The organism is Mycolicibacter heraklionensis (genome assembly GCF_019645815.1).
In the GTDB taxonomy this organism is placed as follows: domain Bacteria; phylum Actinomycetota; class Actinomycetes; order Mycobacteriales; family Mycobacteriaceae; genus Mycobacterium; species Mycobacterium heraklionense.
Genome location: NZ_CP080997.1, coordinates 3,264,908 through 3,491,369, shown reverse-complemented (window position 1 = coordinate 3,491,369; position 226,462 = coordinate 3,264,908). Strand labels below are relative to the sequence as shown.

The following is a 226,462-nucleotide window of genomic DNA, read 5'->3' as shown; positions in this document are numbered from 1 at the left end:
GACTTCAACCTCGCGAACATCGGCGGCCCGTCCGCGGGTCTGATGTTCTCGCTGGCCGTCGTCGACAAGCTGACCACCGGCACCCTGGCCGGGCCGAACTTCGTTGCCGGCACCGGGGTCATCAAGTCCAACGGCCAGGTCGACGCGATCGGCGGAATCGCACACAAGATGATGGCGGCCCGCGAGGCCGGCGCGACGGTGTTCCTGGTCCCGGCCGACAACTGCTACGAGGCCAGAAACGACGACAAGGGTCTGCAACTGGTCAAGGTGGACAGCCTCGCCCAGGCGGTGGGCGCGCTGCGAACCATCACTGACGGAGGTCAGCCACCCTCTTGCTGAGTCTTTGTTGGCTACAGTGGGGCCGTCAGGGACAACTGAGCTAGGGAGCGTGGCACGTGGGGATGCGGCCCACTGCGAGGATGCCGAAATTGACCGCGCGCAGCCGGATCATGGTTGCCAGCGCGTTCGTCGTGATCGCGCTGCTGCTGGTGGGGCCGCGGCTGATCGACGGCTATGTCGACTGGCTGTGGTTCGGAGAGCTGGGCTACCGCTCGGTGTTCGTCACGACTTTGCTGACCCGCCTGATCACGTTCGTCGTGGTGACGCTGCTGGTCGGCGGAATCGTGTTCGCCGCGATGGCCACCGCCTTCCGGGTCCGGCCGGTTTTCGTCCCCAGCAACGGCGTCAACGACCCGGTGGCGCGGTATCGCACCACGGTGCTGTCGCGGCTGCGGCTGATCGGATTCGGGATTCCGGCGGGCATCGGAGTGCTGGCCGGAATCGTCGCGCAGAGCTACTGGGTGCGTATCCAGCTGTTCCTGCGTGGCGGTGACTTCGGGATCAACGATCCGCAGTTCGGCAAAGACCTGGGCTTCTACGCCTTCGACCTGCCGTTCTACCGGCTGGTGGTGGGGCTGCTGCTGGCGACGCTGTGCCTGGCCACCATCGCGAATCTGACCACGCACTACATCTTCGGCGGCATCCGGCTGTCGGGCCGGGCCGGCGCCCTGAGCCGCCCGGCGCGCATCCAGGTGGTCAGCCTGATCGGCACCCTGGTGCTGCTCAAGGCCGGGGCGTACTGGCTGGACCGCTATGAGCTGCTCAGTCACACCCGCACGGGTAAGCCTTTCACCGGAGCCGGCTACACCGACATCAACGCGGTGCTGCCGGCCAAGATGATCCTGCTGGCGATCGCGCTGATCTGCGCGGTCGCGGTGTTCTCGGCGATCGTGCTGCGCGACTTGCAGATTCCGGCGATCGGTTTGGTGCTGCTGCTGCTGTCGTCGGTCGTGGTCGGCGCGGGCTGGCCACTGATCGTCGAACAGTTCAGCGTCAAGCCCAACGCGGCGCAGAAGGAGAGCGAGTACATCTCTCGCTCGATCACGGCGACCCGGCAGGCCTACGGGCTGACCGAGGATGTGGTCACCTACCGGGACTACCGCGGTGATGCGCGGGCGACGGCCGCGCAGGTGGGCGCCGATGCGGCCACCACCTCCAACATCCGGCTGCTCGACCCGACCATCGTCAGCCCCGCGTTCACCCAGTTTCAGCAGGGCAAGAACTTCTACTTCTTCCCCGACCAGCTCACCATCGACCGGTATCGCGACGACGACGGCCAGCTGCGTGACTACGTGGTCGCCGCCCGCGAGCTGAACCCGGATCGACTGATCGACAACCAGCGCGACTGGATCAATAGGCACACCGTGTTCACCCACGGCAACGGGTTCATCGCCTCGCCGGCCAACACCGTGCGCGGTATCGCCAACGACCCCAACCAAAACGGTGGATACCCGGAGTTTCTGGTCAATGTCGTCGGCGCCAACGGCGGTGTCGTCTCCGACGGACCGGCCCGCCTCGACCAGCCGCGTGTCTACTACGGGCCGGTGATCGCCGACACCGTCGCCGACTACGCGATCGTCGGACGCAACGGCGCCGACCGTGAGTACGACTATGAGACCAACACCGAGACGAAGAACTACACCTACACCGGCGCCGGCGGGGTGGGTATCGGAAACTGGTTGGCCCGCAGCGTATTCGCCGCGAAGTTCGCCGAGCGGAACTTCCTGTTCTCCAATGTGATCGGCGCCGACAGCAAGATCCTGTTCAACCGTGACCCGGCGAGCCGGGTGCAGGCGGTGGCGCCCTGGCTGACCACCGATTCCACGGTGTACCCGGCGATCGTGAACAAGCGACTGGTGTGGATCATCGACGGCTACACCACGCTGGACAATTACCCGTACTCGGAGCTGACGTCGTTGTCGTCGGCGACCGCGGACTCCAAAGAGGTGGAGTTCAACCGGCTGCTGCCGGACCGGCGGGTGTCCTACATCCGCAACTCGGTGAAGGCCACCGTCGACGCCTACGACGGAACGGTCAGCCTGTACGCCCAGGACGAGCAGGACCCGGTGCTGAAGGCGTGGATGAAGGTGTTCCCGGGAACGGTCAAACCGAAAGCCGAGATCACACCCGAACTCGCCGAGCACCTGCGCTACCCCGAAGACCTGTTCAAGGTGCAGCGCATGCTGCTGGCCAAGTACCACGTCAACGACCCAGTGACGTTCTTCTCCACATCGGACTTCTGGGACGTGCCGCTGGACCCCAATCCCACCGCCAGCAGCTTCCAGCCGCCGTACTACATCGTCGCTAAAAACCTTGCTAAGGGCGATAATTCAGCGTCCTTCCAGCTGACCAGCGCGATGAACCGGTTCAAGCGCGACTACTTGGCCGCCTACATCAGTGCCAGCTCGGACCCGGACACCTACGGAAAGCTGACCGTGCTCACCATTCCCGGGCAGGTCAACGGGCCAAAGCTGGCCAACAACGCCATCACCACCGACACCACGGTCAGCCAGGACCTCGGCGTGATCGGGCGCGACAACCAGAACCGCATCCGGTGGGGCAATCTGCTGACCCTGCCGGTGGCACAGGGCGGACTGCTCTACGTCGAACCGGTCTATGCCTCACCGGGTTCCAGCGATGCCTCGTCGTCGTACCCGCGGCTCATCCGGGTGGCGATGATGTACAACGACAAGATCGGCTACGGGCCGACGGTGTCCGACGCACTCACCGGCCTGTTCGGGCCCGGTGCCGGTGCGGCCGCCACCGACATCGCACCCACCGAGAACGGCGCTGCTGCGCAGGGGACGCCACCGTCGGCCACCCCGCCCGTTGCGGCGGTGCCCACGCCCCCGGCCGCGGAGGTCGCGTTGTCGCCGGCGAAGGCCGCGGCGCTGCGCGAGATCGAATCGGCGCTCAATGCGGTGCGAGACACCCAGCGCCGCGGTGACTTCGCGGCCTACGGTGCGGCGCTGCAACGCCTCGACGACGCCATGGCCAAGTTCAACAGCGCCAAATAGGGGTGCGGTGCGCTCAGGCGCCGAACAGCACCGAGTGCATCAGCGTGCGTACGCACGCCTGCTCGTAGGCCCTGTGCGGCGTCGAGGGGTCGGGCCGGTCGTAGTGCACCAGTCGACCGAGATCGACCACCAGACCCATCGCGGCGTGCACCAGGAATCGGGCAGCGGTTGCGGTGAGTTCGGGCCGCACCGACCGCAACAACCCCACCCAGGAGTCGATGGTGGAACGCTGCACGTTGCGCAGCAGCGCCCGATCGGATGGGGACAGGTGGATCTGTTCGCTGTAGTAGATCGACGCCAGCTCCGGGTTGGCGAACGAGGTGGCGACGTAGATGTCGACCAGCTGCGTGAGTGCCTCTCGCGGTTCGGACCGGTTGGTGTTGACCACCGACAGCTCCGCGGAGAGCCGATCGGACGAGCGGCGCAGCGCGGTGCTGAGAATGTCGGCTTTGCCGGGAAAATAACCGTAGATACTCGAGATTCGCAGTCCGGCGGCCTTGGCGATCTGGGCCACGCTGGTCTCGGCGTAGCCGTGGCGGTGGAACAGCATCATCGAGGCGTGCAGCACCGCCTCGTACATCCCGGCATCCGCGGTGAAGATGCGCGCCCCGCTCGCCCCGGAAGAAAAGTTGTCCGGCACGGGAAATTCGGTGTGCAGCAGTGCCCGCGACGCCGTCGTCAGGAGATCCGTGATGTCGTCGGCCGTGGCGCGCAGGTGGTGGTCGGTGATCCCCCCGGCGACGCTGAGCAATGCCGCTGAGAGCATCTGTCGATGCAACAGCGGCGCCGCCGGCCGTAGCTCGGCCAGCGGCTGCTGTAGGCGTTGGTTGACCAGGCGTAGCTGATCCAACAGCGTGGTGGCGTCGGGTTCGCGGAGATAGCGTGCCTGCCATCGGTACAGGCCACCGGATTCGCGGTTGCGCAGTGCGACATCGATCAGGGCGTGTATCAGCTGGTCGAGTGCTGCCGCCGGGCCTGCGGCGGGGTCGACGACGATGTCGGTGACGTCGACCAGTTGCTGGCTCAGTGCCAGCACCGCGACGCGGAACAGGTCGTACTTGCTGGCGTAGTGCCGGTAGAGGGCGGGAGCCGAGACACCGACCTCGGTGGCGATGTTCTCCACGCTGACCGCGTGATAGCCCAGGGTGCTGAATGATTCGGCGGCGGCCCGGGCGATCTGGTCCTTGCGATCTTTGGGGCGCCGCCGGGTCGTGCGTGCGGTGTCAGCCACGCGCGGCGCCCAGCGAGGTGCTCGGCTGATGTGCGGCCGTGCGTAGTGCGGCGCGCGCCCTGGCGTTCCAGTGGTGTCGCGGGGTCAGCGAGGAGAGCTGAGTCAACCGGACGAATTGGCGCAGCGACCATCGGTCGGCGGCATTGACGTTGATCCCGGTGAGCTCGCGGGCGCGGGGGTGCTGCAGGGCACGAATGGCGGGGTGGGGGACTGCGCGCATCCACCAGTCGGTGGGGGCGAAAATCTGTTCGCGAAACGGCTCGAAGTGGGCGCCGGCCATCAGGTGCGCTTGGCAGTAATCCTCGAAGTATTCAACGAATTCCGGCCAGGTCGCAGGCATGGGCCGGGTAGACACGCCGTATCGGCGATACCAGGCGCAGCACTCGGCATAGAGCTGCTCATGTTCGTCGCCGTCGAGGGGACGAATGAAGGTGTTGACCATGACGAAGAGGGACTCTACGTAAGCGCTGTGCTGAAAATGGAAGGTGTCGGGGTTCAGTGCGTGGTACTTGTGCCCGAACCTGTCGACGCCCTTGACGTGCTCGTGGGAGAAGCGCATCTGGGGTCGCATGTCGAGGTCGGAGTAGGCGTAGTTGACGGCTTGGGTGAAGGTGCGTTTCTTGTGCAGCCAGATGCGGTTACGCATCAGGGCGTGCTCGCTGATGCCGGCGGCGATGCCGGGATGCAGCAGCAGCAGACATACCGCTCGGGGCAACACGAACAGGTAGCGCCGGTCGGCCAGGAAGTGCCACAGCAGGCCGTCGGGCCCCAAGCCGTCGTCGTGGTGAGTCGCCATGGTCAGATCAGCGACTTGTGGCGCCGGATGCGATGGCGAACATCGGCCATCAGCACGTGATAGTTGGCGGTCCGGATGAACCGGGGAATGAAGCGGTTCACAAATGACACGAGCAGAAAAAGATTTTCGAACTGGCGTTGTTCGCCTCGCGACCATTGCACACCGAGCAGCTCGCGAAAGACCGGTGGCAGAAAACCGATCGTCAAGAATCGCAGCAGCGGCCCCAGGAGCGCCCGGAAGATCGGGTTGACCATCTTCAGGTCGACTAGGCGCATGAGGTAGTCGCGCACGGCGTCGTCCATCTGAAGAGTTTGGCAGGTGGTGTTCCAATAGGTGTCGAACTCGGCGCGGGTGGGCGGCCACTGGTCGTCGGTGACCTGCAGGGTGGTGCCGAGCGGCCAGGCGTGGTGGTAGAACGCCTCCGCCTGTTCCTCGGTCATCTTGCCGCGCAGCAGCTGGTAGGTGTCCTCGTAGAAGACGAACAGGCACGCGGCGACCCATAGTTGCAGATCCCGGTCGAAGGCGTTGTATTTGACCGGACTGTCCGCCGTGGAGCGAACCTGCCGATGCGCGACGTTGACCGCGTCACGGTAGGCGGCGCGTTCCTCCTCGGTGCCCAGCACCGCGACGGCCATGTACTGGGCGGTGGTGCGCAGCCGCTTCCACGGATGTTCCATCAGCGAGCCGGATTCCACTCGACTCTCCACGACGCCGTAGCCGACGCCGGGCATGCTCAACTGCATGATGACATTGGCCGCCGCCGCGGCAGCCGACCAAAAGTCCAGTGCCTCAGTCAGATCGACCGGGTCGTCGTCCCAGCGCGGGGTGTAACAGTCGACGTGAACCCGGGTCTCGGCGGTGGTGAGTAAGCGGTGCCGGGCCTGGTCCTGGCCGTGTTGTTCATGGCAGGTCGACATGTGAGCGATCCTCTCGATGCAGCGATATGTGGCGGTTATGGCCCGGCAAGGTAGTGCGGGAGTTGGGCGAGTCCCCAGATCAGCCCGGCTGCACCGACCGCGACACCGAAGAACAGCACGACCAGCACGCCGGCGCGCAGTAGCCGGGCTTCGGGGGTGGCCAGGTAGCGCAGCACGCTCACGACAAGGTCGATGATCCGCACCAGAAGCATCATCTCCAGGGTCCTCCTATCAGGGCTGGCCTCACGTTCCACCGTATTCCGGTCGCAGGGCGGGCGACAGCGACGCCAGGGGCACCCTGGCCACCACCGCCCTGCCATCCATGGACCACACGAACCGGTCGGCGGGCTGCGGGTTCTCTCGAAGCAGCGGGGCGTCGGGCAGGTACAGCACCAGTTGGTCGGGGGTGAGCGCGAATGCCCGGTAGTCGCCGGTATATCCGCTGCCCCGTGGGCTGGGCTGAAACTCGTCGACGGTGAACGGGTAGGTGTTGGGCGCATGCGGGGGCGCCGCGGCGTCCAGTGCGGCCGGCAGCACCGGGGCCGCCGCGCCCGCGATCGCGGCCATCGGGTCGACGCCCGGCTTGAACAGGTCGCCAAGGGTCAGGCGGCGCCCGGTGGCCATGTCGAACACGAAGGTGCGGTAGGCGTTGTTGGCCTGCATCCCAAACGGTTCCAGGCATTCATGTATCACCAGCGACTGCACCGCACCCGGCCCCGGAAAGCTCTCGTAGTAGGCGACAGCGCTGCTGTCCCGCACGGCCTCGGCGCCCGAGCTGCGCCAGCCGCTCATCAGCCGGCGGTAGAAGTCGCGCATCACCGGTCCGGCCGCGGCGTTGTCCAGCATTGCCTCGGGAAGGTCAAAGGCGATGTACCGCTCGGCCTTTCGGGGCGACACCACCAGGGTCGTGCAGCGCTGACCGTCCCAGCTCGCCTGAAGCTCGTCGCAGAAGCCCGGCGCGGAGGCGACGGCCGCCGGGGCCAGCACCGTGTTTGCGGTGACCAGCGCAGCGGCCAGACCGCACCACGCTGTGCCGCTACTCGTCATTGTTGCTGCCCTGCCACGACATCGCTGACCAGCCACCGTCCGCCATCTCGGTGCAGGGTGAGCGCCATGGCGGTGACGTCGGGCGGCGCTTGGGCGATCTGGCCTCCAGGGTCCTTTTTCAACGCCGCGCTGCTGAAGGTCTGCTCGACGAACAGCAGCACTGTGGCGTCGGTGGCGTCGGCTGATTTCACCGCGGAGTCGATGATGGTGCCACTGGTGGTCACCTGGTTGGCGATCAGCATCGCGCGAAGCTGGGAGCTCTGCTTGGCGTAACGGTCGTGGAATGTGCCGGTCGATCGGTCCAACAGCTCGGTGATCTGCCGATCGACCGTGCCGGGACTCGCTGTCGTCAGCAGCACCGCGTATTGCGTTGCGGCGTCGGAAGCCTCCCGGGCGGCGACGTCGAAGCGATGCTGCTGGTACAGCAGCCAGCTCTGGTATCCGCTGCCCGCGAGAACCGCGAGAGTGCCCAGGGCGGCGGCCGGCCGGGCCAGCCGCCGCAGCCGGCGGGGCCGAGCCGCCGGAGGCTTCTGCGGCGTCTTGGTGTCGGGCTTCTCGATGGTGGTCATGGTTGCTCAGACCAGATCGACCTGGCTGGCCAGCCAGCGGTTGTCGACGAGTTCCATGGTCATCTGGATCCGGTTGCGGTCGATCCGTGGTTCCGATCGCACCGCGTTGGTGATCGACTGATCGACGAACAGCAACACCTCCACGCGGGTCGTGGTGGCGGACTTGACGGCCGCGTCGAGGACGATTCCCTTGCCGGTGGCCTTGTTGTCGATCAGGATCTGACGTAATTGCTTGGCGCCCAAGCTGTAGGCGTCCTTGAACTGGCCGGTCGCGCCGTCGATCGCGCGGGCGTAGTTGCCGTCGATGTCGGCGGTGTCCAGGCTGGTCAAGGTGATCGCGTAATCCTTGGCGGCCGCCAGGGCGGCCTGCCCCGCAGCGGCGCGTGCATCAAGCTGGTGCAGGCGCCACCCGGCATATCCCGAATAGGTCAGCGCCGCGATCAACACGGCGGCCACCAGCGCCACCGGCGCTCGGCGGCGCCGCGACACCGGTACCGAGGGTGTTGTGGGTTCGGGGTCGATATGGTCGGCGGCCTCGTCATGCGCTGATTCCGTCTTGAGGTCCGTCTCGCGTTGTTCGTCGAGTTGGTCGAAGACGTCCGGGTCGGCGGTTTTTCCCATGGGGCTCGGCTTTCTCATCAGTTGGGGATCCACGCGGGCAGCTGCGGACCGCCATCGGGAGTGGGCAAGGTGTAGGGCGGATAGACCGGAGGCGGTTCCAGGGTTGCCAGCGGGTCGTGGCCCGGGGGCGGCCCGGCGGTGTCGTCCCCGGGTGGGCGTGGTGCGTTGCGAGCGCCGCGAACCAGCAGCGAGGGGTCGTCGTCGGGGCAGTAGGTGTAACGGTACGGCGCAGGGAAATTCACCGCCGAGGGCGGTTTGCGGGGCAGGCCGTAGTCGCAGCGGTGCCTGGGATAGATGTCGGCGATCACCCAGATGCCGCCGTCGTGCACTGTGCCGGCCAGTCGGTCCACCAGCGAGCCGTGGTCGGGGCGCCACAGGTCCTGCAGGGTGGGCACCCGCAGGTAGAGAATCTGCGACAGGGTGGTCAGGTTGCCCAGCAGGGCGTAGACGTTCTCCCGGTTATCGCCGATGAAGCTGTCGACCTGTCCCAGTTCAGTACCGCCGAGTTCGACCAGGGTGCGGAACCCGCCGTCCATGGCGTTGGCCCCGCCGAGGATCTGTTGCAGGTCGTTGCTGGTGCCGCTCAATCCCGGGCTGACGTCGCTGAAGGTGGTGAACGTGACCCGGGTGTTGCGCAACATGCTGACCGTCTCGGGTAGTACGCCGTCGAGCGTCGAGGCGAGCAGCACCGTGCCGTCCAACAGCGCGGACAGTTTCTTGCCGCCATCCGGACTGACTCGAAGCTCGTTGAAGACCGCTGTCAGTTTCTCGGCGTCGACCTGGCCCAGGGCGCCGCGGCTGTCGTCGATGATCTGGGGCAGCGAGACCGGCACGCTGGTCTGCTCCTGGCCGACCAGTGAGCCGTTGGTGAGGTATGGCCCGTTCTCGTGCTCGGGGCGAAAGTCCAGGTATTGCTCACCGGCGACCGACAGCCCGGACACCCGCACCGGCGTGTCGCGCGGAATGGGGCGGTCGGCGCGCAGCGAGACGACGGCCTCGGCTCCCGTCGCGGTCAGGTGCACATCGGTGACCCGGCCGATCGGGATGCCGCGCAGCGTCACGTCCTGATTGACCAGCAGCCCGCCGGACTGCGGGAGCAGAACTCGCACGGAGATCGTCTTCTGCGCGGGGTTGATCCCGACGCCGAAGATCGTCACATATGCCGCCGCCACCACTGTGGTCAGCGCCAATCCGATGCCGGACAACAGAATTCGCCGTCGGTAGCCGGCTTGGACCAGCCATACGCCCAGCCGGGCGAACAGGTCGAGGAGGTCGAGAAACGGTCTCATCGCTGCGGTCCGTAGATCCGGGAGAGCAGCATGTTCCACTCGTAGCGCAGGTCTCCGATCATCAGATGCCAGTCGGTGCCGTCGGTCCAGTGGAATTCTGGATCGCCCGGGTAGTTCTTGTCAGGCCAGGGAACCAGCGTGATCTTGTCGATTTCTCCCTTGACGTGTGCGGCAGGGCCGTTGAGGGTCTTCATCAAGATGCCCAGGAACCGGTTGAACGGCATCAGCGAGAGTTCGGGGTCGACGGCGATCTCGTTGAACACTCCCGCCATCTTGTTCAGGTCGGCGGTGAGGCTGCGGGTATCGGTGCCTTGCAGAGACGGGAAGCGGGACAGCTGACGGGTGATCCGCGCGCCGGTGTCGACCAGGTCGATCAGATCGGAGGTGTTGTCGGAGATCACGTTGAGGGCGGGCGCCAGGTGGGTGAGGGCGTCGTCGAAGGTGTTCTGACGCGCCGACATGGTCGCGGCCAGCTCCGATGACCTCCGCAGCGTCCGGTCCAACTGCTGCGACCGGGCGCTCATCCGCGACAGCAGGGTCGCGGTCTGGTCCAGTAGCAGGCCGAGCTTTTCGCCGCGTCCGCCGACGGCCTTGCCCGCGCCGTTGAGCATGGACACCAGGTGGCGCACCGTGCCGCCGTTGACCAGCATCGCCATCGAGCTGATCAGTTCTTCGATGGTCGGAGCGTTGGCGGTTGATTCCAGCGGCAGTACCGAGCCGTTGTGCAGCAGCGGGGCGTCGTCCGGCCGGTTCTTGTCGGGCCAGATCTGAACGAAGATGTCGCCCAGCGGGGTGGCCGACCGCAGCTCGGCGGTGCTGCCGGCATACAGCGGTACGGCCGATTTGATCCGCATGGTGATGTAGGCGTTGAAGTCTTGAGCCCGAATGGATTCGACCTCACCGATCTGCGCCCCGTACAACCGCACCTTGGCCTTCTCGGGAAGGTTCAGTGCGTCGGAGAAGACGGCGGTGATGGTGTAGTACGGCCCGCCGCCGCCCGGCGCGGGCAGGGCCACACTCTCTAGGTCCAGGCCGCATCCGACCGTCAGCAGCGCGGTCGCGATCGCCAGCGCCGCACGAGTTCCTCGCACCCATCTCGTCGACCGTGTCATGGCTGCTGACCGATCCCGTCCTGCATCAGATCGAGCATGCTGCCCAACCCGAAGTCCGGTCCGTAGTCCTGCAACGTTCCGGTAGCGCACGCGAGCTGCCGCAGGCCCATCAGGTTGCAGACCTCCTTGCCGAACTGACTGTTGAACAAGGTCTTGCCCAGCAGCAGGTGAGATCGCAGGCTGCCCGCGTTCTCGTCGATGACGTTGTAGAAGTTGTCGATGAACAGTGGGCCCACGTCGAGGATCTCGCGCAGGTCGCGTTCGTTGTCGGTGAGCGTGGTGGCGACTGTGCGGGCACCGGAGAAGGCCTCGCGCAGCCGGTCCTGGTTGCCTTCGAGAAGCCGCGACGTCTCGGCGAGCAGCCGGTTGATCTTGGCTCCGGTGTTTCCGGATCCCAAGTTTTCTGCGGCCAGGATGCCGCTGAGCTGGTGGACGTAGGAACCGAATTCCCGCAGTGCGGCGTCGTTTCTCGACGCTGCCTCGCTGAGCTCGGCGACGCCTGTGATGATCGTCTGGATGGTCTTCTTGCTGCGTGCGCCCTTGTCCGACCCGACCTGCAGGGCTTGCGACAACCGGCCCAGGGTCGCCTTGATGTCTGGACCGTTGCCGACGGTGATCTGCGAGCCGACGGCGACGAATTCGCCCAGCGGTCCCTGATTGTTGTCGTCGCCCCGCAACGCGCTGCCCAGCTTGTCCATCATCGCCAGGGTCCGTTCGAACTCCACCGGTGTGCGGGTGCGGTCCAGGCTCAGCACATCGCCGTTGCGCAGCTTGGGCCCGCCGCGATACGCCGGGGTGAGCTCGACGTGACGGTCGGTGAGCACCGAGGAGGAGACGGTGACGGCTTCGGCGTCGGCGGGGATGTCGACACCGGCGTCGATTGCGAGCTTCACCTCGACGTAGCCCCCCTTGGGGGTGATGCTGGTGACCTTTCCGACGTCCATGCCGAGCACCGACACCCCGTTGCCGGCGTAAAGCCCTACGGCGTCTTGGAATTGAGCGGTCACCCGGATCTTGTGCAGCGATAGCCGCGGCAGGTCGGGGATCAACTGCGGTGCCACCGCGGCACCGGTCACGGCCAAGACGAGGACGGCCGCACCGGCGAGCACGTAGAGCTTGAGGGCGCGACTCATTCGCAGTCCTTGAAGTATTCGACCAGGTTGAACTGCCTGGCGCGTCCGCTCAGCGCGCACATCCAGGAGTCCACGAAGATCCCGGCCGGCAAGAAGACATCGGCCGCGTTACCGCTGCCGGTGGCATTGGCGAAGTTGCGTAACGCGACCGGGGTCGACTGCAGGAAGCTGCGCAGCAACGCGTCGTGGTCTGCGGTCATCTTCATGAATTCATCGAAGTCATGGATCATCTGGTTGACGGCCGCTTCGTCGCGCAGGATTCCGTGGGTGCGGTCGACCAGCAGGGTGGCGCTGGCGAACAGTCGTTGTACGGCCGCACGGCGGGTGGCGATCTCGCGCAGCACATCACGGCCCTGTAAGACCAGGGCGCCGAGGTTGGCCCGCTGGTCGCGCAGCATGGTGGTGAGCGTTTCGGTGTTGGTCAGCAGTGTGCCGAGTTGCTCGCGGCGGTCGGCGATGATGTCGGCCATCGCCTGCAGGTTGGTCAGCGCCTGCGGCAGTTCCTCGGCGACTCCGCCGAGGTTGGTGTTGAGCATGTTCAGCGAATCGACGAACCGATTGGCGTCCACCGGGCCCAGGGTGCGCGTCGCTCCGGCGAGGGTGCGCTGCAGATCGTAGGGAACCTGGGTGTGCGCCAAGGTGATCGTCCGGTTCTCCAGCTGCCCGGTGCCTGCCGGTGACAGTTCCAGATAGCGCGACCCCAAGATGGTGGTCAGCTTGATCGCGGCGCGGGTGTCGGCGCCCAGTGGGATGCCGCGTTCGACGTTGAATCCGACTACCACGTGGTCGCCGGCGAGTTTGACGCGTTCAACGGTGCCGACTTTGACGCCGGCGATGGTCACCACGGCGCCGGAGCGGATCTGGGCGGCTTGGGCGAACTGTCCTTGGTAGCGGGTCTTTCCGATGCCCAGTCCGGAGTAGACGACGGTGGCCGTGAGCACGGCGACGATGATGACGATCGAGATGACGCCCATCCAGGGCCGACTGAACGATTCGATGGGGCGTTTGAGTGCGGCGGGGATCAGGCTCATCGGCACGCCGCCGAATGCTGGTGGGCGAGGCCGTCGCTGGCGGTGGCCGCCCCGACGAACGACCGGAACCAGTGGAACAGGCCGCGCCACAGGCCGAAGTCCAGCTCGCAGGCGTAGACGTCGCTGTAGGTGCCGCTCTGGGTGATCCGGGCCAGCCCCTGCAGTACGTACGGGAGGTTGGCCGCCATGTAGGCGAAGCGTTCGCGGCCGTCGTTGACGCCGTAGTTGAGCAGGCCGGGCTGGCGCGTGATGAACTCTTCGAGATCCGGGGTGATGTTGTCGACGATGGTGGACAGTCGCGCCATGGTGGCGTTGATCGAGCCCACCGAGTCGACCAACGGTTCGCGGTGATTCGCCAGCGCGACCATGGTGTCGCGCGACTGGCGGATCATGTTCTCCATGTTGGTGCTTTGTTTGGCCAGGTCCGTCATCAACTGATTGAGGTTGACGATGAGTGCGCTGAGCACCTCGTCGGGCCCGGCGAAGGTTTCGGCCATCTGTGAGGCCTGCGTGATCAGCGTCAGCATGGATGCGTGATTGCCTTGCAGCGCCAGAACTGTCGCGTTGCTGATGTTGTCCACCTGTTCGGGGTCCAGCTCGGCGAACAGTGGCTCGAATCCGTTGAGCATGTAGGAGACATCCAGTGATGGGTTGGTGCGTTCGATCGGTATCTGACCGTGGTTGGGCAGGATCTCGTGGTTGTCGCCGGGACCTTGAGCCAGTCCGAGATAGCGCTGCCCGATGATGCTCTGGTAGGTCACCGAGGCAATCGTGTTCTGGTACAGCTGCTGGCTGCGTTGCACGCGGAACTGCACCCGGGCCGCGGTGCCGTGCAGTTTCACCCGGTCGACCCGCCCGACCCGCACCCCGGCGACGCGCACATCGTCGCCCGGCGCCATGCCGGATGCGTCACTGAAGATCGCCGAGTAACTGTAGGTGGGCCCGGCGATGTCGCGGCGCAAGGTGTTGTAGACCATCCAGGTGACAGTCAGGGCGAAGCTGGTGAACAGGGCCATGCCGATCACCGATTTGGAACGACTCCTCACCGGCCACCTTCTTTCGCGATCCGAGACAGGTGCACCGTGCTGCCGCGCAACAGCGGCGCCAGCAGTAGCACCGTGGGGGTGTCTGAGCTGCCGGTGATCCGGCTGATCTGCTGCTTTTCCAGCGGGCTGCCCACCACACCGACGTTGCCCCCGATGACCGCGCCCTGGGGCTCGAGGGTGGGGACTTCGGCAGGGGGCGGCGGGGGGATCGGGGGTCCCTGCGGATCGCCGGGCATGGAGTGCCGGGGCGGGGTGAGGTTCGGCCGGTTCTCGGTCATGCCCGGAGTGGGTGAGACGCCCTGGGACTCCAACGCGGGGAACAGGTCCGGGGCGGTGGGCACTTCCGGTGCGGTGGCGCAGCTCGGTCCGGCCAGCTCGCCGTAGCGGGGGCAGTCGGCGCGGACGTAGGTGCGGCTGGGTGTCAGGGCGATGGCCGCCTTGACCTGAAGCAGGTTCTCGTCTGCGTCCCAGATGACGTCGTAGACCCGGTTGGCGAGGGTTTGCAACTTGGTTGACACGCCGTGGAATTCGCCGGCATGGTCCGCGATCACCCCGAGGGCAGGGGTGAGGTGGCCGGTGATGGTGATCATCCGCTCGGCTTGGTTCTCTAGGGCGCTGGCCAACGTGGTCGCGGTGTCGGTTCCGCCGGTGAGCAGACTGGACAGCTGCGGTCCCTTTTCGGCGATGGTGGCCATCGGCTGAATCGATCGGTCCAGCGCGTCGAACAGTTCCGGGGAGACGCGCTGTAGACCGTCGGCCGCGGCTGTTAGCGCCGACAGCGTGGTCGGATCGGCGTCGTCGGTGGCGACGACGGAGTTCAGTTGCGCCAGAATCTCGTTCAGGTTGTGACCGGTGTCGGTCAGCTCCTGGCCGCGGCCATGGGTTGCGGTGCCCAGGGCGGCGATCACGCCGACAGTGGTGTCGTCAGGTTTGCGTCCCAGTGGGCTGATCAACTGGCGGAGCTTGTTCAGCACGTTCTGAAACAGCACGGTGGGCAGCGACTGGTCTTCGAGGACCACCGAGCCCGACCGCAGATGGTCGGGGGCGGCACCGTTGTCGACCAACTGGATCGCGGAGACGGCGAACAGGTTGGCCGGTACGACGCGGGCGGTGACGGTGCTGGGGATCTTGGCCGCGTGCTCGGGTTTGAGCACCACGTGGACTTCGTTGGGCAGCCCGTGGGTGGAGGGCGTGATGTCGGAGACGGAGCCGACCAGCAGGTCGTGGTACTTCACGTCGGAGCGCGGTGGCAGGCCGTCGCCGATGTTGGACAGCCGCACATCGATGCGCACCAGGTTGTCCAGCTTGCCCTGGGATTTGGCGACCATCAGCGTCGCGGTGGCCACGGCGATGACGATGAAGGCGACGCCCAGCGCGAACACCCGAACGTTGGAGGGTCCGCGGGGGTCGGTGTCGAAGGAGTTCGGCATCGCCTAACCCCCGAACCTGGCGCCGGATTCGACACCCCACAGCGCCATGGTCAAGAACATGTTCACCACGACTACGGCGGTGACGCTGGTGCGCATCGCGCGTCCGGCGGCGACTCCGACGCCTGCCGGTCCGCCGGAGGCGACAAAGCCGTAGTAGCTCTGGATGGTTGATGACACGAACACGAAGACGGTGGCCTTGAACGTCGCGTACAGCACGTCGCGGCCGTTGACGAACAGGGAGAAGTAGTGCAGGTAGGACCCGTTGGATTGCCCGGAGATCAGGATGACCGAGAACTGACAGGACAGGTAGGCGATACCCAGCGCTACCAGGAACAGGGGCACGACTGCGATCACCGAGGCGACCGCCCGGGTGGTGACCAGGAACGGAATCGGGTTGATCGCCATCGCTTCCAGCGAGTCGATCTCTTCGTTGATCCGCATCGCTCCGAGCTGGGCGGTGAAGCGGCATCCGGCCTGGGCGATGAACGCCATGCCCACCATGATCGGTGCGAGCTCGCGGGTGGTGGCGAACGACGAGATCAGACCCGTCGCCGGCCCCAGGCCCAGCAGATCCAGGACGTTATAGCCCTCGACGGCGACCAGTGCGCCGGCGATCGCCCCGAGTGCCAGCGCGACCGCGATGGTGCCACCGCCGACGACGATCGAGCCGTTGCCCCAGGCGATATCGGACAGCAACCGCAGCATCTCGCGCCGGTAGTGCCGGAGCATGGTCGGGATGGATGCGAGCGTGCGCCCGAAGAAGTGCACCAAGTGGCCGGCGCGGGCCACCGCCACGAAGAACCCGCTGAAGAGCTCGGTGATCGGTCGCAGTCCGGGAATCTCAAAGGCGCTGGGAATGACCATCTTCTACAGCGCCTGCCGCGGGAACAGGATCACGTAGAGCTGGCTCATCACAACGTTGACGAACATCAGCAGCAGGATCGACTCGACCACTGCGGCGTTCACCGAGTTGGCGACTCCGGCAGGCCCGCCATGGCTGTCGAGGCCCTTCTGGCAGCTCACGATCGCGACGATCATCCCGAAGACAATGGATTTGGCGAACGCCAGCCACATGTCCCCGACGTCGGAGAACGAGGAGAAGGTCGCGATGAACGAGCCCGCGGTCCCGTTCTGCAGGAACACGTTGAAGATGTAGCCGGCGACGTAGCCGACGAAAAACGTGATGCCGGTGAGCAGTACGCCGACGGTCATCAGTGCGGCCAGCCGCGGAACCACCAGGCGCCGCACCGGCGACACCCCCATGACCTCCATCGCCTGGATCTCTTCGCGCATGGTCCGCGATCCCAGGTCGGCACAGACCGCGGAGCCCACAGCCACCGCCAGCAGCATCGCGGCCACCAAGGGGGCGGCCTGGCGGATGATCACCAGTCCGGTAGCCGCACCGGCGAGCGAGGAGGCGCCGACTTGGCCGGCCAGCACGCTGAACTGGATCGAGAGTGTCACACCCACCGGGATGGTGACGAAAACCGTTGGCAGGAAAGCGGCGCTGGCCACGAACGCCGTCTGGTCGATGAACTCACCGACCAGGAACCGTCCGCGAGACAGATCGGCGAACAGGTACTGGATGGCCCGGACCCCGAGCACCACCTGGCTGCCACCGGTGCCCAGCGACTGGATCGGGTGGTTCTTCAGGTACTGCAGGAGCCAGTCGGTCACGGACCGTAGGCCCGGCCGGCCGGATATCTGTTGGTCAGCGAGGTGGATCAGGCGCCGCGTCGATTCCGATACAGACATCGGGTCACTGCATGCAGACATTGGAGACCAGCAGCACCGGCCACGACACGATCGACCCGAGGAAGGACACCACCAGGTCCAGACCTTGCAAGTCGTGCAGGTGAGCGGTGTGGGTCAACGACCAGATCAGCCCGATGATCAGGTAGGGCGTACCGAGGATCAGGCCCAGCCCGATCAGTTCTCCGACACTCATCCGGTAGCTCAGTAGGCGGCCTATGCCGTCGACGATTCCAGGCATCCGTAGCCTCTCCCGACTCTGTGGGCCCGCCGTGGGCGACGGGGATGTGATGCAGGACTCAATTGGCGCTGTGCGAGCAGCATGCCACGCAGGATCGGGCGCTGCAAGACAAAAGTTAATTTTGGTTTCCCGCTAACTCGGACTTTCGGGCGTCGGCGGTTGGGCTGGCGCGTCGGGAGTCTCGGCCTTTCAGGCGCGGCTTGGCTACGACGATATGGCTGTGAACTGCGTATATATCGGCAAGGCCGGGCGGATGCGGGTGGCGTGACGAGGCGGTGCGGCGGTAGCGGCGGTCCGTCCAGAAGCGGTGTTTTGTTAATTTGGGTTACCGGCTGATTGTGGGCCGCTGGTCCCCGCGGCGACGCTGGCCGCAGGCGATTTGGTGCCCGGGCCATCGTTCGGTAACCTCGTAGATACCGACGCGGGGTGGAGCAGCTCGGTAGCTCGCTGGGCTCATAACCCAGAGGTCGCAGGTTCGAATCCTGTCCCCGCTACTAGCGAAAATGCCCCTTCAGGCCCCGGCCTGAAGGGGCATTTTTCATGGGCTTGGGAACGCGTTTGGGAACGTCGTCCTCGCCAATCGCTACATCTGCCAGTTGAAGCACTTGCCACCACGTCGAACAAAGGGCCTCGGCTTGGGCGCAACGCGGAGAGGGCCCAGTGGGCGGGCGAACCAGGAGGCCCGATGGGTGCGTGCCGGTACTCTGAGGGGAAGAGAGGTGCGACGCGATGACCGTAGCAGCCATCGAGCCCGAGCCGGTGCCGCTGGTTCGAGACCAGGCCGGTCGGTTGATGGTGCCCGGCACCCGCATCTCTCTCGACATCTTGGTGGCCGACTTCAAGCAGGGCAAGACCCCGGAGGCGGTTCACGATTCGTACCAGACGGTGTCTCTCGCTGACGTGTACGCGATTTTCGCCTACTACCTGCGCCACCGTGCCGAGGTAGAGGCTTACATCGCCGAGCAGGAACGTGAAGGCGTGCAGATTCAGGAACGGATCGAGGCCGAGTACCCGCTCAACGATGGACTGCGCGCCAAGTTGCTGGCCCGGCTAGCGACGTGAGTCCGCGGTTCCTGGCCGACGAGAACATCGACTCCGATCTCGTTTTGGGACTGCGTCGCCGCGTCGACGACATCGACATCCTCCGGGTGCAAGATGTTGGACTCCGTACCGTGGGTGACCCTGCGATCCTGCAGTGGGCGGCCGACGAGGGCCGGATCTTGATCAGTCGCGACCTCAAAACCATCCCAGGCTTCGTGGGCGACCGACTGGCCGCCGGGTTGCCGATGCCCGGCGTCATCCTTCTGCGTTCAAGACTGGACGCCGAGGAGTGGAACAACCAGATCGCCTACCTCCCGCTTCGCTAAGACGGCGGAGGCAAAGGTCAGAACCGGGCGCCGCTGACACGCTCCGGTTAAGAATCCAGATTCCGAGCCGGGCCGAGTGCATCAAACCCGGGGCGATTCAACAGCACGTCGTGGCAATAACCCCAATAACCCAGGATGGACGTCCAGCGCACCGATCACAAAAAAGGCTGTCGCAGCTTGCGCCGCGACAGCCTTTTGAAGTCTGCGTGTTCGATCAGATTACCGAAACGCCCACAGCCTGTGGACCTTTCGCGCCCTGCTCCACATCAAACTGGACCCGAGCGTTCTCTTCGAGGGTGCGGAATCCGCCACCACTGATCTCCGAGTAGTGGACGAAGACGTCCGGCGCTCCGCCATCCGGGGCGATGAAGCCGAAGCCCTTTTCGCCGTTGAACCACTTCACAGTGCCCTGTGTCATTACTTAACTTCTCTCATTTCCAAGCACATCAAGCACGATGTGCGTCACCAACGCTAGCACGGATTGCCTGGGTCACGAGTAGGGAATGAATGTCCTTGCCGGAAGCCTAAAACTGCCGCTACGCGGCACCCCCACGTCGCCGTCGCCTCATTCGGATAAGCCCGCCGTGTTTCTTCAGAGCCTGACCATGTTCGCGATTGGCGACGTTGCTTGTGTCAGCCCTCAGCCTCGTGGGCGGTGAAGGTGACCACCTCTCCGCGGTTGATCGACACCCAGTCGCGGGCCTCCAGATACGGCCGGAATGTCTCAGCGATGTGCTGTTCGTCGGCAGGAGTCTTCGGCCGCTGCAGTTCGTAAAGATGCGGAAACTCGGTCCAGCTGACAACGGCGTCCCACAGCCGCACCGCTGCTTGGCCGGTGGGCGGGTCGACGAGCACCGGACCGAATAGGCACTGCCCGTCGGGAAAGAACAGCGTCGGAACTCCGTAGCCGCTGGCGGCGACGACGCGTTGATGATCGGCCAGAACTTCGTCACTGGTCGTCGGGTCGGCGATCGCCTGGTCGACGAGCCCGGGATCGAACCCGAGTTCTTCCAGCAGGTGGCGGGCGACCGCCTTGTCGTGCGGCTTGTGGCCCTCGACGTGCAAAGCGCGGCCGGCACGTTCGTACCACGCGTCGACGTCCGCCATGCGACCGCGACGCAGCAGGGCGCCGACTCGCATCATCGACCAGCCATAGGACCACTCCCGTTCCCAGGGATGCTTCTTGCCTTCTCGGCGGTTGATCTCCTCCAGACTGAAGAAGCGCCAGTTCACCGTCAGGCCCGTGAGGTCTCGGACCTCGCGGATCCACCGTGAGGTCTGGTAGGCGTAAGGGCACATGACGTCGAAGTGGAAGTCGACAGATTCCGGACGGCTCATCACATCGTGAACCTCAGGTTGCGGGCGGCGCGGTCACCGAGTTCCTCGTCGCCGGTCCACGTCACCGTGCCGGAGTCGATCTGGGCTTGCGGGTCGATACGTCCGCACGCCAGTTGGATGAACGTCGTGGAATCGGTGCTCAGCGTGACATCCGGATCGGTCAGGTGGTCAACGGCCCTGGCGCGGCCGTCCACGGCGACGTGCAACTGGCGCGTGAGCGGTCCGGTCAGGTCAAAGGTGATGCTCTTGCCGTCGGGAAGGCCCACCTTTTTGCCGACGATGTAGCCCAGCGACCCTGCCACCTCAGCCAGCGCGATCTCGGCGCCGATGCCGGTGTCGTCGGTCTTGCGGCCGAGCGGAGTGGCGATGTCGCGCTCGTGCACCCAGAAGTCGAAGACCCGGATCTCCAGGAACCGCCCGTAGGTGCTGGGACCGACCGGAGTCCACGACGGCCGTTCGAGATCGGCGTCGGTGAGTGCGGCCAGGTCACGGCGCCGATGGTCATAGACCGCGCGGATCACCTCGAGATAGGCGGCACCCTGGGTGTCGGCCTCGCGCAGAAAATCCGCGGCCTTCTGGAACGGCGGCGGCGTCTGGTCATCCTCGGGCAGCCACCCCGCCATCACCGCTTCGATGCTGGTGACGTGGTTGACCACGTCGCGGACCGTCCAGTCTGGACACAGGGACTGAGCGTCCCACTCAGCGTCGCCGAGTTCGGCGCAGAGGGCTTCCATCGCGGCATAGCAGCCCTGCAGGGCGGCGGTAATCCTGCCCACGCCGCTGGTTTCCGATGTCTTCAACGCCGTCTTCTCCTTTGCGGCCATGCTTCCGCCACGAGCATGTGACAAATAGTAATAAATGTCAAGAGATAAGAACATTGGATGAATAATGTCGTCAGAGATAGACTGCTGCCCGTGGCTGTCGTGGATCTGCGTGCGGAAACTCGTGCGTTCGGACGTGCGCGGCTGCGCGAACTCGCCCTGGACGAGACTCGTGCAGTCGCGCTTGAGCAGGGTTGGTCGGCGGTGCGGATGGGGTCGATCGCAAAGGCCATCGGCATCAGCCGCCAGAGCCTGCACGCTGAGTTCGGCACCAAAGATGACCTGGGAGACGCTCTCGTCCAGCGCGAAACGTCGACCTTCTTCGAAGGTATCCGTGAACTGCTCGAACAACATCCAGGTGACCTCGCCGGCGCAGTGCAACACGCCGGCTACTACGTCCTCGATGTCACGCAGGACAATCCGCTGCTGCAGACGATCCTCACCCGCACACCGGCTCACGGCGACGTATCTCTGCTGCCCTTGATCACCACGCGAGGGGAACCGTTGATCGACCGTGGCGTGGAACTGTTCGGCGCTTGGGTGGTCGGCCAGTGGCCATCGTTGAGTCCCGCCGACACGCGTCTGATGGTCGAAAGCGTTGTGCGCCTTTCGCTGAGCCACATCGTGACGTCCACCAAACCAGCCGCCGACGCGGCTGCGGATCTGGCACGGCTGGCCTGTCGGTGCGTAGGCTTCCCCGATCCCGAATGACGCTCAGATCGCCCACGGCGCAATCAAGGTCATCGCCCCCAGGACCACCAGCCCGATGACGAACGCCACAACCGTAAAGCCCATGACCTGGCGGACATTGAGCTTCGCGATGGCCAACAGTGGCAGCAGCCAGAACGGCTGGATCATGTTCGCCACGCCCTCGCCGACGGCAACGGCCATGGAGACCAGGCCGAGATAGGCGGGTGACTGTTGGCCGATCGCCAGTGCAGAGTCGACGGCGATCGGGCCCTGCACCGCCCAGTGCCCACCGCCGGACGGCACGAACAGGCTGATGATCACCGAGCCGACGAACGTCAGGAAGGGCAGCGTGTACTCCGTCGCGCCATTCACCAGGGTCTGGGCCAGCAGCGTCTGCAGCGGCTTGGCGTCCTCGGTGCCCTGATACGCCAACAGCCCCACCAGGCCGCCGTACAGCGGATATTGCAACAGCAGCGGGCCGGATACCTTCGCGGCACCGGTGAAGGCCCGGATGAACCGGATCGGTGTGCGGTGCAGCAGGGCGCTGGTGATGGTGAACAGCATGATCATCGAGGAAATATTCAGCGCGAAACCACTGGCCACGAAATACGTTATGCCCGCGGCGAACAGCAGCACGTTGAGGATCCACTGATTCTCCAGCCATTCGGCAAACGTCGTGCTGGCCGGTGTCTCAACGGCCTCCTCGTCTTCGAACACCGCGGGGTCGGGGGATAGGCCTTCGGACGGCTCCATCCGCCACACGGCGAGCGCGAGCACCGCCAACACGATGATCGCCGACAGCCAGCTGTACGGCTGGAAGATGGTCTGGCTCAACGGTACGTTGAATCCGGCGATCTGGTGGATCACGTTGATGGGGCTGCCGGCATCGGTGTTCGCCAGCGCGATCGATGACGAGAGGCCCTGTGTCCAGACGATGAAGCCCATGAACGCCGCGGCGATCAGGTAGCCGAAATGCGAGCCGGGGAAACGTCGCGCCACTTGCCGGGCGACCAGCGCACCGGCTACCAGTCCCAGGCCCCAATTCAGCAGGGACAGAACGGCACTGACGGTGAAACAGAGTAACGCCCCCTGCGCCTGGCTGCGCGGCATCGCCGCGACGCGGACGATGGTCCGCTTCAGCGCCGGCGCCTCGGCCAGCGTGTAGCCCGTCACGAGGATCAGCACCATCTGGAACGCGAACGTGAAGATGTTCTGCTGCCCCCACACGCCGCCGTACCACGCCTGCAGCATGCCGCTCGCCGACGCTCCGCGTACCAGCGCAGCGACCATGCCGGCGACGATCAGCGTGAGGATCATCGCGAACAGATACGGGTCGGGCATCAGGCGTTCGACATAGCGCACACTGAGCCCGGTGAGCGATTGCATGACGCCGCGACGTGCTGTCGGTTGCTCGGTCATCGCGCCTTGTGGCCGTAGCTCGGTCATCGCGCCAACCTCTCGTCTGAGCCGCTCGCACCGCGATCGCTCGTGCGTTGTGCCACGATAAATGCCGCGGCGGCTCGGGCCGGCGTTTTCAGCGCATGGTGGCGTGCAGCGCGTCGGTCATCGCCTCGATGGCCGCCTCGCGCTCCAGCGGCCAGCCGTCGACCAGCCACAGGTGCATGAAGGAATCGACCATGGTGTACATCATCGCGATCGCCAGCCGCAGCTGGGCCTCGGTGGCACCGGGCATGGCGTCGGCCTCGATCCACTCGGTGACGTTGGCCTCCATGGTGGCTCGGTGCGCCGCGGCGAACTCCGGGTCGGCCGCCCGAGCTTGATGCAGCGCCATGTAGAGCTGCGGCGCGGAAGTGTAGAAGTCGACCACCTTCTCGAAGAAGGCCTTGATGGACGGCCGTCCCGATCTGCCGCCACGCGGCGCGTCCTGCTGGGCCCAGACGGTCATCCGGGTGTTACGCAGTTCGCGCAGCACCGCTGCCTTGGAGTCGAAATGGAGGTAGAACGTCGCCCGCCCGATCCCGGCTCGGCGCACGATGTCGTCGATCGTCACCGCGACGTAACCGCGTTCGGCGAACGCCTCCAGCGCGGCGGCCATGATGTGGTCGCGGGTCATGATGCGGTGCCGGTCGCGCATCGTGAGTTTCGGTGCGGTGGTGGTCATGCCAAGTTCACCCCCTCCAACTGGCCAGTCGAACGCCACTTCTCCAGCATGTCAAAGAATTCGACGGGTTTGCCGCCGAAGTTGGTCGACAGCATGCCGTGCGGATTTTCCTTATCGCCTTCGGAACTGAGGTAGCTCGGCGTGCATTCGGCGTAGAAGGCCTTGGGCTTCTCCGAGGCTTCGTCCATCGCGGCCAACCACTGGTCCTCGGCGGCCTTGGTGGCCTCGATGGTGCGCGCGCCGCGCTGCACGAACGTGCTGACCAGATAAGCGAAATGGCGGGCCCGTTCCTCGGCGGTGTGGGTGTAGTTGGGGGAGACCCCGGACTGGGTGTAGCCGAGAAAGAAGCAGTTGGGGAAGCCGTGGGTCTGCAGGCCGTGCAGAGTTCGCATGCCCTTGGCCCATTTGTCGCTCAACCGGACGTCATCGCGGCCGACGATTTCGAAGCCCAGCCGGCGGGTGAACTCGGTGCCCACCTCGAAGCCGGTCGCGAACACCAGAGCGTCGAGTTCGTACTCGACGCCGTCGACGACGACGGCGGTCTCGGTGAACCGTTCGACGCCGCGTCCATCGGTGTCGACCAGCGTGACGTTGTCCCGGTTGAACGTGTCGAGGTACTGGTCGTGGTAGCCGGGGCGTTTGCAGTTCAACCGGTACCACGGCTTGAGCGATTCGGCGGTCTTGCGGTCGCGCACCGTTTCGTCGATCCGGGCGCGCAGCCGTTCCATCGCCACATAGTCGGCGTGGAACAGGAAATCGGCGATCTCCTCGGGCGTCATCTCTCGGCCGAGGCGCTGGGTCTCCCGCAACACCGCGGGCTCGCTCAGTTCGAGGGCCTTCTGCGTCCAGCCGTCGTTGGTGAGATCGAGGTCCATCTCCACCCCGCAGGTGACGCGGGTGAAGTTCTCCATGCGCTCGCGCTGCCAGCCCGGCTTCAGCGATGCCGCCCACTGCGGGTCGGTGGGCCGGTTGCCTCGCACCGAGACCGTGCTCGGGGTGCGCTGGAAAACGTAGAGCTGCTGCGCCCACTCGCCGAGGTGCGGAATGCACTGCAGCCCTGTCGAACCGGTGCCGATGACGCCGACGCGCTTGTCGGCCAGTCTGGTCAGTCCACCGGATTCGTCGCCGCCGGTGTAGCCGAAATCCCAGCGGCTGGTGTGAAAGGTGTGTCCGCGGAACTCGTTGATGCCCGGAATGCCCGGCAGTTTCGGCCGGGTGAGTGATCCGGGTGAGACGGCGACCAGGGTGGCGGTGAACGCGTCGCCGCGATCGGTGCTGATCTGCCAGCGTTTGGCCGTTTCGTCCCAGCGCAAGTCGGTGACAGTGGTGCCCAGCAACGCGTTGTCGTAGAGGTGATAGTGCTTGGCCACGTTCTGCAGGTGCTCGCGGATCTCCCGGCCATGCGCGTAGCGCTCAGTGGGCACGTAGTTCAGCTCTTCGAGCAGCGGCAGATAGATGTAGGACTCGACATCGCACTGCACGCCGGGGTAGCGGTTCCAATACCAGGTGCCGCCGAAGTCGCCGGCGGTGTCGATCATCCGGATGTCGTCGATGCCGGACTCCTGGAGCCGGGCGGCGGCGATCAGGCTGCCCAGGCCGGCGCCGATGATCGCCACCTGGACGTGGTCGTGCACCGGGTCGCGTTCGACGCGCTGTGTCCACGGGTCGTCGGCGTAGTGCGAGAAATCCGCGGTGACCTCGATGAACTGGCTCACGGCGTCGGGGCGCAGCCGTTTGTCGCGCTCGAGCGCGTACTTCGCGCGGACCCACTCGGGGTCGTACTCCGTCGGCTGAGGTCCCAGGGAGCTGGCCGCCTCTGGCATCTCCTCGTGCTCCTTGCGTCGTGAAACTCGCTGGACATAGTGTCCAGTGAACAGACTAGGTGATATTTTGCCAGATGGAACGTCTGATTTGTCCAGCTCCCCAGTACAGTTATCACCGTCGACAGGGGAGGTCGCATGCCATTCGAAGCGCATCCGGACCGACGCAAAATCGCCTCGATGCTCGCCATCGCATGGGCGTTCGTCCTGATCGGGGTGTGGTTGGCCGGGGGATTCGGGCCGGTCGAGTCGATTCGCGGCTGGTCACCGCAGGCCCTGCACGTCTTCGGATGGATCGCGATCGTCTTCTTCGGGTTCGGTGTGGCTGTGCTCGTGCCGAGGTTGTTCTCCTCCGGTGTCGAGGTCCGCATCGACAGCGAAGGTGTCTACCAGCGGCGCGGCGGGAGCCGGGTGATTCCGTGGGGCGCCGTCGAGCGCATCACGACCGTGGACGCCGGCCGGGTGCAGCTGGCGCACTTGTTCCTCAATGAAGCGTCCGCATTCGCGGGTCGTAGGCGGCTGGGGGCCAAATCCTTTGGCCACGTCACGCTGTCGCTGCAGGGCACCGACGGAAAGCTCAGCGACATGCGTGCGGCGTTCGACTACTTCGCGCCGGGCAGGCGGGACGATTCCGCGGGCTAGTCGCGCATCCGCAGGACGACGCCGCGGGCCCCATGTGCTAGTACTGCCTAGCATCCTGGATGAAAGGTTCCGCCATGGCCGGTCTGTATCACGCCGCTGTCGCCTTCCTGATCGTGTTGACGATCGTCACCTTCGCCAGCAGCTTTTGGTTCACCAACCCCTACGGCCGCTTCGCCAGTCCGGACGAGCGCTTCACGCTGCCAGGAAAGATCAGCTGGCTGATGTTCGAATGCCCTCAATGGTGGGCGTTTACCGTGACGTTCTGGCTCGTCGCGCATCAGCATGGCGCACCGGCGATCGTGTTGTACGCACTGTGGCAGTGCCACTACCTCTACCGCGGGTTGATCTATCCACTAAGCCGCAAGGGCGATGGCAAGCGTTTCCCCGTCTCCGGTATTGCCTTCGGCTTCATCTTCAACGCCGTCAACGGGTTCGCCAACGGCTACGCCGTGGCCCTGGCGCCGCACCTGCAGCAGGAGGGTTGGTTTGTCGACCCCCGCTTCATCGTGGGCCTCGCCGTGGCAGTGGTCGGCTGGGGGATCAACTTCCAGGCCGATCGCATCCTGATCGGCCTACGTGCCGATGGCAGCAGCGGGTACAGCATCCCCTACGGCGGGGTGTATCGCTGGGTGTCGTCGGGCAACTATTTCGGTGAGCTCATCTTGTGGACTGGCTGGGCGGTCATGGCCTGGACGTTGCCGGGCCTGATCTTCGTGTTCTTCTCGATCGCCAACCTGGGGCCCAGGGCGATGGCCACCCACAAGTGGTACCAGCAGCAGTTCCCCGACTACCCACCCGACCGCAAAGCGATCATCCCCGGCGTGCTGTAGCCGCGTGACGTCTCAGATATAGAGGCGGACAGCGGAAATCGCGCCCCGGTCGGCGGCGTCCTGAGAGAACTCGAACAATCCCACCCCGCGCCTGCCGTCGAGGTGCACAGTCGCAGTGACGGTATGCCCTGCCGCCAGGAGCTTTTCAACCTCGAGATGCTGTGCTGTTGAGACGAACTCGGCAACCGAGGTCTCCGAAACACCGTCCAGGCTCAGCGTGGCGTTCGGAGCCAGCAGTGCCGAAACCGCCGTCGCATCACCCTGCGCCAGCGCTGCGACAAAGTCGTCGACCCGACGCTTTCCGCGCTTTCGCACCCCGGAAAGTCCGCGCAGGAATCCGGCGCAGCCAGAAAGTCCCTGGTGACGAATCAGCTGGGGGCCCAGGATCACCGAGGCCAGCAGGCCGCGGCCACCAGAGGTCAGGAGCTGCCCGACCATCTTCTGCAGCTCCCAGTGCGCGAACAACCGCTGGATCTTCAGTGAGCCGTCCGGCCCCTGCGCGACCAGGTCATAGCGCAGGTGCATCGGGATATGCATGGTGACACCCGTCGACATCGTGGTGTGCACCGTGAGGTCTCGTAGCACCGACATGCCGGCGACCACATCGTGCTGCACATCAAAGGCGATGGTGTTCGGTGCGATGAAGGTGTCGAAGAAACGCCCGATGGCGGCCGTGCCGACGTGAGGAGTCGACCCGACCGGGTCGTTCACCTGCCCGTCGGCGGCGAAGATTGCCACCCACGCCGACTTGTCGTGCACTGCGACGGCTCTTGGCGACTGCTCGACGGCTTCGAGCAGTGCGCTGGCATTGTGCGGGGGACGTTGGTCTGGCATGGGGAGTCCTCTCGTTTCGAAAATCTCGGTACCGATCTGGAGACCCGTGAACGGTCACCACAACATAGGAACGCCGGCAAGGCCGGCGAATGCGGCATCACCGGTGATGAGGGTCATCGACTCGATGATCGCCTGGGCCGCCAGCATACGATCGAACGGGTCCCGATGATCCCAGTCGAGCCGTCCGGCCAGTAGTGCGTGTTCCTCGGTGATCGGCAGTCTGGTGGCGCCCAGGCGATCGAGATGCCGGGAATAGGCGCCAAGGATTGCATCTGCTTGAGGTAGCTTGCCCAGCCGCTGCTTGGTGGACAGTTCCCAGGCTGACACTGTCGACACGACGATGGGGACGGACCGATCGGTGAGGACTTTGCGGGCGTTGCGTCCCAGGCGGGCCGGGGCCGTGAGTGCCCACAGCACAGCGTGGGTGTCCAGCAGGTACGTCACTGCCATGCGGTGAGTTCTTCTTCGGGAAGTGGGTCGAAGAACTCCTCGGGAACCGCATAGGTGACGAAGCCGAGTTCGCGGTCGTCTTGACTGGCGAGGGGGACCAGGCGGGCGGCCGGGTGGTCGCCGCGGGCGATGACAAACTCCGCGCCGCCCTCGACGGCGGCGATCAGCGCAGACAGGTGTGTCTTCGCGTATTGGACCTTGACCTGCTTCATGACATCGATGCTAAGTAGTTGACCAAGGGTGGTCAACCAAGTTGGTCAACTAAGCGGGGAATGTGCGTGCGCGTGCTGCGGTCCGGCGGTCCGTGCCCGGAACTCGTCGAATTCGCGTTCAATGACTGTTCCGGTCGCGTGCACGGACGCGATGGCCAGATTGTCATCGATGACGGCTTCGGCCCACTCGGCTGGCCATCCGCCGTCGGCGAGGCTCATTCGCATCGCTGTGATGAGCTCGTCGCGAGTCAGTGACAGATCTGCCACCCGCGCTGTGGTGGTTGCTCGGTGGGACGCTGCGCCGGCGAAACCGCGACTGCATCCGCAACCGCCGTTGGGGTCTCGTCGATCTCGGTCGCAGGGCTCCTGGATCCATACGGGTTCACCTTCGACGCAGTAACAGTAGTCGCCGCTGCGGTCGCCTTGGGTGAGCGCTGTTGCTACAAGGACTCTCATGGGGCACCTCCTGGGTGGATGGCGCTGAGACTACGACTGGCCACCGACAGTCGCTGGCAAGCTGACCGACTTGTCGGACCCTGGATTTACCTTTCGGGCATGGGTTTTGGATGCTTACGTTGCCCGCACCTGCTACCGCGACGGATTGACGTCGGAGCCACCGCTGCCACGCAACCAGCTCACGATTGACGGTCGATCTCACTGGTCACGTTCACCAACGTCGAAACCGGCGATGCGGTCCGGGTGCAGTCATTCGGGATCGCCGAGAGGCTACGTTGGCCGGACGGCTCATACTCGAACAAGGACGCTGAGGGTGACCGATACCTGTGGCGCCACCCCGCAACGTTGTTCGTCTCCGAACGCAAGCGCATGGTCGCAGAGCTATGGGAATTGTTAGTACTGAAACGCCTTTTCGAGGCGTCGGTGCTCACTGGCAACCCAGTGGTGTGATGTTAGTGGGCGATGATGCAGTTCAGCATCTACGTTCCCGCCGCCGATCTTCTTGCGGCTGAAGCCGAGACACGCCGATATTTGTCTGAATGCCTAGTCCCGCATTCGCAGCACGACCTTGCCGGCCGCGGTGCGATTCTCCAGGGCCGCCAACGCATCCGCGGCCCGATCGAGGCCGAACACGTCGGGTTGCGGAGCGGCCACCTTCCCGGAGGCCAGCAGCGGCTCCAGAGCCTCCCATTGCCGCTCCAGCTCGCCCGGATGCGACATCACCCACGCTCCCCAACCGACGCCCACCACGTCGATGTTGTTGAGCAGCAGCCGGTTCACCTTCACCGTCGGGATGTCGCCACCGGTGAAGCCCACCACCAACAGCTTTCCGCCCGGGGCCAGCGAGCGCAGCGAATCGGTGAAACGGTCACCGCCCACCGGGTCGAGCACCAGGTCTACGCCACGCCCGCCCGTCAGCTCGGCCACCGCCTCGCGGAATCCGTCGGCGAGCACGGTGTCCGTCGCGCCGGCAGCCCGGGCCACTTCGGCTTTGGCCTCGGTGGAGACCACGGCGATCACCCGTGACGCCCCCAGCGGTCCGGCCAGTCGCAGCGTCGAGGTGCCGATGCCGCCGGCGGCGCCGTGCACCAGCACCGTGGCGCCTTCGGTCAGCTGCCCGCGCGTGGTCAGCGCGAACAGCACCGTCAGATCGTTGAACAGCAGCCCGGCGCCGGCCTCGAACGACACCCTGTCCGGCAGCTTGAACACCTGCGCGGCGGGCACCGCGATCACCTGCGCCATCCCGCCGTTGAGCATGGTCAATACCGCCACGCGGTCACCGGGGCGCACGTGCGCGTCGGCCGGAGCGCTGCGCACCACACCGGCCGCCTCGCCGCCCGGTACGAAGGGCAGCTCCGGCTTGTGCTGATAGAGCCCGCGGGACTGCAACACATCGGGAAACGCCACCCCGGCGGCGTGGATGTCGATGACCACCAGACCCTCGCCGGCCGGTTCGTCGAGATCGACGACCTGGGCAGCCGCCGGTCCCTCGAGTTGGGAAATCTGTACCGCGCGCATGGACGAACCCTTCGTCAGTAGTGCTTTCGGTGAAAACCTAGTCCACGCAGGCGTATGCTCGCGATGCGGCAGCGTTGCCGCATTTCCGATGAGGTGGCGATGAGTGCTCAACGGTCCAGTCGGCGGCGAAGTGCCGGCATCTTCCCGGCGGATTTGCCGCCGGCCCGCACCATGGCGGTCCGGGCGGCCGACGGAACCAAGCTGCACACCCAGGTCTTCGGGCCGGCAGACGGCTACCCGATCGTGCTGGCGCACGGCATCACCTGCGCGATCCGGGTGTGGGGACATCAGATTGCCGACCTGAGCGCCGATCACCGGGTGATCGCCTACGACCACCGCGGCCACGGACGCAGCGGCGTGCCCAAGCGCGGCGGATACAGCCTGACGCACCTGGCATCCGATCTGGACGCGGTGCTGGAGGCCACCCTGGCGCCGGGAGAGCGCGCCGTGATCGCCGGACACTCGATGGGCGGCATGGCGATCAGCGCCTGGTCGGACCGCTACCGGCACCGAGTGCACGAGCGTGCCGACGCGGTAGCGCTGATCAACACCACCATCGGCAACCTGCTGGCCGAGGTCGAACTGTTTCAGGTGCCGCCGCCACTGCAGCGGGCCCGGGTGGAGGCGGCTCGTCGCGGGTTGCTGGCGTTTGGCAACGTGCCGATCGTCGGCCCGGCGAACCTGGCGGTTCGGCGATTCGTGCACATGCTTGCCGTCGGCGGTGCGGCCGATCCCTCTGTAACGTCGTTGATCTGCGACCTGTTCGCCAAGACGCCGGCCGCCAGCCGCGGCCACTGGGTGCGGGCGCTCATCGACGCGCTCGGTCCGGCGTCCTTCATCGACCTCGACGGTCTGACCGTGCCTACCCTTGTCATCGGCAGCACCCGTGACCGGCTGTTGCCGCTATTGGCCTCACAGCGGATCGCCGACGCCGCACCCAATCTCGCCCGCTTCGTCGAGCTCAGCGGGGGACACTGCTCGATCCTTGAACACCCTGCTCCGGTGAACCGGGAGCTTCGCGACCTGGTGGACTTGGCTACCGGATCCGCGAGTGACGTAGCCGTCGGGTCCGAGATCGGTTCGTAGGGGCTTCGGTATCGCGTTGAAAGTCCGCACTGCCCTCAGCGGGCTGACCGGTGTCGTCGATCAGGCCCGCGAGCTGCGCGACGCCGGCGTCAGCGGGGTTTTCACCTTCGAGGGCCCGCATGATGTGTTCGCACCGTTGACGCTGGCCGCCGGTGTCGGCGGCTTAGACCTGATGACCAACGTCGCGATCGCGTTCCCACGCAACCCGATCCATTTGGCGCACCAGGCCAACGACCACCAGCTGCTTAGTGGCGGGCGATTCGCCCTGGGACTGGGCACCCAGGTGCGTGCGCAGATCGAGAAGCGGTTCGGCGTCGCCTTCGACCGGCCGGTGGACCGGATGATCGAGCTCGTTGCGGCGCTGCGGGCGATCTTCGAATCCTGGAACACCGGCGCCCGCTTGGACTTTCGCGGTGACTATTACCGGCACACACTGATGACGCCGACGTTCAGTCCCGGGCCGAACCCGTACGGCCCGCCGCCGATCTACGTCGGCGCCCTGGGTCCGCGGCTGACCCGCGCGGCCGCCGCGCACGCCGACGGACTGCTGGTGATGCCGTTCTCCACCAAGCGATTCCTGCATGAGAGCACGATGTCCGCGGTGCGGGCGGGGCTTACCCAGGCGGGCCGTCGGGCCGAGGATTTCGTGGTCGTGCCCGAAATCATCGTGGCCACTGGCGCCACCGATGCCGAGCGGGAGGCCGCTGAAGCCGCCACCCGGATGCTGCTCGGCTTCTACGCATCGACTCCGGCGTATGCCCCGGTGCTGGCCGCCCACGGCTGGCAGGATTTGCAGCCCGAACTCAACGCGTTGTCCAAACAGGGCCAGTGGGCGCAGATGGGCGCACGGATCACCGACGAGATCCTGCACACCATCGCCGCATGCGGCACTCCGGCGCAGGTGGCCGCGCACATCCGCGACCGGGTCGACGGAATCGCCGACACCGTCTGCATTTACCAGGCGGCGCCGGTAGCGCCGGCGCTGATCGGTGAGATCGTGAGTGCGCTCCAGCTCTAGGGAGCCATGGTGACCCAGTCGGGGAACCCCGTCGGGTCGTGCCGGCCCAGCACACCGTGCTCGTAGAGACCCCAGCCCTCGACCGGCGCGGCGTCGCCGTCGCGGCACACGGCGCGCCCCACGTGGTCGATCATCCCGAAGCTGGTGCGCCCGATGATGCCCGGATCGGTCATGTCATAGGTCAGCCGCTCGGTGAACTTCTCGCCCTTCCACTCGCCGTGCAGCCAGTCGCTGTCGCCGCCGTAGCCGCCGCCGACGTGAATGGGCACCGGCAGTTTGGATTCCACCTCGAACACCACCGGTGTGCCGTCCGGGCGGGTGGCCTCGATGGTGGCTCCGGTGGCGATGCGGGTGCCCGAGCGATAGCGGGTGGAGATCCGTGGCCAGCCCAACTGTTCGACACGGCCGTCGCGCCAGACCCGGCTGCAGTCGTTGAGCGAACGGAACCCGTTGGGTTCCTCCTGGATGATCATCACCACCGCGAAGTCCTCGAACGCCATCGGCAGATACAGCCACCACATGCCGTCGAACGGCGGGTCGGCGGGCCGGCCGGCCGGTTCGCGTTCACCGACCGGGCGGATGCCCCAGGAGCGGTCGCGTGAGCCGATCCAGACCGCGGGATCGACGGCGATCTCCTCGCCGTCGATCGCGATCTGCCCACTCCAGGAGCCCAGTTGAGCGAAGCGCTGCGCGTCCAGGGTCACCCGGTTGCCGGTCCGCAGGATGTGCCGCTGCTCCTGCACCGGGTCGAACAGGCCCTCCCAGCGCAGATCGAGCGCGATGCCCTCGGTCTCATCCATGACCACCCGCAGGGAGCGCAGCGGATCGGTGACCTCGATGCGGTAGGCGCCGATGCGCTGGTTGAGCCGGTCTTGGTCGATGGCGTCGGACAGGTGCACCGCGGTCTGAGTGTCGCCGCGGCGTACCAGCACGTAGGCGTCCTTGACACCGAGGTTGGGGTAGTAGCCGCAGCCGGTGATCAAGAAGATGTCCCCGGTGCGGTCGTGGGCATTCAGATAGCAGCGGTCGTAAAAGTTGCGATCCGAGGAACCCGGCCAGGCGATCGGTTGTGGCAGTTGGTGAACCGGGAATTCGTCGAGTGGCCCCAGCATCAGCTCTGTTCTCCGATCAACTTCTTCAGCAATCCGGCGTGATAGAACAACGATTCGGGGTCTTCCGGCTTTTCCATCTCCCCGAAATGCACCCGGCGGGCCCCGGTGCGCATGAACACGATCGCCCACATCACGCCGGCGTAGACGTAGAACCAGTGCAGGTCACCGAGTTCGACGCCGGTGAGTTTCTGGTAGGTGGCCCGCACGTCGTCCTCGCGCAGCACCTGCGGAAGCCCGGGAAACCCAGCCAGTCCAGCGAGTTCCTCGAATACCAAGTGCGCGAAGATAACCCACGACACGTCCAGCTCGCGCGGCCCCAGTGTCACCATCTCCCAGTCCAGCACGGCGACCGGGCGGAAGTCACGGTAGAGCACGTTGCCGACCCGGGAGTCGCCCCAGCACAACACCGTCTCGCCGGCGGCCACGTCGGCCGGCCAGTTCTCCTCCAGCCAGGCCAGGGCCCGGTCCAACAGCGGCGAGCGCCCCATGTCGGGCACCGCGAATTCGTACCACTGCCGTACCCCCTCGAAGTGACGGCGCAGCGCGGTGTCCCCGTGCGACCCCTCGTCGAGGAAGGCGAAGGTCTGCTCCGCGTCCGGGATCGCGTGCAGCTTGGCGAGCACTTCGACGGTGGAGTCCTGCAGGGTCCGCTGCTGCTCGGCTGTCGCGTCGGCGAACCAGTTGCCGCCGAAGGTATAGGGCATGACGTCGGGCGGCACCTCGCCGTCGATGCGGTCCATCAGGAAGAACGGCCGGTCCAGCACGTCGCCGGTCGGTTCGATCCAACGGACCTTCGGCACCGGTACGTCGGTGAGTTCACCCACCCGCCGCATCACCTCGAACTGGTGATCCAGCCGGTAGCTCGGGAAGACCGGAACGTCTTCGGCCGCGGGCGCCACCCGCATCACCCAGCGTTGTTCGACCGGGGCACCGTCGGCGTTCCAGCGACCGGTGAGCATGATCGTTTCCGACGACATGCCGTTGGTGTCGACGCCGCTCTCCACGGTGATCTCCGGCGCGGCCGCGCCGGGCAACTGTGTGGCAAGCCAGCGAGACATTACCGTGGGCAGTGTGGTGACATCGCGGCTAGAACGTTGGATTCGGCCGACGTCTTTTTCCACAGTCGGTTGGTCGACCACGGTTGTATCCTCCGTTAAGGTAATTACGATACGACAGGTAGCGTTATGAAAGCAGAACCTTCAGCGGTTGACAAGGGGTCCGGCGCCGGACGTCCCCGCGACCCCCGCATCGACGGTGCCATATTGCAGGCCGCCGCGGAACTGGTTGTCGAAGTCGGGTATTCGAACCTGAGCCTGGCGGCCGTCGCGGAGCGCGCCGGGACGACCAAGACCGCGCTGTACCGCCGGTGGCCCAGCAAGGCCGAACTGGTGCACGAGGCGGCGTTCTCGGTGCCACCGAGCGCGGTGACTGCGCCGCCGGGCGATGTGGCCGGTGACCTTCGGGCAATGATGGCCGGTGCGCGCGACGCCTTCACCAGCCCGGTGGTGCGGGCCGCCCTGCCGGGCCTGATCGCTGACATGGCGCGCAACGCCGAGTTGACCGCGCGCATCCTGGAACGCTTTCAGGGCCTGTTCGAGGTGATGCGCCACTGGGTGGCCGATTCGGTGAGCCGCGGCGACGCGCGAACCGACGTGGACCCCGACCGGCTCGTCGAAATAATCGGCGGCGCAACGTTGCTGGCCATGATGCTGCGCCCCGACGACGATCTCGACGATGACTGGGTGCAACGGATCGCTGACATCGTCGCCCACGGCGTGATGACATAGACCCATGTCCCAGCCTGTCGAGCCCACCGGGCCGCAGCCCTTCCCGCAAGACTGGACGTCGCTGCTGGTGTTGGTGCCGCACCCCGACGATCCCGAATACGGTATCGCCGCCGCGGTGGCGAAGTGGACCGCCGCTGGTAAGACCGTCCGCTATGCGCTGGCCAGCAGCGGGGAAGTGGGCATCGCCGGCTTGGAGCCGGGGCAGGCCGGACCGTTGCGTGAGGATGAGCAACGGCGGGCGGCGGCCATCGTGGGGGTCTCAGATGTCGACTTCTGGGGCTTCCCGGACAGCAACATCCGAAACACGCCGGAGTTGCGCGCCAAGATCGCCGCGGTGATCGGCGAGGTGCGACCCGACGTGGTGGTGACGATCTACGGCGGCGCAGAGTTCGGGCCCGGCATGCCCAACCAGCGCGACCACATGGAATTCGCCGCCGCGGTCACTGATGCCTGGGACACCGTGGCGGACAAGCCGAGCTGGCTGTTCCAGGGTGGCCCGGGCTCCACCCACGTCGAGGCCGTGGACGGCTACCTCGACACCGCGGTGGACTCCCTGGCCGCCCACGAGGTCTACCTGTCGGTGCTCGACCCCACCACCCCGGTGCGCGAGCAGGCGCGTCGGGTGGTCGACATGACGACCCCGGCCCAAGCCGGCCACCGGGTGGCCGGGTTCCGCCTGCATAGGAGCACCGTCGCATGACCGGAACGACGACGACGCTCCGAATCGGCGTGCTCGGAGCGGCGCGGATCACCCCGGATGCACTACTCAAACCTGCCGCCGCCAACCCGGAAGTCGTGGTGAGCGCGGTGGCAGCACGCGACATCGGGCGCGCCCGGGCGTTCGCGGCCAAACATGGCATCGGCCGGGTGCATGACAGCTACAACGCACTGATCACCGACCCCGAGGTCGACGCCATCTACAACCCGCTGCCGAACCACCTGCACGGCAGATGGACCCGAGCCGCGCTGGACGCCGGCAAGCACGTGCTGTGCGAGAAGCCGTTCACCGCCAACGCTGAGGAGGCCCGCCAGGTCGCCGCGGCGGCCGCGAGCTCCGACCGGGTGGTGATGGAGGCGTTTCACTACCGCTACCACCCGATGACCGCGCGTATCGAAGAGATCATCGCCTCGGGCGAACTGGGGGAGCTGCGGCAGGTGGACACCGCGCTGAGCTTTCCGCTGCCCCGGTTCTCCGACATCCGCTATCACTACGCGCTGGCCGGCGGCGCGTTGATGGACGCCGGCTGCTATGCGGTGCACATGGCCCGCACCTTCGGCGGAGCCACCCCGGAAGTCGTGTCCGCGCAGGCGAAATTGCGCGATCCGCACGTCGACCGGGCCATGACGGCGCAGCTGCGGTTTCCCGCCGGGCACACCGGGACCATCCGCTGCTCGCTGTGGTCTTCGAACCTGCTGCAGATCAGCGCCCGGGTGATCGGCGAGCGCGGCGAGCTGCGGGCGCTCAACCCGCTGATGCCGCAGTACTTCCACCGATTGCGGGTCAGTTCGCCGAAGGGCAAGCGCGTCGAGCGTTTCACCCACCGGGCGTCGTATGCTTACCAGCTCGATGCGTTCGCCGACGCCGTGTTGCGTAGCGTGCCGGTGCGCACCACCCCGGAGGACGCGATCGAGAACATGACCGTGATCGACGCGATCTACACCGCTGCCGGCCTTCCGCTGCGCGAGCCGGGCTGAGCGCCGCTCGATCCGTCTCGTCAGGCTTTGTGGCCCGGTTCGAGATCGTCGACGTCGGACAGCGACAGCAGGTCATCGGCGCCCTGGGCGGCATACCCGGCCACCGGTTCCAACAGGTAGCCCATGTGGTCGCCGAGGTCGATTCGGCGCAGCGTCTTGCCGACGAACCATGCCGGCGCATCGTCGAGGATCGGCATTCCCTCCGGACCGCTGTGCCAGGAGCAGCGCTCGAATTTGTCGATGTCGTCGCCCGTCTGACCGCCGAACAGCCGGGCGAGCTCGGTATCGCGGCGCGCCAGGACGTGAACGGCCAAATACTCGGCCTCGGCTGCCACCTCGAAGGTGTGGTTGCGCTTGGACATTCCCACCAGAAACCTCGGCGGGTCGATACTGGTCTGGGTGGCGAACCCGACCAGGCAACCCGAGGCGCGCTCGTTGGTTGCGGTGGTCACCACGAACATGGTGTAGTCCAGCATGGTGAGCAGCTGCTGAAATGACTCGTCGTGCATCTGTCCATCATGTACCCGCCGCACGACGGGCATGCGGCGTTTACTGCGCGAATTGTGTTGCGGCGTCCACCAGGTCGAGCAGTGGCTGCGGCAGCACCCCCAGCAGCACGGTGATCGCGGCGCACAGCGCGATGGCCGCCTTGCTCCACACGCTGGGCAGCACCAGGTGCGGGGGTTCGGCGGGGGCGTCGGTGAAGAACATCAACACGATCACCCGGACGTAGAAGTAGGCGGCGACACCGCTGGCGATCACGCCGACCACCACCAGTGGTGCGGCACCACCCTCGGCGGCGGCCTTGAACACCGCGAACTTGCTGATGAACCCACTGGTCAGCGGGATACCGGCGAACGCCAGCAGGAACATCGAAAACAGCAGGCCCACAACGGGGTAACGCCGGCCCAACCCCGCCCACTGGGACATGTCGAGTTCTTCTTCGCCGCTGGAGCCGCGGATCAGGTTCACCACCGCGAAGGCGCCCACTGTGGAGAAGCTATAGGCGACCAGATAGAACAGCGTCGCGGAGATACCCGCCGGGATCGCGGACAGCACACCGGTCAGCACAAAGCCGGCGTGGGCGATCGAGGAGTAGGCCAGCATCCGCTTGACCTCGGTCTGGGTGATCGCTGCGATGGTGGCGACCACCATGGTCAGTACCGCGATCAGCCACAGCAGCGGGCGCCAGTGGTCATGCAGCGCCGGCAGTGCGACGTAGAGGATCCGCAGCATCGCCCCGAATGCGGCGACCTTGGTGGCGGCCGCCATGAACCCGGTGATCGGTGTCGGCGCCCCGACGTAGACGTCGGGAATCCAGGAATGGAACGGCACCGCGCCGACCTTGAAGAACAAGCCCACCAGCAGCAGCCCGGCGCCGATCAGCGCCAGCGGATCGCTGCTGTGGGCGAATAACTGCTCACCGATATCCGGCAGCGTCAACGTCCCGGTGGCGCCGTAGAGCAAGGCGGCGCCGAACAGGAACAGCGCCGAGGAGAATGCGCCCAGCAGGAAGTACTTCAGCGCCGCTTCCTGCGAGAGCAGACGGCGGTAGCGGGCCAACCCGCACAGCAGATACAGCGGCAGCGAGAGCACTTCCAGCGCCACGAACATGGTGACCAAGTCGTTGGCGGCGGGGAACACCATCATGCCGCCGACCGCCAGCACGGTCAGCGGGAACACCTCGGTCTGGGTCACCCCGGCGCGCGCCGCATCGAGTTCGGCGACGCTGTCCGGGACCGCCGATGCCTGCGGAGTGAACGCGTCCAGGCCCGCGTGCGAGGGGGAGGCGGCGGGGGCGGTGGCCGCGCCCGGACCTTCGGGAGCGCCCGCGCCGACGTTGCGCTCGGAGATGAACAGCACGGCCAGGATCCCGACCAGCACGATGGTGCCCTGCAGCACCAGTGCCGGCCGGTCGACGGCCACCGCGCCCAGCACCGCGATGCGACCACCGGCCGGCAGGTCACGGCCCACCGCGACGATGGCGGCGAACGCGGCGGCCAAACCGCCGACAGCGAGCAGGACCTGCATCACGTAGCGCGCCCGGCGCGAGATGAACGCCTCGAAGAGCACGCCGGTCACTGCGGTGCCGAAAACGATCAGCAGCGGCAGGAGCAGGCTGTATTCGACGGATGGAATTGGCATGCCCGCCATGGTCAGTGCGCCCCCTCAGCGGTCAGCGGTGCCGGATCGGTTTGACCGATCGTGGTCAAGGTGTGCTCGACGCCCGGGTTGATGATGTCCAGTGCGGGTTTGGGGTAGAAGCCGAGGAACAGCAGCAGCGCGATCAGCGGTGTGACGACCAGCAACTCCCGTGGCACCAGATCGCGGATGCGTTCATTGCCTTGCGTGACCGGGCCGGTCATTACCCGCTGGTAGAGCCACAGCATGTAGATCGACGACAGCACCAGTGCGGTGGAGCCGACCGCGGCCGCCACCCAATACCGGTTGAACGTGCCGATCAACACCAGGAACTCACTGATGAACGGGGCCAGGCCGGGCAGCGACAGGGTGGCCATCGCGGCGACCATGAAGGTGCCGGCCATCACCGGCGCCACCTTCTGCACGCCGCCGTAGTCCGATATCGCCCGGGCGCCGTCGCGCCGGGCGACCAGGAAACCGGCGATCAGGAACAGGGCCGCCGTCGACAACCCGTGGTTGAGCATGTACAGCGTCGAGCCGCTCTGCCCCTGACTGGTCATCACGAAGATGCCCAGAATGATGAACCCGAAGTGCGAGATCGAGGTGTAGGCGATCAATCGCATCATGTCGCGCTGGCCGATCGCCACCATCGCGCCGTAGACCACGCCGATGACCGCCAGCACGATGATGGTCGGGCGGAAATACGTTGAGGCGTCGGGGAACAGCTGCAGGCAGTACCGCAGCATCCCGAAGGTCCCCACCTTGTCCATCACGGCCATCATCAGCACCGCGGTCGCCGGGGTGGATTCCACCGCCGCGTCCGGCAGCCACCGGTGCAGCGGCCACAGCGGGGCCTTGACCGCGAAGGCGAACATGAAGCCGGCGAACAGCAGCTTGAGTACGCCGGGGTCCACGGTGGTGGTGGCCGGGGAGAAGATCGAGACCAGTTCGCGGAAGTCGAAGGTGCCGGAAGCGCCTTCGCCGGAGCTCACCACGTACACGCCGATCACCGCGGCCAGCATGATCAGGCCACCGAACAGGTTGTAGAGCAGGAACTTCAGGGCCGCTTGGGAACGCTTGGCGCCGTGCCCGAAGCCGCCGATCATGAAGTACATCGGGATCAGCATCGCCTCGAAGAACACGTAGAACAGCAGCACGTCCAACGAGACCAGCGAGATCAGCACCATCGCCTCGACGGTGAGCGTCAGCGCCGCGAACGCGTGCGGGCCGCGGCTGCGGAGGCCGGCGCCGCCGGTGTCACCGTCGTTCCAGCCGGCCAGCATCAGCAACGGCACCAGCCCGGCGGTCAACAACGCCAGGATCACTGCGATACCGTCCACCCCGAGCGTGTAGTTCGCCCCGAATGCCGGTATCCAGGAGTGAGATTCGACGAACTGGTAGGGCGCGGCCACCGGGGTCGTGTCGAACTCGACGGTGACCACGACCGCCACCGCCAGCGTCGCAAGGCTCACCAGCAGGCCGGTCCACTTCGCCAGTGCTGCCTGCCGGGCCGGCAACACGATGACCAGTCCGGCACCGACCAGCGGTACCAGCCACAGCAGGCTCAGCCAGGGCACGTTGTTGTTCACTGCTGTACCGCCAGCACTACCGCGACGACCAGGACCGTACCGGCCAGCATGGTCAGCGCGTAGGAGCGCACGAACCCGGTCTGCAGGCGCCGCACCAGGTATGAGGCGATCGCCACCAGCCCGGCCGTGGTGTTGACCGAGCCGTCCACCACCCGGTCGTCGACGCCGACCAAGGCTTGTGCCAGTCGGTTACCCGGACGCATGAGCACCTCCTCATTGAAGGCATCGCCGTAGAGATACTTGCGGGCCGCCACCGTCAGCGCCGACACGTCGGTGGGTGCGGTGATCGGTATCGGCTTGCGGCCGTACATGTTGTAGGCCACCGCGACACCGAGCAGGACAACTCCCAGGGTGATCGCGCCGGTGAGCCAGGCCGGGATGGCATGCGCGTGTTCGGCAACCGGCTCCGCCACGCGGGTGACCACCGGCTCCAGCCAGTGCTCCAGCCGCCCGCCGATCGCGAACACCCCGCCGGCGAACACGGCGCCCAGAGCCAGCACGATCATCGGCCAGGTCATCACCCGCGGAGACTCGTGCGGATGCTGCAGTGCCCGGTCTGCGCTCACTTCGCTCTCGTCGGCGGCCCAGCGGCGTTCGCCGCCGAACGTCATCAGCATCACCCGGGTCATGTAGAAGGCGGTGATGCCGGCGCCCAGGATGGTGACCGCCCCCAGCACCCAGCCGCGGGTGCCGCCGGAGGCCAGCGCGGCCTCGATGATGGCGTCCTTGGACCAGTAGCCGGCGAACGGCGGCACCCCGATGATCGCCAGGTAACACAGCCCGAACGTCGCGAACGTCACCGGCATGAAGCTGCGTAGGGCGCCGTAGCGGCGCATGTCCTGTTCGTCGTTCATCCCGTGCATCACCGACCCGGAGCCCAGGAACAGGCCGGCCTTGAAGAAGCCGTGGGTGAGCAGGTGCATGATCGCCACCGCGTAGCCGGCCGGGCCCAGGCCCGCGGCCAGCACCATGTAGCCGATCTGGCTCACCGTGGAGGCGGCCAGCGCCCGCTTGATGTCGTCGTTGGCGCAGCCGATGATCGCACCGAACAGCAGTGTGGCCGCACCGACCACGACCACCGCCAGCCGGGCGTCGGGGGACAGGTCGAACACCGGGCCGGACCGCACGATCAGATAGACCCCGGCGGTCACCATGGTGGCGGCGTGGATCAGCGCCGACACCGGGGTGGGGCCTTCCATCGCGTCGAACAACCAGGCCTGCAACGGCACCTGCGCGGACTTGGCGCAGGCACCCACCAGCAGCAGCAGACCGATGGCGGTGGTCAGCCCGCTGGGGCCGGCGTCGCCGACGGCGCCGAACAGGCCGTCGTAGGAGAGCGTGCCGAAGCCGGCGAACATCACGAACATCGCCAGCGACAGCCCGATGTCGCCGACCCGGTTGGACACGAACGCCTTCTTGCCGGCCGCGGCCGCCACCGGCTTGGCGTACCAGAAGCCGATCAGCAGGTAGGACGCCAGACCGACGCCTTCCCAGCCCACATACAGGCCCAGGTAGTTGTCGGCGACGACCAGTAGCAGCATCGCCGCGACGAACAGGTTCAGGTAGGCAAAAAAGCGCCGGCGGTCGGGGTCGTGCTTCATGTAACCGGTCGAGTAGATGTGGATCAACGCGCCGACGCCACTGATCAGCAGTACGAAGCAGATCGACAGCTGATCGATCAGCACCCCGAAGTCGACGTGCAGGGCGCCGACCGGCACCCAGCTGAACAGGTGCGTGTGAATCGCCCGGTCCTCGCCGCCGCGGCCGAGCATGTCGGCCAGTAGCGCCAACCCGATCCCGAACGAGCCGAGCACGGTGGCGCAGGCCAGCAGGTGCCCCCACCGGTCGGTTCGGCGCCCGCCGAGCAGCAAGATCAGCGCGCCGGCCGTCGGCAGGGCCACCAGCAGCCAGCTCAGCTGGCTCAGATTCGTCATAGAGCTCCCCAACTCCTAGCCGCGCAGTAGGTTCGCGTCGTCGACCGAGGCGGATCGCCGGGCCCGGAAGATCGTCATGATGATGGCCAGGCCGATCACCACCTCGCAGGCGGCGACGACCATGGTGAAGAACGCCACCATCTGGCCGTCGAGCTGGGAGTGCAGCCGCGCGAAGGTGACGAACGCCAGGTTGGCGGCGTTGAGCATCAGCTCGACGCACATGAACATCACCAGCGCGTTGCGCCGCAACAGCACTCCGGTGGCACCGATGGTGAACAGCATCGCCGACAGGTACAGGTAGTTCTCCGGATTCACTGGCCCGACTCCTCCCCATTGCTGGCGTGTTCGGCGTTGCCGGTGGCACCGACCCAGCGGTGCGTCAACGTGTCCGACACCGACAGCTCGGAGTAGGTCCCGTCGGGCAGGCGCGCGGCGATGTCGACGGCGTTGTGCCGGGCGTAGACGCCGGGGGTGGGCAGCGGTGTCGCTCGCCGGCCGGATTGGAAGCGCAGGATGGACAGCTCGCGCTGCGTCAGTCGCGGCTGCAGCCGCTCACGGTGCGTCAGCACCATCGCCGCGAGCACCGCGGTGATCAGCAATGCGCTGGTGAGCTCGAACGCCCACAGGTAGCGGGTGAAGATCAGCGCCGCCAGACCCTCGACGTTGTGTTGGCTCAGATCCGCCGAGCCGGCGCTGGTGGCAGCGGGTGTGCCGATGCTGCGCAGGTGCATGGTCGCGCCGCCGATCCCGGCGATCAGCAGGATCCCGAAGCCGGTCCCGGCGAGCGTGGCGGCGACCCGCTGGCCGCGCAGGGTCTCCACCAGAGACTCGGCGGAGTCGACGCCGATCAGCATCATCACGAACAGGAACAGCATCATCACCGCGCCGGTGTAGACGACGATCTGCACCACCCCGAGGAACATCGCGTCCTGGATGAAGTAGAACACCGCCAGGATCAGCATCGTCATCGCCAAAAACAGTGCCGAGTAGACCGCCTTGGCGGCGGTGACGACGCCGATGGCACCGACGACGGCGACGACGCCCAGAATCCAGAACGCCACCGCCTCCCCGGTGGAGGTGCGGACGACGATGTCGGAGGCGAGCAGCGTGGCGCCCATCAGGCTTTGCCCTGCTTCACCCGGTCGAGCATCACGAACAGGTCCGGGTCTGCATCGAGCCCGGCCGGGCTGACTCTGCCCAAGTAGTAGTCCTTTTCGGTGGCGCCGGGCGGCATCGCGTGCGGCGGCGCGATCATGCCGGGCTGCAGCGGCGCCAGCAGCTGGTCGCGTTCCCAGATCAGCTCGGCACGGTTGTCGGCGGCCATCTCGTAGTTGTTGGTCATGGTCAGCGCGCGGGTGGGACAGGCCTCGATACACAGCCCGCACCCGATGCAGCGCAGGTAGTTGATCTGGTAGACGCGGCCGTAGCGTTCACCGGGGGAGAAGCGCTCCTCGTCGGTGTTGTCGGCGGCCTCCACGTAGATGGCGTCGGCCGGGCAGGCCCACGCACACAACTCGCAGCCGATGCACTTCTCCAGCCCGTCCGGATGCCGGTTGAGCTGGTGACGGCCGTGATAACGCGGCGCCGTCGGTTTCTTGCGTTCCGGGTAGCCGTCGTTGATCGGCCGCTTGAACATCGTCTTCCAGGTGACGCCGAACCCGGCCAGGGCGTCTCTCAAACTAGCCATTGACGTCCTCCTTGACCCGCGGTGGATTGCGTTGCGGCAGCGGTGGTGTCGGGAATGATCCCTCTGAAGGGATGACGGGAGCCGCCGGCGCCGGTTCATCGAGGCGGCTGTTCAACGCACTGAACTTGCGATGCAGCACCAGTAGCAGCACCACCGTGGTCAGTGTGCTGATGGCGGCCAGTGCCAGCTGCCAGTGCTCGTAGCCGTCGTTGCGCAGGCTGCGTATCACCGCGGCGAGTAGCACCCACGACAGCGCCACGGGGATCAGGATCTTCCAGCCCAGGGCCATGAACTGGTCGTAACGCAGCCGGGGCAGGGTGCCCCGCAGCCAGATGTAGACGAAGATGAAGCCCCACAGTTTGGCGGTGAACCACAGCAGCGGCCACCAGCCGGTGTTGGCGGCCGGCCACATGTTGAACGGGAACGGAGCGTGCCAGCCGCCGAGGAACAACGTGACGGCGACGGCCGAAACCGTGGTCATGTTGATGTATTCGGCGAGGAAGAACAGCGCGAACTTCAGCGACGAGTATTCGGTGTGGAAGCCGCCGACCAGCTCGCCCTCGGCCTCGGGCAGGTCGAAGGGTGCCCGGTTGGTCTCACCGACCATCGCGGTCAGATACACCAGGAACGACGGCATCAGCAGGAACGCGAACCAGGCCCGGTCCTGGGCCGCCACGATGCCCGAGGTCGCCATCGTCCCGGCGTAGAGGAACACCGACGCGAACGCCAAGCCCATCGCGACTTCGTAGGAGATCACCTGGGCGGTGGAGCGGATTCCGCCGAGCAGTGGGTACGCGGATCCGGACGACCAGCCGGCCAGGATGATCCCGTACACCCCGATCGAGGACATCGCCAGAACGAACAGCACCGCGATCGGCAGGTCCGCCAGCTGTAATGCGGTGTGGTGGCCGAAAATGCTGACCTCCGGGCCGAGCGGGATCACAGCGAATGCGGTGATCGCCGGCACGGTCGAGATGATCGGCGCCAGCGCGTAGATCGCCCGGTCGACGTTGAAGGGGGTGATGTCTTCCTTGAGCGCCAGTTTGATCGCGTCGGCCAGACTCTGCAGCCAGCCCTTGGGCCCGACCCGGTTGGGTCCGGGGCGCATCTGCATGCGGCCCACGACTTTTCGTTCGATGACGATCGCCAGGACCACCGTCAGAATCAGAAACACGAAGACGCCCAGTACCTTGACCAGCATCAACCACCAGGGATCGGTCATGATCTGCGTCCAATCTGTACCGTCGCGCCGAGGGGGACCCCAAGATCCCGGTACACCGCGCAGCCGTGCGAATTCATCGGCAGCCACACCACGTTGTCCGGCATCTCGGTGATGACCAGCGGCAAGGTGACGCTGCCGCGGTCGGTGCTGACCGTGACCGGTTCGCCTTCAGCCACACCGATATCGGCGGCCGTCGTCGCCGACAGGCGCGCCACCGGTTTGCGGGCGGTGCCGGCCAGGTTCGGTTCGCCGGCTTGCATCCGCCCCTCGTCCAGCAGCATGCGCCAGCCGGCCAGTACGGCTTCGCCGGTACCGGGCTGCGGCGGTGAACCCGCGGCGACGTCGGGAGCAGCAACTCGCTCGCCGGACCAGACACCCAGCCCCGCCAGCTCGTCGCGTGCCGCCTCCAGCGTGGCCAGTCCCAGCGCGACGCCCATCTCCTCGGCGAGGACGTCGAGCACCCGCCGGTCGGGCAGGGCGCCGGTGTCGCCGAGTGCGACACCGAACCGCCGGTGGCGGCCCTCCCAGTTGACATAGGTTCCGGACTTCTCGGCCGCGGCAGCGACCGGCAGCACCACGTCGGCGCGTTCGGTGACTTCGCTGTGCCGCAACTCGAGGCTGACCAGGAATCCGACCGCGTCCAGGGCGGCCAGTGCCGCCGCCGGGTCGGCCAAATCGGTCGGCTCCACCCCGCCGACCACCAGTGCTTCCAGCGTCCCCTCGGCGGCGGCCGCCAGGATGGCGTCGGTGTCGCGCCCGGCCTGCGACGGCAGCTCGTCGGGGCTGTCGAGACCCCACGCCTGCGCTACCTCGGCCCGCGCGGCAGGGTCGCTCAGCGGACGACCGCCGGGCAGCAGGCCGGCCAGTGCGCCGCCGTCCAGCGCGCCGCGCTCACCGGCACGGCGCGGCACCCAGGCCAGCTTCGCGCCGGTGGCCTCGGCCAGCCGGACTGCCGCCGACAGTGCTCCCGGCGAGGCCGCCAGCCGCTCGCCGACCAACACCACCGCGCCCGGTTGGCGGAGCAGCTGCCCTAGATCGGATTTGTCGCCGGTGTGCAGGCCGTCCAGCGTCGCCGCCTCGCCGCCGGGAACGGTGGCCAGCAGGGTGCCGAACATCTTGGTCAGCCCGCGATCGGCGAACGGCGCCAGGCTGAACACCTTCGTGGCGTTCTTGCGGGCCGCCTTGCGCAGCCGCAGGAAGACCATCGGTGCCTCTTCCTCGGGCTCCAAGCCGGCCAGCAGCACCACCGGCGCGGCCTGCAGATCGGCGTAGGTGACCCCGGACGGCCCTGAGATCCCGCGACCCGCTACCCGGGCGGCCAGGAACGCGGTTTCCTCGGCGGACACCGCGCGCGCCCGAAAGTCGATGTCATCGGTGTGCAGCGCCACCCGGGCGAACTTGGCGTAGCCGTAGGCGTCCTCGGCCGATACCCGACCGCCGACCAGCACCCCGGTGCGACCCCGCGCCGCGGCCAGGCCGCGCGCCGCCACCGCCGCGGCGTGCGGCCAGGAAGTCGGGACCAGGTTCCCGCTGTCATCGCGGACCAGCGGTGTGGTGATCCGGTCGCCCTGGGTGGCGTAGGTGAACGCCCAGCGGCCCTTGTCGCAGTTCCATTCCTCGTTGACGTCCGGGTCTTCGCCGGCCATCCGCCGCATCACCTTGCCGCGACGATGGTCGGTGCGTTCGGCGCAGCCGCCGGCGCAGTGCTCGCAGACGGTGGGTGTGGACACCAGGTCGAACGGGCGGGCCCGGAATCGGTAGGAGGCACCGGTGAGCGCGCCGACCGGGCAGATCTGCACGGTGTTGCCGGAGAAGTAGGAGTCGAACGGCGTGTCGGTGTAGATGCCGACCTGCTGCAGGGCGCCGCGGTCCATCATCTCGATGAGTTTGTCCCCGGCGATCTCGTTGGCGAACCGGGTGCAGCGTGCGCACAAGATGCAGCGGTCCCGGTCCAGCAGCACCTGCGAGGAGATGTTGATCGGCTTGGGGTAGTGGCGCTTTTCCTCTTCGAACCGGGTTTCGGTGCGCCCGTGGGACATGGCTTGGTTCTGCAGCGGGCACTCGCCACCCTTGTCGCAGGTCGGGCAGTCCAGCGGGTGGTTGATCAGCAGCAGTTCCATCACCAGGTGCTGGGCCCGGTCGGCTTCGGCCGAGGTGTGCTGGGTGCGCACCACCATGCCGTCGGTGGCGGCCACCGCGCACGACGGCTGGGGCTTGCGCTGACCCTCCACCTCGACCATGCACTGCCGGCACCAGGCCACCGGGTCCAGCAGCGGGTGATCACAGAACCGCGGGACCTCGATGCCCAGCTGCTCGGCGGCGCGGATGATCAAGGTGCCCTTGGGGACCGTGATCTGTTGGTCGTCGATGGTGACGGTCACCGTCTCCTGACCGTCCGGGTGAGAAGTTTGAGTCACGCCACACCGCCGTTGGATCCACCTGGCACGAACATGCTCGCTTTCGGGTCGAACGGGCAGCCGCCCTCGAGGTGGGCGATGTATTCGTCGCGGAAGTACTGGATCGACGACCTCACCGGCATCGCCGCGCCATCACCCAAGGCGCAGAAGGACTTTCCGAACAGGACATCGGCGATGTCCAGCAGGGTGTCGAGGTCTTCCGGGGTGCCGCGGCCGGACTCCAGCCGTTCGTAGATCGGCACCAGCCAGTAGGTGCCCTCACGGCACGGCGTGCACTTCCCGCAGGACTCGTGCTTGTAGAACTCCGACCAGCGTCCGGCTGCGCGAACCACGCAGGTGGTCTCGTCGAAGATCTGTAATGCCTTGGTGCCCAACATCGATCCGACCGACGCCATGCCCTCGTAATCCAGCGGGATGTCGAGGTGTTCCTCGGTCAGGATCGGGGTCGAGGACCCGCCGGGCGTCCAGAACTTCAACCGGTGCCCGTCGCGTATCCCGCCGGCGTAGGCGAGCAGCTCGCGCAGCGTGATGCCCAGCGGCGCCTCGTATTGGCCAGGCCGGTTGACGTGCCCGGACAGCGAATACAGGGTGAACCCGCGAGACTTCTCAGTGCCCATGGACCGGAACCACTCCGGACCGTTGCGCAGGATCGACGGCACACTGGCGATCGATTCGACGTTGTTGACCACCGTCGGTGATGCGTACAACCCGGCCACCGCGGGGAACGGCGGGCGCAGCCGCGGCTGGCCCCGGTAACCCTCCAGCGACTCGATCAGCGCGGTCTCCTCGCCGCAGATGTAGGCGCCCGCCCCGGCGTGCACGGTGATGTCCAGGTCGAAGCCGCTGCCGCCGATGTCGGTGCCCAGCAGCCCGGCCGCATACGCCTCGGCCACCGCCGTCTGCAGCCGGCGCACCACCGGCAGCACCTCGCCGCGGATGTAGATGAAGGCGTGGCGGGCCCGGATCGCGTAGCAGCACACGATCATGCCCTCGATGAGCACATGCGGTGTCGCCATCAGCAGCGGCATGTCCTTGCAGGTGCCAGGCTCGGACTCGTCGGCATTGACCAGTAGGTAGTGGGGCTTTGCCGCGGGGCCTTCGTCGCCCTGCGGCACGAAGGACCATTTGGTTCCGGTGGAGAACCCGGCGCCGCCTCGGCCACGCAACCCGGAGTCTTTGACCAGTTCGATGACCTCATCGGGCGTCATCGCCAGCGCGCGCTTCATCCCGACGTAGCCGTCATGGCGGCGGTACGTCTCCAGCGTCCACGACTCGGGTTCGTCCCAGTAGCTGCTGAGCACCGGAGTCAGCGGTGTGCCCTCGGGCGGTGTTCCTTTGGTAAGGGTCATTTCGCACCCCTATCGGCGTTGCTGCCCGGCTCCGGAGCCGTCATCCCGTGCTCGCGCGCCACCTGCAGGCCGGCCAGCGTCGCCGCGCCGGCACCGCCTTGGCCGTCGTCGGAGCGTTCGTCGGGGAAGCCGGCGAGAATCCGTTCGGTTGCCGCGAAACTGCACAGCGGCATCCCGCGGGTGGGCCGTACCTCGGCGTCGTCGCGCAATTTGTCGACCAGTTCGCGCGCCGATTCCGGGGTCTGGTTGTCGAAGAACTCCCAGTTGACCATCACCACCGGTGCGTAGTCGCACGCGGCGTTGCACTCGATGTGCTGCAGGGTGACCGACCCGTCCGCAGTGGTCTGATCGTTGCCGACGCCCAGGTGCTCCTTGAGGCCGTCGTAGATGGCGTCGCCGCCCATCACCGCGCACAGCGTGTTGGTGCAGACGCCGACCAGGTACTTACCGGTGGGATCACGCCGGTACATCGAATAGAACGACGCGACCCCGGCGACGTCGGCGCTGGTCAGCCCGAGCAGCTCCGCGACGAACGACAGGCCGGCCGGGGTGACGTAGGTGTCCTGCGACTGCACCAGGTGCAGCAGCGGCAGGATCGCCGAGCGCGGCTGCGGGTAGCGGCCGATGATCTCCTTGGCGTCGGCCTCGAGCCGGGCTCGCACCTCGGGTGAGTAGGTGGTGGGGGCGCCCGGGTGGTTGAACTGATTGGGTTCTTCGGGCTGGCGGCCCAGCTGCAGGAAGATTCGCTTGCCGTCGGTCCCGGCGGTGGGCGGCATCAACCGGCCGCGCCCGGTCTTGTTGACGCCGGCCTTGTCGATCTCGCCGCCCGGCGCGCTCACCGGTCCACCCCGCCCATGACCGGGTCGATGCTGGCGACCGCGGCGATCACGTCGGCGATCAGCCCGCCCTCGCTCATCGCGGCCACCGCCTGCAGGTTGGTGAACGACGGGTCCCGGTAGTGCACCCGGTAGGGCCGGGTACCGCCGTCGCTGACCATGTGCACCCCCAGTTCGCCGCGAGGCGACTCGACCGAGACGAACACCTGCCCCGGCGGCACCCACAGATCTTCGGTGACTCGCTTGAAGTGGTGGATCAGCCCTTCCATCGAGTGGCCCATGATCCAGCCGATGTGCTCACGAGAGTTGCCCTGCCCGTCCGGGCCGATGGTCAGGTCGGCCGGCCAGGCGATCTTGCGGTCGGAGACCATCACCGGCCCGGGCCGCAGCTTGTCCAGACACTGTTCGACGATTTTCAGGGACTCCTTGATCTCTGCGATGCGGATCAGGTAGCGGCCGTAGGCATCACAGCCGTCATCGGTGATCACCTCGAACTCGTAGTCTTGGTAGCCGCAGTAGGGCTCGGCACGTCGCACGTCGTAGGGCAGGCCCGTCGAGCGCAGCACCGGACCGGTGATGCCCAGCGCCATGCACCCGGTCAGGTCCAGGTAGCCCACGCCCTTGGTGCGGGCCTTCCAGATGTAGTTCTCGGTGAGCAGGTCCTCGATATCCTTGAGCCGCTTGGGCATCAGCTTGAGGAAGTCGCGAATCATGGGGACCGCGTCGTCGGGCAGATCCACTGACACCCCGCCGGGCCGGACGTACTGGTGGTTCATCCGCAGACCGGTGATCGCCTCGAAAATGTCAAGCACCAGTTCGCGTTCCCGGAAACCGAACAGCATCACCGAAAGCGCGCCGAGCTCCATGCCGCCGGTCGCGAGCGCAACCAGATGCGAGGACATCCGGTTGAGCTCCATCATCAAAACCCGGATGACGCTGGCGCGCTCGGGGATGTCGTCGGTGATGTCGAGCAGCTTCTCCACACCGAGGCAGTAGGCGGTCTCGTTGAAGAACGGCGACAGGTAGTCCATCCGGGTCACGAACGTGACGCCCTGGGTCCAGTAGCGGCTTTCCAGGTTTTTCTCGATGCCGGTGTGCAGATAGCCGATGCCGCAACGGGCTTCGGTCACTGTCTCGCCCTCGAGTTCCAGGATCAGTCGCAACACGCCGTGTGTCGACGGGTGCTGGGGTCCCATGTTGACGACGATGCGTTCGCCGGGGTCCGCGGCCTTGGCGGCCTCGACCACCTGATCCCATTCCTGCCCACCGACATTCAGGACGGTGTGCGGCGTGTCGGTGCTCATTACTTGTAAGCCCTCCGCTGGTCCGGCGGCGGTATCTGCGCGCCCTTGTACTCGACCGGGATGCCGCCCAACGGATAGTCCTTGCGCTGCGGGTGGCCGTGCCAGTCGTCGGGCATCTCGATCCGGGTCAGCGAGGGGTGGCCGTCGAAGATGATCCCGAAGAAGTCGTAGGTCTCCCGCTCATGCCAGTCCGTGGTGGGGTAGACGGCGAACAGTGACGGAATGTGCGGATCTGCGTCAGGCGCAGCGACTTCCAAGCGCACACGGCGGTTGTGGGTGATGGATCGCAACGGGTAGACCGCGTGCAACTCGCGGTCGGTGTCACCGGGGTAATGCACGCCCGAGACCCCGAGGCTCAGTTCGAAGCGCAGCTCCGGCTCATCCCGCAGCAGCTGGGCCACCGCCGGCAGTTGCGCGCGACGGATGTACAGCGTCAGCTCGTCGCGATACACCACCACTTTCTCGATGGCGTCGGCGAATTCGATTCCGTTGCGCTGCAGGGCAGCGGTGAGGGTGTCGACGAGCTCGTCGAAGTACCCGCCGTAGGGCCGTGGGGTCTCTCCGGGTAGTGCGGCCTCGGTCACGAGGCGCCCGTATCCGGATGTGTCGCCGCTGCCCGTCGCGCCGAACAGACCGTGGCGGACCTTGATCACGTCTTCGGGGCCGTTTCGGCCCTCGCCGCTGGCCTCGCTCACCGCAGCAACCCCCTCAGCTCCCAGGTGGAGGGCGCCGACAGGGCCGCCTGTTCGGTCGCGGTGATCACCTGTTCCCGGTTGGCGCCCAAGGGCATTGAGCGAATCTTCTCGTGCAGCTTGAGGATTGCGTACATCAGCATCTCCGGCCGGGGCGGGCAGCCGGGCAGGTAGATGTCGACCGGGACGACATGGTCCACCCCCTGCACGATCGCGTAGTTGTTGAACATTCCGCCCGACGACGCGCACACCCCCATCGACAGCACCCATTTGGGTTCCACCATCTGGTCGTAGATCTGGCGCAGCACCGGTGCCATCTTCTGGCTGACCCGACCGGCCACGATCATCAGATCAGCCTGGCGTGGGGAGGCCCGGAACACCTCCATCCCGAAGCGGGACAGGTCATAGTCCGGCGCCATCGTCGACATCATCTCGATCGCGCAACAGGCCAGGCCGAAGGTCGCCGGCCACAGTGACCCGGTGCGGAAGTACCCGGCCAGGTCTTCCACGGTGGACAACAGGAGACCGCTCGGGAGCTGCTCTTCTAATCCCATGTGTAAGCCCGCCTACTCCCACTCAATCCCAATTCAGGCCGCCGCGGCGCCAGACGTAGGCGTAGGCGACGAAGACGACGACGGCGAACAGCACCATTTCGATGAGCGCGAACACCCCGAGCCCGTCGAAGGCAACCGCCCAGGGGTAGAGAAATACGATCTCGATGTCGAAGACGATGAACAGCATCGCGGTCAGGTAGTACTTCACCGGGAATCGCTGCCCGGGCGGGGCGTGCGGCCCGCTGACCGGCTGGTCTGTGGGCTCGATGCCGCACTCGTAGGCTTCCAGTTTCGACCGGTTGTACCGCGAGGGACCCACCAGGGCGGTGGCGACCACGGAAAATACGGCGAAACCGGCGGCGAGCGCGGCGAGGACCAGGATCGGCAGGTACAGGTTCATGCTCAGTGACGTAGTTCCCTTCCGGGCACCGATGTGACTTCAGGCACAGCCTAGCCCGCTGCCACGGGGCGGTTGGGAAGAATCCGAAATTGCCGACAACTGTGACGGGTATCACCTGTAGCGGTAACGGCGACAGGCGAATTCGCGCAATTCGCGGCTGAGGCTTACCTAACTACCCGTCGGCGTGCGCAGCAGACCCAGCACCGCATGGCTCAACTCCATGGGGTCAATCGGGTGGGCCACCGCGGCGTCGGCGTGCGACCATTTGGCCAGCCAGACGTCGTCGGCGCGGCCGGTCAGCACCACGATCGGCGGGCACGGCGTGATCTCGTCTTTGAGCTGTTTGCAGATGCCCATCCCGCCGGCCGGGGTGGCTTCCCCGTCCAGGATGGCCAGGTCGATTCCACCGGCGTCCATCTGCCGGATCACCATCGGCTCGGTTGCCACCTCGACATAACTCAGCTCCGGTAGGTCCGGGTGCAGCTGCTTGCCCAACGCGGTGGTAACCCGTGCGCGGGTAGCGGCGTCGTCACTGTAGACAAGGATTCGCAGCGCGGCATTGGAGTCGGACACGGTCCAGATGCTACTGCGCAGGTCGCACCGATACATCGGGTTTGGAGCAGCACCGTCGAAGTGATTGTCGCGCAGGCACTCTAGCGGCTACTGGGCATACCCCGGATGGTCGATCGCCAGTCGATGCTCCACCAGGGTGTACAGGCAGGCGGTGAGCGCCTCGGGCCGATCGTCAAGGTCACCGGCCCGGATGGCGGCGGCCAGCCCTGCCTCGTCGGCGAAACCCAGTCTCGCCAGTGCGTCGGCGACGACGCCGCCGGTGGTGTCGCGTAACTCCCGTTCGACGATGCGCAGCGCGTTGGCCGCTACCCGGGCGTGGAACCTGACCTGGCCGTCGGTGGCGGCATTCCCGTCGCGATTCACCACCGCCGTGTCCAGGAATTCGGTGACCGCGGCGACGAGTTCGGCCGCGGTGGGGCGGCGGCCCCCGGTGCTCACGGCCGGACTCCGTCGAGCAGGCGCAGCAGGTCCCATTCGGTTTCGGAGACCCGCCGGCCGATGGTCGCCAGTTCCACCGAACGGGTTTGGCCGCTCAGGTGACGCTGTGCCTGGTAGCGGCAGATGATGCCCCATCGCAGCGTGCCCAGCAGCAGCCACCAGTCGAACCGATCCGGATTGACATTCCCGCCGGTGGCTTGTTCATAGGCGGCCAGAAAGGCGTCGATACCGCCGAGTCCACCGGCGGCGCGCTCGAGCGGCGCACCGAACCGCCAGGCCCGCAGGCAGAACCAGGCCAGGTCCTCACACCCGTCGCCCAGGTGCACCAGCTCCCAGTCCAGCACGGCGGCCAGATCACCGCGGCCGGAGACCATGAGGTTGCCCATCCGGAAATCGCCGTGGACCAGCTGCGCCGGCACCGGCGGTGGGCGATCGGCGGCCAGCCGTCGCAACGCCCACTCGAAGGGCGCCGTGGTCTCGGGCAGGGCATCGAGCTGGGTGCGGCATGCGGACAGCTGGTCTTCGGCACTCAATGCGACGCCGCCCGGGTCGGCCCGGTGAATGGCGGCCAGCGCCTGCGCGCACTGCCGCAGCAGCTGCGTGCGTCCCGCGTCGTCGAGCTGGCGCTCGATGCGGCGAACCACCGTCTCGCCGTCGATCAGATCGCAGATCAGGTACGGGTTCCCCAGTGCCGCAGCGGAATTATCGGCGATCAGCACGTTCGGCACCGGGGCGCCGGCCCGGCCTGCGACACGCTGCGCGTGCGCCTCCAGCTCCATGCTGGCATGCAGCTCCTCAAGCGGGCCGGTGCGCAGAATCAGCGACCGGCGCTCGCCTGTGCCCGTAACGGCGTCGAACGCCCAGGTGATCCGGCTGGCGCCGCCGGTCAGGGCCCGCAGGTCCTCGACCACGACCGGGCCCAACTCCGGCGCCAGCACGTCGGCCAGCAGGTCGGCGAGCTGATCGGTGGTCGCACCCGGTTTCATGGCCGCCTATCGAACCCGAACAGTCGCTGCGCGACCCGGCGGATCTGGATCTCTTCGGCGCCTTCGGTGATCCGGTAGCGGCGGTGGTGGCGGTAGATGTGTTCGAACTGCTCGTGGCGGGTGTAGCCCACGCCGCCGTGGATCTGGATGGCGCGGTCGGCGGCCTCGCACACCAGCCGGTTGGCACGGTAGTTGGCCATCGACACCTTGTCGGAGACCTCCAGGTGGTGGTCGCGGTCCAGGTGCCAGGCCGCGTAGTTCACCAGCAGCCGCACCATCTGGGCCTCGGTCTGCAGTTCGGCCAGCGGCCACTGCACCGCCTGGTTGACCGACAGCGGCTTGCCGAACACGATGCGTTGCCGCGCGTACTCGGCGGCGCGGTCGATGCAATACTGTGCGGCGCCCAGGCTGGAGGCGGCCTGGCGGATCCGGTTTTCGTGCAGGAAGGTCTGGGCCACGTCCAGCCCGCCGTCGACCTCGCCGAGCACCGCATCGGCAGGCACCCGCACGTTGTTCAGTTCGACCTCGCCGTGGTCGGTCGGCATGTTGAAGGTCCACCAGTAGAACGGGATGGTGAATCCCGGTGTGTCGGTGGGCACCAGGAACGCGGTGATCCCGCGTGCCGAGCCGGCTTCGCCGGATGTGCGGGCGAAGACCAAGTCGTGGGTGGCCCGGTGCACTCCGGTGTTGAATCGTTTGGCGCCGTTGATCACCCAGGTGTCGCCGTCGAGTTCGGCGCGGGTTTCCAGCCACGTGGCATCCGAACCGTGGTCTGGTTCGGTCAGTCCGAAGGCCATCGACCGCTCGCCGGTGATCATGGCCTGGGAGAACTCGCGGCGCTGCTCGTCGGTGCCGAACCGCTCCATCATGATCACCTGCGGGAAGTTCCCGACGATCGACGACTCGTCCTGCAGGTCGTTGTGCAGGCCGAGGCCCTTGTGTGCCAGGTGTTCCCGGATCACCGCCATGTCGACGTTGGTTCCGTCGCGGCCGCCCAGGGATGCCGGCAGCCCGTAGCGCAGCCAGCCGGCCGCGTCGGCGCGGCGGCGCATCTCATCCAGCAATTCCTCCCACTCGCGTCGCGGGATGCCGCCGCGTTCCACGTCGGTGCGGGCGAACTCGCGCCGGTGGTCGAAGTACTGCATGTGCTCGGCCTGCAGCGGTGCGATCTCGCGCTCGATGAAGTCGTCCATCTCGGCGAGCACCCCGGGAAGGTGTTCGGGCAGTGTGAAATCCATGGCGATTCCTTCAGTTGTGGGTGGTCAACGGCCGTACAGGGTCTTTCTCCAGATGGTCGACAGCGTGGCGATGGCGTCGTGATCGCTGATTCGCCATCCCGGCCCCGACGGGCCGACGAACACCACGGTGAAGTTCTCGAACAGCAGCGCGATGGCTGCCGCGATGTGGTCGGCATCGAGATCAAGACCGTAGCCCTGCTGCTGTGCGCGTCGCACCGAAGCGGCGACGATCTCCATGCCGAACCGGCGGAACTCGTTCTGCAGTGCGGCGAATCGCTCGCTGGTGGCGGCCAGCTGTGCCACCGCGATCATGACGCCGATATTCGGCTTGAACATGGCCCAGTAGGCACTGACCACCGACGTGAAGAACTCGGTGTCCTCCGGGGACTCCGGTAGCCGCATCTTGAGTCCGGACGGCTCGACCACCTGGGTGAGAAACGACTCGGCCAAGGCGGCCAGCAGGTCTTCCTTGTCACGGAAATACCGGTACAGCACCGCGGTGGACTTTCCGGCGGACGACGTGATGTCGGCCAGGGTGGTGCCGTGAAACCCGCGTTCGGCAAACAGTTCTCGGGCGGCCTGTTCGATCGCACCGCGCGTCAGGCGTCCTTTCGAACTGAGCTCACGCTGGGTGGACATCGAGGCGCTCAGACCCGCTTCCGGTCTCCGGCTGCCAGCAGGGCGCTGGGCAGCCCGTGGCCGACGACCGTGCTGGCCACACCGGCGGCGGCGATGGCGGCATCCAGGTCGATACCGGTGTCGATCCCGCAGTCACTCAGCAGGTAGACGAGGTCCTCGGTGGCGATGTTCCCGGTGGCGCCAGGGGCGAACGGACAGCCGCCCAGGCCGCCGGCCGAGGCGTCGAGCCGGGTGATTCCCGCCTGCACCGCCGCGTAGGCGCAGGCCAGCCCGGAGCCGCGGGTGTTGTGGAAGTGCGCGCCCAGCGGGATGTCGCCGATGAGCGGCTGCACCGCCGCGATCAGGTCGGTGACACGCCGGGGAGTGGCCGTGCCGATGGTATCGGCGATGGCCAGCCGGTCGACGCCCAAATCGCTTGCCGAGGAGGCGATATCGGTGACCCGCCCGGGCTCGGTCGGTCCGTCGAACGGGCAGTCCCACGCGGTGGCGATGATGACCTCGACCGACGCGCCGGCATCATGGGCGATACCGGCGATGTCGGTGATGGCGGCGACGGCCTGCGCCGTGGGGCGGCCGACATTGGCGGTGCTGAAGGCATCCGAGGCGCACACCACGTACTCGAGGGACTTCAGTCCGGCGGCCACCGCCCGGGCGGCGCCACCGGGGCTGGCGACCAGTGCGGAGAACTCCAGTTCGGGGTAGCGCCACAGTTCGGCGGCCAGCTCGGCGGCGTCAGCGAGGGCCGGGACTTTGGTCGGGGAGACGAACGAGGTCACCTCGACCTCGCGGACTCCGGTGGCGGCGATCGCGGCCAGCAGTTCGAGCTTGGCGCTCAACGGGATCGGCGCTTCGATCTGCAGGCCGTCGCGCAGCGCGACCTCGCGGATGCTGACCCGGCCGGGAAGTGTGCTCATAACACCCCCTGGGTGCGTAGGGTGTCCAACTCCGCGCTGGTCTTGCCGAGCAGGCCGGCGTAGACCTCGTCGTTGTGCTGGCCGGGCCGGGCCGATCCGGCGTTGCGGATGGTGCCGGGGCTCTCCGAGAGCACCGGGATGACGCCGGGGCCCAGCACGGTGCGCTCGGCGCCTTCGTCCCAGTGCTCGGCGAGCATGCCGCGTGCCCACAGTTGCGGGTCTTTGACGACCTCGGCCACCGTGTTGATGGGCCCGGAGATCACGCCGGCATCGCTCAGCGTCGCGATGATGGCGTCCGGTGCCCGCTGTGCGGCCCATTCGCCGATGATCGAGTCCAGCTCGTCTTGATTGCGGCCGCGCGCACCGTGATCGGCGAACCGCGGGTCGGTCGTCAGCTCCGGCCGGCCCATGGCCTGGCACAGCCGGGCGAACACGCTGTCCTGGTTGGCGGCGATCACCACCCAGCTGCCGTCGGCCGACTGGTAGATGTTCGACGGCGCGATGCCCTCGAGTCGGGTGCCCGACGGCCCGCGCACCACGCCGCCGACGTCGTAGTCGGGGATGGTGGATTCCTGGATGGCCAAGCAGGATTCGGTGAGGGCGACATCGACCACCTGACCGTGACCGGTGACCGTGCGACGGTAGAGGGCGGCCAGCGCGCCTTGGGCGGCGAACATGCCCGCGAGGCTGTCGCCGAGGGACAGCGCCAGCCGTGGCGGCGGGCCGCCGGGAAAACCGTTCATGTGCCGCAGCCCGCTAGCCGCCTCGGCAACCGAGGCGTAGCCGGCCTTGTGCGCGTCCGGTCCGGTCTGTCCGTAGCCGGAGACCCGCACCAGGATGATGCCCTTGTTGCGCTGATGCAGGACGTCGAAGCCCAGGCCCCAGCGCTCCAGCGTGCCAGGGCGGAAGTTCTCCACGACGATGTCGGACTTCTCGATGAGTTCGAGGAACAGTTCCCGGCCGCGCTCGGCGCGCAGGTCGAGGGTGACGGCCTTCTTGTTGCGGGCGTGCACGGTCCAGAAGAAGTGGTGCCCGTCGAGCTCGGCCTGTCCCCAGGTGCGCAGCGGGTCGGGTTTGCCGGGCAGCTCGATCTTGATGACCTCGGCGCCCATGTCGCCGAGCAGCCGCCCGGCGAACGGTCCGGAGATCAGCGTGCCGAGCTCAATGACCCGGATGCCGTCGAGTGCACCGGCTGAGGGATTCATGCCGACGAGCCTACGAAATCATGCTGGGCCAGCCAATCACTGACGATCTGCACGGCCTGTCGCAGCGCGTCACGCTGATCCGGACCGGCGTAATAGTGATTGGCGCCGGGGATTTCATGCATTTGCTTGTCGTCGGTGCCGATCGCCTCGAAGAGCCGGCGGGTGTGGCTGGGCGTGCAGGCGTCGTCGGCCATGTTGCCGATCACCAGGGTGGGCACCGCGATGTCGTGTCCACAGTCCACGCCGTCGCCGTGGGCGTCGTCGTAGCTCCACTGGGACAGCCAGCTGCGCAGCGTGCAGAACCGTGCCAGCCCGACTGGGCTCATGTTCACCACGGCGGGCTCGCCCAGATAGCAGCTGCCGGGGGTGCGTTCGTTGGGATCGACCGTCGGGTCCAGCCAGCGCGGGTCGGCCATGGTGCCGTGGACGACGAACCCGAACTCCTGATCGGGCAGGCCGGCGTCTTTGAGCTCGGCCAGCTTCGCCTTGACCCAGGCGGTGATCCGGCGATTCCGGTCGATCTGGGCGGCCCGGTAGCGCGCCAGGAACTCCTGGCTGTAGGGCGGCTGGTTGGGATTGTCCGGGTTGTAGAGGTCCAGTTCCGGATCGCGTTTGGTCGGGTCGGACTCGTCCAGGATCGAGGCGTCGAGCCATTCGGTCAGCGTGCCGTGGCGGCTGATGTGGGCGGCGAGCAGCATCACGCCGTCGGCGGGGATCAGGTTCAGCTTGGTCAGATCCGGCCCGTCGCCGGACGGGCTGGCGGTCACCGTCGGATGCTGGGCCTGCTGTTGGTAGAACAGCGACAGCGAGCCGCCGCCGCTCCATCCGGCCAGCACCACCTTGGCGTAGCCGAGTCGGTTCTTGGCGTCGGCGATGCACTGGCCGAGGTCTTCGACCACCTTCTCCATCAGCAGCGCCGAGTCGGTGCCGCGGAATCGGCTGTTGCAGTAGATGACGTGGTGCCCGGCGCGGGCCAGGGCATTGACCATCGGCAGGTAGGCGCCGCCACCGATCGGGTGCATGAACACCAGCACGGTGTCGCTCGGGCTGTCCTTGGGCCGCAGCAGGTAGCTCTCCAGCACCACCAGCTCGGCGACCCCGCCGTAGACGTCGCGGACACCCGAATTGTTCTGATAGGCAATCAGGTAGGGGATTCGGTCGTAGTCGTGCTTGGCGGTCATGCGTGCTGTCCTAGGTCGGCGGCGAGAATCTCGGGGGAGGGGGTGAGGCGGCGTCGGGTGTCGATGGCGATGACCTGCCAGTCCACCCGCTGGTAGTCGTCGAACTTGCGGCGTGCCCGCTCGCGGGCCTTCTCCGGCGCCCCGTGATGCACGCCCTGCGGGGCGTGGCTGATCAGGCCCGGCGGCATCGGAATCCCGTAGAGCGATCCGCCGTGGAAGAACGCGATCTCGTCGTAGTCGACGTTGCGGTGATACCACGGCGTGCGTTCGGTACCCGGGATCCCTTCAGCGGGCTTGGGCAAAAAGTTCATCACGTAGACCCCGGTTGCCTGCATGAACAGGTGCACCGTCGGTGGCAGGTGCACGCTGTCAGAGGTCACCACGTTGTAGTCGGCGATGTTGAACGAGAACGCGAAGTTGTCGCCGCGCCAGCCCTCGACGTCGATCGGATTGTGTTGGTAGTGCAGCGTTGTCGGCCCGCCGTCATGGATGAGACGGACTTCGTAGCGCTCGCGCCCATCGTCGTCGATGGGGGCCGGCTCGGGGATGACCACCAGGGAGGGGTCGAACGGGAAGTGCCGGCCCAGCGGCCCCGGCGGCGGCACCCGGAACTCGTCGGTGGCCTCGATCATCAGCCAGGTGGTCTCGGCTGCGGGAAGTTGACGCCAGGTGGTCGCCTTGGGCAGGTACAGCCAGTCGCCCTCGCGGTAGTCCAGCGGGCCGAATTCGGTCTCCAGCTGCCCGGATCCGGCATGCGCGAAGCACAGCAGGTCGCCGTCGACGTAGCGGACGTGAAACGGCATCTCTGCCGAGCGCCGGGACAACCGGATGCGGCAGTCGGGGTTGCTGAACAGCAGCAGGGGATCGCCGGCGGGGTCGATCGCGTCTGCGGGTTGCAGCTGCGCGGCCAGTACGTCCAGGGGCCGTAGCGGCCCTTCGGCCCGGTAGGCGGTCGGGTCGTTACGCCGGTACATGTTGGCGGTGCGGCCGGTGAAGCCGCCCCGGCCCAGCTCGTCGTCCTTGAGGCCGTCGAGGTCGGCATGGATGCGGCGCGGCGTGGTGCCTTTGCGCAGGTGGACGAAGGATTCCATCGGCGACTCCCGGGGAGCTCATGCGAATATCGGACTAAAACTAAAAGTAACGTTACTTTTTGTTTCGGTCGGGGGCAAGGGCCGCGGGCCCACCAACCCCCAACCGCGAGCGGGCGTGTTTGCACGGTGAAACCCGGTGTGTCGCGTACAAGGACGCACGTTCGCTGCGGCATGAGAGGGCCAAACCTGCGAAAGGCTGGACGCCAGTAGGGGATGATCTGGTCCGGGTCGTGATCAGACCCAGCGATTTACCGTAGGTGCTCCCACCAGCGACGCGGGCCGCGGCGCATCACCTGCGCTTGGGTGGTGCCGGCCGAGGTGAATGCCGCGATCTGGGTTGCCGAGGCTGTGCGAGGGTGCGTACTTGTACGGCAAACGACGGCGTGTCGTGTACAGACACGCACCTTCGACGTAGAAGGAGACGCAGAAGGAAACGGGCTACTTCAGCTCGGACGAGGACAGGCCCAGCAGTCGGCGGGCCACCACCAGCAGCTGGATCTGCTGGGTGCCCTCGAAGATGTCGAGGATCTTCGAGTCGCGGCTCCACTTCTCCAGCAGGGTCTGCTCGGAGTAGCCGAGGGTGCCGGCCATCTCGACGGCCTTGAGGGTGATGTCGCTGGCGACTCGGCCGGCCTTGGCCTTGCCCATCGACGCCTCTTTGGAGTTGGGGATGTTGTTGTCGGCCTGCCATGCCGAGCGCAGCGCCAGCAGGTTCGCCGACTCCCAGTCGGCCTCCATGCGCAGGAATTCCGCGGCCGGCGCGCTCTGGGCGTGCGCCGGCTTGTCATAGGAGATCTCGATGCCGGCGGCGGTGAGCATCTTGCGCAGCTCTTCGAGCGCGGCACGCGCGACCCCGACCGCCATGGCGGCCACGATCGGCCGGGTGTTGTCGAAGGTCTCCATGACTCCCGAGAAGCTCTTCTCGGTGTTGATCTCCGGGCTGCCCAGCAGGTTGTCCTTGGGGATGCGGGCATTGTCGAACCGGATGACCGCGGTGTCGGAGGCCTTGATGCCGAGCTTGTGCTCCAGGCGCTCGACGATGACGCCGGGGTGCTCGCGCGGGACGATGAACGACTTGATCGCCGCACGGCCCAGCGATTTGTCCAGCGTCGCCCACACCACGATGTGGGTGCATCGCGATCCGGCGGTGACGAAGATCTTCTCGCCGTTGATCACGTACTCGTCGCCGTCGAGGGTGGCCGTGGTGCTCACCGCCGCCGAATCCGAGCCGAAGCTCGGCTCGGTGATCGCCATCGCGGCCCACACCTTGCCCAGCCGTTCGAGCTGTTCATCGGTGGCCACGCCGGAGATCGCCGCGTTGCCGAGGCCCTGGTAGGGCACCGACAGCATCAAAGCGACGTCGCCCCAGCTCATCTCGAGCACCTGCAGCATTGCCGCCATGTTGGCCGCGTTGCGGTTTCCGGTCTGCTCGCCGGCGTCGCGGAAGGCCTCGGCACCGGCCATCGCGTTGCCGCCGGCGCCGGAGACCCCGTCGAACAGGGTTTCCAGGGTGTCCAGCTCAACCGGGTAGGCGTGCTCACGCGAGTCGTACTTGCGCGAGATGGGGCGCAGCATTTCGGCGGCCCCGGCATGGGTCATCTCAATGACTTCCTGCAGCTTGCGGGGCAGTTCCAGATTGATTGCCATGATCAGACTTTCGTGTTCGCAGCGGAGTTTGCTTGATGTCTTTGGATGACTCAGATGACCAGGACGCCCTCGGCGACGCCGAGCGCCCGCAGATCGCGGTACCAGCGCTCGACCGGGTGCTCCTTGGTGTAGCCGTGGCCGCCGAGTAGTTGCACCCCGTCCAGACCGATCTGCATGCCCTTGTCGGTCGCGATCCGCTTGGCCAGTGCGGCTTCCCGGATGAATGGCAGCCCCTGCTCGCACCGCGACGCACCGCGCCAGGTCAGCAGCCGCAGCCCATCGAGCTCGATGGCGATGTTGGCGCACATGAACGCCACCGACTGGCGGTTGGCGATCGGCTCACCGAATGCCTCGCGCTCCTTGATGTAGGGCATCACGTGGTCGAGCACCGCATGGCTGGTGCCGACGGCCAGCGCTGCCCAGCCCAGCCGGGACAGCGCGATGGCCTGCGAGTAGTCGGAATCGGTCGCGGCGTCCTCGCCGAGGCGGGCGCTCAACGGCACCGTCACCTTGTTCAACTCGAGCTGCCCGAGGGCAGCGGCGCGAAGACCCATGCTGGGGTCGGCCTTCACCGTCAGGCCCGGCGTCGAGGACTCGACGATGAACAGCGCCGGCTTGCCGTTCAGCTGCGCGGCCACGATGAACAGTTCGGCGTCGGCGGCGGCCACGACCAGCGACTTCACGCCGTCGAGCCGGTAGCCGCTGGGCGTGCGCACCGCGGTCGTCTTGAGGTTGGTCGGGTCGAACAACGGCTGCGGCTCGACGATCGCGACACAGGCCTGGGGGGCCTTCTCGCCGGCGAACTCGGGCAGGTAGGTGGCCTGCTGGTCGGCGCTGCCCCAGTGGGTCAGCGCCGAAGCCACCCCGCCGGGGGCCAGGATCGGCAGCGCCAGGCCCATGTCGCCGTAGCCCAGCGCCTCGGCGACCAGCACGTTGGTGACCGCCGAACGGTGCGCGGCGATCCCGTCGAAGTCCTCGGGGATGTTGATCGCCGTGATGCCCAATTCGGCGGCCTTGCCGAGCAGCTCGCGGGGGTAGTCGAGGGCCTCGTCGGCGTCGTGGGCCGCCGGGCGCAGCAACTCGGCCGCGAACTCCTCGACCGTGTCGATGATCATCTGCTGGTCGTCGTCGGGGGTCAGGTCGAAGTAATCGCCGCCCTTGGCGCGAGCGGGGGCGCCCAGTCGCGCCGGCGCCTTGCCCAGGCCCTGGACCTTCTTGAACTGGCGGGTCGAGGCTCCCGCGACGGAGAACACCGTCTTCACGCCGTAGTTGAGGCCCCAGTTGAGCGGCTCGCGCAGCCGGTAGCGGTCCAGGAACTCGCGGCTGACCAGCGGAGTGACCAACGACAGCGCGGCCGCGATCGGGCTGCGCTTGTGCGGAACCGACCCGACGCCGCTGGCACGGCTGTTCAGCCGGACCTTTGAGCCGTTGGTGGCGGGGGCGATATCAGTCATGTCAGAGCCTCACTCGAGGGAAGGTATCGATGAGGCCACCTTACTCCGAAGTAAGATGACTCAGAAGTAAGGTGTGACGAAGTCCTCAGCCGGCCCCGCCGGCCGCCCGACTACTCCGGGGTCAATGCCGCCAGCACCTGCTTGTGCAGGGCGGGGTTGGCCGCCACGGCGCAGTTGCCGTGCGGGCCCGGGTTGCCGGACAGGTCGGTGAACACCCCGCCGGCCTCGCGCACCAGGATGTCGACGGCGGCCAGATCCCACACCGACACCGCCGGCTCGATGGCTGCGTCCACAGCACCCTCGGCGACCAAGCAGTACGCCCAGAAATCGCCGTAGGAGCGTGCCCGCCACACCGCCTCGGTCAGTGCGAGGAACTGCTCCCGCAGGCCGCGCGCCCCCCAGTAATTCAGGCCGGCGAACGTCAGGCTGGATGAGCCCACGTCGGCCACCGAAGACACCGACAGCCGTCGGGCAGGCGCGCCGGCGACGGACCCGAACGCGCCCTGGCCGCGCGTCGCCCACCAGCGCCGGTGCAGCGCCGGAGCGCTGATCACCCCGAGGATCGGCACGCCGTCCTCCAGCAACGCGATCAGGGTGGCCCACACCGGCACCCCGCGCACGAAGTTCTTGGTGCCGTCGATCGGGTCGATGATCCATTGGCGCCCAGTGAAAGTGGCGGTGCCACCGAATTCCTCGCCGAGGATCTGGTCGTGCGCACGCTCAGCGACCAGCACCTCACGCAGTGCGGTTTCGACCGCCTGGTCGGCGTCGGTCACCGGAGTCAGGTCGGGCTTGGTGTCGACTCGCAGGTCCAGCGCACCGAACCGCGCCAGGGTGATTTCGTCCGCCCGGTCGGCCAGGGCCAGGGCCAGGGTGAGGTCGTCTTCGAGATTGTTGTTGATCTGCGCCATGGCGAAAGTCCTACCATGACCGCATGTGGGAGTTTGGGGCACTGCTGTTGCTGCTGGCGATCATGGCGGTGTTCCTGGCGCCGCGATTCCTCCGGTCGGGACCCGGCGGGGACGCCCAGGACGGCACCGTGCTGGTCACCGGAGTCAGTCCCCGGCCCGAGGCAACCGGTGCGCAATACGTCACCATCACGGGCGTCCTGCATGGACCGACGGTGGATGAGCACGAGGTCTACCAGCGGTTCGCGGTAGACGTCACCAAATGGCCGAGTGTGGGTGACCTGCTGCCGGTGCGGTACTCACCGCGCAATCCGGATAACTGGAATCTGACCGGGCCAGTGGGGGATTGAGAATCCCGTTTACCGTGGCTGCGACTCCGGCAACGGCACTGGGTAGGACGTCAGGCCTGCGTCATCACAGTCGGGACAGGGCTTGTCTTCGCCCGGCCCGTGCCCGATCCGCAGCATGTCGGCGACGTTGGTCAGCTTGACCCGGGGCCGGCCATGCGGCTCACCGGTGGACCGCTCGTGGGCGTCGATCAGCTGCCAGTGCTCGGCGGTGACCAGTTCCGGTTGGCGAGACAGCAGCCATCGGTGCAGTTGGGCGTCGTAGTCGGCGTCGACGTCGGGAAGCTCGGTGGCGGCCAGATCCGCGGCGAGCGTGTCAACGGTGGCTTGGGAGTCACTCTTGTTGGAACCGATCACCCCGGAGGGCCCGCGCTTGATCCACCCGACCACGTACTGATTGCGGGTGCCCTCGATGCGTCCGTCGCTGTGCGGAATGGTGCAGCTGCGTTCGTCGAACGGCAAACCCGGCATCGGAACCCCGCGATAACCGACCGAGCGCACCACCAGCTGAGCCGGCAGAACCTCGCGTTCACCGGTGTCGTGCGCGCTGACCCGGCCCTGCTCGTCGGTCGTCAGCTCGTTGCGGCCCAACACAATTTCCTCGACCCGGCCGTCGCCGCGAATCTCGATCGGAGACGTGCAGAACCGGAACACGATCCGGCGATGGCCCGGGCGGGGTTCGCGCCCGACATAGGTGCGCAGCACCTTGACGTTCTGCTTGGGATGCTTGGCGGCCGCCTCGATGTCCTCGTCGGTGATACCGGCGAACTCGGCGGCGTCGATCACCACGTCGACATCGTCGAGTCCCTTGAGATCGCCCAGCTCGCGTAGCTCCGGGCTGGTGAACGTAGCCTGCAGCGGGCCGCGCCGACCGATGATCACCACCTCTTCGACCCCGCGGGGGCCGAGCACATCCAGCGCGTGGTCGGCGATATCGGTGCGGCGCAGTTCGTCGGGCTGGCTGACCAGGATGCGAGCCACATCCAGGGCCACATTGCCGTTGCCGACCACGATGGCGCGCTTGCAGCTCAGGTCGGGTGCGTGGTCGGCGAAGTGCGGATGCGCGTTGTACCAGCCGACGAAGTCCACCGCGGCGACGCTGCCGGGAAGTTCCTCCCCGGGGATGCCCAGGTGCCGATTCGACTGCGCACCGATTGCGTAGATCACCGCGTCGTAGCGCTCGGCCAGTTCGGCGGGCGTCACGTGCTCGCCGACGGTGACGTTGCCGTAGAACCGGAACCGGGGATCGGCCGCGGTCTTCTCGAACTGCGCACTGATCGACTTGATCTTCGGGTGGTCCGGCGCCACCCCGGAGCGCACCAGGCCCCACGGCGTCGGCAGCATCTCCAGCATGTCGACGCGCACGTCGACCTCACCGCCGGCAGCCAGCTTGAGCAGCGATGCCGCAGCGAAGTAGCCAGAGGGACCGGAGCCGACGATCGCGACGTGGTAGGGCCGCATCCTCGAACCTTCTTTCTCCTCGGAAGTCGTTCATGCACCCGCGTAACCCCGATGCTAGAGGTCGCGCGCCAATGGCCGCCGGTAACCTCGATAAACGTGGAACCAGACCGCCAGCCCGACATCGCCGCCCTCGACGCCACCTTGACCACGGTGGAGCGGGTGGTTGACGTCGACGGACTGCGCAGCCGCATCGACAAACTCGAGCACGAGGCGTCTGACCCGAACCTGTGGGACGACCAGGCCCGCGCCCAGCGCGTGACCAGTGAGTTGTCGCACGCTCAGGGGGAGCTGCGCCGTATCGAGGAACTGCGCCGCCGCCTCGACGACCTGCCGGTGCTCTACGAGATGGCGGCCGAGGAAGAGGGCTCGGCCGCCGCCGACGCGCTGGCCGAAGCCGACGCCGAGCTCGCCTCGCTGCGAACCGACATCGAGACCATGGAAGTCCGCACCCTGCTCTCGGGTGAGTACGACGAGCGCGAGGCACTGGTCACGATCCGCTCCGGAGCCGGCGGCGTGGACGCCGCGGACTGGGCCGAGATGCTGATGCGGATGTACATCCGCTGGGCCGAGCAGCACAACTACGGCGTCGAGGTGTTCGACACCTCCTACGCCGAAGAGGCCGGCATCAAGAGCGCCACGTTCGCGGTGCACGCACCCTTCGCTTACGGCACCCTCTCGGTGGAACAGGGCACCCACCGGCTGGTGCGGATCAGCCCGTTCGACAACCAGGGGCGCCGACAGACGTCGTTCGCCGAGGTCGAGGTGTTGCCGGTGGTCGAGACCACCGACCACATCGACATCCCCGAGGGCGACGTCCGGGTCGACGTCTACCGCTCCAGCGGACCGGGCGGACAGTCGGTGAACACCACCGACTCGGCGGTGCGGCTCACCCACATCCCCACCGGGATCGTCGTCACCTGTCAGAACGAGAAGTCGCAGCTGCAGAACAAGGTTTCGGCGATGCGGGTGCTGCAGGCGAAGCTGATGGAACGCAAACGCCAGGAGGAGCGAGCCGAGATGGACGCGCTCAAGGGCGACGGCGGCAGCTCATGGGGCAACCAGATGCGCTCCTATGTGCTGCACCCGTATCAGATGGTCAAGGACCTGCGTACCGAGTACGAAGTCGGCAACCCGGCCGCGGTGCTCGACGGCGACATCGACGGATTCCTCGAAGCCGGGATCCGGTGGCGCAACTCCCCGGATGGCGACTGAGCGCATGGTCTTGGCCTTCTCCCCGGGACAGCGCTGGCACGCCCTGTGGCGCGGTGAGATCGGCGAGTGGGTCATCACCAAGGGTTTGCGGATCGTCCTGCTGCTGATCGGGGCGGTGCTGGCCTCGCGGTTCATCACCTGGGCGGCGCGCCGCGTCACCCGGAGGCTGGAACACGGTTTCCAGGCCAGTGACGCGCTGGTGCGTTCGGAGGCCTCCAAGCACCGCCAGGCAGTCGCCTCGGTGATCTCGTGGGTGTCGGTGGTGCTGCTGTGCGTGATGGTCGCCGTCCAGATCACCAGCATCCTCGACATTCCGATCGGCTCGTTGGTGGGGCCGGCGGCGGTGCTGGGTGGCGCGATCGGTTTCGGCGCCCAGAAGCTGGTGCAGGATCTGCTGAGCGGGTTCTTCATCATCACCGAAAAGCAGTACGGCTTCGGCGATCTGGTGCAGCTGTCCATGGCGGGTGCGCCGACGGAGGCGCTCGGGACCGTCGAGGAGGTCACGTTGCGGGTGACGAAGCTGCGCACCCCCAACGGCGAGGTCTACAACGTCCCGAACGGCAACATCGTCCGGTCCCTGAACCTGTCCAAGGACTGGGCGCGCGCCGTCGTCGACATCCCGGTGCCCACCAGCGCCGACCTGACCCGGGTCAACGAGGTTCTGCACCAAGTGTGTGAGAACGCCCGCGAGGCCGACGCCCCGCTGCGGGACCTGCTGCTGGACCAGCCGTCCATCATGGGGGTGGAGAGCATCGAACTCGGTGTCGTCAACCTGCGGATGGTGGCCCGCACCCTGCCCGGGAAGCAATTCGAGGTAGGACGCCGGCTGCGCATCCAGGTGGTGCGGGCACTGGCGTCGGCCGGCGTTGTCACCGCCGGCGACGTCAAACCGGTGGAGACGCTGTGAAGCTCAGCATCAGAAAGCCCGCCGACACCCCGGAGCAGCCGGACCGGTCGGCCGGCAAGCGATGGAAATGGCCGGAGCATCTGTTCGGCGGCCGGGTCCGCACCTCCACGGTGGCGCTGATCATCGCCTTCGCCGCGGTGTGGTGGGTCTACGACACCTACCGGGAGGAGCCGAAGCCGCCGCCCGCTCCGCAGGTGGTGCCGCCGGGCTTCATTCCCGACCCGGCCTATACCTGGGTGCCGCGTACCAAGCTGCAACAGCCGCCGGTGACCATCACCGAGACCGTCACCCCGACGCCCACCACGACCGAGCCCCCCGCCCCGACAGAGCCGTCGGTCAGCGAACCGCCGACACCGGTGCCGGGGTTCCCGTTCTGTCCGCCGCTGTGCCCACCGCCGGCCCCGGCTCCGTCGGAGGAACCCGGACCCTCGAACTCCCCGGCGCCTACGACGTCCCCGTCGGCGCCTCCCGGAGCGCGACAGCCCGTGCCTGGCCCGGCGACACCCGCGTCCCCGGCGGGCCCGGGCGCCTCACACGGCTAAACTGCGTGCCGTGATGATCACGCTCGACCATGTCACCAAGCAGTACAAATCGTCGGCCCGGCCGGCGCTGGACAATATCAATGTCAAGATCGACAAGGGCGAGTTCGTGTTCCTGATCGGCCCGTCCGGCTCGGGCAAGTCGACGTTCATGCGACTGCTGCTGGCCGAGGAGACACCCACCTCGGGCGACATTCAGGTGTCGAAGTTCCACGTCAACAAGCTGCCCGGCCGCCACATCCCCAGCCTGCGCCAGGTGCTCGGCTGCGTGTTCCAGGACTTCCGCTTGTTGCAGCAGAAGACGGTGTTCGAAAACGTCGCGTTCGCTCTCGAGGTCATCGGCAAGAAGCCGGAGATGATCAACCGGGTGGTCCCCGAAGTGCTGGAGATGGTCGGGTTGTCCGGCAAAGCCAACCGGCTGCCGGGCGAACTGTCCGGCGGCGAACAGCAGCGGGTGGCGATCGCTCGCGCCTTTGTCAACCGGCCCCTGGTGCTGCTGGCCGACGAGCCGACCGGGAACCTCGACCCGGAAACAAGTGAGGACATCATGGACCTGCTGGAGCGGATCAACCGCACCGGCACCACGGTGCTGATGGCGACCCACGACCACCACATCGTCGACTCGATGCGCCAGCGCGTCGTCGAGCTTTCGCTGGGCCGGCTGGTGCGCGACGAACAGCGCGGTGTCTACGGAATGGATCGCTGACGTGCGCTTTGGGTTCCTGTTCAACGAGGTCATGACCGGCCTGCGCCGCAACGTCACCATGACGGTGGCGATGATCCTCACCACGGCCATTTCGATCGGGCTGTTCGGCGGCGGCCTGCTGGTGGTGCGCCTGGCCGATCAGTCCCGCAACATCTACCTGGACCGGGTGGAATCGCAGGTCTTCCTGAACCCCGACATCGCCGCCGACGACCCGAACTGCGAAGGTCAGGCGTGCAAGGCACTGCGCGAACAGATCGAGACACGCAATGACGTGAAGTCGGTGCGCTACCTCAACGCCGACGACGCGTATGCCGACGCCATCCGCAAGTTCCCCGAGTTCAAGGACGTCGCGAGCAAGGACTCGTTCCCGGCGTCGTTCATCGTCAAGCTGGAAAACCCGGAGCAGAGCAAGGAATTCGACGCCGCGATGCAGAGCCAGCCCGGTGTGCTCAGCGTGCTCAACCAGAAGAAGCTGATCGACCGATTGTTCGCCGTGCTTGACGGACTCAGCAGTGCCGCGTTCGCGGTCGCCCTGGTGCAGGCGGTCGGGGCGGTGTTGTTGATCGCCAACATGGTTCAGGTCGCGGCCTATACCCGGCGCACCGAGGTCTCCATCATGCGCCTGGTGGGCGCCAGTCGCTGGTACACCCAGCTGCCATTCCTGGTGGAGGCGGTGCTGGCCGCGACGGTGGGTGTCATCATCGCGATCATCGGGTTGATCGTGGTGCGAGCACTGTTCCTCGACAACGCGCTCAGCCAGTTCTATCAAGCGCATCTGATCGCGCGAATCGACTACGCCGACATCCTCTACATCGCGCCGATCCTGCTGTTGCTGGGCGCGGCGATGGCCGGAGCGACCGCATACGTGACGCTCCGGCTGTACGTGCGGCGGTAGCGATGGCCAAGAAATCGGCGGACAAGGGCAGCAAGAAGAAGCCAGACAAACAGATCGTCGCGTCGAATCGCAAAGCGCGACACAACTACTCGATTCTCGACGTGTACGAGGCGGGAGTGTCGCTGGTGGGCACCGAGGTGAAGAGCCTGCGAGCCGGGCAGGCCTCACTGGTCGATGCGTACGCCACCGTCGACGACGGGGAAGTGTGGCTGCGCAACATGCACATTCCCGAGTACCACCACGGCACCTGGACCAATCACGACCCGCGACGCACCCGCAAGCTGCTGTTGCATCGACGCCAGATCGACATGCTGATCGGCAAGATCCGCGACGGCAATCTCACCCTGGTGCCGCTGTCGGTGTACTTCACCGAAGGCAAGGTGAAGGTCGAATTGGCGCTGGCGCGCGGCAAGCAGGCTCACGACAAGCGGCAGGACCTCGCCCGGCGTGACGCGCAGCGCGAAGTCACTCGGGCGCTGGGCCGGCGCGCCAAGGGCATGTGACCGGCGCCGTCCTGGCGCTGTTGTCAGCGGCCGGTTTCGGGGTCAGCGATTTCGCCGGTGGTCTCGCGGCGCGCCGCGTACCCGCGCTGCGGGTGGTACTGGTCTCCTACCCGGTGGCGCTGGTGTTGCTGGGCGCGTTCGCCATCGGGGTGGGCGGACCGATTCCGGCGGGGCGATCGGCTGGGGCCTGGCCTCCGGTGTCGCGCTGGGCTTGGGCGGCTGGTGGTTCTATGCCGCGCTGGGTGCGGGTCCGATCTCGGTGGTGTCGCCGATCTCGGCGGTGCTGACGGCCGGGGTGCCGGTCGTGATCGGCTTGATCCAGGGGGAGCGGCCCGGGCTGGTGGCCGACGGCGGGATCGTGCTGGCGCTGCTGGCGGTGGCCCTGGTGAGCAGGCAGGCCACCGACGAGGACATCCGGCCGCACCAGTTCACCCGCAAGGTGGCCTGGCTGACGGTCGGCGCCGGGGTGGCGTTCGGCTTGGACTTCGTGTTCATCCACGAGGCGCCGGATGACTCCGGCCTGTGGCCGTTGGCGTTCGCGCGGGTGGCGGCCGCGGTGCTGGTGTTCACCGCGGCGACCGGGGCGCGTGAATTGCGCGTGCCCACCGGCCGGCCGTTGAAACTGGCGCTGGTGGCGGGGCTGTCTGACTCCGCGGCCAACGTCGCGATGCTGCTGGCGCTGCGGGGGTCGGACCTGTCGTTGGCCAGCGTGCTGATCTCGCTGTTCCCGGCGGTCACGGTGGTGCTGGCCATTGTGGTGCTGCGCGAACGGGTGCACCGCGGGCAGGTGGTGGGCATGGTGCTGGCCATCGTGTCGGTGGCGATGATCACCGCGCGGTGACGGTGCGGTGCCGAGGGAATGAACGGGCGCCGGTCTGTCGTTGGAACCGCGTACCATGAAGTGTCCGCCGACCGTCGGCGGAGAACTACCCAAGACAGGGGGCTGAAAGGTTTCGACTGCGTGTGTCGAATCAAGGGAAGCGTGCCGGTGCAGGCAGGAGACCACCGTAAGCGTCGCTGTAACCAAGTAAGCGCCAAGGTTGCACTTACTCCGGCTAAGGTCGCTCTTCAGAGCGACTTCGCTCTCGCTGCCTAAGCGATAGCGGGCCTGTCAGACCGGGACCTCCCTCGGCCCGGACCCTGGCATCGACTAGAGGGATCCACCGATACGTCCGGTCGCGGGATTTATCGGGACACCAACAGCGACTGGGATCGTCATCTCGGCTTGTTCGCGTGACCGGGAGATCCAAGTAGAGGCATAGCGAACTGCGCACGGAGAAGTCTTGAGGGAATGCCGTAGGACCCGGGTTCGATTCCCGGCAGCTCCACAACAAAATGGCAGTTCAGAGCGGATAAATTGCTCAGCAGAGGCCCCGTCGACATCACGTCAACGTCTCGTTGGCGGGAGATGTCGGCGTGGCCTTTGTTCACTCAACCTGATTTCGGGTAACGACCGGCGTGTGGCGGCGTACCGTCGTCGCATGAAGCCCACGGTGGCGGTCATTGGTGCGGGCATGTCCGGGCTCTGCATGGCCATCAAACTCCAGGCCGCCGGCATCGAGTCGTACACGGTTTTCGAGCAAGCCGGCGATGTCGGGGGCACCTGGCGGGACAACACCTATCCCGGATTGCACTGCGATGTGCCGTCGCGCTACTACAGCTACTCGTTTCGGCCGAACCATCAGTGGTCAAAGTTTCAATCGCCGGGTCCGGAGATTCACCAATACCTGCGGACCTGCGCCGAGGAACACTCACTTGGCGCGCGCATTCGTTTCAACACCGAGGCGACCGAAGCGCGATACCGAGACGGTCGGTGGTGGATACGAACTTCTGACGGCGAGGTAGAGCCGTTCGATGTGCTGATCTCCGCCACCGGCATCTTGCGAGTACCGCGCCTGCCTGATATTCCGGGGCGGGATTCATTCGCGGGCAAGATGTTTCATTCGTCGCAGTGGGATCATTTGACGCCGCTGCAGGACAAGCGAATCGGATTGATCGGCACCGGATCCACGGGTGTGCAGATCGTCTCGGCGCTCGGAGGCAGCGTGAAATCGCTGACGGTGTTTCAACGTTCGGCGCAGTGGATCTTTCCGTGGCCCAATTTCCGATACAGCCGGCCGACCAAGGCACTGATGGGCCGGTGGCCGGCGTTCAACCAGCTCGGCCACACCTTCTGGGGCTGGATCTTCAGAACCGTCCTGGGCCGGGCCACCGTGCAGCCGGGTTGGCAGCGGCGGATGGTTGACGCGGTATGCCGATGGAATCTGCGTCTATCGGTTCGGGATCCCGGACTGCGGGCCAAGCTCACTCCAGTGGACCAACCGATGTGCAAGCGGCAGATATTCGCCGGTCAGTACTACCGATCCGTCCAGCGATCCGGCGTTGACGTCGTCACCGATGACATCGTCCGCATCGAGCCGCAGGGCGTGGTCACTTCCGGGGACATTCTGCACGAACTTGACGTGCTGGTGTTCGCCACCGGTTTCGACGCCCACGCGTACGTCCACCCGCTGCAGATCGTCGGCGCGGGCGGAGTCAGTCTCGAAGAAGTGTGGGCCGACGGCCCACGTGCCTACCGGTCGATCGGGGTGCCGGGCTTCCCGAATTTCTTCATGATGATGGGTCCACACTCGCCGATCGGTAGCGATTCGTTGGTCCCGATCGCCGAACATCAGGCCGACTTCATCATGTGGTGGATCGGACAGATGCGCGACGGTCACGTGATCTCCGTCGCGCCCACCGAAGTCGCCACCAAGGAACACAACGAAGACATGAAAGCGGCGATGCCCCACACCACGTGGGTGACGGGTTGTCGCAGCTGGTATCTGGGCAGGGACGGTCTGCCCGAGTTGTTCCCCTGGAGGCCCGAGCGCTATACCGAGCTCTTGGCCAAGCCCGACACAACCGCCTTCGAGGTACACGGCCCCACCGGGTAGCCGAAGACCAATATGGTGGCGCAGCCGGTTCGGGCTTCGATGTCTCTAGTGCGGGGTCAGCCCCGCCACGTAGTAACACGGCCAAACCTTCTCCCCGGGAAGCCCAGGCCTGGGCATGGCGCCCGGCGCGAACCATTCGGGGCCGGTGCTGTACATCCAGCAGTTCTTGTCCGCCAGGTCGCCCTTTTTGGAGGCGTCGTTGTTGGTGGGATTGTTGGACGGGTTGTTGTTGGGGGTATCGGGGCGCGGGGGCGAGAATCCCTTTTGCTGCTGTTCGTCCTGCTCCTGCTGGTTCTCGGCGGGCTCCTGCTGGGTTGAGGGCTCCGGGTCGGCGGAGGCCAGCGGTACACAGGCGAGGACGATGCCCGCGGCAGCCCCGGCCGAGACCGCTTTGGCAGCGGTGACGGCCAAACGCCCCACCCATCGGCGAGAACCCGTCGGCACCCAATCCGTCATCGGCCCCTCCAATCCCTGCGTGAGCATCTGGTCATCTCGGACCGTAGGCGACTTCGCACTGATCGGATACCGGGATTTCCCCGTACTCCGGGTGCCTCGGGCAAAGGGCCCGCGATGTTTGACCTTGACAAATTCCCAGCCAGCAACTGACGATCACATACGGCGAGGTCACAGCCTTTCCGCAGGGTCTAGATCGGGAGCGCAACATGACCGCAGTGCAATCCAGGGCCGAGTCGACGATCACCGTGCACAACCCCGCCACCGGGGCGGTGTCGGGCACCGTGCCGATCGATGACCCTGAAACGGTGGCTGCCAAGGCAGCCCAACTCGTTGCAGCCCAACCGGAATGGGAGGCGCTCGGGCCGACGGGCCGCAAGCGCTGGATGTTGGAGTGGCAGGGCTGGATCCTGGACAACGCCGACCGCATCACCGAGGTGTTGATCTCCGAGACCGGGAAATCGCACGTCGACGCCAGCCTGGAGGCCGTCGCCACCGCAGACGCCATCGCCTACTGGGCCACTCATGCCAAGGAGTTTCTCGCCGATCGTCATCCCAAGGCGCACAGCCCGATTTATCGGGTGAAGCGGTTCACCACCGCCTACCGTCCCTACCCGCTGGTCGGGGTCATCACGCCGTGGAACTTCCCGTTCGCGATGCCCGGCCTGGACGTGCCGCCGGCCTTGGCGGCCGGCGCGGCCGTGCTGCTCAAGCCCTCGGAAGTGACGCCGCTGTCGGCCGTCGAGTTTGTGCGCGGCTGGGCTGAGATCGGTGCCCCGCCAGTGCTCGGCCTGACCACCGGTTATGGCGAGACCGGTCAGGCGGTGATCGAACACGCCGACTTCCTGCAGTTCACCGGGTCGACCGCCACCGGGCGCAAGGTCGCGGTGGCCTGCGCGCAGCGGCTGATTCCCTACGGTCTGGAACTCGGCGGAAAGGACCCGGCGATCGTGTTGGCCGACGCCGACCTCGACCGCGCCGCCAACGGCATTGCCTGGGGCGGACTGTTCAACTCCGGCCAGGTCTGTGTGTCGGTGGAGCGCGTGTACGTCGAAGCGCCGGTCTACGACGAATTCGTCGCGAAGCTGGCGGCCCGGGTGGGTGAGGTGCAGCAGGGCCAGGACGGCGACACCGGTGCCATGGCGACCGAAGCGCAACGTGACATCGTGGCGCGCCATGTCGACGAGGCGACCGCCGCCGGCGCCCGGGTGGTCACTGGCGGCAAACCGACCGGTGTGGGGACCTACTTCGCCCCGACCGTGATCGCCGACGTCGACTCGTCCATGACGTGCATGACCGAGGAGACGTTCGGGCCGACGCTGCCGGTGATCAAGGTCGCCGACGAGAACGAGGCCATCCGGCTGGCCAACGACTCGCCGTACGGATTGTCGGCCACGGTGTGGACAGCCGATAAGCGCCGCGGCGAGCGGGTGGCCCGTCGGCTGGAAGTGGGCGCGGTGAACGTCAACGACGCCTTGGTCAATGTGTTCTGTCCGGGGCTGCCGATGGGCGGCTGGAAGGAGTCCGGCATCGGCTATCGGGCCGGCGGAGCATCCGGAATCATCAAATACTGCCGGCAGCAGGCAATTACGACGCCGCGGCTACCCACCCAGAAATCCGAACTGCTGTGGTACCCGTCGTCGAAGCGCCGGATGGCGATGACACTGGCGGTCATGCGGGCGTTCGCGGCGCGGGGGCGGCGCCGGTTCGGGCTGCGGCCGCGCAACGGTTAGGAACGGCTACCGCTCGTCGGGCTCGTGGTCCCAGGTCTCGGGCAGTAGCGGTACCGCCGGTCCGGTGCCGAATGCGTTGCCGCGCAACCGGGCCAGTCCTGTTGCTGCCGCGTCGCTTCGCTGCGCGGTCCCGGTGAACCCCAGTGATCCCGCGCCGGATTCCGAGCAGGCGGGTGCCCCTGCGTCGTCGAGTGAGTCGCTGTCGTCGCCACCCACCGTCATGGTGGCGTTGGCGTATTCCTCCATCTGCATGCGACGCCGTCGCCGGGCCCGCAGCGGCGCGCCAGCCGCCGGCGCGCGAGTCGACACCGCCGCGGAGGCGCCGGCGGCCGGCGCCTTGGACCGGTTGCGGTCGGTCAGAGTGGGGCCGAAGCCTTCGGCGTGGCCGCCGGTCACCAGGTAGGCCAACGATTCGGCACCGCTCACCGGTACTGCCGGCCCGGTGGTCGTCGCACCGGCCGGGCTTGCGGATGTTCCCGCAGAACCGGCGATGCCGCTCCCGACACCGACGGCAACGGCGACTGGCTCGTGGGCCGGTCGGGTCACGATCGGGTGCACCGCGGGGGCGGGCTGTGGCTCGGGCTGCTGCTCGATGATCGGCTCGGGTGGCACCTGCATCGATGCGATGAAGTCGTTGATGGCGTTGATCAGCAGCGGCAGCACGATCGGTATCCGAACCGGAATCGTCACGATGAACAGGAAGGTCGACCAGAACACGATGTTCCAGAAGATGAACCAGAACCAGCGGTTGGCTTCCTCGATCGGGTCCGTCGGCTCGTCGTCGTCCCCACCGGTTCCGGTGTCGGCGGTCAGTATCGGCGGCGCGCGGTCCGTGCCGGGTAGCGACGCCAGGGCGGCGCCGGACATCGCATCGTAGGTCGCCATGACGGTGGCGGCCTGCACCCACATGCGGGCGTAGTCGGCCTCATTGAGTGCGATCGGGATGGTGTTGATGCCAAAGAAATTCGTGGCTGTCAGCACGCCGTGGACGGTGTGGTTGAGCGCCAGCTCCGCCAGGGTGGGCATGGTGGCCAACGCGGTGCTGTAGGCGGCCGCGACGACTTCGTGTTGGGCTCCGGCGCGGGCGCTGTCGATGCTGGCGCGTGTCAGCCACTGCAGATAGGGAGCGTGCGCCGCGGTGTAGCTGTCTGCGCTGGGACCGTGCCAGGCCGCTGCCCCGACGGCGCCCAGCACGGTGATCAGTTCGGTGGCCGCGGCAGCGTATTCGGCGCTCAGCGCTGACCAGGCGCCGGCGGCATCCAGCAGGGCAGCGGGACCGGGCCCGCTGCTCAACAGCGCGGAATGCACCTCCGGAGGAGATGCGATCCAAAGACCGTTCACGCCAGACACCAATTTCTACGAGAGGAACTGATAAATAACAACAAGGTAGCATTGCCTAAGCTAACTTCGAAGGCGTCGCCGGCGCTGGGACAGACGGCTGACATGCGCCGCGGGCCGGCGCTAGCCTGGGGTATGAGTCCCAAAACCACCTTCCGGGTCGCCCGGGTCTACGACGAACCTCGTGCGGAGGACGGTGAACGGATCCTCGTCGATCGGGTGTGGCCGCGGGGCTTCCGAAAGGACGACCCCCGGGTGGGGCACTGGTACAAAGACGCAGCGCCATCGAGCGAACTCCGCCGTTGGTACAACCATCAGCCCGAGCGTTTCGATGAGTTCGTCACCCGCTACGAAGACGAACTGCAGACAGCGAAGGGAGCCGCGGGGTTCGCCGGCCTGCGCGCGCTGGCCCGCGGCAAGAAGACCGTCACCTTGGTGACGGCGAGCCGGGACGTCGACGGAAGTCAGGCGGCGGTATTGGCCAAGCTGCTGGCCCGGCAGTGACTAGCCGCGGCCCGCGGTGGTGATCGCCATCCCGATCGGAATGCTCACCACCAACGCTGCCAGGAACAACCGGTAGGCGAGCAGGGCCCAGCCCCGGCGCGTGCTGCGCCGAACCCGGTAGAGCAACCCGGCCAGCACCGCGAACAGCAGCGCAGAACCCGCGTAGAACATCGCGACGTGGTCGGTGACGACACCGACCACGATGGCCGCGCCGGAGAGGTTGAACCCCGCGGCGCCCAGCGTTGCCTCGCGCGGCGACGGCGCGGTGGCCGGCAGCAGCGCTTGGCCGGCTCCGATCGCCAGTTGGCCGGCCCCGAGTACCAGGACCAGATAGGCCACTGCCCAGACCCCGTGCCGGGTGGGTGCCGGGGCCGCGATGACGGCGGCTATCGCACCGCCGGCCACAATCGCGGTGGCGCCGGCCACGGCGAACGGTTTGAACGCGGCCCAGTGCTCCCACAACTGCAGCAGCAGCGGCCGCGGCGGCGAGTGATCGGGGCCGCCGCTACGGGCCGCATCGACGGCGTCGTTCATGGTCAAGCCTCCCGAGTCAGAGATTACCGAGGCTGTCTAAAGTTATCGGGTGACCTCCGACTCCCCGGCCGCTCGACCGCGGCTGCAGCGGGAGATTTGGATACTGCTCGTCGCGAACGTTCTGATCGCGCTCGGCTACGGGTTGGTGTCTCCGGTCCTGCCGGTCTACGCGCGTCATTTCGGGGTGAGCATCTCCGCGACAACGTTCCTCATCACCGCGTTCGCGCTGACGCGATTGCTCTTCGCGCCGGTGAGCGGTCTGCTGGTTCAGCGGCTGGGGGAGCGCTGGGTCTATGTGGCCGGCCTGTTGGTCGTCTCGGTGTCCACCACGGCCTGCGCCTTCGTGCAGAGCTACGGGCAGCTGCTGTTCTTCCGTGCCCTCGGCGGCGTCGGGTCGACGATGTTCTTTATCGCCGCGGTCGGCCTGATGATCCGAATCAGTCCGGAGGACGCTCGCGGCCGGGTCGCCGGGCTGTTTGCCACGGCGTTTCTGCTGGGCACCGTGGGAGGGCCGGTATTAGGCAGTCTGACAGCGGGTTTCGGCCTCAGTGCGCCGTTCTTGTTCTACGGTTCGGTGCTGATCGTGACGGCCACCGGTGTCTTCGTCAGCCTGCGCCACTCGCATTTGGCCGAAGTGGCCGAGTCGACGGGGCCCACCGTGTCGGTGCGGGCAGCGCTGGGGAATCGCGCCTACCGCTCGGCGCTGTTGTCGAACTTCGCCACCGGCTGGTCGGTGTTCGGTTTGCGGGTCGCGCTGGTGCCGTTGTTCGTCACCGAAGTCCTGGGCCGCGGGCCCTCCTTCGCCGGCTTGACGCTGGCGATGGTCGGGATCGGCAATGTCTGTGCGGTGCTGCCCAGCGGTCAGTTGTCGGACCGGATCGGCCGCAAGGGGTTGCTCATCGCCGGGCTGGCGGCGTCGGGTCTCACGACGGTCTTGCTGGGCGCGAGCGCATCGCTGGTGGTGTTCCTGGTGGTGGCGTATCTGACCGGGGTGGCGTCGGGGATCTACGGGTCTCCGCAGCAGGCCGTCATCTCCGACCTGGTCGGCAACCAGGCCCGCGCGGGCACCGCGGTGGCGACCTATCAGATGATGGCTGACTTCGGGTCGATCGTGGGGTCGCTTGCGGTCGGCCAGATCGCCGAGCGGATGTCCTTCGAGTGGGGTTTTGCCATCAGCGGTGGGGTGTTGCTGTTGGCGGCGCTCACCTGGTTGTGGGCACCGGAGACCAGGGCGAGCAACCCGATCGGCGGGATCGCCGACCCGACGTGGCTAGGCTCGGTTGATGGTGACGCTGGACCGGCTGGTCAACGTGGTGGGCAGCTACGGGGTTCGGCTGAGGTTCTGTTCCATTCCGAGGACGACGCGGCTGAGCAGTGTCGTGATGCACGAGGTGACCGGTGAGCGGGCCGTTGTCGGCGACGTCCTGTTGGCGGTCGGCGCCCGCTCGGTAAAAGAGGCGGTGCGCTGGGCGGTGGCCGCCAAGGCCGTCGCCGTGCTGGTGCGTGACGTCGAGGACAAGACCTCCTTCGCCGGCGAGGGCGAGTCGCTGGCCGTGTTGGTGGTGGACGCGGCGGTGTCCTGGAGCGAGCTGGCCGCGGTGGTCTACGGGCTGGTGCTCGAAGGCCGGGAGACCGAGTCGGGCCGCGGGCCAACGGATCTTTTCGCCGTCGCCGACAGCCTCGCCGAAGCGGTGGCCGGTGCGGTCACCATCGAAGACCAGCTGGGCCGGGTCCTGGCCTACTCGCGTGGCCAGCGACACGCGGACCCGGCGCGTTCGGCGACGATCCTGAACCGGCAGGAGTCCGAGGCACTTCGGGAGTTGTTTGAAAAGCGCGGCGTCGTAGCGCATCTGGATCTGCACGACGAGCCGTTGTTCGTCGCTGCCGATCCCGAGTACGGCTTGACCGGGCGGATGGTGGTGGCGGTGCGCGCCGGCCGGGAGCTGCTGGGTGCGGTATGGGTGGCCTGCCCGGCCCCGTTGAGGGGTGCACGGCTGACCGCACTGGCCGACGGTGCCCGCACCGTAGCACTGCACGTGCTGCGGTCACGGGCTAGCGCTGACTTGGAACGCCAGGTCGAATCCGATTGGGTGACCAGGCTTTTGGATGAGCAAACCGAGCCTGACGATGCCATTGCCCTGATCGCCAGGCTGGGGCTGCCGCAAGCCCCGCTGCGGGTGATCGCCGTGCACACCCGGATCGCCACGCAACCGCACGCCGGGCTGCTGCTGGCTTTCGAGGCGGTCACCACCGGATTCGGCTGGTCGCGTCCGGGCCGCAGTGCGCTGGCCCCCAACACCGTCTACACCCTGCTGCCCGCCGAGGACGCCGCGGCGGCCCGACAGTGGGTCCGCGGCCTGGCTGCCGCCCTGCCCCCGCATGCCAGCGTGCTGGCCGGAATCAGTGCGGTTGCCACAGCCACCGAGTTGGCGGCGGCGCGCCGCGAGGCCGAGGAATGCCTCGCGCTGCACGAAGCCGGCCCGTTGGACGGTGTTCCGCCGGCCTACGACGAGTCCTGGGACGAGGTCGTGCTGCGCCGGTTGCACAACGCGGCACGAGCCGGACGGGTGCCCACCCGCGGGCCGGTGGCAGAGCTGCGTGGCCACGATGCTGCCCACAGCACGCCCTATGTGGCCACGCTGCGGGCTTGGCTCGATGCCCAGGGCGATCTCGCACGGGCCGCCGAGCAGCTGGGCGTGCACGAAAACACGGTCCGCTACCGGCTGCGCAAGATGGCCGAGGTCACGCCACTGGGGCTGGAGGATCCGCGTACCCGATTCGCGGCGATGATCGAGCTCGCGGCCGGTGACATGTCGGAAGTCAACAAACGCTGACGCCGCTGTTGTGCGATTCGGTTAAACCGGGTATCTGACCACCGTCGCATCATGGAGTAATGGGTGCGGCCAACCGGATCGAAGGTGCGCCACGGTCGGTGATCGTGGTGGGCGCCGGCATCGTCGGGTTGTCCACCGCCTGGTTTTTGCAGGAGCGCGGTGTCGAAGTCACCGTGGTCGACCGGGTCGGCGTCGCGGCCGGCTCCTCGTGGGGCAATGCCGGCTGGATCTCCCCGGCACTGGCGATTCCCCTCAACGAGCCCGCCAACCTACGCTTCGGGCTGCGGTCCCTGCTGAGCCGGACCGCGCCGCTGCAGGTCCCGCTGAACGCCGGCCCGGCGCTGTGGACGTTCTTGGCGCGCTTTGCCGCCAACAGCCGCCCTGCGGCCTGGCGCCGGGCGGTGCGGGCGAATGCGCCTCTGAGCGCGGAATGCATTGAGGCATACGACGTTCTGCTCGCCAATGGGGTGGACGCCCCGATCACCGATGCCCCGATCACCGCGATCTTTCGCACCTCGGCCGACGCCGAGCGCTTGCTCGACGAGCTGCGCCGGTTCTCCGAGGCCGGGCAGCCGGTGTTCGGCACCGAACTGACCGGTGCGGCGCTGGCCGAGCGGGTGCCGCTGGCGTCCTCGGCGGTGGCCGCCGGGGTGCAGATCGACGGCCAGCGCTTCCTGGACCCGGGGCGGTTCGTGACCGCGCTGGGTCGTGCGGTGGTGCAGCGCGGCGGCGTCCTGCACATTCTCGACGTCGCCGACGTGGCGCCGAACGGTGACGGTGTGGCTGTGACCAGCCGCGACGGCACCACCTTGACGGCGGATGCGGCGGTGATCGCCAGCGGCGCCTGGCTGTCCCGGCTGGCAGCGCGCTGGATTCGGGTGCCGGTGCGGGCCGGGCGCGGCTACTCCTTCTCGGTACCGGTCGACGGGCCGGTCACCGGGCCGATCTACCTGCCGGATGCCCGGGTGGCCTGCACGCCGTTGAACGCCCGGCTTCGGATCGCCGGCACCATGGAGTTCGGCGATCCCGACGCCCCGATTGTCCCGGCCCGCGTCGAAGCCATCGTCGCCGCCGCCCGACCGTTGCTCGACGGTGTGCGCTGGGACGAGCGCACCGACGTGTGGGTGGGTCCACGCCCCGTCAGCCCCGATGGGCGGCCCCTGGTGGGGGAGGTGTGCCCGCGCACCGTCTACGTCGCCGGCGGGCACGGAATGTGGGGCATGACGCACGGACCGGTGACGGGACGATTGCTGGCCGAGCAGATCACCACCGGCAAACAATCCGCCGTGCTGCGCGACCTCGACCCCTTGCGCTGACCCGCTCGGGTCGGTGAGTTTCGAATCAAATGCTGTTGCAAAGGAGAACTGTCGATGACTGATACGCACGGTGTCTGGATGACCCAGCAGACCAAGGATCGGCTGCTGGCCGAGTTAGCGGAATTATCTGCACCGCAGCCCGTTTCGGGTGGCGAAGACATCAGTGACCAACAAGCTCGCCAGGCCCGGATCCATCAGATCCACGACCTGTTGGCGGTCGCGGTGGTCGGACAGGACCCGCCCGACGACGGGGTCGCCGAGCCCGGCATGGTGCTCACCGTCCGCTACAGCGATGGAGACACCGAGACCTTCCTGCTCGGGGTTCGCGACGACGACCAGAGCGGGTTGGAGGTGTACTCGCCGCAGTCGCCGTTGGGCATGGCGATCACCGGAGCCCGGCCAGGGGAGGAGCGCACTTACCAGGTGCCCAGCGGGGCCAACGTGACGGTGACGCTGCTCGACGCGGTGCCCTACGGGCTGCATCAGACCCAGCATCCGGCCTGAACACAGGCCGACGGAGTAGCTGTTTTGAACCTTGGTGCGGCTGTGGTGTAGCTTCGATGAGCACGACAACGCGGGGCTATGGCGCAGCTGGTAGCGCACCACACTGGCAGTGTGGGGGTCAGGGGTTCGAGTCCCCTTAGCTCCACTCATTTCGATGGGTATTCCGTTCACGCTGTGCTGATCGCGCAGAATTGTGACCAGACCGTTTGGTGAACACAGGGTCACGACCGCCGATCCGCATCGTTACGGTAACGAGTCAATTGGCCGGCCCGGTAACTTACAAGCCTGTGATACGGTTCTTTTGCAGTCGTAAGATTGCGTGTCCGGGGGGGCTGGATACTAATCATCGGAGTTTACGTGAAGAGCCTCGGGAGACTCGGAAAAGCGATATTCGCCGGGATCGGCTTTTATGCAGGCGGGTTGATTTTCAGCGGCCAGGTGGGTGCTGCTCCTGTCGCGTTCCTGCCCCTCGGGGGGCCGGTGTGTGCAGGTGGTGTGGTCGCTCTCTCCTCCGCTGACGGTGCGGCGCCCATTGCGGCGCCGGCCGACGCGACGTTGGCGGCCGCCGCCGGGGTGCCCTGTGGGCCGGCCGCGGCTGACCTGACCACTCTTGCTGGACCTGTGCCGATGGGGCTGCCGGGGCCGGTGCCCCCGATTCCGATTGCCCCCATTCCGGTGGTGCCCGGATTGCCGCCGCCCGTGCCGCTGGTGGCGCCGGGACCGGCCGGCGCCGCTGCGGCCAGTCCTATCGCGGGATTGATGACTGACGTCATCAGCGCCCCTATCGGTCTGGCCGGCGGCACTAAGTAACACGTGCCAGAAGAGGGTCCGCGAACATTATGTTCGCGGACCTTTTTCTGTTGCGGCCTGACTCTGAAATTAGTGGGCCAGAATTTATTTGTGGAACCGTTATTCTGATGCGATGGTACTGTTACGAAAAGCTGTTATCAGAAACAGCGTGACCGTGTCATTGAACTTTCACCAGCCGCCGCGGAGTGCCGGCGCAGTAAGCGACGATGTCATCGACGATATCGCGATAAAACACGTTCATGCAGTTCTCGGTCACGTAGCCCAGGTGCGGGGTCAGGACGGTGTTGTCCAGCGTGGTCAGCGGGTGCCCGGCCGGCAGCGGCTCCTGGTCGTAGACGTCGAGCCCGGCGCCACGGATCCGGTTGGTGCGCAGTGCGTCGATCAGCGCGGCCTCATCGATCAACCCGCCCCGTGAGGTGTTGACGACGATCGCGCTGGACTTCATCACGGCCAGCTCGTCTCGACCGACGAGCCCCCGGGTCGCCTCGGAGAGCACCATGTGAATCGACACGACGTCGGCGGTCTCGAACAAAGCGCGTCGGTCCAGCAGCTGCGCCTGGGCCTCGGCGGCCCGCTCCGGGGTCAGGTGCGGGCTCCACGCCGTCACTCGCATGCCGTAGGCGTGGCCCACCGCCGCGACCCGCCGGCCGATTCGGCCCAGCCCCACCAGCCCGAGCGTCGCGCCGGCCAGATCAGCGCCGACCGTCTGTTGCCATCGGCCGGCGCGAACTGCCGCGTCCTCGACGATCAGATGACGTTGCAGGGCGTGGATCAACGCCCAGGTGAGTTCGACCGTCGGCGTGATGGTGCCGCCGGTGCCACACACGATGATCCCGAGCCGGTGGGCGGCGGTCACGTCGATCGCGGCGTTGAACGGCCCCGTGGTGACCAGCAATTTCAACGACGGCAGCCGGGCCAGCAGATCGGCGTTGATCGGCGTGCGTTCGCGCATCGCCACCACCACCTCGCGGTCGGCCAACCGGGCGATGAGTTCCTCGCCGGGATCGAGGTGCTCGCGAATCGCCAGCAGATCCACGCGCCGCGGGATAGGCGACCAGTCCACCGTGCCGGCGATGCCCTGGTAATCGTCGAGCACCGCGATACGCAGCGGTGTCAGCGAGGCGGCCACCCTTAGAACGCATCCGGGTCGTGTTGGACCGCTTCGGGCACCGGATGCTGGTAGAGGCGAGATGCGTTCTCCCAGGTGAACTTCCGGATCACCTCGGGGGGAAGGTGCCCGATCTCCTCATGGATCACCTGCTGAGTGTTCGGCCACGTCGAGTCGCAGTGCGGGTAGTCGGCTTCCAGCATGATGTGGTCGGTGCCGATGCGCTCGTGCTGGCAGAACGACGACTGATCCTCGACCGCGCAGAACCAGAAGTTGCGTTGCAGCACCTCGGCCGGGGAGAGCGTCTCACCGAGTGCCTTCCAGGTTCCGTACATCTCGTGATAGCTCAGCATGTGGTCGAGGCGGTCCAGCAGCCCTGCGACCCAGCCGATCCCACCCTCGGACAGGCAGATCTTCAACTCGGGGAAGCGGCTGGGCAACCCCGAGTACAACCAGTCGACCGCGGCGGAGATGGCGTAGGCGAAGAACAGGACGCCGGCGACGTCGGGCGGGGCGTCGTCGGTTGTCGACGGCGAGGTGCCCGACGACCCGATGTGCAGATTGACCACGGTGCCTGTTTCGGCGCAGGCGGCGATCATCGGGTCCCAATGCCCGGAGTGAATGGTCGGCAGCCCCAGCATGGCCGGGTTCTCGCTGAAAGTGATGGCGCGAAAGCCTCTTTCGGCGTTCTCGTGGATCATGGCCGCCCCGACTTCGGGATCCAGCAACCAGGGCAGCTGACAGCCGATGATGCGGTCCGGGTAAGAACCGGCCCACACCTCGTGGTGCCAGTCGTTCCACGCCCGCACCGAGGCCAGCGCCAACTCACGGTCGTCGGTCGCCAGCTGTAGGCGCTGACCGGCGAACCCGGGCAGGAAGGAGGGAAAGTTCAGCGACGCGTAGACGCCGTTGAGGTCCATGTCCTTGACCCGTGCATGAATATCCCAAGCGCCACGGCGCATCTCATCGAATCGGGCCGGCTCGAAGCCGTACTCCGAGACCGGACGTCCCACCACCGCGTTGAATCCGACGTTGGGCAGCGACTGGCCGTCATACATCCAGGTCTGGCCGCCGGTGTCGGTCTCGATCACCCTCGGCGCCCGGTCGGCGAGTTTGCGCGGCACCCGGCCCTGAAAGGTGTCCGGGGGTTCGACGATGTGATCGTCTACCGAGATCACCGTGTAGCGCCGTTGCGCGCGTGGTGGTTCGGGCAGGAACGTCACGGTGCGCTCGGCGCCGGCCTTGGCGGTGGTGAAGCTCAGGTCGGAGCTGAGCTCGTCGATCGACTTCATGAGCTAGTCCAGCACCCGGCGGTCGGCCTTGATGATCATGCGGGCCGCGCCTGCCCAGTACACGTCGGCGGCGCGTTCGATCAACGACGCCTGCATCCCGGCCATGTCGGATCGCTTCATCGGTGTGGGTCGCCGGCCGGTCAGCATCACGTGGTAGGCCAGCTTGCACACCCGCTCGATGGTCGCGCACCGATAGACCGCCTCGGCCAGGGTGCGCCCGGTGGCGATCACCCCGTGTGAGGCCAGAATCGCCAGGTTTGCGCCGCCGATGCGGCCGGCGAGATCCCGGGCCCGCGAAGCGGTGTCCACCTCGCCGTCGTAGGTGTCGACGAAGCACAGGTCGTCGAGGAACAGCGAGCCCGTCTGGTGCACCAGCTCGGGCAGCGTCTGCAGCGACGCCAACAGGCTCACGTAGTAGGGGTGGTTGTGGATCACCACGCGAGCGTCGGGGCGGGCGCGGTGCAGTTCGGTGTGGATATGAATGGCGGGCGTGACATCCCATCGGCCCGCGACCACGCGGGCGTCCTCGTCGACGGTGCAGATGTCGGAGGCGGTGAGTTCGGCCCACCACAGTCCCCACGGATTGACCAGCATCTCGGTCTGACCGTCGGGCTGCCAGGTGATGTGGCCGGCCATGTTCTCGGCGAAGCCGATGTCGGCGAGATGGCGAAACGCGACGGCCAGTGCCTGGGTGTTGCTGAGCTCGACGCCGATCGGCGGGACCACCGACGGCGACCAGACCGCTGAGCCGCCGGGACGGGCGTACTGGACGTCGACGGACTCCGTCATGAACAAATCATATGGAAATAAGCGCGGCCGTCAACGCCGCCGCCGCGCCGGTCAGTGCTCGTTGTCTCCGGCGCCGGGGACTCCGCGGGGACGAACCATGGCGGGGTCGACGATTCCCGAGCGGCCGGGGTAGTGCTGGGCGTGCAGCAGGTGGGCCGCGGCGAGGTCGCGGGCCCGTTGGGCGTCGCCGACATCGATAGCGTCGATCACCTGGCGGTGGTCCTCCAGGACAGCGCGCCGCTCCGGAACTGGCACCGTCGAATGGTCGGTGACCTGACTGGACCAGCTTTGCTCGTGAGCCGACCAGAGGGCTTCGAGTGCGCCCGCCATGACGAGCATGGTGGTGTTGCCGCAGTGCGTGACGAGCGCTTCGTGATAGCGACGGCTGGCGGAGGTGACCTTTTGCAAGTCGTCGACCGCAGCCACCGATTCCTCATGCAACCGGCGCAGAATCGGCACCACCGTGCTCTTTCGGTCCGGGCGCCCCGCGCACAGCGCCGCACAGGCCGGTTCGACCTGCAGAAGCGCGGTCCCGACGTCGGCGAGGCTGACCTGTTGCGAACCCAGGACCAGGCCCATGGTGTAGGCGACGTTTGCTGGAGTGGGCCGATGGATCACGGCGCCGCCCCGTTTGCCGCGGCGCACGGTGAGCAGGCCCTCGGCCTCGAGGATCCGCATGGCTTCGCGCAACGACGGCTTGCTGATGGCGAACTCGACCAGCAGTTCGTCCTCTTTGGGGAGCACATGGTCGTCGGTGAGTTCGCCGGCGACGATGCGCCGACGAAGCTCGTCGGCGACCTGTTCGGCCAGCCGGCGAAAGCGAATGGTGGGTGCTGCCACGGGTCGAGTGTGCCAGACCCGCCTTCGTTCCTCCGGTTCCTCGAATCAGTCACTTCCAAATGATTCGTGGCATACGATCGCCCTGCGAGAAGGGGACCATGGCGTGCAGCACTGGACTGTCGGCGACGTTGACATCCATGCGGTTGCCCAGGCGGTCATCCCGATCCCACCCTCCCGGCTGTTCGCCGGAGCACTTGAGTGCTTCGCGGACGATTCGCTGCCGGAGTATTGCGACGCCTCGGGCAACATCCTGATGGCGATCCAGTCCTATCTGATCGAGTCCGGGCCGTCGCGCGTGCTCGTCGACACCTGCTTCGCCGAGAGCTTCCTGCGGACCCGGAACATGCCGGACCGCTTCGAGGAGTCGTTGGCGGCCACGGGATTGTCGCCCGGCGACATCACGGCCGTGGTGTGCACGCACCTGCACCGCGATCACGCCGGTCGCAATACCGTCGAGCAGGCCGGGCAGTGGGTGCCGACATTTCCCAACGCCGACTATCTGGTGACCGCGGCCGAGCACGCGCACTGGTGTGAGTTCACCGGTGAGGACCGGGTGGCGCCCGAATGCGTCGCACCCCTGGCGCAGCACGGCAAGCTCCGGTTGGTGGCCCCGGATCATCAGCTGACCGAGACGATCAGGCTCGTCCCCACCGCCGGTCACACCCCCGGTCATGTGTCGGTGCGCATCGAGTCCGCCGGCGACGTCGCCTACATCAGCGGCGACGTCGTGCACCATCCCGGCCAGATCGGCCGGCCCGAGATCAGTGCCCTGCCCGACGTCGACGCGAGCGCCGCTCGGGCCAGTCGGCTGGCCTTGCTGCGCCGTATCGCCGACGAGCGGGCACTGCTGCTCGGATCGCATTTCGCCGCCCCCTCGGGCGGCTACATCGACAGCGCCGGTGCAGGTTTGGCGTGGCAACCGCTGGTAGAGCGAGAGGGAGCACGATGACCGAGACACAGCACCTGTTGCCGGAGGGGTTCGACTTCACCGACCCCGCGCTCATCGCCGAGCGGATCCCGCACGAGGAGTTCGCCCTGCTGCGTAAGACCGAACCGATCTGGTGGAACGCCCAACCCTTCGGCGCGTCCGGCTACCCCGACGAGGGCTACTGGGTCGTCACGAAACACGCCGACGTACGGGCGGTGTCGCTGCACGACGAGGTGTTCTCCTCGCACGAGAACACCTCGCTGATCCGGACGAACACGACCGACAATCAAGAGCTCCACGACGCCAGCCGCGACAACATCATGCTGTTTCTCGACGGACCCAAGCACGCCAAGCTGCGCCGGATCGTATCCCGGGGATTCACGCCCCGAGTGGTTGCCGGAATGCGGGATTCGCTCGACCGCCAAGCCCGAGAGATCGTCACGGCCGCCGCCGAGCACAACACCGGCGACTTCGTCACCGAGGTGGCCTCCCAGCTGCCATTGGCGACCATCTGCGAGCTGATCGGCGTCCCGACGGACGAGCGTCAACAGGTTTTCGACTGGAGCAATCGGCTGGTGGGCGGCGGCAACGGCGACCCGGACGCCGCGGCCGACGGGATGCAAGCCTCCGCTGAGCTGTTGGGTTACGCCTACCAGATGGCCGAAGACCGCAAGGCGCACCCGCGCGACGACATCGCGACGGCCCTGGTGACCGCGACCATCGACGGCGAAGAGCTCACCGCACTGGAATTCGGCTACTACGTGATGATGCTGATGGTGGCCGGCAACGAGACCACCCGCAACGCCACTTCGCAGGGCATGCTGGCGTTCTTCGACCACCCCGACCAATGGCGGCTGTTCGTCGAGGAACGCCCCACCACCATGGCCGACGAAGTGGTCCGCTGGGCGACGCCGGTCATCTCCTTCCAGCGCACGGCGTTGCGCGATGTCGAACTCGGGGGAGTGCAGATCCGCAAGGGACAGCGGGTCGGCATGTTCTACGGCTCGGCCAACTACGACGACGAGGTGTTCGATGACCCGTTCACCTTCAACGTCCTGCGAAGCCCCAACCCGCACTTGGGTTTCGGGGCTCCGGGAGCGCACTACTGCATCGGTGCGAACCTCGCCCGGATGCAGATCAACCTGATCTTCGGAGCGCTGGCGGACATCATTCCCGACATCCACCAGCTGGATCGACCGTCGCGATCCGTGCTGCCCTGGATCAACGGGATCGACGCCATGCCAGTGGAATTCGGCAGCGTCACTCCTTGATGATCACCGGGTCGCCGATGTTGACCCGGTCGAAGTACCACTCCGCATCGGTGGGACTCAGGCCGATGCAGCCGTGGCTGACGTTCTCCAGCCCCAGTGAGTGCAGCGCCCAAGGTGCGGAGTGGACGTAGAGCCCGCGCCGGGTGATGCGGACCGCCTGCTCCACCTCGAAGCGGTAGCCCTCGGCGGAGTCGATCGGGATACCAACGCTGCTGGAGTCCATCACGACCTTGCGGTCCTTGCCCAGCACGGTGTAGTTGCCCGTGGGTGTCTCGTATTCGGTCTTGCCCATGGTCGCGGGCAGGACGCCGTCTTCGCCCCAATGCGGGCGGTGGTGCGGCGTGGGCAGCGGGCCGGCCTCCTCGCCGTCAACGGTCACGGTGAAGGTGTGCGCCGAGATGCTGGCGACGCCCACCACCTTTGCGCCCGTGCTGAAGTCGACGGACAGCTTGCCCACCGACAGGGCCACGGTGCTGTGCGCCGGCCAGTAGTGGTCGGGAATCCACTGCACTTCGGTGTCGTCGACCCAGTCAAAGGTTCCGGTCATCGGCGGGGTGCTCCGCACCGCGATGCTGCGCTCGGCGGCCCGGCGGTCGATCACCGGAGCGGAGAAGGTCACCACGACCGGGTGCGCCACGCCAACGACAGCGCCCGATGCCGGCTGGATCGATGCGATCCCCGCGCCGGGCGGCTGACTGGCCGCAGCCGAACTCGTTCCGGGCGGCGTCACGAGCGTCGCGACCGCGACCCCGATGACCACCATTGCAGAGCGCACCGATGTCCACATCCTCGGCATACCTTCCCGATCTTCTAACCTGGGTTACCGCCGTTGATGGTAGGGAGATTCGCGTCGATAAGCCTCGCGCACATGCCCACGAGACGGTCAAGGCTTCATTAAGGTTTGGACACGGCCCGGCCGGAGCGGTGTCAGCAGCAACGCGCCCCGGGATTGGCGTCGTGACGGCGCCGCCAGTAGTCCCGCTCGGAGAGCACCGGTTCGCCGGGATGGGCGCGGCGGCGGTACTCCAGATAGCGGTGGTAGTGGTTGTCGCCCAACAGCGATGCCCAGTACCAGCCGACGTGGCGAGCGGCCCGGACTAATCCACGCAGCGGGCGTCCCATTGCGCCTGCACCTTTCGCTCGGCCGCGGTCGGGATCAGCCCGGCCGGTGCGAATCGTCGCGATGGCACCGGCGGCGGCTCGGCGGTAGACGCCGTGCCGCGGATCGCCCTTGCCGACACCAGAATTCCGGCGATGACCACCACCGCCACCAAGGAGGCGAAAACTATCGACAAGGTGCCCTGAATGAACGTGTTGCGGACGACGTCGTGCAACTGCTGCGCGTTGGCCGCCGATCCGAACGATGTCTTGCCGGCCCGCTCGGCGGCCCGGTAGGCGAAGTGCTGCGTCCAGTAGCCCACCCGCGGATCGCCGGAGAAGATCTTCTGCCACGACGCCGTCATGGTGACCGTCAGATCCCACAGCAGCGGAATGCCCGGGATCAGTGCCCATTTCAAGCCGGAGCCCGCCTGGCCCTTCTTGATCACGATCACCGTCACCACGGTCAGCGCGATCGCGGCCAGCAACTGGTTGGCGATACCGAACAGTGGGAAGAGGGTGTTGATCCCGCCAAGCGGATCGGTGACGCCCATCAACAGGATCGAACCCCAGCCGGCGACCACGGCCAGACTGCACACCCACGCACCGATCCGCCAACTCGGGTTGGCCAGCCGGCGCAGCGGCCCGCCCAGGTTGCTCAGTGCGTCGGCGAGCATGAATCGGGCCACCCGGGTGCCGGCGTCGACGGTGGTCAGGATGAACAGCGCCTCGAACATGATCGCGAAGTGGTACCAGAAAGCCTTGAGACCCGGCCCGCCGAACACCCGCCCCAGCACCTCGGCCATTCCCAACGCCAGGGTCGGGGCCCCGCCGGTGCGCGACACGATCGACTGTTCTCCGACCGCGGTGGCGGCCTCGGTGATCTGGTCGGCGGTCACCGGTGACCCGCCCAGTCCGAGCCCGTTGACGTAGGCGGCGGCGCTCGAGGCGGTGCCGCCGGTAGAGGCGACCGGCGCATTGAGGGTGAAGAACAGGTGCTGGTCCAGAATCGAGGCGGTGATCAGCGCCATGATCGCCACGAAGGACTCGGTGAGCATGCCGCCATAGCCGATCAGCCGCATCTGGCTCTCTTTTTCGAGCAGTTTCGGGGTGGTGCCCGAAGCGATCAGCGAATGAAATCCCGACAGCGCGCCGCACGCGATCGTGATGAACAGGAACGGGAACAGTGACCCGGCGAACACCGGCCCTTCGCCGGTGCGGGCGAACTCCGAGACGGCCGGAGCGGCCATCAGCGGCCGAGCGATCAGGATGCCGACGGCCAGCAGGACGATGGTGCCGACCTTCATGAACGTCGACAGATAGTCACGAGGCGCCAGTAGCAACCACACCGGCAGCACCGAGGCGGCGAAGCCGTAACCGATGATGCACCACGACAACGTCACCGGGGACAAGGTGAACCACGCCGCACCCCAAGAGGTTTCGGCGACCCACTTACCAGAAGCGACGGCGCCCAGTAGCGCGACGATCCCGATCAGGGACACCTCCGACACCCGGCCGGGCCGCAGGAATCGCAGATAGAACCCCATGAACAGGGCGATCGGAATCGTCATCGCGATGGAGAACACGCCCCACGGACTGACCGCCAAGGCCCGCACCACGATCAGCGCCAGCACCGCGATCAGGATCACCATGATGACCAGCACCCCGATGATCGCGGCCGCGCCGCCGATGACGCCGAGTTCCTCGCGGGCCATCTGCCCCAAGGAGCGGCCCCGCCGGCGCACCGAGCACCACAGCACCAGGTAGTCCTGCACACAGCCGGCCAACACCGCGCCGATCACGATCCAGATGGTGCCCGGCAGGTAGCCCATCTGAGTGGCCAGCACCGGGCCGACCAGCGGTCCCGCGCCGGCGATTGCCGCGAAATGGTGGCCGAAGAGCACCCGCCGGTCGGTCGGCAGATAGTCGGTCCCGTCCTCGAAGATCTCCGCAGGCGTGGCGTGGTCGTCGCGCGGGCGCACGATCTTGCGTTCGATAAGCCTTGCGTAGAAACGGAATCCGATCACGTACGTGCACACCGCGGCGACGACGAACCACACCGCGTTCACCGACTCGCCGCGCGCGAACGCGATCGATGCCCACGCCACCGCCCCCGCGACAGCGAGTGCGCCGAACACCATTTTGTGCCGTGCTGAGATGGGGGAGTGGTCGATGACTGCCACTGCGGGCAGCTCGGGGTCGGTGTGTACATACGTCACCGGCCCGTCGTGTCGCTCGACTGTCTCCGGCGCCGTCGGTGCGGCCACGGGTACCTCCTTGGCGCCTGTCTGATGCCCGAGGGGCAGCGGTTTCCGAGCGGAACGATAACTTGTCCTAGATTCTCAACTACTAGATTTTCTGTAACGGCCGCGAAGGGGTGTGCATGGACATCAACGGTAAGAAGGTCATCGTCGTGGGCGGCGCCTCCGGAATGGGTCGCGCCACCGCGGAGCTGCTGGCTGCCGGCGGGGCGGACGTCGCGGTGCTCGACCGGGAGGGCTCGGAGGGCAAGCAGGTCGCAGACGGTTTCGGGGGCGCCTTCTATCCGGTGGACATTACCGACTTCGACGCCACCGAGAAGACGCTGGCCGCGGCCGTCGAGGGCCTAGGCGGGCTGCACGTCATCGTCACCACGGCCGGCGGCGGGATCGCCAAACGCACCCTGTCCAAGTCCGGCCCGCACGACCTGGAGTCGTTCCGCGCGGTGATCGACCTGAACCTGATCGCCACGTTCAACATCAACCGGTTGGCCGCCGCGCACATGAGCACCAACGAGCCCGAGGACGAGGAGCGCGGCGTCATCATCAACACCGCCTCGATCGCGGCCTTCGAGGGCCAGATCGGCCAGGTCGCCTACACCGCCGCCAAGGCGGGCGTCGCGGGCATGGCCCTGACCATGGCTCGTGACCTCGGTTCGGTGGGAATCCGAGCGCTCGCGATCGCGCCGAGCCTGTTCGCCACCGGCCTGACCAAGGGCATCCCGGAGGAGTTCGCCAGTGCCCTGACCAAGGACGCGGCGTTCCCCAAGCGCCTCGGCCGGCCCGAGGAGTTCGCCAAGCTGGTTGCCGCCGTCGTCGACAACCCGATGCTCAACGGTCAGTGCCTGCGCCTCGACGCCGGGCAACGGTTCGCCCCCAAGTAAACGAAAGCCAGGAGACAGCCCATGGGCATTGGAATTACCGACGACCACCGCGAACTGGCCGAGGTGGCCCGCGGATTCTTGACCGCGCAGAAGGCCCGCTCGGCGGCCCGTGCGCTGCTGGACGCCGCCGAGGAGACTCGGCCACCGTTCTGGGGCGAGCTGGCCGCGCTGGGCTGGCTGGGCCTGCATATCGGCGAGCAGTACGGCGGCTCGGGCTTCGGGCTGCCTGAGCTGGTGGTGGTGATCGAGGAGCTGGGCCGGGCGGTGGCGCCCGGACCATTCGTTCCGACCGTCATCGCCTCGGCGGTGATCGCCGCCGCCGGCACTTCCGAACAGCAGGCCCGCCTGCTGCCCGGGCTGATCGACGGTTCCGTCACCGCCGGCATCGGGCTGGCCGGCGACGTCGTGCTGGACGGCGGCGTGGCCTCCGGGGACGCCGGGGTGGTGCTGGGCGCGGGCCTGGCCGACGTGCTGCTGGTGGCCGCGGGTGAGGACGTGCTGGTCCTCGAGCGGGACCGGGCTGGGATCAACGTGGACGTGCCCGGCAATGTCGATCCGACCCGGCGGTCCGGGCGGGTCACGCTGACCGGTGTCGGCGTGAGCCCCGACGACGTCCTGGCCGGCGCGCGCGAGTCGGCGCTGGCACGTGCCCGGGTCTTGCTGGCCGCCGAAGCCGTTGGCGGCGCGGCCGACTGCACCGACGCGGCGGTGGAGTACGCGAAGGTGCGCGAACAGTTCGGCCGGACCATCGCCACCTTCCAGGCCATCAAGCACCATTGCGCCAACATGCTGGTCGGCGCGGAATCTGCCACCGCCGCGGTGTGGGATGCCGCGCGGGCTGATGGCGAGGACGAGTTCGCCTTCCGGCTGGCTGCTGCGGTCGCCGCCACCCTGGCGTTCCCCGCCTACGAGCGCAACGCCGAGCTGAACATCCAGGTGCACGGCGGTATCGGCTACACCTGGGAGCACGACGCCCACCTGCAGCTGCGCCGCGCCCTCGCGGTACAGGCCCTGTTCGGCGGCGACGCACCGGCCCAGGCCGTCTTCGAGAGTGCCGCGGCCGGCATCACCCGCGCCAACAGCCTGGACCTGCCGCCCGAGGCCGAGGAGTTGCGCACCCGGATCCAGGCCGACGCGCTCGAGATCGCGGCGTTGGGCACCGACGACCAGCTGGATCGGCTGATCGCGACCGGCTACGTGATGCCGCACTGGCCCAAGCCGTGGGGCCGGGCCGCCGACGCGGTCGAGCAGGTGGTGATCGAGCAGGAGTTCACCGCCGCTGGCGTTCAGCGGCCCGACTACTCGATCACCGGCTGGGTGATCCTGACGCTGATCCAGCAGGGCACCGAGTCGCAGATCGAGCGGTTCGTGGAGAAGGCGCTGCGCCAGGAGGAGATCTGGTGTCAGCTGTTCTCCGAGCCGGGCGCCGGCTCGGATGCGGCGGCGGTCAAGACCAAGGCAACCCGGGTCGAGGGCGGCTGGAAGATCACCGGTCAGAAGGTGTGGACCTCGGGTGCGCATCTGTGCCGGCGCGGCCTGGCCACGGTGCGTACCGACTTCGACGTCGCCAAGCACGCCGGCATCACCATGGTGATCGTCGACATGAAGGCGCCGGGCGTCGAGGTGCGGCCGTTGCGGCAGATCACCGGTGGTTCGGAGTTCAACGAGGTGTTCTTCAACGACGTCTTCGTTCCCGACGAGGACGTGGTCGGCGAGGTCAACGGCGGCTGGAAGGTGGCCCGGGCCACCCTGGGCAATGAGCGGGTCAGCATCGGTGGCGGTGGCTCCTACACTGCCGGGGTCGACCAGAGGCTGATCGCACTGGCCCAGCAGCACCGGCAGTCGGTGGCCGATGCCGAGGTGCGGATCGGGCGGTTCGTCGCCGACGAGCACGCGTTGCGCCTGCTGAACCTGCGGCGCGCGGCGCGCAGCATCGCCGGCGCCGCGCCCGGCCCCGAAGGCAATGTCACCAAGCTCAAGCTCGCCGAGCACATGGGCGACGGCGCAGCGATTGGTGCGGCGTTGCTGGGCCCGGATGTTGCCCTCGATGACGGGCCGGGCGCGATGGCTGCGCGGATGGTGATGGGGGCCCGCGGTATCGCGATCGCCGGCGGCACCTCGGAGGTGACGCGCAACCAGATCGCCGAGCGAATTCTGGGGATGCCCCGCGACCCGCTGATCAAGTAGCGTTCTTCCTGCGCGAGCGGGCGTGTTTGCACGGCAACACGCCGCCCGTACCGGCATTCTGCGCACGCTCGCTCCGTGCTGAGGAGGACGCGAAATGGCAACCGTCGCAGACCATGTCATTGCCGTCCTGAAACGCAGCGGGGTGCAGCGCGTCTTCGGGATTCCCGGCGACAGCCTCAACGGGCTCACCGACGCGATCCGCCGGGACGGCGAGGTCAGCTGGGAACAGGTGCGCCACGAGGAGACCGCTGCGTTCGCGGCCGCCGCGGAGGCAGCGCTGCGCGGCAGTTTGGCGGTGTGCGCCGGTAGTTGCGGGCCCGGCAACCTGCACCTGATCAACGGCCTGTTCGACGCGCAGCGCAGCCGGGTGCCGGTGCTGGCGATCGCCGCCCACATCCCGCTGGCCGAGGTGGGCTCCGACTACTTCCAAGAAACCCATCCGCAGAACCTGTTTCGCGAGTGCAGCGTCTACTGCGAGTTGGTCAGCACCCCCGAGCAGGCGCCTCGGATCCTGGAGCTGGCCATGCGTGCGGCGGTGGAGGAGAACGGCGTCGCCGTGGTGATGGTGCCGGGGGAGATCTTCGGCCACCGCCTCGACGAAACCGCCTGGGGAGCGCGCCCCGTGCGCGCAGGCGGATCGGTGTGTCACCCCGACGAGCAGGGGCTGCAGGCGGCCGCGGCCATGCTCAATTCCGCTGCCAATGTCACCATTCTGGCCGGTGCGGGGGTCGCCGGCGCCCATGACCAGGTGATGGAGCTGGCGCGCACTTTGGCGGCACCGATCGTGCACGCGCTGCGCGGCAAGGAGTACATCGAGTACGACAATCCCCACGACGTCGGCATGACCGGACTGCTCGGGTTCGCGTCCGGCTACAAGGCGATCAGAGAAGCCGACGTGCTGCTGATGCTCGGCACCGACTTTCCTTACCAGCAGTTCTATCCCGATCGTGCGCAGATCATCCAAGTCGACATTCGCGGCCGAAACTTGGGCCGGCGCACGCCGATCGATCTCGGGCTGCTCGGCACCGTCGCCGACACCCTCGCCGTGTTGCAGCCATTATTGGCGAGCAAAAGCGACCACACCCACTTGGAAAAGTCGCTGAAGCACTACCGCAAGACCCGTAAGCGACTGGACGCGCTGGCGTCCAATGATCGCGACCGCACCCCGATACGTCCCGAATATGTTGCCGCGGTGGCTAATCGGTTGGCCGCCGATGACGCGGTATTCACCGTCGACGTCGGCTCCCCGGTGGTGTGGGCGGCGCGCTACGTAACCATGAACGGGCGGCGACGGTTGATCGGGTCGTTCAACCACGGCACCATGGCGTGCGCGCTGCCGCACGCGATCGGCGCCCAGACCGTCGATCGGGAGCGACAAGTCGTCGCTTTCGCCGGCGACGGCGGGCTGGCGATGCTGTTCGGAGAGCTGCTCACGCTGACGCAGAATCACTTGCCGGTCAAGGTGATCGTGTTCAACAACTCGTCGCTGAACTTCGTCGAACTGGAGATGAAGGCCGCCGGCATCGTCAACTTCGGTACCGAGTTGGACAATCCGGACTTCGGCGCCGTCGCCACCGCGCTGGGCATGTTCGGTCGTCGCGTGGAGCGGCCCGCCGACCTGGAGACGGCCCTGACCGAGGCGTTCGCCTACGACGGCCCGGCCGTCGTCGACGTCGTCACTGCCCGCCAGGAACTGTCGATCCCGCCGGCGATCACCGCTGAGCAGGCCAAAGGTTTCTCGCTCTATGCGATCCGGACCATTCTGGCCGGCCGCGGCGACGAGCTGCTGGACCTGGTGACCACCAACGTGGCCCGCCGCATCTTGAATTGATCTCAATCTCGACGCCAGTCCATAAATGGCGTTGCGCGTCCAGCGGAGGCGCTACTAGCCTGGGTGACATCATGCGGTATCTAGTCGTAGTAGCCGGCACCCGCAGCGGGGTCTGATCCAGACCGACCCCCGCTGTGGGTCGGAAGCTACTACCTGTCGGTCGCTCTCTTCGAGCAGAAAAGACTCCGACCATGGCCAGCACATCCTTCGCAGACCAATTCGACACCCGACTCCCGCGTGAACTGCGCGACCCAGCCGCCCAGCTCACGTGGGAGGGCTTCGTGGCCACCTACGGCCGCTGTTCCGGGCCGCTACGGCTGGGCCGGTGGCGCTGCCTGGACGCCGACCGACCCGCGGCACGGCTGGGTCTACAGGGCCGCACGTACCAGGCGACGATCGCGATTGGGGAGCGGACCGGAACGTGCACCGCGGCGGCGCACGGTCCGTTGGCCGCGCTGACCGAGATGTTGTACGAGCGTGGAATCACGTTGGAAATCCTGGGATTTCATCAGCTCGGCTGCGGCACCGAGACAGCGACGTTCATCCACGGTTCCAACGGCCGCGCGACGGCCTGGGCGGTGGGCTTCGCGCCCGACGCCGGGGCCTCGGCCGTGGACGCAGTCGTCACCTGCGTCAACCGTCTGCTGACGGCGGGCGGTTAGAGCCGGCGCAACACGATCGGCATCCCGTCCATCGGGATCGGCATGCCGCCGTAGTCCCAGCGCGGCTGGTAGCCGGGGTGGGACAGCTCAATCCGGTACTGGCGCAGCAACCGGTGCAGCACAGTCTTGACCTCGAGACGGCCGAACACCATCCCGATGCACTTGTGCGCCCCGCCGCCGAACGGCGCCCAGGCGTAGCGGTGCTTCTTGTGCTCGGCCCGCGGCTCGAGGAACCGCTCCGGGTCGAACTGGCGCGGGTTGGTGTACAGCTCGGGCAGCCAGTGATTCATTCCGGGCCAGGTGACCACGTTGGTTCCGGCCGGCACGTAATGGCCCAGCAGATCGGTGTCGCGGACCGTCTGGCGCATGTTGAACGGCAGCGGCGTCACCAGCCGCAGGGACTCGTCCATGACCAGGTCGAGGGTCTCCAGCTTCTCCAGCGACTCGATGTCCAGCGGGCTGTCGCCCAGCCGCGTCGACTCGTCGCGGGCTCGCTCCTGCCACTCCGGGTGCGCGGCCAGGTGGTAGATCATCGTGGTCACCGTTGAGGTGGTGGTGTCGTGGGCGGCCATCATCAAGAAGATCATGTGGTTGACGATGTCGGCGTCGGAGAAGCTGTTGCCGTCCTCGTCGGCGGTGTGACAGAGCACCGTCAGCATGTCGGTGCCCTCGGCGTTACGGCGCTCTTTGACCCGCTCGACGAAGTAGTCCTCGAGCAGCTTGCGGCCCTGCAGGCCCTGCCACCACTTGAACGGCGGCACCGAGGTGCGGATGATCGCGCCGCCGGCCCGGGTGGTCTGTTCGAAGGCGTGGTTGACCTTGGTGACCAGCTGGTGGTCGCTGCCCGGCTCGTGGCCCATGAACACCACCGAGGCGACGTCGAGGGTCAGTTCCTTCATCGCCGGGTACACCAGGAAACGGCCGTCGTCGGTGGGCCAGTCGGCCACAATCGCCGAAGCCACCCGGTCGATGTCCTCGACATAGCTGGCCAGCCGGGGCCGGGTGAAGGCGGACTGCATGATTCGCCGGTGCGCCATGTGCTCGTCGAAGTCGAGCATCATCAGGCCGCGGTTGAAGAACGGCCCGATCACCGGGAGCCAGCCCTTCTGCGAGTAGTCCTTGTTCTTGTTGGTGAAGATCGTCTGGGTGGCGTCGGGCCCCAGCGCGACGATCGACGGCAGGATGGGCGAGTCGGCGAAGGTGATCGGGCCGCGGGTGTTGTACAGGTGCAGGGGGAAGTCGGGTCCCTGGCGGAACATCTCGACGATGTGACCCAGCAGCGGCAGCCCCGAGTCACCGACGATGGGCTTCAGATCGCTGCCCGCCGGCGGGGTGGCCAGCGTCCGCTGCGGCCAGTCGACCGTCATCAGCCGTTTTTCCAGCAATCCCATGCCCGGGATGGTGTTCACGGTCGGGACGAACCGGCGTTTTGCCTGGTCCAGCAGGTAACGCGGGGTGCTGATGGTGGTCACAGACGCTCCTCTAACGGCCCGGACAGGTTGTGGTAACCGTCACTTCGCCCTAATCCTTGGAGTAAGTTTGACGCCTGTCAAGTTTGAATCCGGCGCGGCGTGGTGCAAGGTGCAAAGGTGAATATCGAGGATGACGCGGGCGGGCGCTCTGCCGACGACCTGCCGCTGCGGCGGGGCGACAAGCAGCGTCAGGCGATTGTTCAGGCGGTGCGTGAGCTGCTGGAGGAGAAACCCTTCGCGGAACTGTCGGTCAGCACCATCAGCGACCGGGCCGGGGTGGCGCGCTCGGGGTTCTATTTCTACTTCGACTCCAAGTACGCCGTGCTCGCCCACATCCTGGCGGAGGCCACCCACGAGCTCGAAGAACTGACCCACTACTTCGCACCGCGGGGCGCCGACGAATCGACCGAGGCCTTCGCCCAGCGCATGGTGGGCAGTGCCGCCGCGGTCTACGCCCACAACGATCCGGTGATGTCGGCGTGCAACTTGGCCCGCAACAGCGACGCCGAGATCCGCGAGCTGCTCGACGCTCAGATCGACGCGGTGATCAACCAGATCGTCGGCGTGGTCAATGACGAGATCGCCGCGGGGACCGCGAACCCGATCAGCGACGACATCCCCGCGCTGGTGCGGACCCTGGGCGCCACCACCGTCTACATGCTTTCCGGCGACAGTGCCTTCGTCGGGCCCGGCGGTGATGTGGGTCGTGGTGTGCAGGTGCTCGAGGCGTTGTGGCGCAATGCGCTGTGGGGCGGCGGTAAGGGCTAGCGGTGATCCCTGGGCGGTACCGCCGGTATCGTCTGCACCCATGACACGCGTAGCGCAGTACTACCGGGGCAAGCGGTGCTTCATCACCGGAGCGGCGAGCGGGATCGGTCGGGCCACCGCGTTGCGGCTGGCTGAGCATGGTGCCGAGCTGTACCTGACCGACCGCAACGCCGACGGCCTGGCTGAAACCGTCGCCGACGCACGCGCTCTGGGCGCGCTGGTACCCGAGCACCGGGTGGTCGACGTCGCCGACTACGACGACGTCGCCGCCTTCGCCGCCGACATTCATGAGCGGCACCAGCCCATGGACATCGTGATGAACATCGCCGGGATCTCGGCCTGGGGGACCGTCGACCGGCTCACCCACGCACAGTGGCGCAAGCTGGTCGACATCAACCTGATGGGTCCGATCCACGTCATCGAGACCTTCATCCCGCCGATGATGGCCGCCGGCCGCGGCGGCCACCTGGTCAATGTCTCTTCGGCGGCCGGAATCGTCGCCTTGCCTTGGCACGCCGCCTATTCCGCCAGCAAGTACGGCCTGCGCGGAGTGTCGGAGGTGCTGCGGTTCGACCTGGCCCGGCACAAGATCGGGGTGTCGGTGGTGGTTCCCGGCGCGGTCAAGACCGGGCTGGTCCACACCGTCGAGATCGCCGGCGTGGACCGCGAGGACCCGCAGGTGGAGAAATGGGTGGGCCGTTTTGCCGGCCATGCCGTGTCGCCGGAGAAGGCGGCGGACAAGATCCTGGCCGGGGTGGCGCGCAACCGCTACCTGGTCTACACCTCCGGTGACATCCGGGCGCTGTACGCGTTCAAGCGGCTGGCCTGGCTGCCCTACAGCGTGGCCATGCGCCAGGCCAACGTGCTGTTCAGCCGTGCGCTGCGGCCGTCGCGCGATTCGTTGCGCAGCTCCTGAGCCGCCGCGTCGGCGCTCAGACGCGTCAGCGGCTGCCCCAGTCCCAGGCCGGGGTGTTGAGCAGGCCCAGCCCGGCGACCCGCGTCTCGCCGAAGTCCTTGTAGACCTCGACCTCCGCGGTGTCGTCGCGGTCGGCTTCGGCGACGGGCACGGCGGCGAGCAGTTCGGGCATGGTGCGCGCGTGGGTGACCACCACGACCTGGGTTCGGGTGGCGGCGGCCCGGATGAGTTCGGCCAGCGGCGCCACCAGGTCGGGATGCAGTGACGTCTCCGGCTCGTTGAGCACCATCAGCGACGGTGGCTGTGGGCTCAGCAGGGCGGCCGCCCACAGCAGGAAGCGCAGGGTGCCGTCGGACAGTTCGGCGGCGCGCAACGGCCGCAGCATGCCCCGCTGGCGCAACTGAAGGTCGAACATGCCGTCGTGCGAGCTGACGGACAGTGTCGCCCCGTCGAATGCGGCCGCAACCGCACGGGCCAGGTCGTCGTCGCCGGACTCGATGATGGTCTGTACCGCCGCGGCCAGATCGACGCCGTCGCCGGCGAGTACCGGTGTGCGCGTACCGACCTGCGGCCGTCGCACCGGTGCGCCGGCATCCACCCGGAAGCCGTCGTAGAAGCGCCAGTCCCGCAGCCGGTCCCGTACCGCGGCCAGTTCCGGATGTGCTGCGGGGTGGGCGAATTCGGCGAGCACGCTGCGATAGGTCGGCAGTGCCCGCGACAGTTCCTCGACCCCGGAGTCCGTGCTGGCCTGCGCGAATGCCCGGGTGCGGCTCACCAACGTGGCGCCGCGGCGCGGCACCGGTCCGGCGAACACGATCTCCCGTTTGATCTCCGGATCGTGGGCGAACGCCGAAGCCTGCGCCGGGTCCTGTGGTAGTCCCAGATCGACCAGGTAGCCGAAATCGTCGGAGGCGAAACCCAGCTCCAGTGAGACGGGTCGGGTGCGCACGCTGCCCTGGGCGGCTCCGCTGCGGCGCGCTTCGCCGAGCTGCTCCGGGCCGGCCCACAGCACCGACTCCAGGCCGCCCTCGCGGGCCAGTGAGCCGATCACCTCGCCGCGCCCGCAGTCGGCCAGCAGTCGTAGCGCCCGATACAGCGAGGACTTCCCGGTCCCGTTAGCGCCGGTGACGACGGTGAGCTGGTGCAGCGGCAGCACCAGGTCGCGCAGCGAGCGGTAACCCCGTACGGCCAGCGTCGACAGCATGCCCGGCAGGTTATCGGGTGCCTCCGACGTGCTGGGCGTCGTCAGCAAACCCGCGGCCTCAGTGGTGTCACAGCGGCGGCGGGTCACGATGGCGGGCATGCTGTGTCGGTATGCGATGAACCGGGAGGCGGCGTGAGCGGCAGCACGGACCGGATGCGGGCCGTCATCGAGCGGCTTCGCTCGCTGTACAGCGGTGTGCGGACCCGATCGGCGCTGGCCGCGGCGGCGGTGATGACGATCTGCCTCGCGATTGCGGGCGGGCTGCTCCTGCTGGTGCTGTATAGGTCGCTGGAATCGACCGCCGAGACCGCGGCGGGCCTTCGCGCCGAACATATCGCCGCGGCGCTGCGGTCTGACGATCTCGACGATCTGGAGTCGGCGCTGCTGGCCACCGATGCGCAGATCGCCGTCGTGGAGGTTGTCGGGGCGTCGGGCGTGATCCGGGCCGCGTCCAACGGCGCACCCCGATCGCCGCTGGCCGCAGTAGCCCTCGATGACGGTCAAGCGCGCTATGTGGGCCGCGTCGAATCCGCCACCGGCGACGAGTATTGGGTATCGGCCCGCGGCGCCACCGCCGACGGAGACCCGGTCACCGTGCTGGTGGGGGTGGACCGCGAACCGGTCGAGGAGATCGTGGCCGAGGTTGGTGTGTTGCTGGCGGTCGGTGCGCCGATTCTGATCGTGTTGGTCGCAGCGGGAACTTTCCGCCTGGTGGGTGCCGCGCTGCGGCCGGTGGAAGCGATCCGCACCCGGGTGGCGTCGATCTCCAGCGCTGATCTGACCGAGCGGGTGCCGGTTCCCCGAACCCATGACGAGATCGCCGAACTGGCGACGACGATGAACGCCATGCTGTCTCGGCTGGAGCATGGGAGGGCCGCCCAACTGCGTCTGGTCAGCGATGTGTCGCACGAACTGCGCAGCCCCCTGGCCACCATCACCACCGCGCTGGAGCTGGCCAGTGCCCGGCCCGAGCTGATGGACCGGGACCTGATCGACGAATCGCTGCTGCCGGAATCGCGGCGGATGGGGCAACTTCTCCAAGACCTGTTGCTGCTGGCCCGCTCCGACGAAGGGGCACTGGGATTGCGGTGGGAGGACGTCGACATCGACGATCTCCTGGAGGCCGAGGCGAACCGACTGGGCGCCAGCGGGTCGGTCAGCGTCGTCACCGATATCCGGGCCTGCCGGGTAACGGGTGACCGTGCCGCCCTGACCCGGGTGATTCGCAACCTGGTCGACAACGCGGCCCGGTATGCCCGCAGCACGGTGACGCTGAGCTGCCGTCCGGTCCCGGGCGGCGTCGTCATCACGATCGCCGACGACGGTCCCGGGATCCCGGTGGGTGAGCGGAAGCGGATCTTCGAGCGGTTCGTCCGGCTCGACGCCGCCCGTTCCCGGACGTCGGGTGGGACCGGACTCGGCCTGGCGATCGTCGCGGAGGTGGTGCGTGCCCACCGGGGAACCGTTGCCGTGGATGATGCCGCCGCCGGTGGGGCGGTGTTCACCGTGTCACTGCCCCAACAGGGCGGCCCGGATCAAGAGTCGGTGTCCGAACGCAGGCGGTAGCCGGCGCCGCGGACCGTCTCGATGGTGGCGAGTCCGAACGGCGCGTCGATCTTGCGGCGCAGATAGCCGATGTAGACCTCGACGACGTTCTCGTCGCCGGTGTAGTTCGAATCCCACACTGAGCGCAAGATCTCGGACTTGGTGACCACATCGCCCTGGTGCCGCATCAAGAACTGCAGTAGCCCGAATTCCCGGGGCGTCAGGGTGAGCACCGTGTCACCGCGGGTCACCCGACGGCGAGCCGGATCGAGCGACAGGGTGCCCGCAGTGAGCACCGTCGGACGTGCCGGGGCGCCCCGGCGCAGCAGGGCGCGCAGCCGTGCCACCAGGACGACGAACGAGAACGGTTTGGTCAGATAGTCGTCGGCGCCGATGTCGAAGGCATCCGCCATGTCGTACTCGCCGTCTTTGGCCGAGAGCATGAGCACCGGCGTCCACACCTGCTGCGCCCGCAGCCCGCGGACCACCTGGTAGCCACTGAGGCCGGGCAACATGATGTCCAGCACCACCACGTCGTAGTCGCCGGTGGTGGCGGCGGCCAGGCCGTCGGTGCCGTCGTGTTCGACGTCGACGACGAAGCCCTCGGCGACCAGCCCGCGACGCACGGTCTCCGCCAGCCGAGCCTCGTCTTCGACCAGCAATATCCGCACCACACCAGTACAGCAGAGCTCGACCACCGGGCCCGTAACGTTCTCAGCGGTCCCACAGCGCCTGGCGGACAAGCTGGCGCCATGACCGGAATGACTACCAATCCAGATACGTTGATCGCCACGTTCGGTCTGCTGGGCGTGCTGGCGGTGGTGTTCGTCGAGACCGGTCTTCTGGTGGGGTTCTTCCTGCCCGGCGACTCGCTGCTCTTCACCGCCGGGGTGCTGGCCGCTCAAGTTCACCCGGCGGTTCCGATCTGGCTGCTGGTGCTGACCGTGCCGGCCGCCGCGATCGCCGGCGACCAGTGCGGCTACCTCCTGGGGGCCAAGGCCGGGCCGGCGGTGCTGGAGACGCGCGGCGCCCGACGGCTCGGCCGCCACCAGGTGGATCGGGCCCAGCGCTACTTCGCCACCCACGGCAAGGCCACGGTTTTTCTGGCGCGCTTCGTGGCGGTGGCGCGGACCCTGACGCCGGTGCTGGCCGGGGCGTCCGGAATGCGCCACCGAACCTTCACCGGCTACAGCATCGCCGGGTCCTTGGCCTGGGGTGCGGGCGTTCCTTTGCTGGGGTATCTGCTCGGCGGCATCGGGTTCGTCCGCGCTCACCTCGACCTGGTGCTGCTGGCCGTCGTCGCAGTGTCGCTGGTACCGGTCCTGCTGGGCGTCGTGGGCGGCCGCCTGAACCGGCACAACGGGCGTCCGGCTCCCGCCGATGCGGCGGATCTGCCGGAATCGGTACCTGCCGGGATGCGCTGATTTGGGGCCCTTCCGGCTTTGCTGGCAGGCGGTTGACGGACGCCGGTATCGACCACTTGTCGGTGCTGGGTGGTAGACCTGCGGTTATGAAGCGAGAGTCGTTCAACTGTGAGATGCGACACGCCGACGCGGACGGCGCCGCAAGCTTACGACCAGCGAATTTCAACAATGTCGTTCAGAACATCTAGTATTAACCCCAAGGGATGACCACTAGGTGTAGTGTTCGGGGGACCGACAGGCCCGGGATCTTCCAGCTATCCGGACCGCGGCAACCGGCACCTAATCGGTGCTCTGCCACGGCTGCGGAGCTGGAAAACGGAAAGTCCTGGCGGCCCGCTGAACATAGTGCCCGATCTGTCATCCGTTCGTTGTCGACGATTCGCTGAGGAGTCTGCCGCCATGAGCATCACTGTCTACACCAAGCCCGCGTGCGTGCAGTGCAACGCCACCTACAAGGCGTTGGACAAGCAGGGCATCTCCTACGAGAAGGTCGACATCTCGCTGGACCCCGACGCCCGTGACTACGTGATGGCGCTGGGCTACCTGCAGGCCCCGGTCGTGGTCGCCGGCGACGAGCACTGGTCGGGATTCCGGCCGGACCGCATCAAGGCGCTGGCGCAGACCGCGCTCAGCGCGTAGACCGGTCGCCGGTCGGGTACGGGTGGAGTCTGACTGAGAGCTGAAGGAGGTCGCCATGTCTGCCGATTCAGAATGCAGCCTGGTGTATTTCTCCTCGGTGTCGGAGAACACCCACCGCTTCGTGCAGAAGCTGGGCCTGCCGGCCATCCGGATCCCGCTGCACGGACGCATCGAGGTCGACCACCCCTACGTCTTGGTCCTGCCGACCTACGGCGGCGGACGTCAGCAGCCCGATATGAACGAGGGCGGCTACGTGCCGAAGCAGGTCATCGCTTTTTTGAACAACGAACACAACCGGCGGTTGCTACGCGGCGTGATCGCGGCCGGCAACACCAACTTCGGTGCGGAGTTCTGCTATGCGGGCAATGTGGTGTCCCGCAAGTGCGGAGTGCCGTACCTGTACCGATTTGAATTGATGGGAACCGACGAGGACGTGCAAGCCGTCCGCGCGGGCTTGGCCGATTTCTGGAAGGACGAGGCATGCCACCAACCGCTGCAACTGCAGAGCAGGTAACCGCAACCACCCGCAGCGCTCCGGTGGGCGAGCTGGACTTCCACGCGCTCAACGCGATGCTCAACCTGTACGACGCCGACGGCAAGATCCAGTTCGACATGGATGTGCTGGCGGCCCGTCAGTATTTCTTGGAGCACGTCAACCAGAACACGGTGTTCTTCCACAATCAGGACGAGAAGCTCGACTACCTGATCCAAAAGGAGTACTACGAGCGCGAGGTGCTCGACCAGTACTCGCGCAACTTCGTCAAGTCGCTGCTGGATCGGGCCTACGCCAAGAAGTTTCGGTTCCCGACGTTTCTGGGGGCGTTCAAGTACTACACCTCCTACACCCTGAAAACCTTCGACGGCAAGCGCTACCTGGAGCGGTTCGAGGACCGGGTGTGCATGGTGGCGCTGACCCTGGCGGCCGGTGACACCAAGCTGGCCGAGCAGCTCGTCGAGGAGATCATCGACGGCCGCTTCCAGCCGGCCACCCCGACCTTCCTGAACTCCGGCAAGAAGCAGCGCGGCGAGGCGGTCAGCTGCTTTTTGCTGCGCATCGAAGACAACATGGAGTCCATCGGCCGGTCGATCAACTCCGCCCTGCAGCTGTCCAAGCGTGGTGGGGGAGTCGCGTTGCTGCTGAGCAACATTCGCGAGCACGGCGCGCCGATCAAGAACATCGAGAACCAGTCTTCCGGGGTCATCCCGATCATGAAGCTGCTGGAGGACTCGTTCTCCTATGCCAACCAGCTGGGCGCCCGTCAGGGTGCCGGTGCGGTGTACCTGCACGCCCACCACCCCGACATCTACCGCTTCCTGGACACCAAGCGAGAGAACGCCGACGAGAAGATCCGGATCAAGACGCTGAGCCTGGGCGTGGTGATCCCCGACATCACCTTCGAGCTGGCGAAGAAGAACGAGGACATGTACCTGTTCTCGCCCTACGACGTCGAGAAGTTCTACGGGGTGCCGTTCGCCGACATCTCTGTCAGCGAGAAGTACTACGAGATGGTCGACAACTCGGCTATCCGCAAGACGAAGATCAAGGCGCGCGAGTTCTTCCAGACCCTGGCCGAGTTGCAGTTCGAATCCGGTTATCCCTACATCATGTTCGAGGACACGGTGAACCGGGCGAACCCGATCGCCGGCAAGATCACCCACTCGAACCTGTGCTCGGAGATCCTGCAGGTCTCCACTCCGTCGGTGTTCAACGATGACTTGTCGTACGCCAAGGTGGGCAAGGACATCTCCTGCAACCTGGGTTCGCTCAACATTGCCAAGGCGATGGACTCGCCCGACTTCGGCCAGACCATCGAGGTCGCCATCCGGGCGCTGACCGCGGTGTCGGATCAGACCCACATCTGGTCGGTGCCGTCGATCGAGCAGGGCAACAACGAGTCGCACGCCATCGGCCTGGGGCAGATGAACCTGCACGGATATCTGGCTCGGGAGCGGATCTTCTACGGTTCCGAAGAAGGCATCGACTTCACCAACATCTACTTCTACACCGTGCTGTATCACGCCCTGCGCGCATCGAATCGCCTTGCGCTGGAACGGGGTCAAGCGTTCGTGGGCTTCGAGCAGTCCAAGTACGCCACCGGTGAGTTCTTCGACAAGTACACCGAACAGGTGTGGGAGCCCAAGACCGCGCGGGTGCGCGAGCTGTTCGCCGACGCGGGCATCCGGATTCCGGACCAGAATGATTGGCGCCGGCTCAAGGAGTCGGTGCAAGCCCACGGGATCTACAACCAGAACCTGCAGGCCGTTCCTCCGACCGGGTCGATTTCCTACATCAACCACTCGACGTCGTCGATCCACCCGATCGTGGCGCGGGTTGAGATCCGCAAGGAAGGCAAGATCGGCCGGGTCTACTACCCGGCGCCGTACATGACCAACGACAACCTGGAGTACTACCAGGACGCCTACGAGATCGGCTACGAGAAGATCATCGACACCTACGCCGCGGCCACCCAGCACGTGGACCAGGGGTTGAGCTTGACGCTGTTCTTCAAGGACACCGCGACCACGCGCGACGTCAACCGAGCGCAGATCTACGCCTGGCGCAAGGGAATCAAGACGTTGTACTACATCCGGCTGCGGCAGATGGCGCTGGATGGAACGCAGGTGGAGAATTGCGTCAGCTGCATGCTGTGACGCCTGGTCGCTGAAGGCCGGGACGCGGTGCCCCTCGAATCGCCGGGCGGAGGCCTGATCTACGGGGTCAGGCTGCGATCGGATTCGCGGTATCGTTATGTCGGCCTCACGACGAAAAGGGCGCAAGTACGGCTTTGCCAGCATTTGAAGGAAGCCGCTGCCGGGAGGAAGACCCCGTTCTACGACTGGTTGCGTAAGCAGGATCGCGACAGCGTGATCGTGGATCAGCTGGATTGGACGGATGACCTCGATGAGCTCGGTGAGGCCGAGATCGCTTGGATAGCCCTCCTTCGGCATGAGGGGCATCCTTTGCTGAATATTGCTGCTGGTGGACTTGGGCCGACAGGAGTGGAATGGACCGCGGAGATGCGGGAGGCAGCGAGGATCCGATCGACCGGTCGTAAGGTTCCTAGCCGCTTCGGCGAGGAGAATCCGTTCTATCAACGGGAGCACTCTGCGGAGCAACGGGCGAAATGGTCAGCCGCACGTAAGGGCACAAACGTCGGCCCTGACAATCCGAACTACCGGAAGTTTGGTGCTGACCACCCCAGCTTCGGCCACGTAATGTCGGCGGAGGCGAAGGCCAAGCTCTCCGAGATGAGGAAAGGCGCCGGAAACCCAAATTTTGGGAGAACCGCGAGCAAAGAGACCCGCGCCAAGATGTCAGCGGCGAGGAAGGGTCGCCCAATGCCGTCGAGTCGACGCAGCGCTCATACGCGCTATCACACGAACAAGGGCGCCTTTAGGGACACGTGTCCGTACTGCCTTGATGAGCAGGCGCAGCTGCCACCGCCATCTGATTAGTTACTTTCGAAGGGGCAAGTGACCGGCTCGTATCCCACGACAGAGGTGTCGCAGGAGTTGAAGCTTCGCCAAACTCGACAAACGCCTTGCCCAAACAGCAGAGCCGAGCAGCCAGTGCGCCCGTCACAGAATTCGTCGGCTAGGGCGCAGGTGCAGGCTTTGCGGTCGGGGGATGTTCCATGCCCGCAGGGCAGGGTTCTCCGGCGGCGGTGTAAAACGGTTGACCCGACGGGGCGTAGCAGGGCGGAAGGCCAGCGGTCTGCTGCGCGGCGATTTCATCGTGGCTGGCGAGTGGTCGGTCGATCGCACCGCCGACGGCACCGGCGGTGGCACCGGCGATGACATCATTGGCAACGGCGCCCAGCAGGCCTGGGCCGCAGGGGCCGGGCACGAAGATCGGGCCCAGGATGCCCGGGCAGATCCCGGCATGTGCTTGGGGCACTACCCCAGCCGGCGCAATGGCCAGGGCGGCAGCCGCTGCGGCGACGGCTGCCAAGGAACGTGCAATACGGCGTTTGCCGTGCATGGCATGCCTTCCTGTGAGGGATGATTGGCCGATAGGCTACCCGAGACTGGATCTGTGAGTGCATGTCTCGAATACGACGATTTGCCCGCGGTACTGCTGGGTCTTGGGCCCCATCAAGCCTGGGGACGCCTCGAATCAGCCCTTGCCAGCCTGCTCGGAATGCAGCGCCTTGATGCGCCGCTGCTCGCGCAGCACCGACTGGTAGTTCTCACGTTCGGCGACCAGCCACTCCGGCTTCTCCTCGAGCAGCTGACCGATCTGTTCGGTGGTCAGCACGTTGTTCACGCCGCTACGCGTGAGACCGGAGATCGAGATGCCCAGCTTGGCCGCCACCAGGTTCTTCGGGTGCGGCCCGTTCTTGCGCAGGTCCTTGAGCCACTGGGGCGGGTCGGCCAGCAGGGCGGCGAGCTCGCTTCGGGTGATCGCGTTCTCTTGGAACTCGGCGGGCGTGGCGGGCAGGTAGACGTCCAGTTTCTTGGCCGCCGTAGCGGGTTTCATGGACTGTGCGTTCGGCCTGCTCATGGCGTCAGCCTATCGGTAGCCTGATGCGGTGAACCCGCCTTCCCTCACCCTCGGCTACGTCCCCGGTGGGACGCCCGCGAAGTGGGCTCGGGTCTGGGCGGAACGCCATCCGGACGTCCCACTGCTGCTGCACACCGTCGCTGCGGCGGACGCGCCCGCGGCGGTACGAGCGGGCACCGTCGATGTGGCGGTGCTACGTACCCCGATTGACGCGTCCGGACTGTCGGTCATCCCTCTCTACGAGGAGACGACCGTGGCCGTGGTGCCCAAGGAGCACGTCTTCAACGCCGTCGACGAGATAACCGCGGCCGACCTCGACGGCGAGCCGCTGCTGCTCCCACTCGACGACGTTGTCTCTTGGGCGGACGCTCCCGGAGCGCGGGTCGAATACCGCCCCGAAACCACCGAGGCGGCAATAGAACTCGTCGCCGCCGGAATGGGTGCGCTGATCGTTCCGCAGTCGTTGGCTCGGTTGTACCACCGTAAAGACCTCACCTACCGGCCGATCACCGATGCGCCCACCTGCCCGGTGTCGCTGGCCTTCAGCCAAGGAGCGCAGTCCACGCTGGTCGAGGAGTTCGTCGGCATCGTGCGGGGCCGCAAACCCGGCTCGTCGCGGGGACAGTCGCAGCCGGCGCCGAAACGCAGCGCACGGGAGAAGACCCTTGCCAAGCAGGCGGCCCGAGCGGCGGCAGGCAAGGTCGCTCGCAAGCCGGGCGGGGCCGGACGCGGTCGACGCTGAGGCGCCGACCCAATACCCGCGACAGTGAATCTGCCGACGCCGCAACGGCGTGGCGCGTCGTGAGATTCACACTCGGCGCGAGGGGCGGCGCGAGGGGCGGCGCGAGGGTCGGCGCGAGGGGCAGCCTCAGTGGGTGTGCGCCGGCCCTTCCTGGCCCTTGTAGAGCCGGGCGAGCATCAGATCGCGGAACCGCGCGTTGTCCAGCAGCTTGAGGCCGGCGTTGGCCAGGGCCGGCTTACCGGCCAGCTTGTGAAAGAACCGGCCGCGCTTGTACTCCCGGCCCCAGGCCGCTTCCATCCGCTGGGCGTAGTTGGTGAAATCGTCGGGCCCGCCGTTGGTCAACGCTGCGACCGCGCACTCACCGGCGGCCAGCCCCGACTCCAACGCCTTGGAGATCCCGGCGCCCGAGGTCGGCCGGCCCGCACCCAAGGAGTCCCCGGTGAACAGCACCCCGGGCCGCCACGGCGGCCACGCGGTGAAGCCCATCGGCAGGCGCCAGGCCCGCACGGTCTTGGACTGCTTGAGTTCGGTGATCGACGGCAGTTCCCACTCGCGGGGCAACGTCTCGAGAAAGTCGCCGAGGAAGTGCGTGGCGTTGATGGCCTGCCAGTTCTTGTAGCTGTTGACGTAACCCAAGCCGATGTTGACCCGGCCGTCACCCAACGGGAACACCCACCCGTAGCCGGGCAGCTGGTCGCCCTGAAAGACCAGCTTCATGTAGATGTCGAGGGAGTCGACGTCGGGCCGGACGGCGGACATCTCGGCGCGGATCGCGATCGCGGAGTAGCCGTTGTAGTCCGAGTCGAGCTTCAGCGCCCGCTTGATCGGGGAGTAGGCGCCGTCCGCGGCGATCACCGCATCCGCCAGCACCTTCTCGCCGCCCTTGAGCAGCACCCCGACGACCCGACCGGTGTCGTCGAGCACCGGTCCGGTCGCCTCGGCGGACTGCCGGACCTCGGCACCGGCCGATTCGGCGTGCTTGAGCAGCAACGTGTCCAGTTCCGGGCGGCGGGCGACGTAGCCGTGATCGGGCATGCCGGGCCGACGCGGAAACGACAGCTCCCACTCGCTCGGGCTGAACACCTTCACCCGGTTGACCCGGTGAAACTTGTCGATCTGCTCGGCCAGGCCCATTTTCTGCAGGTAGCTCACCGCACGCGCGGTCAGGCCGTCACCGCAGGGCTTATCCCGCGGGAACTCAGCCTTGTCCAGGACGACGACGCTCGCGCCGGCCTGCCTGGCCTGCCAGGCGGCCGCCGACCCTGCTGGACCTCCGCCGACAACTGCAAGGTCGAATCGCTGCACCACAGCCGCGATGTTAGCCGACGGCCGGTCTGCCCAGGTCAGCGGCGGCAACGCTGTAAGGTGCTTGGCGTGCGCGGAACGACGAGACCCAAGCCGGCCGAAAACGGCGGGCAGAAGGTCGACGCGCGCAGCGAGCGCTGGCGCGAACACCGCAAGAAGGTCCGCAGCGAGATCGTCGACGCCGCCTTCCGGTCCATCGACCGGCTCGGCCCTGAAGTGAGCGTGCGCGAGATCGCCGAGGAAGCCGGTACCGCCAAGCCCAAGATCTACCGGCATTTCGCCGACAAGGACGACCTGTTCGAGGCCGTCGGGGCTCGGCTGCGCGACGACCTGTGGACGGCGATCTTCGCCTCGATCGACGTCGCCACCAACTCGCTGCGCGACATCGTCCAGCGCAGCGTCGAAGAGTACGTCACCCTGGTCGACGAGCACCCCAATGTGCTGCGGTTCTTCATCCAGGGGCGGGCGCGCGCGCAGGCCGAGTCGAGGATGCGGGCACTCAACGAAGGCCGGACCATCACCCTGGCGATGGCCGAGATGATCAACAACGAACTGCAGGACCTGGACCTCAACCGCGGGGCGCTGGATCTGGCCGCGTTCGCGGCCTTCGGCAGCGCGACCTCGGCCACGGACTGGTGGCTCGGGCCGGAATTGGACAGCCCGCGGCGCATGCCCCGCGACACCTTCGTGGACTACCTGACGACGATCATGATCGGTGTCGTCGGCGGCACCGCCCAGAACCTCGGCATCGTGATGGACCCCGATCAGCCGATCCAGGCGGCGGTCCGGAGTCGACCGGTCGCCTGATCAGCGATCCGCCTGAATCACGCCCCGAAACCTGATAAATGCCGTATAAACGGCTGAATGAAACGCAATAACGCCTGGCGGACGGGTTCCGGACTCCTGTCGGCGGTCACCGCAGCAGCACTGGTCGTGCCGGCGACGCAGGCGACAGCGATGCCCGATGTGACCACGGCGTTGGCGGTCGCGCCGACGGCGTTGCCCACCTTTCCGTTCGGGGGTCCGCCGGGTGACCCGTACGCATGCATGGCGGCGGAGGTGTTCGGGTGCTCGATTGTGTTCGGCGGCAGTGGCATTCCGATACCGCACCAGGACTACATCGACGCGGTCAACGAGCGCTTCATTCAGCCGTTGCATCCCGGGTTCACCCCGCAGGCCCTGTTCACCCCGGAGGGACTGCAGCCGTTCACCGGTGTCAAGACTTTGCCGCTGGACGTTTCGATGGCGCAGGGATTGACGATGCTGCAGCTCGCCGTCGAGAAGCAGTTCGACTTGGGACATGCGGTCAACCTCTACGGCTACTCGCAAAGCGCCTCGATCGACACGCTGCTGATGAGGCAGTATCTCGCGTTGCCCGACGATCAACGGCCCGACGCAGACCAGCTGACGTTCACGTTCCTGGGCAACCCCAACACCCCCAACGGCGGGCTGATGCAGATCTTCAATCTGCCGGAGTTCGGTGGATCGGTGCCCATCGCCTCACTGGGCTTAACCCTCAACGGCGCAACCCCGGACGGTCCCTGGGCCACCAACAATTACACGCTGGAATACGACGGGTTCGCCGACTTCCCGCGCTACCCGCTGAATCTGCTCGCCAACCTCAATGCGGTGGCTGGGATCCTCTACACCCACGATCAATACCCGATGCTGCCGATGACACCCGACGGCCAGCTCGCCAATGCGATTCTGCTGCCGGGCTCGGTGGACTACGTCGGTGAGCTGCCCGACGGCGTGACGGCGAGCACGGCGACCAACTACTGGATGATCCCGACCGAAGACCTGCCCTTGCTGGAGCCGTTCCGCGGCAGCGCATTCGGGAACGCGATCGCCGATCTGGTGCAGCCAGCTCTGCGAGTGCTGGTCAACCTCGGCTACGGGCAGATCGAACACGGCTGGGACACGGGGCCGGCAAACGTGCCCACCACGATCGGGTTGTTCCCGGACGTCAACCCCATGGATGTCTTGACCGCCTTGGTCAACGGTGCGCAACAGGGCTGGCAGGATTTCGTTCACGACTTGGGTTCGCTGTCGTCAGCCGTCGCGGACGAGCCCGACACGGGCGTGGACATTGCTGCGTTCTCGATGCCCAGCCTCATCGACATCGGCAATGCACTCGGCGGCTCGCTCTCCGCGATCAACGGGGCGCTGATGGTGACCGGGGACATCCTCACTGCACTGACTACCACCCTGCCGGCCGCCATGGCCCAGGTCTTCTTTTCCGAACTCTCCCAGGGGGACCTCATCGACGCTGTTGGTCTTCCGCTGGCCGCGGCCACCGGGCTCGGGTCGCTGGCGGCGGGCTTCGAGTTGATCGGAATCATGCACGCGACGTCCCAGATTCAGGCGGAATGGGCGGGCCTGTTCGGCTGAGCGAGCGCGCCGTTAGAAGCCGAGGTCGAGCAACACGCTGATGGTGTCCACGACCAGTGGTTTGGTGGCCTCCAGGAATTGGGTCGTGGTCGCGGTGATGAAGTCGGACAGCGCAGTGAACGCCTGCTGCAGCGGCTCCGGCAGCACTTGGTAGATCGCCGCGACGATGGCGTTGGGGATGATCAGCCCCTGGTTGATCACGCCGGCGACCATCGTGGCCAGCTGGAGGTAGACCACCTCGGCGTCGGGCAGCAGGGGGGCGGTGTAGTCCGGCAGGGTGCCGTTGGCGTTCGCGGCGATGAGGTTGGCCAGCACCTCGGCAGCCAGCTTCGGCGTGCCGTCGTCGGTGAACAGCCCGAAGTTGCCCTCGTGGTTGAGCGCCCCGGTCACCAGGTCTTGCGCGCTGTAGACGAACGCCGGCCCGGCGAAGGGGAGCTTGGACCAGGCGATCAGGAAGTCTTCGAGGAAATTGGCTTGTACGGTCTCGCTCACACCGAACACCGGGGTGGTGGCATTGCCGTACTCGGTGGCCCAGATCTTCAGGTCGCCGTCACCGTTGGCGGCCATGATCGCATTCAGTGCCTGGACCTGTTCCAGAGGTGAGTTCGTCACGCCCAGGCCCGCGGAGAACGGCAGCGTGTAGTGGTAGGGGTGGTAGCTCACCGCGTCGAAATAGCCGTGCGCCCCGCTGGCGTACATCTGCTCCAGGAAGTCTTGGGGACTGACGCTGAGCCCGGCGATGGTGGTGGTGGCGCCCAACGCTCCCGCCAGCACGGTGGCGTCGGGGTCGGCCGCTTTGATCGCGGTGTAGGCGGCCTGCAGCACGGTGGTGTAGGTCTCGGCGCTGACCGGGGAGTAGAAGATCACCCCGTTGGGCTCGTTCCAGATCTCATACGACGAGATCTCGGCGCCGTAGCGTTCGGCGACCTCGGCGGCGAAGTTCGCATACGCGGTCGGGTCGGGTGCGCCCGAGATGAGGGGGCCGTCCCAGGCGGGGTTGCCGGTGATGGCGGCGGTGATCGTGAAGCCCATCGAATGCGCCGTGTTGATGACGTTGTCCATCTGGGCCCAGTCATAGCTGGTGGCGGTGGGCTGAATGTAGAGCCACGGCACGCCCAGCCGCAGATCGGTGACCCCGAGGTCGCGGATCTCGCTGAGCTGGGCGACGAGGTCGGACTGGTTGAGGTTGTACAGATCGGAGTCCGCCACCCCGAAAACCTGGGTGGTGACATCGCTGGTCTCGGCGTTGACGAGGGTGATCGTCGCCAGCTGGATCACCTGCGGGGTCGGGATCGGCGGGGCGGCAACGACGTTGGCCGCAGGCACGCTGGCGGCGCCGGTGAGAGTTGAGACGGCTAGGAGGGCCGCGGCGAGGGCCGTTTGGATGCGACGCACGGATATCAACTACGGGACCGCCTCGACAGTGATGGTGAGGGTTGAGGGTATCGCCGACGCGGGAGAAATTTCAGGTCAAGCAGAAGACGCCCTCAAGTGGGGTGGCCGCGCCGTTGACGGACTCAGGCCCGGCAAACACACTGAACATCGATACCCCTGAAGGGAGGGATGCGCGATGACCCTGGCCGACCCCACCGCCGAGGACACCGGACAACGTGCACCGGTGCACACCCGGGCGCTCATCATCGGGACCGGGTTTTCCGGCCTGGGCATGGCTATCGCGCTACAGAAGCAGGGCGTGCAGTTCCTCATCCTGGAGAAGGCCGACGAGATCGGCGGGACCTGGCGCGACAACACCTATCCCGGATGCGCCTGCGACGTGCCGTCGCATCTCTACTCGTTCTCGTTCGAGCCGAAGGCCACGTGGAGCAAGCTGTTTTCGCCGCAGCCGGAGATCTTCGACTACCTCAAGGGCGTCACCGACAAGTACGGGTTGCGCCGCCACATCCGGTTCGGTGAGCGCGTCGAGCGCGCGCATTGGGACGACGGCGAATACCGCTGGCATGTGTTCACCGACTCCGGACGGGAGTACGTCGCGCAGTTCGTCATCTCCGGCGCCGGTGGCCTGCACATCCCGCGCCTGCCTGAGATCGAGGGGATAGAGCAGTTCGAGGGTGCGATGTTCCACTCCGCCCAGTGGGATCACAGCGTCGAGTTGGCCGGCAAGAAGGTCGCGGTGATCGGCACCGGCGCCAGCGCCATCCAGATCGTTCCGGAACTGGTACGCAACGCCGACGTCGCGCAGGTGCAGCTGTATCAGCGCACCCCGCCGTGGGTGGTGCCGCGGCCCAACGCGCCCTTCCCGCGGGCGCTGCTCAAAGCGTTCGCGACGGTCCCGGGGTTGCGGCTGGCGGTGCGTTGGGGGATCTACTGGTGGCTGGAAGGCCTGGGCTACGCGATGACCAAGCGGCCCAGCCTGTTGCGTGCCGTCGAACTGGTCGCGAAGTGGAACATCAGGCGCAATGTGCGCGACAGGGAGCTGCGTCGTCGGCTCACGCCGAGCTACCGCGCCGGCTGCAAACGAATCCTGTACTCGCCCAACTACTATCAGGCGGTAGCCGACCCGAAGACGACGCTGATCACCGAGCGGATCACCCGGATCACTCCCACCGGGATCGTCACCGCCGACGGCGTCGAGCGTCCCGTCGACGTCATCGTGGGCGCCACCGGTTTTCACGTCACCGACTCCTACACCTACGTCGAGGTGAAGGGCCCGCACGGCGAAGACTTGGGGGACCGCTGGAACCGTGAGGGGGTGGTCGCGCATCACGGTATCGCGGTGGCCGACATGCCCAATCTGTTCTTCCTGCTCGGTCCCAACACCGCGCTCGGCCACACCTCGGTGGTGTTCATGATCGAGTCGCAGATCCGCTACGTCGCGCAGGCGATCGCCGCGACCGACAAGCTCGGCGCGCAGGCATTGGCACCCACCCGCGCGGCCCAGGACCGCTACAACGCGGAGTTGCAGGACAAGCTCGCCGGATCGGTGTGGATCACCGGCGGCTGCAACAGCTGGTATCTCGACGAGCACGGTGTCAACCGGACTCTGTGGAGCGGCATGACCTGGCAGTATTGGCGGTCCACCCGCTCGTTGCGGCCCTCCGAGTACCGCTTTTCCGGAGTCGGCTGACACGACACGCAGACACAACTTCTTGTGTTGCGGGGGAATGTCGGACACCAGGGGTAGTGTTTGTGGCCTAGGTGCCGGCGGATGAAATGGGGTTCTGGTGGCTGAGGGTGTGAAGCTGATCGACCGGACGTCCGCGATCAACTGGAACCGGGTGCAAGACGACAAAGACGCCGAGGTCTGGGATCGCCTGACCGGCAATTTCTGGCTGCCGGAGAAGGTGCCGGTCTCTAACGACCTGCCGTCATGGGGCACCCTGACCGATCACGAGAAGCAGCTCACGATGCGGGTGTTCACCGGGCTGACGCTGCTGGACACCATCCAGGGCACGGTCGGGGCGGTCAGCCTGATTCCCGACTCGCTGACCCCGCACGAGCAGGCGGTCTACACCAACATCGCATTCATGGAGTCGGTGCACGCCAAGAGCTACAGCCAGATTTTCTCCACGCTGTGTTCCACCAATGAGATTGATGACGCGTTCCGCTGGTCGGAGGAGAACCCCAACCTGCAGCGCAAGGCCGAGATCGTCATGCAGTACTACCGGGGTGACGAGCCGCTCAAGCGCAAGGTGGCCTCCACCCTGCTGGAAAGCTTTCTGTTCTACTCCGGCTTCTATCTGCCGATGTACTGGTCGAGCCGGGCCAAGCTGACCAACACCGCCGACATGATCCGGCTGATCATCCGCGACGAGGCGGTGCACGGCTACTACATCGGCTACAAGTATCAGCGCGGCCTGGCCCTCGTCGACGAGGCGAAGCGGGCCGAGCTCAAGGAGTACACCTACGACCTGCTCTACGAGCTCTACGAGAACGAGGTCGAGTACACCCAGGATCTGTACGACGATGTCGGCCTGACCGAGGACGTGAAGAAGTTCTTGCGCTACAACGCAAATAAGGCGTTGATGAACCTCGGCTACGAGGCGCTGTTCCCGCGCGAGGAGACCGACGTGAACCCGGCGATCTTGTCGGCGCTGTCGCCCAACGCCGACGAGAACCACGACTTCTTCTCCGGTTCCGGGTCGTCGTACGTGATCGGCAAGGCCGTCGTCACCGAAGACGAGGACTGGGAGTTCTGATTTAGCAGAGAGGCACCGCCTCACTGCGGCCAGACGTCGTTCGGCCTCTATACGCGTGGTCTGGCGGACCGGTTCGGTGGGCCGGTCCTACCGGTCCTGCATGAGTTCGCTGACCGGAACCCCAAGCGCATCGGCCAGGTCGAATAGCCGCTCGTAGAGCAGGCTGCGCCGGCCATGCTCGACGTCGATCAAGACGTTGCGGGTAACCCCGGACTTGAGCGCCAAGGCTTCTTGGGTGATGCCGAGTTCGGTTCGCAGCGTGCGGATTCGGAAGCCAACATCCACACGTCGTTGCGCCCATGCCGCAGCCCGCTCGGGATCTGTCTGTCCGGGGCGCGTGGGCACCTGTACCACTAACCGGACAACGGCCGCCGTTGTCTGCCCTACTAGTGTTACATTCATCGGAATTGTGGCGCGCCCAGGTTCGCCACAGCTAAAGCCAAGGGGTTTCGAGGGAAGGCTGTTTCGATGGGTCGTCGTCATGGGCAGCGTTGCCCTGGCCGGGTGGGTACAGCAGGTTCGCGCGCATCGGGCGCCGTGGGCGCCATCGGTGCTTTCCTGGCTTTCGGGGTGGCGCCGGTGGCGGTCGCGCCTGCGGCGCAGGCCGAGGATTTCGACTGGTTGGCCGACCTGTTGGGTTCGGCTGAGGCGTCGATGTGGCCGGCGCCGGCGGTGTCGGAACCGGTGTGGAACCCGGATGCCATGGTCGATCTGTACAACTCATGGTTCTACACGCCCATCCACGAAATGCAGCAGAACTGGATTAACAGTGATTTCGGGGCATGGGTCAATGACAACCTGATCAACCCATTGCCGCAGTTGCTGTTTGGCCAGGACTTCATCGGCAACGGCGCTGACGGCATCAGTGGCGGCACGCTGGCCCAGGCCGCCGGTGGTAACGGTGGCCTGTGGTTCGGCGACGGCGGTGCCGGTGGCACCAGCGCTGACGGGTTTGGTGGCGCGGGCGGTTCCGCGCTGGGCGCATTCGGCAACGGTGGTGCCGGTGGCGCCGGTGTTGACGGCGGCGACGGAGGTGACGGCGGCGCTGGCGGCTGGCTGATGGGCATCGGCGGCGCTGGTGGGGCCGGCGGAACTGGACTGTCGGGTCTCGACGGCGGTGATGGCGGCATCGGCGGTGCCGGTGTGGGCATGTTGTTCGGCAATGGCGGCGCCGGCGGCGCGGGTGGCCGCGGAGGAGCGGGTGCCGCCGGCGAGACCGGGGGCGCGGGTGCCAATGGCGGTAACGGTGGTGCCGGAGGCATAGGCGGTAACGGCGGGGCCGGTGGGCGGGGTGCCTGGCTGGTGGGCTCGGGCGGGAACGGTGGCGTTGGTGGCTACGGGGGCTCCGGCGGTGCCGGTGGCACTGGCGGAAATGGCCTGGACGCGGTCACGGCCGGTGGCGCCGGTGGGGATGCCGGTGACGGTGGAAACGGTGGTGTCGGAGGTGCCGGGGGTGCGGCTGGCATCGGTGGCGCAAGTGGGCTGATCGGAGCAGCGGGCTCGACGGCTGCAGCGGGTAACGGTGGTGACGGCGGTGATGCCGGCCTCGCTGGCAACGGCGGTAACGGCGCTGCCGGCGATGCCGCGCACGTTGACGGTGGCGCTGGTGGGCGCGGTGGGGACGCGGGTGCCGAGGGTGCTGGTGGCGCTGCCGGCGGCGGTGGTGGCGTCGCTGGTAAGGCTGGCGCCGATGTCACCGTGTACATCCCGCCCAGCGGCGGCCCAATCTTCCCGGTCCCAACGCCGGCGGATTTCATTAGGGCCGGCAACGGCGGTAACGGCGGCGCCGGCTACACCGCCACGGACGCCGGCGCATCGGGTGGCAACGGCGGTGCCGGCGGTGCCGCCGGGTCGGTCGGAAACGGCGGACATGGCGGCGCCGGTGGTAACGGCGCGGCTGGGGCCGCTGGCGTCACCGGTGGGCAGGCCGGACAGGCCGGCGGGGCCGGTGGCAACGGGGGAGCCGGTGGTACCGGCGGTGCCCTAAAGGGTTTCGGTGGCACCGGTGGTGACGCCGGTGTCGGTGGCAACGGCGGCCAGGGCGCTGCCGGCAATGCCGCGCATGTTGACGGCGGCGCCGGTGGGCGTGGCGGTGACGCGGGCACCGCGGGCGCTGCGGGGACGGGCCATATTGCTGGTTCATCAGGAGCGGCAGCCAACGGCGGTGGAAATGGCGGCAATGGCGGCGACGGTTACACGGCCACCGTTGCGGGTGCGTCGGGCGGCAAGGGTGGCGCCGGTGGCGACGCCGGTTCGGTCGGTAACGGCGGCCAGGGCGGTGCTGGCGGCAACGGCGCGGCGGGCGCCGCGGGTACTAACGGCGTCAATCCTGGCACCCATGGGAAGAGCGGGCAGGAAGGTGGTTCTGGTGGGAACGGCGGCGTCGGCGGAAAGGGCGGCGCGTTATCCGGAAACGGTGGAGCAGGCGGCCACGGCGGCAAGGGCGCCACGGGTGGCAACGGCGGCAGTGGAGTCGCTGGGGCGGCAGGCGATAGCGCTCAGTACAACAGCGGCTTAGACGGCGGCAACGGCGGCGCAGGTGGAAACGGGGGCAACGGAGGCGCCGGTGGCCACGGAGGCGATGGAGGCGCCGGCGGTACCGCAGTTAACGGCGACGCCGGTACGCACGGTGCCGGTGGCCAAGGTGGCGCCGGAGGCAAAGCTGGCAACGCAGGTGACGGCGGCAAGGGTGGCGACGGGGCGGGTGGTGGCAACAACGTCACGGCGGGCTCCGGTGGCAACGGCGGCAAGGGCGGCGATCGCGGCGCTATAGGAGCTGGCGGGATCGGGGGCCTGGATGTCGACGGCACCCGCGCTGCCAGCGGTGTCGACGGTGCCGCTGCTACCGCTGGCGGCAACGGTGGCGCCGGAGGTGCGGGCGGGCCCGGCTATGGCATCAATGAAATCAATTCTGTCGCGCAGGTGGCTGGTCACGGCGGCAATGGCGGCGACTCGGGCGTGATCGGGAACGGCGGTGCTGGTGGTACCGGTGGAGTCACGTACTCCTATGAGGGCTACACCGGAGGTGCTGGCGGTAACGGTGGAACTGGGAGTGGAGCCGGCTATAGCGGCGGGAACGGTGGCGCTGGCGGCCAAGGCGGTAACGGGCACTTTGATGGCGGTGTTGACTCTGGTCCTGGTGGTGATGGCGGTGCTGGTGGTGCCGGTGGTGACGGCCTCAATGGTGCTAATGGCGGTGCCGGAGGCAAGGGGGGCGATGGTGGTACCGGCTTCAGCAGCGGAGTTGTCGGCGGTACTGGTGGCGCTGGTGGCGCTGGCGGGGCTGGCTACGGCAGCGGCAGTACTGCTGGCGTAGGCGGTGCCGGCGGCAATGGCGGCGGCGGGGGCGGCAGCGACTGGGGTCTCTCTGACGGCGGTACTGGTGGTGCTGGGGGTAATGGTGGCAACGGGGTAGACGGCGCCAAAGCTGCTGCGGGAGGCGCCGGTGGCGAGGGCGGCGAAGGTATAGCCAGCGGCAAGGGCGGCCAGGGCGGGATGGGCGGCGCCAGCAACGGCGGTACAGGCGGTGCCGGAGGACTAGGAGGATCCGGCGGTACCGATTGGACTGGGGGTGGCGGCGGAGGCGGCGGCGGGGGAGCCGGCAACGGTGGGATCGGTGGTGCCGGCGGCGTGGGCGGTGAGGCGGGACAAAGCAGCTGGAGCATCGACGGCAATATCGGTGGCGCCGGTGGGACTGGGGGAACTGGCGGAATGGGCATCGAGGGCGGTGTCGGCGGCGCGGGCGGATCCGGCGGCGCTGGCGGCGTAGGTGTCAATCAAGGCGTTGGCGGTACCGGTGGTACCGGCGGCATTGGCGGTAAGGGCGACGCCAACGCGGCTGGTGGTCAGGGCGGCAAGGGCGGCGATGGCGGCACCGGTAACGGGCGTTACGAATACTTTCCAGGTATCGGCGGCACCGGCGGTACCGGCGGCGGCGGTGGCCAAATTGGCGCGAACGGCGACGGGACCGGCGGCCGCGGCGGCGACGGCGGCACCGGCTTCAACGGTAGGCAGGGCGGTGCTGGCGGCCCGGGCGGCCCCGGTGCGGTCGACGGGACACCGGGTACGGCAGGTGCCCGCGGCCAAGACAGAGACCAATAACCCGCGGCCAAGACAGAGACCAATAAGTCGACTTGACTACTCGTCAGCCATGACAGCTACTGAAGACGCCAGCACCGAGGAACGCCCGTACTCCAACTGGGCCAAGTACCGATCAGAGTGGTGGACACGCTATTTCAGCGATGGGCTCGTTCACTTTTGGCCCCCGGAGCTCGATCAGCTTGAACTCGACGACAACGGTTATCGGTGGATTTCGCGTGATGACGTGTTCCGCATAGCGGCCACCGAATCCGACCACCGCGAGCTGCACACCGCTGTTGCCGCCTACGTGTGGGGGCTGGGCAAGAACGCCTACTCCATAGGGCGGATGGTTCGGGCATTCACCGCCAACGCCGACACGGTCGAGCAGAACCTGCGCACGGCTGCGGCGATCCAGGCCACCGAGGGAACGGTCGCTGCCTACGAAGCGATGCTTCCGGGTGGGGTCGCCAGGACAAAGCACATGGGTCCGGCCTACTTCACCAAGTTCCTGTTCTTCGTCGGCGGGCGTAACCCAGCGGGCGACGGGCTGCGCCCCTTGGTGCTCGACAGTCGCGTCGCCACGGCGCTGCGGGCTCGCGGCATCTTCGATCCAGAGGTCGGCAACGACAGCTGGCCCAGCGAGCTGTATCGCCGCTACCTGGACTACTGCCAACAGCAGAACCCGGATGACCCGGAGGCCGTGGAGGCCGAGCTGTTCACGGAGGGACGGGCTGCGGACTGATCGGGCAGTCGATGAATTTTCCTCGACTGAGTTGGTGCCCCACGGTGTACATCGTCGGTGCGACTGCGCCTTTGGCCAGGACGAGGTCGACTTCTCGTTCGGGGGCCGTATGTCTGTCTCACCTATCAGGTCGGTAGAGCCGGCTCGATCCCTACGCCTGTCGCTAGCGTGAACGTAGTCGTAGCGACGACCGCTATGTTTTCGTCCAGGGCAATGCCTTTGAGGTGTCGGCAGAAGTCGACCATCACCGGCGAGTGAGTCTTGGATGACCGGGGAAAGACCAACTGTGCCGCGATATGCGTCGCCAGGGCGGTTACACCGGATCCGGTGTAGCCGGCGATGACGGTCAATGAGCCGGGCTGAAGTCCGCCGTCGAGCGCTGCATCGATTTCGCGAAAACCTGTAGGCACAGGACCGATCGAACTACTTGGCTGATCGTCTTGGCGTGAGCACATGTGCGGGACCGTAGCGGGCAGGGCTGACAAATCCCGATCGGATATGCCGCGGGATTCATTCGGCCCCCGCGGGTTCCAAACCCGTGCTTACATAGCCGAATGACGGTTGTCGCCAACCCGGAAACCCGAACCCAGCAGTTCGTCAACCTGTTGCTGGCCACCGGTGTCTCGGTCATCTGCTTCTGGGCGTGGACGCTGATCGGTCCGCTGTCGACGCAGTACACCGCCGCGATGAAGTTGAGCACCACCGCCCAGGCGCTGATGGTGGCCACCCCGATCCTGGTCGGCGCGCTGGGCCGGATTGCCACCGGACTGATGACCGACCGCTTCGGGGGCCGCACCATGTTCATCGGGGTCTCGCTGGCTTCGATTGCCCCGGTACTGGTGGTCGGGTATGCGGCCAAGATCGGCTCCTACCCGCTGATGCTGGCGGCGGGGTTCTTCCTCGGTGTGGCCGGCACCGTCTTTGCGATCGGAATCCCGTTCGCCAACAACTGGTTTGCCCCCGAACGCCGCGGCTTCGCCACCGGAGTGTTCGGCATGGGCATGGTGGGTACCGCGGTGTCGGCGTTCTTCACCCCGCGGTTCGTCAGGTGGTTCGGGCTGTTCACCACCCATCTCATAGTTGCGGGGGCCCTGGCGGTTTCGGCGCTGCTGTGTGTGGTGCTGATGCACAACGGCCCGCGCTTCGTGCCCAACACCACACCAGTGCTGCCGAAGCTCAAAGCCGCCGCACGCCTGCGGGTCACCTGGGAGATGTCGCTGCTGTACGGGCTGGTCTTCGGCGGCTTCGTGGCCTTCTGCAGCTACCTGCCCATCTACATCAAGACGGTCTACGACTTCTCCGCGGTCGGCGCGGGGGAGCGCACCGCCGCGTTCGCGCTGGCCGCGGTGCTGGCCCGGCTGCTCGGCGGAACACTGGCCGACCACATCGCGCCCAAGTACGTGGTGTTGGCCTCGCTGGCCGGTATCGCCGTGCAGACACTGATCTCGGTATTCAAACCGCCCGCCGATATCTGGTCGGGTCTGACGTTTCTGCCGCTTGCGGTCGCGCTCGGCATCGGCACCGGCGGGGTGTTCGCCTGGGTGTCGCGCCGTGCCCCGGCCGGTTCCGTCGGCTCGGTCACCGGGATCGTCGCCGCGGTCGGCGGTTTGGGAGGCTACTTCCCGCCGCTGGTGATGGGCGCAACTTACGATCCGGCCCGCAACAGCTACGCGGTGGGATTGCTGCTCCTGGTGGCCACGGCGGTGATCCTGTTCGGCTACACCGCAGTGTATTTGCGCGCGCAAGAACCTATCGCTTCACAATCACCGTCGAGTTGAGGGAGACACGATGACGACAAACGCCGACCCCACCACACCGCGACGTTCCCGGGCGTGGATCACCGGAGCCGCGATCACCGCTCTGCTGGGGCTTTTCTTCGCGTTCGACAGCATCCCCAAGATCCTGGGCGTGCCGTTTGCCCGCGAAGCCACCGAAGCGCTCGGCTTTTCGCCAGACAAGACCGCGGTGATCGGCTGGGTTCTGCTGGTGTGTCTGGCCGTCTTCCTGATCCCGCGCACCGCGGTGCTGGGTGCGCTGGGCCTGACCGCTTACCTGGGCGGGGCGGTCACCATCAACCTGCATGCCGACAAGCCGCTGGCGGGCTTCGTGCTATCCGGGGTATATGTCGGAGTGCTGATGTGGATCGGCCTCATCTTGCGGCGACCGGACCTGTTGCGAGTGTTGGGGCTCCGGCGCGACTGAGCATCTCAACGGGGCGGTAGCTGGTCCAGCAGTTCGTCGAGGAATGCGCCCGCCTCACGCCCGGCCGCCTCGACATCGGCGGCGGCGATCGCCTCCACCAAGCCCCGGTGCCGGATCTGGTCCGCCTCCACCGGTTTCGCGCTCGTCGTGGCCACACTGGCCATGACCACCTCGGTGAGCCCGCAGTACAGCTCGGTCAACACCGGATTGTGCGAGCAGCGGACCACCGCGAGATGGAAATCGGTGTCGGCCCGGACGAAGTCTTCGTGCCGGCCCTGCTGCTGGTGGCTGTCGCGGCGGTGCAACAGCGCGCGCAGCTCGGCCAGATCCTCCTCGGTGCGGGCGGCCGCGGCCAGGCGTGCCCCTTCCACCTCCAGGCAACGCCGCACCTGGAGCACGTCGCGCAGCTGCGGGCCGCACAGCCGACGTACCGCGCCGGACACCTCGCTGGTGGCGCGCACGTAGGTCCCGTCGCCCTGGCGGACCTCCAGGATGCCGCTGTGGGCGAGCGCCCGGACCGCCTCACGCACGGTATTGCGGCCGACGCCCAGCGCTTCAGCGAGCTCTGGCTCGGTGGGGATGCGCGTATCGACCGGCCATTCCCCGCCAGCCACTGAGGCGCGAAGCTGCTCAATCACCTGATCTACCAAGCCGGTGCGGCGGGTGGTGACCAACGGCACAGCATCCTCCCTTCATCCAATCATAGGATGTATGCGATCCTACGTTAGGTGACCCGCACCGCCCGCACTGCGCGCACCGAAACGCTCAGCCAGTACGAGCACGACCTCGAGCTGGAGCTTGAGGGTGCCGCCGAATTCCGGCCCGCGACTATGGCAGCCGGCGGTGCACTGCTGACCGTTGCGGTGGTCTTGACCGCGCTGAACCTGCGTCCCGCGATCACCAGTGTGGGGCCCCTGCTCCCGGAGATGCGTGGAGCATTGGGCACCTCGGACACCTGGGCCGGCGTCCTGACCACGTTGCCCGGTCTGTGTTTCGCCGCCGCCGGGCTGGGTGCGCCGTGGTTGTCGCGGCGGATCGGGCTGGGCCGCACGGTCTCCGCGGCACTGCTCATACTTGTTGCGGGACTGCTGATCCGGGTTTGCGACGGGCCCTTGGTGGTGCTCGGCGGAACACTGGTGGCGACCGCCGGAATCGCGTTGATCAACGTGCTGATCCCGGTGATCATCCGAGGATCCTTCCCGGCACAGGTCGGGCTGATGACCGGGGTCTACACCGCGGCACTGCAAGGGGGAGGAGCGCTGGGCTCCGCCGTCACCCCGGTCCTCGACGACGCGCTGGGCGGCTGGCGCTCAGCCCTGGGCGCCTGGAGTGCGTTGGCGCTGCTGGCCTTGGCGGCCTGGGTGATCGGTGCTCGCGGATTCGACCGGCCCGGGGCCGCCGCGCCCGTGGCCACGGCGAAAGGCCGGTCGCTGCTGCGCAGCAGGCTGGCCTGGACGGTCACGCTGTTCTTCGGTACCCAGTCGTTCCTCGCCTACGTGGTGATGGGCTGGCTGCCCGAGGTGCTGATCGACAACGGAACCAGCGAAACGCGTGCCGGGCTGCTGCTCGGCCTGATCTCGCTGATAGCCGTGCCGATCAGCCTGATCGTCTCTCCGCTGGCCGCCCGTCGCGACAGTCAAAGCGGATGGATCGTCGGGCTGGGTGTACTCGGCATCGCCGGAGTGCTCGGTCTGCTGATCGCGCCGGCGGCCGCACCACTGCTGTGGAGCGTGCTGGTGGGCCTGGGAATGAGCGTGTTCTCGTTGGCGCTCACCGTGATTGCACTGCGAGCCCGCGACGCGCAGGACACCGCGAGCCTGTCGGGGATGGCCCAGGGTTTCGGCTACCTGCTCGCCGGTGCCGGCCCGTTCCTGTTCGGCCTGTTGCACCACGTCAGTGGTGGGTGGACCGTGCCGTGGCTCATGATGCTGGCTGTCTACCTGGTGCAGACGGTGGCGGGTGCGCTAGCGGGGCGCAACCGCTACGTCTGAGCAGCCACCACCGAACGTGCACTGAGACCGGGGATTTCGCGAATTTTTCGGGCTGATTACACGCTCGGCGAACGCTGGGTGCTAGACGGTGCGCAACGACTCGGTGTCGATGACGAAGCGGTAGCGCACGTCGGACGCCAGCACCCGCTCATAGGCGGTGTTGATGTAATCCGGTTCGATGACCTCGATTTCAGGGCGTACGTCGTGCTCGGCGCAGAAGTTCAGCATCTCCTGCGTCTCGGCGATCCCGCCGATCAGCGAGCCCGACACGCTGCGACGCATCCGGACCAGGGGGCCCGGCGGCACCGCCAGGGATCCTTCGGGCATGCCCAATTCGACCAGCGTGCCGTCCAGGGTGAGCAGGTTCAGGTACGCGCCCAGGTCCAGGCTCGCCGAGACGGTGTTCAAGATGACGTCGAAGTTCCCGCGCAGCTGCTTGAACGTCTGCGGGTCACTGGTGGCGTAGTAATGCTCGGCGCCCAACCGCAGGCCGTCCTCCATCTTCTTCAGCGACTGGGACAGCACGGTGACGTCGGCGCCCATCGCCTTGCCGAGCTTGACGGCCATGTGGCCCAGGCCGCCGAGGCCGATGACCGCAATCCGCTTGCCCGGGCCGACATTCCAGTGTCGCAGCGGCGAATAGGTCGTGACTCCGGCGCACAGCAGCGGGGCGGCGGCGTCCAGGGGAATCTCGTCCGGGATGCTCAACACGTAGTTCTCGTCGACGACGATCGCGCCGCTGTAGCCGCCCTGGGTGGGCTGCCCATCGCGGCCGACGCCGGCATAGGTGCCGATCATGCCGCCGCCGGTGCAGTACTGCTCATGTCCGGCCAGGCAGCTGGGGCACTCGCGGCAGGAGTCGACGAAGCAACCGACGCCGACACGGTCGCCCACTTTGAACTTGGTCACCCCGGACCCCACAGCGGTGACCACGCCGGCGATCTCGTGGCCGGGAACCAGGGGGTACTGCGGACGGCCCCACTCGGCTTTGACGGTGTGGATGTCGGAGTGGCAGATGCCGGCGAAGGCGATGTCGAACACGACATCGTGCGGTCCGGGGTCCCGGCGGGTGATGGTGGTCTTGCTCAGCGGGGCGTCGGGCGCGGTGGCGGCATAGGCGGAAACGGTGCTCATAGTGGAGGTTCCTCTTCGGATATGCATCAACTCGTAAAAACATAGCTTAGCAAAGTTATTTGCTGCGAAGCTCGTCCGAATGCGGTGAGTTCGGTCACCGCGGGCGTCGGGAGTAGCGGCGCCGGCTCAGTTGATCGGCGCGTTCACCCAGCGCAGGTCCTCGACCACGCCGCGTGCGGCGACCGGTCCCTGCCCGGCCTGCCACACCTCGTTGTTGACGACGAACACCCGACTGTCCCGGTTGGCCGCCAGCCGTCGCCAGGCGACGCTGTCAAACACCGTCGCTGCCCGGGCCCTCGCCGCCGGTGAGGTAAGGGACACGTAGATGATGTCGCCGTCGGCCGCCGAGAAGTCCGCCCGGCCGGCCAGATCGGCGTCGTTCGCGGGGATCTCGAGGTAGGGCTGGTCGGTGAACCGCTGCAACGGCGGCCGGTCCACCCCGACGGCCTTGAGCACGCTGGCGGCAAAGCCGGACGCCCCGTAGACCCGCACGCTGTTGTCGGTGAGCGCAACCACCGACACCTGGAAGTGGGTCGCGTCGGCGACCTCGCGGGTGTCGGCGGCATCCGCGCTGAACTTCTCGAGCACGTCGTCGGCGGCGCCGGTGCGCGCGGTCGCGGCGCCGACACCGCGCACGTTGTCCTCCCACGCCGCGCCCGGCGCCCCGGTGAACACGGTGGGGGCGATCGCGGCCAGCTCCGCATATCCGGGCGTCAGGCCCTGCGCACCCAGGATCAGGTCCGGGTGTAGCGCGGCGATGGCGTCGGTATCGGGCTTGCTGCGGGAGCCCACGGAAGGGACACCGTGCACTACCGCGCCCAAGTAGGACGGCTGGTTCTCGGAGCCGTCCGGCACCGCGGCGCCGACCACCCGGGACTGCAGACCCAGGGCGCACAGCGTGTCCAGCTGGTCGCCGGAGAGCACCACGATGCGCTCCGCCTGCTCAGGGACCTCGACGCTCGCCGGTTCCACCTCGGCCGCGTTGTGAACCCAGCGCATCGAGGGCCCGGGGTCCGGGTGCGCCGGCTCCGCCGCGCAGGACTCGTCGGGGCGTCGGTCATTGCCGAGCACACCGGCGCCGGCGACCATCGTCGTCGTGGTGGAGATCGAGGTAGGGGACGTTTCTGAGGCATCGCCCGCGCATCCGGCGGCCGTGAGCAAGGTCACGGCAAGCGCTACTGCGGACACCGCCCGCCGGTCCACCCTGGTCACGCCGTGACGTTAACACCCACGGCGGAGCACTCCTCGAGGAGACGAATACGACAGTTTGTAGGAGGCCTATACCGACGGGGCGACGCTCGGGGTTAGGATTCGACCAAGTTTCCCGGGATGCCCATGTTTGGAGGAATCTTGACCGCCGAAGCACCCCCACGCGCAGAACTCGAGGCCAGTCGGCCCTTCCCTGCGTTGATGGGCCCCAAGGGCAGCCTGCTGTACAAGATGATCACCACCACCGATCACAAGCTGATCGGCATCATGTACTGCGTCGCCTGTATGGCCTTCTTCTTCATCGGCGGCCTGCTCGCGCTGCTGATGCGCACCGAGCTGGCGGTGCCGGGCCTGCAGTTCCTCTCCAACGAGCAGTTCAACCAGCTGTTCACCATGCACGGCACGGTGATGCTGCTGTTCTACGCCACCCCGATCGTGTTCGGGTTCTCCAACCTGGTGCTGCCGCTGCAGATCGGCGCCCCGGACGTGGCCTTCCCGCGCCTCAACGCCTTCTCGTTCTGGCTGTTCCTGTTCGGCGCGACGATTGCTCTGGCCGGCTTCATCACCCCCGGTGGCGCTGCCGACTTCGGCTGGACCGCCTACACCCCGCTGAGCGACGCCGTGCACTCGCCGGGCGCCGGCGGTGACCTGTGGATCATGGGCCTGGCCGTCGGTGGTTTGGGCACCATCCTCGGTGCGGTGAACATGATCACCACGGTGGCCTGCATGCGTGCCCCGGGCATGACGATGTTCCGGTTGCCGATCTTCACCTGGAACATCCTGGTCACCTCGATCCTGGTGCTGATCGTCTTCCCGTTGCTGACCGCGGCCCTGTTCGGCCTGGCCGTCGACCGTCACCTGGGCGGGCACGTTTACGACTCCGCCAACGGCGGCGTGATCTTGTGGCAGCACCTGTTCTGGTTCTTCGGCCACCCCGAGGTGTACATCATCGCGCTGCCGTTCTTCGGCATCGTCAGCGAAGTGTTCCCGGTCTTCGCCCGCAAGCCGATCTTCGGCTACGTCACGCTGGTGTACGCGACCCTGAGCATCGCCGGGCTGTCGACCGCGGTGTGGGCGCACCACATGTTCGCCACCGGTGCGGTGCTGCTGCCGTTCTTCTCGCTGCTGACCCTGATGATCGCCATCCCGACCGGTCTGAAGTTCTTCAACTGGATCGGCACCCTGTGGCGGGGTCAGCTGACGTTTGAGACACCGATGCTGTTCGCGCTGGGCTTCATCGTCACCTTCCTGGCCGGTGGTCTGACCGGTGTCATGCTCGCCAGCCCGCCGCTGGACTTCCACGTCAGCGACAGCTACTTCCTGATTGCGCACTTCCACTACGTGCTGTTCGGCACCATCGTGTTCGCGACGTTCTCCGGGATCTACTTCTGGTTCCCGAAGATGACCGGGCGGCTGCTCGACGAGCGGCTGGGGAAGCTGCATTTCTGGTTGACCTTCATCGGGTTCCACACCACGTTCCTGATCCAGCACTGGTTGGGCAACATGGGTATGCCGCGCCGCTACGCCGACTACCTGCCCACCGACGGCTTCACCGCGTTCAACATCGTCTCCACGGTTGGTGCCTTCATTCTGGGGTCGTCGATGATCGCCTTCACCTGGAACGTCTTCAAGAGCTGGCGTTACGGCGAGGTCGTCACCGTCGACGACCCGTGGGGCTACGGCAACTCCCTGGAGTGGGCGACCAGCTGCCCGCCGCCGCGGCACAACTTCACCGAGCTGCCCCGGATCCGTTCGGAGCGTCCGGCTTTCGAGCTGCACTACCCGCACATGGTCGATCGGCTGCGGGCTGAGGCGCACGTCGGCCGTCACCCCGGTGACGAGCTGTACGAACCCGCAAACGCTTGATGAGCCCGGCGGGGGAGAGGCGGCGCCCGGTCGAGCCGGGCGCCCGCTGCGGGTGAGCACGCCCAAGGTGCCGGTGTTGGTCACCGTCACCGGTGTCGATCAGCCTGGCGTGACATCGGCCCTCTTCGAAGTGCTGTCGCGTCACCAGGTGGAGCTGCTCAACGTCGAACAGGTCGTGGTTCGTGGGCGGCTCACGCTGGGCGTCCTGGTGTCCGTAGCGCCGGAGGTCGCCGACGGGACCGCGTTCGCCGACGAGGTCGCCACGGCGATTCACGGCGTCGGTTTGGACGTCACGATCGAGCGCAGCGACGACGCGCCGATCATCGCCGCGCCCTCCACGCACCGGATCGTGGTCCTGGGACGGCCGGTGGCCGCCACGGCGCTGGGGGCACTGGCTCACGAGATCGCGGAGATCGATGCCAACATCGACATGATCCGCGGTGTTTCCGACTACCCGGTGACCGGTCTGGAACTGCGGGTCTCGGTGCCGGTCGGCGCCGCCGGCCGGTTGCAGTCCGCGCTGAGCAAAGTCGCCGCGGAGCAGCAGGTCGACGTGGCGTTCCAGGATGCCAGCCTGTCGCGCCGGACCAAACGCCTGATCGTGTTCGACGTCGACTCCACCTTGATTCAGGGTGAGGTGATCGAGATGCTCGCCGAGCGTGCCGGTGCGGGGGACGCGGTCGCCGCGATCACCGAGGCCGCGATGCGTGGCGAACTGGACTTTGCCGAGTCGCTGCACCACCGGGTGTCCACGCTCGCCGGCCTGCCCGCGCATGTCGTGGACGAGGTGGCCGCACAGATCGAGCTGACTCCCGGTGCCCGTACCACGGTGCGCACGCTTCGCCGTCTCGGTTTCAAGTGCGGAGTGGTGTCCGGTGGCTTCCGGCAGGTGATCGAGCCGCTGGCGGATGAGCTGCAGCTGGATTTCGTGGCGGCCAACGAGCTTGAGATCGTCGACGGCAAACTCACCGGCCGGGTGATCGGTCCGGTGGTCGACCGGGCCGGCAAGGCCGAGTCGTTGCGGGAGTTCGCTTCCCAGGCGGGGGTGCCGCTGGAGCAGACCGTGGCTGTCGGGGACGGCGCCAACGATATTGACATGCTGTCCACGGCGGGCCTGGGTGTGGCGTTCAACGCCAAGCCGGCGTTGCGCGAGGTGGCCGATGCGTCGCTGAGCTACCCCTATCTGGACACGGTGCTGTTTCTGCTCGGCGTCACCCGTGCCGAGATCGAGGCCGCCGACGCCCACGACGGCGTGCTGCGCCGAGTCGAGATTCCGCCGGTCTAGAACAGGGCGCCGACCACGATCAACGGCAGTAGCCCGATGTCGACGGCAAGGGGGATGCCGATGGCATCGAGCAGATTGCCGTCGGCGAGCTCGGACATGAATATCTCGTAGTTGTACTGGGGCAGGGTGAACAGCACTGCGCTGAGCATGTCCAACGGCGGGAAACCGGTGTGCGGCGGGAAGGTTCCGAAGAGGTCCTGCCATGTGGTGGGCACGAAGGACAGCAGCGAGCTTTCGCCGCCTTGGATGGCTTCGCCCGTCTTGAGTAACTCTTCGGCCCAGTCCGGCAGCGAGTAAACGTAGTTGGCTGGGTCCATCAAGGTGTTGAAGGCGTCCGTGATGCCCTTCTGTACACCGTCGAACAAGGCTTGCGGAACTCGTTGCAGGACATCGAGATCCGGCAAGAAACCCACCCCGGTGGGTACGTCGGCGAACCCGGGACTCCAGCCGTGCTCGATGTTGCCGTAGCCCAGGTTCACCAGCACTTCCAGGGGCGGCCCCAGCAGGTCGGCCATCGGCGGGCCGACGTACGGCAGCGCTTCCAGCGGCGCGAGCAGGGGCAGGGTGCCGGCCGGGATCATGTAGTAGTCGGTCAGGACGTCATCGGAGGAGGTCGGCAGTTCGATCGCGTTTGCGATGTCCTCGGGAGTGACCCCCAGGTAGGTCGTGTGCTCGAAGATGATGCCCATCGCCGCGTTGAGGGTGGACAAGAAGTTGAGCGGATACTGCGGGAAGTCGGCAAAGCCGTCGTATTCGTGGGTGTAGACGGTGGTGGGGAACAGATCTGCCGGCTGTGGGCCACTGAAGGTCAGCCCCAGGCTGGGGATTTCCGTGTGGACACCGGCCGGCAGGTCGAAGCGGGACAGCATCCCGCCGTTGGGCAGGCTCTCGTCACCGATCAGCACGAAGTGCACGTAGTCGCTGGGCACGTCATCATCGGCGAGCCGCTGCATCAGCAACGAGGAAATCACCGCGCTCTGCGACCAGCCGAACACCACTACGGGGTTCTCGGCGTTGACCTGACCTCCGACGATCTGTCGCAGGATCTCCAGCTCCAGGATCTGGCTGCCCTCGGCGGCCGACTGGTCGAAGGTCCCGGTGAACGGGCCCAGGAAGGGGTACAGCGCCTCGGGGGTGCTCACGATCTGGGTGGTGCCGGTGAAGCCCAGCGGTGCCAGGTAGAGCTCGTTGACCATGTCCGCGTAGGTCTGCCCCGGTGTCGGCATGCCGCTGCCGCCCATGATCAGAGCCGTTCCGCTGCCCAAGGGTGAATCGGCGCCGGTGAGCTGTGGTGCCGGGACCGCGGCGTCCGCCGGAGCGGGGGAGGCGAGCAGGCCGGCACCGACAAGGCCGACCGCGAGAACGCCGGGAATACGGAACACGAAGCCCCCTGAACCAAAACCTAAGGATTAGTGAGCGTCAACCGTGGCAAACATTACAACAATGCATCTTCGTGGCGGTATGGAGAAGATCGCCCGGAAATGTTCTCGGGCTAGCGGCACCCCGGTCGGTCGCCGCGGGGCCCGGATACGGCACGATAGGGCCGTGCCCGATACCGGACGTCCCACTCCCGCAACCGGGGCCGATCAGGATCTGTTGATCCACTTCGAGGGCATTTCGCTGTGCCGCGACGGGCGCACTTTGGTGGGGCCGCTGGACTGGTCGGTCGAACTCGACGAACGCTGGGTGATCATCGGACCCAACGGGGCGGGCAAGACGTCGTTGTTGCGGATCGCCGCCGCCACCGAACATCCGTCCTCGGGCGTCGCCTATGTGTTGGGCGAACAGCTGGGCCGGGTCGACACCACGGAATTGCGAGCCCGCGTGGGCTTGAGTTCCTCGTCGATCGCGCAGCGGATACCGGGTGGGGAAACGGTCAGCGACCTGGTGATCTCGGCCGGCTACGCGGTGCTGGGACGGTGGCGGGAACGCTACGACACCGTCGACCATGAGCGGGCGATCGACTTGTTGGAGAGCCTGGGCGCCGAGCACCTGGCCGACCGCACCTACGGCACTTTGAGCGAAGGCGAGCGCAAACGGGTGCTGATCGCCCGCGCATTGATGACCGACCCGGAGTTGCTGCTGCTCGACGAGCCGGCGGCCGGTTTGGACTTGGGCGGGCGTGAGGAGCTGGTCGCCCGGCTGGGGGATCTGGCCGCCGACCCGGACGCACCGGCCATCGTGCTGGTCACCCACCATGTCGAGGAAATCCCGGTCGGCTTCAGCCACTGCCTGCTGCTGGCCGAGGGGCGCGCGGTGGCCGCCGGCCTGCTCGACGACGTGCTCACGGCCGAGAACCTGTCGGCCACGTTCGGCCAGTCGATCTCACTGGATGTCATCGACGGGCGCTACTTCGCGCGCCGGACCCGGAGTCGAGCAGCCCACCGGAGGCGCGCATGAACGAACCCCAGCCACCACCCTTGCCGACGCGACCTGCCGCGACGGTGATGTTGGTCCGTGCGGACACCCCCGGCGGGCAGGGCCTCGACGTGTTCCTGATGCGTCGCCACGCCGCGATGGAGTTCGCCGCCGGGGTGATGGTGTTTCCCGGCGGTGGAGTCGACGACCGTGACCGCAGCACCGAAATCGCCTGGCACGGGCCGGAGCCCACGTGGTGGGCGCAACGTTTCGGAGTGGACGTCGACCTGGCCGCGGCACTGGTGTGCGCTGCCGCGCGCGAGACTTTCGAGGAATCCGGGGTGCTGTTCGCCGGCCCCGCCGACGATGCGGACCGGGTTGTCTCCGATGCGTCGGTGTATGCCGACTCCCGGCGAGCGCTGAATGCCGGCGAGCTGTCGTTCGGCGACTTTCTGCGCACCGAGAATCTGGTGCTGCATGCCGAGCTGTTGCGGCCGTGGGCGAACTGGGTGACTCCGGAGGCCGAGCGCACCCGCCGCTACGACACTTACTTCTTCGTGGGTGCGTTGCCGGTCGGGCAGCGAGCGGACGGCGAGAACACCGAATCCGACCGCGCCGGCTGGCTTACGCCCGAAGCCGCGATCGAAGACTTCGCAGCCGGGAACAGCTTTTTGCTGCCGCCGACATGGACACAGCTGGATTCGCTCATCGGCCGCAGCATCGAGGCCGTGATGGCGGTGGAACGTCAGATCGTGGTGGTGCAGCCGGACCTGGCTCGCCGCGGCGACAACTGGGAGATCGAGTTCTTCAACTCCGACCGTTACAACGCAGCGCGCGGGAAGCGTTGGGTCTGATGAGCGAATTCGTATCGGTGCACTCCTCGACCGACGAGCCCGGGGTGGCCACCCTGGTGGTCTCGCGGCCGCCGACCAACGCCATGACCCGACAGGTCTACCGGGAGATCGCCGCGGCTGCTGCCGAGGTGTCGGCGCGCGACGACGTCGCCGCCGTGGTGTTGTACGGGGGCCACGAGATCTTTTGCGCCGGTGACGATGTGCCCGAACTGCGCACGCTGATCGCCGCGGAGGCACAGGTGTTCGCCCGCGTGCGCCACGACGCCGTCCAAGCGGTGGCGGCCATCGGAAAACCGACGGTGGCAGCGATCACCGGTTACGCGCTGGGCAGTGGTCTGGCGCTGGCGCTGGCCGCGGATTGGCGAATCAGCGGCGACAACGTCAAGTTCGGCGCCACCGAGATTCTGGCCGGCCTGGCCCCCGACGGCGGTGGTCTGGCTCGCCTGGCCCGAGCGATCGGTGCGAGCCGCGCCAAGGAATTGGCATACAGCGGCCGGTTCTTCGATGCCGAAGAGGCGCTGGCTCTGGGTCTGGTCGACGAGATGGTGGCCCCCGACGGCGTCTACGACGCAGCCGTCGGCTGGGCCCGCCGATTCGTCGACACCCCGGCGCAGGCGCTGGCCGCGGCCAAGGCATCGATCGACTCCATCGAGACCGAGCGTCCGGCCGAGCGCGCCGCCGCTGACCAACGCCGCTACGGCGAGCTGTTCGCGGCCGGTATCGGGCCCACGGAGAACGGTCGTGAGGCGCCACGCCAGAACGACTTGGGCGAGTGACGGTTTCTTTTCACATTTTTATCAGCTAACGTCCAGTCAGCGGCGAAGGCCGCCTCGATGCCGGCGTTAGGAACACACCATGCAGTCAGCTGCCCTCCGCCCCTGGACCACCGCGGCCGTCGCCTTGCTGGGTGCGGGTGCCATTGCGGCCGGTCCGGTCGTGATGCCGCAGGCCGGTGCGGTTGCGGTCGACATCCTGCTGGCCGCCCAGGACATCACGCTCGACCTGGTGCGCCACGGCCAGTCGGTGGACAACGCCGAGGGCATCTTGGGCACCCTTCCGCCGGGCGCTCCGCTCACCGAACTCGGGGAGCAGCAGGCCGCCTACCTTGCCGACGACGCCAACCCGCTGCACCTTGCCGCCCCCGACTTCTACAGCGGGATCTACGCATCCGAGTTCCTCCGCGCGCAGGAAACCGCCGGCGGGTGGCTGAGCGCCGCAGGCGCTCCGGACACACCGCTGACGATCCTCGCCGGGCTCAACGAGATCAATGCGGGATGGTTCGACGGGCAGGACCTCAACATCCTCACCGAGATCGCCTACGCCCTACCGACGTTCCTGTGGGCCTTGGGTCAGTACTGGGTGCCGATGCTGGGATCCACGATCGACCCCAACGGGGTGGCTTTCAACGATCGCGTCTCCGACGCGATCGACGCCATTTACAACAACACCGTCTCCGACCCGGAGGGCTCGCTGAGCGACGTAGCGTTCGCCCACGCCGGCACGATCGCGATCTGGACGTTGATGAACGTCAAGAACCCCGACTTCGGGCTGGTCCTCTCCGAACTACTCGAGACTCACACTCCGCTGGACAACACCGGCCAGGTCGTCATCGAAGGCAACCCCACCGACGGCTGGACGCTGGTCAGCTGGGGCGGTCACGAGGTCTCGGCGACCCCGGACCTGCTCACCGGGCTCTTCGTCGACTGGCGGGACTTGAACGTCGCGCCGCAGATCGCGACGTGGCACATCCTGGAGGCGCTGCAGGGCGGGGACCAGGCCGAAATCGCGGCCGCCCTGCAGACCGGGTTCGACCAGGTCCTCGGGGCCATCACGGCGTTCCCGCAGGCCGTGATCGACACCATCACCGGCGCGCTGAGCGGCTAGCGCGCTGTCGCATGAACCCGGCGGTTCAGCGAGGCTCGACGGAGGAGAGGCGACGCTGGGACCGCCGCATGAATCCAGCGGATTAAGCATTGACATAGGAAAACCAACGGGATATTTTCAGCGAAGTATTGCGCTACGCGTCGGAGCGTAACGGAAGCTACGGACTCGCTGAAGGAGAAGGTCATGCACCACACTCGCCCGTGGATCACCGCCGGAGTCGCCCTCGTTGGTGCTGGCCTCGTTGCTGTCGGCCCGGTGGCTCCGATAGCCGGGCCGCTGCCCGCCGTCCATTTGCCGAACATCCAGCTGACCGCAACGGACATCCTGCTCGATCTGGTCCGGCACGGGCAATCGACGGAGAACGTGACGGACTACATCGGGACGACGGCGCCGGGTGCTCCACTGACTGAACTCGGCGAGCAGCAGGCGATCACTGTCGGCGAGCAGCTGTACAACGGCGGCGACAACGACATCGCCCGCGTCTACGCCTCGGACTTCCTGCGGGCCCAGCAGACGGCGTGGTCGCTGGTCCAGTTGCTGCTGGGCAACAACAACTACGACCAGATCCCGGGAGGCCCGACCCCGCTGCTCGACCCGAGCCAGATCCTGTCCGGGCTCGGTGAGATCAATGCCGGGTGGCTGGAAGGACAGAGCGGCACCCTTCCCGGCCTCCTCTATCTCCTGCCCACCATCGCGTGGATGACCGGGGCATACTGGGTGCCGATGCTGGGTTCGAGCATCAACCCCAACGGGATGGCGTTCCAGGACAACTACAGTGGCGCCATTCAGACCATCTACGACGCCAGTACGGCAGACCCCGACAGCACCGGGACCGACGTGGCATTTTCGCACGGCGCGGCGATCATGGCGTGGACGATGATGAACGTCAAGAACCCCGATTGGGGGCTGTTCTTGGAGACGCTCGCCGGTGACCGCGGGCTCCCCAACACCGGCCAGGTCGTGGTCGAAGGCAACCCGACCGACGGCTGGACGCTGGTCAGCTGGAATGGAACAGAGGTGGCGGAGAACCCGGGCCTGCTCACCGGGCTGTTCGTCGACTTCCGTGACCTGGTCACCGCGCCACAGATGGCGAGCTGGCACATCTGGGAAGCCCTACTGGGTGGCGACCCCTCCGAGATCCTCGCTGCGTTGCAGACCGGCTTCAGCGACGTCTTCTCGGCGCTCGTAGAGTTCCCGCAGGCGGTGTTCGACACCATCACCGGTGCCCTGGGCGATGTCGCGGGTAGCGGCGCAGGCGATGTGCTGGGCGACGCGCTGGCGTCCTTGGCGGCCTGAGTCACAGCAGCAGCAGCCAAGCCGGGCGCGGCGTTTCCCCTCGCTGCGCCCGGCTTCGCGCTGCAGAGAGCACCGCTGTGCCGATGGCGGTGACCTGCAGCGCCCGACTTCGTCGTGCTCGCAGTCCCCGCTAGGCTGACCTACCATGACCAGTACGGACCCGACGCCGAACCCGCACGCCACCGCCGAACAGGTGGAGGCGGCTCGGCACGACAGCAAGCTCGCCCAGGTGCTCTACCACGACTGGGAGGCCGAGCAGTACGACGAGAAGTGGTCGATCTCCTACGACGAGCGCTGCATCGACTACGCCCGGGGCCGCTTCGACGTGATCGTGCCTGCTGCCGACCGGGACAAGCTTCCGTATGACCGGGCGCTGGAACTCGGCTGCGGCACGGGGTTCTTCCTGCTCAATCTGATGCAGGCCGGGGTGGCGCGGCGCGGCTCGGTCACCGACCTTTCGCCCGGCATGGTCAAGGTCGCCACCCGCAACGGCCAGGCCCTCGGACTGGACGTCGACGGGCGGGTCGCCGACGCCGAGGGCATCCCGTATGAGGACAACACCTTCGACCTGGTGGTCGGCCACGCGGTGCTGCACCACATTCCCGACGTCGAACTGTCGCTGCGCGAGGTGGTCCGGGTGCTCAAGCCCGGCGGCCGGTTCGTCTTCGCCGGCGAGCCCACCACGGTCGGCAACTTCTACGCCCGCCGGCTGGCCGACCTGACCTGGAAGACCACGGTCGCCGCGATGAAGCTGCCCGGGATGGGCTCCTGGCGTCGGCCGCAGGAGGAGCTGGACGAGAACTCGCGGGCGGCCGCCCTGGAATGGATCGTGGACCTGCACACCTTCGAGCCGAGCGATCTGGAGCGGATGGCGACCAACGCCGGCGCGGTCGATGTGCGCACCGCCAGCGAAGAGTTCACCGCCGCCATGCTGGGCTGGCCGGTGCGGACCTTCGAGTCGACGGTCCCACCGGGCAAGCTCGGATGGGGCTGGGCGCGGTTCGCCTTCCGCAGCTGGACGGCCTTGAGCTGGGTGGACGCCAACGTGCTGAGCCGCGTGGTGCCCAAGGGCTGGTTCTACAACGTGATGGTCACCGGGGTTAAGCCGTCCTAGAGTTCCGCACCGACGACGTCGGCTACCTGAGCTCGCCGGTCGGTGTTGCCGCCCTGGCCGAGGTCGCGGGCTTCGCGCTGACCGACGCCACCCGGCTGGCCGACATCGCCGCGCTGCGCGGCCGCTTCGGCGAGCGGACAGCCGCGCTGGTCGAGACCGTCCTGTTGCGCCGGCGTGCCGCGGCCAAGCTGGCCGAGCTGGCCGAGACGTCGGGTTGGCTGTTCACCGACGAGGCGCTGCAGCAGGCCAGTGCCGCACCGGTGGCACGGCATCGGGCCCGCCGGATCGCAGCCGCGGCACCGGGTGCCGTCGTGCATGACGTGACCTGTTCGGTCGGTACCGAGCTGGCGGCGCTGTCGGAGGTGTCGGATCGGGTTCTGGGCAGCGACCTGGACCCCGTGCGGCTGGCGATGGCGCGCCACAACGTGAGCGGGGCCGCCGTTGTTCGCGCGGATGCGCTGGCGCCGGTCAGCCGCGACACGGTGGTGCTGGCCGACCCCGGCCGGCGCGGCGGCGGGCGGCGTCGTTTCGACCCGACCGACTACCAGCCCGCCCTGGACCGGTTGCTCGACGTCTACCGCGACCGTGACGTCGTGGTAAAGGTCGCTCCCGGAATCGATTTCGACAAGGTTGGGCTGCTGGGGTTTCAAGGCGAGATCGAAATCACCTCGTGGCGCACGTCGGTGCGAGAAGCCTGCCTGTGGTCGCCCGGCCTGGCCGAAACCGGGGTGCGCCGGCGGGCAACGATCCTGGACCGCGACGAGCAGATCACCGACGCCGAACCGGCCGACTGCGACGTGCGGCCGGCGGGGCGCTGGCTCATCGACCCCGACGGGGCGGTGGTGCGGGCCGGCCTGGTCCGCCAGTACGGCGCCCGGCACGGGCTGTGGCAGCTCGACCCCGATATCGCCTACCTGTCCGGTGACCAGCTGCCGGACGGGGTGCGCGGATTCGAGGTACTCGAAACGCTGGCCTACAACGAAAAACGCCTTGGTCAGGCGCTGGCGGCCCGCGACTGCGGTGCCCTGGAAATCCTGGTGCGGGGCGTACGCGACGTGCAGGCCGATCCCGACGGTCTGCGCCGCCGGTTGCGGCTGCGCGGGTCACAGGCCCTGTCGGTCGTGATCACCCGGGTCGGGACGGGGCCGGCGGCGCGGGCTATTGCGTTCGTCTGCCGTCCGTCGCGGTGAGGCGCCCGGTAGGCTGTCGTCTTCGGGGCCATTCCTGCTTGCTGCGGCAAGGCGAGACAAAGCGAGACAAACCGACAATGCGCATTCTGGTGGCCGCCCTGTTGGCGGGCGGTGCAGTGGGCAGCTGGCTGGGTATGACCGGTATCCCCTCGGCGGGCGCGGTCTCGCCCTGTGCCGAACTGGGCGGCACGCTCGAGTCCGGGCAATGCCACGTGCACTCGTCCAACGCCAACTACACCCTGGACATGCGATTTCCGGTCGACTACCCCGACCAGCAGACTTTGACCGACTATCTGGTTCAGAACCGCGACGGGTTCTTGACCGTGGCCAAGTCACCCGGATCGCGGGACATGCCCTACGAAATGGATGCCACGTCCGAGCAGCACCGTTCGGGTCAGGCCCCCAAGGGCACCCAGAGCGTCGTGTTGAAGATCTTCCAAGACCTCGGCGGCCCCCAACCGTCGACCTGGTACCAGTCGTTCAACTACGACCTGGCGACCCGTAAGCCGATCACCTTCGAGACCCTGTTCGCGCCCAACAGCAAGCCGCTGGAAGCGATCTTTCCGGTGGTGCAGCGCGACCTTGAGCGCCAGACCGGAGTGCCGGCAATCCTGATCTCGTCGGGCTCGGGGATGGACCCGGCGCACTATCAGAACTTCGCCATCACCAACGACGACGTGATCTTCTACTTCGCGCCGGGCGAGCTGCTGCCGATGAGCTCCGGCGCCACCTCGGTGAAGGTGCCGCGCACGGCGATCCCGCCGCTGGCCATCTGACTCCGCTACGCGGGGGCGAAGCTGAACACCTGACCGGCGCTGGTGGCGACCGCCACCCGCCGGTCATTGCCGACCGACACCCCCACCGGAAACCCGCGAGCTTCGGGCAGCGGATAGCTGTTGATGGTGTGGCCGTCGGCCGGGTCGAACACCAGCAGCGACAGACCCGCCGGGCCGAGACTGGTGCCGGCGACCACGGTGTAGCCCACCTTGCCGGCCAGACTCGACGAGGACAGCGGCACGGTGTCCTCGCGGCGCCACACCTGCTCGGCGTAGTCACCGCGGTCGGTGAACGCGACCAGTTCGGTGTCGGGACCACCGCCGGAGACGATCAATCCACCGGGCGTGACCGCCGGTGGTGTTTGGGCCAGGAACTTCAGCGGCACGGACCATTTCGCTTTGCCGTCGGCGGCGTTGATCGCCCACAGGCGTTGGTCGCGTCCGTTGACGTAGACCGTCGAACCGTCGGCGGACAGCACCGGGCTGGCCAGCACCCCGGCCGCGACCGCGTCGCTGCTCCACTCCTGGGTGAGCAGCGGGACGCCGCCCGGGTGGTATTTGAGGCCGACCAACCCGGACTCCTTGGCGCCCGGCTGCCACAGGCTCACCACCGCGATGTTGCTCTCCGGGGAGAAGGCCGGTGCGGCGGCGACCGGGCAGTCCGGTCGGGCGGCGGCGCAGTCGGACAGGCCGCGCCGGAAGTCGGTCGGATCGATACCGTCCACCAGGTCCAACGGGGTGCCGACGACGGCGCCGCGGTGCGCGTCGAAAACCAGCACCTGACCCAAGTGGGTCACCACCAGCAGCAGGCCGTCGCCGACGATCCGCGGCGTTGAGGGCATACCGATCACCGGTGCACGCCAGCGGATCCACTGGGTGGGCGGAAACGACAGCATGGCGCCCGGCTGGCCCACATAGACGTTGTCGAAGCCGTCGATGAGCGGGCCGAAGAACCCGCCGCCCTGATGCAGCCGAGTGCACCAGCGTTGCCGGCCGCGGTCGGCGTTCTCCCACTGCATCAGTGAGCAGCCGGCCTCGGTCTGAGCGTTGAGCATCATCCAGCCGTGGACGCCCAGGGCGGGCTGGGCTCCCAGCTCACCTTTGACCGAGCGGATCCAGTCCAGTTGCAGGTCGCTGGCTCCCGCGGTGGCGGTGTGACTGCTGTTGGCGGCATCGGCGTACTGGGCCGGCCAACCCGGCGCTGGCGCGGCCTGCACCCACGAATCGGTATTGGCGCAGCCGCTCAGGGAGCCCGCCACCACCACCATGGCGATTCCGGCCAGGACACCACGTCGCCGCAACACAGTGGCAATCCCCAATCCTCGGCCGGGTGTGTGAACGAGTCCAGGTGAGGGTAGCGCGTGGCAAGAACGCGCTCGCGTAGGCTTTCCGGCCATGACGACGATGTGGGGCGCTCCAATCCACAAACGCTGGCGGGGTTCGCGGCTGCGGGACCCGCGCCAGGCCAAGTTCCTCACGCTGGCCTCGCTGCGCTGGGTGCTGGCCAATCGGGCCTACACGCCGTGGTATCTGGTGCGCTACTGGCGGCTGCTGAAGTTCAAGCTGGCCAACCCGCACATCATCACCCGCGGCATGGTGTTCCTGGGCAAGGGCGTGGAGATCCAGGCCACCCCGGAGATGTCGCACATGGAGATCGGCCGGTGGGTGCACATCGGCGACAAGAACACCATCCGGGCGCACGAAGGTTCGCTGCGATTCGGCGACAAGGTGGTGTTGGGACGCGACAACGTCATCAACACCTACCTCGACATCGAGCTGGGGGACTCGGTGCTGATGGCCGACTGGTGCTACGTCTGCGACTTCGACCACAAGATGGACAACATCGACGTGCCGATCAAGGACCAGGGCATTATCAAGAGCCCGGTGCGGATCGGCCCGGACACCTGGATCGCGGCCAAGGTCACCATCCTGCGCGACACCAGCATCGGCCGCGGCTGCGTCCTGGGTGCTCACGCGGTGGTCAAGGGCGTCATCCCGGACTATTCGATCGCGGTGGGGGCTCCGGCCAAGGTGGTCAAGAACCGCAAGCTGGCCTGGGAGACCTCGGCCGCCGAGCGCGCCGAGCTGGCCGCCGCCTTGGCCGATATCGAACGTAAGAAGGCCGCGCAGGGCTGAGTCGTGTGGTGACGCGACCGCGGGTGGTCATAGCGGGGCTGGGCGACAGCGGCGTTCTGACCGCGATCCGGCTGGCCAAGTACGCCGACGTGGTCGGCATTTCGGTGAAGCCCGCCCTGGTGAGCGGCCAAGAGCTGGGCGTACGGCTGTCTCGCCCACGCGATTGGGCGCGCGACTACTGGTTGCCGTTCGACCGGTTCCCGCGGCTGGACGCGGTGCGCACCGTGCACGGCGCGGTGACCGGCGTCGATCTCGAGGCCAGAGCAGTGACCGTCTCGTGTGCCGACGGCGTGACCCGCGATGAGCCCTATGACGCCCTGATCATCGCGACCGGGGTCAGCAATGGCTTCTGGCGCCAGCCCACGACGCAGTCAGCCGGTGACGTCGCCGCGGAGCTGTCCGCCGCTCACGACCGGCTGGCCACCGCCGGATCGGTCATCGTCGTGGGCGGCGGCGCCGCGGCGGTGAGCAGCGCCGCCAACATCGCCCGCGCCTGGCCGGACAAACGGGTCGACCTGTATTTCCCGGGGCAGCGCCCGCTGCGTGAGCACCATCCCCGGGTCTGGGCCACCGTCGAGCGCCGGTTAGCCGACGCCGGTGTGGGGCTCCATGCCGAACACCGTGCGCTGGTGCCCGAGGGGTTCGGCTGCGACCGCATCACCGATGACCCGGTTCGCTTCAGCACCGGTCAGGACCCGGCATCGGCTGACGCGGTGCTGTGGGCGATCGGAAAGGTGCGACCCAATACCGACTGGTTACCGGCCGAGGTGCTCGACGACGGCGGCTTTGTCCGAGTGCTGCCCGACCTGCGGGTGCCTGGACATCCCGATGTGTTCGCGATCGGCGACGTCGCGGCGACCGACCCGTTGCGCAGCTCGGCCCGCAACCGGGCGGACGGCCTGCTGGCCCATAACGTGCGGGCCGCCCTCACCGGCCGGCCGCTACGGCGCTACCGGCCACCCACAAGGCGTTGGGGTTCGGTGCTGGGGGTGCAACCCGAGGGCCTGGAGGTGTTCGCGCCGTCGGGGTGGGCGTTCCGGTTTCCGGCCTGGTCGATCGAGCGGGTGCTGCTTCCCTGGATCGTCCGGCGGGGCATCTATCGCGGCGTGCGCCCCAACGACCCGCTGAAAACTGCCACAATCGAGTCATGACGACACCGGCATTCTCCGATGTGTACCGGGAAAAGTACTTACTGCTCACGACGTTCACCAAGGACGGCAAGCCCAAACCGACCCCGGTGTGGGGTGCGCCCGTCGGGGACAAGCTCTTGGTCATCACCGACGACGGGTCGTGGAAAACCAAGCGGATCAAGAACACTCCGCGGGTCACCATCCAAAAGTGCGGAGCCCTGGGCAAACCCAAAGGCGATCCCGTTGAGGCGGTGGCCCGGGTCCTGCCCAAGTCCGAGACCCGGCGGGTCTACGACGCCGTCGTCAAGCGGTACTGGTGGCACGCCTGGTGGTTCGTCCCGCACTCGCTGGTGCGCGGTGGAATAGACAAGGTGCACATCGGCCTGGAAATCACCGCGGTACCTGCGAGCAGCTGACCCCGCCTGGCGTTCTCAGGCGAACTCGAGGAGCGTGTAGGCGCCTCGCAAGTTCTTCGTGGGTCCCCACTGCCAGAAGGCCGGAAACAACGTTCCGAAGAACAGGCCACGCCCTTTCGGTATCGGCACATCGTGCACCGCGCTGATGCCCGGCACCGTCTGTGCCAGCCCGGCGAGCTGACGCGGCGACAGGCTGAACGGCATCGGGGGCACGCGATAGTGTCTGGATGAACGCATCCCGCGCGGCGCCAGTCTCTTGACCAGGGTCGGTGGGAGGTCGAAGAACATCTGACCGCCGGGGAAGCGTTCGGCGCACGCCGCGATGAGGTCCATCGCCTGGTGCGGCTGCAAATACATCAACAGACCTTCGGCGGTGATGAAGACGCCGGCACTGGAGTCGACCTGCGCCATCCAGCTGTAGTCCAACGCCGACTGCGCGAGGTTGGTGATGCGCGGTGACATCGGCAGCAATCGTTCGCGAAGCCGCATCACCGGCTCCAAATCCACTGACACCCAATGAAATCGCGGATCGGGCAGGGCAGCGTTCAAGCGCCAGAAGCTGGTTTGGAAGCCTTCGGCAAGCGCGATGACCGTCGCATCAGGGTGCTCACGCAGATACGTCATCGCACATCGATCAACGGCCAGCGACCGCAACGCCATCTCCTGGCCACGACGTCCGAACTTGTCGAAGTCGAACGCGATGGACTCGACGAGTCGAACAGCCTCCGGGTCATCGATGATCGCGTTGGAGTGTCCGGCCTGATACGCCCGTCCGTTGAGCGTCATCAGGGCGGTTTCCGAAACTCCATTCAGCGCACGGGCGTCGACTTTGGATTCGGCTGGGCGGTCCATCGCGCCCATGGTATCGGAGAAAACCGTTGGGCCGGGCTGTCCCAGCTAGGGTTTCAGCGCCGGCAGCACCCGTTCGACCAGCAGCCGCAGGCTTTCCCAGCCCTCGTCGAGCGGCAGCCCGCCGATCAGCGGGTGTAGGGTCACCCCGGTGCGGCCGCTGCGGCACTGCGCGACGAGCTCGTCGGGGGTGAGCACCTCGACCTTGGCGGACGCACGCAGCTCGGCAACCGTCGCGGTCGGACTCTCATTGGGGCGAGGCACCTCCGCCACCGCCCACGAACTGTATTCGGTTGCCTCGTGCAGGAAATACTCACCACATCGGGCCCACGCCGCCTCTGGGTCGGTGGTCAGATGCGTCACCGTGTTGCCGTTCTCGGGACTGAACACGAAACCCTGTTTGCCGTGACGCGCCAGTTCATCCCGGTACACCGCTTCGATCTCGGGCATCGGCATCGGCGGCGAGAACGGCAATCCGAACCGGGCCGCTCGGCGGGCGGCCGCGGCGCTCATCCCGCCGATGAAGAACACCGGATGCGGTTTGGTGTACGGCTTCGGCGTCACTTCGATCAACTGGCCGTGGTACTCGAAAGGCTCGTCGCCCCAGGACTTGAGCAGCACATCGAGGCATTCGTCCATCAAGCGGCCGCGTCGCCGGAAGTCCTTACCCACGGCGTGGTATTCCGCTGGGCGGTAACCGATTCCGGCGACGAAGCTGACCCGCCCGGCGGACAGGTGGTCGAGCACCGCGATGTCCTCGGCGAGGCGCACCGGGTCGTAGAGCGGTATCAGCAGTGCGTTGATGCTGATGCGGATGTTGGTGGTGCACCCCGCGACGGCAGCGGCCAGCAGCAGCGGCGCAGGCAGCCAGCCGGTGGCCGCAAGATGGTGCTCTTCGCAACCGATCGCGGTGACTCCGTGGGTGTCGGCATAGGACGCCATCTCCAACGCCGCCCGGTACCGGTCGGCATCTCCGGCGCCGGGGGCGTTCGTCATATTCAGGCGTAGGGCGCTCAGTAGTGGCATGGGATTGACCGGTCACCTCCTGGGCGTCACCGTAGCGTACGAAATGATCAATCGATTGATTATGTCGGCGTCCCGCCGTTAGCCTAGGCACTGTGACCGGTCCGCTGACCCCGCTGCTGATCGACGGCGCGCTGGTCGCTGGTGGTGGGGGCGCCTTTCCCACCATCAACCCAGCCACCGAAGAACCCCTCGGTGCGGCCGCCGACGGCGACGCCGCCGACCTCGATCGCGCCATCGACGCCGCCCGCACCGCGTTCGATTCCTCGGACTGGGGCCGTGACACCGCGTTGCGCGTGCACTGCCTGCGGCAACTACGCGATGTGCTCAACGACGAGATCGAGACGCTGCGGGAGATCACGATCGCCGAGGTCGGCGCGCCGCGTTCGCTGACCTACCGCGGCCAGCTGCAGACCCCGGTGGACGACCTGGGTTTCCCGGCCGCCACCGCGGAGAGCTATCCGTGGCAGGCGGACCTGGGGGTGGCGGCTCCGATGGGGATCACCACCGCCCGCACCCTGGTGCGGGAGCCGTTCGGCGTGGTCGGAGCGATCACCCCGTGGAACTTCCCGCACCAGGTCACCTTCGCCAAGATCGGGCCGGCGCTGGCGGCGGGCAACACCGTCGTCCTCAAACCGGCGCCCGACACCCCTTGGTGCGCAGCCGAAGTTGGCCGGATCATCGCCGAGAAGACCGACTTTCCGCCGGGGGTGGTCAACATCGTCACCGCGTCCGACCACCGCATCGGAGCCCGGCTCGCCGAGGATGTCCGGGTCGATGTGGTCTCCTTCACCGGCTCGACGGCAACCGGGCGCTCGGTGATGACCGCTGCCGCACAGACCATCAAGAAGGTCTTCCTGGAACTGGGCGGCAAGTCGGCATTCGTGGTCCTCGACGACGCCGACCTGCCCGCCGCCTGCACGGCCGCCGCGGCGACGGTGTCGATGCACGCCGGGCAGGGCTGCGCACTGACCACCCGCCTACTGGTTCCGCGGGAACGCTACCGCGAGGCACTCGACGCGGTGGCTGCCGCGATGTCGCAGATCGCGGTGGGTGACCCCAACGACCCGAAAACACTGTGCGGACCGCTGATCTCGGCCAAGCAACGCGATCGGGTGCAGTCCTATCTCGATTTGGCGATCGCCGAAGGCGGAACATTCCACTGCGGCGGTGGCCGACCAGCGGGCCTGGACCGGGGCTTCTTCATCGAGCCGACGGCGATCGCCGGGCTGACCAACGATGCTCGGGTGGCCCGCGAGGAGATCTTCGGACCGGTGCTGGTCGTGCTGGCCCACGACGGTGACGCCGACGCGCTGCGGATCGCCAACGACTCGCCGTATGGGCTGTCCGCCACCGTGTTCGGTAGTGACGAGCGCGCCGCCCGAATGGCGTCGCGACTGCGTGCCGGGACCGTCAACGTCAACGGCGGCATGTGGTACTCGGCCGACGTACCGTTCGGGGGCTACAAGCAGTCCGGGGTCGGCCGGGAGATGGGCCTGGCGGGCTTCGAGGAATATCTGGAGACCAAGGTGGTGGCCACCGCGGTCACCGGGACGGAGCGCTGATGGCCGGCCCACCCGACCCGCAGGTGCTGGCGGCGTTGCTGGCGATGCGCGACGGTGCCGAGGCCGCGCCCCCGCCGGCGGTCGGTGACGTTGCCACCCGCCGGAGCAACGCGGGCCACATGTTCCGACAGGTGCTGGCGTTGCGACCACCCGTCACCGGCGTTGAGACGCAAGAGTTCTCGCTGACCTACGACGGTGGCACGCTCGGGTTGCGCTGGTACCGGCGAGCCGGCGCGGATCAGCCCGGCAGCGCCGCGCTGTATCTGCACGGCGGCGGAATGATCCTGGACTGGGGGCACCTGGGTCCGCTCTACGACGCGGCGGTGCGCGGCTACGTCGCCGCCTCCGGGGTGCCGATGCTGGTGGCGGACTACCGGGTCGCACCGGAATTCCCGCACCCGACTCCGCTGGAAGACTGCTACGCGGCATTGTGCTGGCTGGGCGATCATGCCGCCGAACTGGGCGTCGATGCGTCCCGGCTGGCCGTGATGGGCGACAGCGCCGGCGGGGGACTGGCAGCCGGGGTCGGCTTGCTGGCCCGCGACCGGGGCGGGCCGGCGATCGCGGCCCAGCTGTTGATCTACCCCATGCTCGATGACCGGAACCGCGAGGAAGGCGCCGCGGGTGCCACGTTGCTCACCTGGAGCTACGACGACAACGCCACCGGCTGGGCAGCGCTGCTGGGCGAGGGTGCCGCCGACGGCTATGCCGCGCCCGCCCGCGCCGACGACCTGACCGGCCTGCCGCCGACCTACCTCGACGTCGGCGGGCTGGACATCTTCGCCGAAGAGGACGTCGCCTTTGCCCACCGGCTGATCGCCGCTGGGGTGCCCGTCGAGCTGCACGTGTACCCGGGCTGCCCGCACGCGTTCGACCTGCTGGTTCCCGATGCCGATGTGTCGCAACGGGTTATCGCGCAGCGGGTGAGGTTCCTGGCATCGCTGTAGCGGCGAAAAAGGTGCGCACGGCGGATTCGTCACCGTCGATCTCGACCAGCGCGGCGATGTCGTCCAGCGACAGCACCCCCGCCGCGAGCCCGAGAACAAGCGGTGCCTCGGCTTTGAGCACGGCGTCGAGTTCACGCCCGTCGGGCATGCTGACCTCGATGCCGGACTCGGTGGCCTGCAGCTGCACCATTCCGCCGTCCACGGCGACGCCGACCGCCATCGACCGATCGGCGGGCATGCGACCGGCGAACAGGGCTGGAAGCGCCAGCAGCAACCACTCGGCGCGGAATTCGTCGCCCTGCGGCCCGCGGATCATCAGCGGTGTCGACCAGCGGACCAGCGCATGGATGGGCTCGCGCAGTTGCGCACCCCATTCGGTGAGGGCATAGGTGACCACGCCGCCCTCGTCGGACAATCGCCGCTCGACCACGCCCGCGGTTTCGAGATCGCGGAGCCGGTCGGCCAGCAGGTTCGTCGCGATCCCGGACAACCCGTCGCGCAACTCGCGGTAGCGGGCCGGACCCATCAGGAGTTGGCGGACGATCAACAGGTTCCACCGGTCACCCACCACATCCAGGGCCCGGGCAAGTCCGCAGTACTGACCGTAGTCTCGACTCATCACCATCCACTTGCTAATTTAAAGTGCACTTGACTATATCAAGTGAGCCAGGGAGGTGGACATGACAGTCGCGGAACGGCCCGCCTGGGTCGAGGACACGTTGTTCCCGTTCGAGAGCCGGTTCATCGACATCGACGGGAACCGCGTCCACTACGTGGATGAGGGATCAGGGCCGGTGCTGCTGTTCCTGCACGGCAACCCGACCTGGTCGTTCGACTATCGCAAGGTCATCGAGGCGTTGCGGCCGGAATTTCGTTGCATCGCCGTGGACTACCCCGGATTCGGGCTGTCGTCGGCGGCGCCGGGCTACTGGTACCTGCCCACTGAACACTCCGCGGTGATCGGCGCGTTCGTCGACGCCCTTGCGCTGAGCGGGGTCACCTTGGTGGTGCACGACTGGGGTGGCCCGATCGGGTTGGCCACCATGCAACAACGCCCCGAGGTCTTTGACCGATTGGTGCTGTCCAACACCTGGGCGTGGCCGGTCGGTGCCCCGGTCGTACAGATCATGTCGCATGTGATGGGCGGCGGAATCGGACGCCTGCTGATCCGGCAGTTCAATCTCTTCGTCAAGGTGATGATCCCCGTCGGGCACCGGCTCACCAAGCCCACCGGTGCGGAGATGGCCCACTACCAAAAGGCCCTCGACAGCCCCGCGCGGCGGGAGGCGGCGGCGGTCTTTCCCCGTGAGATCACCGCCAGCCGTGCCTTTCTCGCCGACGTCGAAGCCGGGCTGCCCGCCATCGCCGCGCTCCCAGCGCTGATCATCTGGGGTGACGGCGACTTCGCCTTCGGTGACAGGGAATTGCGGCAGTGGGAACAGACGCTGACCAACCACCGGACCGTCATCGTCAAAGGCGCCGGCCACTTCGTCCCCTCCGATGCGCCCGAACAGTTCGCGGCAGCGATCCGCGACTGGCACCCGGGGTCATAGTGGCTTACGACGCGCAGCTGGCCGCCCGTGTGCGGGAGCTATTCGCCGCCGATGGTCCACCGGTGCTGGAAAAGGCGATGTTCGGCGGACTGGCCTTCATGGTCGCCGGCAAGATCGCCGTCGCCGCCATCGCCGGCGGATTGCTGGTCCGCGTCGGAGCGGCACGCGCCGAAGAGCTTGTGAGGACCACCGCCGCCCAACCCATGGAGATGGGTGGGCGGACCATGCGCGGCTGGGTCCATGTCGATGGCGAGCACGTGGACTCTCGAAGTCAGCTCGCCGAATGGATCGACATCGGAATAGCCGCCGCGGCAAGCGCTTAGAACGCGGGCGCCTAGAACAGCGCGCCCCGGATGAGATCTTCGGCGCCGCGCAGTGCGTCGCGGTAAGCCGCCGGTGGCAGGCGATCCGCCTGCTCGGCCAATCCTCGAGCCAGGGCGTAGACAGCGTCCGCGGCACCGTCGGGCTCGACGCCGGCCGCCAGCGCTCCGCCGCGCTGCGCATCGCTGACGATCTCCCCGATGACATCGCGTAACGGCGGCACCGTCCCCATCGCCCGATCGAACGCGGCCAGCTGTGGATTTTCCTGCGCCATCCGGTCGGCTTCCTCGAGCACCGCAGCGAGCTGGGCCACGACGTCGCTGTGGCGTCGTGCGGCGATGCGCAACCGCGGCAGCGCGGCCTCGCGGGCCGCCGCCACGGTCGCCTGTAGCAACTCGGCCTTGCTCGGGAAGTGGTGGTAGAGGCTGCCGCTGGTGATCTCAGCGGCGGCGGCGATCTCGCGGATGCCGGCGCCGGCGCAACCGGACTCGGCCACACACCGCATGGCCGCGTCGATGATCCGCCGCCGAGTCTCGTTGCTGTTGATTCCAGCAGGCCGCCCTCGCGGCGACGAACTGACGACCATGATTACCGGATTATGTCGGTCCTCGATTCGGTGGGTCAACCACTGCGAAGATTGATGCCATGACGACACCGCAGCTCGGTCGCCCGGTCGGCGCCGTCGGCGAGGAAACCCGCCAGCGGATCATTGCCGCCACCATCCGATGCGTGGCCGAATTGGGCTATTCGCGGACCACCATCCGTCAGATCGCGCGCACCGCGGGCGTCACCAGCGCCAATCTCTATAACTACTTTCCCAACAAGGCTGACCTGGTGGCAGCCGCGATCGCCGCCCGGGCCGAGATCGCGCTGCCGCGGCTGCGGCGCGCCGCCGAGCGGCCCGGCACGGTCGTCGACCGGATCGAGGCCGTGCTGGACGAGTCCGGCGACCTCATGCGCGAGCATCCCGATCTCGCCACGTTCGAGTGGGCGATTCGCGCCCAGAACGCCGTGACCGTCTACCCGGGGGAGGCCGGGAACGTCGGGCTGCAGGAACTGCGCGACATCATCACCGGCATCGTTGCTGAGGACCGCAGCCGTGACGCTCCCGCAACGCGGTCGGCGGTCGAGGTGACCTACGCCCTGGTCTATGGCTTGACGGAGCTGGCGGCGACCGGTTCGCCGGAGACCTATCACGCGGCGCTGGCCGCCGCGAAGCGGCTGATCAGGGGCACTCTGTTCGCCGCCCGTTGATATGATCAATTGATTGATTATATGCTGAGCCGGTTGCTGGGCTGGCTGTGCGGCGTTCCGGAGGTGCCTGATAGTGACCGATGTCCAGGATCCGGAGACTGCTGGGGGCCAGGACTTCGATCCGAATGCCCTGCGCGACAAGTACGCCCGGGAACGCCAGCGGCGCCTGCGAAACGACGGGATCGACCAGTATGTCGAGGTGGCGGGCCGCTTCGCCCGGTTCGCCGAAGACCCCTGGGCCGACCCGGGTTTCAGCCGGGAACCGCTGTCCGATGAGGTCGACGTCGCGATCGTGGGAGCCGGTTTCGGGGGGCTGCTGACCGGTGCCCGGCTGCGGGAGCTCGGCGTGGGATGCATTCGGTTGATCGACAAGGCGGCCGACGTCGGGGGCACCTGGTACTGGAATCGGTATCCGGGCATCGCATGCGACGTGGAGTCCTACGTCTACATGCCCCTGCTGGAGGAGCTCGGCTACGTGCCGACCGAGAAATACGCCAAGGGCCCGGAGATCTTCGCGCACTGCCAGCGCATTGCCCGCCACTACGACTTGTACTCCGACGCCTGCCTGCAGACCGAGGTCACCGAAATACGTTGGGACCAGGCGGTATCGCGCTGGGTGATCACGACCAATCGCGGCGACGCATTCCGGGCCCGATTCGTGTCGATGGCCAATGGCTATCTGCAGAAGCCGAAGCTGCCCGGAATCCCCGGCATCGACGAGTTCGCCGGCCGAACCTTCCATACCAGCCGCTGGGACTACGACTACACCGGCGTGGATCTGGAGCGGCTGGCCGACAAGCGGGTCGGGATCATCGGAACCGGTGCCACCGCGATCCAGTGCGTGCCGCGACTGGCCGAAGCGGCCGGGCAGCTGTACGTCTTTCAGCGCACACCGTCGACGGTGGACGTGCGGGGCAACCGGCCGACCGACCCGCAGTGGGCGGCGCAGCTGGAACCGGGCTGGCAACAGCGCCGGATGGAGAACTTTCAGATCCTGACCGCGGGCGGCCAGGCCGACGAGGACCTGGTCGACGACGCCTGGACCAGCCTGACCAAGCAGATGCCGATCGTCAATGAGGGTGGCCCCAACGCCGCCGAACTCGCCGACTTCGCCAAGATGGAAGAGATCCGCGGCCGTATCGACGCGCTGGTGGACGATCCGGCCACCGCCGAGGCACTCAAGCCGTGGTACGGCTACTACTGCAAGCGGCCGTGCTTCCACGACGAGTACCTGCAGGCGTTCAACCGCGACAATGTCACGCTGGTCGACACGAAAGGCCGCGGTGTCGAGCAGATCACCCGCATCGGCGCGGTGGTCGACGGCGTCGAATACCCGCTGGACTGCCTGGTTTTCGCGACCGGCTTCGAGGTGGGCACCGACTACTGCCGGCGCACCGGTTTCGAGGTGATCGGGCGCGACGGGGTGACGCTGACCGACAAGTGGGCCGACGGGGTGCGCACCTTCCACGGCCTGCACACCCACGGCTTCCCGAACTGCTTCATCGAGAGCATCGCGCAATCCGGGTTCACGGTGAACTTCCCCTACCTGATCGACACCCAGTCGCGGCACATCGCCTGGGTGATCGCCCGGGCGTTGCAGCAGGGGGTGACCGCGCTGGAGGCCACCGCGGACGCGGAGCAGAGCTGGGTCGACGCCGTGGTGGCGCGTTCCGGGGTTATCGCCGGCCGGCGCGAGACGTGCACCCCGGGCTACTACAACCGCGAGGGCCACGCGAACGAACGGCTGCGCCAGGACAGCTTCTTCTTCGGCAGCCCCACCGAGTACGCCGACATCCTTACTGCCTGGCGGGATGCCGGCACGCTGGATGGGTTCACCATCACCCGATAGGGGCGTGCGGAGCTACCGGCCGAAGTCGATGACGCCCCTGATCAATTCGCCGGCGGCCAGGTCTTGATACGCCTGGTTGACGTCCTCGAGCGAGTAGCGCCTGGTGATCATCTCATCGAGGTGCAGGCGGCCCGCCTCGTAGAGCGTGGCCAAGAGCGGGATGTCGGTCCGCGGGTTGCAGGAGCCGAAGACGGTGCCGCACAGCGTCTTGTTCATCAGCATCATGTCCTGGGGGTCGATGCTGGTCCGGGTGCCCTGCACCGCCATCCCGGTCAGCACGCAGGTCCCGGCCTTTCGGGTCAGCCGCAGCGCGTCCTCGACATCGGAATCGGTGACGACGGCGGGGGACACCACCACGGCGTCGGCCATCACCCCGCGGGTCAGGTCGCGGACCATCTCGAACGCCTCGGCGGCGCTGGCCGCGGTGTGCGTGGCGCCGAACGTAGCCGCCGACTCCCGCTTGAAGGCAACGGGATCCACCGCGACGATCCGCACCGCGCCGTTGATGCGGGCGCCCTGGATGGCGGCTGTGCCGATGCCGCCCACCCCGATGACCACGACGGTGTCGCCGCCGCGCACCCCGGCGCGATACGCCGCCGAGCCGTACCCGGTCGGCACCGCGCAGGCCAATAGGGCGGCGGGAAGCAGGGGCAGGTGCGGATCGATCTTGACCAGCGAGGCCGCCGAGACCACGGTGTGTTCGGCGAACGCGCCAATCTTGGAGACATGAGCCAGGTCCCGGCCGTCCGCGTCGTGGTGCCGGAAGGTGCCGTCGGTGGGCATCCCGGGCAGCATGGTTCCCGCTCCGGCGTCACAGATGTACTCCATACCCGAAGAGCACCAATGACATTGACCGCAGACCGCGACGAATGACGTCACCACGTGATCGCCGGGGGACAGTGCCGTGACACCGTCTCCGACCTGCACGACCACCCCGGAGCCCTCGTGGCCGCCGATCGTCGGCGCAGTCGGGGCGAGCTGCGCAGGCGGGGCCAGGTGACCCTGGCGGATGTGTTCGTCGGAATGGCACAGGCCCGCCGCGGCCATTTGGACCAAGACCTCGCCGGCGCGCGGCGGATCGAGCTCGAACTCCTCGACCGACCAGGGGCCACCGTAGGTTCGCAGGATCGCGGCGCGACTTCTCATCTCGCCGGGTCTACCGGTCCGGCAGTGCGTGCTCGATGATCGGCCGGCGTGGCTGCGGGTCTCGCAAGCGACGTTTGGCCGCCAGGTACACCTGGGCGGTCTCGTCGGCGACGGTGTGCCAATCGAAGTCGGAGCTGAGCCGCTCCCGGGCAGCGACGGCGCGGCGCTGGGCTGCGGCCGGGTCGTCGAGCACGTGGCAGACGGCCGCGGCCAGGGCTGGTACGTCGCGCGGCGGGCAGGACATCCCGGTTTCGCCGTTGATCACCGCCTCGCCCAGTCCGCCCACGTTGGCGACCACCAGCGGGGTCCCGGCGGCAGCGGCCTCCAGTGCCGCCAGGCCGAACGGTTCGTAGTGGCTGGGCAGCGCCGCGGCGTCGGCCCGGTGCAACAGTGCCAACAGCTCGTCGTGGTCGACCCGGCCGATGAACCGGGTTGCCTTGAGTACCCGGTTCTTTCGGGCGCACTCGACCAGCCAGTCCTGCTGCGTGCCGTCGCCGGCGATGGTCAGCGTGGTTCCCGGGTGGGCGCGCCGGATCCGCGGCAGGGCCGCAATGATGTCGTGCACGCCCTTCTCGTATTCGAGTCGCCCGACGAACAGGATCTCCGGCGGGCCGCTGCGGGGCTGCCGGCTGGCGAACGGCCACCGCGCGGCGTCAATGCCGTTGCGGATCACGGTGGTTTCGGCCAGCCCGGGCCCGAACAGGTCGGTGATCTCATCTCGCATCGAGGCCGAACAGGTGATCAGCGAATCGGATTCGCGGACCAGCCACGACTCCACCGCGTGCACCTGACGGCTCAACGCCCCGGACACCCAGCCCGAGTGACGCCCCGCCTCGGTGGCGTGGATCGTGGAAACCAAAGGCACATCGTAGAATTCGGCGAGCGCAATGGCAGGGTGCGCCACCAGCCAGTCGTGGGCGTGCACCAGATCGGGGCGCCACACGCTCTGGCCGCCGTCGATCTTCAGCGACAGTCCGGCGCGGACCATCGAATGTCCCATCGCCAGCGTCCAGGCCATCATGTCCTCGCCGAAGGAGAACTCGTGCGGGTCCTGCGCGGCGGCGATAACCCGCACGCCCTCGCTGATCTCGTCGGACGACGGGTGAGTACTCGGGTCGGTGCCATAGGGGCGCCGGCACAGGACGACGACGTCGTGCCCGGCGGAGGCCAGCGCGGTCGACAGGTGATGGACATGTCGACCCAGCCCGCCGATCACCACCGGCGGGTATTCCCACGACACCATCAGGATCTTCACGCGGCGAGTCCATTCTCCGGCGAGCGTGCGTGTCCCCGGCCGACACGCCGAGACAAACACCGGGTTTGCGCACGCTCGCGCGGGAGGGGGCTCCGCTGGATGGGGGTCACCGTGGCAGCCTACGGGCATCGAGGGCGCCGAACAGACCGTCGGCCTTATTCCAGCCGTCGGCCAAGCGCTGCGCCGTGTCTCGGTGGCCGCCGGCCAGTGCGTCGGCGATCTCGCGGGTGGCGTGCGCGTGCAGCTGCGCGCGGTAGCGGGCGTAGTCGGCCGCGGAGTCCTTGCTGACCATGAACGGCCAGTCACTGGAGACGGTCAGCAGCGCCTCGCGCAGGATCTGGTCGGCGACCCGGTCACGGGGGGTGGGCCCCGATGGCGCGGCCGTCTGCGCCAGGGCCTTGTCGACGGCGCCCAGGGCGGTCTCGGTCACCTCGGAGTTGAGCTGCACCAGGTCGGCGACCTTCTCCCCGGACCACACTCGCCAGTCCTTGCCCGAGCCCCACGAGCTGGGTGGCAGTTCGACCGCCTCGCCGACGAAGCCGGAGTTGATCGCATCCGCGAGTGTCCCGACGCGAACCCCCGCTGCCGGCAGTGCCCGCAAGACCCGGGCCAGCCAGGTCGGTCCCTCGTACCACCAGTGGCCGAACAGCTCGGTGTCGAATGCGGCGACCACGTGGGCGGGGCGGCCGATCCGCTCGGACTCGGACTGCAGGCGGCCCCGGACCACCTCGACGAAATCGGCGACGTGGGCATCGATCGCGGCGTCGGCGCGCTGCGGGTCATACGGCGCCTTCTGCTCGGGGGCGACGTTGCGGCCGGTGACCCGGGACGGCTTCAACCCGGTGCGGTGGTCATGGGTGTGGAAATCCCGGTAGGCGTCATGCCCCGGATAGCCCGACTTCGGCGACCACACCCGGTAGCTGACCGACAAGTCACGGCCGAATGCGATCACATCGGAGTCACCGACCGGTCGGCCCAGTGTGGTGTCGCCGTGCAGCGACGGGCCGTCGACCATGAAGTGCGAAATCCCGGCGGCCGCGTACTCGGTTTCCAGGCCGGGCGTGTAGGCGCATTCCGGCGCCCAGATTCCGGTGGGGGTGTGGGCCAGCCGCGCCCGGGCGTCGGCCAGTCCCTCGTGCAGCGCGAACTGGCGCAAACGTGGCGCCAGCAGGGGCTGGAACGGGTGGGCCAGCGGACCGCCGAGCAGTTCCACCGTCTGCGCCTGCACCAGCTCCCGCAGCAGCGGGCTGGCGCCGTGGCGCCACAGCAGCGCGAACTCCTCGAGAGCCTGTTCGGCGGCGGCGCATTCGTGCAGCCCGAACGGGCGGATGTCGGCCAAGGTGGTGGCCTGGGCAGCGCGCAGCTGCCAGTTCGCCAGCCAGTGGTGCATCCCGTCCAGACAGTACGGGTCGTCGAGCTGGGCGGCGACCACCGGTGTCACCCCGAGCGTGAGCAGGTTCCGCCGGCCTTCGGCGGCCAGCGTCCGCAGCACCCGCACCAGCGGCAGGTACGCCGCCGACCAGGATTGGTAGAGCCACTCCTCGCCGACGGGCCAGCGGCCGTGGTGCGCCAGCCAGGGCAGGTGGGTGTGCAGCACCAGGGTGAACAGGCCCGGTACCGAGCCGTTGGATTCTTCGGTCACCGGCGCACCGCGATCGCCACCAGGTCCAGGCTGTCGTCGATGTCGCTTTCCGCAGCATCCAGGATGTCGAAATCGTCGCAGGTGACACCGGCGACATCGGCCAGCAGGTCGGCCGGCCAGGGCGCATCGGCGACCGCCCGCGCGATCTGGGCGTCGATGATCGAGCCGCCGTGCCGGGCATCCATCTCGGCCAGCGCCGGTCCATGGAAAACCCCGTAGACCCCCTCGATCTCGAATCCGCCCTCGACCAGCAGCTCGGTCAGTTCGGCGGCGTTGAGCTCGCGGGTGTGGAAGGGGTTGATCGGAGTGTCGCGACCGGGGGAGAAGGTGATCCGGTTGGGAGTCGACACCATGAGCAATCCGCCGGGCCGCAGCACCCGGGCGCATTCGGCGATGAACTGCCCCTGGTCCCAGAGGTGCTCGATGACTTGGAAGTTGACCACCACGTCTACGGCCGCGTCGGGCAGCGGCAGCTCGGCGAGGTTTCCCTGGACGGCTTCGACGCGTGGATAGCGGGCCCGTACGTGGGCCACCGCGGAGTCGTCGTAGTCGACGCCGATCACCCGCTGGGCGACCCGCGCGATCAGGTCGGCGCCGTAGCCCTCGCCGAAGCCGGCCTCCAGGACTTCGCGGCCGCTGCAGCGCGGCGCCAGCTGCTGGTAGACCACCTCGTGACGCCGGAACCAGTAGTTCTCGACGTCGAGTCCGGGGATGGTGCGCTCCCCGGTCAGCGTCAGCGTGCTGTCGCCGGGCGGCGTGCCGGTGGGGTCTCCGGCGGCATTCGTAGATTTCATCGCACAGGCAGGCTAACGCGAAGGGCACGGTCCACGAACCGGCTACCCCACATGGCTTTATCACGACCCGCTACGCTGTACACGCGAACCGCACTAAGTTACCGGTGAGTAACATTTCTCGTGCGGCTGCGTGAATCGCTGCCCCAGTCTTGTGGCTCGCCGCTGCAGGACCCCTTCGAGGAGGACGAACCACACTCATGACGAACATCGTGGTCCTGATCAAACAGGTCCCAGACACCTGGTCGGAGCGCAAGCTCACCGACGGTGACTTCACGCTGGACCGTGAGGCCGCCGACGCCGTGCTCGATGAGATCAACGAGCGGGCCGTCGAAGAGGCGTTGCAGATCCGGGAGCGGGAAGGCGCCGAAGGCACCGTCACCGTGCTGACCGCCGGCCCGGAGCGGGCCACCGAGGCGATCCGCAAGGCGCTGTCGATGGGGGCTGACAAGGCCGTGCACCTCCTCGACGACGGCATGAAGGGCTCCGACGTCGTCCAGACCGGCTGGGCGCTGGCCCGCGCCCTGGGCGCCATCGAGGGCACCGAGCTGGTCATCGCCGGCAACGAGTCGACCGACGGTGTCGGCGGTGCGGTTCCGGCGATCATCGCCGAGTACCTGGGTCTGCCGCAGCTGACCCACCTGCGCAAGCTCAGCGTTGAGGACGGCAAGGTCACCGGCGAGCGGGAGACCGACGAGGGCGTGTTCACCCTGGAGGCCTCGCTGCCGGCCGTGGTGAGCGTCAACGAGAAGATCAACGAGCCGCGCTTCCCCTCCTTCAAGGGCATCATGGCCGCCAAGAAGAAGGAAGTCACCGTGCTCACCCTGGCCGAGATCGGGGTCGAGGCCGACGAGGTCGGTGTCGCCAACGCCGGTTCCAAGGTGACCGCTTCGATCCCGAAGCCGCCGAAGACCGCCGGTGAGAAGGTGACCGACGAAGGCGACGGCGGCACCAAGATCGCCGAATACCTGGTCGGCCAGAAAATCATCTAAGCGATCCCCGGACCTGGAAGAAGACGGAAGAAATAGACATGGCTGAAGTACTTGTGCTCGTTGAGCACGCTGACGGAGCGCTGAAGAAGGTCAGCTCCGAACTGATCACCGCCGCGCGTGAGCTCGGCGAACCGTCTGCCGTCGTCGTCGGTGCCCCCGGCACCGCCGCCCCGCTGGTAGACGGCCTGAAGGAGGCCGGCGCCGCCAAGATCTACGTCGCCGAGTCCGACATGGTGGAGAACTACCTGGTCACCCCGACCGTCGACGTGCTGGCCGGGCTGGCCGAGTCGGCTGCCCCGGCTGCGGTGCTGATCGCCGCCAACGCCGACGGCAAGGAGGTGGCCGGCCGGCTGGCGGCCCGGATCGGTTCCGGTCTGCTGGTCGACGTGGTCGAGGTCAAGGCGGGCGCCAAGGTGGTGCACTCGATCTTCGGCGGTGCGTTCACCGTCGAGGCCGAGCCCACCGGCGAGACTCCGGTCATCACCGTCCGCGCGGGTGCGGTTGAGCCTGCGCCGGTCGCTGGTGCGGGTGAGCAGGTCACCGTGGAGGTGCCCGCAGCAGCCGAGAACGCCACCAAGATCACCTCGCGTCAGCCGGCCGTGGCCGGTGACCGCCCGGAGCTCACCGAGGCCCCCATCGTGGTGTCCGGTGGTCGCGGTGTCGGCAGTGCCGAGAGTTTCTCGGTGGTCGAGGAGCTGGCCGACTCGCTCGGTGCGGCCGTCGGCGCCTCGCGTGCCGCGGTGGACTCGGGCTACTACCCGGGCCAGTTCCAGATCGGTCAGACCGGCAAGACGGTCTCGCCGCAGCTGTATATCGCGCTGGGCATCTCCGGTGCGATCCAGCACCGGGCCGGCATGCAGACGTCCAAGACCATCGTCGTGGTCAACAAGGACGAGGAAGCGCCGATCTTCGAGATCGCCGACTTCGGCATCGTCGGGGACCTGTTCAAGGTCGCCCCGCAGCTGACCGAGGCGATCAAGGCCCGCAAGGGTTAATTTTTTCTGCGTGAGCAGACGCGAAAGCCCCCATTTCGGACTCGAAATGGGGGCCTTTGCGTCTGGTGGGCGGCTGACCGGACGAGAGTCCGAGTGCAGCCAGCTGCGGGACACCCTCGCCGCCGCCCGGGCCGGCCGCGCTCAAGTGCAGATCCTGCGCGGCGAGGCCGGGATCGGCAAGACCGCTCTGCTGGACTACCTGGCCGAATCCGCGCCGGACTTCCACGTGATCCGGGCGGCCGGGGTGGAGTCCGACATGGAGCTGGCTTTCGCCGGCCTGCAGCAGCTGTGCGCCCCGCTGGCCAACGGCATGGGCCGGCTGCCCGAACCGCAGCGCGAGGCGCTGGCCATCGCCTTCGGCATGAGCAGCGGGCCGGCACCCGACCGATTTCTGGTCGGGCTGGCGGTGCTGGGGCTGCTGGCCGGGATCGCCGCCCGGCAGCCGGTCCTGTGCCTGATCGACGACGCCCACTGGCTCGATCGGGTTTCGGCTCAGACGCTGGGGTTCGTGGCCCGGCGACTGCAGGCCGAACCCATCGCGCTGGTGTGCGCACTGCGTGAACCCGTAGACGGCCTGACCGGGCTGCCGAAGCTGATGCTGCGCGGCCTGGCTGAGGCCGACGCGCGCGCCGTGCTGGAATCGGCGCTGCCGAGCCCGATCGACCCCCAGGTTGCCGACCGGATCGTCGCCGAGACACACGGCAACCCGCTGGCGCTGCTGGAACTGCCGCGGGGCCTGTCCGCGGCCGAACTGGCCGGCGGCTACTACCGCCCGGACGTGGTGCCGGTGGCCGGACAGATCGAACGCCACTACCTGGCCCGGGTCCGTGCGCTGCCCGACGACGCCCAACGGCTCTTGTTGCTGGGTGCCGCTGAGCCGGTGGGGGATGCGGCGCTGCTGCTGCGGGCGGCCGACGTGCTGGGCCTGGCCGCGCCGGCACTGGACGCGGCCGAGGAGGCCAGCCTGATCGAGGTGGGCGCGCGGGTGCGGTTTCGCCATCCACTGGTGCGCTCGGCGATCTACCGCGCCGCGCATCTGGAGGACCGCCGGGAAGCCCACCGTGCCCTGGCGCAGGCCACCGACCCGGCACACGACCCCGACCGGCGGGCTTGGCATCGCGCCCACGCGGCAGCCGGCCCGGACGAATCTGTCGCCGCGGAGCTGGAGCGCTCCGCTGACCGGGCGGCGTTGCGCGGTGGAACCGCCGCGGCGGCAGCGTTTTTGGCTCGTGCCACCGAGCTGACCCCCGACCCGCTGCAGCGCGGATCCCGTGCGCTCGATGCCGCCGAAGCCAAGCGGGCGGTCGCTGAAACGGACGCGGCGGCGGCGCTGCTGGCCACCGCCGAGCTGGCGCCCCTCGATGAGCGGCAGCGCGCCCGGCTGGCGCGGATGCGCGCACAGTTGGCCTTCACTCGTGGCCGCGGCAGCGGCCACGCAGCCACCATTCTCGATTCCGTTCACCAATTCTTCAGCGCTGCAAGTCGTTTGGAAGCGATTGACGCGGCGATGGCGCAAGAGACCCTGCTGGAAGCGGTCAGCGCGGCGATGTATGCGGGCCGGGCGTTCGGAGCGCAGGTGCGCAACCACACCGCGGCGGCGCTGGCAGCTGGTGTGCGGACTGCCCCGAACCGGCCGGCCGACCTACTGTTGCTTGCGCTGACCACCCGCATCAGCGCCGGTTGCCGGGCCGGCCTGCAGCCGTTGCGTGCCGCGGTCGCCGCACTCACCCCGCGCACCTGGTCATGGCAGGCATTTCCGATCGGATACGAAGCCGCCGTGCACGACCTGTGGGACGACGAGTCCTGGTATCGGATCGCCGACGACGCCGTGCGGGTGGCGACCGACACCGGTGCGCTGGCCATGCTGCCGGTCGCGTTGACGACCCGGGCCGGTGTACACGTGCAGGCGGGCGACTTCGCGGCGGCGCGTGCGCTGATCGCCGATGCCGACGCCCTGTCCGCGGCTGCCGGTCAGACGCCGGTGCGCTACCACGCGTTGGCGTTGGCGGCCTGGACGGGCGAGGAAGCCGAGGCGACCGCGCTGATCGCCGCCGCGGCGCGCAGCGGGGCCGCCCGCGGCGAGGGACGTATCACCGCGCTGATCGGCTACGCCTCCGCGGTGCTGTACAACGGCCTGGGCCGCTACCAGTCGGCGTGCGACGCGCTGCGCCCGACGCTGGACTACGAAGATCTCGGCATCTACGGGTGGAATCTGGCCGAGCTGGTGGAGTCCGGTGCCCGGGCCGGCGAGCAATCGCTGGCCGCCGAGGCGCTGGCACTGCTGCAGGAACGCACCACCGTCGGCGGAACGGACTGGGGGCTGGGCGTGCTGGCCCGCTCGCGTGCGCTGATGTGCGACGGGCCGACCGCCGAGGACCACTATGTCGAGGCCGTCGAGCGGTTGGGGCGCACCCGGATCGCCGTGGACCTGGCTCGTGCGCACTTGGTGTATGGGGAATGGCTGCGACGGGAGAAGCGGCGCGGCGACGCGCGTACGCAGCTGCGGACCGCCCACGAGATGTTCACTGGCTTCGGGGCACAGGCCTTCGCGCAACGCAGCCGGCGCGAACTGCATGCGATCGGGGACAAGATCAGCGGCCGGGCCGCGGCCGGCGGTGACGCGCTGACACCTCAGGAGCAGCAGATCGCCGAGCTGGCCGGCGCCGGCCTGACGAATGTCGAGATCGGGGCGCAGCTGTTCATCAGTGCTCACACCGTCGAGTGGCACCTGCGCAAGGTCTTCGCCAAGCTGGGCATCCGCTCACGCCGGGAGCTGCGCGACACCGCCGCCGGCCGGTGAGCCGGCCCGGATTCGCCGCAGCAGACTACGGACTTTCCGGGGTCCCCCACGGGCAGCGCAGTGCCAAGGTCGAGATATCGAAACCGTGCTGGACGAGAGGGTGTGTCGAAGATGAAGATCACTGTGATGGGTGCCAGCGGGCAGATCGGCACCAAGGTCGTCGAGCTGCTGCGTGCCGCCGGCCACGAGACCGTGGCCGCCGCCCGCAATACAGGTGTCGACGTACTGACCGGAGATGGCCTGGCCGAGGCCCTGTCGGGTGCCGACGTGCTGGTCGACGTGGTCAACTCACCGGACTATGCCGACGGGCCGGTGCTGGAGTTCTTCACCAAGGCCACCAACAACCAGGTGGCCGCGGCCGAAGCCGCTGACGTCGGTCACTACGTCGTGCTGTCCATCGTGAACTGTGATGGTCTGCCCGACAGTGGCTATATGCGTGCGAAGGTGGCGCAGGAACGCATCATCGCCGACTCCGGGCTGCCCTACACCATCGTCCGCGCCACCCAATTCCACGAGTTCGCCGACGGCATCATCGCGTCGCTGACCGTCGACGGCGAAGTCCGGGTGCCCGAAGGCCTGATCCAGCCGGTCGCCGGTGCCGACGTGGCCGCCGAAGTGGCCCGCGCCGCTCAGGCCGCGCCGGTCGACGGGATCGTCAACATCGGTGGCCCGCAGAAGCTGACCTTCGGCGAACTGGCCGCCCTGGTGCTGGCGCATCGGGGTGAGAGCCTGCCGATCGTCGTCGACCCGGCTGCGGTCTACTTCGGCACCAAGGTCGGCGACACCGGCCTGGTCACCGGCGACGACGCGACCCTGGCCACCACCCGTCTGCTCGATTGGCAGGCGGCACAGTGAACGAACTGGCGGGCCAGACCGCGTTGGTGACCGGCGGGACCGCGGGTATCGGACTCGAATCCGCGCGGCTGCTGGCGCGGCACGGCGCCGCGGTGATCATCACCGGCCGCTCGGCAGCACGTGGTACCGCGGCCGTCGCCGAACTCGGCGGCGCGGTGAGATTTGTGGCTGCCGATCTGTCCGACCTCGATTCGGTGAAATCGTTGGTGGAGCAATGCGGCGACGGCGTCGACATCGTGGTGAACAACGCCGCCAGCTTCCCCGGGGCACTGACGGTCGACCAGGACGTGGCGTCGTTCACCTCGACGTTCGACACCAACGTGCGCGGCGCCTATTTCCTGGTCGCCGCCCTGGCGCCGGGCATGCTGCGGCGCGGGCGCGGCAGCATCGTCAACGTCACCAGCATGGTCGCCTTCAAGGGCGTGCCCGGGGCGTCGAGTTACAGCGCGTCCAAAGCCGCGTTGGAGTCGCTGACCCGCACCTGGGCCGCCGAATTCGGCCCGCACGGGGTACGGGTCAACAGTGTTGCTCCGGGACCGACCGCCACCGAGGGCGTCGTCGCCGAATGGGGTGACGTCAATGACGAACTGGGCCGGGCGCTGCCGCTCGGGCGCACCGCACACGCGGCGGAGATCGCCGAAGCCGTGCTCTTCCTCGCCTCGCCGCGGTCCAGCTTCATCACCGGATCGACCCTGCACGCCGACGGTGGTGGCGCCGCCGCCTGATCTCGCGCCAATAAGCGGCGCACAATTCGTCACCAAGCGTGCATCGACATGTCATGCCGTGATTGCCTCGTCGCTGCCTGGCTGCGCGACCGTGCTCAGTGTGAGCACTGGTTCTGTTCTCATCGCCCCTGAGCCCGCCACCGATTCTCCCGCTTCCGGGACCGACAACCCGCGCTACTCGTTGCTGCTGTCCACCGACCCCGCCATGATCGAAGCCGCGCAGCGGATGCGATTCGAGGTGTTCAGCACCGAGCCGGGCTTCTGCCTGACCGACACCGACGGCCGACCCGGCCTGGACGCCGACCACTTCGACGAATACTGCGACCACCTGCTGGTGCGCGACGACGACTCCGGTGAACTGGTCGGCTGCTACCGGATGCTGCCGCCCACCGGGGCCATCGCCGCCGGAGGCCTTTACAGCGCAATCGAATTCGATGTCACCGCGCTGGACCCGCTGCGGCCGTCGCTGGTCGAGATGGGTCGTGCCGTGGTCCGGCCCGGCCACCGCAACGGCGCTGTCGTGCTGTTGATGTGGGCCGGAATCCTGGCCTACCTGGACCGCTACCAGTACGACTACATCACCGGCTGCGTGTCGGTGCCGGTGTGCGGCGAGGGCGCCCCCGGCAGTCAGATCCGCGGTGTCCGCGACTTCGTGCGGCGCCGCCACGCCTCCCCGCACCGGGTGACCCCGTATCGGCCCGTGGTGGTCGACGGCAAGAGCCTCGACGAGATCGCGCCGCCGACTCGCCCGACCATGCCGCCGCTGCTGCGCGGCTACCTGCGCCTGGGCGCGCGGGTCTGCGGTGAGCCGGCCCACGACCCGGCCTTCGGGGTGGGGGACTTCCCGGCCCTGCTGCGCCGCAGCGACGCGGACACCCGCTACCTGCGCCGGCTGCGGTCGGTGTCCGCGGCGTCGGTGGTGGCGGGGGCCCCTGAGGCGGCCGACACCGCCGCACAGGCGTGAACCAAACGCCAGTGAACGCCTGGGCGCCCCAGGCGTTCTGCACCCCCCGGTGCATCCGTGGCGGTAGCGAGCGACCGTTCCCGGGGATGGTGGCGCTGCGGCTGGCCCTGGTGGTGCTGCTGGCGCCGCTGCTGCCACTGCTGGCGGTACCGATTCCGGGCCGCGTCCGGCTGCAGCGCCGCTGCTGCCGGGTGGTGTTGCGCTGCTTCGGCGTGCGGGTGACCACGACCGGCGGGCCGGTACGCAACCTGCGCGGCATGTTGGTGGTCAGCCCACACGTGTCCTGGCTGGATGTGTTCGTGATCGGTGCGGTATCGCCGGGGACGTTCGTGGCACGCGCCGACCTGATCAGCTGGCCCGGCATCGGAGCGCTGGCCCGCATGATGCGGATCATCCCCATCGAGCGGGACAGCCTGCGTGGGTTGCCGGTGGTGGTCGAGACGGTGGCGGCCCGATTGCGGGCCGGCCGCACCGTCGTGGCCTTCCCGGAGGGCACCACCTGGTGCGGACGGGCCCACGGCAAGTTCTATCCGGCGATGTTCCAGGCCGCCGTGGACGCCGCGCGGCCGGTGCAGCCGCTGCAGCTCACCTACCACCACCAGGACGGGTCGCCGTCGACCGTGCCGGCGTTTGTCGGCGACGACAGCCTGTTGGCTTCGATGCGTCGCTTGATCACCGCGCGACGCACTGTGGCGCAGGTACATGTCGCGGCTTTGCAGTTGCCGGGAACGGATCGGCGTGAGCTGGCCGCGCGTTGCCAGGCGGCGGCGGGCTGGCGGGTGCCGCGGCGTCGACGAGCCCGCATCGTCTGTTGAACAGCGCAGCCGCCCGCCGCAGCGCCGGGGCGGCTGCGCGTGCCCGGTATCCTGGGCAGGTCATGGTCTATCTGGATCACGCCGCCACCACCCCGATGCACCCGCCAGCCATCGAGGCGATGGCAGCTGTGCTGGGAACCGTCGGAAACGCCTCCTCGCTGCACGCCGCGGGCCGCGCCGCGCGCCGCCGGATGGAGGAGTCCCGCGAGTCCATCGCGGCACGGCTGGGTGCGCGCCCGTCCGAGGTGGTGTTCACCGCCGGCGGCACCGACGGCGACAACCTGGCCGTCAAGGGCATCTTCTGGGCCCGCCGCGACGCCGATGCGCGGCGACGCCGGATCATCACCACCGAGGTCGAGCACCACGCGGTGCTGGATGCGGTGGGCTGGCTCGCCGAACACGAGGGCGCCGAGATCACCTGGCTGCCCACCGACGCCGACGGCTCGGTGTCACCGGACGCGCTGCGCGAGGAATTGGATGCCGGCCGGGCCGACGACGTCGCCCTGGTGTCGGTGATGTGGGCCAACAATGAAGTGGGAACGGTGTTGCCGGTCGCCGAACTGGCTTTGATCGCGGCTGAGTTCGGAGTGCCGATGCACTCCGACGCCGTCCAGGCGGTCGGGCAGCTGCCGGTCGATTTCGGCGCCAGTGGGTTGTCCGCGCTGAGCCTGACCGCCCATAAGTTCGGCGGCCCGTGCGGGACCGGCGCACTGCTGATTCGTCGTGACGTAGCCTGTGTCCCGCTCACGCACGGTGGTGGTCAGGAGCGTGACATCCGTTCCGGCACACCCGATGTCGCCGGGGCAGTCGGAATGGCCGCGGCGCTTCAGGTCGCGGTGGGCTCGTTGGAGGCCACCGCCGACCGCGTTGCGGGCCTGCGTGACCGGCTCATCGACGGAGTGCTCGCCCGGATCGACAACACCCGGGTCAACGGGTCACGCATCCAACGGCTGCCCGGCAACGCGCACTTCACCTTCGCCGGCTGCGAAGGCGACTCCCTGCTGATGTTGTTGGACGCCAACGGCATCGAATGCTCCACCGGATCGGCCTGCACCGCTGGTGTGCCGCAGCCCTCGCACGTCCTGACCGCGATGGGTGCTGATCCGGTGGCCGCCCGTGGATCGCTGCGACTGTCGTTGGGACACACCAGCGTCGACGCTGACGTCGACGCCGTGCTGGCGGTGCTGCCCGGCGCCGTGGACCGGGCCCGCCAGGCGATGCTGGCCGCCGCGGGAGTAGCCCGGTGAAAGTCGTCGTCGCGATGAGCGGCGGGGTCGATTCATCGGTCGCCGCGGCCCGCATGGTCGATGCCGGGCACGACGTGGTCGGCGTGCATCTGGCACTGTCGCGCAATCCGGGCACCCTGCGCACCGGCTCGCGGGGGTGCTGTTCGCGGGAGGACTCCGACGACGCCCGCCGCGTCGCCGACGTGCTGGGCATCCCGTTCTACGTGTGGGACTTCTCCGAGCAGTTCAAGGACGAGGTGATCGACGACTTCGTCGACTCCTACGCTCGCGGCGAGACGCCCAACCCGTGCATGCGGTGCAACGAGAAGATCAAGTTCTCCGCGGTGGCCGCCCGAGCCCTCGCTCTGGGCTTCGACATGGTGGCCACCGGCCACTACGCCCGGCTCGCCGACGGTCGACTCCGGCGCGCGGTGGACGCCGATAAGGACCAGTCCTACGTGCTCGCGGTGCTGACCGCCGAGCAGCTCCGGCACGCCGCGTTCCCGATCGGGGACACCCCCAAGCCACAGATCCGCGCTGAGGCCGCCGAACGTGGTCTGGCGGTGGCGAGTAAGCCCGACAGTCATGACATCTGCTTCATCCCGACCGGCGACACCCGCACCTTCCTCGGCGGCCACATCGGCGTACGGCCGGGGGCCGTGGTGGACACTCACGGGTCGGTGCTGGCCGAACACGACGGGGTGCACGGTTTCACCATCGGCCAGCGCAAGGGCCTGGGCATCGCCGGGCCAGGCCCGGACGGCCAGCCGCGCTATGTGACCGGTATCGACGCCGCGACCGGCACCGTCACCGTCGGGCCCGCCGCCGAGTTGGACGTGGTGGAGCTCACCGGGCGGGCACCGGTATTCACCTCCGGGCGGCCGTGGCATGGCCCGGTCGAGTGCGAGGTGCAGGTGCGCGCCCACGGTGAGACCGTCGGCGCGGTGGCCGAACTGGTCGGCGACATGTTGCAGGTGCGACTGCGCACGCCGTTGCGCGGCGTGGCCCGCGGCCAGACCCTGGCCTGCTACCGCCCGGACGCGCAAGGCGACGAAGTGATCGCCAGCGCCACCATCGCCGCCACCTTTTAACGCCGAACGTGTACTGAGTGCGACGATGTGGCGATTTTTTCGGCCTGAATGCACGTTCGGCGCGGGGAAGCGCGCTTAGCCCGGCACCGCGGACGCCATATTCGCCACCACCAGGTCGGCGTCGGACTCCGAAAAGCCGCAGTAGGTGACCTCCAACAGGACCACCGACTTGACCTGGTAGGCCCGGCCGCAGTCACCGGCGTGGGTGCGCAGGGACTCGTCGTCGGCATCCCAGTCGCTGACCAGTCCCGGCCCGGCCGAGGTGTCGGCGCACTCGGCCACCGTGGCCACCAAAGCGTCGAGGGCGTGGTGGGCTGTTTCGGCGTCGGGGTAGACGGCCGCGCCTTCGGAGACCATCGCCGCCTTGGGTGGGTACTGGTAGGTGGTTTTGTGGAAACGCGTCGGCGCGGAGCCGAACACCGCGGTCTCGACGAAGACGAAACGGCACGGCGGCGGGATGGTCGCGGCGAGGTCATCGATGTCCGTTGGGGAGCTGGAATCCATGGTGGGGATCACCGTCAGCTGTTCGTCGGCGCCGACGATGGCCCGCATCCGGGGCGTGCCGAGCATGACCCGGCCGAGATCCACCGCGCCGTCGGGCGCCGGCAGCGCCGCGGGTGGCAGCGCCGTCCCGCCGACCAGCCGGGTACAGCCCACCACCGCTGCCGCCACCGCCCAGATCGGAACCAGCCGCGACATCTTCACCCTCGAAGGCTAGCCCGCCGTGTCCAGGGCTATGTCACTTCAATACGGTTGCCCGGTGAGTGCTTTCGCCACCGGGACCGGACTGGGGTCGTGGCCGGGCACCTCGGCCCGCGCGGCGGCCGAGGTGGTCGTCGGTGAGCTGGGCGACAGCCTGGCCCACCTGGTCGAGCTGCCGGGCCGCGGCGTGGGCGCCGACATGATCGGTCGGGCCGGCGCGCTGTTGGTCGACATCGCCATCGACACCGCCCCGCGCGGCTACCGGCTGGCGGCGCGCCCCGGTGCGGTGACCCGGCGTGCGGTGAGTCTGCTCGGCGAGGACGTCGACGCCCTCGAGGAGGCGTGGGAAGTCGCCGGCCTGCGGGGCAGCGGGCACCCGGTCAAGGTGCAGGCGGCTGGGCCGCTGACCCTGGCCGCGGAGGTGGAGCTGGCGAATGGGCACCGGGCAATCACCGACCCCGGTGCGGTGCGGGACCTGGCCGCATCGCTGGCCGAGGGCCTCACGGCGCACCGGGCCGACCTGTCTCGCCGGCTCGAGACGCCGGTGGTGGTGCAGCTCGACGAGCCGTCGCTGACCGCGGCGGTGACCGGCCGGCTGGCCGGGGTGACCGCATTGAGCCCGGTGGCCGCCATCGACGAGGCGGTGGCCACCGCGCTGCTCGACGGCTGCGCCGAGACCATCGGCGGCGAGGTGCTGGTGCATAGTTGCGCGGCGGGACTCCCCTGGAATGTGTTGCAGCGCAGCTCTATCACCGCGCTGGCGCTGGACTGCACCGCGTTGGAGCCCGCCGACTACGACCAGATCGGTGCGTTCGTCGACGCCGGCCGCACCGTGGTGATGGGGCTGGTTCCCGCGCTTGCTCCGGCGCGGGCGCCCGGAGTGGAAGAGCTGGCGACCGCGGCGGCCGCGATCACCGACCGGATCGGATTCGCCCGCTCGATACTGGCCGAGCGAGTCGGCGTCAGCCCGGTCTGCGGGTTGGCCGGCGCCAGCGCCGGGTGGGCACGCACCGCAGTCGGGCTGGTACGCAAGGTGGGAGAGGCGCTGGCCAGCGACCCCGAGGCGATCTAAGCGCCCCCGTCCAGGAGTCGGATCAGCCGCTGCGGCGCGGTCAGCCGAAACGACGCGTCCACCAGCTCACCGACCTCGTCCCAATCCACTGAGGACGCACTGAAATCCAGTCCCAGCCAACCGGACGGCCCCAGATACATCGGAGAGAAGAACCGCGGGTCTTGTTCCAGCGCCCGCTGCTCGGACTCGTCGACCTTGACCAGCACCGCGTGCGGGTAGGGCACCATTGCGCCGGTGGCCTTGGAGTTGCCGCCGTAGACCGCGAACATCTTCGGAGCGCAGAACACCGGGCGGCCGTGGGAGATCTTCTCGAACGCTTCGGGAAACCCCAGCGCGATGCGCCGCAGCTCCGCCAGACCCGGGTCGTCGTCGCGGTACATGATCGGGTGCGGCATGCCGCCAGCGTAGCCAGCAGATAACCTTCGGGGGTGAGCCCAGAGGCCGACAGCGTCACCCCGGACCTCCGGCGGCAGTGGTATGAACTGGCCGAAGAGGTGCGTGAACACCAATTCCGCTACTACGTCAAAGATGCGCCGATCATCGCCGACAGCGACTTCGACGAGCTGTTCAACCGGCTGCTCGCGCTGGAAGACGCGCACCCGGAGCTGCGCACCCCCGACTCACCCACCCAACTCGTCGGCGGTGCCGGATTCACCACCGAGTTCACCCCCGCCGAGCACCTGGAGCGGATGCTGTCGCTGGAAGACGTGTTCTCACCCGAGGAGCTGACGGCCTGGGCGGGCCGGGTCATCGGTGAGATCGGCGGCGACACCGCCTACCTGTGCGAACTCAAGGTCGACGGGGTGGCGCTCGGGCTGGTGTATCGCAACGGCCGGCTGAGCAGCGGGGCCACCCGCGGCGACGGCCGGATCGGTGAGGACGTGACCCTCAACGCGCGCACCATCGTCGATGTCCCCGAATTCCTCAACCCCGACACCGAATTCCCCGTCCCGGCCGTGTTAGAGGTACGGGGTGAGGTGTACTTCCGGCTGGAGGACTTCGAAAACCTCAACGCCGGACTGGTCGCCGAGGGCAAGGCGCCGTTCGCCAACCCGCGCAACAGCGCGGCGGGCTCACTGCGGCAGAAGAACCCGGCGGTCACCGCCCGACGCAACCTGCGGATGGTCTGCCATGGCCTCGGCTACACCGAGGGATTCAGCCCCGACAGTCTTCATGAGGCCTACACCGCGATGAAGGCCTGGGGGCTGCCGGTCTCCACGCACACGGCGCGCGTCGAGGGGATGGCCGCGGTGGCCGAACGGATCAGCTACTGGGGTGAGCACCGGCACACCGTCGAACACGAAATCGACGGTGTCGTCGTCAAAGTCGACGATCGGGCCCTGCAGCGCCGGCTCGGCGCCACCTCCCGGGTACCGCGCTGGGCGGTGGCCTACAAGTACCCGCCGGAGGAGGCGCAGACCACCCTGCTCGACATCCGGGTCAACGTCGGCCGCACCGGCCGGGTCACTCCGTTCGCCTATATGACCCCGGTCAAGGTCGCCGGCTCGACGGTGGGACTGGCCACCTTGCACAACGCCTCGGAGGTCAAGCGCAAAGGCGTGCTGATCGGCGACACGGTGGTGATCCGCAAGGCCGGCGACGTGATCCCCGAGGTGCTCGGACCCGTGGTCGACCTGCGCGACGGCAGCGAGCGCGAGTTCGTCATGCCGACCCACTGCCCGGAATGCGGAACGCTGCTGGCTCCGGCCAAGGAGGCCGACGTCGACATCCGCTGCCCCAACGCCCGGTCCTGCCCGGCGCAGCTGCGCGAACGGGTATTCCACGTCGCCGGACGCGGTGCCTTCGATATCGAGGCACTGGGTTACGAAGCGGCGATCGCACTGCTGAACGCCGGCGTCATCACCGACGAGGGCGATCTGTTCACCCTCACCGAAGACGACCTGCTGCGCACCGAGTTGTTCACCACCAAAAGCGGTGCGCTGTCCAAGAACGGCCGGCAACTGCTGGCCAACCTCGACAAGGCCAAACACCAACCGCTGTGGCGGGTGTTGGTGGCGTTGTCGATCCGGCACGTCGGACCGACGGCAGCCCGGGCACTGGCCACGGAATTCGGCAGCCTCGACACCATCACCGCGGCGTCCACCGAGCAGTTGGCCGCCGTCGAGGGCGTCGGCCCCACCATCGCCGCCGCGGTCACCGAATGGTTCGACGTCGACTGGCACCGCGCGATCGTCGACAAGTGGCGGGCCGCCGGGGTACGGATGGCCGACGAACGCGACGCGAGTATCGAACGCACGCTGGAGGGGCTGAGCATCGTGGTGACGGGCTCGCTGACCGGCTTCTCCCGCGACCAGGCCAAGGAGGCGATCATCGCCCGCGGTGGTCGCGCGGCCGGTTCGGTGTCGAAGAAGACCGCCTACGTCGTGGCCGGCGATGCGCCGGGATCGAAGTACGACAAGGCCGTCGAACTCGGGGTGCCGATCCTGGACGAAGAGGGTTTTGTCCGGTTGTTGGCCGAGGGCCCCCAGGACCCGGAAGAAGAGTCGCCGCAGGAGGATTAGGCCGTCAACGACTTCTGCAGGGCCAGCCGGGTTTGTGCGATCGCTTCGTCTGGCGCGACGATTCCGCGGGCGATCAGCAGGGCAGCGCCAAGAACCTGGCCACCGAAGTTGGTCGCCGCGACGACGGGATTAATCCGCTGGTCGATTTCGCCGGCGAGCTGTGCTCGGTGGACGGCCGCTGCGAGCAGCCCGACGGCCTGGGCCTCGGGGATCAATCGTCGGGAGTCGGCGATCGGAGTCAGGATCAAAACCCGGTAGCGGTGGCCGGCTTCAATGGCGGGTCCCACCAACTCGATCAGGCTCGGTAACACCGGGCCGTCGGTGGGCAACGAGAGGTAAAGCGCACGCATCGCGGCGACCGCTGCGTCGTGGATCGCGGCGACCAGCTCTTCCCGGTTGGGGAAATGCCGGTACACGGTGGCTCGGTTGAGTTCGGCGGCATCCGCGATCTCCTGCACCGACGCATTCGGGCTTCCGGCGAGCAAATCCGTTGCCGCCTCGATAATCCGCAGCCGATTTTCGACGACGTCCGATCGCGTGCGAGCCCTGCCACCTGCTACGGAAGATCCAGCCGCCATGGTTGACAGCGTAGGTGACGCGTGGCATCGTCCCCCTCACGAAGTGCGACATTATGTTGCACTTACGGTGTTGGTGCGCTGGCGGTCGCACGTCAGCTCGAGCACTGAGCGAGGACGCAATGACCACCCGTGATCACGCCCGCTCGAAGCCCGGGCCGGGTGTCCGTACCCGGATCGGTGCCGCAACGGCCGCCGGCGCGTTGTTCACCTTGGGGTTGCTCCCGCTGGCCGCTCCGCCTGCAGCGCAGGCCGACCTCGTCGACGAGGCGATCGGTGAGGTGTTCTCGCCGCTTATCGAGCCGGCGACGAACACCCTTGACTGGCAGGCTTTCTCGTCCACCACCGCGTGGGACGCCGACTTGACCGCATTGTTCCAAGAGTTGGTCTACACCCCGATTCACACCGGTATCGACCAGTGGCTCGACAGTGACGCCGGCCAGCAGGTCAGCGCCGTGATCAACCAGCTGCTGGGCTCCTACGCGATCGGCGATGGCGCTGCCGGCACCGTCGAGCATCCCGACGGCGGCGCCGGCGGGTGGCTGTTCGGTGACGGCGGCACCGGCTTTGACAGCACCACCGCGGGGGTTGCCGGAGGCAACGGCGGGGCCGCGGGGATCTTCGGCACCGGTGGGGGCGGCGGCGCTGGAGGCGTCGGGGCCGCCGGGGGCGCCGGGGGCTCGGGCGGCTGGCTGCTCGGTATCGGCGGCGCCGGTGGTGCGGGCGGTGATGCGGCCGGGGGAATCGGCGGCATGGGCGGCCACGGCGGTGATGGCGGGTGGCTGTTCGGTGTCGGCGGCCAGGGCGGCGCCGGCGGCCAGGGTGGTGACGGTGGGCACGGTGGTGACGGCGGCAGCGCCACCGGGCTATTGGGCAGTGGCGGTGCCGGCGGCGACGCCGGTGACAGCGGCATAGGCGCCGGCCCCACCGGGTTGCCCGCCCTGGGCGGGGCCGGTGGCAACGGCAGCATGCTCGGCAGCCACGGCATGGTCGGCCACTACGGCACCGGCGCCCCGCTGGGCACCGGCGCCGGCTTCTCGACAGCCGGCTCCTGGATCACCGACGGTGACGGGCGGGTCGTCATCCTGCACGGTTTGGACCACACCAACAAGCTGCCGCCCTACGAGCTGTCGGCCGACGGTTTCGGCGACGACGACGCAGCTTTCCTGGCCGCCAACGGCTTCAACAGCGTTCAGCTGGGCCTCATCTGGGCCGCGGTCGAACCCGAGCCCGGGGTCTTCGACTATGGCTACCTGGCTTCGATCGCCCAGACCGTGCAGACGCTGTCGGCTCACGGCATCTCCAGCGTCATCTACCTGCACCAAGACCTCTACGGCACCGCGTTCGGGGGCGAAGGGGCGCCGGAATGGGCGGTGCAAACCGGTGGGCTGCCCAACCTGGACGTCGGATTCCCGTGGAGCTACTTCGTCAACCCCGCGCAGAACCACGCTTGGGACGCGTTCTGGACCAACTCCCAGGCACCCGATGGGACCGGGTTGGAGAACCACTACGCGCAGATGCTCCAAGTCGTCGCGAACTACTTCAAAGACGACCCCGGAGTAGTCGCCTTCGGTGTGGCTGCCGAACCGCATGCGGGATCACAGTGGCTCTCAAGCGCGTTCGGCAACCCGTTCTTCGATTCCCAGATGCTGACCCCGTTCTACGACCAGGCGATCTCGGCAATCCGGTCGGTCGACCCATACACACCGGTATTCGTGCAACCGAGCGTTCTGGCCAATTTGGGGTTCCCCACCAATTTGGGCGAGGTGAACGATTCCCACATCATCTATTCGTTCGACCACTTCTGCCCGTCCATAGACTTCTTCGGCGTCGACCTCTTCTGCGACCTGTTCGCCGACATGGCGATGGCGAACGCTGCGGCTTACGCAGACGTGCACGATGTCCCAGCGCATATCGGCGGGTTCGGGGCCACCGACAATCTCGGCGCTCACACCGATCTGTTGCAGGCAGCGGCGCGGTACCAGTACGGCTGGGCGACGTGGGTCTACTCAGGCCAGAACGACATCACCACCACCGCATCGTCACGCGAGGCCGAGTCTCTGGTGTACGACACCAACCTCCCCCCGGTCGGCGGCAATGTCGACGCCGGCAAGCTTGCGGTGCTCGCCGAGCCGTACCCACAGGCGGTGGCCGGCACCCCGAATTCCTGGTCGTTCGATCACAGCACCTTCCAGCTCAGCTACGCCACCGCCCGGGCCGACGGCGTGGGCAGCTTCGCCGCGGGCGCCCAGACCAACATCTCGGTGCCTCCCGTCCAATACCCGAACGGCTACCAGGTCGTCGTCACCGGCGGACACGTCATGTCGGCTCCCAACGCTCCCGTCCTGGTCATCGCCTCGGACGCCGGCGCCACCACCGTCAACGTGACCGTGACTGCTGTGCCGGCAGCGGGGTGAAACGGTTCAGCGCAGCAGCGTTGCCACGATCCCGGCCAGATAGCCCAGCCGGACCACTTCCGCGGGCAGGAAAGCCGGACCTCCGGTGCGGCCCAGCACCACGGCGGTGCGCGGGTTGCCGAGTGGCGCGGCAGCCAGGGCGACATCCATGTCCCGCCACACCGCTGGCACCCAGCCGGCGGTGTTGTCCAGGGCGGTGGCGCGCTCGATCGGCAGCCACGGCACCGCGCTGACCTGGGTCTCCGGGATGCCTGGACTGCCGGCGAGCCGGCGGAACTCGCCGGCCGACCCCTCGGCGCGCAGCACTGCGCACCAGCTGACTCGCAGCACCCGGGGTGCTTCGTCGGCCAGCTTCTGCAACTTGGCGCTGCGGTCACCGGCCGCCGCCACGTGGTCGATGAGCTCGAGTTCGCGATGCGCATCCAGTAAGCCGGTGTGCGGGCGGACACTGTGCACCCGAACACCGGGCAGCCGCTCGGCGGCCGTGATCAGCACATCGGGCATCGATCCTTGCGGCAGATCGACCACCAGGTCATCGATCGCCGAACCGCTTCCGCGTTCCACAACGTCCAAAGACAAGATGTCGGCGCCCACTGAGCCCAGCCCCACGGCCAGCGACCCCAGGCTGCCGGGGCGGTCGTCGAGTTCGACGCGCAGCAGATAGGAAGGCATGCGCAACTTTCCCACAGCGCTGCCCGAGCCGCCGAAGGTGAGGCTGGGTTCCCGCGCGCTACCGCACGCTGGCTTCACGCCCGACGCGAGCGGACGACTAGGCTTTGCACCCGTGTCCCAGATCTCCCGTGACGACGTAGCTCACCTGGCCCGGTTGGCCCGGCTGGCGCTGACCGACGCCGAGTTGGACGGTTTCGCCGGCCAGCTCGATGCGATCCTGACCCATGTCAGCACGATTCAGGCTGTCGACGTCACCGGCGTCAAGGCGACCGACAACCCGCTCAAGGACGTCAACGTCACCCGGCCGGACGAGATCGTGCCCGGCCTGACCCAGCAGCAGGCGCTCGCGGCCGCGCCCCGCGCCGAAGACGGCCGCTTCGCGGTTCCGCAGATCCTGGGGGAGAGCCAGTGAGTGAGCTGATCCGCTCCGACGCGGCCACCCTGGCGGCCAAGATCGCGGCCCGCGAGGTGTCCTCGGTTGAGGTCACCCGCGCCCATCTCGACCAGATCGCGGCCACCGACGACCGGTACGGGGCGTTCCTGCACGTCGGCGCCGACGAAGCCCTGGCCGCAGCCGAGGCCGCCGACAAGGCAATCGCCGCCGGGGAGGCGCCGTCGGCGCTGGCCGGGGTGCCGCTGGCCCTCAAGGACGTGTTCACCACCATCGACGCCCCGACCACCTGCGGATCGAAGATCCTGGAAGGCTGGCGGGCTCCCTACGACGCGACCGTCACCGCGCGGCTGCGCGCTGCCGGCATCCCGATCCTGGGCAAGACCAACATGGACGAGTTCGCGATGGGCTCGTCGACGGAGAACTCCGCTTACGGTCCGACCCGCAACCCCTGGGACGTCGAGCGGGTGCCGGGTGGTTCCGGCGGCGGCAGTGCCGCGGCGCTGGCGGCGTTCCAGGCGCCACTGGCGATCGGCACCGACACCGGCGGCTCGATTCGCCAGCCGGCCGCGCTGACCGCCACCGTCGGCGTGAAACCCACCTACGGCACCGTGAGCCGCTACGGGCTGGTGGCGTGCGCGTCGTCGCTGGACCAGGGCGGGCCGTGTGCGCGCACCGTGGCCGACACCGCGCTGCTGCATTCGGTGATCGCCGGGCATGACCCGCGCGACTCCACGTCGATCAAGGCGCCGGTGCCCGACGTCGTCGCCGCCGCCAAAGCCGGTGCGGCCGCGGACCTGTCCGGGGTGCGGATCGGCGTGGTGCGCCAGCTGCACAGCGGCGAGGGCTACCAGCCGGGCGTGCTGGCGTCGTTCAACGCCGCCGTCGAACAGTTGACGGCGCTGGGCGCGCAGATCTCCGAAGTGGACTGTCCGCACTTCGACTACTCGCTGTCCGCCTACTACCTGATCCTGCCGTCGGAGGTGTCGAGCAACCTGGCCCGCTTCGACGCGATGCGCTTCGGGCTGCGGGTCGGCGACGACGGCACCCACAGCGCCGAGGAGGTGATGGCGCTGACCCGCGCGGCCGGCTTCGGCCCGGAGGTCAAGCGCCGCATCATGCTCGGCACCTACGCGCTGTCGGCGGGCTACTACGACGCCTACTACAACCAGGCGCAGAAGGTGCGCACCCTGATCGCCCGTGACCTCGACGCGGCGTATGAGTCCGTTGACGTGCTGATCTCGCCGACCACGCCCACCACGGCGTTCCGGCTGGGGGAGAAGGTGGACGACCCGCTGGCGATGTACCTGTTCGACCTGTGCACGCTGCCGCTGAACCTGGCCGGGCACTGCGGCATGTCGGTGCCGTCCGGGCTGTCCGGCGACGACGGGCTGCCGGTGGGTCTGCAGATCATGGCGCCGGCGCTGGCCGATGACCGGCTGTATCGGGTGGGCGCGGCCTACGAGGCAGCCCGCGGGGAGCTGCCGACCGCTGTTTGACTCGACGCCGCAGCCGCCCAGCGTGCGGTTTCATACGCGACTCGCCGACGAGCACGTATGAAATCGCACACTCGCGCCCTGCGCGTCGGCAAGATGGACACATGCGGATCGGAGTGCTCACCGGCGGCGGCGACTGCCCGGGACTGAACGCGGTGATCAGGGCGGTGGTGCGCACCTGCGACTCCCGCTACGGCTCCACGGTGGTCGGTTTCCAAGACGGCTGGCGCGGTCTGCTGGAGAACCGGCGCGTCCAATTGGCCAACGACGACCGCAACGACCGGCTGCTGGCCAAGGGCGGCACCATGCTCGGCACCGCCCGGGTGAACCCGGACAAGCTGCGCGCCGGCCTGGATCAGGTGAAGGCGACGCTCGACGACAACGGCATCGACGTGCTCATCCCGATCGGCGGGGAGGGCACTTTGACCGCGGCGCACTGGCTGTCGGAGGAGAACGTCCCGGTGGTCGGGGTGCCCAAAACCATCGACAACGACATCGACTGCACCGACGTCACTTTCGGCCACGACACCGCGCTGCAGGTTGCCACCGACGCCATCGACCGGCTGCACTCCACCGCCGAATCTCACCAGCGGGTGATGCTGGTCGAGGTGATGGGCCGCCACGCCGGCTGGATCGCGCTCAACGCCGGCCTGGCCACCGGTGCGCACATGACACTGATACCCGAGCAGCCCTTCGACGTCGAAGAGGTGTGCCGGCTGGTCAAGCAGCGCTTTCAGCACGGGTCGTCGCACTTCATCTGTGTCGTCGCCGAAGGCGCCAAACCGGCTGCCGGCTCCATGGAGTTGCGGGCCGGCGGCGTCGACGAGTTCGGCCACGAGCGCTTCACCGGTGTTGCCGCCCAGCTGGCCGTCGAAATCGAAAGGCGCGTCAAGAAAGAAGTCCGCACCACGGTGCTGGGGCATGTGCAGCGTGGCGGCACCCCGACCGCCTACGATCGGGTGCTCGCGACCCGGTTCGGCGTCAACGCCGCCGATGCCGCCCACGCCGGCGAATACGGCATGATGGTGTCGCTGCGCGGCCAGGAGATCGGTAGGGTGGCGTTGGCCGACGCGGTCCGACAGCTCAAAGTGGTGCCGCAGAGCCGCTACGATGACGCGGCGGCGTTCTTCGGCTAGCTCGCGTGCGGCGTGACAATGCCGCGAAATGGCCCCACAATGGTGAGGTTGTGACTTCTGTTGCCCAATGGACGAAGGCTGGGGGTGGGGTATGGGAAAGATGGCGTTGTCTGCCGCGGTGCTGTGCGGTCTGCCGATGGGACTGGTGCTGTCTCTGCCGGCCCACGCCAGTGGTGACCAGATAGGCGATTACGTCGCCGATCACGGCGGTGATGTCTGCGCGTTGATCAACGTCCAGCCGAATCTGGCCGGAGTCAAGCATGCGGTCGATCACATCTTGGCGACCAGTGGTCTGCCGGAGGATCAGACCGGAAGACTGCTGGCCGGATCGGTGGTGGCGTCCTGTCCCGAAGACGGCCCGCTGGTCGAGGAATTCGTCTTGTACGTCAAGCGGCGTCAGCAGCAGCAGGCCGGCGGCGCCACCATGGCCGGGGCCTAAATTAGCCCGCGCGTTCGGCGAACAGCGATCGCACGTCAGAGGTCGCCCGGGTCGTCGGGCACGTCGACGGCATAGTCCGCCAGCACCTCCAGGCTGACCACCTCCAGAGTGCGTTCATGGGTGGCAGCCAGCACCACGGGCGCGGCGCAGCCGTCGCGGTGCGCCCGCAGCCAGTTCAGCGCGGTGACGCACCAGCGATCGCCTGGCGTCAGCCCCGGGAACCGGTAGGCCGGCATCGGTGTGGACAGGTCGTTGCCGGTCGAGCGTTGGTGTGCCAGGAATTCGCCGGTGACGACGGCGCAAATCGTGTGCAGTCCAATGTCCTCGGGCCCCGACGAGCAACAGCCGTCACGGTAGAAGCCGGTAATCGGATCGCTGCCGCACGGCTCCAGTGGGCCGCCCAGCACGTTGCGGTCGGGCATGGGGCTCAGTCTAGGGCGGCGTCACCTACCGTGAGGTATGACCGAGCGGAACCGTGAGCGGCTGTGGGCGCACATCGACGGCATCTACCAGCAGATCTGCGAGCACCCCTTCGTCACCGGGTTAACCAAGGGGTCCTTGGGGCGCAACCAGTTTCGCCACTATCTTGTCCAGGACGCGCACTACCTGCGCGGTTATGCGCGGGCCTTGGCGAGCTGCGCGGCCAGGGCGCCGATCGAGTCGGAGCTGACGATGTTCGCCGAGCACGCCGGCGTGGCGATCGCCGCCGAAGCGGAGCTGCATGCCGGCCTGCTGGCGGATCTGGGGCTCGACGTCGAAGCTGCCGCGGCACTGCCGATCACCCCCACGACCCAGGCCTACACCAGCTACCTGCTGGCGGTGACGGCATCCGGCTCTTACGCCGAAGCCGTGGCCGCCGTGCTGCCCTGCTACTGGGTGTACGCCCGGGTGGGCGAGCATCTGCAGCGCCACGGCTCGCCGGAGCCACTGTTCCAGCGCTGGATCGACACCTACGCGGGCCAGGAGTACCAGTCGGTGGTCGAGGCGGTGCTTGCCGTCACCGACCGGATCGGTGCACACGTGTCGGTATCGGAGTGGGAGCTGATGCGCCGGCATCTCCATACCTCTGCGCGTTACGAATGGATGTTCTTCGACGCCGCGTACCGGCTGGAGGACTGGCCGGTGTGACCAAGCCTGGCCGACGGGGTCACCTAGACTTTGCTCCCATGACCGCTGCTGTCGCCGAACTGCTCGACTACGACGACGTCGTCGCCCGCTTCGACCCGGTACTGGGCCTGGAAGTGCACGTCGAGCTGTCCACGGCCACCAAGATGTTCTGCGGATGCTCGACGGCCTTCGGCGCCGAGCCGAACACCCAGGTGTGTCCGGTGTGTCTGGGCCTGCCCGGTTCGCTGCCGGTGCTCAACGCCACCGCGGTCGAATCGGCGATCCGGATCGGGCTGGCGCTCAACTGCGACATCGCCTCCTGGTGCCGGTTCGCCCGGAAGAACTACTTCTATCCCGACCAGCCCAAGAACTACCAGATCTCGCAGTACGACGAGCCGATCGCATTCAACGGCTACCTCGACGTGCCGCTGGAGGACGGCTCGGTGTGGCGGGTGGACATCGAACGCGCCCACATGGAGGAGGACACCGGCAAGCTCACCCACGTGGGCAGCGACACCGGCCGCATCGAGGGCGCCAGCGAATCCCTGGTCGACTACAACCGGGCCGGCGTGCCGCTGATCGAGATCGTCACCAAACCGATCACCGGTGCCGGTGAACGTGCCCCGCAGATCGCCCGGGCCTATGTGACCGCGCTGCGGGATCTGCTGCGGGCGTTGGACGTTTCCGACGTGCGGATGGACCAGGGGTCGATGCGCTGCGACGCCAATGTGTCGCTGATGCCCACCGGGGCAGCCGAGTTCGGCACCCGGACCGAGACCAAGAACGTCAACTCGCTCAAGAGTGTCGAGGTGGCGGTCAGTTACGAGATGCGGCGCCAGGGCGCGGTGTTGACCGGTGGCGGCACCGTCGTCCAGGAGACCCGGCACTTCCACGAGGCCGGCTACACCAGTCCGGGCCGGGCCAAGGAGACCGCGGAGGACTACCGCTACTTTCCCGAACCCGATCTGGAGCCGGTGGCGCCGTCGGCGGAGCTGGTCGCAGAGCTTCGAGAGACCATCCCGGAACTGCCGTGGCTGGCCCGCAGGAAGATCCAGGAGCAGTGGGGCGTCTCCGACGAGGTGATGCGTGACCTGGTCAACGCGGGCGCGGTTGAGTTGGTGGCCGCCACCGTGTCGGCCGGAGCCTCCAGTGAGGCGGCCCGCGCCTGGTGGGGAAACTTCCTGGTGCAGAAGGCCAACGAGGCCGGCGTCGAACTGGATGCCCTGGCGATCACGCCGAAGCAGGTCGCCGCAGTGGTGGCGCTGGTGGAATCCGGTGAGCTGTCCAACAAGCTGGCCCGGCAGGTGGTCGAAGGGGTGCTCGCCGGCGAGGGGGAGCCCGCCCAGGTGATGGCCGACCGGGGTCTGGTCGTGGTGCGTGACGACTCGGTGATCCAGGCGGCGATCGACGAGGCACTGGCCGCCAATCCCGATGTGGCCGAGAAGATTCGGGGCGGCAAGGTGCAGGCCGCCGGCGCTATTGTCGGCGCGGTGATGAAAGCCACCAAGGGTCAGGCCGACGCCGCCCGGGTGCGTGAACTGGTGCTGGCCGCCTGCGGCGGGTAGTCCTTCGCTGCCTCAGCCGGCGGTGGCGCCGCGAGTCTGCGGCAGGTGGCGAGAGCCCTGGTGGTCACGGTGGTCGAATATGAACTGCAGCCACCGAAAGTCGATCAACATTGCGCGGTCATCCTTTTCGCTCGTCGGGCTGCTATGCGGCGGCGGTGACGTTCTGCGGTGAGTCACTGCTATCGACCCGTTGAAACCCAAGGTAAGGCCGATATTTAAGGCGTCCGAGCGGAGTCAGTAATACTTCTGTGAGAACTGATCGGTGTGGTGGCGCTGACCTGTCTCGCGGTAGTTAATCACCGGACGGAAACGGGGCGGGGCCGAGCGGGCCTCAAACCTGAGACAAAACCATTACTCCTGTGGCTGTTTTCTTGGTTATTTCATAGCGTTTCGCGTCATGCGCTTTATCGTGTCGCGACCGCGGATGAATCCGGTGCCGGTGTAGTGAGCCTGTCCCGTCGTAGTTTTCTCCAGGCCGGAATGGCCGCCGCTGCCGTCGCCGCAGGCATGGGTGGTTCCCGTCTGGCGCATGCCGAACCGTCGGCGCTGCTGGCCTCGAATCCCACCGGCACCACTCTGGATGTGGTCAGCACGCCGGGTATAGCCCAGGCGGGCGGCTACCGGCCCCTGGTCGCCGGCAGCGGGTGGCCGCTGTACATCCGCCAGGAACTGGCCACCGCGGGCCCCGCGCGCGAGATGGCCCGCACCGCGTTGACGGCATTCGTACAGGTCACCGATCTGCACCTCACCGACGCCCAGAGCCCGGCCCGGTTCGAGTTCGTCCACCCCTTTGTCTCCTCGGCCTACCGGCCGCATGAGACCCTGACCACCCAGGGTGCGGTCTCGCTGGTCAAGCAACTCAACGCGCTGCCCGGCGGTCCCTTCACCGGGCGGCCATTCGACTGCTTGGTCTCCACCGGAGACAACACCGACAACAAAGAGCTGATCGAACTCGACTGGTTTCTGACGGTGATGTCCGGCGGGCCGATCGTCCCCAACACCGGCGCGCCCGGTCGCTATGAAGGGGTGCAGGCGCACGGCTCGTCGGACTACTGGCTGGCCGAGTCCCCCTACTGGGACAGCTACAAGGGCAAGGGATTTCAGCAGATTCCCGGATTCCTGTCTGCGGCGATCTCCCCGCACACCAGCCCCGGCCTGCGCATGCCCTGGTATTCGGTGGTCGGCAACCACGACGAACAGTTTCTCGGCACCGTCCCCAACGGCCTGCTGGAATGGATGTACACGTCGCCGATCAAATTCGACCTGCCGCATACCGATCCCTCGGCGATCGCCATCGCGAAAGCGCTGTGCGCCGATCCCTCGCAGCTCGTCCCGATCCTGCTGCAGCTCAAGTCGGGCGGCCCCTTCCTGCCCGCAACCGTGGATCAGCGGCGTATGCCATTTACGTTGAGCCAGTACGTTCGTCGGCACTTCGAGCCCGCCATCACCGGTCCCGGACCGGTCGGCCATGGCTTCATCGATCCGGACGGGCCCACCTGGTACACCTTTCAGGTTGCGCCCGGGGTGCTCGGTGTCGCGATGAACACCACCAACGACCTAGGCCTGTCGGCCGGCTCGATCAACGAAAGTCAGTTGCGGTTCGTCCTCGAGCAGATCGACGCGCACCCAGACCAGCTGGTGATTCTGTTCAGCCACCACACTTCGCGAACCATGAACGTCGGCCTGCCGGATCCGAATCATCCCGGCGAGAAGCTCTATACGGGTGCGTCGCTCGTTGCGGCACTGCTGGAGCGGCCGAACGTGATCGCGTGGGTGAACGGGCACACCCACACCAACGAGATGATCCCCCACAAGGGCGCCACCCCGAAGCAGAGCTTCTGGGAGATCAACACGGCCAGCCACATCGACTACCCGCAGCTGGCCAGGATCATCGAGGTCACCGACAACCATGACGGCACGCTGAGTCTGTTCACCCCGCTGGTCGAGGCCCAGGCGCCGTTCACCGCGGATCCCAGCGACCTCACTCCGACCGGTCTGGCCAGCCTGTATCGCGAGCTGTCCTATAACGATCTGCACCGCAAGGATGCCCGCCTCGGCGCCGTGGCGGATCGAAACTGCGAGTTGCTGCTGGCCCATCCGTTGCACTGACGGCAACGCGAAAGTGGCCCCCTTCGCAGGCGAAGGGGGCCACTTCGATATTGACGGGTTTTACACCGAGATGCCAAAGATGTCGCTCACCAGCGAGGCCATCGCGTCGGCCTGGTCGCCCAGCGGGCTGCCAACACCGTCCCAGCCGAGCGACATGGCGATGATCTCCTGCAGGCTTTGCCACGCGCCCAGCATGCCTACGCCTTGTCCCTCAATCACCAGTGGGAAGCCCATGAGACCAGTGGTGAGTCCCAGACCGTTGATGATCGAGCCGCCGATACCAGGGGAGCTGCCGTCGGAGACCTCGTTGATGAAGCCCTCGACGTCGGTGCCGGTGACGCCGGGCGACAGCAGCCCGCCGAAGGTGTAGCTGAGCGCGGTGACGTCCAGGTCCGCCGGCAACAGGCCGGCCTCGGTCAGGGTGGGCAGCAGCGCGTCCAAATTCAGGGTGGCGCCGTTGAGGAGACCACCGACGATGTTGGCGGGGATGTTGACGACGTCCTGCAGGGCCGCCGCAAAGTCCGGGTTCTCGCCGGACAGAGCGTTGCTGATGTCGCCGACGCTGTTGCCCAGCGCCACCAGCGGCGCGATCGACGGGCCCAGCGCACCGATCAGCACCCCGCTGAGCGGTGACGCCAGGAAGGAGAGGATCGGCGTGAGCTGGTCGGTGGTGAGGGGGAAGTCGTCGGGCATGTACTGCGGCATCACCAGCGTGATCAGTGCCTGCAGTGCGTCGTTGCTCAGCAGCAGGGGTGAGATCGGCAGGTCGGTCGCCATGTTGGGCTGCACAACCGCGTCGATGACGGCCTGCGGGTCGATCGACGTGCCATTCATCAAGTCGGCGATCAGCTGCTGGGCGGCGACGCCCGGCACGGCGGACATGCTGTCCCACAGCGTGGTGGCGTTGTCCTTGGCGGTGGCGAACACGTCCTGCCATGCGCCGAACGGGTCGAAGTCAGCGGTCAGGGCCACCGTGGCTGAGTGCGTGGCGGTCAGGCCGGGCAGCGGAACGGCGACCGGGGTGGCGGCGACGGCGCCGGCGCCGATAAGCGCGACGCCTGCTGCGACCCACGGAGCGGGGGCAAAGTGTTGCATTGGTCTCCTAGTTACCTAAGCGTGACGGCTGCCACGGCAGTGAAAGGCTACTTGAAAGTAGCTTATGCACAAATGAGCTGATCGCTAACAAAACCCAAGGTTAGCCTGCATTTACCCTAGATGACCTGGGCATATCGCCGCGTCGGCGAAATTATTGGCAGGGAATTCTCAGAAACTTAGTGGTCCCACGCGGAAGGACGGGCACCGTGGGTGGACCAAAGTTCGCATGGTCGACCTGCGCCCGACAACGCAAGTGGTCCCCTTCGCAAGCGAAGGGGACCACTTGGTGGTGTGCCGATCTATTAGAGGGTGTCGAACAGACCGTCGAGCGGGTTGCCCGACCAATCCCAGCCCAGCGTGCTGGCGACGATCTGCGACAAGTTCTCCAAGGCGGCCAGCGTGCCGATCCCGTGACCCACGGCGTCGAGTTCGCCGAGGATGGGCACGTCGCTGACGTGCAGACCCAGGCTGTTCAGGATCGAACCGCCGAGGGCGGTGTCGGAGTAGTCGGATCCCAGCACCCCGCCCGTCGACAGCAGTCCGCCGAAGGCGAAGCTGAGCTCGTCGAGGGAGGCGCCCTCGGGCAACGCGATCAGGCCGGTCGCTTCGATCGCCGGAATCAGCGCGGTGAGGTCCAAGGTCGCGCCGTTCAAGAACGCGCCGGTCATGTTGGCCGGAATGTCGGCCACCTGCTGCAGCGCCGACTGCCAGTCCGGGTTGTCGCCGTTCAATGTCTCGCCGATCTCGCTGATGCTGTTGCCCAGCGCCACCAGGGGGCTGATCGACGGACCCAGGGCCCCGATCAGGACGGCGCTCAACGGCGAGGTCAGGAAGTTGACGATGGTCGGGATCGGCTCCTCGGGGACCGGGAATCCGAGGTCCGCGCCCAGTCCGCTGAGCCCGATGTAGGCGAAGATGTGGGCCTGGTCGATCGTGTACTGGCTCACGGCGCCGATGGCGTCATCATCGCCGCCGAGGAACGTGACGGCGTTGAACACCGCGGCCGCGTTCTCCTTGAGGGAGTCGAGGACGTCGCCGATGGTGGTCGAACCATTGGCCAGATCCTGCAGGTAGCCGATCTGGTTGGCGATCTCCTGCTGCTGAGCCACAAAAGGATGCGCGGAGAAGGTGTCCCAAATCGTGGTGGCGTTGGCGCTGGCGGTGTCGAACACGTCCTGCCAGCTGGTCAGTGCCACGTCGGGCGAGTGGAGGGCAGCCGGGCCGGCCAGCGGTGCGACGACGGGGGCGGCCGCGATCGTGCCGGCGCCGACGAGCGCGACGCCAGCTGCGACCCAAGGGGAACGGGCGAGGTGTTGCATTGGTCTCCTAGCTACGTGAGCGTGACGGTTGCCACGGCAGCGAAATGCTACTTGAAAGTAGGTTAAGAAAAATGAACTGATTGCTAACAAATAAGTCAGGTTAGGCTGACTTTACCCGCATCTACCAGCGCATATCGCGATCACGATTGACGAATTGACATAGAATTCTCAGAAACTTACTAATGCCGAAGCGGAAGGTTGGTCACCGTAGGTGGACCGAAGTGACACAGGGAGGCCCGAAGTCGCTCGAGCGGACGCCCCGGCCGGGGCCTAGTCCTTGTCGTCGTTGGCGCGCGGGAACCCGCCGCCGGACGGGAACAGCGGGAACACCACATCGTCGAGTTTTTCGGCATCCCCGGCCGTCTTGTTCACCGTCGCGCCCCAGACGTTGCCGTCGGGCGACATCTTGACGGCCCAGACGTGGCCGTGGGTGTCTTGACGCATGACCTCGGGTTCGCTGGTGACCGATCCGGTACCGGCGGCCAGTCGCACCGCCACCGTCTGCTTGGTGTTGACCAGGTTGACCAGCACAATGCCATCCATCGCGGCGCAGCCGGCGACGCCGGGCTTGTCCGGCCACGTCCACACGGTCGACACCCGGGAATCCTTGGTGATGCGCTGCAACCGGTCGCCGCTCGGTGTTCGGTCGGTGACGTAGAGCGAGCCGTCGACGTGGTCGATGCACAGCCCGCCGCCGGCGCCCATCCCACTCAGTGCCGTGGTGGGTGGGGCCTGATCGATGGTCGTGGGTTGCTCGATGCGCAACACCTTGCCGGCAGTCGAGCCGGGATCGGCGGCCGCGGCGGGATTGCCCGCGTCGCCGGTCAGCACCACCAGGGTGGTCGGACTGGTGAAGATCAGTGCGCCGGTATTGCCGGTCGCGCCCTTGGGGATACCGGTCAGGATGTCCTTCGGGACGTCACCGTCGGCGATCCGGATCACCCGGTTGTCGGTGGGCGTGCTGATGTAGGCGTACATCAAGCGGTCTTGCGTGTAGGTCGGTGACAACACGATGTCCATCAGGCCGCCGTCACCGGCTGGGTCGACGCCGATGACCGTTTTCACTTTGGGTTCGGCGGACAGCGAGACCTCTTTGACCGCACCGGTGGTCCGCTCGGCGACGAGTGCCGATTTGCTGTCGCCATGCATGATCAGGCCGCTGGTGCTCTCGAGGCAGCCCTGCATCACCCCGGGTGCCGGGCACTGTTTCGGGAACGGGTTGGCGGGCAGCGGTGGTGGCGGCGGGGGAGTCGTAGGGGGCGCCATCCCGCGCCGGGGAACGGTGGTGAACGGTTGAGACTGAGCGTCATCGAAGTGCGCGCAGCCGGTGAGAACCAGCCACGCCGCGCACAGTACGACAGGCACCCGGTGAACCGCCCCGCGCATCCGCATGCCCGTCAGGTTACGGACACCGGGTCGGGTTTCGCCACGACGCCCGCCGCAGTGCCGCACCGGGCCGGATTCGATTCGCTAACGAAGCCCTTCAAATCCCCAATCCCGCCGAGGTTGCCCTTACTCTGACAGGGTGACCAGTAATGGTGAGGGCTCACACTGGCGCCGGCCGGGTGAGACCGCCGACGCAGGCAAAGGACGTCCCAAGTCGGCACGTCTGGTAGATCCGGAGGACGACATGCCATCACCGACTTACACCGGTGATTTCGAGACCGCGGCCATTCCGGCTTACGACCCCACCGGTACTCGTGCGGTCGGGGCCGGCTACCACCCGCTGCCCTACGCCGAGCCCGCGGCCAACCCCGGCCGCGTCGGCGTCGCCATCGGCGGCGACACCGACGCCGACGAGCCGTTCCGGGCGCTGGACCGGCGCGGCACCCAGGATCTCGGTTTGCTGATTCTGCGGCTGGGCCTCGGGGTGCTGTTGGTGGCCCACGGGCTGCGTCAGCTGTTCGGTTGGTGGGGCGGTCAGGGGCTGAGCGGCTTCAAGAATTCCATCGCCGCGGCCGGCTATCAGCACGCCGACATCCTGACTTACGCGGCTGGGGCCGGCCAGATCGCTGCGGGCCTGCTGCTGGTGCTCGGACTGTTCACACCACTGGCCGCGGCCGGCGCGCTGGCGTATTTCATCAACGGCGTGCTCACCGGTGTCTCGTCGGACAACCAGGGCCGTTTTGACCTTTTCCTGCCCGACGGCCACGAATACCACGTCATTCTGATCGTGGTGGCGGTGGCGATCGTGCTGGTCGGCCCGGGTCGGTACGGCCTCGACGGCGACCGCGGCTGGGCCCGGCGGCCCTTCATCGGGTCCATCGCCGCACTGGTGCTCGGTATTGCCGGGGGCATCGCGATGTGGGTGTTCCTCAACGGGGCGAACCCGCTGGGCTAGGGCGGGGAGTGGCGGGTCGCCGCCTCCCTGACCACTGATTCAGCGATACGGGTTCGGCACCCGCCCCCCGCTGGCCTCGGTCAGCAGCGGCAGCGTGGCGAAACTTACCGCGGGCAACCGCAGCGTCTCGCCGTCGCGCAGGTGTGCCCGCGCCCACGATCCCCGGGTAAATCCCAAGCCGGCGATGGCGTCCCAGCCCACCGAGCGGCTGCGGAGCAGGGTCCGCACGGTGACCTGCTGGGCGTCGGCCACGGTTCGCCACCGGGCGATCAGGGCCGACAGCAGTAGCGGCAGCGCCAACAGCGGCGCGGTGAATGGCCAGGTCAGCACGGGGATCAGTAGGCCGAGGGTCAGGAAGCCAACCGCGAAGTGGGCCATCGGCGAGATGCGGATCACCAAGGGTGCGGGATCGGGTGATGGAGAGGCCACCCCCGCATGATGTCACCGCCGGCGTCGCTGGAGCCGGTGGGTGGCAGGCCGCACCGCCGTAAAAATAAATATTGACTACTTATTTTATGTGATGCACGATAGACGCGTGCCGCCGACAAAGCCTCGCCGAACCCAGGCGGAACGCACTGCCGAGACTCGGCATGCACTGCTCGACGCGACGCTTGATGCGCTGGTAGAGGTTGGTTTCAAGGGAACTACCACGACGGAGGTAGCCCGCCGGGCCGGCGTGTCGGTGGGGGCGCTGCAGGGACATTTCCCGACCAAGAACGGCCTTCTGACCGCCGCCATCGAGTTCGCCTTGAACCGCCGCATCGAAGAGTTCGAGGTGTTGATGGCGGGGCTGGATTCGTCCGCGGACAAACTCGACGAGGCGATCGATCTGCTGTGGTCGATGTATTCGGGACCGACTTTCACCGCGTCGCAGGAACTATGGGTGGCGGCCCGCACCGACCCGGACCTGGCACCCGCGGTCATCGAGACCGATCGCCAATTCTCGGAGGCCTGCGACCGGATATACACCGAACTGCTGGCCTCGGGGGATAGCGCCGATGCCGACACCTCGAAGTCGCGGATCGGACCGCAGATGACCTTCGCGCTGATGAACGGCCTGGCGATGTCCCGGTCGATCGCCGGCTACGAGCCGCTGCCCGCCGACGACATCCTCGACGCCTTCAAGATGCTGGTTCGGCCACTGGCGACCGGCTTTGCAGACCCACAACCCGAGAGAGAGTCATGACCGTCAACGAGAACCGCCACCCGGCGGTACAGCCGCGCCGCATCCGGTTCAACTACCCGGTGGCGGCCCTGGACCGCCACTTCGTTCAGGGTGACCTGGTGATGAGCCACATGATCGCGCACCTGTCGGCGGTGTTCCCGGAGGGCGAGGACTTCTTCATCCGTTCGGTGCGTCGCTACGCCGACCAGATCACCGACCCCGACCTCAAAGACCAGGTCAAGGGATTCATCGGCCAGGAGGTCACCCACGGGCGCGAGCACCGCGCACTCAATGAGCGCCTGCATGAGATGGGTTACCCGACCCGCAGGATCGACCGGCTGGTGGCCCGCCGCCAGAAGGTCATCGAGCGACGGTTCTCGCCGCTGACCTGCCTTTCGATCACCGCTGCACTCGAACATTTCACCGCCGTATTCGCCGAGACCCTGCTCTCTGACGAGCGGGCCCAGGCCCTGCTCGGCACGACCGAGGTGCGGTCCATGCTGTTGTGGCACGCGATCGAGGAATCCGAGCACCGCTCGGTGGCATTCGACGTCTATCGCGCGGTCGGGGGCGATGAGACCCGGCGCATCAAGACGATGCGGATCATCCGTTTCAGTTTCCCCCTCGCCGTCGTGGCGAACACCATCATCTCGCTGCTCGGCGACCGGGCCGCTTACCACCCGGTGCGACTCATCCGCAGCTTTGCCGCACTGCGGCATTCGCCGTTCTTGACTCGTGCCGTCTTCCGCCGGCTGGGGGAGTACATGCAGCCGGGCTTCCACCCCGACGACCACGACAACACCGCGCTGCTCGAGCGCTGGGAGGCAGAGCTCTTCGGTGAGCAGGGAACGCTGGTCGACCACCTGCACTGAGCGTCCCCACCGCTCATTTGACGCACGCTCGGTCCAGCGGCTACCGTCGTCTGCTATGGACAACGGCATGCTCGTAGTAGCCCACTGCGCGTTGGTTGTTGCCTGAACTTCCAACCACCGACGCGCAACCCTCGTGCAGCAGCTGAGCTGGCGGGGGTTTTTTGTTGCCAGCAGTCTCCAAAGACACAGTCGTCGAAGACAAAGAGGAAACCGTGAGCGCACCCACCACGCGACCGCCGGAACGGTCGGCACCGGCGCAAGCCGCCAACGGGGCTTCGGCCTCGGACGCAGCTTCAGACAAGGCCAAATCACCCGCCAAGCGAGTCCCGCCTGAGCAGATGACCGGTGCCCAGTCGGTGATCCGGTCGCTGGAAGAACTCGACGTTGACGTGATCTTCGGCATCCCCGGCGGCGCGGTTCTGCCGGTCTACGACCCGCTGTTCGACTCGAAGAAGCTGCGGCACGTGCTGGTCCGTCACGAGCAGGGCGCCGGGCACGCCGCCAGCGGCTACGCGCACGCCACCGGACGGGTCGGGGTGTGCATGGCCACCTCCGGTCCCGGTGCCACCAACCTGGTCACCCCGTTGGCCGACGCGCAGATGGACTCCATCCCGGTGGTCGCGATCACCGGCCAGGTCGGCCGTCAGCTGATCGGCACGGACGCCTTTCAGGAGGCCGACATCTCCGGCATCACCATGCCGATCACCAAGCACAACTTCCTGGTTCGCAACGGTGACGACATCCCGCGCGCGCTTGCCGAGGCATTCCACATCGCGGCCTCCGGGCGCCCCGGTGCAGTGCTGGTCGACATCCCCAAGGACGTGCTGCAGGGCCAGTGCACCTTCGCCTGGCCGCCCCGGCTGGACCTGCCCGGCTACAAGCCCACCACCAAGCCGCACAGCCGGCAGGTCCGCGAGGCCGCCAAGCTGATCGCGGCGTCGCACCGGCCGGTGCTCTATGTCGGCGGTGGGGTGATCCGTGGGGAGGCCTGCGAGGAACTCGCCGAGCTGGCCGAGCTGACCGGCATCCCGGTGGTCACCACCTTGATGGCCCGCGGCGCCTTCCCGGACAGCCACCGCCAGCACCTGGGCATGCCCGGCATGCACGGCACAGTCGCGGCGGTGGCCGGGTTGCAGCGCTCGGATCTGCTGATCACTCTGGGCGCCCGATTCGACGACCGGGTCACCGGCCAACTGGATTCGTTCGCCCCGGACGCCAAGGTGATTCACGCCGACATCGACCCGGCCGAGATCGGCAAGAACCGGCACGCCGACGTCCCGATCGTCGGTGACGTCAAGGCCGTCATCACCGAACTGCTCGAGGTGCTTCGCCACGAGAAGCTGTCGCTGGACCTGACCGACTGGTGGAGCTACCTCGACGGGGTGCGCTCGACCTACCCGCTGAGCTATGGGCCGCAGAGCGACGGCAGCCTGTCGCCGGAGTTCGTCATCGAGACGTTGGGCCGCATCGCCGGACCCGACGCGCTCTATGTTGCCGGCGTTGGCCAGCACCAGATGTGGGCCGCGCAGTTCGTGAAGTACGAGAAGCCGCGCACCTGGCTGAACTCCGGAGGCCTGGGCACCATGGGCTTCTCGATCCCGGCGGCCATGGGCGCCAAGATGGGCCGCCCGGACGCCGAGGTGTGGGCGATCGACGGCGACGGCTGCTTCCAGATGACCAACCAGGAGCTGGCCACCTGCGCGATCGAGGGAATCCCGATCAAGGTTGCGCTGATCAACAACGGAAACCTCGGCATGGTGCGGCAGTGGCAGACGCTGTTCTACGGGGAGCGCTACAGCCAGACCGACCTGGCCACCCACTCGCACCGCATCCCCGACTTCGTGATGCTGGCCGAGGCCCTGGGCTGTGTCGGATTGCGTTGCGAGCGTGAGGAAGACGTCGAAGACGTGATCAAGGCGGCTCGGGCGGTCACCGACCGGCCGGTGGTGATCGACTTCATCGTCGGTGCGGACGCTCAGGTGTGGCCGATGGTGGCCGCCGGCACCAGCAACGACGAGATCCAGGCGGCACGCGGCATCCGGCCGCTGTTCGACGACGAGAACAACGAGGGGCACGCGTGATGGCGACAGGTTGGAAGACCCACACGCTCTCGGTGCTGGTCGAAGACAAGCCCGGTGTGCTGGCGCGGGTGGCGGCGCTGTTCTCCCGCCGCGGCTTCAACATCGAGTCGCTCGCCGTCGGCGCCACCGAGACCAAGAACATGTCGCGGATGACGATCGTGGTCTCGGTGGAGGACACCCCGCTGGAGCAGATCACCAAGCAGCTCAACAAGCTGATCAACGTCATCAAGATCGTCGAGCAGGAGGAGGACAATTCCGTCTCCCGCGAGATCGCGCTGATCAAAGTCCGTGCCGATGCCAGTACCCGCGGACAGATCGTGGAGGCGGTGAACCTGTTCCGCGCCAGGGTGATCGATGTCTCTCCGGAGTCGTTGATCGTTGAGGCCACCGGCACGCCGGCCAAGTTCGACGCGCTACTGCGGGTGCTGGAGCCCTATGGCATCCGCGAGATCGTCCAATCGGGTCTCGTATCGTTGTCTCGCGGTCCGCGCGGCATCGGCACGACCAAATAGTCCCCCCAGAAAAAGCCAGTAGAGATAGTAAGGAAGTTGAATCCAGTGGCATCAGAAAAGCTAGAGATGTTCTACGACGACGACGCCGACCTGTCGATCATCCAGGGCCGCAAGGTCGGCGTGATCGGCTACGGCAGCCAGGGCCACGCGCACTCGCTGAGCCTGCGCGACTCGGGTGTGCAGGTGAAGGTGGGCCTCAAGGAGGGGTCGAAGTCGCGCGCCAAGGTTGCCGAGCAGGGCCTCGAGGTCGACACCCCCGCCGAGGTCGCCAAGTGGGCCGACGTCATCATGTTGCTCGCTCCCGACACCGCCCAGGCTGAGATCTTCACGAACGACATCGAGCCGAACCTGGTGGCGGGCAACGCGTTGTTCTTCGGCCACGGCCTGAACATCCACTTCGGTCTGATCAAGCCGGCCGCCGACATCACGGTCGGGATGGTCGCGCCCAAGGGGCCGGGCCACCTGGTGCGCCGGCAGTTCGTCGACGGTAAGGGCGTGCCCTCACTGATCGCGGTCGCGCAGGACCCCAACGGCGAGGGCGAGGCGCTGGCACTGTCCTACGCCAAGGGCATCGGCGGCACCCGGGCCGGTGTCATCAAGACCACCTTCAAGGAAGAGACCGAGACCGACCTGTTCGGTGAGCAGGCCGTGTTGTGCGGTGGCACCGAAGAGCTGGTGAAGGCCGGCTTCGAGGTCATGGTCGAGGCGGGCTACGCGCCGGAGATGGCCTACTTCGAGGTGCTGCACGAGCTCAAGCTGATCGTCGACCTGATGTATGAGGGCGGCATTGCGCGGATGAACTACTCGGTGAGTGACACCGCGGAGTTCGGTGGCTACCTGTCCGGCCCGCGGGTGATCGACGCCGACACCAAGCAGCGGATGCGCGACATCCTGTCCGACATTCAGGACGGCACCTTCGTCAAGCGGCTGGTGGCCAACGTCGAGGGCGGCAACAAGGAACTCGAAGGTCTGCGCAAGGAGAACGCCGAGCACCCCATCGAGGTCACTGGCAAGAAGCTGCGCGACCTGATGAGCTGGGTGGACCGGCCCATCACCGAAACCGCCTAAGCGGCGGTGCTGATTTCTCCGCGATAGCCGTTGGCCCACAACGGCTATCGCGGTGAAGAAGACCCCTAATAACGAGTGGCCCCTTCCGAGGAAGGGGCCACTCGCCGTTTGTTGGTACTTACAGGCCGCCGAGCAGGCCGCCGAGCAAGCCGTCGACCCAGCCGGACAGGTCCAGTCCCGAGAACAAGTTCGACAGGTCCAAGTCGTCGAACAGGGCCGACAGGTCGAAGTTGTCGAACAGGTTCGACAGGTCGAAGTTGCCGAACAGGTTCGACAGATCGAAGTTGGTCAGCAGGTCAGTGAGCCCACTGAAGATCCCCGACAGGTCGAAGTTGGCGAAGACGTCGCCGAGGCCGCCGAAGATGGCTGACAAGTCGAAGTTGTCAAAGAAGCCACTGAGGATGCCGGAGAGGTCGAAGTTAGCCAGGAAGCCGGTGAGTCCGCTGAAGATCCCCGACAGGTCGATGTTGCTGAACAGATCGTTGAAGATGCCGGACAGGTCGATGTTGGCGAACAGGTCGCTGAAGATCGCGGAAAAGTCGATGTTGTTCAGCCAGTCGCCGAGGCCGCTGAAGATACCGGAGAAGTCGATGTTGCTGAGCGCGCCATCGAGCACACCGCTGCCGTCAGCGGTGAGTTCGATGGCCGGCATGTGCAGGTTCGCCGGGGCGACGACTACGGGAGTTGCGGCGATGGCGCTGGCGCCGATGAGCGCGGCGCCCGCCAAGGCAAACGGACGAAGGATGGTAGGCACGGTTTCTCCTTAACTGAAGTGTGACTTGTGCCACTATCGGGCGTCCCTGTAACGCCCGACACAAGTTAGCTGAGGCTACACCAAACCTGGCAGTCTGTCTCTAATTAACTGGCAAATATCTGTGTGATCTGTAGGTGCCCGCAAAGTTGTCGCGTTCGCGGGCGTCCTACATGGCTAGGCCCGGTCAGGGCGCCAGGCTCGGCAGCCGGTCAATTCCGAACTCGCGTCGCAGCAGGGTGCGCGCGGCATAGTAGCCGGACATTCCGTGCACCCCGGCGCCGGGCGGTGTGGCTGCCGAGCACAGGTATACCCCGGGAATCGCTGTGGCCCAAGGATTTACCCGGGGAGTTGGACCGGCGAGAGCCCGCCATGCGCTGTTGCCTCCGGCGGCGATATCGCCGCCGACGTAGTTGGCGTTGTGGTTTGCCAGCTGGGCTGCCGGCACGGACCGGACCGCGACCACGATGTCGCGGAAGCCGGGGGCGAAACGCTCGATGCCTGCCGTGACGGTCTCGGCCTGGTCGACGGTCGAGCCGGCCGGGACGTGGGCATAAGCCCACATCGGACGCCGTCCGGCGGCGTCGACGCGGGACGGGTCGACCAGATGCGGTAGCGCCGCCAAGATCATCGGCTGCGGTGCGTGCCGGCCGGCGGCGATCTCGGCTTCGGCGTGGACCATCTGTTTGCGGTCACCTCCCAGATGCAGCGTGGGCGCCTGCACCAGCCGCGGATCGCTCCACGGCACCTCATCGGAGAGCACGAAGTCGACCTTGGCGGCCGCAGAGCCGAACCGGTAACGGCGCAGTGCCTTCGCATACCGTGCCGGTAGCGCGTCCCCGTAGACCGACAGCAGTTCGGTGGGGGCGGTGTCGAACAGCACCACGCCGCCGGGCGGCTTTCTCACCGGGGTTTCGGCGGCCAGCTGGCCGCCGTGCGCGCTCAGGTCGGCGATGAGTGCATCGGTGATCGCCTGGCTGCCGCCGACGGGGATGGGCCAGCCGACGGTATGGCCAAGCGTCGCCAGCATCATGCCCGCGCCGGCGGAGGTCACCGACGGCAGCCGCGAGATCGTGTGCGCGGCCACCCCGGTGTAGAGGGCGCGGGCATCGTCGCCGGACAGCGTCGCGTTCCAGGCTGGGCCGGCCTGCTCGGCCATCCGCAACCCCAGGCGCGCGACCGTTGCGATCCCGGACGGCACGGACCGCTTGTCGCCCAGCAGAAACTTCACGACGGCCTGGCTGTCGGCGACCAGTGGGCCCAGCAACCGTCGCCAGGACGAACCATGTTCCAACTCTGCGCAGGTGCGGTCCAGGTCCCGGTAGGCGATCGCCGCGGGACGGTGATCCAGAGGGTTGGCATAGGAGATCTCGGGCGCCGTCAGCCGCACGCCGCGGGCGGCCAGATCGAACTCGGTGAAGAACGGCGACGCCAGCCCGAGCGGATGCACCGCCGAGCAGATGTCATGGGCGACGTCACTGAACTGCGGATCGGCGGCGGTGCGTGCGCCGCCGCCGAACGTGGGCTGGGCCTCCAAGACCTGAACCGACAGGCCTGCGCGGGCACAGATGACGGCGGCGGCCAGGCCGTTGGGTCCACTACCGACGACGGTGACGTCCATCCGTCGATAGTAGGGAGCCGCCCGCGCTACGCGACCAGATCCGGACGCACCCCCCAGCACCGGCCGCCGGACGCCGCCGTTGTCGAACTCGGGGCACCACGGCCCGCTGCGCCCGGCTCCGCCGGGCTTGCGACCGGCACTGTGCTGGTGGTGGCCGGCCCGCTGCGCCCGGCTCCGCCGGGCTTGCGACCGGCACTGTGCTGGTGGTGGCCGGCCCGCTGCGCCCGGCTCCGCCGGGCTTGCGACCGGCCACTAGGCTGGCCGGGTGACTCTGCCCGTGGTTTTGATCGCTGACAAACTCGCCCAATCCACCGTCGCCGCCCTTGGCGACCAGGTCGAGGTTCGCTGGGTGGACGGCCCGGACCGGGAGAAGCTGCTGGCCGCGGTACCGGAAGCGGACGCGCTGCTGGTGCGCTCGGCCACCACCGTCGACGCCGAGGTCCTTGCGGCCGGCGCCAAGCTCAAGATCGTGGCCCGCGCCGGGGTCGGCTTGGACAACGTCGACGTCGACGCCGCGACCGCCCGCGGAGTGCTGGTGGTCAACGCCCCGACCTCGAACATCCACAGCGCCGCCGAGCACGCGATCGCGCTGATGCTCGCCGCTGCCCGGGAAATCCCGGCGGCCGACACCTCGCTGCACAACAAGGAGTGGAAGCGCTCGTCGTTCTCCGGCACCGAGATCTACGACCACACCGTCGGCGTGGTCGGCCTGGGCCGCATCGGACAGCTGGTCGCCCAGCGGCTGGCCGCGTTCGGCGCCCACATCGTCGCCTACGACCCGTATGTGTCGGCGGCCCGCGCCGCCCAGCTCGGCATCGAGTTGCTCAGCCTCGACGAGCTGCTCGGCCGCGCCGACTTCATCTCGGTACACCTGCCCAAGACCCCCGAAACCGCGGGTCTGATCGGCAAGGAAGCCCTGGCCAAGACCAAGCGCGGGGTGATCATCGTCAACGCGGCCCGGGGTGGGCTGATCGACGAGGCGGCACTGGCGGAGGCGATCACCAGCGGCCACGTCCGGGCCGCCGGCCTGGATGTGTTCGCTACCGAACCGTGCACCGACTCGCCGTTGTTCGACCTGCCGCAGGTAGTGGTGACCCCCCACCTGGGCGCATCGACGGCCGAGGCCCAGGACCGGGCCGGCACCGACGTCGCCAAGAGTGTGAAGCTGGCGCTGGCCGGCGAATTCGTTCCCGACGCGGTCAACGTCGGCGGCGGCGCGGTCAGTGAGGAAGTCGCGCCCTGGCTGGACCTGGTGCGCAAGCTTGGGCTGCTGGCGGGTGCGCTCTCCGACGGGCTGCCGGTGTCGCTGTCGGTGCAGGTGCGTGGCGAACTGGCCTCCGAAGACGTTGGGGTGCTGCGGTTGTCGGCGTTACGCGGACTGTTCTCGGCGGTCATCGAAGACCCGGTGACGTTCGTCAACGCACCTGCCCTGGCCGCCGAACGGGGCGTCGACGCCGAGATCGGCACCGCCACCGAAAGCCCCAACCACCGCAGCGTCGTCGAGCTCAAGGCGGTCACCGCTGACGGTTCCACCGTCACTGTTGCCGGCACACTGTCCGGCACCCAGCAGGTGGAGAAGATCGTCGAGATCAACGGCCGGCACTTCGACCTGCGGGCCCAGGGCGTCAACCTGATCATCAACTACTCCGACCAGCCCGGCGCGCTCGGCAAGATCGGCACTCTGCTGGGGTCGGCGGGCATCAACATCCACGCTGCGCAGCTGTCCGAAGACGCCGAAGGCCCTGCCGCGACGGTCCTGCTGCGGGTCGACCGCCAGGTGCCCGCCGACGTGCAGTCGGCGATCACTGCTGCCGTCGGCGCCAACAAGATTGAAGAGGTAGACCTGACATGAGCCTCAAACTTGCCGTCATCCCCGGCGACGGGATCGGCCCGGAGGTCATCGCCGAAGCCATCAAGGTGCTCGACGCCGTACTGCCGGGCACCGAGAAGACCGAATATGACCTGGGCGCCAAGCGCTATCACGCCACCGGCGAGGTGCTGCCGGATTCCGTGCTGGAGGAGATCCGCGGCCACGACGTGATCCTGCTCGGCGCGATCGGTGACCCGTCGGTTCCGTCCGGCGTCCTCGAGCGCGGCCTGCTGCTCAAGGCACGTTTCGCGCTGGATCACCACGTCAATCTGCGGCCCGCGCGGCTGTATCCGGGGGTCAGCAGCCCGCTGGCCGGCAACCCGGAGATCGACCTGGTAGTGGTGCGTGAAGGCACGGAGGGGCCTTACGCCGGCACCGGTGGCTTCCTGCGGCGCGGTACCCCGCACGAGATCGCTTCGGAGGTCAGCGTCAATACCGCATTTGGGGTGCGCCGCGTGGTGCATGATGCGTTCGGCCGGGCGCAGCGCCGGCGCAAGCACCTGACCTTGTTGCACAAGACCAATGTGCTCAACTTCGCCGGGGATCTGTGGTGGCGCACGGTGCAGGAGATCGCGCCCGAGTACCCCGATGTCGAGATCGCCTACTGTCACACCGACGCCGCGACCATCTATCTGGTCACGGACCCCGGTCGCTTCGATGTGATCGTCACCGACAACCTTTTCGGCGATATTGTCACCGACCTGGCTGCCGCGGTGTGTGGCGGTATCGGATTGGCGGCCAGCGGCAACATCGACGCCACCCGCACGAACCCGTCGATGTTCGAGCCGGTCCATGGCAGCGCTCCCGATATCGCCGGCCGCGGCATCGCCGACCCGACCGCGGCGATCATGTCGGTGGCGTTGCTGCTGGCCCACGTCGGCGAGGATGCCGCAGCCGAGAAGGTCGACTCGGCCGTCGAGCAGCACTTGGCCACCCGCGGCGGGCAGAAGCTGTCCACCGTCGCCACCGGAGACCGGATTCTGGGACTGCTCTAGGCGGCTATTGGGTGCCCAGTCGGAACACCTGCGGTGGGCTGCTGGGGTTAGCTGAAATCGACGGGCACTCTCGCCGCCAGGTCAGCGAGGGTGGTACCGAAGGTTTCGCGGGCCCGGATCGTTCCGGCGGCGGTGTCGATGTCGATGATGGCGTACTCGGTATAGACCCTGCTGACGCAGCGCAGACCGGTCAGCGGATAACTGCACGACGGAACCAGTTTGGCGGCACCGTCTTTGGTGAACAGGTCCATCATCACGAAGACGTTCTTGGCTCCGATCGCCAAGTCCATTGCTCCGCCGACGGCCGGGATCGCGCCCGGTTCTCCGGTGTGCCAGTTGGCCAGGTCGCCGTGCTGACTGACCTGTAATGCTCCCAGCACGCACACGTCGAGGTGCCCGCCGCGCATCATCGCGAACGAATCGGCGTGGTGGAAGTAGCAGGCCCCGGGCATCTCGGTGACCGGTATCTTGCCGGCGTTGGTGAGGTCGGGATCGATGTCCTCGCCCCGTGCCGCGGGTCCCATGCCCAGCATGCCGTTCTCGGTGTGCAGTACCACGGCGTCTTCGGGCGACAGGTGATCTGCGACGAGCGTGGGCTGCCCGATACCGAGATTGACGTACGAGCCCGCCGGGATGTCCCGGGCGATGACGGCGGCCAGTTCGTCGCGGGTCAGGGGACCGCGCTCAACGTGCTCGATCGCACTCGCCGGGATTGGCGTCACGAGCTGGTCTCCAGGATCCGGTCGACATAGATTCCCGGCGTGACAATCGCCTCGGGATCGAGTTGGCCGGTGTCGACGACACGCGACACCTCGGCGACCGTCAGCGTGGCGGCGGCAGCCATCACCGGGCCGAAGTTGCGGGCGGTCTTGCGATACACCAGGTTTCCCGCGCGGTCGCCGACCCAAGCGCGGATCAGCGCGACATCCCCGTGAATGGGGTACTCCAGCGCGTAATCTCGGCCGTTGATGGTCCGAATCTCCTTACCCTCGGTGAGCAGCGTGCCAACGCCGGTGGGGCAGTAGAACGCACCGATACCCGCACCGGCGGCGCGGATGCGTTCGGCGAGGTTGCCCTGAGGTACCAACTCCAGAGCGATCTTGCCGGCGCGATACAGGCCGTCGAACACATAGGAATCGGACTGGCGGGGAAACGAACAGATCACCTTGCGCACCCGGCCCGCGGCCAACAGCGCCGCCAGTCCGGTATCGGCATTGCCCGCATTGTTGCTGACGATGGTGAGATCGCCGGCTCCCTGGGCGATCAGTGCGTCGACCAGCGCGGTGGGCATCCCGGCCATCCCGAATCCACCCACCAGAATCGTCGCACCGTCGGAGACTCCGGACAGCGCCTCGGCGGCGGTGTCGCAGATAACCGTGCGGCTCACCCGGCGGCCTCGGAGGCGTCATAGTCGGCGAGCACCTGCGCGGCAATGCGGAACGCGGTATTGGCATCGGGTACACCGCAATAGATGGCGGTCTGCAACAACACCTCTTTGATCTCGTCGTTGCTCAGGCCATTGCGGCGCGCCGCGCGCAGATGCAGGGCAAGTTCCTCGTGGTGGCCCCGCGCCACCAAGGCCGTCAGGGTGACGATCGAGCGGCTGCGCCGGTCGAGGCCGTCCCGGGTCCAGATGCTGCCCCACGCATACCGAGTGATCAGCTCCTGGAAGTCGGCGGTGAACTCGGTGGTGTGCGCGACCGTGCGGTCGACGTGGGTGTCGCCGAGGACGTTACGTCGCACCGACATGCCCGCGGTGTAGACCGGGTCCCGCACCATCAGATGGTCGAGAACGAGGTTGGCGGTCGCCTCGGGGGCTTCGACGGGTGCCAGGTGGCCCACGGCGTCGAGCACCACCAGGCGACCGTGTTGGACACCGGAAGCGATCTGGCCCAGCAACTCTGGGGGAGTGGCGCCATCATGGGATCCGGCAATGGCCAACACCGGTGCGGCGATCCGACCGAGTTGGGCGGTCACGTCGAAATCGGCCAATGCCTCGCAGGCCTGGGCATACGATTCGTTGTCGGTGCCGCGCAACGCTTCCACCAACGCGGCGACCAGCTCGGGGGCTCGGTCGGTGAAACCGGGGGCGAACCAGCGCTGCAGCGATGCCTCGACAACGGCGCCGGTGCCCGAGGTTCGCACGGTGGCGGCTCGGGTGGCCCAGTCCTCGGCCCGGCCGATGGTGGCGCCGGTGCACAGCAGCGTGGCACTCGACAGCCGCTCGGGCGCATCGAGCAGCAGCTGCAAACCGACCGAGCCTCCGATGGAGTTGCCGGCGTAGTGGAATGCCGCGCCCGGCGCGATCTCGTCCACCAAGGCCAGCACGCCGGCCGCCAGGTCCGGCATCCGGAAGGGAGCTGCCGGGCTGCGACCGTGGCCGGGAAGGTCCCACGCGACGACGCGCAGACGTTCGGCGAGTTGTTCAGCGGCCAAGCCCCAGAGGGCAATTGCCGAGGTACCCAGGGATGGTCCGAGCAGGAGCAAGTCCGCGTCCTGCGGTCCGCCGAAGTCGGTGCCGACCAGCCGCGGCACGCTCATGTTGCCTCCATCAGGTGGTGGTGCGCGCGTTGCAGCACGGCGTCGATGAGATGGCTTGCCGCCCCGGTGTAGTCGCTGCGAGCGGTCTGCCCGGTCAACTCAGTCATCGCCCGCTGCTCCCCGAGCAGGTCGCCGGCGGCGGCAAGGTTCGCCGCGGCGCGATCGGTGTCGATGACCAGCCCGGCGACCAGGTCGGTGGTCTGCGCCGCAGCTGCCACGGCAGAGCGGGACAGGGTCCGCAGGGCTGCCCATTCGGCGTGCCAGCCGCCGTCGGAGCGCTCATCGACGCTGGCGGCCGAAGCGGTGTGCAAGCTGGCGGCCAGCGACGGTGCCACCAACCCAGCACGGCGGATCAGTACGGATAACACCGGATTGTTCTTGTGCGGCATCGTCGACGAACCACCGCCGCGGCCCTCGGTCAGTTCACCGATCTCGGGCCTGCTGCTCGCCGCGACGTCGTTGGCGATGTGGGACCAGGCGTCGCAACAGGTCACCAGCGCGTCGCCCACGCGGGTGATGACTGACCGAGTGGTGTGCCATGGCGGGCTGTCGGCCAGGCCAAGAGCTGTGGCCAGTCGCCCGGACAGGCTCATGGCATCGATGGGTGAGCCGGCTAACTCGGTGGCAGCGGCCATGGTTCCCGCGGCACCGCCGGCCTGCACCGACAGCTGCGGCAGGGCGGTGACACAGTCGGCGCCATCCAAAAGGCCGGTGAGCCAGTGGGCAATCTTCATGCCGACCGTGGTGGGCAACGCGGGCTGGGTCAACGTGCGGGCAAGCATCGGGCTGTCACGGTAAGTCTTGGCCAGGGCGGCCAGGGCGCGCACCTGCGTGCCGAGTTCGCTGCGAACTCGGCACAGTGCGTCGCGTAGGCAGAGCATCAGTGCGGTGTCGACGACGTCCTGGCTGGTCAGGCCTCGGTGCAGCCAGTGTGCCGGTTCGCCGCCGGTGCGTTCGCGCAGCAATTCGAGGACGCCGGGGACCGGGTTGCCGGTCGCCTCGGCCGCTACGGCCACTGTTTCCACGTCAGCTGCCGAGATCGCTGCGGTCAGGTCGGCCCGTGCCGAGGCCGGCGCGATGCCGGAGTCGACAAGCACACCGAGCCAAGCGTTTTCGACCTGCACCATCGCCGCCAGGTACCCAGCATCGCTGAAAATCTGTCCGGCCCGGTGGTCGCCGGGCCACAACAAGTCGGTCATGGCCGCTCCCGGTAGCGCAGGAATATCGTCTCGTCGGCGCCCTGCAGCCTGACGTCGAACCGAAAGCCATGCTCGTCGGGCACCGCAATGAGGGTATGGCGACGGTCAACAGGAACGGAGTTCAACAGTCGGTCTGCGTGGAGTTGATCGCCGGGCAGATAGGCACGAGTGAACAACCGGTTCAGCAGGCCGCGCGCGAATATCGTGACGGCAACAAATGGCGTCGACTGCTGGGGTGCTCCTGGTTTCACCGTCGTGAAGCTGTAGCGGCCGTGGGCATCTGTTGCGGCGCGTCCCCACCCGGCGAATGCGCAGCCGTCGCGACGAAGTGAATCGGAGGTGGTCGGCGCAGCGCCGCCCGCGTCGGCCTGCCAGATCTCCACCAGCGCATCGGGAACGGGCGCACCGGCGCCGTCGGTGACGGTGCCGTGTAGCCGGATGGCGCCGGGTGAGCCGGGAGGTACCAGTTCGTTGCCGCGGTCGAACGGCAATGCGTAGCCGAAGAACGGGCCGATGGTCTGCCCGGGCGTGGCCGTCAGCTTAGTCATCGTGGTCCTCGAAAGGCGTTGCGGCTGGGCCGGTGAGCACGATGTCCCAGCGGTAGCCGGTGGCCCACTCGTGGCTGGTGATGTCGTGGTCGTAGACCGCGACGAGCCGATCGCGGGCTTTCTGGTCGGTGATCGACTGATAGATCGGGTCCAGCGCGAACAGCGGGTCGCCGGGGAAATACATCTGAGTGATCATCCGCTGCGTGAATTCACGGCCGAACAAGGAGAAGTGGATGTGGGCGGGACGCCAGGCGTTGTGGTGGTTGCGCCAGGGGTAGGGGCCGGGCTTGATCGTGGTGAACCGGTAGACCCCGTCGTCGTCGGTGAGGCAACGCCCCGCTCCGGTGAAATTGGGGTCCAAAGGCGCGGGATGCTGATCCCCCTGGTGAATGTAGCGCCCGCTGGCATTGGCCTGCCAGATCTCGACGAGTTGCCGGCGGACCGGCCTGCCGTCACCGTCGAGGACCCGCCCGGTCACCACGGTGCGCTCACCGATCGGTGGGCCGGCGTGCTGGATCGTCAGATCCGCGTCGGGGAGGGCGATGTCGCACTCGCCGAAACAGGGCGCCCGGAGCTCGACGCCCTCTGGGTCTACCAGGTGCAGCGCACTTTTCGGATGCCGAAGCACGCTGCTGCGATACGGCGGATAGTCCAGCTTCGGTTGACTTTCCTCGATGCCGGCGCGTTCGTACTCGGCCTGGATTGCCGCGATTTCCGCGCTGATCTCCGCCTGACCGGTCATCGCCACTCCAGCCGGGCCAGTTCATGGCGCCAGGCGGCATCCGCAGTGAATGCGGGGCCGAGGTCGGGCAGATCTGCCAAGTCTGACTCGTCGATCGGCTTACACACGCCGCCCGCGGAGCGCACTCGCAGTGACATCGAAGCCAATTGGTCCAGGCTTATCGCTTGCAGGACAGCCTGGCGAACCGTGGCAGCGGCACTGGTGATTCCATGGCCGCGACAGATCACCACCGGCTTGCCCGCCATGGCGGCGACCATCTCCTTGCCGAGTTCTGCGGTGCGGATCAGCACCGCCCTCGGGTACACCGGGACGCCGCGGCGCGCGAGCCATGCGCCGGGGATGTCGAAAGCCCCGTAGAGGGGTTCTATCGTGATGCCCGCCAGGTCGGCGGCCACGACGGCCGCCGGATGCAGGTGGGCCACCGCCCGGTGTTCGGGATGTGCCAGCAGCGTCTCGACGTGAATCGGCAACTCGTTGGGTACCCGATACCCGTCTAATTCCCCTGCGATACCGGGGGTTCCGTCGAAGCGGATGAGCCGAATGTCGTCGGGCCGAGTGAAGGCCACGCCGTCGTCAGAGTCGCTGCGACACCGCACGAGTAGGTGTTCGTCGTCGATCCGGGCACTGATGTGTCCGAGAATTCCGTCCACCAGGCCGCGGGCGGCAGCGACTCGGCAGGCCTGCGCAACCTCTAGCCGCAGCGGCGCCAGGTCGTCGGTGTTCACGTGTTGGCCCCGGTAGTCATTCCGAATCCGCCGTCGGGATGTGTGCTGCCGGCGGTGATGCCGCGGGACCGGTCTGATGCCAGGAAGACGTAGCTCCAGGCGTGGTCCTGCGGAGTGAGTGCGACATTGAGGGGCGTGCGGGCCGCAAGGTCGCGTGCCCGGTCAGGGGTGTCGTCGAGGCGGATATGGTCCAGCGACAGGTTGCGCAGACCGCGCAGGTCGGTGTTCAACGTTCCGCCTGGTGCAACACCGTTGACCCGGATGTGCGGGGCGAGTTCGTAGGCGAGGGTCGCGACCAGGCCGCGAACGGCGAACTTCGACGCGACGTAGAGCACGCCGCCGCGGCCCGGATAGAACGACGACGCCGACTCGGTGAGGACGATCGACGAGCGCTCCTGGGCTTGCAGCGCCGGGACGGCGGCCTTCACCGACTGCAGATGACTCAGCACGTTCGTCTTGAACATTTCGTCGAAGGCCGGCGCCAGCTCTTCGGCGGAGATGTCGGTGATTCCCTTGTAGAAGTCGAAGATCCCGACGCAGTTGACCAGCGTGTCCAGGCCGCCGAACGCGGCGACGGCTGCTGCGACAGCGCGTTTGTTGGCCTCGGCTGTCGTTGCGTCTCCCTCGGTGACCGGAAGTCCCGGCAATTGCCTTGCCAAGGCGGCGCACTTCGCCGGATCGCGTTCCAACACCGCGACCTGGGCTCCCTCTTCGAGATAGGCGTCAACGACTGCTCGGCCGATGCCTGAGCCAGCCCCGACGACCAGCGCCCGTTTTCCGTCCAGCCATCCCGTCATGGCAGGTCACTGTCGTCGCAGAGCAGCGGTTGATGCATGTTGCCGACCATCGCGGCCAGAGTGTAGGCGTTCTGCCAGGTCAATGCCTCAAGTTCCAGGGCGTCGAGACTGATCCACTGTCCCGACTTCGGCGACGTGATCAGCAGCCGCGAACCGTTGCGGGTATCGACCCGGTGCAGCGTCACTTCGGTGAATTCGTTGGCGATGGTTATTGCGTCACCGACCGCATTAGCCATGAGGTCGTCGAGTGCGCTCACAGGAAGACCGCCAAGTTCTGCATGCGCAGGACCGACTCATCGACATAGATGGTGCGCCGCGCCAACTTCCATTGGTCATCAGTGCGCCGCAGTAGATCTTCACGGCCGCAGGAGACGAACGCCGCCTCGTTCACATCGCCGCGGCTGCGGAAGAGCAGCTCGGCCGACTCGACGATCAGGTGCTGGTCATCGTCGCAGGCAAAGGTACGGACATTGGTGATGTGATGGCGCAGCCGCGACGGAGGATCTTCGGTCCAGGCGTGCTCGGTCGCAAAGCGCGCGACGCGCCGGTTCAGCGAGTATTTGTTCTCGTCGAAATGGGCCATGCCGGGCGAAGTGTCGAATCCAGCGCCCGAGGCGGTGGTCACCCGCACAGGCATGAAGTAATGGATGTCCTCGGTGAGGGTGTCGAGCCATTCGGTGTACTGCTGCGCGTCGAGCAGATAGGCCTCGTCGACCAAGAACTGATGTGCCTGCAGGTGCCGGGCGTCGTTGAACGGCAAGGGCTTACCGGTACGAACCGTCTTCGGTGCATGGCCGCCCAGAACTGCGAGCTCCCAGGGGCCGCCGGCATCTTTCGGTCGGGCGAACCCGGGCCGCTGACTCTTCTCGGTGGATGTCATACCCGGGCCTCCTCGCAGGCTGTCTCGCATGCCGACGTGCCGTTGGTCTGCACCAGGGGCGTGATTCCTTCGCGCTGCGTGCCCATCGCTGCGGTGTCCGTTGCTACCGGAGGCATTTGAAGGTGATCGGCCCACATCCGAAGGATCGCTCGCTGATTGTTCTCGTTGTAGCCGACTTGAGCGGTACCCGGGCCGTGGAACAGCTCCGGCGGTAACGCATTGACCACCGGGGTGTCGTCGGCAAGCAGCCCCATCCGTCCGTTGAGCAACAGTTGACGGGCCATGGAGCCGGCAGCGGTGTTGGTCAGCGACACCCAGTTCTCCACGTCATCCTGTTCGAACATGCCCGTGGAGCCAAAGCACATCAGGTAGGCCTTGTAGGAGTCCTTCTTGAATTGCTCGGGGGCGGCCGCGTCGACCGCGAACCACGAGTACACCTCGGTTTCGTTCTCACTGATCGGCTGCCAGGTACGAATCGATATGAACGGCAACACATCTTCGCTGTCTTGAATCTTCGGCCAGTTGTGCACCAGGCTCATATTGGGAAAGCACGATGCCGCCGAGATCATGAAGCCGTCGTCGGCGACCATGCGCTGATGATCGGCTGACCACACGTCCTTGATTCGCCCCACCATCTCGTCGGGGTAGCCGACATAGCGCATCCGTTCCTCAAAGTTGCCCGGCGGCAGCTTGTAGGTCGTACCGCCGCCGCAGGTCGCCCAGTAGGTCGCACCGTCTTTACGCTTCTGCGCCTTCGGTTCACGAAACAGCCCGATATCGACGACAGAGGCGTGGGTATGCGGGGTGTGATACATGTCCCCGGCGAAGTTCTCGACGCCGATCTTCCAGTTCGCTTTGATGCGCCATCGTTGCGGGCCGCGCACCTCGAGACCGCTGCGACTCTGCTTGGTGTAGAAGTCGAGATAGAACTTGAAGTCGCCGAGAAACTCTTCGAGCGGCGGAGCCTGGGGATCAAGGCTGATGAAGATCATCCCGTTGTAACTGGCCAGGCTCGGTGCCGGCAACAGCGTCTGACCGCGCTTGGAGAAGCCGGCCTCGCCGCCATAAGCCTCTTGGTGGAAGGGCAGGCCGGTGATGCGCCCGTCGTTTCGATACGACCAGCCGTGGTAGGGGCAGCGGAAATTGGAGGCGTTGCCCATCTCGGCGCGGCAGATCTGCATCCCGCGATGCAGGCACATGTTGAACATGGCCCGCACGTCGCCCTTGGAGTCGCGCGCAATGATGAAGGAGTCGTTGAGCATGCGTCGCACCACGTAGTCGCCGTCTTGGGGGATCTCCGACTCATGCGCCACGAACATCCAGGCCCGGCGGAAGAGCCGCTCCTTCTCGAGTTCGAAGATCTCGGCGTCGTTGTAGATGTGCGCTGGGATCATTCCCCGCCGGACCTCGTCGAGGACATGACGGTGATCACTCATCGATGCGTCTCCAGTCTTGAAGGCCCGCGATGTCTGGTATGCAGAGAAAACTTTTCGGGGCGTGCAGAAAACTTTGCCAGGACGACGGATTAAAGGTCAACAACGCTGAGTACGATCTCTGGTATGCAGAGCGATGAGCTTCTCCGGGCCACTGCCGACGGCGCTGGCGCCGCGGCTCCGGAGTGGGGCGTGCCGCAGTATCCGATCGGGTCGGTGGACAGGGCGCTGAAGCTTCTGCTGCTGCTGGGAGAGCAGCCGCAGATCCGTTTGACCGACGCGGCGAAGCACTTGGGCGTCGCATCCTCGACGGCCCATCGCCTGTTGGCCATGCTGCAATACCGGGGCTTCGTGCGCCAGGATCCGGTGTCGAAGGCGTATCACCCCGGGCCGGCGCTGATGAGCGTGGCGTTTTCGGTGTTCAACCGCATCGATATCGAGAATGCGGCAAAACCGGTCCTGCTTCGCCTCAGTGAACGCCTCAACGAGTCGGTCCATCTGGGAATGCTCGAGGGCGCCAGGGTTCGCTTCATCGCAGCCGCCGAGGGGCCGGCTGCCGTTCGGGTTGCCTCAAGGCTCGGGCGCACCATGCCCGCGCACTGCACCTCGACCGGCAAGGCGCTGCTGGCGCGCCTGTCTGATGTCGACATTGCCCATCTGTACCCAGACGATGCGCTGGAGCGCGTGACGGCACATTCGGTCGGCACCAGGACGGAGCTGCAACGCGAGCTCAGTCGGATACGACAACAGGGGTACGCGGTGAACCGGGAGGGGAGTGAAGAAGGAGTCGCCTCAGTCGCGGTCCCCATCCCCACGCGCGCCCCAGGTGTGCTGCTGGCACTCAACGCCGCTGCGCCCGTTCACCGACTGAGCAGCTCACAGTACCGAGGGGTGGCCGGTGTGCTGGTCGAGGCGGCCAAAGAGATCGGCGACCAGATCGGCTAGCAGCTACGACGGCGCCAGAAGCAGCTGTCCTCGGCGCGCCAACAGGCGGCGCACCGCATCGTCCATGTGTTCGTCGATCAGCCGGATCGCCAGTTCTTCGTTTCTGGCGCCGATCGCCTTGCGCAGCACGACATGTTCGGTGACCTGCTCGCGCAGGTCGGGATAGGCCTCTTCGAGTTCGCCGAGCAGGATTCGCGTTTCCGACAGCAGCGTCCGCATCGCGCGGTGCAGTCGAGGACTGCCGGCACAGTCGACCAACACCTCGTGAAACTCCTGGTCGGCATCGGCCGCCGCCGCGCCGTCGCCTCGGGAGGCGGCAACACGCAGGGCTTCCACCGGGCCACGCAGTCGCGCCGCCGCGACGCGGGGGTCACCGCGCAGCACTTCGATTACGGCGGCGCGTTCGATGGCCTTGCGGGCCTGGTACACGTCGCGGACATCGTCATCGGTGAGTTCGACGACGAAGATGCCCCGGTTGCGTTCACTGCGCAGCAACCCTTCGGCCACCAGTCGCTGCATCGCCTCACGTAGCGGGCCGCGCGACACCGCGAACTGCGCGGCCAGGCTCGCTTCGCCGAGTTGTTGACCCGGTGCCAGCCGGCCGCGGGTGATCGCCTCCCGGAGCCGTTCGGCGATCAGCTCGGCCGTCGAGGGCCGGCTCAACGGCTCGAACCCGGCATCATGTGAGATTGTCATCGCCCATCCTCGAACAATGCGCCCAGCCCGGTGGTCCGCCGGGTTATCCCGGCGATGCGCAAACCCTCCCACACCGTCACCGCGTTGGCGGTCAGGACCGGCTTGCCGAGCAGTCGCTCGAGCTCGTCGATTTGGTCGACGGTGTGCATGGCGGTGTCGGGGATCAACAGTGCCTCTGCTCGGGGTGAGTCATTGCGCAGCGCCAATTCCCGCACGTCGCTTGGTGTCAGTCGGCCCACCTGTGCGGCGGTGGGGATGCCGGCATCGCCCATCGTTTCAACGGTGACACCGTGGGCGGCAACGAAATTCACGAACAGCTCGGCGATCTCGCGCGGATAGCTGGCCGCCACCGCGACGTGGCGACAGCCGAGCGCGGCCAGGGCGTGCACGAAGGCGAACGACGTGCTCGAGGCGGGCACGCCGGCTTCCGTCGCCAGCCGATCGACCTGCTCGGCGGCGCCGGAGGGCCCGAATACAAAGCTGCCCGAAGTGCATGCCCAGACCACCGCGGCGGGCCGCTGCGGCGCCAGCAGCGCCGCTCCCCAGGCGAGTTTGTCCGGGCTGCCGAGATCCATCAGCTCCGGCACGGCGTGCAAGTCGGTGCCGTAGATGTGCGCCACCGGCAGGTGCACACCCAGCAAGTGGGCGGCGCGCGGATAGTCGGACTCGGCGGCGTGGTCGGGATAGATGAACCCGACGGTCGGTTGGGTGGTGGTCATTGCGGGGCTCCGGTGAAGACGTCGCGGAGCCACCGCCCTGGACCCATCATCGGCAGGTCCATCCGGCCCAAACACGCCCACATCGTCAGTTGGTTGGCCGTCAGTATCGGCTTGCCCAGCATCTGCTCCAGGGGAGCGATGATGTCGTAGGTCCGCAGGTTGGTGCAGCTGACGAAGATGGCCTGCGAATCCGGGCGGTCCGCGGCCAGGATCCGTTCGGCCACCGTGCGGTAGTTGACCTTCCAGATCCCGCCGCCCAGGCCCAGATGATCCGAATGCAGCACGCTGACCCCGAGCTGGTTCAAGAACACTCGCAGCAGGTCGGTCAGCTCCTCGTCGTATGGGGTCAGCACGCTGATCCGCGAGATGTCCAGCGCGACAATCGCTTCAGCCAGTGCTCCCGACGTGGTGACCGCTGCCTTGGCGCCGGCGGCTTCGATCGCAGTGACCAGCGTCTTCTCGTACTCGACGCCGTGAATGAAGCTGCCCGACGCGCACAGGTAGGCGACTACCTCCGGCTCGACGTGCAGCACGTCGCGGGTTGCCGCCTGTAGGTGGTTGGTGTCGGACACCAGTTCGGCCATGGCCCGGCTCACCGGGACCGGTTCGTAGTGGGTGCGTGCCAGATGCAGGGTCACCTCGGCGGGGATCCAGCGCCACAGTTCGCGTTCGATGGCCAGATCGAACGGCGCGATGATGCCGACACCGCGCTGATCGACCGGCCCGTCGAAGTCCGGCAAGAGGGACAGATCCATGGGTTTCCCCATACCGACGTTCCACCCCCAGGACAGCCCTGGATTGTTGACAATCATACGATCTGTTTTTACGGTGTCAATGTGGACGCGCGGCCGGTGGTGACCGTCCAGCACGGCGAGTCGGTTCCCGCCCAACTCGATTCGATCAGCGCAGATGCGGAGCTGCGCATGGTTCCGTCGTCGCGGCTGGCCGACGGAATCGTCGGCGCCGACGTGCTGTTCCTATACGATTTCTCTTCTCCCGCACTGAAATCGGTATGGCCTTCGGCAGACGCGTTGCGCTGGGTTCAGGTTGCCGCCATCGGGGTGGACGCGGTGCTGTTCGACGAGCTGATCGACAGCGATGTCGTCGTCACCAATTCCCGCGGCATCTTCGAGGAGCCCATAGCCGAATATGTGCTGGGGCAGATCCTGGCCTTCGCCAAGGATTTCCGGCGGTCCTGGGACGCTCAGCGTGGCCGGCGGTGGGAGCACTTCGACAGCGAGCCGATTGCCGGGGCGTCGGTCACGATCGTCGGGCCAGGACCCGTCGGGCGGGCCATCGCCCGGTTGCTGCGTGCGACCGGAATGTCGGTGCGCGGTGTCGGACGCGGCGCCCGCGAGGATCCCGACTTCGGCGCGATCACCACGGATCTGCTCGCCGCGGTCACCGACGCCGACTATGTGGTGCTGGCGGCGCCATTGACGCCGCAGACCCGGGGCATGGTCGATGCCGGCGTGCTTGACGCAATGCGGCCGACGGCGCGACTGATCAACGTGGGCCGCGGCGAGCTGGTCGACACCGGCGCGCTGGTGGCGGCGCTGCAGGCCGGTGTCATTGCCGGCGCGGCCCTCGATGTCGTCGACCCGGAGCCCCTTCCAGCCGACCATCCGTTGTGGAGCGCCCCCAATGTACGCCTGACGCCCCACAACAGTGGTGACATCAGGGGTTGGCGAAACACGTTGCAGCAGCAGTTCGTTGCCAATTTTCACCGGTATATGTCCGGACAACCCCTGCACAACGTCGTCGACAAGCGCCGCGTGTCGGCGGCGAGCGGAACCGGTTAAGGAGGCGTCGCATGACTGACCCCACCGAACTGACCGCCCTGCAACTGGTCGCCGCCTACACCTCCGGCGAGCTGTCACCGGTGGAAGCCACCGCGGCCGCCCTCGCGGCGATCGGCGAACGCGACGGCGAGGTCAACGCCTTCTGTCTGGTCGACGAAGAGGCCGCGCTCTCCGAGGCCCGCCAGTCCGAGGTCCGCTGGGGCGGCAACTACACCAAGGGCCTGCTCGACGGAGTGCCGATCGCAGTCAAAGACGTCTTCCACACCGCCGGTTGGCCGACCCTGCGGGGATCGCTGCTCGCCGATCCGGCGGGGCCGTGGCCCGACGACAGCCCGGCGGTGGACAAGGTCCGCAATGACGGCATGGTGCTGCTCGGCAAGACCACCACCCCGGAACTGGCATGGAAAGGCGTGACCGACAGCCCGCGGACCGGCATCACCCGCAACCCCGCCGATACCACGCGCACCGCGGGGGGCTCCTCGGGCGGCAGCGCCGCCGCGGTCGCCGCCGGGATGGCGCCGCTGGCGATCGGCACCGACGGCGGCGGCAGCATCCGCATCCCCGCGAGCTTCTGCGGGGTGGTCGGTTTCAAACCCACCCACGGGCGGGTGCCGATGTATCCGATCAGCCCGTTCGGTCCGCTGGCGCACGCCGGGCCGATCACCCGGACCGTCGAGGATGCCGCCATGCTGTTGGACATCATCGCGCTGCCCGATCACCGCGACCCCACGTCGCTTCCGCCGACGCTGACCACCTACCGCGGCGAGCTCCGCCGCGACGTGGTCGGTCTCGACGTCGCGTATTCGCCGGCCCTGGGATACGTCGACGTCGACCCACAGATCGAGTCCGCGGTGGCCGAGGCGGTCCAAGCACTCGCCGATGCCGGGCTGAACGTCCTGGCGGCCGACCCCGGTTTCTCCGATCCGATCGACGCCTTCGAGGTGCTGTGGGCAACCGGTGCGGCCGGCAGCCTGCGCGGCCGCGAAAGCGACCGCGGGCTCGTCGATCCCGGACTGGCCGACATGTGGGATCGGGGGGCCGCGGTTTCCGGCGTTGACTACCTGGCGGCCCGGCAGGTCTGTGTGGATCTGGGCGTGGCCATGGGACGGTTCCACGAACGGCACAATCTGCTGATCACACCGACCACCCCGATTGCGGCCTTCGCCGCCGGCCATGACGTTCCGATCGATTCCGGCATGCGGTGGTGGGCTCAGTGGACGCCGTTCACCTACCCGTTCAACATGACTCAACAGCCGGCGCTGAGCATCCCGATCGGTGCTACGTCGGAGGGCCTGCCGATCGGCTTGCAGATCATCGGTCCGCGGCACAGCGACGATCTGGTGCTGGCGGCCGGTTTGTTCGCCGAGCGCGTATTGGGCTAAGCCCGCGCGAAGGCCAGCTTCTCGCCAACCGCGCCGGCCATCCACAAGTCGTTGCAGGCGGCGGCCATCTCGGTCAGGCCGTCCTCGATGGTGGCGAAGACATTGCCGGGCACCCACCCGACATCGCCGTTGACCAACAGGTTGTTGCGGCCGTAGAAGATCGCCAGGTCGGTGGCGCCCAGCGGTGAATTCGCCTGCCCGCCTTCGTCGTAGCCATAGGCGGGGTTGCCGATGTCACCGGCGTCGAAGTCGAAGAAGCAGACGTCGCCGGGGATCGGTGTGACCGTGGTGTTTTCCCGGCCCGGGGAGCCCAACGGCGGCAACAGCGTGTAGACCTCGTTGCGGGCATATTTGCCGTGATAGGCCTGGCCGGCGACGGGCAACGCTTCCCAGACCACGGCGCAGGTCAGGGGCGCCTGCTCGTCGAGCAGCCGCGCCCGGCACGACACCCCACGTCCGGTCAGCGTGATGGACAGGAAACGTGCCACAGCAGTCCCTTTCCGCCCAGCTCTACACCGGGTCGAAGACGCGGCTGGCGATGAATGTCGGTCGCGGAGCGGCAGCGCCGAACGGCTCCACCAGGGCGTTGTCCACGCTGTTGTAGACGATGAATACGTTCGAGCGCGCATACGGGGTGATGTTGCTGCTCGACCCGTGCATGCAGTTGGAGTCGAAGAACACCGCGGATCCGGCTGGGCCGGTGATCTGACGAATCCCGTGCTGATCGGCCAGCCAGGTCAGGCTCGCGTCGTCAGGTGTGCCGATTTCCTGCTGTTTGAGCGACGAGCGGTAGTGATCCGGCGGGGTCTGGCCCGGGCACGATACGAACCAGCGGTGCGAACCGGGCATGATCATCAGCGACCCGTTGCTGTCCAGGTTCTCCGTCAGCGCCACCGAGACGCTGACCGCGCGCGGAGCGGGCATTCCGTCTTCGGCGTGCCAGGTCTCAAAATCGGAGTGCCAGTAGAACTCTCGGCCGTTGAAACCCGGCTTGAAGTTGACCCGGCTCTGGTGCACATAGACGTCGGAGCCCAGCAGCTGGCGGGCCGGTCCCACCAGGCGCGGGTCGGCGACCAGCGCGGCGAACGCCGGGCTGATCCGGTGCACCTCGAAGATCGACCGGATCTGCCCGCTGTCACGCTCGCAGATCGAGCGTTCGTCGGCGGCCAGCGCAGCGTCGGCCCGCAGGCGGTCCAGTTCGTTACGCAGATCCGCCACGACGTCGGTGTCCACCAGGGTGTCGACGGCCAGAAATCCGTCGGCGTCGAACTGCGCGACACGGGCCGGGCTCAACGGGCCGCTGTTGGCTTCTGCGGTCCATACCACCGGGTCGCGCCGGGGTTCGATACCGATCGTGACGTTGTTGCGCGTGGGGTAGTGGTCGGTGAGGGCTTCGGTCAGGGGAGGGGTCACGATGCCGTCTCCTGCGGTTGTTCAGTCAACAGGGGGTACGCGCCGGTCTCGTCGTGCACCTCCTGCCCGGTCACCGGCGGGTCGAACACGCACACCATGCGCAGGTCGGTGTGGGCGGCGACGCGGTGGTGCTCGTGACCGTCGAGCAGGTACAACGTGCCGTCGCGCAGCGGATGCACTTCGCCGGTCTCGTCGTTGATCAGCTCGCCTTCGCCGCCGACGCAGTACACCGCCTCGACGTGGTTGGCGTACCACATCGAGGTCTCCGTGCCGGCGTAAAGGCACGTCTCGTGCAGGGAGAACCGCTGTCCGTCGCGGGCCAGCAGCAGTCGCTGGCTGTTCCAGGTCTTGGACTGGACGTCGCGGTCGGTGCCCTTGATCTCGGCGAGGGTGCGGACGATCATCGGGCGGCTCCTGCGGTAGTGGTGAGTTCACGGGCGGCGACGGCTTCGATCGACTGCGCGGCGATCATCAGGCCTTCGGCCAGGTCGTCATCGTCAATAACCAACGGCGGCATCAGTTTTACAACCTCGCCTTCCGGTCCGGAGGTCTCCAGCAACAGGCCGCGCTCGAATGCCTCGCGGCATACCGCGCCGGCCAGCTCCGGGCGTTCGAAAGCCACTCCGCGGATCAGGCCGCGGCCCCGGGTGGTGACTCCGGGGATCGGGTCCACCACCTCGGTCAGCGCCTGTTCGATCACTTCACCCTTGCGCAGTACCGACTTCTCCAAGCGGTTGTCGGTCCAGAAGTTCAGCGCAGCGGCGGCGGTGACGAACGACGGGTTCTGGCCGCGGAACGTGCCGTTGTGCTCTCCCGGTTCCCAGACGTCCAGTTCCGGCTTCAACAGCGTCAATGCCATGGGGAGCCCGTACCCGCTGATCGACTTGGACAGGCAGACGATGTCGGGGACGATGCCGGCCGCCTCGAAGCTGAAGAACGGTCCGGTGCGCCCACAGCCCATCTGGACGTCATCGACGATCAGCAGCAGGTTGTGACGCCGACACAGGTCGGACAACCCGCGCAACCACTCCAGGCGGGCGACATTGATTCCGCCTTCGCCCTGCACGGTCTCGACGATCACCCCCGCCGGGTCGTTCAGGCCGCTGCCGCTGTCTTCGAGCAGGCGCTCGAACCAGATGAAGTCGGGGACCACGCCGTCGAGGTAGTTGTCATAGGGCATGGGGGTGGCGTGCACCAGCGGAATCCCGGCGCCGCCGCGCTTCATCGAGTTGCCGGTGACGCTCAGTGAGCCCAGCGTCATGCCGTGAAAAGCGTTGGTAAAGCTGATGATGCTCTCGCGGCCGGTGATCTTGCGCACCAGCTTCAGTGCCGACTCCACTGCGTTGGTCCCGGTGGGTCCGGGGAACTGCACTTTGTAGTCGAGTTCGCGGGGCTTGAGGATCACCTCGTTGAAGCGCTCCAGGAACTCGGCCTTGGCCACGGTGTTCATGTCGAGGCTGTGCACCACTCGATCGGAGCTCAGGTATTCCAGCAGCGGCGCCCGCAGTTCGGGATGGTTGTGCCCGTAGTTGAGCGCTCCGGCGCCGGCAAAGAAGTCCAGGTATTCCTTGCCGTCGACATCCCACATCCGGGAGCCGCTGGCACGGTCGAACGTCACCGGCCAGGAACGGCAATAACTTCGTACTTCGGATTCAAGGGTTTCGAAAATCGTCATGGTTCCTCCGTCCGTCGGTCACATACAACGGAACGGAACGACAGGTCGACATCCAACTCAAGCCGCGGGTGATCTCGGCTCGACCCACCACCCCGCTCGTATCCCCCCGCCTAGGTCCGCCGGGGCTCACGTTTGCGCGTTCGTGACCTTACCGAGACCAATTTGTGATCTCAACCTTGCCACGCCCTCACTGGCGTCGTGGGTGTACCCGAAGTGGTCCGATGCGAAACAGTTCTTCTGCCAGATGAGATTCGGGGAACAAACCCGCTCCGAACAGCTCGGAGCACTCCAGCGGCGCGTCCCATCGGCGGGCGAAGGCGCTGAAGAGCCGTCGGCTGGCGTCGTTGTCCGGTGTGATCGAGGTCTCAAGGTGCGTGACTCCCTGGGTGACCTGTGCGGTCGCCAGGTGATCGAGCATCCGGCCGGCCAGGCCGGCCCCGCGGTGGGCGGCGTTGACCGCCACCTGCCAGACCATCAGGGTCTCCGGCCGCTCGGGGCGCCGATAGCCGGTTACGAAACCGCCGAGTTCATGCGGCGGTCCCAGCTTCGCCTCTCCTGCGTCGAGCCTCGCTGAACCGCCGAGTTCATGCGGCGGTCCCAGCTTCGCCTCTCCTGCGTCGAGCCTCGCTGAACCGCCGGGCTGCCCGCCCACCTCGGCAACCACCGAGGTAGACGCGAAATCACGACACCACAGCAGGTAGGCGTAGGGCGAATTGACGTCGAGGGTGGCGCTGTCGACGGCGATCTGCCACAGGGCCGGGCCGTCCGCCACGGTTGGTGTCCGAAGCCGGACATGAGCCATATCCGTCATTGTTTCGACGGTACTTGGCGCCACGCTCAGGGTTGCGCGGACGGGTCGGGCGGCGGCCCGGGCGGCACTCGCAGGGTCCGCAGCGCCTCCAGCGCGGAGCGGCCTTCGGGCTCGGCGCTCACCGGCACCAAACGCAGCGCGGCCAGGGGGAACAGTCCGCACAGGGCGAAGGCCAGGGGGTAACCGGCAGCGCCGATCAGCGCACCGAACAGCGGCGGAGCGATCCCGGCGGTCAGCCGCTGGGTGGTGTTCTGGATGCCCAGCGCGCGGCCGCTCCAGTACGGACCGGCGATCTCGGCGACGGCAGTCGACGCCAATCCGTTGTCCAGCACGGTGATAACCGCGGCGATGACCATCGCCGATTCGGCGAGATGGGAGTGCAGGTGATCGGCGGCCCCCAAAGCCAGCATCGCCACCGCTCCGGCGACGGCAAGGCTGCGTATCGGCCGCAGCCGCGACCGCACGCGGTCGGACCACCGGCCGGCCGCCACCCGTCCCGCGGCGCCGAGCAACTGCGACACCGTCACCAGGCCACCTGCTGCGGCGATCGACCAGTCGGTGTCCACGATCAGCCACACCAGCATGAAGGTGGCGAGCACACACTGCGGAACCATCAACAGAGCCGAAGACAAGTGGATGCGCCACAGCACCTTCGAACCGCTGTAGGGACTGGCGAGTTCGGCGCCAGAGGCTGCCGACCGTGGCCTGCGCGGCGGGTCGACCACGCCGATCGCACACGCCACCGCCGCCACGGCGCACAGCGTTGCCGGGAACATCAGCGCACGCGCCAGCCCGTGCTCGGCCAGCTCGGGAATCACCTCGGCCCCCAACGCGATGCCCAACGGCTGCGCGGTCTGGCGGATGCCCATCACCAGTCCGCGCTGGTGGGGCGGGAACCAGCCCGTCACCAGCCGACCGCTGGCGGTGTTGGCGCTGGCGGCGGCCATGCCTCCGAGAAAGAGGAAAGCGCCGACGCCGATCAGCGACTGCATGGACGCAGCCGCGAACGTGGCCAGCGCGGTCAAGGCGGAACCGACGCTCAACACGATTCGCTCACCGATGCGGTCCAGCAGCGCTCCCCACGCGAACAGGGTCAGCACCATTCCGAAGCTGGGCATCGAGGCCAGCAGACCGGCCATCGCCAGGTTGGTTTCGCGCTTGGTCTCCAGCATGGGGATGACGAAGGCAATGCCGTTGATGAAGACGAATGAACACAGCGTGGCGACCAGGGCGACGACCACGACCGACCAGCGAGCGGCTGTGCCGATCGGCTCGGTGGACATCCGACCATGGTTCCACAGGCCCGCCCGCCCGGGTCGTGCTCTGCCGATGTCGACCCGCGGCCGGTAGGAGCAGGCCATTAGGCTTGTGCAAATGCGCCTAGGCCGAATTGTCAGCCCGGACGGCGTCGCCTTCGTCAGCCTTGAAGGGGACCCGGACCGGCCACACGAGATGACTGCCCGCGAGATCGCTGAGCACCCGTTCGGCACACCGGAGTTCACCGGCCGGTCCTGGCCGCTGGCCGACGTGCGGCTGCTGGCGCCGATTCTGGCCAGCAAGGTGGTCTGCATCGGGAAGAACTACGCGGCCCACATCGCCGAAATGGGCGGCGCCCCACCGGCCAATCCGACGATGTTCCTCAAGCCCAACACGGCGATCATCGGGCCCAACGTGCCGATTCAGCTGCCCGCCAATGCTTCCCCGGTCCACTACGAAGGTGAGCTGGCCGTGGTCATCTCCCGTCCGTGCAAGGACGTGCCGGCCGCGCGGGCCAAGGACAACATTTTGGGCTACACCATCGGTAACGATGTGTCGGCGCGTGACCAGCAGCAGGCCGACGGGCAGTGGACCCGGGCCAAGGGCCACGACACCTTCTGCCCGATCGGACCGTGGATCGTCACCGACCTCGACCCAGCTGACCTGGCGATTCGCACCGAGGTCAACGGGGTGGTCAAGCAGGACAGCCGGACTTCGCTGATGATGCACGACGTCGGTGCCATCGTGGAGTGGATCTCCGCGGTGATGACGCTGCTGCCCGGCGACATCCTGCTGACCGGCACCCCTGACGGTGTCGGCCCCATCGAGCACGGTGACACCGTGTCCGTCTCCGTCGAAGGCATCGGCACTCTGTCCAATCCGGTTATCCGCAAAGGAAAGTCGTGACCACATCTGGTGTTCGCGTCCGGTTCTGCCCGTCACCGACCGGCACGCCGCACGTCGGGCTGATCCGCACCGCGCTGTTCAACTGGGCTTACGCCCGCCACACCGGCGGCACCTTGGTCTTCCGGGTGGAGGACACCGACGCGCAACGCGACAGCGAGGAAAGCTACTTGGCGCTGCTGGATGCGCTGCGCTGGCTGCATCTGGACTGGGATGAGGGGCCCGAGGTGGGTGGTCCCTACGGCCCGTACCGGCAGTCGCAGC

General features: G+C 67.3%; 222 protein-coding genes, 2 tRNA genes, 1 other RNA gene and 2 pseudogenes (2 of these 227 cut by a window edge). 108 read left to right on the top strand and 119 right to left on the bottom strand.

What is annotated here, in order from left to right:
* Both K3U94_RS16545 and K3U94_RS16540 read left to right on the top strand, forming a co-directional pair.
* Positions 1-339: the end of a YlbL family protein gene (locus K3U94_RS16545; RefSeq protein WP_047318924.1), read on the top strand. Its footprint begins 681 nt before the window's first position; the window shows 339 of its 1,020 coding nt (coding positions 682-1,020); its start codon lies beyond the left edge, outside the window; its stop codon occupies positions 337-339.
* Positions 340-395: 56 nt separating this feature from the next.
* A complete protein-coding gene (locus K3U94_RS16540) occupies positions 396-3,356 on the top strand; it encodes a UPF0182 family protein (protein WP_220694417.1) in 2,961 nt (986 codons plus the stop codon).
* A 13-nt stretch (positions 3,357-3,369) separates the two neighbouring features.
* Here K3U94_RS16540 and K3U94_RS16535 read toward each other — a convergent pair whose 3' ends face one another.
* The 16 genes from K3U94_RS16535 to K3U94_RS16460 are packed head-to-tail and all read right to left on the bottom strand — an operon-like array spanning position 3,370 to position 17,571.
* Positions 3,370-4,587 (bottom strand): TetR/AcrR family transcriptional regulator, encoded by a 1,218-nt coding sequence (locus K3U94_RS16535; RefSeq protein WP_047318926.1) that lies wholly within the window; start codon positions 4,585-4,587, stop codon positions 3,370-3,372.
* Positions 4,580-5,383: an oxygenase MpaB family protein gene (locus K3U94_RS16530; RefSeq protein ID WP_220694416.1), complete on the bottom strand. Its 804-nt coding sequence runs from the start codon at positions 5,381-5,383 to the stop codon at positions 4,580-4,582. The genes K3U94_RS16535 and K3U94_RS16530 overlap by 8 nt, the downstream gene beginning before the upstream one ends.
* A 2-nt stretch (positions 5,384-5,385) precedes the next feature.
* On the bottom strand, positions 5,386-6,300 hold the full coding sequence (locus tag K3U94_RS16525) for an oxygenase MpaB family protein (RefSeq protein ID WP_220694415.1): 915 nt from the start codon (positions 6,298-6,300) through the stop codon (positions 5,386-5,388).
* A 35-nt stretch (positions 6,301-6,335) separates the two neighbouring features.
* Complete coding sequence (locus K3U94_RS16520) at positions 6,336-6,515, bottom strand: hypothetical protein (RefSeq protein ID WP_220694414.1); 180 nt, start codon at positions 6,513-6,515, stop codon at positions 6,336-6,338.
* A 28-nt stretch (positions 6,516-6,543) separates the two neighbouring features.
* The gene (locus tag K3U94_RS16515) at positions 6,544-7,347 is read right to left on the bottom strand and encodes a mannan-binding protein (RefSeq protein ID WP_220694413.1); all 804 of its coding nucleotides are present in this window, start codon (positions 7,345-7,347) and stop codon (positions 6,544-6,546) included.
* Positions 7,344-7,916, bottom strand: coding sequence for an Rv1363c family protein (locus K3U94_RS16510; protein ID WP_220694412.1), 573 nt, complete (start codon positions 7,914-7,916; stop codon positions 7,344-7,346). Before K3U94_RS16510 ends, K3U94_RS16515 begins: the two co-directional genes overlap by 4 nt.
* A gap of 6 nt (positions 7,917-7,922) precedes the next feature.
* Positions 7,923-8,537, bottom strand: coding sequence for an Rv1363c family protein (locus K3U94_RS16505; RefSeq protein WP_220694411.1), 615 nt, complete (start codon positions 8,535-8,537; stop codon positions 7,923-7,925).
* A 17-nt stretch (positions 8,538-8,554) separates the two neighbouring features.
* Positions 8,555-9,826 (bottom strand): MlaD family protein, encoded by a 1,272-nt coding sequence (locus K3U94_RS16500; protein WP_220694410.1) that lies wholly within the window; start codon positions 9,824-9,826, stop codon positions 8,555-8,557.
* A complete protein-coding gene (locus K3U94_RS16495; protein ID WP_230987174.1) occupies positions 9,823-10,917 on the bottom strand; it encodes an MlaD family protein in 1,095 nt (364 codons plus the stop codon). Before K3U94_RS16495 ends, K3U94_RS16500 begins: the two co-directional genes overlap by 4 nt.
* Before the next feature lie 17 nt (positions 10,918-10,934).
* Complete coding sequence (locus tag K3U94_RS16490) at positions 10,935-12,071, bottom strand: MCE family protein (protein WP_220694408.1); 1,137 nt, start codon at positions 12,069-12,071, stop codon at positions 10,935-10,937.
* On the bottom strand, positions 12,068-13,102 hold the full coding sequence (locus K3U94_RS16485; protein ID WP_220694407.1) for an MCE family protein: 1,035 nt from the start codon (positions 13,100-13,102) through the stop codon (positions 12,068-12,070). Before K3U94_RS16485 ends, K3U94_RS16490 begins: the two co-directional genes overlap by 4 nt.
* A complete protein-coding gene (locus tag K3U94_RS16480; RefSeq protein WP_230987171.1) occupies positions 13,099-14,148 on the bottom strand; it encodes an MlaD family protein in 1,050 nt (349 codons plus the stop codon). The genes K3U94_RS16485 and K3U94_RS16480 overlap by 4 nt, the downstream gene beginning before the upstream one ends.
* On the bottom strand, positions 14,145-15,578 hold the full coding sequence (locus tag K3U94_RS16475; RefSeq protein WP_220694406.1) for an MlaD family protein: 1,434 nt from the start codon (positions 15,576-15,578) through the stop codon (positions 14,145-14,147). Before K3U94_RS16475 ends, K3U94_RS16480 begins: the two co-directional genes overlap by 4 nt.
* A 3-nt stretch (positions 15,579-15,581) precedes the next feature.
* Positions 15,582-16,442: an ABC transporter permease gene (locus K3U94_RS16470; protein ID WP_434084876.1), complete on the bottom strand. Its 861-nt coding sequence runs from the start codon at positions 16,440-16,442 to the stop codon at positions 15,582-15,584.
* Positions 16,443-16,445: 3 nt separating this feature from the next.
* Entirely contained in the window at positions 16,446-17,333 is an 888-nt protein-coding gene (locus K3U94_RS16465) for an MlaE family ABC transporter permease (RefSeq protein ID WP_434084875.1), read from the bottom strand.
* 4 nt (positions 17,334-17,337) lie between these two features.
* Complete coding sequence (locus K3U94_RS16460) at positions 17,338-17,571, bottom strand: hypothetical protein (RefSeq protein ID WP_412178193.1); 234 nt, start codon at positions 17,569-17,571, stop codon at positions 17,338-17,340.
* A 420-nt stretch (positions 17,572-17,991) separates the two neighbouring features.
* Here K3U94_RS16460 and K3U94_RS16455 point away from each other — a divergent pair.
* From K3U94_RS16455 to K3U94_RS16445, 3 genes are all read left to right on the top strand, one after another.
* A tRNA-Met gene (locus K3U94_RS16455) sits at positions 17,992-18,065 on the top strand.
* 235 nt (positions 18,066-18,300) lie between these two features.
* A complete protein-coding gene (locus K3U94_RS16450; RefSeq protein ID WP_220694405.1) occupies positions 18,301-18,633 on the top strand; it encodes a DUF433 domain-containing protein in 333 nt (110 codons plus the stop codon).
* Positions 18,630-18,938, top strand: a complete 309-nt coding sequence (locus K3U94_RS16445; RefSeq protein WP_220694404.1) for a DUF5615 family PIN-like protein — start codon at positions 18,630-18,632, stop codon at positions 18,936-18,938. Before K3U94_RS16450 ends, K3U94_RS16445 begins: the two co-directional genes overlap by 4 nt.
* Positions 18,939-19,152: 214 nt before the next feature.
* Here the strand turns inward: K3U94_RS16445 and K3U94_RS16440 are convergent, their stop codons facing one another.
* The 3 genes from K3U94_RS16440 to K3U94_RS16430 form a co-directional block, all read right to left on the bottom strand.
* On the bottom strand, positions 19,153-19,356 hold the full coding sequence (locus K3U94_RS16440; protein ID WP_047318938.1) for a cold-shock protein: 204 nt from the start codon (positions 19,354-19,356) through the stop codon (positions 19,153-19,155).
* 215 nt (positions 19,357-19,571) lie between these two features.
* Positions 19,572-20,276, bottom strand: a complete 705-nt coding sequence (locus K3U94_RS16435; protein ID WP_434084874.1) for a mycothiol-dependent nitroreductase Rv2466c family protein — start codon at positions 20,274-20,276, stop codon at positions 19,572-19,574.
* A complete protein-coding gene (locus K3U94_RS16430; protein ID WP_230987167.1) occupies positions 20,276-21,076 on the bottom strand; it encodes a maleylpyruvate isomerase family mycothiol-dependent enzyme in 801 nt (266 codons plus the stop codon). Before K3U94_RS16430 ends, K3U94_RS16435 begins: the two co-directional genes overlap by 1 nt.
* A gap of 114 nt (positions 21,077-21,190) precedes the next feature.
* Here K3U94_RS16430 and K3U94_RS16425 point away from each other — a divergent pair, with 114 nt between their 5' ends.
* Positions 21,191-21,808 (top strand): TetR/AcrR family transcriptional regulator, encoded by a 618-nt coding sequence (locus K3U94_RS16425; protein ID WP_220694401.1) that lies wholly within the window; start codon positions 21,191-21,193, stop codon positions 21,806-21,808.
* Positions 21,809-21,811: 3 nt separating this feature from the next.
* On the opposite strand, the gene K3U94_RS16420 is transcribed toward K3U94_RS16425, so the two are convergent.
* The 3 genes from K3U94_RS16420 to K3U94_RS16410 all read right to left on the bottom strand — a co-directional run bounded on the left by K3U94_RS16420 (position 21,812) and on the right by K3U94_RS16410 (position 25,732).
* Positions 21,812-23,233 carry a TIGR00366 family protein gene (locus tag K3U94_RS16420; protein WP_230987165.1) on the bottom strand — a complete coding sequence of 474 codons (1,422 nt, stop codon included), beginning with the start codon at positions 23,231-23,233 and terminating at the stop codon, positions 21,812-21,814.
* Between the two features lie 88 nt (positions 23,234-23,321).
* Complete coding sequence (locus K3U94_RS16415; protein WP_052956830.1) at positions 23,322-23,909, bottom strand: TetR/AcrR family transcriptional regulator; 588 nt, start codon at positions 23,907-23,909, stop codon at positions 23,322-23,324.
* Positions 23,906-25,732, bottom strand: coding sequence for a flavin-containing monooxygenase (locus tag K3U94_RS16410; protein WP_220694400.1), 1,827 nt, complete (start codon positions 25,730-25,732; stop codon positions 23,906-23,908). Before K3U94_RS16410 ends, K3U94_RS16415 begins: the two co-directional genes overlap by 4 nt.
* A gap of 135 nt (positions 25,733-25,867) precedes the next feature.
* Between K3U94_RS16410 and K3U94_RS16405 the strand changes: the two genes are divergently transcribed.
* Positions 25,868-26,371, top strand: coding sequence for an STM3941 family protein (locus K3U94_RS16405; protein ID WP_286672156.1), 504 nt, complete (start codon positions 25,868-25,870; stop codon positions 26,369-26,371).
* Between the two features lie 74 nt (positions 26,372-26,445).
* Complete coding sequence (locus K3U94_RS16400) at positions 26,446-27,201, top strand: DUF1295 domain-containing protein (RefSeq protein WP_047318942.1); 756 nt, start codon at positions 26,446-26,448, stop codon at positions 27,199-27,201.
* A 12-nt stretch (positions 27,202-27,213) separates the two neighbouring features.
* Here K3U94_RS16400 and K3U94_RS16395 read toward each other — a convergent pair whose 3' ends face one another.
* From K3U94_RS16395 to K3U94_RS16375, 5 genes are all read right to left on the bottom strand, one after another.
* Entirely contained in the window at positions 27,214-28,035 is an 822-nt protein-coding gene (locus K3U94_RS16395; RefSeq protein ID WP_220694398.1) for a nuclear transport factor 2 family protein, read from the bottom strand.
* Positions 28,036-28,089: 54 nt separating this feature from the next.
* On the bottom strand, positions 28,090-28,485 hold the full coding sequence (locus K3U94_RS16390) for a type II toxin-antitoxin system VapC family toxin (RefSeq protein WP_220694397.1): 396 nt from the start codon (positions 28,483-28,485) through the stop codon (positions 28,090-28,092).
* Positions 28,476-28,697: a type II toxin-antitoxin system Phd/YefM family antitoxin gene (locus K3U94_RS16385; RefSeq protein ID WP_230987163.1), complete on the bottom strand. Its 222-nt coding sequence runs from the start codon at positions 28,695-28,697 to the stop codon at positions 28,476-28,478. The genes K3U94_RS16390 and K3U94_RS16385 overlap by 10 nt, the downstream gene beginning before the upstream one ends.
* 45 nt (positions 28,698-28,742) lie before the next feature.
* Positions 28,743-29,153 carry a DUF7715 family protein gene (locus K3U94_RS24430; protein WP_220694396.1) on the bottom strand — a complete coding sequence of 137 codons (411 nt, stop codon included), beginning with the start codon at positions 29,151-29,153 and terminating at the stop codon, positions 28,743-28,745.
* Positions 29,154-29,696: 543 nt separating this feature from the next.
* The gene (locus tag K3U94_RS16375) at positions 29,697-30,671 is read right to left on the bottom strand and encodes an NADPH:quinone oxidoreductase family protein (protein ID WP_220694395.1); all 975 of its coding nucleotides are present in this window, start codon (positions 30,669-30,671) and stop codon (positions 29,697-29,699) included.
* Between the two features lie 99 nt (positions 30,672-30,770).
* On the opposite strand from K3U94_RS16375, the gene K3U94_RS16370 reads away from it, so the two are divergent.
* Both K3U94_RS16370 and K3U94_RS16365 read left to right on the top strand, forming a co-directional pair.
* Positions 30,771-31,757, top strand: coding sequence for an alpha/beta fold hydrolase (locus K3U94_RS16370; protein ID WP_220694394.1), 987 nt, complete (start codon positions 30,771-30,773; stop codon positions 31,755-31,757).
* Positions 31,758-31,773: 16 nt separating this feature from the next.
* Positions 31,774-32,775 carry a TIGR03617 family F420-dependent LLM class oxidoreductase gene (locus K3U94_RS16365; protein ID WP_220694393.1) on the top strand — a complete coding sequence of 334 codons (1,002 nt, stop codon included), beginning with the start codon at positions 31,774-31,776 and terminating at the stop codon, positions 32,773-32,775.
* Here the strand turns inward: K3U94_RS16365 and K3U94_RS16360 are convergent.
* Together K3U94_RS16360 and K3U94_RS16355 are read right to left on the bottom strand one after the other, a co-directional pair.
* The gene (locus K3U94_RS16360) at positions 32,772-33,887 is read right to left on the bottom strand and encodes an Rv3169 family protein (RefSeq protein ID WP_047318951.1); all 1,116 of its coding nucleotides are present in this window, start codon (positions 33,885-33,887) and stop codon (positions 32,772-32,774) included. The genes K3U94_RS16365 and K3U94_RS16360 overlap by 4 nt on opposite strands.
* Entirely contained in the window at positions 33,887-35,026 is a 1,140-nt protein-coding gene (locus K3U94_RS16355) for a phosphotransferase family protein (protein WP_220694392.1), read from the bottom strand. Before K3U94_RS16355 ends, K3U94_RS16360 begins: the two co-directional genes overlap by 1 nt.
* 45 nt (positions 35,027-35,071) lie before the next feature.
* Between K3U94_RS16355 and K3U94_RS16350 the strand changes: the two genes are divergently transcribed.
* From K3U94_RS16350 to K3U94_RS16340, 3 genes are read left to right on the top strand one after another with little or no spacing between them, the layout of a single operon-like run.
* A complete protein-coding gene (locus K3U94_RS16350) occupies positions 35,072-35,674 on the top strand; it encodes a TetR/AcrR family transcriptional regulator (RefSeq protein WP_220694391.1) in 603 nt (200 codons plus the stop codon).
* A 4-nt stretch (positions 35,675-35,678) separates the two neighbouring features.
* Positions 35,679-36,374, top strand: coding sequence for a PIG-L deacetylase family protein (locus tag K3U94_RS16345; protein WP_220694390.1), 696 nt, complete (start codon positions 35,679-35,681; stop codon positions 36,372-36,374).
* Positions 36,371-37,369 (top strand): Gfo/Idh/MocA family protein, encoded by a 999-nt coding sequence (locus tag K3U94_RS16340; RefSeq protein ID WP_220694389.1) that lies wholly within the window; start codon positions 36,371-36,373, stop codon positions 37,367-37,369. The genes K3U94_RS16345 and K3U94_RS16340 overlap by 4 nt, the downstream gene beginning before the upstream one ends.
* Before the next feature lie 20 nt (positions 37,370-37,389).
* Here the strand turns inward: K3U94_RS16340 and K3U94_RS16335 are convergent, their stop codons facing one another.
* From K3U94_RS16335 to hisN, 27 genes are all read right to left on the bottom strand, one after another.
* Positions 37,390-37,878, bottom strand: coding sequence for a flavin reductase family protein (locus tag K3U94_RS16335; RefSeq protein ID WP_047318956.1), 489 nt, complete (start codon positions 37,876-37,878; stop codon positions 37,390-37,392).
* Positions 37,879-37,918: 40 nt separating this feature from the next.
* Positions 37,919-39,523, bottom strand: a complete 1,605-nt coding sequence (gene nuoN / locus K3U94_RS16330) for an NADH-quinone oxidoreductase subunit NuoN (RefSeq protein WP_220694388.1) — start codon at positions 39,521-39,523, stop codon at positions 37,919-37,921.
* A gap of 2 nt (positions 39,524-39,525) precedes the next feature.
* The gene (locus K3U94_RS16325) at positions 39,526-41,100 is read right to left on the bottom strand and encodes an NADH-quinone oxidoreductase subunit M (protein WP_220694387.1); all 1,575 of its coding nucleotides are present in this window, start codon (positions 41,098-41,100) and stop codon (positions 39,526-39,528) included.
* Positions 41,097-43,034, bottom strand: coding sequence for an NADH-quinone oxidoreductase subunit L (gene nuoL / locus K3U94_RS16320; RefSeq protein WP_220694386.1), 1,938 nt, complete (start codon positions 43,032-43,034; stop codon positions 41,097-41,099). The genes K3U94_RS16325 and nuoL overlap by 4 nt, the downstream gene beginning before the upstream one ends.
* A gap of 15 nt (positions 43,035-43,049) precedes the next feature.
* Positions 43,050-43,349 carry an NADH-quinone oxidoreductase subunit NuoK gene (gene nuoK / locus K3U94_RS16315; protein ID WP_024442457.1) on the bottom strand — a complete coding sequence of 100 codons (300 nt, stop codon included), beginning with the start codon at positions 43,347-43,349 and terminating at the stop codon, positions 43,050-43,052.
* Positions 43,346-44,152: an NADH-quinone oxidoreductase subunit J gene (locus K3U94_RS16310; protein ID WP_220694385.1), complete on the bottom strand. Its 807-nt coding sequence runs from the start codon at positions 44,150-44,152 to the stop codon at positions 43,346-43,348. Before K3U94_RS16310 ends, nuoK begins: the two co-directional genes overlap by 4 nt.
* Positions 44,152-44,721, bottom strand: a complete 570-nt coding sequence (nuoI, locus tag K3U94_RS16305; protein WP_047318961.1) for an NADH-quinone oxidoreductase subunit NuoI — start codon at positions 44,719-44,721, stop codon at positions 44,152-44,154. Before nuoI ends, K3U94_RS16310 begins: the two co-directional genes overlap by 1 nt.
* Positions 44,714-45,943: an NADH-quinone oxidoreductase subunit NuoH gene (nuoH, locus tag K3U94_RS16300; RefSeq protein WP_220694384.1), complete on the bottom strand. Its 1,230-nt coding sequence runs from the start codon at positions 45,941-45,943 to the stop codon at positions 44,714-44,716. The genes nuoI and nuoH overlap by 8 nt, the downstream gene beginning before the upstream one ends.
* Complete coding sequence (locus tag K3U94_RS16295) at positions 45,940-48,360, bottom strand: NADH-quinone oxidoreductase subunit G (RefSeq protein ID WP_220694383.1); 2,421 nt, start codon at positions 48,358-48,360, stop codon at positions 45,940-45,942. Before K3U94_RS16295 ends, nuoH begins: the two co-directional genes overlap by 4 nt.
* Positions 48,357-49,709, bottom strand: coding sequence for an NADH-quinone oxidoreductase subunit NuoF (nuoF, locus tag K3U94_RS16290; protein WP_220694382.1), 1,353 nt, complete (start codon positions 49,707-49,709; stop codon positions 48,357-48,359). The genes K3U94_RS16295 and nuoF overlap by 4 nt, the downstream gene beginning before the upstream one ends.
* On the bottom strand, positions 49,706-50,485 hold the full coding sequence (nuoE, locus tag K3U94_RS16285; protein ID WP_047319070.1) for an NADH-quinone oxidoreductase subunit NuoE: 780 nt from the start codon (positions 50,483-50,485) through the stop codon (positions 49,706-49,708). The genes nuoF and nuoE overlap by 4 nt, the downstream gene beginning before the upstream one ends.
* Before the next feature lie 59 nt (positions 50,486-50,544).
* Entirely contained in the window at positions 50,545-51,849 is a 1,305-nt protein-coding gene (gene nuoD, locus K3U94_RS16280) for an NADH dehydrogenase (quinone) subunit D (RefSeq protein WP_220694381.1), read from the bottom strand.
* Complete coding sequence (locus K3U94_RS16275) at positions 51,849-52,544, bottom strand: NADH-quinone oxidoreductase subunit C (protein ID WP_109519543.1); 696 nt, start codon at positions 52,542-52,544, stop codon at positions 51,849-51,851. The genes nuoD and K3U94_RS16275 overlap by 1 nt, the downstream gene beginning before the upstream one ends.
* On the bottom strand, positions 52,541-53,095 hold the full coding sequence (locus tag K3U94_RS16270) for a NuoB/complex I 20 kDa subunit family protein (protein WP_047318966.1): 555 nt from the start codon (positions 53,093-53,095) through the stop codon (positions 52,541-52,543). Before K3U94_RS16270 ends, K3U94_RS16275 begins: the two co-directional genes overlap by 4 nt.
* A 22-nt stretch (positions 53,096-53,117) precedes the next feature.
* The gene (locus tag K3U94_RS16265) at positions 53,118-53,495 is read right to left on the bottom strand and encodes an NADH-quinone oxidoreductase subunit A (protein WP_047318967.1); all 378 of its coding nucleotides are present in this window, start codon (positions 53,493-53,495) and stop codon (positions 53,118-53,120) included.
* A 168-nt stretch (positions 53,496-53,663) separates the two neighbouring features.
* On the bottom strand, positions 53,664-54,068 hold the full coding sequence (locus K3U94_RS16260) for an Rv3143 family two-component system response regulator (protein ID WP_047319072.1): 405 nt from the start codon (positions 54,066-54,068) through the stop codon (positions 53,664-53,666).
* An 87-nt stretch (positions 54,069-54,155) separates the two neighbouring features.
* Positions 54,156-54,506: a DUF6285 domain-containing protein gene (locus K3U94_RS16255; RefSeq protein WP_230987159.1), complete on the bottom strand. Its 351-nt coding sequence runs from the start codon at positions 54,504-54,506 to the stop codon at positions 54,156-54,158.
* Positions 54,503-55,492, bottom strand: coding sequence for a phosphotransferase family protein (locus K3U94_RS16250; RefSeq protein WP_220694379.1), 990 nt, complete (start codon positions 55,490-55,492; stop codon positions 54,503-54,505). Before K3U94_RS16250 ends, K3U94_RS16255 begins: the two co-directional genes overlap by 4 nt.
* Positions 55,489-56,730, bottom strand: a complete 1,242-nt coding sequence (locus tag K3U94_RS16245; RefSeq protein ID WP_047318970.1) for an acyl-CoA dehydrogenase family protein — start codon at positions 56,728-56,730, stop codon at positions 55,489-55,491. Before K3U94_RS16245 ends, K3U94_RS16250 begins: the two co-directional genes overlap by 4 nt.
* A gap of 24 nt (positions 56,731-56,754) precedes the next feature.
* Entirely contained in the window at positions 56,755-57,369 is a 615-nt protein-coding gene (locus K3U94_RS16240) for a TetR/AcrR family transcriptional regulator (protein ID WP_220694378.1), read from the bottom strand.
* 8 nt (positions 57,370-57,377) lie between these two features.
* On the bottom strand, positions 57,378-58,283 hold the full coding sequence (locus tag K3U94_RS16235; protein WP_220694377.1) for a hydroxymethylglutaryl-CoA lyase: 906 nt from the start codon (positions 58,281-58,283) through the stop codon (positions 57,378-57,380).
* Positions 58,280-59,488: a CaiB/BaiF CoA transferase family protein gene (locus K3U94_RS16230; protein WP_220694376.1), complete on the bottom strand. Its 1,209-nt coding sequence runs from the start codon at positions 59,486-59,488 to the stop codon at positions 58,280-58,282. The genes K3U94_RS16235 and K3U94_RS16230 overlap by 4 nt, the downstream gene beginning before the upstream one ends.
* Positions 59,485-60,669, bottom strand: coding sequence for an alpha/beta hydrolase family protein (locus tag K3U94_RS16225; RefSeq protein ID WP_220694375.1), 1,185 nt, complete (start codon positions 60,667-60,669; stop codon positions 59,485-59,487). The genes K3U94_RS16230 and K3U94_RS16225 overlap by 4 nt, the downstream gene beginning before the upstream one ends.
* Positions 60,666-61,760, bottom strand: a complete 1,095-nt coding sequence (locus tag K3U94_RS16220; RefSeq protein WP_220694374.1) for a homogentisate 1,2-dioxygenase — start codon at positions 61,758-61,760, stop codon at positions 60,666-60,668. Before K3U94_RS16220 ends, K3U94_RS16225 begins: the two co-directional genes overlap by 4 nt.
* Positions 61,761-62,198: 438 nt before the next feature.
* Positions 62,199-63,407, bottom strand: coding sequence for an acyl-CoA dehydrogenase family protein (locus tag K3U94_RS16215; protein ID WP_220694373.1), 1,209 nt, complete (start codon positions 63,405-63,407; stop codon positions 62,199-62,201).
* 50 nt (positions 63,408-63,457) lie between these two features.
* Positions 63,458-64,861 carry an acyl-CoA dehydrogenase family protein gene (locus K3U94_RS16210; protein ID WP_220694372.1) on the bottom strand — a complete coding sequence of 468 codons (1,404 nt, stop codon included), beginning with the start codon at positions 64,859-64,861 and terminating at the stop codon, positions 63,458-63,460.
* Positions 64,862-64,971: 110 nt separating this feature from the next.
* Positions 64,972-65,772, bottom strand: a complete 801-nt coding sequence (gene hisN, locus K3U94_RS16205) for a histidinol-phosphatase (protein ID WP_220694371.1) — start codon at positions 65,770-65,772, stop codon at positions 64,972-64,974.
* A gap of 23 nt (positions 65,773-65,795) precedes the next feature.
* Here hisN and K3U94_RS16200 point away from each other — a divergent pair, with 23 nt between their 5' ends.
* Positions 65,796-66,119 (top strand): hypothetical protein, encoded by a 324-nt coding sequence (locus tag K3U94_RS16200; protein ID WP_047318978.1) that lies wholly within the window; start codon positions 65,796-65,798, stop codon positions 66,117-66,119.
* Positions 66,120-66,128: 9 nt separating this feature from the next.
* Here the strand turns inward: K3U94_RS16200 and K3U94_RS16195 are convergent, their stop codons facing one another.
* Positions 66,129-67,577: an FAD-dependent oxidoreductase gene (locus K3U94_RS16195; protein ID WP_220694370.1), complete on the bottom strand. Its 1,449-nt coding sequence runs from the start codon at positions 67,575-67,577 to the stop codon at positions 66,129-66,131.
* Between the two features lie 96 nt (positions 67,578-67,673).
* On the opposite strand from K3U94_RS16195, the gene prfB reads away from it, so the two are divergent.
* The 9 genes and pseudogenes from prfB to K3U94_RS16150 all read left to right on the top strand — a co-directional run bounded on the left by prfB (position 67,674) and on the right by K3U94_RS16150 (position 75,275).
* Positions 67,674-68,789, top strand: coding sequence for a peptide chain release factor 2 (gene prfB / locus K3U94_RS16190; protein WP_047318979.1), 1,116 nt, complete (start codon positions 67,674-67,676; stop codon positions 68,787-68,789).
* Positions 68,779-69,696 (top strand): mechanosensitive ion channel family protein, encoded by a 918-nt coding sequence (locus tag K3U94_RS16185; RefSeq protein WP_047318980.1) that lies wholly within the window; start codon positions 68,779-68,781, stop codon positions 69,694-69,696. The genes prfB and K3U94_RS16185 overlap by 11 nt, the downstream gene beginning before the upstream one ends.
* An 8-nt stretch (positions 69,697-69,704) precedes the next feature.
* Entirely contained in the window at positions 69,705-70,238 is a 534-nt protein-coding gene (locus K3U94_RS16180; protein WP_220696834.1) for an Rv3103c family proline-rich protein, read from the top strand.
* A gap of 13 nt (positions 70,239-70,251) precedes the next feature.
* Positions 70,252-70,941, top strand: a complete 690-nt coding sequence (gene ftsE, locus K3U94_RS16175; protein ID WP_047318981.1) for a cell division ATP-binding protein FtsE — start codon at positions 70,252-70,254, stop codon at positions 70,939-70,941.
* Position 70,942: 1 nt separating this feature from the next.
* The gene (gene ftsX, locus K3U94_RS16170) at positions 70,943-71,836 is read left to right on the top strand and encodes a permease-like cell division protein FtsX (RefSeq protein WP_047318982.1); all 894 of its coding nucleotides are present in this window, start codon (positions 70,943-70,945) and stop codon (positions 71,834-71,836) included.
* A gap of 2 nt (positions 71,837-71,838) precedes the next feature.
* Complete coding sequence (smpB, locus tag K3U94_RS16165; RefSeq protein WP_047318983.1) at positions 71,839-72,339, top strand: SsrA-binding protein SmpB; 501 nt, start codon at positions 71,839-71,841, stop codon at positions 72,337-72,339.
* Positions 72,336-73,180 (top strand): annotated as a pseudogene (locus K3U94_RS16160) (EamA family transporter). The gene smpB and the pseudogene K3U94_RS16160 overlap by 4 nt, the downstream one beginning before the upstream one ends.
* A gap of 98 nt (positions 73,181-73,278) precedes the next feature.
* Positions 73,279-73,670, top strand: a transfer-messenger RNA (tmRNA) gene (ssrA, locus tag K3U94_RS16155).
* Between the two features lie 150 nt (positions 73,671-73,820).
* Positions 73,821-75,275, top strand: coding sequence for a flavin-containing monooxygenase (locus K3U94_RS16150; protein WP_220694369.1), 1,455 nt, complete (start codon positions 73,821-73,823; stop codon positions 75,273-75,275).
* Between the two features lie 45 nt (positions 75,276-75,320).
* Here the strand turns inward: K3U94_RS16150 and K3U94_RS16145 are convergent, their stop codons facing one another.
* Complete coding sequence (locus K3U94_RS16145) at positions 75,321-75,731, bottom strand: hypothetical protein (RefSeq protein WP_220694368.1); 411 nt, start codon at positions 75,729-75,731, stop codon at positions 75,321-75,323.
* A 206-nt stretch (positions 75,732-75,937) separates the two neighbouring features.
* Here K3U94_RS16145 and K3U94_RS16140 point away from each other — a divergent pair, with 206 nt between their 5' ends.
* Positions 75,938-77,461: an aldehyde dehydrogenase family protein gene (locus K3U94_RS16140; RefSeq protein WP_220694367.1), complete on the top strand. Its 1,524-nt coding sequence runs from the start codon at positions 75,938-75,940 to the stop codon at positions 77,459-77,461.
* Between the two features lie 6 nt (positions 77,462-77,467).
* On the opposite strand, the gene K3U94_RS16135 is transcribed toward K3U94_RS16140, so the two are convergent.
* Entirely contained in the window at positions 77,468-78,802 is a 1,335-nt protein-coding gene (locus tag K3U94_RS16135) for a PPE family protein (protein ID WP_220694366.1), read from the bottom strand.
* 132 nt (positions 78,803-78,934) lie between these two features.
* Here K3U94_RS16135 and K3U94_RS16130 point away from each other — a divergent pair, with 132 nt between their 5' ends.
* Positions 78,935-79,303 (top strand): DUF488 domain-containing protein, encoded by a 369-nt coding sequence (locus tag K3U94_RS16130; RefSeq protein ID WP_047318988.1) that lies wholly within the window; start codon positions 78,935-78,937, stop codon positions 79,301-79,303.
* Here the strand turns inward: K3U94_RS16130 and K3U94_RS16125 are convergent, their stop codons facing one another.
* Positions 79,304-79,837: a hypothetical protein gene (locus tag K3U94_RS16125; RefSeq protein WP_220694365.1), complete on the bottom strand. Its 534-nt coding sequence runs from the start codon at positions 79,835-79,837 to the stop codon at positions 79,304-79,306.
* A 49-nt stretch (positions 79,838-79,886) separates the two neighbouring features.
* On the opposite strand from K3U94_RS16125, the gene K3U94_RS16120 reads away from it, so the two are divergent.
* From K3U94_RS16120 to K3U94_RS16095, 6 genes are all read left to right on the top strand, one after another.
* The gene (locus K3U94_RS16120) at positions 79,887-81,239 is read left to right on the top strand and encodes an MFS transporter (protein ID WP_230987157.1); all 1,353 of its coding nucleotides are present in this window, start codon (positions 79,887-79,889) and stop codon (positions 81,237-81,239) included.
* The gene (locus K3U94_RS16115) at positions 81,121-82,671 is read left to right on the top strand and encodes a PucR family transcriptional regulator (RefSeq protein WP_220694364.1); all 1,551 of its coding nucleotides are present in this window, start codon (positions 81,121-81,123) and stop codon (positions 82,669-82,671) included. The genes K3U94_RS16120 and K3U94_RS16115 overlap by 119 nt, the downstream gene beginning before the upstream one ends.
* A 59-nt stretch (positions 82,672-82,730) precedes the next feature.
* A complete protein-coding gene (locus K3U94_RS16110) occupies positions 82,731-83,987 on the top strand; it encodes an NAD(P)/FAD-dependent oxidoreductase (protein ID WP_220694363.1) in 1,257 nt (418 codons plus the stop codon).
* A 54-nt stretch (positions 83,988-84,041) separates the two neighbouring features.
* Positions 84,042-84,491, top strand: coding sequence for a GreA/GreB family elongation factor (locus K3U94_RS16105; RefSeq protein WP_047318992.1), 450 nt, complete (start codon positions 84,042-84,044; stop codon positions 84,489-84,491).
* A gap of 72 nt (positions 84,492-84,563) precedes the next feature.
* Positions 84,564-84,636, top strand: a tRNA-Ala gene (locus K3U94_RS16100).
* 350 nt (positions 84,637-84,986) lie between these two features.
* A complete protein-coding gene (locus K3U94_RS16095) occupies positions 84,987-85,301 on the top strand; it encodes a hypothetical protein (RefSeq protein ID WP_220694362.1) in 315 nt (104 codons plus the stop codon).
* Between the two features lie 157 nt (positions 85,302-85,458).
* Here K3U94_RS16095 and K3U94_RS16090 read toward each other — a convergent pair whose 3' ends face one another.
* The 4 genes from K3U94_RS16090 to K3U94_RS16075 are packed head-to-tail and all read right to left on the bottom strand — an operon-like array spanning position 85,459 to position 89,330.
* On the bottom strand, positions 85,459-86,430 hold the full coding sequence (locus K3U94_RS16090; RefSeq protein WP_220694361.1) for a D-2-hydroxyacid dehydrogenase family protein: 972 nt from the start codon (positions 86,428-86,430) through the stop codon (positions 85,459-85,461).
* A gap of 2 nt (positions 86,431-86,432) precedes the next feature.
* Positions 86,433-87,701 (bottom strand): amidohydrolase family protein, encoded by a 1,269-nt coding sequence (locus tag K3U94_RS16085; protein WP_220694360.1) that lies wholly within the window; start codon positions 87,699-87,701, stop codon positions 86,433-86,435.
* A 3-nt stretch (positions 87,702-87,704) separates the two neighbouring features.
* Entirely contained in the window at positions 87,705-88,490 is a 786-nt protein-coding gene (locus K3U94_RS16080) for a class II aldolase/adducin family protein (protein WP_220694359.1), read from the bottom strand.
* Positions 88,491-88,541: 51 nt separating this feature from the next.
* A complete protein-coding gene (locus K3U94_RS16075; RefSeq protein WP_220694358.1) occupies positions 88,542-89,330 on the bottom strand; it encodes a FadR/GntR family transcriptional regulator in 789 nt (262 codons plus the stop codon).
* Between the two features lie 103 nt (positions 89,331-89,433).
* On the opposite strand from K3U94_RS16075, the gene K3U94_RS16070 reads away from it, so the two are divergent.
* Both K3U94_RS16070 and K3U94_RS16065 read left to right on the top strand, forming a co-directional pair.
* Positions 89,434-90,279 carry an MBL fold metallo-hydrolase gene (locus K3U94_RS16070; RefSeq protein ID WP_220694357.1) on the top strand — a complete coding sequence of 282 codons (846 nt, stop codon included), beginning with the start codon at positions 89,434-89,436 and terminating at the stop codon, positions 90,277-90,279.
* Positions 90,276-91,529: a cytochrome P450 gene (locus K3U94_RS16065; RefSeq protein WP_220694356.1), complete on the top strand. Its 1,254-nt coding sequence runs from the start codon at positions 90,276-90,278 to the stop codon at positions 91,527-91,529. Before K3U94_RS16070 ends, K3U94_RS16065 begins: the two co-directional genes overlap by 4 nt.
* On the opposite strand, the gene K3U94_RS16060 is transcribed toward K3U94_RS16065, so the two are convergent.
* From K3U94_RS16060 to K3U94_RS16050, 3 genes are all read right to left on the bottom strand, one after another.
* Positions 91,519-92,316, bottom strand: a complete 798-nt coding sequence (locus tag K3U94_RS16060; protein ID WP_220694355.1) for a L,D-transpeptidase — start codon at positions 92,314-92,316, stop codon at positions 91,519-91,521. The two genes, K3U94_RS16065 and K3U94_RS16060, sit on opposite strands and share 11 nt — an antisense overlap.
* Before the next feature lie 140 nt (positions 92,317-92,456).
* Complete coding sequence (locus K3U94_RS16055) at positions 92,457-92,651, bottom strand: YbdD/YjiX family protein (protein WP_082134030.1); 195 nt, start codon at positions 92,649-92,651, stop codon at positions 92,457-92,459.
* Positions 92,627-94,894 (bottom strand): carbon starvation CstA family protein, encoded by a 2,268-nt coding sequence (locus K3U94_RS16050; RefSeq protein WP_220694354.1) that lies wholly within the window; start codon positions 94,892-94,894, stop codon positions 92,627-92,629. The genes K3U94_RS16055 and K3U94_RS16050 overlap by 25 nt, the downstream gene beginning before the upstream one ends.
* A 116-nt stretch (positions 94,895-95,010) precedes the next feature.
* Between K3U94_RS16050 and K3U94_RS16045 the strand changes: the two genes are divergently transcribed.
* The 4 genes from K3U94_RS16045 to K3U94_RS16030 all read left to right on the top strand — a co-directional run bounded on the left by K3U94_RS16045 (position 95,011) and on the right by K3U94_RS16030 (position 100,449).
* On the top strand, positions 95,011-95,769 hold the full coding sequence (locus K3U94_RS16045) for an SDR family NAD(P)-dependent oxidoreductase (RefSeq protein ID WP_047319000.1): 759 nt from the start codon (positions 95,011-95,013) through the stop codon (positions 95,767-95,769).
* A 21-nt stretch (positions 95,770-95,790) separates the two neighbouring features.
* Positions 95,791-97,956 (top strand): acyl-CoA dehydrogenase family protein, encoded by a 2,166-nt coding sequence (locus K3U94_RS16040; protein ID WP_220694353.1) that lies wholly within the window; start codon positions 95,791-95,793, stop codon positions 97,954-97,956.
* Positions 97,957-98,050: 94 nt separating this feature from the next.
* Positions 98,051-99,787, top strand: a complete 1,737-nt coding sequence (gene poxB / locus K3U94_RS16035; RefSeq protein ID WP_220694352.1) for a ubiquinone-dependent pyruvate dehydrogenase — start codon at positions 98,051-98,053, stop codon at positions 99,785-99,787.
* A gap of 191 nt (positions 99,788-99,978) precedes the next feature.
* Positions 99,979-100,449 carry a 2-isopropylmalate synthase gene (locus tag K3U94_RS16030; protein ID WP_047319003.1) on the top strand — a complete coding sequence of 157 codons (471 nt, stop codon included), beginning with the start codon at positions 99,979-99,981 and terminating at the stop codon, positions 100,447-100,449.
* Here K3U94_RS16030 and K3U94_RS16025 read toward each other — a convergent pair.
* On the bottom strand, positions 100,446-101,921 hold the full coding sequence (locus tag K3U94_RS16025) for a cytochrome P450 (protein WP_047319004.1): 1,476 nt from the start codon (positions 101,919-101,921) through the stop codon (positions 100,446-100,448). The genes K3U94_RS16030 and K3U94_RS16025 overlap by 4 nt on opposite strands.
* 117 nt (positions 101,922-102,038) lie before the next feature.
* Here K3U94_RS16025 and K3U94_RS16020 point away from each other — a divergent pair, with 117 nt between their 5' ends.
* Both K3U94_RS16020 and K3U94_RS16015 read left to right on the top strand, forming a co-directional pair.
* A complete protein-coding gene (locus K3U94_RS16020) occupies positions 102,039-102,689 on the top strand; it encodes a TetR/AcrR family transcriptional regulator (protein ID WP_082134044.1) in 651 nt (216 codons plus the stop codon).
* A gap of 40 nt (positions 102,690-102,729) precedes the next feature.
* Entirely contained in the window at positions 102,730-103,605 is an 876-nt protein-coding gene (locus K3U94_RS16015; RefSeq protein WP_220694351.1) for an SDR family oxidoreductase, read from the top strand.
* A 25-nt stretch (positions 103,606-103,630) separates the two neighbouring features.
* Here K3U94_RS16015 and K3U94_RS16010 read toward each other — a convergent pair whose 3' ends face one another.
* On the bottom strand, positions 103,631-104,809 hold the full coding sequence (locus K3U94_RS16010; RefSeq protein ID WP_220694350.1) for an AAA family ATPase: 1,179 nt from the start codon (positions 104,807-104,809) through the stop codon (positions 103,631-103,633).
* Here K3U94_RS16010 and K3U94_RS16005 point away from each other — a divergent pair.
* Together K3U94_RS16005 and K3U94_RS16000 are read left to right on the top strand one after the other, a co-directional pair.
* Positions 104,808-104,945 (top strand): hypothetical protein, encoded by a 138-nt coding sequence (locus K3U94_RS16005; protein WP_220694349.1) that lies wholly within the window; start codon positions 104,808-104,810, stop codon positions 104,943-104,945. The genes K3U94_RS16010 and K3U94_RS16005 overlap by 2 nt on opposite strands.
* 17 nt (positions 104,946-104,962) lie before the next feature.
* On the top strand, positions 104,963-106,375 hold the full coding sequence (locus tag K3U94_RS16000; protein WP_220696832.1) for a sensor histidine kinase: 1,413 nt from the start codon (positions 104,963-104,965) through the stop codon (positions 106,373-106,375).
* Here the strand turns inward: K3U94_RS16000 and K3U94_RS15995 are convergent.
* Positions 106,345-107,025 carry a response regulator transcription factor gene (locus tag K3U94_RS15995; RefSeq protein WP_220694348.1) on the bottom strand — a complete coding sequence of 227 codons (681 nt, stop codon included), beginning with the start codon at positions 107,023-107,025 and terminating at the stop codon, positions 106,345-106,347. The genes K3U94_RS16000 and K3U94_RS15995 overlap by 31 nt on opposite strands.
* Positions 107,026-107,106: 81 nt before the next feature.
* On the opposite strand from K3U94_RS15995, the gene K3U94_RS15990 reads away from it, so the two are divergent.
* The 6 genes from K3U94_RS15990 (at position 107,107) to K3U94_RS15965 (ending at position 112,423) form a co-directional block, all read left to right on the top strand.
* A complete protein-coding gene (locus K3U94_RS15990; RefSeq protein ID WP_220694347.1) occupies positions 107,107-107,778 on the top strand; it encodes a DedA family protein in 672 nt (223 codons plus the stop codon).
* 399 nt (positions 107,779-108,177) lie between these two features.
* Complete coding sequence (locus tag K3U94_RS15985) at positions 108,178-108,417, top strand: redoxin NrdH (protein WP_047319007.1); 240 nt, start codon at positions 108,178-108,180, stop codon at positions 108,415-108,417.
* Positions 108,418-108,472: 55 nt separating this feature from the next.
* The gene (gene nrdI / locus K3U94_RS15980; RefSeq protein ID WP_220694346.1) at positions 108,473-108,931 is read left to right on the top strand and encodes a class Ib ribonucleoside-diphosphate reductase assembly flavoprotein NrdI; all 459 of its coding nucleotides are present in this window, start codon (positions 108,473-108,475) and stop codon (positions 108,929-108,931) included.
* Positions 108,898-111,069, top strand: coding sequence for a class 1b ribonucleoside-diphosphate reductase subunit alpha (nrdE, locus tag K3U94_RS15975; RefSeq protein WP_220694345.1), 2,172 nt, complete (start codon positions 108,898-108,900; stop codon positions 111,067-111,069). The genes nrdI and nrdE overlap by 34 nt, the downstream gene beginning before the upstream one ends.
* Positions 111,070-111,096: 27 nt before the next feature.
* The gene (locus tag K3U94_RS15970; RefSeq protein ID WP_082134031.1) at positions 111,097-111,873 is read left to right on the top strand and encodes an NUMOD3 domain-containing DNA-binding protein; all 777 of its coding nucleotides are present in this window, start codon (positions 111,097-111,099) and stop codon (positions 111,871-111,873) included.
* A 280-nt stretch (positions 111,874-112,153) separates the two neighbouring features.
* Entirely contained in the window at positions 112,154-112,423 is a 270-nt protein-coding gene (locus K3U94_RS15965; RefSeq protein ID WP_220694344.1) for a hypothetical protein, read from the top strand.
* A gap of 111 nt (positions 112,424-112,534) precedes the next feature.
* Here the strand turns inward: K3U94_RS15965 and K3U94_RS15960 are convergent, their stop codons facing one another.
* Positions 112,535-112,921 (bottom strand): DUF5997 family protein, encoded by a 387-nt coding sequence (locus tag K3U94_RS15960; protein ID WP_220694343.1) that lies wholly within the window; start codon positions 112,919-112,921, stop codon positions 112,535-112,537.
* 28 nt (positions 112,922-112,949) lie between these two features.
* Between K3U94_RS15960 and K3U94_RS15955 the strand changes: the two genes are divergently transcribed.
* Positions 112,950-113,663, top strand: a complete 714-nt coding sequence (locus K3U94_RS15955) for a LysR family transcriptional regulator substrate-binding protein (protein WP_220694342.1) — start codon at positions 112,950-112,952, stop codon at positions 113,661-113,663.
* A gap of 126 nt (positions 113,664-113,789) precedes the next feature.
* Here K3U94_RS15955 and K3U94_RS15950 read toward each other — a convergent pair whose 3' ends face one another.
* Positions 113,790-114,971, bottom strand: coding sequence for an NAD(P)/FAD-dependent oxidoreductase (locus K3U94_RS15950; RefSeq protein WP_220694341.1), 1,182 nt, complete (start codon positions 114,969-114,971; stop codon positions 113,790-113,792).
* A 66-nt stretch (positions 114,972-115,037) separates the two neighbouring features.
* Here K3U94_RS15950 and K3U94_RS15945 point away from each other — a divergent pair, with 66 nt between their 5' ends.
* Positions 115,038-115,775 (top strand): TetR/AcrR family transcriptional regulator, encoded by a 738-nt coding sequence (locus K3U94_RS15945; RefSeq protein WP_220694340.1) that lies wholly within the window; start codon positions 115,038-115,040, stop codon positions 115,773-115,775.
* 57 nt (positions 115,776-115,832) lie between these two features.
* Positions 115,833-117,359, top strand: coding sequence for a PE-PPE domain-containing protein (locus K3U94_RS15940; protein ID WP_220694339.1), 1,527 nt, complete (start codon positions 115,833-115,835; stop codon positions 117,357-117,359).
* A gap of 12 nt (positions 117,360-117,371) precedes the next feature.
* On the opposite strand, the gene K3U94_RS15935 is transcribed toward K3U94_RS15940, so the two are convergent.
* Positions 117,372-118,754: a cellulase family glycosylhydrolase gene (locus K3U94_RS15935; RefSeq protein WP_220694338.1), complete on the bottom strand. Its 1,383-nt coding sequence runs from the start codon at positions 118,752-118,754 to the stop codon at positions 117,372-117,374.
* A gap of 175 nt (positions 118,755-118,929) precedes the next feature.
* Here K3U94_RS15935 and K3U94_RS15930 point away from each other — a divergent pair, with 175 nt between their 5' ends.
* Both K3U94_RS15930 and nrdF read left to right on the top strand, forming a co-directional pair.
* Positions 118,930-120,444, top strand: a complete 1,515-nt coding sequence (locus tag K3U94_RS15930; RefSeq protein WP_220694337.1) for a flavin-containing monooxygenase — start codon at positions 118,930-118,932, stop codon at positions 120,442-120,444.
* A gap of 97 nt (positions 120,445-120,541) precedes the next feature.
* On the top strand, positions 120,542-121,516 hold the full coding sequence (gene nrdF / locus K3U94_RS15925) for a class 1b ribonucleoside-diphosphate reductase subunit beta (protein ID WP_412178194.1): 975 nt from the start codon (positions 120,542-120,544) through the stop codon (positions 121,514-121,516).
* 87 nt (positions 121,517-121,603) lie between these two features.
* Here nrdF and K3U94_RS15920 read toward each other — a convergent pair whose 3' ends face one another.
* Complete coding sequence (locus K3U94_RS15920) at positions 121,604-121,861, bottom strand: helix-turn-helix domain-containing protein (protein WP_220694336.1); 258 nt, start codon at positions 121,859-121,861, stop codon at positions 121,604-121,606.
* 159 nt (positions 121,862-122,020) lie between these two features.
* On the opposite strand from K3U94_RS15920, the gene K3U94_RS24150 reads away from it, so the two are divergent.
* Complete coding sequence (locus K3U94_RS24150) at positions 122,021-125,617, top strand: PE family protein (RefSeq protein ID WP_220694335.1); 3,597 nt, start codon at positions 122,021-122,023, stop codon at positions 125,615-125,617.
* 49 nt (positions 125,618-125,666) lie between these two features.
* On the top strand, positions 125,667-126,338 hold the full coding sequence (locus K3U94_RS15910) for an 8-oxoguanine DNA glycosylase OGG fold protein (RefSeq protein ID WP_220694334.1): 672 nt from the start codon (positions 125,667-125,669) through the stop codon (positions 126,336-126,338).
* A gap of 125 nt (positions 126,339-126,463) precedes the next feature.
* Here the strand turns inward: K3U94_RS15910 and K3U94_RS24375 are convergent, their stop codons facing one another.
* Entirely contained in the window at positions 126,464-126,793 is a 330-nt protein-coding gene (locus tag K3U94_RS24375; protein ID WP_220694333.1) for a DnaB-like helicase C-terminal domain-containing protein, read from the bottom strand.
* 99 nt (positions 126,794-126,892) lie between these two features.
* Here K3U94_RS24375 and K3U94_RS15900 point away from each other — a divergent pair, with 99 nt between their 5' ends.
* Both K3U94_RS15900 and K3U94_RS15895 read left to right on the top strand, forming a co-directional pair.
* Positions 126,893-128,116, top strand: coding sequence for an MFS transporter (locus tag K3U94_RS15900; RefSeq protein ID WP_220694332.1), 1,224 nt, complete (start codon positions 126,893-126,895; stop codon positions 128,114-128,116).
* A 10-nt stretch (positions 128,117-128,126) separates the two neighbouring features.
* Complete coding sequence (locus tag K3U94_RS15895) at positions 128,127-128,540, top strand: DoxX family protein (protein WP_220694331.1); 414 nt, start codon at positions 128,127-128,129, stop codon at positions 128,538-128,540.
* 5 nt (positions 128,541-128,545) lie between these two features.
* Here the strand turns inward: K3U94_RS15895 and K3U94_RS15890 are convergent, their stop codons facing one another.
* Positions 128,546-129,220 carry a FadR/GntR family transcriptional regulator gene (locus tag K3U94_RS15890; RefSeq protein ID WP_220694330.1) on the bottom strand — a complete coding sequence of 225 codons (675 nt, stop codon included), beginning with the start codon at positions 129,218-129,220 and terminating at the stop codon, positions 128,546-128,548.
* Between the two features lie 150 nt (positions 129,221-129,370).
* On the opposite strand from K3U94_RS15890, the gene K3U94_RS15885 reads away from it, so the two are divergent.
* Positions 129,371-130,531: a CynX/NimT family MFS transporter gene (locus tag K3U94_RS15885; RefSeq protein WP_230987630.1), complete on the top strand. Its 1,161-nt coding sequence runs from the start codon at positions 129,371-129,373 to the stop codon at positions 130,529-130,531.
* A gap of 81 nt (positions 130,532-130,612) precedes the next feature.
* Here the strand turns inward: K3U94_RS15885 and K3U94_RS15880 are convergent, their stop codons facing one another.
* Together K3U94_RS15880 and K3U94_RS15875 are read right to left on the bottom strand one after the other, a co-directional pair.
* Positions 130,613-131,665, bottom strand: coding sequence for an NAD(P)-dependent alcohol dehydrogenase (locus tag K3U94_RS15880; protein ID WP_220694328.1), 1,053 nt, complete (start codon positions 131,663-131,665; stop codon positions 130,613-130,615).
* Between the two features lie 126 nt (positions 131,666-131,791).
* Positions 131,792-132,877: an iron-siderophore ABC transporter substrate-binding protein gene (locus tag K3U94_RS15875; protein WP_220694327.1), complete on the bottom strand. Its 1,086-nt coding sequence runs from the start codon at positions 132,875-132,877 to the stop codon at positions 131,792-131,794.
* Positions 132,878-133,015: 138 nt separating this feature from the next.
* Here K3U94_RS15875 and ctaD point away from each other — a divergent pair, with 138 nt between their 5' ends.
* Positions 133,016-134,740, top strand: a complete 1,725-nt coding sequence (gene ctaD / locus K3U94_RS15870) for an aa3-type cytochrome oxidase subunit I (RefSeq protein WP_220696831.1) — start codon at positions 133,016-133,018, stop codon at positions 134,738-134,740.
* A 52-nt stretch (positions 134,741-134,792) separates the two neighbouring features.
* Complete coding sequence (gene serB / locus K3U94_RS15865; protein WP_220694326.1) at positions 134,793-136,025, top strand: phosphoserine phosphatase SerB; 1,233 nt, start codon at positions 134,793-134,795, stop codon at positions 136,023-136,025.
* On the opposite strand, the gene K3U94_RS15860 is transcribed toward serB, so the two are convergent.
* Positions 136,022-137,407 (bottom strand): PE-PPE domain-containing protein, encoded by a 1,386-nt coding sequence (locus K3U94_RS15860; RefSeq protein WP_220694325.1) that lies wholly within the window; start codon positions 137,405-137,407, stop codon positions 136,022-136,024. The genes serB and K3U94_RS15860 overlap by 4 nt on opposite strands.
* Before the next feature lie 145 nt (positions 137,408-137,552).
* Between K3U94_RS15860 and K3U94_RS15855 the strand changes: the two genes are divergently transcribed.
* The 8 genes and pseudogenes from K3U94_RS15855 to K3U94_RS15820 all read left to right on the top strand — a co-directional run bounded on the left by K3U94_RS15855 (position 137,553) and on the right by K3U94_RS15820 (position 145,497).
* On the top strand, positions 137,553-138,425 hold the full coding sequence (locus K3U94_RS15855; RefSeq protein WP_434084928.1) for an ABC transporter ATP-binding protein: 873 nt from the start codon (positions 137,553-137,555) through the stop codon (positions 138,423-138,425).
* Positions 138,422-139,237 (top strand): NUDIX hydrolase, encoded by an 816-nt coding sequence (locus K3U94_RS15850; protein ID WP_047319026.1) that lies wholly within the window; start codon positions 138,422-138,424, stop codon positions 139,235-139,237. The genes K3U94_RS15855 and K3U94_RS15850 overlap by 4 nt, the downstream gene beginning before the upstream one ends.
* Entirely contained in the window at positions 139,237-140,013 is a 777-nt protein-coding gene (locus K3U94_RS15845) for an enoyl-CoA hydratase (protein ID WP_220694323.1), read from the top strand. Before K3U94_RS15850 ends, K3U94_RS15845 begins: the two co-directional genes overlap by 1 nt.
* 79 nt (positions 140,014-140,092) lie before the next feature.
* The gene (locus K3U94_RS15840; RefSeq protein ID WP_220694322.1) at positions 140,093-141,121 is read left to right on the top strand and encodes a histidine phosphatase family protein; all 1,029 of its coding nucleotides are present in this window, start codon (positions 140,093-140,095) and stop codon (positions 141,119-141,121) included.
* A gap of 183 nt (positions 141,122-141,304) precedes the next feature.
* Positions 141,305-142,417, top strand: a complete 1,113-nt coding sequence (locus K3U94_RS15835; RefSeq protein WP_220694321.1) for a histidine phosphatase family protein — start codon at positions 141,305-141,307, stop codon at positions 142,415-142,417.
* A 145-nt stretch (positions 142,418-142,562) separates the two neighbouring features.
* Complete coding sequence (locus K3U94_RS15830) at positions 142,563-143,531, top strand: class I SAM-dependent methyltransferase (protein WP_047319030.1); 969 nt, start codon at positions 142,563-142,565, stop codon at positions 143,529-143,531.
* Between the two features lie 2 nt (positions 143,532-143,533).
* Positions 143,534-144,721: pseudogene (locus tag K3U94_RS15825) on the top strand (THUMP-like domain-containing protein); the annotation flags it as partial.
* Positions 144,722-144,798: 77 nt separating this feature from the next.
* The gene (locus K3U94_RS15820; protein ID WP_047319032.1) at positions 144,799-145,497 is read left to right on the top strand and encodes an esterase; all 699 of its coding nucleotides are present in this window, start codon (positions 144,799-144,801) and stop codon (positions 145,495-145,497) included.
* A gap of 5 nt (positions 145,498-145,502) precedes the next feature.
* Here K3U94_RS15820 and K3U94_RS15815 read toward each other — a convergent pair whose 3' ends face one another.
* Entirely contained in the window at positions 145,503-146,765 is a 1,263-nt protein-coding gene (locus tag K3U94_RS15815) for an outer membrane protein assembly factor BamB (RefSeq protein WP_220696830.1), read from the bottom strand.
* A gap of 127 nt (positions 146,766-146,892) precedes the next feature.
* Here K3U94_RS15815 and K3U94_RS15810 point away from each other — a divergent pair, with 127 nt between their 5' ends.
* From K3U94_RS15810 to K3U94_RS15800, 3 genes are read left to right on the top strand one after another with little or no spacing between them, the layout of a single operon-like run.
* Positions 146,893-147,633, top strand: a complete 741-nt coding sequence (locus tag K3U94_RS15810) for an acyltransferase (protein ID WP_220694320.1) — start codon at positions 146,893-146,895, stop codon at positions 147,631-147,633.
* An 8-nt stretch (positions 147,634-147,641) separates the two neighbouring features.
* On the top strand, positions 147,642-148,784 hold the full coding sequence (locus tag K3U94_RS15805; protein ID WP_220694319.1) for an FAD-dependent oxidoreductase: 1,143 nt from the start codon (positions 147,642-147,644) through the stop codon (positions 148,782-148,784).
* Entirely contained in the window at positions 148,781-149,179 is a 399-nt protein-coding gene (locus tag K3U94_RS15800) for a PPOX class F420-dependent oxidoreductase (RefSeq protein ID WP_047319035.1), read from the top strand. The genes K3U94_RS15805 and K3U94_RS15800 overlap by 4 nt, the downstream gene beginning before the upstream one ends.
* A 15-nt stretch (positions 149,180-149,194) precedes the next feature.
* Here the strand turns inward: K3U94_RS15800 and K3U94_RS15795 are convergent, their stop codons facing one another.
* Both K3U94_RS15795 and K3U94_RS15790 read right to left on the bottom strand, forming a co-directional pair.
* A complete protein-coding gene (locus K3U94_RS15795; RefSeq protein WP_434084873.1) occupies positions 149,195-150,040 on the bottom strand; it encodes a class I SAM-dependent methyltransferase in 846 nt (281 codons plus the stop codon).
* A 36-nt stretch (positions 150,041-150,076) separates the two neighbouring features.
* A complete protein-coding gene (locus K3U94_RS15790; protein ID WP_220694317.1) occupies positions 150,077-151,054 on the bottom strand; it encodes an LLM class flavin-dependent oxidoreductase in 978 nt (325 codons plus the stop codon).
* A gap of 92 nt (positions 151,055-151,146) precedes the next feature.
* On the opposite strand from K3U94_RS15790, the gene K3U94_RS15785 reads away from it, so the two are divergent.
* Positions 151,147-152,616, top strand: coding sequence for an aldehyde dehydrogenase (locus tag K3U94_RS15785; protein ID WP_220694316.1), 1,470 nt, complete (start codon positions 151,147-151,149; stop codon positions 152,614-152,616).
* Complete coding sequence (locus K3U94_RS15780) at positions 152,616-153,563, top strand: alpha/beta hydrolase (RefSeq protein ID WP_220694315.1); 948 nt, start codon at positions 152,616-152,618, stop codon at positions 153,561-153,563. Before K3U94_RS15785 ends, K3U94_RS15780 begins: the two co-directional genes overlap by 1 nt.
* On the opposite strand, the gene K3U94_RS15775 is transcribed toward K3U94_RS15780, so the two are convergent.
* Complete coding sequence (locus K3U94_RS15775) at positions 153,526-154,182, bottom strand: winged helix-turn-helix transcriptional regulator (protein ID WP_220694314.1); 657 nt, start codon at positions 154,180-154,182, stop codon at positions 153,526-153,528. The genes K3U94_RS15780 and K3U94_RS15775 overlap by 38 nt on opposite strands.
* 61 nt (positions 154,183-154,243) lie before the next feature.
* Between K3U94_RS15775 and K3U94_RS15770 the strand changes: the two genes are divergently transcribed.
* Positions 154,244-155,116, top strand: coding sequence for an alpha/beta fold hydrolase (locus tag K3U94_RS15770; RefSeq protein WP_220694313.1), 873 nt, complete (start codon positions 154,244-154,246; stop codon positions 155,114-155,116).
* Positions 155,116-155,439 (top strand): TfoX/Sxy family protein, encoded by a 324-nt coding sequence (locus K3U94_RS15765; protein WP_220694312.1) that lies wholly within the window; start codon positions 155,116-155,118, stop codon positions 155,437-155,439. The genes K3U94_RS15770 and K3U94_RS15765 overlap by 1 nt, the downstream gene beginning before the upstream one ends.
* Positions 155,440-155,450: 11 nt before the next feature.
* On the opposite strand, the gene K3U94_RS15760 is transcribed toward K3U94_RS15765, so the two are convergent.
* On the bottom strand, positions 155,451-156,023 hold the full coding sequence (locus K3U94_RS15760; protein WP_220694311.1) for a TetR/AcrR family transcriptional regulator: 573 nt from the start codon (positions 156,021-156,023) through the stop codon (positions 155,451-155,453).
* A gap of 59 nt (positions 156,024-156,082) precedes the next feature.
* On the opposite strand from K3U94_RS15760, the gene K3U94_RS15755 reads away from it, so the two are divergent.
* Positions 156,083-156,691: a TetR/AcrR family transcriptional regulator gene (locus K3U94_RS15755; protein ID WP_220694310.1), complete on the top strand. Its 609-nt coding sequence runs from the start codon at positions 156,083-156,085 to the stop codon at positions 156,689-156,691.
* A 73-nt stretch (positions 156,692-156,764) separates the two neighbouring features.
* Positions 156,765-158,540 (top strand): flavin-containing monooxygenase, encoded by a 1,776-nt coding sequence (locus K3U94_RS15750; protein ID WP_220694309.1) that lies wholly within the window; start codon positions 156,765-156,767, stop codon positions 158,538-158,540.
* Positions 158,541-158,552: 12 nt separating this feature from the next.
* Here K3U94_RS15750 and K3U94_RS15745 read toward each other — a convergent pair whose 3' ends face one another.
* From K3U94_RS15745 to K3U94_RS15730, 4 genes are all read right to left on the bottom strand, one after another.
* Positions 158,553-159,686, bottom strand: coding sequence for an NDMA-dependent alcohol dehydrogenase (locus tag K3U94_RS15745; protein WP_047319044.1), 1,134 nt, complete (start codon positions 159,684-159,686; stop codon positions 158,553-158,555).
* 10 nt (positions 159,687-159,696) lie between these two features.
* A complete protein-coding gene (locus K3U94_RS15740; protein ID WP_220694308.1) occupies positions 159,697-160,941 on the bottom strand; it encodes a glycosyltransferase family 4 protein in 1,245 nt (414 codons plus the stop codon).
* Positions 160,942-161,047: 106 nt separating this feature from the next.
* Positions 161,048-162,583: a 1,4-alpha-glucan branching protein domain-containing protein gene (locus tag K3U94_RS15735; RefSeq protein WP_220694307.1), complete on the bottom strand. Its 1,536-nt coding sequence runs from the start codon at positions 162,581-162,583 to the stop codon at positions 161,048-161,050.
* Positions 162,580-163,377 carry a class I SAM-dependent methyltransferase gene (locus K3U94_RS15730; RefSeq protein WP_220694306.1) on the bottom strand — a complete coding sequence of 266 codons (798 nt, stop codon included), beginning with the start codon at positions 163,375-163,377 and terminating at the stop codon, positions 162,580-162,582. The genes K3U94_RS15735 and K3U94_RS15730 overlap by 4 nt, the downstream gene beginning before the upstream one ends.
* 197 nt (positions 163,378-163,574) lie before the next feature.
* On the opposite strand from K3U94_RS15730, the gene K3U94_RS15725 reads away from it, so the two are divergent.
* The 9 genes from K3U94_RS15725 (at position 163,575) to mnmA (ending at position 173,837) form a co-directional block, all read left to right on the top strand.
* Positions 163,575-164,366, top strand: coding sequence for an electron transfer flavoprotein subunit beta/FixA family protein (locus K3U94_RS15725; protein WP_047319048.1), 792 nt, complete (start codon positions 163,575-163,577; stop codon positions 164,364-164,366).
* Between the two features lie 38 nt (positions 164,367-164,404).
* Positions 164,405-165,361, top strand: coding sequence for an electron transfer flavoprotein subunit alpha/FixB family protein (locus K3U94_RS15720; protein WP_220694305.1), 957 nt, complete (start codon positions 164,405-164,407; stop codon positions 165,359-165,361).
* 46 nt (positions 165,362-165,407) lie between these two features.
* Positions 165,408-168,161 (top strand): AAA family ATPase, encoded by a 2,754-nt coding sequence (locus K3U94_RS15715; RefSeq protein ID WP_220696829.1) that lies wholly within the window; start codon positions 165,408-165,410, stop codon positions 168,159-168,161.
* Positions 168,162-168,272: 111 nt separating this feature from the next.
* Positions 168,273-169,016, top strand: a complete 744-nt coding sequence (locus K3U94_RS15710) for an SDR family oxidoreductase (RefSeq protein ID WP_220694304.1) — start codon at positions 168,273-168,275, stop codon at positions 169,014-169,016.
* Positions 169,013-169,741 carry an SDR family NAD(P)-dependent oxidoreductase gene (locus K3U94_RS15705; RefSeq protein WP_047319050.1) on the top strand — a complete coding sequence of 243 codons (729 nt, stop codon included), beginning with the start codon at positions 169,013-169,015 and terminating at the stop codon, positions 169,739-169,741. The genes K3U94_RS15710 and K3U94_RS15705 overlap by 4 nt, the downstream gene beginning before the upstream one ends.
* A gap of 100 nt (positions 169,742-169,841) precedes the next feature.
* Positions 169,842-170,705, top strand: a complete 864-nt coding sequence (locus K3U94_RS15700; protein ID WP_220694303.1) for a GNAT family N-acetyltransferase — start codon at positions 169,842-169,844, stop codon at positions 170,703-170,705.
* A gap of 11 nt (positions 170,706-170,716) precedes the next feature.
* On the top strand, positions 170,717-171,520 hold the full coding sequence (locus K3U94_RS15695) for a lysophospholipid acyltransferase family protein (RefSeq protein ID WP_230987154.1): 804 nt from the start codon (positions 170,717-170,719) through the stop codon (positions 171,518-171,520).
* A 62-nt stretch (positions 171,521-171,582) separates the two neighbouring features.
* Complete coding sequence (locus K3U94_RS15690; RefSeq protein ID WP_220694302.1) at positions 171,583-172,767, top strand: cysteine desulfurase family protein; 1,185 nt, start codon at positions 171,583-171,585, stop codon at positions 172,765-172,767.
* Positions 172,764-173,837 carry a tRNA 2-thiouridine(34) synthase MnmA gene (gene mnmA / locus K3U94_RS15685; protein WP_220694301.1) on the top strand — a complete coding sequence of 358 codons (1,074 nt, stop codon included), beginning with the start codon at positions 172,764-172,766 and terminating at the stop codon, positions 173,835-173,837. The genes K3U94_RS15690 and mnmA overlap by 4 nt, the downstream gene beginning before the upstream one ends.
* A gap of 75 nt (positions 173,838-173,912) precedes the next feature.
* On the opposite strand, the gene K3U94_RS15680 is transcribed toward mnmA, so the two are convergent.
* Entirely contained in the window at positions 173,913-174,536 is a 624-nt protein-coding gene (locus tag K3U94_RS15680) for a sensor domain-containing protein (RefSeq protein WP_220696827.1), read from the bottom strand.
* A gap of 61 nt (positions 174,537-174,597) precedes the next feature.
* On the opposite strand from K3U94_RS15680, the gene K3U94_RS15675 reads away from it, so the two are divergent.
* Complete coding sequence (locus K3U94_RS15675; RefSeq protein WP_220694300.1) at positions 174,598-175,611, top strand: uroporphyrinogen decarboxylase/cobalamine-independent methonine synthase family protein; 1,014 nt, start codon at positions 174,598-174,600, stop codon at positions 175,609-175,611.
* Here K3U94_RS15675 and K3U94_RS15670 read toward each other — a convergent pair.
* The gene (locus K3U94_RS15670) at positions 175,608-176,006 is read right to left on the bottom strand and encodes an MmcQ/YjbR family DNA-binding protein (protein ID WP_220694299.1); all 399 of its coding nucleotides are present in this window, start codon (positions 176,004-176,006) and stop codon (positions 175,608-175,610) included. The two genes, K3U94_RS15675 and K3U94_RS15670, sit on opposite strands and share 4 nt — an antisense overlap.
* Positions 176,007-176,039: 33 nt before the next feature.
* Here K3U94_RS15670 and ligA point away from each other — a divergent pair, with 33 nt between their 5' ends.
* Positions 176,040-178,133, top strand: coding sequence for an NAD-dependent DNA ligase LigA (gene ligA / locus K3U94_RS15665; RefSeq protein WP_220694298.1), 2,094 nt, complete (start codon positions 176,040-176,042; stop codon positions 178,131-178,133).
* Here the strand turns inward: ligA and K3U94_RS15660 are convergent.
* Positions 178,130-178,711 carry a TetR/AcrR family transcriptional regulator gene (locus tag K3U94_RS15660; RefSeq protein ID WP_220694297.1) on the bottom strand — a complete coding sequence of 194 codons (582 nt, stop codon included), beginning with the start codon at positions 178,709-178,711 and terminating at the stop codon, positions 178,130-178,132. The genes ligA and K3U94_RS15660 overlap by 4 nt on opposite strands.
* Positions 178,712-178,830: 119 nt before the next feature.
* Between K3U94_RS15660 and K3U94_RS24145 the strand changes: the two genes are divergently transcribed.
* The gene (locus K3U94_RS24145) at positions 178,831-181,125 is read left to right on the top strand and encodes a PGRS repeat-containing protein (protein WP_220694296.1); all 2,295 of its coding nucleotides are present in this window, start codon (positions 178,831-178,833) and stop codon (positions 181,123-181,125) included.
* A 6-nt stretch (positions 181,126-181,131) separates the two neighbouring features.
* Here the strand turns inward: K3U94_RS24145 and K3U94_RS15650 are convergent, their stop codons facing one another.
* Entirely contained in the window at positions 181,132-181,797 is a 666-nt protein-coding gene (locus K3U94_RS15650; protein WP_047319399.1) for an ACT domain-containing protein, read from the bottom strand.
* Between the two features lie 112 nt (positions 181,798-181,909).
* On the opposite strand from K3U94_RS15650, the gene gatC reads away from it, so the two are divergent.
* The 4 genes from gatC to K3U94_RS15630 all read left to right on the top strand — a co-directional run bounded on the left by gatC (position 181,910) and on the right by K3U94_RS15630 (position 185,259).
* Positions 181,910-182,209 carry an Asp-tRNA(Asn)/Glu-tRNA(Gln) amidotransferase subunit GatC gene (gene gatC, locus K3U94_RS15645; RefSeq protein ID WP_220694295.1) on the top strand — a complete coding sequence of 100 codons (300 nt, stop codon included), beginning with the start codon at positions 181,910-181,912 and terminating at the stop codon, positions 182,207-182,209.
* Positions 182,206-183,687 carry an Asp-tRNA(Asn)/Glu-tRNA(Gln) amidotransferase subunit GatA gene (gene gatA, locus K3U94_RS15640; protein ID WP_220694294.1) on the top strand — a complete coding sequence of 494 codons (1,482 nt, stop codon included), beginning with the start codon at positions 182,206-182,208 and terminating at the stop codon, positions 183,685-183,687. Before gatC ends, gatA begins: the two co-directional genes overlap by 4 nt.
* Positions 183,688-183,788: 101 nt before the next feature.
* Positions 183,789-184,820, top strand: a complete 1,032-nt coding sequence (locus K3U94_RS15635; RefSeq protein WP_047319443.1) for an ATP-dependent 6-phosphofructokinase — start codon at positions 183,789-183,791, stop codon at positions 184,818-184,820.
* 91 nt (positions 184,821-184,911) lie between these two features.
* The gene (locus K3U94_RS15630) at positions 184,912-185,259 is read left to right on the top strand and encodes a hypothetical protein (RefSeq protein ID WP_220694293.1); all 348 of its coding nucleotides are present in this window, start codon (positions 184,912-184,914) and stop codon (positions 185,257-185,259) included.
* A 35-nt stretch (positions 185,260-185,294) separates the two neighbouring features.
* On the opposite strand, the gene K3U94_RS15625 is transcribed toward K3U94_RS15630, so the two are convergent.
* Complete coding sequence (locus K3U94_RS15625) at positions 185,295-185,681, bottom strand: DUF2237 family protein (protein WP_220694292.1); 387 nt, start codon at positions 185,679-185,681, stop codon at positions 185,295-185,297.
* A 37-nt stretch (positions 185,682-185,718) separates the two neighbouring features.
* On the opposite strand from K3U94_RS15625, the gene tenA reads away from it, so the two are divergent.
* From tenA to K3U94_RS15610, 3 genes are all read left to right on the top strand, one after another.
* The gene (gene tenA / locus K3U94_RS15620; protein WP_047319394.1) at positions 185,719-186,387 is read left to right on the top strand and encodes a thiaminase II; all 669 of its coding nucleotides are present in this window, start codon (positions 185,719-185,721) and stop codon (positions 186,385-186,387) included.
* Between the two features lie 38 nt (positions 186,388-186,425).
* Positions 186,426-187,931 carry an Asp-tRNA(Asn)/Glu-tRNA(Gln) amidotransferase subunit GatB gene (gene gatB / locus K3U94_RS15615; RefSeq protein ID WP_220694291.1) on the top strand — a complete coding sequence of 502 codons (1,506 nt, stop codon included), beginning with the start codon at positions 186,426-186,428 and terminating at the stop codon, positions 187,929-187,931.
* Positions 187,932-188,411: 480 nt separating this feature from the next.
* Positions 188,412-190,040 carry a TIGR03767 family metallophosphoesterase gene (locus tag K3U94_RS15610; protein WP_220694290.1) on the top strand — a complete coding sequence of 543 codons (1,629 nt, stop codon included), beginning with the start codon at positions 188,412-188,414 and terminating at the stop codon, positions 190,038-190,040.
* Positions 190,041-190,100: 60 nt separating this feature from the next.
* On the opposite strand, the gene gjpA (K3U94_RS15605) is transcribed toward K3U94_RS15610, so the two are convergent.
* The 3 genes from gjpA (K3U94_RS15605) to K3U94_RS15595 all read right to left on the bottom strand — a co-directional run bounded on the left by gjpA (K3U94_RS15605) (position 190,101) and on the right by K3U94_RS15595 (position 193,846).
* Positions 190,101-191,135 carry an outer membrane porin GjpA gene (gene gjpA / locus K3U94_RS15605; protein WP_047319391.1) on the bottom strand — a complete coding sequence of 345 codons (1,035 nt, stop codon included), beginning with the start codon at positions 191,133-191,135 and terminating at the stop codon, positions 190,101-190,103.
* Between the two features lie 302 nt (positions 191,136-191,437).
* Positions 191,438-192,454, bottom strand: coding sequence for an outer membrane porin GjpA (gjpA, locus tag K3U94_RS15600; protein WP_220694289.1), 1,017 nt, complete (start codon positions 192,452-192,454; stop codon positions 191,438-191,440).
* Positions 192,455-192,724: 270 nt separating this feature from the next.
* Positions 192,725-193,846 carry a PQQ-dependent sugar dehydrogenase gene (locus K3U94_RS15595; protein WP_082134078.1) on the bottom strand — a complete coding sequence of 374 codons (1,122 nt, stop codon included), beginning with the start codon at positions 193,844-193,846 and terminating at the stop codon, positions 192,725-192,727.
* A 133-nt stretch (positions 193,847-193,979) separates the two neighbouring features.
* Between K3U94_RS15595 and K3U94_RS15590 the strand changes: the two genes are divergently transcribed.
* Positions 193,980-194,795 (top strand): DoxX family membrane protein, encoded by an 816-nt coding sequence (locus K3U94_RS15590; protein WP_220694288.1) that lies wholly within the window; start codon positions 193,980-193,982, stop codon positions 194,793-194,795.
* Between the two features lie 39 nt (positions 194,796-194,834).
* Here the strand turns inward: K3U94_RS15590 and K3U94_RS15585 are convergent, their stop codons facing one another.
* Complete coding sequence (locus K3U94_RS15585) at positions 194,835-195,173, bottom strand: PH domain-containing protein (protein WP_220696826.1); 339 nt, start codon at positions 195,171-195,173, stop codon at positions 194,835-194,837.
* Between the two features lie 91 nt (positions 195,174-195,264).
* Between K3U94_RS15585 and K3U94_RS15580 the strand changes: the two genes are divergently transcribed.
* The 5 genes from K3U94_RS15580 to ilvC all read left to right on the top strand — a co-directional run bounded on the left by K3U94_RS15580 (position 195,265) and on the right by ilvC (position 200,493).
* The gene (locus tag K3U94_RS15580; RefSeq protein ID WP_230987152.1) at positions 195,265-195,981 is read left to right on the top strand and encodes a TetR/AcrR family transcriptional regulator; all 717 of its coding nucleotides are present in this window, start codon (positions 195,265-195,267) and stop codon (positions 195,979-195,981) included.
* Positions 195,978-196,832 carry a metal-dependent hydrolase gene (locus K3U94_RS15575; RefSeq protein WP_047319388.1) on the top strand — a complete coding sequence of 285 codons (855 nt, stop codon included), beginning with the start codon at positions 195,978-195,980 and terminating at the stop codon, positions 196,830-196,832. Before K3U94_RS15580 ends, K3U94_RS15575 begins: the two co-directional genes overlap by 4 nt.
* Positions 196,833-197,044: 212 nt before the next feature.
* Entirely contained in the window at positions 197,045-198,913 is a 1,869-nt protein-coding gene (locus K3U94_RS15570; protein ID WP_220694287.1) for an acetolactate synthase large subunit, read from the top strand.
* Positions 198,913-199,425: an acetolactate synthase small subunit gene (ilvN, locus tag K3U94_RS15565; RefSeq protein WP_220694286.1), complete on the top strand. Its 513-nt coding sequence runs from the start codon at positions 198,913-198,915 to the stop codon at positions 199,423-199,425. Before K3U94_RS15570 ends, ilvN begins: the two co-directional genes overlap by 1 nt.
* Positions 199,426-199,491: 66 nt before the next feature.
* Positions 199,492-200,493: a ketol-acid reductoisomerase gene (gene ilvC, locus K3U94_RS15560; protein ID WP_047319386.1), complete on the top strand. Its 1,002-nt coding sequence runs from the start codon at positions 199,492-199,494 to the stop codon at positions 200,491-200,493.
* A 118-nt stretch (positions 200,494-200,611) separates the two neighbouring features.
* Here the strand turns inward: ilvC and K3U94_RS15555 are convergent, their stop codons facing one another.
* Together K3U94_RS15555 and K3U94_RS15550 are read right to left on the bottom strand one after the other, a co-directional pair.
* The gene (locus K3U94_RS15555) at positions 200,612-201,247 is read right to left on the bottom strand and encodes a hypothetical protein (RefSeq protein ID WP_220694285.1); all 636 of its coding nucleotides are present in this window, start codon (positions 201,245-201,247) and stop codon (positions 200,612-200,614) included.
* 184 nt (positions 201,248-201,431) lie between these two features.
* Positions 201,432-202,865 carry a phytoene desaturase family protein gene (locus K3U94_RS15550; RefSeq protein WP_220694284.1) on the bottom strand — a complete coding sequence of 478 codons (1,434 nt, stop codon included), beginning with the start codon at positions 202,863-202,865 and terminating at the stop codon, positions 201,432-201,434.
* Between the two features lie 265 nt (positions 202,866-203,130).
* Here K3U94_RS15550 and serA point away from each other — a divergent pair, with 265 nt between their 5' ends.
* Both serA and K3U94_RS15540 read left to right on the top strand, forming a co-directional pair.
* Positions 203,131-204,717, top strand: a complete 1,587-nt coding sequence (serA, locus tag K3U94_RS15545; protein ID WP_220694283.1) for a phosphoglycerate dehydrogenase — start codon at positions 203,131-203,133, stop codon at positions 204,715-204,717.
* Complete coding sequence (locus tag K3U94_RS15540) at positions 204,714-205,730, top strand: 3-isopropylmalate dehydrogenase (RefSeq protein WP_047319382.1); 1,017 nt, start codon at positions 204,714-204,716, stop codon at positions 205,728-205,730. The genes serA and K3U94_RS15540 overlap by 4 nt, the downstream gene beginning before the upstream one ends.
* A 47-nt stretch (positions 205,731-205,777) precedes the next feature.
* Here the strand turns inward: K3U94_RS15540 and K3U94_RS15535 are convergent, their stop codons facing one another.
* From K3U94_RS15535 to K3U94_RS15485, 11 genes are read right to left on the bottom strand one after another with little or no spacing between them, the layout of a single operon-like run.
* On the bottom strand, positions 205,778-206,452 hold the full coding sequence (locus K3U94_RS15535) for a 3-oxoacid CoA-transferase subunit B (RefSeq protein ID WP_047319381.1): 675 nt from the start codon (positions 206,450-206,452) through the stop codon (positions 205,778-205,780).
* Positions 206,449-207,117, bottom strand: coding sequence for a 3-oxoacid CoA-transferase subunit A (locus tag K3U94_RS15530; RefSeq protein WP_220694282.1), 669 nt, complete (start codon positions 207,115-207,117; stop codon positions 206,449-206,451). Before K3U94_RS15530 ends, K3U94_RS15535 begins: the two co-directional genes overlap by 4 nt.
* The gene (pcaDC, locus tag K3U94_RS15525) at positions 207,114-208,271 is read right to left on the bottom strand and encodes a bifunctional 3-oxoadipate enol-lactonase/4-carboxymuconolactone decarboxylase PcaDC (protein ID WP_220694281.1); all 1,158 of its coding nucleotides are present in this window, start codon (positions 208,269-208,271) and stop codon (positions 207,114-207,116) included. The genes K3U94_RS15530 and pcaDC overlap by 4 nt, the downstream gene beginning before the upstream one ends.
* Positions 208,268-209,470 (bottom strand): 3-carboxy-cis,cis-muconate cycloisomerase, encoded by a 1,203-nt coding sequence (pcaB, locus tag K3U94_RS15520; protein WP_220694280.1) that lies wholly within the window; start codon positions 209,468-209,470, stop codon positions 208,268-208,270. The genes pcaDC and pcaB overlap by 4 nt, the downstream gene beginning before the upstream one ends.
* Positions 209,467-210,018 carry a protocatechuate 3,4-dioxygenase subunit alpha gene (gene pcaG / locus K3U94_RS15515; RefSeq protein WP_220694279.1) on the bottom strand — a complete coding sequence of 184 codons (552 nt, stop codon included), beginning with the start codon at positions 210,016-210,018 and terminating at the stop codon, positions 209,467-209,469. The genes pcaB and pcaG overlap by 4 nt, the downstream gene beginning before the upstream one ends.
* Complete coding sequence (gene pcaH / locus K3U94_RS15510; RefSeq protein ID WP_047319439.1) at positions 210,011-210,760, bottom strand: protocatechuate 3,4-dioxygenase subunit beta; 750 nt, start codon at positions 210,758-210,760, stop codon at positions 210,011-210,013. Before pcaH ends, pcaG begins: the two co-directional genes overlap by 8 nt.
* A complete protein-coding gene (phtC, locus tag K3U94_RS15505) occupies positions 210,757-211,485 on the bottom strand; it encodes a 3,4-dihydroxyphthalate decarboxylase (protein WP_230987150.1) in 729 nt (242 codons plus the stop codon). Before phtC ends, pcaH begins: the two co-directional genes overlap by 4 nt.
* Positions 211,482-212,282, bottom strand: coding sequence for a 3-(cis-5,6-dihydroxycyclohexa-1,3-dien-1-yl)propanoate dehydrogenase (gene hcaB, locus K3U94_RS15500; RefSeq protein WP_220694278.1), 801 nt, complete (start codon positions 212,280-212,282; stop codon positions 211,482-211,484). Before hcaB ends, phtC begins: the two co-directional genes overlap by 4 nt.
* On the bottom strand, positions 212,279-212,518 hold the full coding sequence (locus tag K3U94_RS15495; protein WP_220696824.1) for a dihydrodiol dehydrogenase: 240 nt from the start codon (positions 212,516-212,518) through the stop codon (positions 212,279-212,281). The genes hcaB and K3U94_RS15495 overlap by 4 nt, the downstream gene beginning before the upstream one ends.
* 17 nt (positions 212,519-212,535) lie before the next feature.
* Entirely contained in the window at positions 212,536-213,162 is a 627-nt protein-coding gene (locus K3U94_RS15490) for a 3-phenylpropionate/cinnamic acid dioxygenase subunit beta (protein WP_220694277.1), read from the bottom strand.
* On the bottom strand, positions 213,159-214,598 hold the full coding sequence (locus K3U94_RS15485) for an aromatic ring-hydroxylating oxygenase subunit alpha (protein WP_220694276.1): 1,440 nt from the start codon (positions 214,596-214,598) through the stop codon (positions 213,159-213,161). Before K3U94_RS15485 ends, K3U94_RS15490 begins: the two co-directional genes overlap by 4 nt.
* A 123-nt stretch (positions 214,599-214,721) precedes the next feature.
* Here K3U94_RS15485 and K3U94_RS15480 point away from each other — a divergent pair, with 123 nt between their 5' ends.
* Positions 214,722-215,540, top strand: a complete 819-nt coding sequence (locus K3U94_RS15480; protein WP_047319373.1) for an IclR family transcriptional regulator — start codon at positions 214,722-214,724, stop codon at positions 215,538-215,540.
* Between the two features lie 3 nt (positions 215,541-215,543).
* On the opposite strand, the gene K3U94_RS15475 is transcribed toward K3U94_RS15480, so the two are convergent.
* The 3 genes from K3U94_RS15475 to K3U94_RS15465 are packed head-to-tail and all read right to left on the bottom strand — an operon-like array spanning position 215,544 to position 217,710.
* Positions 215,544-216,236, bottom strand: coding sequence for a GntR family transcriptional regulator (locus K3U94_RS15475; RefSeq protein ID WP_220694275.1), 693 nt, complete (start codon positions 216,234-216,236; stop codon positions 215,544-215,546).
* A complete protein-coding gene (locus K3U94_RS15470; protein ID WP_220694274.1) occupies positions 216,233-216,955 on the bottom strand; it encodes a maleate cis-trans isomerase family protein in 723 nt (240 codons plus the stop codon). The genes K3U94_RS15475 and K3U94_RS15470 overlap by 4 nt, the downstream gene beginning before the upstream one ends.
* A complete protein-coding gene (locus K3U94_RS15465; protein WP_220694273.1) occupies positions 216,952-217,710 on the bottom strand; it encodes a maleate cis-trans isomerase family protein in 759 nt (252 codons plus the stop codon). Before K3U94_RS15465 ends, K3U94_RS15470 begins: the two co-directional genes overlap by 4 nt.
* Positions 217,711-217,791: 81 nt before the next feature.
* Between K3U94_RS15465 and K3U94_RS15460 the strand changes: the two genes are divergently transcribed.
* Together K3U94_RS15460 and K3U94_RS15455 are read left to right on the top strand one after the other, a co-directional pair.
* Positions 217,792-218,757 (top strand): D-2-hydroxyacid dehydrogenase, encoded by a 966-nt coding sequence (locus K3U94_RS15460; protein ID WP_220694272.1) that lies wholly within the window; start codon positions 217,792-217,794, stop codon positions 218,755-218,757.
* Positions 218,758-218,768: 11 nt separating this feature from the next.
* Positions 218,769-220,139, top strand: a complete 1,371-nt coding sequence (locus K3U94_RS15455) for an amidase (RefSeq protein WP_047319368.1) — start codon at positions 218,769-218,771, stop codon at positions 220,137-220,139.
* Here K3U94_RS15455 and K3U94_RS15450 read toward each other — a convergent pair.
* From K3U94_RS15450 to K3U94_RS15425, 6 genes are all read right to left on the bottom strand, one after another.
* Positions 220,136-220,627 carry a DUF3830 family protein gene (locus tag K3U94_RS15450; RefSeq protein ID WP_047319367.1) on the bottom strand — a complete coding sequence of 164 codons (492 nt, stop codon included), beginning with the start codon at positions 220,625-220,627 and terminating at the stop codon, positions 220,136-220,138. The genes K3U94_RS15455 and K3U94_RS15450 overlap by 4 nt on opposite strands.
* A gap of 22 nt (positions 220,628-220,649) precedes the next feature.
* Positions 220,650-221,552, bottom strand: a complete 903-nt coding sequence (thpD, locus tag K3U94_RS15445) for an ectoine hydroxylase (RefSeq protein WP_230987148.1) — start codon at positions 221,550-221,552, stop codon at positions 220,650-220,652.
* Positions 221,549-221,956 carry an ectoine synthase gene (locus K3U94_RS15440; RefSeq protein ID WP_047319366.1) on the bottom strand — a complete coding sequence of 136 codons (408 nt, stop codon included), beginning with the start codon at positions 221,954-221,956 and terminating at the stop codon, positions 221,549-221,551. Before K3U94_RS15440 ends, thpD begins: the two co-directional genes overlap by 4 nt.
* A complete protein-coding gene (gene ectB, locus K3U94_RS15435; RefSeq protein ID WP_220694271.1) occupies positions 221,953-223,227 on the bottom strand; it encodes a diaminobutyrate--2-oxoglutarate transaminase in 1,275 nt (424 codons plus the stop codon). The genes K3U94_RS15440 and ectB overlap by 4 nt, the downstream gene beginning before the upstream one ends.
* A gap of 187 nt (positions 223,228-223,414) precedes the next feature.
* Positions 223,415-224,038, bottom strand: a complete 624-nt coding sequence (gene ectA, locus K3U94_RS15430) for a diaminobutyrate acetyltransferase (protein WP_230987146.1) — start codon at positions 224,036-224,038, stop codon at positions 223,415-223,417.
* Between the two features lie 26 nt (positions 224,039-224,064).
* Positions 224,065-225,321, bottom strand: a complete 1,257-nt coding sequence (locus K3U94_RS15425) for an MFS transporter (RefSeq protein WP_220694270.1) — start codon at positions 225,319-225,321, stop codon at positions 224,065-224,067.
* Positions 225,322-225,412: 91 nt separating this feature from the next.
* Between K3U94_RS15425 and K3U94_RS15420 the strand changes: the two genes are divergently transcribed.
* Complete coding sequence (locus K3U94_RS15420; protein WP_220694269.1) at positions 225,413-226,201, top strand: fumarylacetoacetate hydrolase family protein; 789 nt, start codon at positions 225,413-225,415, stop codon at positions 226,199-226,201.
* Positions 226,198-226,462 carry the start of a glutamate--tRNA ligase gene (gltX, locus tag K3U94_RS15415; protein ID WP_220694268.1) on the top strand. Its footprint extends 1,208 nt past the window's final position, so the window shows 265 of its 1,473 coding nt (coding positions 1-265); the start codon lies at positions 226,198-226,200; its stop codon lies off the right edge, out of view. The genes K3U94_RS15420 and gltX overlap by 4 nt, the downstream gene beginning before the upstream one ends.

Excerpts from the sequence above, each read along its gene's own strand:
- nuoE (WP_047319070.1), bottom strand. The coding sequence starts at position 50,485 with ATGCCGCCCACCGCCGGGACCGACGGCAAGCGAATCTTCCTGCAGCTG.
- ilvN (WP_220694286.1), top strand. The coding sequence starts at position 198,913 with ATGGCGACAGGTTGGAAGACCCACACGCTCTCGGTGCTGGTCGAAGAC.
- K3U94_RS15490 (WP_220694277.1), bottom strand. The coding sequence starts at position 213,162 with ATGACATCCACCGAGAAGAGTCAGCGGCCCGGGTTCGCCCGACCGAAA.
- K3U94_RS15900 (WP_220694332.1), top strand. The coding sequence starts at position 126,893 with ATGACGGTTGTCGCCAACCCGGAAACCCGAACCCAGCAGTTCGTCAAC.
- K3U94_RS16085 (WP_220694360.1), bottom strand. The coding sequence starts at position 87,701 with ATGAAGTCGATCGACGAGCTCAGCTCCGACCTGAGCTTCACCACCGCC.
- K3U94_RS16080 (WP_220694359.1), bottom strand. The coding sequence starts at position 88,490 with ATGACGGAGTCCGTCGACGTCCAGTACGCCCGTCCCGGCGGCTCAGCG.
- K3U94_RS15720 (WP_220694305.1), top strand. The coding sequence starts at position 164,405 with ATGGCTGAAGTACTTGTGCTCGTTGAGCACGCTGACGGAGCGCTGAAG.
- K3U94_RS15420 (WP_220694269.1), top strand. The coding sequence starts at position 225,413 with ATGCGCCTAGGCCGAATTGTCAGCCCGGACGGCGTCGCCTTCGTCAGC.
- K3U94_RS16400 (WP_047318942.1), top strand. The coding sequence starts at position 26,446 with ATGGCCGGTCTGTATCACGCCGCTGTCGCCTTCCTGATCGTGTTGACG.
- K3U94_RS16360 (WP_047318951.1), bottom strand. The coding sequence starts at position 33,887 with ATGCTGGGGCCACTCGACGAATTCCCGGTTCACCAACTGCCACAACCG.
- nrdI (WP_220694346.1), top strand. The coding sequence starts at position 108,473 with ATGTCTGCCGATTCAGAATGCAGCCTGGTGTATTTCTCCTCGGTGTCG.
- K3U94_RS16310 (WP_220694385.1), bottom strand. The coding sequence starts at position 44,152 with ATGGGCGCCACGCTGCTCGCCTCCGACATCGTCGTCCGCACCTCCACC.
- K3U94_RS15930 (WP_220694337.1), top strand. The coding sequence starts at position 118,930 with ATGACCCTGGCCGACCCCACCGCCGAGGACACCGGACAACGTGCACCG.
- K3U94_RS15940 (WP_220694339.1), top strand. The coding sequence starts at position 115,833 with ATGAAACGCAATAACGCCTGGCGGACGGGTTCCGGACTCCTGTCGGCG.
- K3U94_RS16200 (WP_047318978.1), top strand. The coding sequence starts at position 65,796 with ATGTGGGAGTTTGGGGCACTGCTGTTGCTGCTGGCGATCATGGCGGTG.
- K3U94_RS15840 (WP_220694322.1), top strand. The coding sequence starts at position 140,093 with ATGCAGTCAGCTGCCCTCCGCCCCTGGACCACCGCGGCCGTCGCCTTG.
- K3U94_RS15810 (WP_220694320.1), top strand. The coding sequence starts at position 146,893 with ATGACGACGATGTGGGGCGCTCCAATCCACAAACGCTGGCGGGGTTCG.
- K3U94_RS16470 (WP_434084876.1), bottom strand. The coding sequence starts at position 16,442 with ATGGTCATTCCCAGCGCCTTTGAGATTCCCGGACTGCGACCGATCACC.
- K3U94_RS16460 (WP_412178193.1), bottom strand. The coding sequence starts at position 17,571 with ATGCCTGGAATCGTCGACGGCATAGGCCGCCTACTGAGCTACCGGATG.
- K3U94_RS16235 (WP_220694377.1), bottom strand. The coding sequence starts at position 58,283 with ATGAGCACACTTCCCGGCCGGGTCAGCATCCGCGAGGTCGCGCTGCGC.
- tenA (WP_047319394.1), top strand. The coding sequence starts at position 185,719 with ATGACCGAGCGGAACCGTGAGCGGCTGTGGGCGCACATCGACGGCATC.
- K3U94_RS16000 (WP_220696832.1), top strand. The coding sequence starts at position 104,963 with ATGCGGGCCGTCATCGAGCGGCTTCGCTCGCTGTACAGCGGTGTGCGG.
- K3U94_RS16220 (WP_220694374.1), bottom strand. The coding sequence starts at position 61,760 with ATGGAATCCTTCGTCCACCTGCGCAAAGGCACCACGCCGCGCCGCATC.
- K3U94_RS16505 (WP_220694411.1), bottom strand. The coding sequence starts at position 8,537 with ATGGGAAAAACCGCCGACCCGGACGTCTTCGACCAACTCGACGAACAA.
- nrdE (WP_220694345.1), top strand. The coding sequence starts at position 108,898 with ATGCCACCAACCGCTGCAACTGCAGAGCAGGTAACCGCAACCACCCGC.
- K3U94_RS15710 (WP_220694304.1), top strand. The coding sequence starts at position 168,273 with ATGAAGATCACTGTGATGGGTGCCAGCGGGCAGATCGGCACCAAGGTC.
- K3U94_RS15630 (WP_220694293.1), top strand. The coding sequence starts at position 184,912 with ATGGGAAAGATGGCGTTGTCTGCCGCGGTGCTGTGCGGTCTGCCGATG.
- K3U94_RS15455 (WP_047319368.1), top strand. The coding sequence starts at position 218,769 with ATGACTGACCCCACCGAACTGACCGCCCTGCAACTGGTCGCCGCCTAC.
- K3U94_RS15850 (WP_047319026.1), top strand. The coding sequence starts at position 138,422 with ATGAACGAACCCCAGCCACCACCCTTGCCGACGCGACCTGCCGCGACG.
- K3U94_RS16125 (WP_220694365.1), bottom strand. The coding sequence starts at position 79,837 with ATGAACGACGCCGTCGATGCGGCCCGTAGCGGCGGCCCCGATCACTCG.
- K3U94_RS16390 (WP_220694397.1), bottom strand. The coding sequence starts at position 28,485 with ATGGCAGTGACGTACCTGCTGGACACCCACGCTGTGCTGTGGGCACTC.
- K3U94_RS16045 (WP_047319000.1), top strand. The coding sequence starts at position 95,011 with ATGGACATCAACGGTAAGAAGGTCATCGTCGTGGGCGGCGCCTCCGGA.
- K3U94_RS15830 (WP_047319030.1), top strand. The coding sequence starts at position 142,563 with ATGACCAGTACGGACCCGACGCCGAACCCGCACGCCACCGCCGAACAG.
- K3U94_RS16015 (WP_220694351.1), top strand. The coding sequence starts at position 102,730 with ATGACACGCGTAGCGCAGTACTACCGGGGCAAGCGGTGCTTCATCACC.
- K3U94_RS15845 (WP_220694323.1), top strand. The coding sequence starts at position 139,237 with ATGAGCGAATTCGTATCGGTGCACTCCTCGACCGACGAGCCCGGGGTG.
- K3U94_RS15990 (WP_220694347.1), top strand. The coding sequence starts at position 107,107 with ATGACCGGAATGACTACCAATCCAGATACGTTGATCGCCACGTTCGGT.
- K3U94_RS16525 (WP_220694415.1), bottom strand. The coding sequence starts at position 6,300 with ATGTCGACCTGCCATGAACAACACGGCCAGGACCAGGCCCGGCACCGC.
- K3U94_RS16435 (WP_434084874.1), bottom strand. The coding sequence starts at position 20,276 with ATGAGCCGTCCGGAATCTGTCGACTTCCACTTCGACGTCATGTGCCCT.
- K3U94_RS16065 (WP_220694356.1), top strand. The coding sequence starts at position 90,276 with ATGACCGAGACACAGCACCTGTTGCCGGAGGGGTTCGACTTCACCGAC.
- K3U94_RS16340 (WP_220694389.1), top strand. The coding sequence starts at position 36,371 with ATGACCGGAACGACGACGACGCTCCGAATCGGCGTGCTCGGAGCGGCG.
- K3U94_RS16245 (WP_047318970.1), bottom strand. The coding sequence starts at position 56,730 with ATGGATTTCACACTGCCCGAACACCTTCCCGGGGTGCTCGCCGAGATG.
- nuoF (WP_220694382.1), bottom strand. The coding sequence starts at position 49,709 with ATGACCCTTACCAAAGGAACACCGCCCGAGGGCACACCGCTGACTCCG.
- K3U94_RS15465 (WP_220694273.1), bottom strand. The coding sequence starts at position 217,710 with ATGGATCTGTCCCTCTTGCCGGACTTCGACGGGCCGGTCGATCAGCGC.
- K3U94_RS24430 (WP_220694396.1), bottom strand. The coding sequence starts at position 29,153 with ATGAGAGTCCTTGTAGCAACAGCGCTCACCCAAGGCGACCGCAGCGGC.
- pcaH (WP_047319439.1), bottom strand. The coding sequence starts at position 210,760 with ATGACCGGTCAGGCGGAGATCAGCGCGGAAATCGCGGCAATCCAGGCC.
- K3U94_RS16395 (WP_220694398.1), bottom strand. The coding sequence starts at position 28,035 with ATGCCAGACCAACGTCCCCCGCACAATGCCAGCGCACTGCTCGAAGCC.
- K3U94_RS15885 (WP_230987630.1), top strand. The coding sequence starts at position 129,371 with ATGGCAGCCGGCGGTGCACTGCTGACCGTTGCGGTGGTCTTGACCGCG.
- K3U94_RS15585 (WP_220696826.1), bottom strand. The coding sequence starts at position 195,173 with ATGGCCCACTTCGCGGTTGGCTTCCTGACCCTCGGCCTACTGATCCCC.
- ectA (WP_230987146.1), bottom strand. The coding sequence starts at position 224,038 with ATGACGGATATGGCTCATGTCCGGCTTCGGACACCAACCGTGGCGGAC.
- K3U94_RS16410 (WP_220694400.1), bottom strand. The coding sequence starts at position 25,732 with ATGCCAGAGGCGGCCAGCTCCCTGGGACCTCAGCCGACGGAGTACGAC.
- K3U94_RS15910 (WP_220694334.1), top strand. The coding sequence starts at position 125,667 with ATGACAGCTACTGAAGACGCCAGCACCGAGGAACGCCCGTACTCCAAC.
- K3U94_RS15800 (WP_047319035.1), top strand. The coding sequence starts at position 148,781 with ATGACGACACCGGCATTCTCCGATGTGTACCGGGAAAAGTACTTACTG.
- nuoN (WP_220694388.1), bottom strand. The coding sequence starts at position 39,523 with ATGGCGGGCATGCCAATTCCATCCGTCGAATACAGCCTGCTCCTGCCG.
- K3U94_RS16465 (WP_434084875.1), bottom strand. The coding sequence starts at position 17,333 with ATGTCTGTATCGGAATCGACGCGGCGCCTGATCCACCTCGCTGACCAA.
- K3U94_RS16515 (WP_220694413.1), bottom strand. The coding sequence starts at position 7,347 with ATGACGAGTAGCGGCACAGCGTGGTGCGGTCTGGCCGCTGCGCTGGTC.
- K3U94_RS15660 (WP_220694297.1), bottom strand. The coding sequence starts at position 178,711 with ATGGCGGCTGGATCTTCCGTAGCAGGTGGCAGGGCTCGCACGCGATCG.
- K3U94_RS16150 (WP_220694369.1), top strand. The coding sequence starts at position 73,821 with ATGAAGCCCACGGTGGCGGTCATTGGTGCGGGCATGTCCGGGCTCTGC.
- K3U94_RS16230 (WP_220694376.1), bottom strand. The coding sequence starts at position 59,488 with ATGAATCCCTCAGCCGGTGCACTCGACGGCATCCGGGTCATTGAGCTC.
- K3U94_RS16185 (WP_047318980.1), top strand. The coding sequence starts at position 68,779 with ATGGCGACTGAGCGCATGGTCTTGGCCTTCTCCCCGGGACAGCGCTGG.
- K3U94_RS16490 (WP_220694408.1), bottom strand. The coding sequence starts at position 12,071 with ATGAGTCGCGCCCTCAAGCTCTACGTGCTCGCCGGTGCGGCCGTCCTC.
- K3U94_RS16385 (WP_230987163.1), bottom strand. The coding sequence starts at position 28,697 with ATGAAGCAGGTCAAGGTCCAATACGCGAAGACACACCTGTCTGCGCTG.
- pcaB (WP_220694280.1), bottom strand. The coding sequence starts at position 209,470 with ATGACCGACTTGTTGTGGCCCGGCGACCACCGGGCCGGACAGATTTTC.
- K3U94_RS16265 (WP_047318967.1), bottom strand. The coding sequence starts at position 53,495 with ATGAACCTGTACCTGCCGATCCTGGTCCTCGCCGCGCTCGCCGCCGGT.
- K3U94_RS15820 (WP_047319032.1), top strand. The coding sequence starts at position 144,799 with ATGCGCATTCTGGTGGCCGCCCTGTTGGCGGGCGGTGCAGTGGGCAGC.
- K3U94_RS16115 (WP_220694364.1), top strand. The coding sequence starts at position 81,121 with ATGGTGACGCTGGACCGGCTGGTCAACGTGGTGGGCAGCTACGGGGTT.
- K3U94_RS16450 (WP_220694405.1), top strand. The coding sequence starts at position 18,301 with ATGACCGTAGCAGCCATCGAGCCCGAGCCGGTGCCGCTGGTTCGAGAC.
- K3U94_RS15760 (WP_220694311.1), bottom strand. The coding sequence starts at position 156,023 with ATGGTCGTCAGTTCGTCGCCGCGAGGGCGGCCTGCTGGAATCAACAGC.
- K3U94_RS16335 (WP_047318956.1), bottom strand. The coding sequence starts at position 37,878 with ATGCACGACGAGTCATTTCAGCAGCTGCTCACCATGCTGGACTACACC.
- K3U94_RS16250 (WP_220694379.1), bottom strand. The coding sequence starts at position 55,492 with ATGAAACCGGGTGCGACCACCGATCAGCTCGCCGACCTGCTGGCCGAC.
- K3U94_RS16240 (WP_220694378.1), bottom strand. The coding sequence starts at position 57,369 with ATGTCCACCCAGCGTGAGCTCAGTTCGAAAGGACGCCTGACGCGCGGT.
- K3U94_RS15540 (WP_047319382.1), top strand. The coding sequence starts at position 204,714 with ATGAGCCTCAAACTTGCCGTCATCCCCGGCGACGGGATCGGCCCGGAG.
- K3U94_RS16005 (WP_220694349.1), top strand. The coding sequence starts at position 104,808 with ATGCCCGGCAGGTTATCGGGTGCCTCCGACGTGCTGGGCGTCGTCAGC.
- K3U94_RS15815 (WP_220696830.1), bottom strand. The coding sequence starts at position 146,765 with ATGGTGGTGGTGGCGGGCTCCCTGAGCGGCTGCGCCAATACCGATTCG.
- K3U94_RS16130 (WP_047318988.1), top strand. The coding sequence starts at position 78,935 with ATGAGTCCCAAAACCACCTTCCGGGTCGCCCGGGTCTACGACGAACCT.
- ectB (WP_220694271.1), bottom strand. The coding sequence starts at position 223,227 with ATGACGATTTTCGAAACCCTTGAATCCGAAGTACGAAGTTATTGCCGT.
- K3U94_RS16140 (WP_220694367.1), top strand. The coding sequence starts at position 75,938 with ATGACCGCAGTGCAATCCAGGGCCGAGTCGACGATCACCGTGCACAAC.
- K3U94_RS16145 (WP_220694368.1), bottom strand. The coding sequence starts at position 75,731 with ATGACGGATTGGGTGCCGACGGGTTCTCGCCGATGGGTGGGGCGTTTG.
- K3U94_RS16530 (WP_220694416.1), bottom strand. The coding sequence starts at position 5,383 with ATGGCGACTCACCACGACGACGGCTTGGGGCCCGACGGCCTGCTGTGG.
- K3U94_RS15880 (WP_220694328.1), bottom strand. The coding sequence starts at position 131,665 with ATGAGCACCGTTTCCGCCTATGCCGCCACCGCGCCCGACGCCCCGCTG.
- K3U94_RS16370 (WP_220694394.1), top strand. The coding sequence starts at position 30,771 with ATGAGTGCTCAACGGTCCAGTCGGCGGCGAAGTGCCGGCATCTTCCCG.
- K3U94_RS15690 (WP_220694302.1), top strand. The coding sequence starts at position 171,583 with ATGGTCTATCTGGATCACGCCGCCACCACCCCGATGCACCCGCCAGCC.
- K3U94_RS15575 (WP_047319388.1), top strand. The coding sequence starts at position 195,978 with ATGACCGTCAACGAGAACCGCCACCCGGCGGTACAGCCGCGCCGCATC.
- K3U94_RS16415 (WP_052956830.1), bottom strand. The coding sequence starts at position 23,909 with ATGACCACCACCGCACCGAAACTCACGATGCGCGACCGGCACCGCATC.
- ftsE (WP_047318981.1), top strand. The coding sequence starts at position 70,252 with ATGATCACGCTCGACCATGTCACCAAGCAGTACAAATCGTCGGCCCGG.
- K3U94_RS15795 (WP_434084873.1), bottom strand. The coding sequence starts at position 150,040 with ATGGGCGCGATGGACCGCCCAGCCGAATCCAAAGTCGACGCCCGTGCG.
- K3U94_RS24375 (WP_220694333.1), bottom strand. The coding sequence starts at position 126,793 with ATGTGCTCACGCCAAGACGATCAGCCAAGTAGTTCGATCGGTCCTGTG.
- K3U94_RS16440 (WP_047318938.1), bottom strand. The coding sequence starts at position 19,356 with ATGACACAGGGCACTGTGAAGTGGTTCAACGGCGAAAAGGGCTTCGGC.
- gatB (WP_220694291.1), top strand. The coding sequence starts at position 186,426 with ATGACCGCTGCTGTCGCCGAACTGCTCGACTACGACGACGTCGTCGCC.
- K3U94_RS15485 (WP_220694276.1), bottom strand. The coding sequence starts at position 214,598 with ATGAGTGATCACCGTCATGTCCTCGACGAGGTCCGGCGGGGAATGATC.
- K3U94_RS16040 (WP_220694353.1), top strand. The coding sequence starts at position 95,791 with ATGGGCATTGGAATTACCGACGACCACCGCGAACTGGCCGAGGTGGCC.
- K3U94_RS16500 (WP_220694410.1), bottom strand. The coding sequence starts at position 9,826 with ATGAGACCGTTTCTCGACCTCCTCGACCTGTTCGCCCGGCTGGGCGTA.
- K3U94_RS16350 (WP_220694391.1), top strand. The coding sequence starts at position 35,072 with ATGAAAGCAGAACCTTCAGCGGTTGACAAGGGGTCCGGCGCCGGACGT.
- K3U94_RS16375 (WP_220694395.1), bottom strand. The coding sequence starts at position 30,671 with ATGCGCGCGGTACAGATTTCCCAACTCGAGGGACCGGCGGCTGCCCAG.
- K3U94_RS15495 (WP_220696824.1), bottom strand. The coding sequence starts at position 212,518 with ATGGCTAATGCGGTCGGTGACGCAATAACCATCGCCAACGAATTCACC.
- K3U94_RS15730 (WP_220694306.1), bottom strand. The coding sequence starts at position 163,377 with ATGAAATCTACGAATGCCGCCGGAGACCCCACCGGCACGCCGCCCGGC.
- pcaDC (WP_220694281.1), bottom strand. The coding sequence starts at position 208,271 with ATGAGCGTGCCGCGGCTGGTCGGCACCGACTTCGGCGGACCGCAGGAC.
- K3U94_RS15670 (WP_220694299.1), bottom strand. The coding sequence starts at position 176,006 with ATGCCGCACCCGATCATGTACCGCGACGACGACCCGGGTCTGGCGGAG.
- K3U94_RS16010 (WP_220694350.1), bottom strand. The coding sequence starts at position 104,809 with ATGCTGTCGACGCTGGCCGTACGGGGTTACCGCTCGCTGCGCGACCTG.
- K3U94_RS16345 (WP_220694390.1), top strand. The coding sequence starts at position 35,679 with ATGTCCCAGCCTGTCGAGCCCACCGGGCCGCAGCCCTTCCCGCAAGAC.
- pcaG (WP_220694279.1), bottom strand. The coding sequence starts at position 210,018 with ATGACTAAGCTGACGGCCACGCCCGGGCAGACCATCGGCCCGTTCTTC.
- K3U94_RS16270 (WP_047318966.1), bottom strand. The coding sequence starts at position 53,095 with ATGGGATTAGAAGAGCAGCTCCCGAGCGGTCTCCTGTTGTCCACCGTG.
- K3U94_RS16520 (WP_220694414.1), bottom strand. The coding sequence starts at position 6,515 with ATGATGCTTCTGGTGCGGATCATCGACCTTGTCGTGAGCGTGCTGCGC.
- ilvC (WP_047319386.1), top strand. The coding sequence starts at position 199,492 with ATGTTCTACGACGACGACGCCGACCTGTCGATCATCCAGGGCCGCAAG.
- K3U94_RS16105 (WP_047318992.1), top strand. The coding sequence starts at position 84,042 with ATGACTGATACGCACGGTGTCTGGATGACCCAGCAGACCAAGGATCGG.
- K3U94_RS16485 (WP_220694407.1), bottom strand. The coding sequence starts at position 13,102 with ATGAGCCTGATCCCCGCCGCACTCAAACGCCCCATCGAATCGTTCAGT.
- hisN (WP_220694371.1), bottom strand. The coding sequence starts at position 65,772 with ATGGCGCAGATCAACAACAATCTCGAAGACGACCTCACCCTGGCCCTG.
- K3U94_RS16405 (WP_286672156.1), top strand. The coding sequence starts at position 25,868 with ATGCCATTCGAAGCGCATCCGGACCGACGCAAAATCGCCTCGATGCTC.
- K3U94_RS16215 (WP_220694373.1), bottom strand. The coding sequence starts at position 63,407 with ATGGCAATCAATCTGGAACTGCCCCGCAAGCTGCAGGAAGTCATTGAG.
- K3U94_RS15550 (WP_220694284.1), bottom strand. The coding sequence starts at position 202,865 with ATGGACGTCACCGTCGTCGGTAGTGGACCCAACGGCCTGGCCGCCGCC.
- K3U94_RS15475 (WP_220694275.1), bottom strand. The coding sequence starts at position 216,236 with ATGACAATCTCACATGATGCCGGGTTCGAGCCGTTGAGCCGGCCCTCG.
- K3U94_RS15790 (WP_220694317.1), bottom strand. The coding sequence starts at position 151,054 with ATGCCACTACTGAGCGCCCTACGCCTGAATATGACGAACGCCCCCGGC.
- K3U94_RS15440 (WP_047319366.1), bottom strand. The coding sequence starts at position 221,956 with ATGATCGTCCGCACCCTCGCCGAGATCAAGGGCACCGACCGCGACGTC.
- K3U94_RS15625 (WP_220694292.1), bottom strand. The coding sequence starts at position 185,681 with ATGCCCGACCGCAACGTGCTGGGCGGCCCACTGGAGCCGTGCGGCAGC.
- K3U94_RS15425 (WP_220694270.1), bottom strand. The coding sequence starts at position 225,321 with ATGTCCACCGAGCCGATCGGCACAGCCGCTCGCTGGTCGGTCGTGGTC.
- K3U94_RS15755 (WP_220694310.1), top strand. The coding sequence starts at position 156,083 with ATGACGACACCGCAGCTCGGTCGCCCGGTCGGCGCCGTCGGCGAGGAA.
- gjpA (WP_047319391.1), bottom strand. The coding sequence starts at position 191,135 with ATGCAACACTTTGCCCCCGCTCCGTGGGTCGCAGCAGGCGTCGCGCTT.
- K3U94_RS16420 (WP_230987165.1), bottom strand. The coding sequence starts at position 23,233 with ATGACCGAGCTACGGCCACAAGGCGCGATGACCGAGCAACCGACAGCA.
- K3U94_RS15715 (WP_220696829.1), top strand. The coding sequence starts at position 165,408 with ATGGGGGCCTTTGCGTCTGGTGGGCGGCTGACCGGACGAGAGTCCGAG.
- nuoI (WP_047318961.1), bottom strand. The coding sequence starts at position 44,721 with ATGGCTAGTTTGAGAGACGCCCTGGCCGGGTTCGGCGTCACCTGGAAG.
- smpB (WP_047318983.1), top strand. The coding sequence starts at position 71,839 with ATGGCCAAGAAATCGGCGGACAAGGGCAGCAAGAAGAAGCCAGACAAA.
- K3U94_RS15610 (WP_220694290.1), top strand. The coding sequence starts at position 188,412 with ATGGCCGCCGCTGCCGTCGCCGCAGGCATGGGTGGTTCCCGTCTGGCG.
- K3U94_RS16055 (WP_082134030.1), bottom strand. The coding sequence starts at position 92,651 with ATGGGACGCCCGCTGCGTGGATTAGTCCGGGCCGCTCGCCACGTCGGC.
- nuoD (WP_220694381.1), bottom strand. The coding sequence starts at position 51,849 with ATGAGCACCGACACGCCGCACACCGTCCTGAATGTCGGTGGGCAGGAA.
- K3U94_RS15680 (WP_220696827.1), bottom strand. The coding sequence starts at position 174,536 with ATGTCGCGGCTGGTTCCGATCTGGGCGGTGGCGGCAGCGGTGGTGGGC.
- K3U94_RS16110 (WP_220694363.1), top strand. The coding sequence starts at position 82,731 with ATGGGTGCGGCCAACCGGATCGAAGGTGCGCCACGGTCGGTGATCGTG.
- K3U94_RS15775 (WP_220694314.1), bottom strand. The coding sequence starts at position 154,182 with ATGAGTCGAGACTACGGTCAGTACTGCGGACTTGCCCGGGCCCTGGAT.
- K3U94_RS15650 (WP_047319399.1), bottom strand. The coding sequence starts at position 181,797 with ATGCCTTCCTATCTGCTGCGCGTCGAACTCGACGACCGCCCCGGCAGC.
- K3U94_RS16030 (WP_047319003.1), top strand. The coding sequence starts at position 99,979 with ATGGCCAGCACATCCTTCGCAGACCAATTCGACACCCGACTCCCGCGT.
- K3U94_RS15770 (WP_220694313.1), top strand. The coding sequence starts at position 154,244 with ATGACAGTCGCGGAACGGCCCGCCTGGGTCGAGGACACGTTGTTCCCG.
- K3U94_RS15985 (WP_047319007.1), top strand. The coding sequence starts at position 108,178 with ATGAGCATCACTGTCTACACCAAGCCCGCGTGCGTGCAGTGCAACGCC.
- nuoL (WP_220694386.1), bottom strand. The coding sequence starts at position 43,034 with ATGACGAATCTGAGCCAGCTGAGCTGGCTGCTGGTGGCCCTGCCGACG.
- K3U94_RS15835 (WP_220694321.1), top strand. The coding sequence starts at position 141,305 with ATGCACCACACTCGCCCGTGGATCACCGCCGGAGTCGCCCTCGTTGGT.
- gjpA (WP_220694289.1), bottom strand. The coding sequence starts at position 192,454 with ATGCAACACCTCGCCCGTTCCCCTTGGGTCGCAGCTGGCGTCGCGCTC.
- K3U94_RS15725 (WP_047319048.1), top strand. The coding sequence starts at position 163,575 with ATGACGAACATCGTGGTCCTGATCAAACAGGTCCCAGACACCTGGTCG.
- nuoH (WP_220694384.1), bottom strand. The coding sequence starts at position 45,943 with ATGACCGATCCCTGGTGGTTGATGCTGGTCAAGGTACTGGGCGTCTTC.
- K3U94_RS15480 (WP_047319373.1), top strand. The coding sequence starts at position 214,722 with ATGCAGAGCGATGAGCTTCTCCGGGCCACTGCCGACGGCGCTGGCGCC.
- K3U94_RS16210 (WP_220694372.1), bottom strand. The coding sequence starts at position 64,861 with ATGACTGATATCGCCCCCGCCACCAACGGCTCAAAGGTCCGGCTGAAC.
- K3U94_RS15470 (WP_220694274.1), bottom strand. The coding sequence starts at position 216,955 with ATGACCACCACCCAACCGACCGTCGGGTTCATCTATCCCGACCACGCC.
- K3U94_RS15895 (WP_220694331.1), top strand. The coding sequence starts at position 128,127 with ATGACGACAAACGCCGACCCCACCACACCGCGACGTTCCCGGGCGTGG.
- K3U94_RS15745 (WP_047319044.1), bottom strand. The coding sequence starts at position 159,686 with ATGAGAAGTCGCGCCGCGATCCTGCGAACCTACGGTGGCCCCTGGTCG.
- K3U94_RS15595 (WP_082134078.1), bottom strand. The coding sequence starts at position 193,846 with ATGCGGATGCGCGGGGCGGTTCACCGGGTGCCTGTCGTACTGTGCGCG.
- K3U94_RS16510 (WP_220694412.1), bottom strand. The coding sequence starts at position 7,916 with ATGACCACCATCGAGAAGCCCGACACCAAGACGCCGCAGAAGCCTCCG.
- K3U94_RS15960 (WP_220694343.1), bottom strand. The coding sequence starts at position 112,921 with ATGAGCAGGCCGAACGCACAGTCCATGAAACCCGCTACGGCGGCCAAG.
- hcaB (WP_220694278.1), bottom strand. The coding sequence starts at position 212,282 with ATGACGGGATGGCTGGACGGAAAACGGGCGCTGGTCGTCGGGGCTGGC.
- K3U94_RS24145 (WP_220694296.1), top strand. The coding sequence starts at position 178,831 with ATGACCACCCGTGATCACGCCCGCTCGAAGCCCGGGCCGGGTGTCCGT.
- K3U94_RS16475 (WP_220694406.1), bottom strand. The coding sequence starts at position 15,578 with ATGCCGAACTCCTTCGACACCGACCCCCGCGGACCCTCCAACGTTCGG.
- K3U94_RS15635 (WP_047319443.1), top strand. The coding sequence starts at position 183,789 with ATGCGGATCGGAGTGCTCACCGGCGGCGGCGACTGCCCGGGACTGAAC.
- K3U94_RS15780 (WP_220694315.1), top strand. The coding sequence starts at position 152,616 with ATGGCCGGCCCACCCGACCCGCAGGTGCTGGCGGCGTTGCTGGCGATG.
- poxB (WP_220694352.1), top strand. The coding sequence starts at position 98,051 with ATGGCAACCGTCGCAGACCATGTCATTGCCGTCCTGAAACGCAGCGGG.
- K3U94_RS16195 (WP_220694370.1), bottom strand. The coding sequence starts at position 67,577 with ATGCGGCCCTACCACGTCGCGATCGTCGGCTCCGGTCCCTCTGGCTAC.
- K3U94_RS16060 (WP_220694355.1), bottom strand. The coding sequence starts at position 92,316 with ATGTGGACATCGGTGCGCTCTGCAATGGTGGTCATCGGGGTCGCGGTC.
- K3U94_RS16225 (WP_220694375.1), bottom strand. The coding sequence starts at position 60,669 with ATGACCGCCAAGCACGACTACGACCGAATCCCCTACCTGATTGCCTAT.